This window comes from Microbacterium sp. KKR3/1 (genome assembly GCF_021272365.1).
Taxonomy (GTDB): Bacteria; Actinomycetota; Actinomycetes; order Actinomycetales; family Microbacteriaceae; genus Microbacterium; species Microbacterium aurugineum.
Window position 1 is genome coordinate 1,765,059 of the sequence record NZ_JAJSDW010000001.1, and the last position, 228,624, is coordinate 1,993,682.

General features: G+C 69.2%; 200 protein-coding genes and 1 pseudogene (2 of these 201 running past the window's edge). 61 read left to right on the forward strand and 140 right to left on the reverse strand.

Features of this window, described 5'->3' with window-relative positions:
- Positions 1 to 924, reverse strand: partial view of a glycosyltransferase gene (locus LVJ59_RS08510; protein WP_232762672.1) — the 5' portion only. Its footprint begins 297 nt before the window's first position; the window shows 924 of its 1,221 coding nt (coding positions 1-924); its start codon is at positions 922 to 924; its stop codon lies off the left edge, out of view.
- Positions 925 to 1,043: 119 nt separating this feature from the next.
- Here LVJ59_RS08510 and LVJ59_RS08515 point away from each other — a divergent pair, with 119 nt between their 5' ends.
- Positions 1,044 to 1,499, forward strand: coding sequence for an adenylyltransferase/cytidyltransferase family protein (locus LVJ59_RS08515; protein ID WP_232762673.1), 456 nt, complete (start codon positions 1,044 to 1,046; stop codon positions 1,497 to 1,499).
- Positions 1,500 to 1,513: 14 nt separating this feature from the next.
- Here the strand turns inward: LVJ59_RS08515 and LVJ59_RS08520 are convergent, their stop codons facing one another.
- A complete protein-coding gene (locus tag LVJ59_RS08520; protein WP_232762674.1) occupies positions 1,514 to 1,906 on the reverse strand; it encodes an SIP domain-containing protein in 393 nt (130 codons plus the stop codon).
- An 82-nt stretch (positions 1,907 to 1,988) separates the two neighbouring features.
- On the opposite strand from LVJ59_RS08520, the gene LVJ59_RS08525 reads away from it, so the two are divergent.
- The 3 genes from LVJ59_RS08525 to LVJ59_RS08535 are packed head-to-tail and all read left to right on the forward strand — an operon-like array spanning position 1,989 to position 5,503.
- Positions 1,989 to 2,252 (forward strand): glutaredoxin domain-containing protein, encoded by a 264-nt coding sequence (locus LVJ59_RS08525; protein ID WP_047521334.1) that lies wholly within the window; start codon positions 1,989 to 1,991, stop codon positions 2,250 to 2,252.
- A 31-nt stretch (positions 2,253 to 2,283) separates the two neighbouring features.
- A complete protein-coding gene (locus LVJ59_RS08530; protein ID WP_232762675.1) occupies positions 2,284 to 3,678 on the forward strand; it encodes an MFS transporter in 1,395 nt (464 codons plus the stop codon).
- A gap of 28 nt (positions 3,679 to 3,706) precedes the next feature.
- Positions 3,707 to 5,503 carry an aldehyde dehydrogenase family protein gene (locus tag LVJ59_RS08535; protein WP_232762676.1) on the forward strand — a complete coding sequence of 599 codons (1,797 nt, stop codon included), beginning with the start codon at positions 3,707 to 3,709 and terminating at the stop codon, positions 5,501 to 5,503.
- A gap of 103 nt (positions 5,504 to 5,606) precedes the next feature.
- Here LVJ59_RS08535 and pip read toward each other — a convergent pair whose 3' ends face one another.
- Both pip and LVJ59_RS08545 read right to left on the reverse strand, forming a co-directional pair.
- Positions 5,607 to 6,590 carry a prolyl aminopeptidase gene (pip, locus tag LVJ59_RS08540; protein ID WP_232762677.1) on the reverse strand — a complete coding sequence of 328 codons (984 nt, stop codon included), beginning with the start codon at positions 6,588 to 6,590 and terminating at the stop codon, positions 5,607 to 5,609.
- Between the two features lie 70 nt (positions 6,591 to 6,660).
- Positions 6,661 to 7,539, reverse strand: coding sequence for a neutral zinc metallopeptidase (locus LVJ59_RS08545; RefSeq protein WP_232762678.1), 879 nt, complete (start codon positions 7,537 to 7,539; stop codon positions 6,661 to 6,663).
- Between the two features lie 53 nt (positions 7,540 to 7,592).
- Between LVJ59_RS08545 and LVJ59_RS08550 the strand changes: the two genes are divergently transcribed.
- A complete protein-coding gene (locus LVJ59_RS08550) occupies positions 7,593 to 8,582 on the forward strand; it encodes a malate dehydrogenase (RefSeq protein WP_232762679.1) in 990 nt (329 codons plus the stop codon).
- Positions 8,583 to 8,636: 54 nt separating this feature from the next.
- On the forward strand, positions 8,637 to 9,104 hold the full coding sequence (locus LVJ59_RS08555; RefSeq protein WP_232762680.1) for a recombinase family protein: 468 nt from the start codon (positions 8,637 to 8,639) through the stop codon (positions 9,102 to 9,104).
- 20 nt (positions 9,105 to 9,124) lie between these two features.
- On the opposite strand, the gene LVJ59_RS08560 is transcribed toward LVJ59_RS08555, so the two are convergent.
- The 20 genes from LVJ59_RS08560 to LVJ59_RS08655 form a co-directional block, all read right to left on the reverse strand.
- A complete protein-coding gene (locus LVJ59_RS08560) occupies positions 9,125 to 9,772 on the reverse strand; it encodes a hypothetical protein (RefSeq protein WP_232762681.1) in 648 nt (215 codons plus the stop codon).
- Positions 9,773 to 9,949: 177 nt separating this feature from the next.
- Positions 9,950 to 10,237, reverse strand: coding sequence for a WXG100 family type VII secretion target (locus LVJ59_RS08565; protein WP_028501988.1), 288 nt, complete (start codon positions 10,235 to 10,237; stop codon positions 9,950 to 9,952).
- Positions 10,238 to 10,350: 113 nt separating this feature from the next.
- Complete coding sequence (locus tag LVJ59_RS08570) at positions 10,351 to 10,911, reverse strand: hypothetical protein (RefSeq protein WP_232762682.1); 561 nt, start codon at positions 10,909 to 10,911, stop codon at positions 10,351 to 10,353.
- Positions 10,908 to 11,486 (reverse strand): hypothetical protein, encoded by a 579-nt coding sequence (locus tag LVJ59_RS08575; RefSeq protein ID WP_232762683.1) that lies wholly within the window; start codon positions 11,484 to 11,486, stop codon positions 10,908 to 10,910. The genes LVJ59_RS08570 and LVJ59_RS08575 overlap by 4 nt, the downstream gene beginning before the upstream one ends.
- Positions 11,486 to 11,989, reverse strand: coding sequence for a hypothetical protein (locus LVJ59_RS08580; protein ID WP_232762684.1), 504 nt, complete (start codon positions 11,987 to 11,989; stop codon positions 11,486 to 11,488). The genes LVJ59_RS08575 and LVJ59_RS08580 overlap by 1 nt, the downstream gene beginning before the upstream one ends.
- Positions 11,990 to 12,008: 19 nt before the next feature.
- The gene (locus LVJ59_RS08585) at positions 12,009 to 13,256 is read right to left on the reverse strand and encodes a hypothetical protein (protein WP_232762685.1); all 1,248 of its coding nucleotides are present in this window, start codon (positions 13,254 to 13,256) and stop codon (positions 12,009 to 12,011) included.
- A complete protein-coding gene (locus LVJ59_RS08590; protein WP_046746675.1) occupies positions 13,253 to 13,588 on the reverse strand; it encodes a hypothetical protein in 336 nt (111 codons plus the stop codon). Before LVJ59_RS08590 ends, LVJ59_RS08585 begins: the two co-directional genes overlap by 4 nt.
- Positions 13,589 to 13,662: 74 nt before the next feature.
- Positions 13,663 to 13,950 carry a WXG100 family type VII secretion target gene (locus LVJ59_RS08595; RefSeq protein WP_028501988.1) on the reverse strand — a complete coding sequence of 96 codons (288 nt, stop codon included), beginning with the start codon at positions 13,948 to 13,950 and terminating at the stop codon, positions 13,663 to 13,665.
- A 120-nt stretch (positions 13,951 to 14,070) separates the two neighbouring features.
- Positions 14,071 to 18,570 (reverse strand): FtsK/SpoIIIE domain-containing protein, encoded by a 4,500-nt coding sequence (locus LVJ59_RS08600; protein WP_232762686.1) that lies wholly within the window; start codon positions 18,568 to 18,570, stop codon positions 14,071 to 14,073.
- A gap of 43 nt (positions 18,571 to 18,613) precedes the next feature.
- Positions 18,614 to 19,957 (reverse strand): RDD family protein, encoded by a 1,344-nt coding sequence (locus tag LVJ59_RS08605; RefSeq protein ID WP_232762687.1) that lies wholly within the window; start codon positions 19,955 to 19,957, stop codon positions 18,614 to 18,616.
- Positions 19,954 to 20,664: a hypothetical protein gene (locus LVJ59_RS08610; protein WP_374199055.1), complete on the reverse strand. Its 711-nt coding sequence runs from the start codon at positions 20,662 to 20,664 to the stop codon at positions 19,954 to 19,956. Before LVJ59_RS08610 ends, LVJ59_RS08605 begins: the two co-directional genes overlap by 4 nt.
- 14 nt (positions 20,665 to 20,678) lie before the next feature.
- The gene (locus LVJ59_RS08615; protein ID WP_232762688.1) at positions 20,679 to 22,307 is read right to left on the reverse strand and encodes a serine/threonine-protein kinase; all 1,629 of its coding nucleotides are present in this window, start codon (positions 22,305 to 22,307) and stop codon (positions 20,679 to 20,681) included.
- Positions 22,304 to 23,584 carry an FHA domain-containing protein gene (locus LVJ59_RS08620; RefSeq protein WP_232762689.1) on the reverse strand — a complete coding sequence of 427 codons (1,281 nt, stop codon included), beginning with the start codon at positions 23,582 to 23,584 and terminating at the stop codon, positions 22,304 to 22,306. Before LVJ59_RS08620 ends, LVJ59_RS08615 begins: the two co-directional genes overlap by 4 nt.
- Complete coding sequence (locus LVJ59_RS08625; protein ID WP_232762690.1) at positions 23,584 to 24,402, reverse strand: PP2C family serine/threonine-protein phosphatase; 819 nt, start codon at positions 24,400 to 24,402, stop codon at positions 23,584 to 23,586. The genes LVJ59_RS08620 and LVJ59_RS08625 overlap by 1 nt, the downstream gene beginning before the upstream one ends.
- A complete protein-coding gene (locus tag LVJ59_RS08630) occupies positions 24,399 to 25,670 on the reverse strand; it encodes an RDD family protein (protein ID WP_232762691.1) in 1,272 nt (423 codons plus the stop codon). The genes LVJ59_RS08625 and LVJ59_RS08630 overlap by 4 nt, the downstream gene beginning before the upstream one ends.
- Complete coding sequence (locus LVJ59_RS08635) at positions 25,667 to 28,063, reverse strand: transglutaminase-like domain-containing protein (protein ID WP_232762692.1); 2,397 nt, start codon at positions 28,061 to 28,063, stop codon at positions 25,667 to 25,669. Before LVJ59_RS08635 ends, LVJ59_RS08630 begins: the two co-directional genes overlap by 4 nt.
- The gene (locus LVJ59_RS08640) at positions 28,060 to 29,322 is read right to left on the reverse strand and encodes a DUF58 domain-containing protein (protein WP_232762693.1); all 1,263 of its coding nucleotides are present in this window, start codon (positions 29,320 to 29,322) and stop codon (positions 28,060 to 28,062) included. The genes LVJ59_RS08635 and LVJ59_RS08640 overlap by 4 nt, the downstream gene beginning before the upstream one ends.
- Entirely contained in the window at positions 29,322 to 30,293 is a 972-nt protein-coding gene (locus LVJ59_RS08645) for a MoxR family ATPase (RefSeq protein ID WP_232762694.1), read from the reverse strand. The genes LVJ59_RS08640 and LVJ59_RS08645 overlap by 1 nt, the downstream gene beginning before the upstream one ends.
- 36 nt (positions 30,294 to 30,329) lie before the next feature.
- A complete protein-coding gene (locus LVJ59_RS08650) occupies positions 30,330 to 36,383 on the reverse strand; it encodes an Ig-like domain-containing protein (protein WP_232762695.1) in 6,054 nt (2,017 codons plus the stop codon).
- Positions 36,384 to 36,585: 202 nt separating this feature from the next.
- Positions 36,586 to 39,378, reverse strand: a complete 2,793-nt coding sequence (locus tag LVJ59_RS08655; protein ID WP_232762696.1) for a metallophosphoesterase — start codon at positions 39,376 to 39,378, stop codon at positions 36,586 to 36,588.
- Between the two features lie 205 nt (positions 39,379 to 39,583).
- On the opposite strand from LVJ59_RS08655, the gene LVJ59_RS08660 reads away from it, so the two are divergent.
- Positions 39,584 to 40,330 (forward strand): GntR family transcriptional regulator, encoded by a 747-nt coding sequence (locus tag LVJ59_RS08660; RefSeq protein WP_227991958.1) that lies wholly within the window; start codon positions 39,584 to 39,586, stop codon positions 40,328 to 40,330.
- An 18-nt stretch (positions 40,331 to 40,348) separates the two neighbouring features.
- On the opposite strand, the gene LVJ59_RS08665 is transcribed toward LVJ59_RS08660, so the two are convergent.
- The 4 genes from LVJ59_RS08665 to LVJ59_RS08680 all read right to left on the reverse strand — a co-directional run bounded on the left by LVJ59_RS08665 (position 40,349) and on the right by LVJ59_RS08680 (position 46,660).
- Positions 40,349 to 40,918 (reverse strand): DNA-3-methyladenine glycosylase I, encoded by a 570-nt coding sequence (locus LVJ59_RS08665; protein WP_131494493.1) that lies wholly within the window; start codon positions 40,916 to 40,918, stop codon positions 40,349 to 40,351.
- A 423-nt stretch (positions 40,919 to 41,341) separates the two neighbouring features.
- Complete coding sequence (locus LVJ59_RS08670) at positions 41,342 to 43,405, reverse strand: acyl-CoA dehydrogenase (RefSeq protein WP_047522435.1); 2,064 nt, start codon at positions 43,403 to 43,405, stop codon at positions 41,342 to 41,344.
- Positions 43,406 to 43,601: 196 nt separating this feature from the next.
- Entirely contained in the window at positions 43,602 to 45,359 is a 1,758-nt protein-coding gene (locus tag LVJ59_RS08675; RefSeq protein WP_232763169.1) for a glycoside hydrolase family 3 protein, read from the reverse strand.
- Between the two features lie 2 nt (positions 45,360 to 45,361).
- On the reverse strand, positions 45,362 to 46,660 hold the full coding sequence (locus LVJ59_RS08680; RefSeq protein ID WP_134352884.1) for an MFS transporter: 1,299 nt from the start codon (positions 46,658 to 46,660) through the stop codon (positions 45,362 to 45,364).
- A gap of 135 nt (positions 46,661 to 46,795) precedes the next feature.
- Between LVJ59_RS08680 and LVJ59_RS08685 the strand changes: the two genes are divergently transcribed.
- Positions 46,796 to 48,073 carry a TetR/AcrR family transcriptional regulator gene (locus LVJ59_RS08685; protein WP_232762697.1) on the forward strand — a complete coding sequence of 426 codons (1,278 nt, stop codon included), beginning with the start codon at positions 46,796 to 46,798 and terminating at the stop codon, positions 48,071 to 48,073.
- A 17-nt stretch (positions 48,074 to 48,090) separates the two neighbouring features.
- Here LVJ59_RS08685 and recQ read toward each other — a convergent pair whose 3' ends face one another.
- Positions 48,091 to 50,136, reverse strand: coding sequence for a DNA helicase RecQ (gene recQ / locus LVJ59_RS08690; RefSeq protein WP_232762698.1), 2,046 nt, complete (start codon positions 50,134 to 50,136; stop codon positions 48,091 to 48,093).
- A gap of 87 nt (positions 50,137 to 50,223) precedes the next feature.
- On the opposite strand from recQ, the gene LVJ59_RS08695 reads away from it, so the two are divergent.
- Positions 50,224 to 50,568: a GNAT family N-acetyltransferase gene (locus LVJ59_RS08695; protein ID WP_134352881.1), complete on the forward strand. Its 345-nt coding sequence runs from the start codon at positions 50,224 to 50,226 to the stop codon at positions 50,566 to 50,568.
- Positions 50,565 to 51,482 (forward strand): pirin family protein, encoded by a 918-nt coding sequence (locus LVJ59_RS08700; protein WP_232762699.1) that lies wholly within the window; start codon positions 50,565 to 50,567, stop codon positions 51,480 to 51,482. The genes LVJ59_RS08695 and LVJ59_RS08700 overlap by 4 nt, the downstream gene beginning before the upstream one ends.
- 16 nt (positions 51,483 to 51,498) lie before the next feature.
- On the opposite strand, the gene LVJ59_RS08705 is transcribed toward LVJ59_RS08700, so the two are convergent.
- Together LVJ59_RS08705 and LVJ59_RS08710 are read right to left on the reverse strand one after the other, a co-directional pair.
- Positions 51,499 to 53,115, reverse strand: a complete 1,617-nt coding sequence (locus LVJ59_RS08705) for an acyl-CoA dehydrogenase family protein (protein WP_232762700.1) — start codon at positions 53,113 to 53,115, stop codon at positions 51,499 to 51,501.
- The gene (locus tag LVJ59_RS08710; RefSeq protein ID WP_232762701.1) at positions 53,112 to 53,729 is read right to left on the reverse strand and encodes a TetR/AcrR family transcriptional regulator; all 618 of its coding nucleotides are present in this window, start codon (positions 53,727 to 53,729) and stop codon (positions 53,112 to 53,114) included. Before LVJ59_RS08710 ends, LVJ59_RS08705 begins: the two co-directional genes overlap by 4 nt.
- 128 nt (positions 53,730 to 53,857) lie before the next feature.
- Here LVJ59_RS08710 and LVJ59_RS08715 point away from each other — a divergent pair, with 128 nt between their 5' ends.
- On the forward strand, positions 53,858 to 55,369 hold the full coding sequence (locus LVJ59_RS08715) for a class I adenylate-forming enzyme family protein (RefSeq protein ID WP_232762702.1): 1,512 nt from the start codon (positions 53,858 to 53,860) through the stop codon (positions 55,367 to 55,369).
- Between the two features lie 72 nt (positions 55,370 to 55,441).
- On the opposite strand, the gene LVJ59_RS08720 is transcribed toward LVJ59_RS08715, so the two are convergent.
- Positions 55,442 to 58,624 carry a S8 family peptidase gene (locus tag LVJ59_RS08720; protein ID WP_232762703.1) on the reverse strand — a complete coding sequence of 1,061 codons (3,183 nt, stop codon included), beginning with the start codon at positions 58,622 to 58,624 and terminating at the stop codon, positions 55,442 to 55,444.
- Between the two features lie 188 nt (positions 58,625 to 58,812).
- Here LVJ59_RS08720 and LVJ59_RS08725 point away from each other — a divergent pair, with 188 nt between their 5' ends.
- From LVJ59_RS08725 to LVJ59_RS08740, 4 genes are all read left to right on the forward strand, one after another.
- Positions 58,813 to 59,358: an ECF transporter S component gene (locus LVJ59_RS08725; RefSeq protein ID WP_047522418.1), complete on the forward strand. Its 546-nt coding sequence runs from the start codon at positions 58,813 to 58,815 to the stop codon at positions 59,356 to 59,358.
- A gap of 102 nt (positions 59,359 to 59,460) precedes the next feature.
- Entirely contained in the window at positions 59,461 to 61,155 is a 1,695-nt protein-coding gene (locus LVJ59_RS08730) for an ABC transporter ATP-binding protein (RefSeq protein WP_232762704.1), read from the forward strand.
- 74 nt (positions 61,156 to 61,229) lie between these two features.
- Positions 61,230 to 62,015 (forward strand): energy-coupling factor transporter transmembrane component T, encoded by a 786-nt coding sequence (locus tag LVJ59_RS08735; protein ID WP_232763170.1) that lies wholly within the window; start codon positions 61,230 to 61,232, stop codon positions 62,013 to 62,015.
- 9 nt (positions 62,016 to 62,024) lie between these two features.
- Positions 62,025 to 62,843 (forward strand): siderophore-interacting protein, encoded by an 819-nt coding sequence (locus LVJ59_RS08740; RefSeq protein WP_232762705.1) that lies wholly within the window; start codon positions 62,025 to 62,027, stop codon positions 62,841 to 62,843.
- 42 nt (positions 62,844 to 62,885) lie between these two features.
- Here LVJ59_RS08740 and LVJ59_RS08745 read toward each other — a convergent pair whose 3' ends face one another.
- From LVJ59_RS08745 to LVJ59_RS08795, 11 genes are all read right to left on the reverse strand, one after another.
- The gene (locus tag LVJ59_RS08745) at positions 62,886 to 64,034 is read right to left on the reverse strand and encodes a serine hydrolase (RefSeq protein WP_232762706.1); all 1,149 of its coding nucleotides are present in this window, start codon (positions 64,032 to 64,034) and stop codon (positions 62,886 to 62,888) included.
- Positions 64,035 to 64,184: 150 nt separating this feature from the next.
- Positions 64,185 to 65,123 carry a carbohydrate ABC transporter permease gene (locus LVJ59_RS08750; protein ID WP_232762707.1) on the reverse strand — a complete coding sequence of 313 codons (939 nt, stop codon included), beginning with the start codon at positions 65,121 to 65,123 and terminating at the stop codon, positions 64,185 to 64,187.
- A 2-nt stretch (positions 65,124 to 65,125) separates the two neighbouring features.
- Positions 65,126 to 66,031, reverse strand: a complete 906-nt coding sequence (locus tag LVJ59_RS08755; RefSeq protein WP_131494034.1) for a carbohydrate ABC transporter permease — start codon at positions 66,029 to 66,031, stop codon at positions 65,126 to 65,128.
- 29 nt (positions 66,032 to 66,060) lie between these two features.
- Positions 66,061 to 67,386 (reverse strand): ABC transporter substrate-binding protein, encoded by a 1,326-nt coding sequence (locus LVJ59_RS08760; protein WP_131494032.1) that lies wholly within the window; start codon positions 67,384 to 67,386, stop codon positions 66,061 to 66,063.
- 41 nt (positions 67,387 to 67,427) lie between these two features.
- A complete protein-coding gene (locus tag LVJ59_RS08765; RefSeq protein WP_131494031.1) occupies positions 67,428 to 67,802 on the reverse strand; it encodes a cupin domain-containing protein in 375 nt (124 codons plus the stop codon).
- Positions 67,799 to 68,689, reverse strand: a complete 891-nt coding sequence (gene lsrF / locus LVJ59_RS08770) for a 3-hydroxy-5-phosphonooxypentane-2,4-dione thiolase (RefSeq protein ID WP_232762708.1) — start codon at positions 68,687 to 68,689, stop codon at positions 67,799 to 67,801. Before lsrF ends, LVJ59_RS08765 begins: the two co-directional genes overlap by 4 nt.
- 21 nt (positions 68,690 to 68,710) lie before the next feature.
- A complete protein-coding gene (locus tag LVJ59_RS08775) occupies positions 68,711 to 70,306 on the reverse strand; it encodes an FGGY family carbohydrate kinase (RefSeq protein WP_232762709.1) in 1,596 nt (531 codons plus the stop codon).
- Positions 70,303 to 71,322 (reverse strand): NAD(P)-dependent oxidoreductase, encoded by a 1,020-nt coding sequence (locus LVJ59_RS08780; RefSeq protein WP_131494025.1) that lies wholly within the window; start codon positions 71,320 to 71,322, stop codon positions 70,303 to 70,305. Before LVJ59_RS08780 ends, LVJ59_RS08775 begins: the two co-directional genes overlap by 4 nt.
- A gap of 38 nt (positions 71,323 to 71,360) precedes the next feature.
- On the reverse strand, positions 71,361 to 72,176 hold the full coding sequence (locus LVJ59_RS08785) for a GntR family transcriptional regulator (RefSeq protein ID WP_047522400.1): 816 nt from the start codon (positions 72,174 to 72,176) through the stop codon (positions 71,361 to 71,363).
- A gap of 343 nt (positions 72,177 to 72,519) precedes the next feature.
- A complete protein-coding gene (locus LVJ59_RS08790; protein ID WP_232762710.1) occupies positions 72,520 to 73,683 on the reverse strand; it encodes an acyl-CoA dehydrogenase family protein in 1,164 nt (387 codons plus the stop codon).
- A gap of 152 nt (positions 73,684 to 73,835) precedes the next feature.
- Positions 73,836 to 74,765, reverse strand: coding sequence for a M15 family metallopeptidase (locus LVJ59_RS08795; protein ID WP_232762711.1), 930 nt, complete (start codon positions 74,763 to 74,765; stop codon positions 73,836 to 73,838).
- A 74-nt stretch (positions 74,766 to 74,839) separates the two neighbouring features.
- Here LVJ59_RS08795 and LVJ59_RS08800 point away from each other — a divergent pair, with 74 nt between their 5' ends.
- The 3 genes from LVJ59_RS08800 to LVJ59_RS08810 are packed head-to-tail and all read left to right on the forward strand — an operon-like array spanning position 74,840 to position 76,723.
- Entirely contained in the window at positions 74,840 to 75,886 is a 1,047-nt protein-coding gene (locus LVJ59_RS08800) for an Rv2578c family radical SAM protein (protein WP_232762712.1), read from the forward strand.
- Positions 75,887 to 75,914: 28 nt separating this feature from the next.
- Positions 75,915 to 76,124: a hypothetical protein gene (locus tag LVJ59_RS08805; RefSeq protein WP_131494018.1), complete on the forward strand. Its 210-nt coding sequence runs from the start codon at positions 75,915 to 75,917 to the stop codon at positions 76,122 to 76,124.
- Between the two features lie 59 nt (positions 76,125 to 76,183).
- The gene (locus LVJ59_RS08810; protein ID WP_232762713.1) at positions 76,184 to 76,723 is read left to right on the forward strand and encodes a YaeQ family protein; all 540 of its coding nucleotides are present in this window, start codon (positions 76,184 to 76,186) and stop codon (positions 76,721 to 76,723) included.
- A 138-nt stretch (positions 76,724 to 76,861) separates the two neighbouring features.
- Here the strand turns inward: LVJ59_RS08810 and LVJ59_RS08815 are convergent, their stop codons facing one another.
- Positions 76,862 to 79,054, reverse strand: a complete 2,193-nt coding sequence (locus LVJ59_RS08815) for a DEAD/DEAH box helicase (RefSeq protein WP_232762714.1) — start codon at positions 79,052 to 79,054, stop codon at positions 76,862 to 76,864.
- Between the two features lie 282 nt (positions 79,055 to 79,336).
- On the opposite strand from LVJ59_RS08815, the gene LVJ59_RS08820 reads away from it, so the two are divergent.
- Positions 79,337 to 80,233 (forward strand): aldose 1-epimerase family protein, encoded by an 897-nt coding sequence (locus LVJ59_RS08820; RefSeq protein ID WP_232762715.1) that lies wholly within the window; start codon positions 79,337 to 79,339, stop codon positions 80,231 to 80,233.
- A 162-nt stretch (positions 80,234 to 80,395) separates the two neighbouring features.
- On the opposite strand, the gene LVJ59_RS08825 is transcribed toward LVJ59_RS08820, so the two are convergent.
- The 9 genes from LVJ59_RS08825 to LVJ59_RS08865 form a co-directional block, all read right to left on the reverse strand.
- Positions 80,396 to 83,605, reverse strand: a complete 3,210-nt coding sequence (locus tag LVJ59_RS08825) for an efflux RND transporter permease subunit (RefSeq protein ID WP_232762716.1) — start codon at positions 83,603 to 83,605, stop codon at positions 80,396 to 80,398.
- A 16-nt stretch (positions 83,606 to 83,621) separates the two neighbouring features.
- Positions 83,622 to 84,209: a TetR/AcrR family transcriptional regulator gene (locus LVJ59_RS08830; RefSeq protein WP_232762717.1), complete on the reverse strand. Its 588-nt coding sequence runs from the start codon at positions 84,207 to 84,209 to the stop codon at positions 83,622 to 83,624.
- A 143-nt stretch (positions 84,210 to 84,352) separates the two neighbouring features.
- A complete protein-coding gene (locus tag LVJ59_RS08835) occupies positions 84,353 to 85,534 on the reverse strand; it encodes a Gfo/Idh/MocA family protein (protein ID WP_232762718.1) in 1,182 nt (393 codons plus the stop codon).
- 41 nt (positions 85,535 to 85,575) lie between these two features.
- Positions 85,576 to 86,634, reverse strand: coding sequence for a LacI family DNA-binding transcriptional regulator (locus LVJ59_RS08840; protein ID WP_232762719.1), 1,059 nt, complete (start codon positions 86,632 to 86,634; stop codon positions 85,576 to 85,578).
- A 3-nt stretch (positions 86,635 to 86,637) separates the two neighbouring features.
- On the reverse strand, positions 86,638 to 87,531 hold the full coding sequence (locus LVJ59_RS08845; protein ID WP_194239336.1) for a carbohydrate ABC transporter permease: 894 nt from the start codon (positions 87,529 to 87,531) through the stop codon (positions 86,638 to 86,640).
- Entirely contained in the window at positions 87,524 to 88,483 is a 960-nt protein-coding gene (locus tag LVJ59_RS08850; RefSeq protein ID WP_232762720.1) for a carbohydrate ABC transporter permease, read from the reverse strand. Before LVJ59_RS08850 ends, LVJ59_RS08845 begins: the two co-directional genes overlap by 8 nt.
- A gap of 4 nt (positions 88,484 to 88,487) precedes the next feature.
- Positions 88,488 to 89,756, reverse strand: coding sequence for a sugar ABC transporter substrate-binding protein (locus tag LVJ59_RS08855; protein WP_232762721.1), 1,269 nt, complete (start codon positions 89,754 to 89,756; stop codon positions 88,488 to 88,490).
- 381 nt (positions 89,757 to 90,137) lie between these two features.
- Positions 90,138 to 90,497, reverse strand: coding sequence for a CrcB family protein (locus tag LVJ59_RS08860; protein WP_232762722.1), 360 nt, complete (start codon positions 90,495 to 90,497; stop codon positions 90,138 to 90,140).
- Positions 90,494 to 90,868 carry a CrcB family protein gene (locus tag LVJ59_RS08865; protein WP_232762723.1) on the reverse strand — a complete coding sequence of 125 codons (375 nt, stop codon included), beginning with the start codon at positions 90,866 to 90,868 and terminating at the stop codon, positions 90,494 to 90,496. The genes LVJ59_RS08860 and LVJ59_RS08865 overlap by 4 nt, the downstream gene beginning before the upstream one ends.
- Before the next feature lie 86 nt (positions 90,869 to 90,954).
- Here LVJ59_RS08865 and LVJ59_RS08870 point away from each other — a divergent pair, with 86 nt between their 5' ends.
- On the forward strand, positions 90,955 to 92,481 hold the full coding sequence (locus LVJ59_RS08870; RefSeq protein WP_232762724.1) for an FAD-dependent oxidoreductase: 1,527 nt from the start codon (positions 90,955 to 90,957) through the stop codon (positions 92,479 to 92,481).
- Here the strand turns inward: LVJ59_RS08870 and LVJ59_RS08875 are convergent.
- The 6 genes from LVJ59_RS08875 to LVJ59_RS08900 all read right to left on the reverse strand — a co-directional run bounded on the left by LVJ59_RS08875 (position 92,450) and on the right by LVJ59_RS08900 (position 97,355).
- Positions 92,450 to 93,289 (reverse strand): nitroreductase family protein, encoded by an 840-nt coding sequence (locus tag LVJ59_RS08875; protein WP_047522975.1) that lies wholly within the window; start codon positions 93,287 to 93,289, stop codon positions 92,450 to 92,452. The two genes, LVJ59_RS08870 and LVJ59_RS08875, sit on opposite strands and share 32 nt — an antisense overlap.
- Before the next feature lie 5 nt (positions 93,290 to 93,294).
- Complete coding sequence (locus LVJ59_RS08880; protein ID WP_232762725.1) at positions 93,295 to 93,666, reverse strand: hypothetical protein; 372 nt, start codon at positions 93,664 to 93,666, stop codon at positions 93,295 to 93,297.
- Between the two features lie 169 nt (positions 93,667 to 93,835).
- Complete coding sequence (locus tag LVJ59_RS08885; protein ID WP_232762726.1) at positions 93,836 to 94,633, reverse strand: MerR family transcriptional regulator; 798 nt, start codon at positions 94,631 to 94,633, stop codon at positions 93,836 to 93,838.
- Positions 94,634 to 94,759: 126 nt separating this feature from the next.
- Positions 94,760 to 95,725: a nucleoside hydrolase gene (locus tag LVJ59_RS08890; protein ID WP_232762727.1), complete on the reverse strand. Its 966-nt coding sequence runs from the start codon at positions 95,723 to 95,725 to the stop codon at positions 94,760 to 94,762.
- 15 nt (positions 95,726 to 95,740) lie between these two features.
- Positions 95,741 to 96,031 (reverse strand): hypothetical protein, encoded by a 291-nt coding sequence (locus tag LVJ59_RS08895; RefSeq protein WP_131492104.1) that lies wholly within the window; start codon positions 96,029 to 96,031, stop codon positions 95,741 to 95,743.
- 7 nt (positions 96,032 to 96,038) lie between these two features.
- Positions 96,039 to 97,355, reverse strand: a complete 1,317-nt coding sequence (locus tag LVJ59_RS08900; RefSeq protein ID WP_232762728.1) for an MFS transporter — start codon at positions 97,353 to 97,355, stop codon at positions 96,039 to 96,041.
- Positions 97,356 to 97,526: 171 nt separating this feature from the next.
- Between LVJ59_RS08900 and LVJ59_RS08905 the strand changes: the two genes are divergently transcribed.
- Positions 97,527 to 97,940, forward strand: a complete 414-nt coding sequence (locus tag LVJ59_RS08905; protein WP_232762729.1) for a hypothetical protein — start codon at positions 97,527 to 97,529, stop codon at positions 97,938 to 97,940.
- Positions 97,941 to 97,954: 14 nt separating this feature from the next.
- On the opposite strand, the gene LVJ59_RS08910 is transcribed toward LVJ59_RS08905, so the two are convergent.
- The 10 genes from LVJ59_RS08910 to LVJ59_RS08955 form a co-directional block, all read right to left on the reverse strand.
- Entirely contained in the window at positions 97,955 to 98,941 is a 987-nt protein-coding gene (locus tag LVJ59_RS08910) for a nucleoside hydrolase (RefSeq protein ID WP_232762730.1), read from the reverse strand.
- Positions 98,942 to 98,963: 22 nt separating this feature from the next.
- Positions 98,964 to 99,641, reverse strand: a complete 678-nt coding sequence (locus tag LVJ59_RS08915) for a substrate-binding domain-containing protein (RefSeq protein WP_232762731.1) — start codon at positions 99,639 to 99,641, stop codon at positions 98,964 to 98,966.
- Positions 99,638 to 100,276, reverse strand: a complete 639-nt coding sequence (locus LVJ59_RS08920; protein WP_232762732.1) for a class II aldolase/adducin family protein — start codon at positions 100,274 to 100,276, stop codon at positions 99,638 to 99,640. Before LVJ59_RS08920 ends, LVJ59_RS08915 begins: the two co-directional genes overlap by 4 nt.
- Positions 100,273 to 101,499: a 3-oxo-tetronate kinase gene (gene otnK / locus LVJ59_RS08925; RefSeq protein WP_232762733.1), complete on the reverse strand. Its 1,227-nt coding sequence runs from the start codon at positions 101,497 to 101,499 to the stop codon at positions 100,273 to 100,275. The genes LVJ59_RS08920 and otnK overlap by 4 nt, the downstream gene beginning before the upstream one ends.
- On the reverse strand, positions 101,496 to 102,164 hold the full coding sequence (locus LVJ59_RS08930) for a hypothetical protein (protein WP_232762734.1): 669 nt from the start codon (positions 102,162 to 102,164) through the stop codon (positions 101,496 to 101,498). Before LVJ59_RS08930 ends, otnK begins: the two co-directional genes overlap by 4 nt.
- A complete protein-coding gene (locus tag LVJ59_RS08935) occupies positions 102,161 to 102,967 on the reverse strand; it encodes a hydroxypyruvate isomerase family protein (RefSeq protein ID WP_232762735.1) in 807 nt (268 codons plus the stop codon). The genes LVJ59_RS08930 and LVJ59_RS08935 overlap by 4 nt, the downstream gene beginning before the upstream one ends.
- Positions 102,964 to 103,953: a phosphoglycerate dehydrogenase gene (locus tag LVJ59_RS08940; RefSeq protein WP_232762736.1), complete on the reverse strand. Its 990-nt coding sequence runs from the start codon at positions 103,951 to 103,953 to the stop codon at positions 102,964 to 102,966. The genes LVJ59_RS08935 and LVJ59_RS08940 overlap by 4 nt, the downstream gene beginning before the upstream one ends.
- Complete coding sequence (locus LVJ59_RS08945) at positions 103,950 to 104,738, reverse strand: NAD(P)-dependent oxidoreductase (RefSeq protein ID WP_232762737.1); 789 nt, start codon at positions 104,736 to 104,738, stop codon at positions 103,950 to 103,952. Before LVJ59_RS08945 ends, LVJ59_RS08940 begins: the two co-directional genes overlap by 4 nt.
- Before the next feature lie 24 nt (positions 104,739 to 104,762).
- On the reverse strand, positions 104,763 to 105,560 hold the full coding sequence (locus LVJ59_RS08950) for an MBL fold metallo-hydrolase (protein WP_231555038.1): 798 nt from the start codon (positions 105,558 to 105,560) through the stop codon (positions 104,763 to 104,765).
- Positions 105,561 to 105,626: 66 nt separating this feature from the next.
- Positions 105,627 to 106,289, reverse strand: a complete 663-nt coding sequence (locus tag LVJ59_RS08955) for a GntR family transcriptional regulator (protein ID WP_047522964.1) — start codon at positions 106,287 to 106,289, stop codon at positions 105,627 to 105,629.
- 147 nt (positions 106,290 to 106,436) lie between these two features.
- Here LVJ59_RS08955 and LVJ59_RS08960 point away from each other — a divergent pair, with 147 nt between their 5' ends.
- Positions 106,437 to 107,276, forward strand: a complete 840-nt coding sequence (locus tag LVJ59_RS08960) for a DUF4097 family beta strand repeat-containing protein (RefSeq protein WP_047522963.1) — start codon at positions 106,437 to 106,439, stop codon at positions 107,274 to 107,276.
- A complete protein-coding gene (locus LVJ59_RS08965) occupies positions 107,273 to 107,899 on the forward strand; it encodes a PadR family transcriptional regulator (protein ID WP_232762738.1) in 627 nt (208 codons plus the stop codon). The genes LVJ59_RS08960 and LVJ59_RS08965 overlap by 4 nt, the downstream gene beginning before the upstream one ends.
- 131 nt (positions 107,900 to 108,030) lie before the next feature.
- On the opposite strand, the gene LVJ59_RS08970 is transcribed toward LVJ59_RS08965, so the two are convergent.
- Positions 108,031 to 108,573, reverse strand: a complete 543-nt coding sequence (locus tag LVJ59_RS08970; protein ID WP_232762739.1) for a universal stress protein — start codon at positions 108,571 to 108,573, stop codon at positions 108,031 to 108,033.
- 150 nt (positions 108,574 to 108,723) lie between these two features.
- On the opposite strand from LVJ59_RS08970, the gene LVJ59_RS08975 reads away from it, so the two are divergent.
- From LVJ59_RS08975 to LVJ59_RS08995, 5 genes are all read left to right on the forward strand, one after another.
- Positions 108,724 to 108,909 (forward strand): DUF3073 domain-containing protein, encoded by a 186-nt coding sequence (locus LVJ59_RS08975; protein ID WP_029259537.1) that lies wholly within the window; start codon positions 108,724 to 108,726, stop codon positions 108,907 to 108,909.
- A 129-nt stretch (positions 108,910 to 109,038) separates the two neighbouring features.
- On the forward strand, positions 109,039 to 109,860 hold the full coding sequence (locus LVJ59_RS08980) for an MOSC domain-containing protein (protein WP_232762740.1): 822 nt from the start codon (positions 109,039 to 109,041) through the stop codon (positions 109,858 to 109,860).
- A 194-nt stretch (positions 109,861 to 110,054) separates the two neighbouring features.
- Positions 110,055 to 111,368 carry an ABC transporter substrate-binding protein gene (locus LVJ59_RS08985; protein WP_232762741.1) on the forward strand — a complete coding sequence of 438 codons (1,314 nt, stop codon included), beginning with the start codon at positions 110,055 to 110,057 and terminating at the stop codon, positions 111,366 to 111,368.
- A 90-nt stretch (positions 111,369 to 111,458) separates the two neighbouring features.
- Positions 111,459 to 112,436 carry a carbohydrate ABC transporter permease gene (locus LVJ59_RS08990; RefSeq protein WP_131492091.1) on the forward strand — a complete coding sequence of 326 codons (978 nt, stop codon included), beginning with the start codon at positions 111,459 to 111,461 and terminating at the stop codon, positions 112,434 to 112,436.
- A complete protein-coding gene (locus LVJ59_RS08995) occupies positions 112,433 to 113,353 on the forward strand; it encodes a carbohydrate ABC transporter permease (RefSeq protein WP_232762742.1) in 921 nt (306 codons plus the stop codon). Before LVJ59_RS08990 ends, LVJ59_RS08995 begins: the two co-directional genes overlap by 4 nt.
- 6 nt (positions 113,354 to 113,359) lie before the next feature.
- Here the strand turns inward: LVJ59_RS08995 and LVJ59_RS18170 are convergent, their stop codons facing one another.
- The 3 genes from LVJ59_RS18170 to LVJ59_RS09010 form a co-directional block, all read right to left on the reverse strand.
- Positions 113,360 to 113,830 (reverse strand): type II toxin-antitoxin system VapC family toxin, encoded by a 471-nt coding sequence (locus tag LVJ59_RS18170; protein ID WP_374199058.1) that lies wholly within the window; start codon positions 113,828 to 113,830, stop codon positions 113,360 to 113,362.
- Complete coding sequence (locus tag LVJ59_RS09005; RefSeq protein WP_232762744.1) at positions 113,803 to 118,983, reverse strand: endo-alpha-N-acetylgalactosaminidase family protein; 5,181 nt, start codon at positions 118,981 to 118,983, stop codon at positions 113,803 to 113,805. Before LVJ59_RS09005 ends, LVJ59_RS18170 begins: the two co-directional genes overlap by 28 nt.
- A 239-nt stretch (positions 118,984 to 119,222) precedes the next feature.
- On the reverse strand, positions 119,223 to 121,040 hold the full coding sequence (locus LVJ59_RS09010) for a beta-galactosidase family protein (RefSeq protein ID WP_232762745.1): 1,818 nt from the start codon (positions 121,038 to 121,040) through the stop codon (positions 119,223 to 119,225).
- 94 nt (positions 121,041 to 121,134) lie between these two features.
- Between LVJ59_RS09010 and LVJ59_RS09015 the strand changes: the two genes are divergently transcribed.
- Positions 121,135 to 122,187 (forward strand): LacI family DNA-binding transcriptional regulator, encoded by a 1,053-nt coding sequence (locus tag LVJ59_RS09015; RefSeq protein WP_232762746.1) that lies wholly within the window; start codon positions 121,135 to 121,137, stop codon positions 122,185 to 122,187.
- Between the two features lie 203 nt (positions 122,188 to 122,390).
- Here LVJ59_RS09015 and LVJ59_RS09020 read toward each other — a convergent pair whose 3' ends face one another.
- From LVJ59_RS09020 to purM, 3 genes are read right to left on the reverse strand one after another with little or no spacing between them, the layout of a single operon-like run.
- On the reverse strand, positions 122,391 to 123,704 hold the full coding sequence (locus LVJ59_RS09020) for a CynX/NimT family MFS transporter (protein WP_232762747.1): 1,314 nt from the start codon (positions 123,702 to 123,704) through the stop codon (positions 122,391 to 122,393).
- Positions 123,701 to 125,173 (reverse strand): amidophosphoribosyltransferase, encoded by a 1,473-nt coding sequence (gene purF, locus LVJ59_RS09025; RefSeq protein ID WP_047522956.1) that lies wholly within the window; start codon positions 125,171 to 125,173, stop codon positions 123,701 to 123,703. The genes LVJ59_RS09020 and purF overlap by 4 nt, the downstream gene beginning before the upstream one ends.
- Positions 125,174 to 125,179: 6 nt before the next feature.
- Positions 125,180 to 126,295: a phosphoribosylformylglycinamidine cyclo-ligase gene (purM, locus tag LVJ59_RS09030; RefSeq protein WP_232762748.1), complete on the reverse strand. Its 1,116-nt coding sequence runs from the start codon at positions 126,293 to 126,295 to the stop codon at positions 125,180 to 125,182.
- A gap of 86 nt (positions 126,296 to 126,381) precedes the next feature.
- On the opposite strand from purM, the gene LVJ59_RS09035 reads away from it, so the two are divergent.
- Positions 126,382 to 126,987, forward strand: coding sequence for a zinc-binding alcohol dehydrogenase (locus tag LVJ59_RS09035; protein WP_131492084.1), 606 nt, complete (start codon positions 126,382 to 126,384; stop codon positions 126,985 to 126,987).
- A gap of 2 nt (positions 126,988 to 126,989) precedes the next feature.
- On the opposite strand, the gene LVJ59_RS09040 is transcribed toward LVJ59_RS09035, so the two are convergent.
- The gene (locus LVJ59_RS09040) at positions 126,990 to 127,301 is read right to left on the reverse strand and encodes a hypothetical protein (RefSeq protein ID WP_047522953.1); all 312 of its coding nucleotides are present in this window, start codon (positions 127,299 to 127,301) and stop codon (positions 126,990 to 126,992) included.
- Positions 127,302 to 127,518: 217 nt separating this feature from the next.
- Positions 127,519 to 131,409, reverse strand: a complete 3,891-nt coding sequence (locus LVJ59_RS18080) for an HtaA domain-containing protein (protein WP_232762749.1) — start codon at positions 131,407 to 131,409, stop codon at positions 127,519 to 127,521.
- 162 nt (positions 131,410 to 131,571) lie between these two features.
- Between LVJ59_RS18080 and LVJ59_RS09050 the strand changes: the two genes are divergently transcribed.
- The 3 genes from LVJ59_RS09050 to LVJ59_RS09060 are packed head-to-tail and all read left to right on the forward strand — an operon-like array spanning position 131,572 to position 134,518.
- The gene (locus tag LVJ59_RS09050) at positions 131,572 to 132,678 is read left to right on the forward strand and encodes a hemin ABC transporter substrate-binding protein (protein WP_232762750.1); all 1,107 of its coding nucleotides are present in this window, start codon (positions 131,572 to 131,574) and stop codon (positions 132,676 to 132,678) included.
- Complete coding sequence (locus tag LVJ59_RS09055) at positions 132,675 to 133,748, forward strand: iron ABC transporter permease (RefSeq protein ID WP_047522226.1); 1,074 nt, start codon at positions 132,675 to 132,677, stop codon at positions 133,746 to 133,748. Before LVJ59_RS09050 ends, LVJ59_RS09055 begins: the two co-directional genes overlap by 4 nt.
- Complete coding sequence (locus LVJ59_RS09060) at positions 133,745 to 134,518, forward strand: heme ABC transporter ATP-binding protein (protein WP_374199059.1); 774 nt, start codon at positions 133,745 to 133,747, stop codon at positions 134,516 to 134,518. The genes LVJ59_RS09055 and LVJ59_RS09060 overlap by 4 nt, the downstream gene beginning before the upstream one ends.
- A gap of 11 nt (positions 134,519 to 134,529) precedes the next feature.
- On the opposite strand, the gene LVJ59_RS09065 is transcribed toward LVJ59_RS09060, so the two are convergent.
- Positions 134,530 to 134,898 (reverse strand): sterol carrier family protein, encoded by a 369-nt coding sequence (locus tag LVJ59_RS09065; RefSeq protein ID WP_131492073.1) that lies wholly within the window; start codon positions 134,896 to 134,898, stop codon positions 134,530 to 134,532.
- A gap of 49 nt (positions 134,899 to 134,947) precedes the next feature.
- Here LVJ59_RS09065 and LVJ59_RS09070 point away from each other — a divergent pair, with 49 nt between their 5' ends.
- Both LVJ59_RS09070 and purD read left to right on the forward strand, forming a co-directional pair.
- Positions 134,948 to 135,622 (forward strand): CoA pyrophosphatase, encoded by a 675-nt coding sequence (locus LVJ59_RS09070; protein WP_232762752.1) that lies wholly within the window; start codon positions 134,948 to 134,950, stop codon positions 135,620 to 135,622.
- 209 nt (positions 135,623 to 135,831) lie between these two features.
- Positions 135,832 to 137,109 carry a phosphoribosylamine--glycine ligase gene (purD, locus tag LVJ59_RS09075; protein ID WP_232762753.1) on the forward strand — a complete coding sequence of 426 codons (1,278 nt, stop codon included), beginning with the start codon at positions 135,832 to 135,834 and terminating at the stop codon, positions 137,107 to 137,109.
- A 39-nt stretch (positions 137,110 to 137,148) separates the two neighbouring features.
- Here purD and LVJ59_RS09080 read toward each other — a convergent pair whose 3' ends face one another.
- The 3 genes from LVJ59_RS09080 to LVJ59_RS09090 all read right to left on the reverse strand — a co-directional run bounded on the left by LVJ59_RS09080 (position 137,149) and on the right by LVJ59_RS09090 (position 139,995).
- Positions 137,149 to 137,703, reverse strand: a complete 555-nt coding sequence (locus LVJ59_RS09080) for a GNAT family N-acetyltransferase (protein WP_232762754.1) — start codon at positions 137,701 to 137,703, stop codon at positions 137,149 to 137,151.
- Positions 137,704 to 137,824: 121 nt separating this feature from the next.
- Entirely contained in the window at positions 137,825 to 139,372 is a 1,548-nt protein-coding gene (locus LVJ59_RS09085) for an MFS transporter (protein ID WP_269816598.1), read from the reverse strand.
- Positions 139,369 to 139,995, reverse strand: coding sequence for a PadR family transcriptional regulator (locus LVJ59_RS09090; protein WP_232762755.1), 627 nt, complete (start codon positions 139,993 to 139,995; stop codon positions 139,369 to 139,371). Before LVJ59_RS09090 ends, LVJ59_RS09085 begins: the two co-directional genes overlap by 4 nt.
- Positions 139,996 to 140,236: 241 nt before the next feature.
- Between LVJ59_RS09090 and LVJ59_RS09095 the strand changes: the two genes are divergently transcribed.
- Complete coding sequence (locus tag LVJ59_RS09095) at positions 140,237 to 141,115, forward strand: phosphoribosylaminoimidazolesuccinocarboxamide synthase (RefSeq protein ID WP_232762756.1); 879 nt, start codon at positions 140,237 to 140,239, stop codon at positions 141,113 to 141,115.
- A gap of 229 nt (positions 141,116 to 141,344) precedes the next feature.
- Positions 141,345 to 142,673 carry a uracil-xanthine permease family protein gene (locus tag LVJ59_RS09100; protein ID WP_232762757.1) on the forward strand — a complete coding sequence of 443 codons (1,329 nt, stop codon included), beginning with the start codon at positions 141,345 to 141,347 and terminating at the stop codon, positions 142,671 to 142,673.
- Positions 142,674 to 142,809: 136 nt separating this feature from the next.
- Here LVJ59_RS09100 and LVJ59_RS09105 read toward each other — a convergent pair whose 3' ends face one another.
- From LVJ59_RS09105 to LVJ59_RS09125, 5 genes are read right to left on the reverse strand one after another with little or no spacing between them, the layout of a single operon-like run.
- The gene (locus LVJ59_RS09105) at positions 142,810 to 144,540 is read right to left on the reverse strand and encodes a biotin carboxylase N-terminal domain-containing protein (RefSeq protein WP_232762758.1); all 1,731 of its coding nucleotides are present in this window, start codon (positions 144,538 to 144,540) and stop codon (positions 142,810 to 142,812) included.
- Entirely contained in the window at positions 144,537 to 146,150 is a 1,614-nt protein-coding gene (locus LVJ59_RS09110) for an urea amidolyase family protein (RefSeq protein WP_232762759.1), read from the reverse strand. The genes LVJ59_RS09105 and LVJ59_RS09110 overlap by 4 nt, the downstream gene beginning before the upstream one ends.
- Complete coding sequence (locus LVJ59_RS09115) at positions 146,150 to 146,950, reverse strand: putative hydro-lyase (RefSeq protein ID WP_153243431.1); 801 nt, start codon at positions 146,948 to 146,950, stop codon at positions 146,150 to 146,152. Before LVJ59_RS09115 ends, LVJ59_RS09110 begins: the two co-directional genes overlap by 1 nt.
- A 1-nt stretch (position 146,951) precedes the next feature.
- Positions 146,952 to 147,716: a LamB/YcsF family protein gene (locus tag LVJ59_RS09120; protein ID WP_232762760.1), complete on the reverse strand. Its 765-nt coding sequence runs from the start codon at positions 147,714 to 147,716 to the stop codon at positions 146,952 to 146,954.
- A 4-nt stretch (positions 147,717 to 147,720) separates the two neighbouring features.
- On the reverse strand, positions 147,721 to 148,998 hold the full coding sequence (locus tag LVJ59_RS09125) for an NRAMP family divalent metal transporter (RefSeq protein WP_047522189.1): 1,278 nt from the start codon (positions 148,996 to 148,998) through the stop codon (positions 147,721 to 147,723).
- Positions 148,999 to 149,170: 172 nt separating this feature from the next.
- On the opposite strand from LVJ59_RS09125, the gene LVJ59_RS09130 reads away from it, so the two are divergent.
- Complete coding sequence (locus tag LVJ59_RS09130; protein ID WP_047522236.1) at positions 149,171 to 149,824, forward strand: GntR family transcriptional regulator; 654 nt, start codon at positions 149,171 to 149,173, stop codon at positions 149,822 to 149,824.
- Between the two features lie 18 nt (positions 149,825 to 149,842).
- Here the strand turns inward: LVJ59_RS09130 and LVJ59_RS09135 are convergent, their stop codons facing one another.
- The 6 genes from LVJ59_RS09135 to LVJ59_RS09160 form a co-directional block, all read right to left on the reverse strand.
- Positions 149,843 to 150,529 (reverse strand): TetR/AcrR family transcriptional regulator, encoded by a 687-nt coding sequence (locus LVJ59_RS09135; protein ID WP_232762761.1) that lies wholly within the window; start codon positions 150,527 to 150,529, stop codon positions 149,843 to 149,845.
- Positions 150,530 to 150,586: 57 nt separating this feature from the next.
- Positions 150,587 to 151,582, reverse strand: coding sequence for a LacI family DNA-binding transcriptional regulator (locus LVJ59_RS09140; protein WP_232762762.1), 996 nt, complete (start codon positions 151,580 to 151,582; stop codon positions 150,587 to 150,589).
- 121 nt (positions 151,583 to 151,703) lie between these two features.
- Positions 151,704 to 153,134, reverse strand: coding sequence for a GH1 family beta-glucosidase (locus LVJ59_RS09145; protein WP_232762763.1), 1,431 nt, complete (start codon positions 153,132 to 153,134; stop codon positions 151,704 to 151,706).
- A gap of 5 nt (positions 153,135 to 153,139) precedes the next feature.
- On the reverse strand, positions 153,140 to 154,030 hold the full coding sequence (locus tag LVJ59_RS09150; RefSeq protein ID WP_131492059.1) for a carbohydrate ABC transporter permease: 891 nt from the start codon (positions 154,028 to 154,030) through the stop codon (positions 153,140 to 153,142).
- Positions 154,027 to 155,067, reverse strand: coding sequence for a carbohydrate ABC transporter permease (locus LVJ59_RS09155; protein ID WP_232762764.1), 1,041 nt, complete (start codon positions 155,065 to 155,067; stop codon positions 154,027 to 154,029). Before LVJ59_RS09155 ends, LVJ59_RS09150 begins: the two co-directional genes overlap by 4 nt.
- A gap of 106 nt (positions 155,068 to 155,173) precedes the next feature.
- On the reverse strand, positions 155,174 to 156,484 hold the full coding sequence (locus LVJ59_RS09160; RefSeq protein ID WP_131492058.1) for an ABC transporter substrate-binding protein: 1,311 nt from the start codon (positions 156,482 to 156,484) through the stop codon (positions 155,174 to 155,176).
- Between the two features lie 235 nt (positions 156,485 to 156,719).
- On the opposite strand from LVJ59_RS09160, the gene LVJ59_RS09165 reads away from it, so the two are divergent.
- The 3 genes from LVJ59_RS09165 to purQ are packed head-to-tail and all read left to right on the forward strand — an operon-like array spanning position 156,720 to position 158,298.
- Entirely contained in the window at positions 156,720 to 157,256 is a 537-nt protein-coding gene (locus tag LVJ59_RS09165) for an adenine phosphoribosyltransferase (RefSeq protein ID WP_232762765.1), read from the forward strand.
- A 59-nt stretch (positions 157,257 to 157,315) separates the two neighbouring features.
- Entirely contained in the window at positions 157,316 to 157,564 is a 249-nt protein-coding gene (gene purS, locus LVJ59_RS09170; RefSeq protein ID WP_232762766.1) for a phosphoribosylformylglycinamidine synthase subunit PurS, read from the forward strand.
- 14 nt (positions 157,565 to 157,578) lie between these two features.
- Entirely contained in the window at positions 157,579 to 158,298 is a 720-nt protein-coding gene (gene purQ / locus LVJ59_RS09175) for a phosphoribosylformylglycinamidine synthase subunit PurQ (protein WP_232762767.1), read from the forward strand.
- 39 nt (positions 158,299 to 158,337) lie between these two features.
- Here purQ and LVJ59_RS09180 read toward each other — a convergent pair whose 3' ends face one another.
- Positions 158,338 to 159,603, reverse strand: a complete 1,266-nt coding sequence (locus LVJ59_RS09180; protein WP_232762768.1) for a glycoside hydrolase family 76 protein — start codon at positions 159,601 to 159,603, stop codon at positions 158,338 to 158,340.
- Positions 159,604 to 159,747: 144 nt separating this feature from the next.
- The gene (locus LVJ59_RS09185) at positions 159,748 to 160,176 is read right to left on the reverse strand and encodes a DUF1761 domain-containing protein (protein ID WP_232762769.1); all 429 of its coding nucleotides are present in this window, start codon (positions 160,174 to 160,176) and stop codon (positions 159,748 to 159,750) included.
- Positions 160,177 to 160,405: 229 nt separating this feature from the next.
- On the opposite strand from LVJ59_RS09185, the gene LVJ59_RS09190 reads away from it, so the two are divergent.
- Together LVJ59_RS09190 and LVJ59_RS09195 are read left to right on the forward strand one after the other, a co-directional pair.
- Positions 160,406 to 162,076, forward strand: coding sequence for a glycoside hydrolase family 13 protein (locus tag LVJ59_RS09190; RefSeq protein WP_153243426.1), 1,671 nt, complete (start codon positions 160,406 to 160,408; stop codon positions 162,074 to 162,076).
- Positions 162,077 to 162,157: 81 nt separating this feature from the next.
- Positions 162,158 to 163,165 carry a LacI family DNA-binding transcriptional regulator gene (locus LVJ59_RS09195; protein WP_047524873.1) on the forward strand — a complete coding sequence of 336 codons (1,008 nt, stop codon included), beginning with the start codon at positions 162,158 to 162,160 and terminating at the stop codon, positions 163,163 to 163,165.
- On the opposite strand, the gene LVJ59_RS09200 is transcribed toward LVJ59_RS09195, so the two are convergent.
- Together LVJ59_RS09200 and LVJ59_RS09205 are read right to left on the reverse strand one after the other, a co-directional pair.
- Positions 163,162 to 164,808 carry an FAD-dependent oxidoreductase gene (locus tag LVJ59_RS09200; protein WP_232762770.1) on the reverse strand — a complete coding sequence of 549 codons (1,647 nt, stop codon included), beginning with the start codon at positions 164,806 to 164,808 and terminating at the stop codon, positions 163,162 to 163,164. The genes LVJ59_RS09195 and LVJ59_RS09200 overlap by 4 nt on opposite strands.
- Positions 164,805 to 164,969, reverse strand: a complete 165-nt coding sequence (locus LVJ59_RS09205) for a hypothetical protein (RefSeq protein WP_194239333.1) — start codon at positions 164,967 to 164,969, stop codon at positions 164,805 to 164,807. The genes LVJ59_RS09200 and LVJ59_RS09205 overlap by 4 nt, the downstream gene beginning before the upstream one ends.
- 100 nt (positions 164,970 to 165,069) lie before the next feature.
- Between LVJ59_RS09205 and LVJ59_RS09210 the strand changes: the two genes are divergently transcribed.
- A complete protein-coding gene (locus LVJ59_RS09210) occupies positions 165,070 to 165,357 on the forward strand; it encodes a metal-sensitive transcriptional regulator (protein ID WP_232762771.1) in 288 nt (95 codons plus the stop codon).
- A gap of 17 nt (positions 165,358 to 165,374) precedes the next feature.
- Here LVJ59_RS09210 and LVJ59_RS09215 read toward each other — a convergent pair whose 3' ends face one another.
- The 4 genes from LVJ59_RS09215 to fdxA are packed head-to-tail and all read right to left on the reverse strand — an operon-like array spanning position 165,375 to position 168,201.
- Positions 165,375 to 166,001, reverse strand: coding sequence for a superoxide dismutase (locus LVJ59_RS09215; protein ID WP_232762772.1), 627 nt, complete (start codon positions 165,999 to 166,001; stop codon positions 165,375 to 165,377).
- 12 nt (positions 166,002 to 166,013) lie between these two features.
- Positions 166,014 to 166,523: a flavin reductase family protein gene (locus LVJ59_RS09220; RefSeq protein WP_232762773.1), complete on the reverse strand. Its 510-nt coding sequence runs from the start codon at positions 166,521 to 166,523 to the stop codon at positions 166,014 to 166,016.
- Complete coding sequence (locus LVJ59_RS09225; protein WP_232762774.1) at positions 166,520 to 167,878, reverse strand: FAD-dependent oxidoreductase; 1,359 nt, start codon at positions 167,876 to 167,878, stop codon at positions 166,520 to 166,522. Before LVJ59_RS09225 ends, LVJ59_RS09220 begins: the two co-directional genes overlap by 4 nt.
- Positions 167,875 to 168,201: a ferredoxin gene (gene fdxA, locus LVJ59_RS09230; protein WP_047524864.1), complete on the reverse strand. Its 327-nt coding sequence runs from the start codon at positions 168,199 to 168,201 to the stop codon at positions 167,875 to 167,877. Before fdxA ends, LVJ59_RS09225 begins: the two co-directional genes overlap by 4 nt.
- Before the next feature lie 76 nt (positions 168,202 to 168,277).
- On the opposite strand from fdxA, the gene soxR reads away from it, so the two are divergent.
- On the forward strand, positions 168,278 to 168,727 hold the full coding sequence (gene soxR, locus LVJ59_RS09235; protein WP_047524863.1) for a redox-sensitive transcriptional activator SoxR: 450 nt from the start codon (positions 168,278 to 168,280) through the stop codon (positions 168,725 to 168,727).
- Positions 168,728 to 168,902: 175 nt separating this feature from the next.
- Here the strand turns inward: soxR and LVJ59_RS09240 are convergent, their stop codons facing one another.
- The 6 genes from LVJ59_RS09240 to LVJ59_RS09265 form a co-directional block, all read right to left on the reverse strand.
- Entirely contained in the window at positions 168,903 to 171,149 is a 2,247-nt protein-coding gene (locus LVJ59_RS09240; RefSeq protein ID WP_232762775.1) for a glycoside hydrolase family 3 N-terminal domain-containing protein, read from the reverse strand.
- Complete coding sequence (locus LVJ59_RS09245) at positions 171,149 to 172,276, reverse strand: ABC transporter permease (RefSeq protein WP_232762776.1); 1,128 nt, start codon at positions 172,274 to 172,276, stop codon at positions 171,149 to 171,151. The genes LVJ59_RS09240 and LVJ59_RS09245 overlap by 1 nt, the downstream gene beginning before the upstream one ends.
- 1 nt (position 172,277) lies before the next feature.
- The gene (locus LVJ59_RS09250) at positions 172,278 to 173,363 is read right to left on the reverse strand and encodes an ABC transporter permease (RefSeq protein ID WP_232762777.1); all 1,086 of its coding nucleotides are present in this window, start codon (positions 173,361 to 173,363) and stop codon (positions 172,278 to 172,280) included.
- Complete coding sequence (locus LVJ59_RS09255) at positions 173,360 to 174,160, reverse strand: ABC transporter ATP-binding protein (RefSeq protein WP_232762778.1); 801 nt, start codon at positions 174,158 to 174,160, stop codon at positions 173,360 to 173,362. The genes LVJ59_RS09250 and LVJ59_RS09255 overlap by 4 nt, the downstream gene beginning before the upstream one ends.
- Positions 174,157 to 174,981, reverse strand: coding sequence for an ABC transporter ATP-binding protein (locus tag LVJ59_RS09260; protein WP_232762779.1), 825 nt, complete (start codon positions 174,979 to 174,981; stop codon positions 174,157 to 174,159). The genes LVJ59_RS09255 and LVJ59_RS09260 overlap by 4 nt, the downstream gene beginning before the upstream one ends.
- A 66-nt stretch (positions 174,982 to 175,047) precedes the next feature.
- A complete protein-coding gene (locus LVJ59_RS09265; RefSeq protein ID WP_232762780.1) occupies positions 175,048 to 176,715 on the reverse strand; it encodes an ABC transporter substrate-binding protein in 1,668 nt (555 codons plus the stop codon).
- A gap of 155 nt (positions 176,716 to 176,870) precedes the next feature.
- On the opposite strand from LVJ59_RS09265, the gene LVJ59_RS09270 reads away from it, so the two are divergent.
- Together LVJ59_RS09270 and LVJ59_RS09275 are read left to right on the forward strand one after the other, a co-directional pair.
- On the forward strand, positions 176,871 to 177,524 hold the full coding sequence (locus LVJ59_RS09270; RefSeq protein ID WP_134352802.1) for a TetR/AcrR family transcriptional regulator: 654 nt from the start codon (positions 176,871 to 176,873) through the stop codon (positions 177,522 to 177,524).
- Positions 177,525 to 177,555: 31 nt separating this feature from the next.
- Entirely contained in the window at positions 177,556 to 178,770 is a 1,215-nt protein-coding gene (locus LVJ59_RS09275; protein WP_232762781.1) for an amidohydrolase, read from the forward strand.
- Between the two features lie 114 nt (positions 178,771 to 178,884).
- Here LVJ59_RS09275 and moaA read toward each other — a convergent pair whose 3' ends face one another.
- The 5 genes from moaA to LVJ59_RS09300 form a co-directional block, all read right to left on the reverse strand.
- Positions 178,885 to 179,979 (reverse strand): GTP 3',8-cyclase MoaA, encoded by a 1,095-nt coding sequence (moaA, locus tag LVJ59_RS09280; RefSeq protein ID WP_232762782.1) that lies wholly within the window; start codon positions 179,977 to 179,979, stop codon positions 178,885 to 178,887.
- Between the two features lie 113 nt (positions 179,980 to 180,092).
- Positions 180,093 to 181,199, reverse strand: a complete 1,107-nt coding sequence (locus LVJ59_RS09285; protein WP_232762783.1) for an ABC transporter ATP-binding protein — start codon at positions 181,197 to 181,199, stop codon at positions 180,093 to 180,095.
- Positions 181,196 to 181,984, reverse strand: a complete 789-nt coding sequence (gene modB / locus LVJ59_RS09290) for a molybdate ABC transporter permease subunit (protein WP_232762784.1) — start codon at positions 181,982 to 181,984, stop codon at positions 181,196 to 181,198. Before modB ends, LVJ59_RS09285 begins: the two co-directional genes overlap by 4 nt.
- Positions 181,981 to 182,757 (reverse strand): molybdate ABC transporter substrate-binding protein, encoded by a 777-nt coding sequence (modA, locus tag LVJ59_RS09295; protein ID WP_232762785.1) that lies wholly within the window; start codon positions 182,755 to 182,757, stop codon positions 181,981 to 181,983. The genes modB and modA overlap by 4 nt, the downstream gene beginning before the upstream one ends.
- Before the next feature lies 1 nt (position 182,758).
- On the reverse strand, positions 182,759 to 183,151 hold the full coding sequence (locus LVJ59_RS09300) for a molybdopterin-binding protein (protein ID WP_232762786.1): 393 nt from the start codon (positions 183,149 to 183,151) through the stop codon (positions 182,759 to 182,761).
- 95 nt (positions 183,152 to 183,246) lie between these two features.
- Here LVJ59_RS09300 and LVJ59_RS09305 point away from each other — a divergent pair, with 95 nt between their 5' ends.
- The 4 genes from LVJ59_RS09305 to LVJ59_RS09320 are packed head-to-tail and all read left to right on the forward strand — an operon-like array spanning position 183,247 to position 185,985.
- The gene (locus tag LVJ59_RS09305) at positions 183,247 to 184,032 is read left to right on the forward strand and encodes a HesA/MoeB/ThiF family protein (RefSeq protein WP_232762787.1); all 786 of its coding nucleotides are present in this window, start codon (positions 183,247 to 183,249) and stop codon (positions 184,030 to 184,032) included.
- On the forward strand, positions 184,029 to 185,264 hold the full coding sequence (gene glp, locus LVJ59_RS09310) for a gephyrin-like molybdotransferase Glp (RefSeq protein ID WP_232762788.1): 1,236 nt from the start codon (positions 184,029 to 184,031) through the stop codon (positions 185,262 to 185,264). Before LVJ59_RS09305 ends, glp begins: the two co-directional genes overlap by 4 nt.
- Positions 185,261 to 185,755, forward strand: coding sequence for a cyclic pyranopterin monophosphate synthase MoaC (gene moaC / locus LVJ59_RS09315; protein WP_232762789.1), 495 nt, complete (start codon positions 185,261 to 185,263; stop codon positions 185,753 to 185,755). The genes glp and moaC overlap by 4 nt, the downstream gene beginning before the upstream one ends.
- Entirely contained in the window at positions 185,752 to 185,985 is a 234-nt protein-coding gene (locus LVJ59_RS09320; RefSeq protein WP_047522933.1) for a MoaD/ThiS family protein, read from the forward strand. Before moaC ends, LVJ59_RS09320 begins: the two co-directional genes overlap by 4 nt.
- 138 nt (positions 185,986 to 186,123) lie before the next feature.
- On the opposite strand, the gene LVJ59_RS09325 is transcribed toward LVJ59_RS09320, so the two are convergent.
- The 5 genes from LVJ59_RS09325 to LVJ59_RS09345 all read right to left on the reverse strand — a co-directional run bounded on the left by LVJ59_RS09325 (position 186,124) and on the right by LVJ59_RS09345 (position 190,741).
- The gene (locus LVJ59_RS09325; protein ID WP_232762790.1) at positions 186,124 to 186,558 is read right to left on the reverse strand and encodes a molybdenum cofactor biosynthesis protein MoaE; all 435 of its coding nucleotides are present in this window, start codon (positions 186,556 to 186,558) and stop codon (positions 186,124 to 186,126) included.
- Positions 186,555 to 187,043 (reverse strand): molybdenum cofactor biosynthesis protein B, encoded by a 489-nt coding sequence (locus LVJ59_RS09330; protein WP_232762791.1) that lies wholly within the window; start codon positions 187,041 to 187,043, stop codon positions 186,555 to 186,557. The genes LVJ59_RS09325 and LVJ59_RS09330 overlap by 4 nt, the downstream gene beginning before the upstream one ends.
- Positions 187,044 to 187,084: 41 nt before the next feature.
- Positions 187,085 to 188,701 carry a molybdopterin-dependent oxidoreductase gene (locus LVJ59_RS09335; protein WP_232762792.1) on the reverse strand — a complete coding sequence of 539 codons (1,617 nt, stop codon included), beginning with the start codon at positions 188,699 to 188,701 and terminating at the stop codon, positions 187,085 to 187,087.
- A gap of 245 nt (positions 188,702 to 188,946) precedes the next feature.
- Entirely contained in the window at positions 188,947 to 189,642 is a 696-nt protein-coding gene (locus LVJ59_RS09340; protein ID WP_047522937.1) for a GTP pyrophosphokinase family protein, read from the reverse strand.
- A 10-nt stretch (positions 189,643 to 189,652) separates the two neighbouring features.
- Complete coding sequence (locus LVJ59_RS09345; protein WP_232762793.1) at positions 189,653 to 190,741, reverse strand: VanZ family protein; 1,089 nt, start codon at positions 190,739 to 190,741, stop codon at positions 189,653 to 189,655.
- Positions 190,742 to 190,842: 101 nt separating this feature from the next.
- Here LVJ59_RS09345 and LVJ59_RS09350 point away from each other — a divergent pair, with 101 nt between their 5' ends.
- A complete protein-coding gene (locus LVJ59_RS09350; RefSeq protein WP_374199071.1) occupies positions 190,843 to 192,930 on the forward strand; it encodes an APC family permease in 2,088 nt (695 codons plus the stop codon).
- Positions 192,931 to 192,957: 27 nt separating this feature from the next.
- Here LVJ59_RS09350 and LVJ59_RS09355 read toward each other — a convergent pair whose 3' ends face one another.
- On the reverse strand, positions 192,958 to 194,364 hold the full coding sequence (locus LVJ59_RS09355) for a PLP-dependent aminotransferase family protein (RefSeq protein WP_232762795.1): 1,407 nt from the start codon (positions 194,362 to 194,364) through the stop codon (positions 192,958 to 192,960).
- Positions 194,365 to 194,410: 46 nt separating this feature from the next.
- On the opposite strand from LVJ59_RS09355, the gene LVJ59_RS09360 reads away from it, so the two are divergent.
- Positions 194,411 to 195,310 carry a DMT family transporter gene (locus LVJ59_RS09360; RefSeq protein ID WP_232762796.1) on the forward strand — a complete coding sequence of 300 codons (900 nt, stop codon included), beginning with the start codon at positions 194,411 to 194,413 and terminating at the stop codon, positions 195,308 to 195,310.
- Between the two features lie 174 nt (positions 195,311 to 195,484).
- On the forward strand, positions 195,485 to 196,087 hold the full coding sequence (locus LVJ59_RS09365; RefSeq protein ID WP_232762797.1) for a GNAT family N-acetyltransferase: 603 nt from the start codon (positions 195,485 to 195,487) through the stop codon (positions 196,085 to 196,087).
- Here LVJ59_RS09365 and LVJ59_RS09370 read toward each other — a convergent pair.
- Positions 196,084 to 197,261, reverse strand: a pseudogene (locus tag LVJ59_RS09370) (SLC13 family permease). The gene LVJ59_RS09365 and the pseudogene LVJ59_RS09370 overlap by 4 nt on opposite strands.
- A gap of 152 nt (positions 197,262 to 197,413) precedes the next feature.
- Between LVJ59_RS09370 and LVJ59_RS09375 the strand changes: the two are divergent.
- Positions 197,414 to 199,975 carry an ATP-binding protein gene (locus tag LVJ59_RS09375; RefSeq protein ID WP_308191503.1) on the forward strand — a complete coding sequence of 854 codons (2,562 nt, stop codon included), beginning with the start codon at positions 197,414 to 197,416 and terminating at the stop codon, positions 199,973 to 199,975.
- On the forward strand, positions 199,972 to 200,643 hold the full coding sequence (locus LVJ59_RS09380) for a response regulator (protein WP_131492021.1): 672 nt from the start codon (positions 199,972 to 199,974) through the stop codon (positions 200,641 to 200,643). Before LVJ59_RS09375 ends, LVJ59_RS09380 begins: the two co-directional genes overlap by 4 nt.
- A gap of 178 nt (positions 200,644 to 200,821) precedes the next feature.
- On the opposite strand, the gene LVJ59_RS09385 is transcribed toward LVJ59_RS09380, so the two are convergent.
- Both LVJ59_RS09385 and LVJ59_RS09390 read right to left on the reverse strand, forming a co-directional pair.
- Positions 200,822 to 201,631, reverse strand: a complete 810-nt coding sequence (locus LVJ59_RS09385) for a tryptophan-rich sensory protein (protein ID WP_232762798.1) — start codon at positions 201,629 to 201,631, stop codon at positions 200,822 to 200,824.
- Between the two features lie 88 nt (positions 201,632 to 201,719).
- A complete protein-coding gene (locus LVJ59_RS09390) occupies positions 201,720 to 202,286 on the reverse strand; it encodes a TetR/AcrR family transcriptional regulator (RefSeq protein WP_232762799.1) in 567 nt (188 codons plus the stop codon).
- 96 nt (positions 202,287 to 202,382) lie between these two features.
- On the opposite strand from LVJ59_RS09390, the gene LVJ59_RS09395 reads away from it, so the two are divergent.
- A complete protein-coding gene (locus LVJ59_RS09395) occupies positions 202,383 to 203,225 on the forward strand; it encodes an alpha/beta fold hydrolase (RefSeq protein ID WP_134352788.1) in 843 nt (280 codons plus the stop codon).
- 72 nt (positions 203,226 to 203,297) lie between these two features.
- On the opposite strand, the gene LVJ59_RS09400 is transcribed toward LVJ59_RS09395, so the two are convergent.
- From LVJ59_RS09400 to LVJ59_RS09485, 17 genes are all read right to left on the reverse strand, one after another.
- The gene (locus tag LVJ59_RS09400; protein ID WP_308191504.1) at positions 203,298 to 205,388 is read right to left on the reverse strand and encodes an iron ABC transporter permease; all 2,091 of its coding nucleotides are present in this window, start codon (positions 205,386 to 205,388) and stop codon (positions 203,298 to 203,300) included.
- Positions 205,385 to 206,416, reverse strand: a complete 1,032-nt coding sequence (locus LVJ59_RS09405; RefSeq protein ID WP_232762800.1) for an iron-siderophore ABC transporter substrate-binding protein — start codon at positions 206,414 to 206,416, stop codon at positions 205,385 to 205,387. Before LVJ59_RS09405 ends, LVJ59_RS09400 begins: the two co-directional genes overlap by 4 nt.
- Before the next feature lie 31 nt (positions 206,417 to 206,447).
- On the reverse strand, positions 206,448 to 207,281 hold the full coding sequence (locus LVJ59_RS09410; RefSeq protein WP_232762801.1) for an ABC transporter ATP-binding protein: 834 nt from the start codon (positions 207,279 to 207,281) through the stop codon (positions 206,448 to 206,450).
- Between the two features lies 1 nt (position 207,282).
- Positions 207,283 to 208,245, reverse strand: a complete 963-nt coding sequence (locus LVJ59_RS09415; protein WP_232762802.1) for a siderophore-interacting protein — start codon at positions 208,243 to 208,245, stop codon at positions 207,283 to 207,285.
- The gene (locus tag LVJ59_RS09420) at positions 208,235 to 209,035 is read right to left on the reverse strand and encodes an ABC transporter ATP-binding protein (protein WP_131492015.1); all 801 of its coding nucleotides are present in this window, start codon (positions 209,033 to 209,035) and stop codon (positions 208,235 to 208,237) included. Before LVJ59_RS09420 ends, LVJ59_RS09415 begins: the two co-directional genes overlap by 11 nt.
- Positions 209,032 to 210,114 (reverse strand): iron chelate uptake ABC transporter family permease subunit, encoded by a 1,083-nt coding sequence (locus LVJ59_RS09425; RefSeq protein WP_232762803.1) that lies wholly within the window; start codon positions 210,112 to 210,114, stop codon positions 209,032 to 209,034. Before LVJ59_RS09425 ends, LVJ59_RS09420 begins: the two co-directional genes overlap by 4 nt.
- Complete coding sequence (locus LVJ59_RS09430) at positions 210,111 to 211,154, reverse strand: iron ABC transporter permease (protein ID WP_047523280.1); 1,044 nt, start codon at positions 211,152 to 211,154, stop codon at positions 210,111 to 210,113. Before LVJ59_RS09430 ends, LVJ59_RS09425 begins: the two co-directional genes overlap by 4 nt.
- A 33-nt stretch (positions 211,155 to 211,187) precedes the next feature.
- The gene (locus LVJ59_RS09435; RefSeq protein WP_047523281.1) at positions 211,188 to 212,213 is read right to left on the reverse strand and encodes an iron-siderophore ABC transporter substrate-binding protein; all 1,026 of its coding nucleotides are present in this window, start codon (positions 212,211 to 212,213) and stop codon (positions 211,188 to 211,190) included.
- Between the two features lie 159 nt (positions 212,214 to 212,372).
- Positions 212,373 to 212,576 carry a cold-shock protein gene (locus tag LVJ59_RS09440; protein ID WP_017831237.1) on the reverse strand — a complete coding sequence of 68 codons (204 nt, stop codon included), beginning with the start codon at positions 212,574 to 212,576 and terminating at the stop codon, positions 212,373 to 212,375.
- A 74-nt stretch (positions 212,577 to 212,650) separates the two neighbouring features.
- Complete coding sequence (locus LVJ59_RS09445) at positions 212,651 to 215,530, reverse strand: helix-turn-helix transcriptional regulator (protein ID WP_232762804.1); 2,880 nt, start codon at positions 215,528 to 215,530, stop codon at positions 212,651 to 212,653.
- Positions 215,531 to 215,598: 68 nt separating this feature from the next.
- A complete protein-coding gene (locus LVJ59_RS09450; protein ID WP_232762805.1) occupies positions 215,599 to 215,829 on the reverse strand; it encodes a hypothetical protein in 231 nt (76 codons plus the stop codon).
- A gap of 108 nt (positions 215,830 to 215,937) precedes the next feature.
- A complete protein-coding gene (locus LVJ59_RS09455) occupies positions 215,938 to 216,996 on the reverse strand; it encodes a DUF998 domain-containing protein (RefSeq protein ID WP_232762806.1) in 1,059 nt (352 codons plus the stop codon).
- A gap of 71 nt (positions 216,997 to 217,067) precedes the next feature.
- Entirely contained in the window at positions 217,068 to 218,618 is a 1,551-nt protein-coding gene (locus LVJ59_RS09460) for a hydantoinase/oxoprolinase family protein (RefSeq protein WP_232762807.1), read from the reverse strand.
- Entirely contained in the window at positions 218,618 to 219,766 is a 1,149-nt protein-coding gene (locus LVJ59_RS09465) for a DUF917 domain-containing protein (protein WP_232762808.1), read from the reverse strand. Before LVJ59_RS09465 ends, LVJ59_RS09460 begins: the two co-directional genes overlap by 1 nt.
- On the reverse strand, positions 219,763 to 221,076 hold the full coding sequence (locus LVJ59_RS09470; protein ID WP_232762809.1) for a cytosine permease: 1,314 nt from the start codon (positions 221,074 to 221,076) through the stop codon (positions 219,763 to 219,765). Before LVJ59_RS09470 ends, LVJ59_RS09465 begins: the two co-directional genes overlap by 4 nt.
- 187 nt (positions 221,077 to 221,263) lie before the next feature.
- On the reverse strand, positions 221,264 to 221,845 hold the full coding sequence (locus LVJ59_RS17875) for a TetR/AcrR family transcriptional regulator (protein ID WP_166804686.1): 582 nt from the start codon (positions 221,843 to 221,845) through the stop codon (positions 221,264 to 221,266).
- 133 nt (positions 221,846 to 221,978) lie between these two features.
- Positions 221,979 to 222,434: an SRPBCC family protein gene (locus LVJ59_RS09485; protein ID WP_232762810.1), complete on the reverse strand. Its 456-nt coding sequence runs from the start codon at positions 222,432 to 222,434 to the stop codon at positions 221,979 to 221,981.
- Positions 222,435 to 222,600: 166 nt separating this feature from the next.
- Between LVJ59_RS09485 and LVJ59_RS09490 the strand changes: the two genes are divergently transcribed.
- The 4 genes from LVJ59_RS09490 (at position 222,601) to LVJ59_RS09505 (ending at position 227,946) form a co-directional block, all read left to right on the forward strand.
- On the forward strand, positions 222,601 to 223,638 hold the full coding sequence (locus LVJ59_RS09490; protein ID WP_232762811.1) for an aromatic acid exporter family protein: 1,038 nt from the start codon (positions 222,601 to 222,603) through the stop codon (positions 223,636 to 223,638).
- A gap of 89 nt (positions 223,639 to 223,727) precedes the next feature.
- On the forward strand, positions 223,728 to 224,396 hold the full coding sequence (locus tag LVJ59_RS09495; RefSeq protein ID WP_232762812.1) for a DNA alkylation repair protein: 669 nt from the start codon (positions 223,728 to 223,730) through the stop codon (positions 224,394 to 224,396).
- Between the two features lie 36 nt (positions 224,397 to 224,432).
- Positions 224,433 to 225,146, forward strand: coding sequence for a purine-nucleoside phosphorylase (gene deoD / locus LVJ59_RS09500; RefSeq protein ID WP_232762813.1), 714 nt, complete (start codon positions 224,433 to 224,435; stop codon positions 225,144 to 225,146).
- A gap of 265 nt (positions 225,147 to 225,411) precedes the next feature.
- Complete coding sequence (locus LVJ59_RS09505; protein ID WP_232762814.1) at positions 225,412 to 227,946, forward strand: DEAD/DEAH box helicase; 2,535 nt, start codon at positions 225,412 to 225,414, stop codon at positions 227,944 to 227,946.
- A 13-nt stretch (positions 227,947 to 227,959) separates the two neighbouring features.
- On the opposite strand, the gene LVJ59_RS09510 is transcribed toward LVJ59_RS09505, so the two are convergent.
- Both LVJ59_RS09510 and LVJ59_RS09515 read right to left on the reverse strand, forming a co-directional pair.
- Positions 227,960 to 228,349, reverse strand: coding sequence for a VOC family protein (locus LVJ59_RS09510; protein WP_232762815.1), 390 nt, complete (start codon positions 228,347 to 228,349; stop codon positions 227,960 to 227,962).
- Positions 228,350 to 228,389: 40 nt separating this feature from the next.
- A protein-coding gene (locus tag LVJ59_RS09515) for an acyltransferase family protein (RefSeq protein ID WP_232762816.1) crosses the window boundary here: on the reverse strand, positions 228,390 to 228,624 show its end. It continues 809 nt past the right edge of the window; the window shows 235 of its 1,044 coding nt (coding positions 810-1,044); its start codon lies off the right edge, out of view; the stop codon is at positions 228,390 to 228,392.

Consider the following 228,624-nt stretch of genomic DNA (forward strand, 5'->3'; position numbering starts at 1 on the left):
GGCGTCGGTGCGCATGTCGGCGAAGACGAAGCGCTCCTGCAGCAAGAAGTTCCCGATGATCGTGACCTCGGCGCCGATGATGGCCGCCCAGATGTAAGGGACGCCGGCGGCGGTCAGCGCCCACATGATCCCGAGGTTCGCGGCGGCGCCGATCGCGCCGATCAGCGCGAACAAGGACATCTTCCCGAATCGCAGACGTGCGAGGTGCGCGATGAAGGTCGCTCCCTGGCGCAGACTCGCCTTCGACGTCCCGTGCCTGCGCTCGGCGAACTCCATCGGCACTTCGGCGATGCGAAGGTCGTTGCGGGCCAGGATCTCGAGGAGGATCTTGAAGCCCTGAGGCTGGAGATTCGCGACGTCGAGGCGCTTCCGGTCCGCCAGGAAGAAGCCCGTCATCGGGTCGGTGCTGCGAGCGAGCCGGATCGGGAACATCGCCCTGGTCAGCCAGGTCGCAGCGCGCGAGACGCCGAACCGCACGGCCGTCCCGAGGCCACGGGTGTCCCCTCCGCCGACGTAGCGGGACGCGGCGACGAGATCGGCATCCCCCGCGTCGTAGCGGTCGAGCAGGGCGGGCAGGAGCTCCGGCGGATGCTGGAGATCGCCATCCATGACGATGCAGACGTCGAAGGACGCGGCTTCGATCCCGACGACCACGGCCCCGCCCAGACCGCCGTGGTTCTCGGCGCGATGGATGACGCGCACCGGGACCGGGGCATCGGCGGCGACGCGCGCCACTTCGGCAGCGGTGTCGTCGGTGCTGTCGTCGACGAAGAGGATCTCGGCGTCCCCCTCGGGGAGCGCAGCGGCGATGCGGGCGACGAGTTCCGCGACGTTGTCGCGTTCGTTGAACGTCGGCACGATGACCGTGACCGGTGTCCCCACGTCAGCCCCCTCTTCCGCACGCGCAATGCCTGCGGCCTCCATCGTTCCATGTGTTCCTGTGGGGAAAGAAACCCAAACCTGCTAGACTCTCGACTTGCGGCTGTGGGAGTCGCTGAGCGGGTGGGGATCCGCTTACTGGGGACTACTGATCTGGGGAGATCATGGGGACGCGTATCGGCTATGCCGTTGGTGCTTTCGACCTTTTTCACGTCGGGCATCTGAATCTACTTCGTCACGCCAAGCAGCACTGCGACATCCTGATCGCGGGTGTCGTCAGCGACGAGATGCTGCGCCAGGTGAAGGGCATCGATCCCGTCATCCCGACGTCCGAGCGCGCGGAGATCGTGAAGCACATCTCCTTCGTCGACGACGTCTATGTGGAGACCACACCATCGAAGATGGACTCCTGGCGCGACGTGCACTTCACGCACTTCTTCAAGGGCGACGACTGGCGCGGAACCGACAAGGGCCTGCGCCTCGAGCGCGAGTTCGCCGAGGTCGGCGTCGAGGTTGTGTACTTCCCGTACACGGCGCACACCTCGAGCTCATCGCTGCGCCGAGCGCTCGACGCGATCACGGCCGGCGCGAACGCCCCGGCCGTCGCCGCGACCCGCTGACCTTCGGGCGTCGCTCAATTCGCGACGCCGAGAAGGCTGCGCGCCATCCGCGCCACGTGTGGAGGGGTGTGCGGGCCCAGCCAGACGGTCCACGGGGACCACGGTTCGCCGCATGCCCATTCCACGCACCAGGCGTGGACGGCGTTCGCGAGTCTCTCACCGCGAGCGTGTGCACGGATGCCGTCGCCACGCACGAGCCACCGCACCGAGACGCCGTCGGGAACATCGATGTGGCGGAACTGGATGCGCGCCGCGACCTCGAGGAGGATGACCCCCTGGGCGTCCCAGGGCAGCCGCGCCGCGATGCCGGCGATGGCGCCGGCATCGGCCGCATCGCCGGCGATGAGCACGGCCCCCTCGATGCTGTCCCAATCAGGGTCATCCAGGTGCTCGCACGCGTTGCTCATGCCATCAGCATAGATAAGGGTAGCCTTACCTATCAAGAGGCTTCTCGGCGCCACCCCATCCACGCGGTCGTAGGCTGGAGGCATGACTTCTCCTGCCTCCGACACCATCACGATGTTCGGCGCCGACTGGTGCCGCGACTGCATCCGCACCAAGAAGCAGCTCGATGCGCTCGGCGTCGAGTACACCTATGTCGACCTCGTCGCGGAGCCCGCTGCCGCGGACATCGCGAAGGACATCTCGGGGCGCACGAACATCCCAGTCGTCGTGTACCCCGACGCCTCACACCACGTCGAGCCGTCGAACGCCGATGTCGAGTCGAAGCTGCGCGAGCTCGCACTGATCTGAACGGTCGCCGTGGCGCCGCTACACTGGCGCGATGAGCACTGAGGCTCGGCCCGAACGAGCATCCGTCCGCCTCTCCCCGCGCACGATCGTGCTGTACACGATCGGGTCGCTGGGGACCGGCGGTTACGCCACCCTGCCCGGGCTGGTGCTGACGTACTTCCTGACCGACAACGTCGGCGTGGCCGCGCTGGCCGCGGGACTCATCGTCACCGCGGCGAAGATCTGGGACGTCCTGATCGATCCCCTGATCGGCGCGGCCTCCGATCGACAGCTCGCACGCACGGGGTCCCGTCGCGGGTTCATGGTCACGGGCGCCCTCGCGCTCCCGCTGTTCTTCGCACTCACCTTCGCCGTCCCCCCTTCCTGGGGACCGGTGACGGGCGCCATCAGCGTCCTGCTGGCGTTCCTCGCGACCGCGACGGCCTTCAGCCTGTTCCAGGTGCCCTACGTCGCGCTCCCCGCAGAGCTGACCGGCAACTACGACGAGCGCACCCGCCTGCTGGGTTGGCGCGTCGTCGTACTCACCGCGGCGATCCTGCTCTTCGGCGCCGGCGGTCCGGCGCTGCGCAACGCCGGCTCCGATCCCGTCCTGGGATACCTCCTGATGGGGATCGCCTCCGGCCTGGCGATCGGCATCGGCATGCTGATCGCCGCCCGCACGGCGGACATCGCGGCGCGGCGCACCGCGCACACCCCCGGCGCACCGATCATGTCCTCCACGTGGCGCGACCAGTACATGTCCGGCTTCCGGGCACTCGGACGCAGCCAACCGTTCCGCGCCCTGCTGGGGACCTTTGTCCTGCAGGCGCTCGCGACGGGGACGATGCTCGCCGGCGCCCAGTACGTCGCGACCTGGGTCCTGCGATCCGAAGACGCGGTGACGCTCGTGTTCGTCGCCCTCGTCGGACCTGCGCTGCTTGCGACGCCGGCGTGGACCGCGCTCGCCCGGCGCACCGGGAAGGAACGCGCATTCGCCATCGCCAGCGGCCTGTTCACCGCCGCAGCGGCAACCCTCGTCGTCGCGGTGTGGACACCCGGCACGTGGATCTACGCGTCCGTCGCCGTCGCCGGCATCGCCTACGCGGGGCTCCAGTCCCTGCCGATGGCGATGCTGCCCGATGTCATCTCGCACGACGAGCGCACCAGCGGGCCGGGACAGGCGGGCACGTTCACCGGCATCTGGACCGCAGGCGAGACAGTGGGCTTCGCCCTCGGTGCGACCGCGGTGTCACTGACCCTCGCCACCACCGGCTACATCTCCACCGTCGCCGGCGCCACCGTCGAGCAACCGGCGGCCGCGATCACGGGCATCGTCCTGAGCTTCAGCATCCTCCCCGCTGCGCTGATGGCGGCGAGCCTGCTGACCCTCCGCCGCTATCGCCTGCGCAGGGAAGACATCGACGCCGCGGCGAGCCTCGACGCCTAAGCTGGGATCACGTCCGAAGGAGACATCGATGACTTCTGCGAGCACCTCCACCGCCGCCACGCCTGCTCCGAAGCGCGCGCCGAAGGCCGAGGCTCCCGGGATGAGCGCGGGCGAGCGTGAACGACTCGACACCGCCGTCGACGACCTGCACGCCGGTGCACGCACGTGGTCAGCCCTCACGATCGCTCAACGCGTGACCCTGCTGCGCGCGGTGCGCACGAGCGTCGCCGCCACCGCCGAGGACTGGGCGAACACGGCCTCCGCCTCCAAGGGCCTCGACGGGGCGCATCCACTGCGGGGCGAAGAGTGGCTCAGCGGCCCCTACAGCGTGATCGGCGCGCTCGACGCCTACATCGCGACCCTCTCCCGCCTGGCGGAAGGCACCAACCCGCTCGACGGCATCACGATCGACCGCGCCCCGGGTGGGCGTACCCGGGTGCACGCCTTCCCCCTGACCGGGATCGACAGGTTCCTGCTGTCCGGCTTCACGGGCGAGGTCTGGCTGGAGCCCGGGATCACCCCGAACTCCGTGCGCGCATCCGCCGGCCTCGCGCAGCGCACTCCGACCGCGTCGGGTGGGGTCGGACTCGTGCTCGGCGCCGGCAACATCACCTCGATCCCTGTACTCGACGTGTTCTACGAACTGCTCGCCCACAACCGCACGGCGCTGCTGAAGGTGAACCCCACTCAGGACGCCCTCGTGCCGGTGTACAAGCGTGCGCTCGCGCCCCTCATCGAGCCGGGATTCCTGCGCATCGTGCGAGGCGGCCCGGCGGTCGGCGCCTTCCTCACCGACCACCCCGGACTCGCGCACGTGCACATCACCGGGTCCGCCGCGACGTTCGACGCCATCGTGTGGGGGCCGTCGAAGGGCGAGGGTGCCGCGGCCACGAAGCGCCGTCGCCGCGAGAACCGCCCGCGCTTGAAGAAGCCGATCACGGCCGAGCTCGGCGGCGTCTCACCGATCATCGTGGTGCCCGGCGCGTGGACGGAGGCCGACCTCACCTACCACGCCGAGCACATCGCGACCATGCGCCTGCAGAACTGCGGACACAACTGCATCGCAGGCCAAGTGGTGATCATGTCATCGGAGTGGGATCAAGCCGATGCGTTCCGAGCCGCGCTGCGCCGTGCATACGCCAACGCCCCCGAACGTCCGACCTGGTACCCGGGCTCCGCCTCGCGGATGGAGCTCGCATCCGACGCCTACCCTGACGCCCTCGTGCTGGGCGACCGGCTGCTCGTCGAGATCGACGCCGACGACGACGCGACCGCGCTGGAGACCACCGAGTACTTCGCCCCGGTGCTGGGAGTCGTGACCGTGCCGGGCACCGGCCAGGACTTCCTGGATGCCGCTGTCGCCCATGCGAACGACAGGCTGGAGGGCACCCTCGGCGCGAACCTGCTGATCGACCCTGCAACGGAGAAGTCGCTCGGTGCCGGATTCGAACGGGCCATCGCCGCGCTCCACTACGGCTCCATCGCCATCAACAGCTGGACGGCATTCGCATTCATCACCCCGACACTCACCTGGGGCGCGTTTCCGGGCGGCACGATCGACGAGGTCGGCAGCGGCCTGGGGGTCGTGCACAACGCGCTCCTGCTCGACGGGGTCGAGCGCTCCGTGCTCCGCGGACCGTTCCGCCCCCTCCCGCGCTCACTACCGATCGCGAACGGCGGTGGACGGTTCACGATCCTGCCGAAGCCGCCGTGGTTCGTCTCCGCGCGCACCGGTGCGGCCGTCAGCGAAGGACTGACCCGCTACCGGGTCGACGGCAGTCTCCTGGGGCTCGTGAAGACCTTGACGAAGGCTCTCCGAGCCTGACGATCAGCGCGCAACGAGCCTGACGGTCAGCGCGAAGCGAAGGAGAACTCATGGAATGAAGGAGCCGGTCGCGCATCCACTCCTTCGTTCCATGAGATCTCCTTCACGTCGTGCGGCTCGCTCGGGCGAATCGGTCGGTCGCCGCACGCAGTGCCCTCTGCGTGCCGGGCTCGGTCGCCGCATGACCGGCATCGTCGACCACGATGAACTCCGCCTCGGGCCACGCCCGGTGCAGATCCCACGCCGTCATCATCGGGGTCGCGACGTCGTGTCGACCCTGCACGATGACCGCGGGGATGTGGCGGATGGCGTCGACGTCGGCGATCAGCTGCCCCTCGTCCCACCACCCGCGATGGACGAAGAAGTGGTTCTCGATGCGGGCGAACGCGGTGGCCTTCTGCGGATCGGACAGGGCGGCGATCTGCGCGGGATCCGGTGTGAGCGTCACGGTCGCCGCCTCCCAGGTCGACCAGGCGATCGCGGCGGGCACGTGCACCGCCGGGTCGGGGTCGAAGAGTCGGCGGTGGTATGCCTCGATCAGGTGCGAGCGCTCCAGGATCGGGATCTGCGCGAGGAAGCTCTCCCAGAGGTCCGGGAAGAGGGCCGCTGCCCCGCCCTCGTAGAACCACTCGAGCTCCTCGCGACGCAGCGTGAAGATCCCGCGGAGCACGAGTTCGGTCACCGCAGACGGATGTGCCTGCGCATAGGCGAGTGCGAGGGCGCTCCCCCACGACCCGCCGAACACCTGCCACTTGTCGATGCCGAGGTTCTTGCGCAGCAGCTCGATGTCGGCGATCAGGTGGGCGGTGGTGATGTGACGGAAGTCGGCATCGGGAGCACTCGCGTGCGGTGTGCTGCGCCCGCACCCCCGCTGATCGAACAGCACGATGCGATAGGCCTCCGGGTCGAAGAACCGCCGCTGCCAGGGCGAGGTTCCACTTCCGGGGCCGCCGTGCAGGAAGACCACCGGCTTGCCGTCGGGGTTGCCGCTGACCTCCCAGTACACGCGGTGACCGTCTCCGACGAGCATCTCCCCCGTGTCGTACGGTTCGATCGGTGGATACAGTGCGTCTGTCTTCGTCATCATCGGCCCCCCAGCCGGTCGTGCAGTACTGCCTCTTCCACCGTAACGGACCTGCCTCGCGGGTGCCCCTTTGCTAGAGGTCACCTTCGGCGAGGGTGAACACCTGGCCGCAGGCGCCCAGCCCGTTCTGGTACCCCTCGGCGAACCAGCGCTGACGCTGATCACTGGAGCCGTGCGTCCAGCTCTCCGGGTTCACGAAACCGGACTGCGCCTGGATGTTGTCGTCACCGACCGCTGCCGCCGCGTTCAGGGCGTCGACCCGTTGCGCCTCGGTGGTCGGCTTCAGGTACGGGACACCCTTGCTGTCGGTCTCCTCCGAGATCCGGCCGATCCAGGCCCCGGCGTAGCAATCCGCCTGCAGTTCCATCCGCACCCCGTTGCTGCCCGGGCCCGTCCCGTTGTTCGGGTAGCGGTCCATGTCGCCCGTGATGTTCTGGATGTGGTGGCCCCACTCGTGCCCGACGATGTAAAGCTGCGCAAGGTCACCGGCGGACGCCCCGAACTGCTGCTGCATGAGCTGGAAGAACGTGGGGTCCACGTAGACCCCCTCCTCAGGCGGGCAGTAGAACGGTCCGACGGCGTTGGACGCCGTACCGCACTGCGTGGGCGTGGAGCCGTCGACCACGACCATCTGCGGGGCGCGATACCCGTCGACGTTCTCCGCCCAGAAGTCATCGAGCGCGAGCTGCGCGCCGGCCATCCGGCAGTCGATGTCCGCGTTCGCATCCGCGCCGGTGTCGCAGTTCTCGATGACCGATCCCCCGACGGGCTCGCCACTCCCGCTCGGCGCCCCACCCCCGAGCAGCCCGGTCAGGTCGATGCCGAGGAGGGGGCCCGCGATGAGCGCGATGATGCCGAGCACGCCCACTCCCGCACCCCCGGCGATGGCTGCGGTGCGACCGCGTCGACGGGTCGTGTTGCCCGAAATGTCGGCGTCGGGATTGAAGGTCATGCGACGAGGGTACTCCGAGGGACGACCGGCGTGATCGGACGTATGCTCGGGGCATGACGACCACGATCACCCTCACCGGCGCCGGCGGCCAGATCGGCTACGCACTGCTGTTCCGCATCGCGGCGGGCGACCTGCTCGGACCGGACGAGAAGGTACGGCTCCGCCTGTTGGAGATCCCGCAGGGACTCGGTGCCGCGGAGGGCGCCGCACTGGAGCTGCAGGACGGCGCGTTCGGCTTGCTCGAACACGTCGAGGTGACCGATGACGCCGCGGTGGGCTTCGACGGGTGCGACCTCGCCCTGCTCGTGGGGGCCCGCCCCCGCGGGCCCGGGATGGAGCGCGCCGACCTGCTCGCCGCCAATGCCGGCATCTTCGGCCCGCAGGGCTCGGCCATCGCGGCGAACGCGGCGGCGGGAGTGCGCGTCACGGTGGTCGGGAACCCCGCCAACACCAACGCCCTGATCGCGGCCGCGTCGGCGGACGGCGTACCCGCCGAGCGCTTCACCGCCCTGACGCGACTCGACGAGAACCGCGCGCGGGCCCAGCTCGCGCAGACCCTCGGCACCCCGGTACACACCGTGCGCCGCGTACCGATCTGGGGCAACCACTCCGCGACGCAGTTCCCCGACATCTCGCACGCCACGGTCGCCGGCCGTCCGGTGGCGCCGGCTCTGGAACAGATCGTCGGTGACGTGCCGGCGTGGCTCGACGAAACGTTCATCCCGCGGGTGGCGAAGCGCGGAGCGGAGATCATCGCGGTGCGCGGTTCTTCGTCGGTGGCGTCGGCCGCGAACGCGACCATCGAGCACGTGCGCGACTGGGTCCGGGGCACCGACGACTGGACCTCGGCCGGCGTCGTCTCGCACGGCGAGTACGGCGTCCCGGAGGGTCTCGTCTCGTCCTTCCCCGTGCGCTCCGTCGACGGTGAATGGCGGATCGTCGAAGGGCTGGAGCTGAGTGAGTGGGCACGCGCGCGGATCGACGCGTCCGTCGCGGAACTGCTCCAGGAGCGAGAGACGGTGCAAGCCCTCGGTCTGTTGTGAATCCGGTCGCCGCGGCGCCGTCCGACAGGGCAGAATGGATGCCGGAGGTGCGCGATGAGCGAGACGATCGATCCCATGAAGGCGACTGCCGTCGATGAGGCGCTGACGAGCCCGCTGCACCTGCCTCATGATGCCGCGGCTTGCCCGAAGTGCTTCACCGAGTTGCAGCAGAACCGCAACTTCTGGACCGCACGCCCTGACGGCTCGCGCCTGGTCGGTCTCGTCGTCGCTCGGGAGGGCATGCCCTCGGTCGTCAAGCAGCGCGAAGACCTCACCCGCTTCGGCGTGCCGATCGAGGGGTTCCGTCACCCGGCACCCGACATCCTGGAGAGCTGGAACGACCGTCTCGCGCGTCTGATCGCGACTCTGACACACGGCGATGTGCTGGTCGTCGTGAACATCAAGGCTCTCGGCCGCGACGCCGAAGAGGGCGCCCGCACCGTCTCAGAACTGCGCCGCCACGGGATCATCGTGAAGGTCCTGGGCCACGACGCCCGGCACCTCGCGGACGCCGCACGCTGACACCACTGCGCGCGCAGACGCTACGGCGTCGCGGTGGGCTTCGGTGTCGGGCCGAAGGCCGGCTCTCCCGGAGTCACTCCGAAGAACAGCGGATCGCTCGGCGACTCCTCGCGCGGCAGATATCCCTCCGAAAGGTTCGCGTCACCGAACATCAGGTCGCCGAGCTCGTAGCGGTCACCGGGCCAGCACTTGGTCGTCGCCGTCACGAGCACGTTGCCGTTCGTGATGAACGTCACCGTCAACAACGAGAATTCGCCCTGCTCGCGCACGATCACATCGCTCGACTGCACCTCGCCCGACCCCAGGTCCATGCCATCGAACTCATAGCCCGCGTCCGTGAGGTACTTCTGCACAGCGGCGCTTTGCTCGGCGTGCTGCTCCGGATCCACTTCCGTCGATCGGGCGAGAGAGAACTTGTAAGAACCGTCCGGGCAGCCCGCCCCCGAAGGCTCCATGCCGAATGAGCCGCCCGGAGCCTCCCACGGACCGTCGAAGATCAGCCCCTGGACGCGGTTCGTGACGTCGCGGTAGTCGAGGTAGTGCTGCTTCGCCTGGGCGAAGAGCTCATCGCCGGTCGGGGTCGCCATGCCTTCTCCTTCGTTCGTGCACCCGGTGAGGACGAGCGCGAGCACCGCCATCACCGCGGTCATCTGCCAGCGCATCGCCATCCGCCCGCCCCTTGCTGCCCCTGCTCCCACGGCTCAGTTCCACGCCTGGCCATTGGCCGTGACAATACCAACCGGTGGCTGCCACTGGAGGAGCAAGGACTCTGGCCGCCGTCGGCGGGGTGACGACGAAGAGGGCCGACCACCTGGTCGACCCTCTCCGTGAAACCGTGCCGTTCGTCAGCTGCCCGCGAGCTGCTGATCCAGATCCTGGATCGCACGCATCATGCCCAGCAGCGACTCCGACATGTCGTTGATACCGTCGACCGCGGTCTTCAGACCCGTCGTCAACTCCGTGTACCCCTCACCGAACTTCCCCGACGCATGCTGCGTCTTGAAGTCCTCACCCAGAAGAGTGTCCACCTGACCCTTCAACGTGTCCAACTGACCCTGAATGTCATCACGAGCCTGCGACAGCGACGACGCCACCTGCTCCATCTCTGCATAAGACGCACCGAAATCGGCCATCGTCCACACCTCCGCAAATCGAAAGAACCGGGCCCCTCCGGCCCGAATGCCACCACCCTACGCGGCCCCCACGAACACCGTCGATGGGGACAACTCCCCCTCACCGAGCACGATCAGTGCACCACTTCGATCGAAGTGAAGAGCGTCGAGATATCGTGCCGCGCCTCGTGGAGCGCACCGCCGTCATCGACGAACACATCGAGCATGAGCAGCATCCGCGCCGTTCGTCCGAGAAGGCGCCTCAGCGCGATGGTCGTGTCGTCGACCGGGACGAGCAGCACACAGTCCAGGGCCGTGTCGAACGCGGTTCCCTCGACCTCGGTGATGTTCTGGACCATTCCTCCCGCGCCGAGGAAGACGAAGGAATCGAGGGGCTGCTCGTGGAGCGACTCGTCGAGTTCGACGGCCGTCAGATGCGCGACCACGACCGATCCGCCGATCGAGGGGAGCCACCAGAAACGCTCCCGCACGCCGGGAAGCGGCGGCTCGGCGCGCACGAGAGTGAGCGCGCTCTCGGCGATCGCCGTGCGGACGGCCGCAGGCGCGTCGGCAACTGCTCTGTCATCTGCGACCTCGGCGGCCCAGGAGACGTCATCGACGAAGTCTTTCCACGGGAACTCGAGCGGAAGTGTCAGCCAGGCGGCTTGGTCTGGCAGCACCCGGTAGCCGGTCACGCACGCCACCGGAACGTCTCGACGATCGTGTCGCTGAGCTCGATCAGACCCTGCACCAGATCAGGTGCCGTGTCCTCGAGCGTGGTGATGGAGGTCGAGACGATCATGCCGCGACGGTCACGCGGGTTCGGAAGCGCGATGCCGTAGTCGATCTGCCGCCCGATCACCTCCGCGAGCTCGTCTGTGCCGCGGCGCTCGCTCTCGGTTCGCAGAATCCGACCGATCGACGTGTCGAAAGCTTCGACGGCCCCCTTCGCCATGTCGCGGAACGCCGAGTCGAAGTCGGCTCCGGGACGAGCGACGTATTGGATCAGCGCGAATGACATCGGCAGAGGTGTCGAGTCGTCCCCCATCGCGTCCGGAAGGTAGACCGCACCGACACTCCGCGCCTGCATCTGCTTCCATTGCTGGCTGATCAGCATGCGCGCCTCGACATCGAGATCGGGGCGACCGAGCGCTCGAATCTGCGACGACATCCGCATGGTCAGGGCTTTTCGCCCCTCATCATCGATGAAGTACCGTGTCCACCCCGGCGGGAACAGGATGCTGAATCCGCCGGGCTCGTCTTCGGCCATCAGCTTTCCTGCCCGGGGGTCCAGATCGGGCGTCCTTCACTCTTACGAGCACGGTCATCCCGGACGGCGAAGATCAGCGCTGCGACCATCAGAAGCAATGTCGCGGCCACGTCGACTCCGGCCGCTGCCCACCGCAGCGTCGCCTCGGTCGCCTCATCCGAAGGCAGCATCCACGCGAACATCGCCGAGGACGCGGTGGCCGCACCCGTCGCCGCGAACGCTCCACCCACTCGACCGGAATCCTTCACACGCGCGGTGGCGAGAACAGCGACGGCCAGGATGAGACCGATGACGGACACAGCGAGAGACAACAGCCCTGGAAAAGAGAACACGGGGTAGTCGATAGCAACACCCCACATCGGCGCGCGACCTGCGGCGATCTGTCCTCCGGCGAGAAGCAGAGACCCGACCAGATAGGCGATCAGCGCCGCCGCCTGCATCATCCGCAGCAGGAGGTATATCGTCGTCATCCGCTTGTGCACGGAAGCCCGAGGGGAGGTCATGAGAGTCAAGCGTAGGCCTTTACCAGGGTGCCGTGATCGACCCGTAGACGTTCAGGCTCGTCGATCCGAGCCAGTTCACCGTGTTGAGCCGTGATACCAGGCTGGAGGGAAAGTGCGACGCAGTCGCCGCGATGAACTGCTGCACGGCCGGATTCGTCCCCCACTGCGAGTTGTGCATCGTCGTGAGGAATCGCTGCATCTGCTGCACCTCGGGGCCGCCGTTGACGATCGTCCGCAACGGGTTGACGAAGAGGCCCGGTCTGGGCAGGTTCGACATCGAACGGATAGGGGCTGCGAGCCACTGGAACGGCGTCGCCCAGGTGGACGGATGAAAGAGCCGCACGCGCGGCAGGCCCGCGCGGATCACCGAGGTGACGACACCCCGTCCGCCGCTGAGGACGGCACCGAGCGCAGGAACGCCCTTCGAGAGCACCCTCCCGATCCCGAACGGCAGCAGGCCGAGCGCGGCGAGCCCGACATCGCCCAGCGTCGCACGACCGTCGAGGTACTTGAGCGCCGTGAGACCGAGGCTGAGGAGGGTGAGTCCGAGGAGTACCCCCGCCAGCAGGCCAGTGAACGGGGCGCCGATGATCAGCGCGACGATCGTGAGAACGATCAGGACGACGGAGATGACGGTCAGGAGGTCGTCGACGAATCCCCAGAATCCGTCGCCGTTGTCGGCCGTGTCCATGGCCTTCTGCACGCCCTCCACGGCATCGTCATACGCATCGGACCACGCCCCGAAGACATGGTCGAAACTGCGCCACTGGGCGTCGCGATCCGCCTTCGCTCCGGTGAGCGAGGTGTTCGCCGCGTCGACAGCACCGGACGCTGCTTCCTTGTCGGCCTGTGTCGGCTCGTCCTCCCACGGCCACTGATGATCGATCGAGGCCTGGTTCCGGTCGGCGGTTTCCTTCTCATCGAGCGCGCTCTGATAGTCCCTCTCCGCGCGCTCGACCTCGTCGAGGTGAAGGTCGAGCCAGTTCTGCGCGGTCCTCAACGCATCCGCATAGGTGCGCAGCGCCGTGCCCGTCCCCTCGTAGCGCACCGCAGCATCCGACAGGTCACTCGACGACTCCCGCGCCATGTCGCCGAGTTTGTCCGTGCCTTTGCTCTTGTGCACGCTGGAGTCACCGATCTCGGTGAGCAGCACCGCGGTCTCGGACATCGTGGCGGCGAGCTTCACGAATCCGTCGCCGTCATCCCAGATCACGGTCGGGTTCCCCTCGAGCGGTCGCAGTTCGTGCTGCGTGAACGGAGACCTCATCGTGGAGTGGCCTTTCCTACCGAGACGTCTGCGGTGCTCGTCGGGTTCTCGAATCCGTTCGCGGTCTCGGAGTCCCATTGCTCCCAACCATCGATGATCCCGGTCAGCTGCTTGAGGATCTCGTCGAGGTTCTTCTGCAGCTTGCCGCGGTTCGACTTCCAGTCGTCCTCGAAGTCGGAGACCTTCTGCCGCAGCTCGGAACGTCCGTCCGGCTTTCCGACGGCGCTCTCCAGCGCATCGTTGGTCTGAGCCGCCGATTCGAAGGCATCGACCGAGGATGTCAGGCCGGTCTTCGTCAGTCGGAGCCGGTCCAGATCGAGCATGATGTCCATCGCGAACGTCCTCTCCAGCGGGGGTGGTGAGAAGGAGCCGACGGATCCCGTCGACCCCTTCCCGAGACCGTGTGTCAGCTACCGGCGAGCTGCTGATCCAGATCCTGGATCGCACGCATCATGCCCAGCAGCGACTCCGACATGTCATTGATACCGTCGACCGCGGTCTTCAGACCCGTCGTCAACTCCGTGTACCCCTCACCGAACTTCCCCGACGCATGCTGCGTCTTGAAGTCCTCACCCAGAAGAGTGTCCACCTGACCCTTCAACGTGTCCAACTGACCCTGAATGTCATCACGAGCCTGCGACAGCGACGACGCCACCTGCTCCATCTCTGCATAAGACGCACCGAAATCGGCCATCGTCCACACCTCCGCAAATCGAAAGAACCGGACCCCTCCGGCCCGAATAACACCACCCTATGGAAATATCCGCGCCCCCGTCGATGGGGACAACTCCCCATCGACGACCGCGGCCGTCGCCTACCCCTCGACGAGCGGCAGCTGCACCGTGACCTGGCGTCCGGCCTGCACGAAGATGCCTCGTCCCTCGGGGAAGTCGGTGCGCTTCACCTTCGGGAACGGCACCTTGAACACCGCGTCGCCGTCGAAGGAATCGGGCTTGAGGATGATGCCCTTGCGCCCGGCCTTGAAGTCGCCGATGAATCCGAAGCCGCTCGTGACCTGCGTGACGTCGGCGTCGCCGATGAGCAGGTGGTCGCTGCGGTTGATCGCCTGGAAGAGGGCCTTCATCTCGCGCTCGGCCGGGCTGTCGGCGAACTGCGGCACGTCCTCGACCACGATCAGCACCCTCGTCGGGAGGGAGTCGTCGGCGATCAGCTCGGTGATCTCCTTGGCGAGCTCCTTCGCATCGTCCGGCGTCACGGCGCTGCGTGTCCAGCTCGCGTAGTCCTTCAGCTGGGCGCGGCGTCCGCCGAAGTGGAACAGCACGGTGGACGGATCGAGCCTGCGCATCGACGTGATGAGCGACTTCAGGGCGTTGGTCTTGCCCGAAGACGGCGGTCCCGCGACGACGAACGTGCCCACCGGGTCGAAGTCGCGCGCCGCCAGGGTGTCCTCCGCGACCCCGAGTGCCGGGAACTCGCCGAGGCGATCGGGCAGATCGCGCACAGACAGACGGGTGGGCAGCGCGCCGATCTCCGGCACCTCCCTCGCTCCGGCGGCACGGAGCCTCTCGGCGAGACCCTCGAGCAGCTTGGTCTGCTCCGCCACATTCGGAGTCCCGCCCAGCGTCGCGATCTGCGTCTCGCGGCCGTCGATGATGGCGCGTCCCGGGGCCGACCGCTCGTCGAGCACGTCTTTCGGCGCGTTCAGCATCGCGTACCCGGACTCGTCCGAGAGACGCAGGACCACGCGCCGCGACACGTTGGCGCTCACCGCCGTCGGAACCGAGCCCGAGCGGTCGGCGCTCGCGACGACGTGCACGCCGAGCGGGCGGCCCTCGCCGAGGATGCGCATGAAGATCTGATAGAAGGGCATCCGCGCCGTCGTCGACTCCCACTCCCCTCGGAACTGCGGGAAGCCGTCGATGAGCAGGACGATGCGTGCCTCGTCCTGCCCGGTGAGCTCCCGGTACTCCGTGAGGCTGGAAGCGTTGGCGGCACTGAAACGCTTGCCACGGTCGTCGAGCACCGCGGCCAGCGAACGCAGCACACGCTGCACGCGCTCGGAGTCGTCGCCCGAGATGATCGAGCCGACGTGCGGCAGCATCTCCAGGCTCTTGAGCGAACCGGACCCGAAGTCGAGCCCGTACACCTCGACGTTCGAACGAGCGGGATCGAAACCCGCCGCGATCGCGATCGTGCGCAGCACCGTCGACTTGCCCGAACCGCTCGTCCCGTAGACGAGCAGCGAACCGTCCTTGTCGGGGTGGAAGTAGGCCGGCTCCTGAAGCTGCCGTTCCGGGACATCCATCTTGCCGAGCAGCACCTGCCCGTCGCCGAGCACCGGGAGGTCGCGCAGGTCGACCGCGCCCTCGAGGTCGTCGAGCCACGGCCGTCGGGGCGCGGGGATACGGGCCTCGCGCGCCGCATTCACGAGCGTCGCCACGATGCGCTTCTGGTCGTTGGGTCCGAGATCCTCGTCGTGCGAATCGGACTCCGGCGCCTGCTCGGCTTCCCAGGTCTGGATGGACCCGAAACGGAGCTCGGCGACCTTGACCTCGGCGACCTGGGCCTCGTCCGTGGTCCATCCGCCGGCGTACGCGGACTGGAACGGCACGAGTCGCCCCGGACCGGTCTTCGCGATGCCTCGTCCCGGCAGCGAGGGCGGGAAGGTCGCCGCCACCGGGTCGTCGACGACGTCCTTGGAGTCGGACTCGTCAGCCATCCGCAGCGCGACGCGCAGGTTCGTGTTGGCGCGGAGGTTGTCCTTGATGACACCGGCGGGCCGCTGCGTCGCCATGATCAGGTGGATGCCGAGGGACCGTCCGCGCTGGGCGATGTCGACCACCCCGTCGACGAACTCCGGCACCTCCCCGGCGAGCGCCGCGAACTCGTCGATCACCAGCACCAGCGCGGGCGGGGTCTCGGGGTCGCGTCGCTTCTCGAGCTCGAGGAGGTCTTTGGCCTTCTTGCGGTTGAAGAGGTGCTCGCGATGGTGCAGCTCGGCCCGCAGGCTCGTGAGCGCGCGGCGCACGAGGTGCGGGCTCAGATCGGTGACGAGGCCGACGGTGTGGGGCAGGTCGACGCAGTCCGCGAAAGCCGAGCCACCCTTGTAATCGACGAACAGGAACGTGACCCGGTCGGGGCTGTGAGCGGCCGCCATGCCGAGCACCCAGGCCTGCAGGAACTCGCTCTTGCCGGCACCGGTCGTCCCGCCGACCAGGGCGTGCGGCCCCTGGGTGCGCAGGTCGAGGGTCATCGCGTCGGTCTGCGACTGACCGATGATGGCGCGCAGGTTGCCTGCCTTCTTGAGCCGCGACTGCGGAGCACCGGAACGGTCGATGATGGTGTTGTTCTGCCGCCAGCGATCGATCACCGCGCTGGCATCCTCAGCGACCTCGGTGCCCACGAGCGAGAGGAAGCTGACCGAGTTCGGGATGTCGGAGGAGTCCTCGATCACCGTGCTGGAATCGACGACCGGCGCCAGGCGCTTGGCGAACATCGTCATGTAGGCGTGCGAGACACCCTCGACCTGCACCCCGCGGTAGTCCACGCCGCTGCGGACGGTGCCGACCACGGCATCGGAGAGCCCGGCGCTCACGTCGACGAACGTGCGGCACGCCGCGGGCAGTGCCTCGACGACCGGAGCGACGAACAGGGCGTAGACGCCGACGTCGGCGCCGCGTTCCAGGATCTGGGTCAGTCTGGCCCGGTCGACGGGGGCGTCATTCGTGATGATCACCAGGATGGCCGTCTGGCCGGGGAAGGTCGCCTCCTCGGCCGCGCGCTTGACGTCGGTGCCGTATCGCATCGGGTCCCAGTCGGCTCCGTACGGGGGCCGTGCAGACTTCGACTCCCGCGAGCGGCGCAGGACGATCTCCTCGAGACCGCTGAGCAGGGCCGTCCCGGTCGAGGCGGAATCCGCGAGCGGCATCTCCTTGAACGGGTTCCGCTCGCTGGAGGTGTGGGGGAGCCACTTGAGCCAGTCGAGCTCGTTCGCCCACCCCGGTTCGGTCAGCGCCACGGTGACGAGCTCGTTCGGGGAGTGCGTGCCGAACAGTTGGACGGCGATCCCCCGCAGCGCATCGCTGGCCAGCGATGTGGGACCGGCGACACCGACCGAGCCCACACTTTGGAGAGATTCCAGGATGGGGACGTTGTCGATCATCCGGTACCGCTCCTCCAGGCGATCGACGCGTTCGACGTATTCGACGAGCGCCTCCGGGGTCTCGGTGCGCTTGATGCGCGTGCGCGCTTCGGTCTCGCAGACCCCGAGACGCATCGCGAGGAAGTTCCAGTGCTCCGGTCGCCGCGTCCACAGCAGGGGACCGAGACGCATGGCCTCATCGAACACCACGGCGACGGCGGGGACCTCGTTCTGCCGTACCTCGCGCTCCTTCGGACGCGAGTGGTACAGCGTCTCCTCCAGCCGCTCGAACTGCTCCTCGAACGACTCGGCCTCCTTGCGAAGCCGCTGACCGATGTTGGTCTTCTGCGAGATGAAGTTGCCGAACATCATCATCGGCGACGCAGCCGCGATGAGCAGCGACGCCGGACGCTGCGTGATGCTGAACATCGTCACGGCCAGGAGGATCGGCGCGACGAGCATGGGCCAGGGGAACAGCCGCGACGGCTGGTCGCGGGGATAGCGCGGCTCATCGAGATCCTCCCCGGTGTACCGCTCCTCGACACGGGGGCTGCGGTTGAACATGAGCGCTCCCCCGCGCTCGAGCACCGGGTCACCCGTGGCTGAGCCGTCGAAGTCACTCACCATGTGCACGACGAACTCGCAGTCCCCGAGCACGAAGCTCTGCCCGGGGATCACACGGAGACGCTGCACGAGCCCGCCGTCGACGAGGATTCCGTTCGCCGAGTTCAAGTCGACCAGCTCGACGAACGTCGCGGCGACCTCGATCCTGGCGTGCCGCTTCGAGACGAGCGGATCAGCGATAGTGACGTCGTTCGCGGCGTCGCGTCCGATCAGGAAGTGACCGATCGGCAGCGGGAACTCCTGCCCGACCGCCGGGCCGGAGACCACCCGGAGGACGGCGGCGGGGCGCGCACCCACGGTGCCTGCGGCGGCACGGTTCGGGCCGACGTTGACCACCTCGGCGAGGAAGCCGGAGCCGAGCGGGGCGTCGCCGACGAGCAGGTCGGGATTGAGCATCGTGAGCTGCTCGCTCGTCGGAGGGGCGACGGAGAGCGTGAGCACGTCGGTCGGCGTCGCGACGATGCTGCGCGCCGGGTCGGTGGTGGCGATCTGGCGCGCGACATCGGCGATGGTCGCCGTCGAGTCCGCCATCACGACGACGTCGGTCAGGGGTGCTGCGGGTCGACGCAGGGTCAGCTTGACTCTCATCGCTCGTCCTCACCGCGCCGGGGGCGCATCTCACTTCTCCGGGTCATACCCACTCCACCTGCAGGAACCGATCGCCGAAGCGCACCGTGTCCCCGGTCCGCAGCTCGGCCGGGTGTCCGGCGGCCAGCGCGGTCTCGACACCGTCTCGGACGATCGCGCTGCCGTTGGTCGACGCGCGATCGACGATGAACACGCCCCGTCGAGCCGGCATCACCGCGATGTGCGTCTTGGACACCGAACGCGTGTCGTCGACGACCGGGACCAGGAGCGCTTCGCCCTCGCCGGCTGCCGCACTCGGCGACCTCCCGAACAGCGTGGTGCCGCGCACCTCGACGCGCTCACCGGTGTCGAGCACGAGAATCGCCCGCACTCCGACGGGAACGTTCGGAGCATCGGCGGGAACCGCCGACACATCGGCGGGAACGGCGGCGGGATCAGGGACCGGCGGCTCGGGGGCAGGAACCGGCTGTGCTGCGGGTGCGGGCGCGGGTGGCATCACGGGCGCGGGCAACGCCGCGGGAGCCGGCGGTGCGAACGAAGCCGGGGGCGCGGTGCCGGTGGCCAGGGAGGGCGGTGTCGACGACACGAGGGAGCCCGGGGCCGAGGTCTCCGGCCGCTCAGGGGCAGGGCCCGCGGCGGACCGGTGCGCGCCGATGACGCCGCCGGAGAGGCGCGCGCTCGGGACGTACTCGGCCGGAGCATCCCGGTGCACCGGGGTGGCGAGCGACGGGAGGGGTGCCTTCTCCTCGTGCTCGGGCGTCTTCACGCGCTTGCGCGCGATACGCATCCGCTTCTGGTCATAGGGGTTCAGTCCGCCGCGCACGTCCACGAACCAGGTCGCGGCGGCGAGGTCGAGCCATCCGCGTCCTCGCCGCTCGATGTCGAAGAGCGGGGAGAGCATGATCACCAGTACCGGCCCGATGAGCGGAACGAGAAGCGAGGCGTACGCGACGAGGTAGCGCACGACAGCGCCGCGCCAGAAGCCGGGACGCTCGAGAGTCCGGACGTTCACGGAACGGATGCCGCAGATCGCCTTGCCGAGCGTCACCCCCTTGCGGCCATGCAGGACGAGCTGGACGACGAGGTAAGCGATCATGAGACCTTGGGACACCGCAGCGGCCACGATGAGCCACACCAGATCCCCCCGCGCGAAGAACTCCTCCGCGTCGAACCGTCCTGACGCCGCCTGCGCGAGCACCGGCGTCAGCGCGATGAGGGCCGGGAGGGCGATGACGACCGCCACCGTCCACTCGATCAGGGCAGCGAGCACACGCGCACCCCGTCCGGCGGGGCGCAGGCCGAGAGCCTCCGCGTACGCGGGGTCCGGGCGTCCGTGCGCGTCGAGTCCTTCGACCTCGGGCGCGCGGTCGTCGATCTCCCAGATCACTCCTGCTCTCCCTCGACGTCGTCGATGGAATGCTCGGTGTCGAGCAACGGCAGGTCGCTCTTGCCGACCAGGCGCGAGGCGATCACATGCTCGACCAGGCGTGCGCGCCTGTTGGTCGCGAAGCTGCGTTGCCCGCCGCGCATGCCGGGCACGCCGATCCGGTCGAACTTGTCGCAGACGTTGTCGAGCTTGCGGTTGAACCGGGTGACCGTCCAGCCCAGCCGCTCCGCCGCCTTCGCCGAGGTCGGGATCTCACTCATCCCGGTGCCGTCCCTGCGCAACTGGGGTTCGGCGAGCGCCAGGATGAGCAGCTTCTGGCTGAGGGTCAGCGGAACGTCGCCGATCGTGGACGCCCCGTCGTCGTCGTGCTCGCGCCTGGTCGCGCGAAACGTCGGCTCCGCTGCATGCAAGGTGAGCTCGTAGGTGGTCGGCCCCGCACTGAAGACGATCGTCGTCTTCTCGAAGACGAGTGGGAGCCGAGCACCCGGCGCCAGCCACGCCTGCACGCCACCCGCCGAGTCCGTCACCGTCGCGGTGAGCCGGGTACCGACGTTCGACAGCCACCACAGCCCGTCGGAGTCGGTGATCTCCAGGAAGTGCCGATGCAGGAACAGATTGTCGTCGAGCTCGAGGTCGCCCTCGCGTCCCACGATGAATCGATCGCCACGGCTCACGCGGAAGTACTCCCCCGCGAACTCGACGGTCACCCCTCCTGCACTCGTCACTCCACACACCCCCGCACGGTTTCCGAGGCACGACCGTCGTCGCGCCGCAGCATCACGTCGATGCAGACGGTGCCCGCTGCTGCGGGGACCGTCGCGGTCGCATCCGGTGTCTGGTGCGGATCGACCTCTCCCGACACCGCGACCGGTGTCCAGATGAACGAGTCGCCCTCGAGCGGACTCGGATTGGTCCAGGTGAACACGATCCGATCGCCCTCGCGCGCCCCGGAGATCTCGGTGACCTTCGGCACGACATCCGTGCCGACGTCCTTCGGCTCGACGGGCTGCTCGGTCTCCTGCGCTTCGGGGGTGACCCCCGCCACCAGGAGGTTCATCCCGACGATCCCGCCGACCACGAGTACGACCGCGGCGGCAGCGAGCACGATCCAGAGGCCCTTGCGACTGCGCGGCGCCGGCGGCTCTCCCGGAGCCGCGACAGGAGCAGCCAACACGGCCGGAGGCGGCGTCGCCTCTTCCGGGGCGACCACCATCGGCGCTCGCGCGATGGTGCGGTCGTCGGCGGAGGGGGCGAGTGGAGCCGCGGCCTTCGGAGTCGGCGGGCGCAACTGGGTCTGCTCGACGAGCGGTTCCGCGGGCGTCGGGGCGTCGAATCGAGGAATGCCCGACAGCGGAACCGGCGGTTCCTTCCGCTGCGTTTGGGCCGAGGGGCGAGTGAACGATGCCAGTTCGGGGTCGATGCTGACGATCTCCCGCACCCGGGTCAGACCGTCGCCGTCGTCCTCCAGGTCTTCCGCCGGCGGATGGTCATCGACGATGTCGATCGGGGTCACCGAGTGGGAGAGCTCGATCTGCACCTTCTGCAGTGCCCGCGCGAATGCCACCGCGCTCGGGAAGCGATCGGCGGGGTTCTTCGCCATCGACCGTTCCAGGAGCCTCTGCAGACTCTCCGGCGAATCCGGCCTCTTCAGTGAGGGGAGAGCGGCGCGCTCGATGCGCTCGATCAGATCGGCGCTCGAGTTGCGTTCGCCGGTCCGCTCGAAGGGCGAACGACCCGCCAGCAGCGTGTACAGCGTGGCACCGAGCGCCCAGACGTCGGTGCGCGGACCACTCTGCGGAGGCTCCGCGAACGACTCCGGCGGAGACCAGGGGATGGACATGCCGGAGGCCTCACCCGTCGCTCCGGTCGTCGATGCGATGCCGAAGTCGGTGAGGGCGGGCCGGTTGTACTCCGTGACGAGGATGTTGGCCGGCTTGATGTCGCGATGCAGCACACCCGCCCGGTGCGCGGTCTCGACGGCTCCGGCGACCTGGATCCCGACGCGCAGCGCCTCGGCGACCGAGAACGGCTCCTTGCGGGAGCGGATCTGGAGGTTCGGCCGCGGGCAGTACTCCATCACCAGGTAGGGGCGACCGTCGCCGGCGACACCCGCCTGGTAGATCGTGACGATGGCCGGATGCGTCGAGAGCATCGCCATCACGTTGGCCTCGTCGGCGAACTCCTGCGCCGCGCCGCTCGAGATGCGGTCGGCGACCAGCACCTTCACCGCGACACGGCGACGCGGCATCTCCTGCTCGTACAGGAAGACATCGGCGAAACCGCCGGTGCCCAGCGGCTCCACATAGGTGAAGCCCGGCAGATCGGGCGGCGGGGAGGGGCGACGCGTCACGGCAGCTCCTCGAACGCGACGGTCACTCCGTCACCGAGATCCACGACATCGCCGGACAGCACGAGCGTCTGCTCCCCGGGATGCAGCCGCACCGGGTCGGCGCCGGGACGGAGCAGGGTGGAGCCGTTCGTCGTGTGCAGGTCGATGACCACGACGGTGTCGCCTTCCGGCCGCACTTCGAGGTGGCTGCGCGAGATGTCCTGCTGCGGGCTCTCGACGGCGATCAGGTGCGGGAGGTTCGCACCGCTCGCACGGGTCGATCGCGGGCGTCGGCCGATGATGACCGTGCGGTCGAGCGCCGCCACCTGCCCCGTGGAGAGACGCACGCGCCCCGTCGAAGCGGTGGACGGCACCGGGGTCACGTCGAGCACGTCCGTCGCGACATCATCGGCGACCGGGGGCTGCTGGCGGAGCGCACGCAGCTCGGCCGCGGAGACGGTCGCCCCGTCATGATCGCCTTCGACCGGGACGGGGGCGGGCGCCGCGGCTGCGGCACCGACGGAGTGCACCGTCGCGCCCCAGAGCTGATCGAAGTCGTCGTCGACGGGCGGTGCGAGCGTCACCTCGGTCGGTGGGAGGAACGCATCCTCGATGACCGGCGCAGGAGTCGGCTCGGGTTCGGGCGCAGGAGTCGGCTCGGGCTCCGGCGCAGGAGTCGGCTCGGGCTCCGGCGCAGGAGTCGGCTCGGGCTCAGGAGTCGGCTCGGGCTCCGGCGCCGGTTCGGGCTCCGGCACCGGCTCGGGCTCCACGGCCACCGGCTCCGGGGCCTGCACGGCGGCAGCGGGTTCGGCGAGCACGGGGGCCGGGCCGAGCGTACTGGTCAGCGGATCGGCGTCGCTCGGCTCGAGTTCGGCGCTCACCGCGGCAGCTCGCACGATCCCGCTCTGCACGGGGAGGCCCTCGGCCTCGGTCGTCGTCGCAACCGTGATGTCGATCGTCGTCGCGCCACCGAGGAACCGCTCGTTCCAGGTGGTGACGTCCGCCCCGGACAGCTCGAGGGATTCCGTCGCGGTCGTCACGTGTGCCGAGACGTCACCTCGGAGGGCGATGCGCACGTCTCCTCCCTCGGCGACGGCGGCGACGAACGACGGCAACGACGTGAAGGACCGGCCCGCCTGCGTCGTCAGGAGATCGACGACCGTTGCGAGCGTCTTCGCCTCCGGCAACCGTTCCCACAGCCGGGCGACGACATCGCCGGGGACATCGGGCGGGAGCGCGACGAGCGCGCCGGGGATGACGATCAGGTACCACTGTCCCGGTCGGTAGATGGTCTGCATCAGCGAACCCCTCCTGCTGTGGCTTCTCGTGGACGCGTGTCGGCGTCGATGTCGTCGTCGTCGGTGGCCGTCAGCGTTCCCGGCCGCGACGCGACCGAGACCGCGTCCACGACGATGACGGTGATGTTGTCTCGGCCCCCGGCGCTCACCGCATCGGCCGTCAAGGCGTCGGCGGCCTTCTGCGGATCGGATTCCGAGGCCAGCACCTCGCGGATACGCGTGTCCGGCACTTCGGAGGTGAGACCGTCCGAGCAGACGAGGATGCGATCGCCGAGTTCGGCGGGGAACATCCAGTAATCGGCGTCGCCCGTGCTGCTTGCACCGATGGCGCGGGTGATGATGTTCCGGCGGCGATCCGAGACGGCATCTTCGACGGAGAGCTCACCGGACTCGATCAGCTCCTGCACCACGGAGTGATCGACACTGATCTGCTCCAGCTCGCCGTCGGCGAGACGATAGGTCCGGGAGTCTCCGATGTTGACCGCGAGCCAGTACCCCATGCCGTCGACCGAGGCGATGACGACACCGCTGAGGGTCGTCCCAGCGCGTCCGTTGCCCGAGGTCGACAGATCCTCGACGCTCGTCCGCGAGACGGAGAGGGCGTGCCGGACGTCGTCGAGCTCGAGCGCCGGTCGACCGATGTACCGGGCGAACTCGGCGATGACGGCGGCACTCGCGCGCTCACCGGCCTCGTGCCCGCCCATCCCGTCGGCGACCAGGAACACCGGGGCCGAAGCCAGATGCGCGTCTTCGTTCAGCGCGCGCCGGAGCCCCGGATGCGTCGCCGACCCGGTGGAGACGACGAGTCCCGGCCTCATGCGTATCCGCCGATCGTCACGATGCGGTCGCCGATCTCGATCGCGTCGCCCAGACGCACCGGCACCCGCTGCCCGGCCGGGCACGCGATGCGCTGGCCGTCGCGGACGATGGTCATCCCGTTGGTCGAGTGGCGATCCCGCACCCATCCGCCGGAGGTCTCGGCGGCGGCCTCGAAATGCGTCTTGGAGAGCGACAGCGTCTCGTCGCGCACGGGTACGAGCGTCGCGCCCTCCTCCGGGGCGGGGTTGCGGCCGAAGATGGTGCGCCGCGAGACGGAGACCCGTGTGCCGTCATCCCACGTGAAGACCAGACGATGGCCGGGGACGCTGATCCGGGTCTCTTCGAGATCGTCGTCCTGTTCGACGACCTCCGGCGCTGCCGGCGCGGGTGCCACCGGGAGCGGCGGGACCGGCGGAGCAGCGACCGGCGCCGGAGGTGCGGGCGGCGTCACGGGAGCCACGGGGTGCTGCTGGACGGTCGCATCGAGTTCGGGCTCGAGCTGTGCGGGAGGCTCCGACCGCGGCGGCGCATCCTGGGTGATGCCCGGGACGAAGGCGATGAGGGATCCGCTCTCGGCCACCGGCGCAGGGGGCGCAGCCGGCCGCGGCGGGAGGGATGAGGATGCCGGAGCAGCCGGGGCCGGAGCAGCCGGGGCCGGAGCAGCGGGAGCGGCCTGAGCCGGAGCAGCCGGGGTCGGAGCAGCGGAAGGAGACTGCGGGAGTCCAGGGATCGCGGGACCGGTCGTCGGTGTAGCAAGGCCCGGCGCAGAGGCGGACGAGGAGGAGGTAGCCTCGGACGCCGATCCGACGGGACCCGTCTTCCGCGCATCCAGGATCAGAGAGCCTGCGACCTTGTCGTGCCACCCCTGGAAGCGCCCCGACCCGTCGAAGAGCGGAGTGAAGTACCCCACCACGACGGCCGCGGCGAGGCCGAAGATCACGTTGCGCAGCAGTGCGCGCCCGAAGCCGAGCGGGCCGCCGTCCGCAGCGGCGACGAGCCGCACGCCTTGGGCGCGCATGCCGATCGAGCCGGCCCCTGCCTGCATGACGGTGTAGACCACAAACCAGCCGAGCAGCACCAGGCTCACCACCGGACCGCCGACGAGGAGGACTCCCACCATCCCCTCGACACTGCCGGTGAGCGACGCGGCGACCAGGAGTCCCCCGCCGAGCACGATCGCGAGGCCCCCGGCGATCAGGGCATCGATGACATAGGCGACCGCGCGACGGGAGAGGGGCGCGATCTGATCGAGCGCAGGCTGCGTCATGGGGTCTCACTCTCGGAGGACGGGGGCGTCGTGCTGTTCTTGATGGTGCCAGGTTCGCGGCGTACGCGCGCGGTCGCGGCGTCCTTGAGGCTCTGCAGGCCGTTCGAGATCGCGGTGCCGCCGACGAGCGAGCGAACACTCAAGCGCGCCTTCACGCGCTTCCAGAAACCGGCGTCCTTGCCGAGACCGCCGACGATGCCGTCGACCTCGTGCCAGAAGGACTCGACGTCTTGTGGGCTCGGCTCTGTGGGACCGAACACCTCGGCGTCGGCCCGCTCGGCGAGCGCGGTGACCTGTGGAACCGTCAGCGCGGTGGCCACGACCTCGGCTTCCTCGGTCCGGGTGCCTCCCGGCGTGAGCCGCGCACCGTAGTCAATCGCGCGATCGGTCAGCTCGTCCCACCCGCCACTGATGCGGTCGGCGGTGCGCGCGGCGGCGCGGCGCGACCGACGCTTCGCCGCCTTCCAGGCGCCGATCACGATGAACGGCGACGCGAGGAGCGCGATCACCGCGAGCGAGATGCCACCGATCACGAGGATCGCACCGATGATGCCGGCGAGGTTCAGGCTCTCGTCCTCGGACTCCCGGTCGTCGGGAAGGGTGGGCGGCAGATCGACGGGTTCCTGCGGCGGGGGTGGCGGCTGCAGCACCTGCGGCTTCGGGTCGACGCGGGGCTTGGTGTTCTGGTCGTTCGGCACCTGGTCTTCGGGCGGAGTCGGGTTGAAGGTCACCCAACCGATGCCCTCGAAGTTCACCTCGACCCAGGCGTGGACGTTGTCGCCGGTCGCGGTGAACACCGCTTCCCCCGCCTGCTCCTCGTCGGGGTAGTACCCCATGACGACGCGCGCCGGGATGTCGAGTTGGCCCGCGAGCAGCGCCATCGCCACGGCATACTGCTCGTCGTCACCGATCATCTGGTCGGCACCGACCAGCGTCGAGATGCGCTCGGCGGTGTGGCCCGCACGGGACAGCACCTCCCCCTCGAGCCCGTGGCTGAAGAAGCCGCCCTCGGAGAGGAAGTTCTCCAACGCCCGCACCTGCTCGATCGGCGTCTCCGCACCCGACACGGTCTCCGCCGCGAGCGAAGTGAGCTCTTCCGGCACGTTGCTCGACGTCGGCAACGCCACGTTGCCGAACGGCACCTCGGCGAGCTGTTCGTCATCGGGGACGGCGGGCACGACGGCATCGACGACGTACTCGTCACCCTGGGTGAGCTTCGGCGTCGCCACCGCGGTACCGGTCACGGTGTTGACGTACGTGCCACGACGCAGGTCTTCGGCGCGCGCCCCCTCGAACCGGATCTCGGACAGCTCTCCGGCGGTCGGCATCCAGACACCGCGGTAGCCGTCGATCGCGAACTTCAGCGTGACCGGGACGCCCTCGGCATCCGGTGCCATGTTGGAACGCAACGGTGCGAACGCGCTCGACGACGTCGGGCCGCCGTCCGTGACGTTGTAGACCATGCCGTCGAACTGATCCATGACCGCGGTGCGGATGCGTGCGCCCTTGGGGAGGCCCTGCACCGTGAAGAGGGTCTCGGAGGCCTCGTCGCGCACGTTCTTGCGGAACGCCTGCAACGGGCTCGGGTAGTCTCGGATATCGAACGGCGGGATGATCACGTCGCGGAACACGTGCCGCGGCTGTGCCGGGTTCGCGACGGCGCTCGCGGCGACGCCGGTGCCTGCGGCGACCGCCAGCACGGCGACGCCCGCCAGCAGCCGTCGGGTGCGCATCTGGGTCGCACGCGAAGGGTCGACCTCGCTGACGGAGACGGCCATGTTCTGTGGTGCCCACAGTTGCCGCAGAGCGAGCCACGACATGCTCACCACGGCGAAGACGAGCCCCTGCACCAGGGGGAATGCGGGCTCCGGTGTGCCGAGGGCGATGACGAGCATCAGCAGTACCCCGGCCGGGAGCAGTGCCCAGGCGACCTGTGGCAGCCGGAGCGCGAGAGACGCGGTGAGCGTGGTGACGACGAGCGCCAGCAGGAACGGGACCACGAGGTGTCCGTCGACCGCGGCCACGGGGGCGACGGTGGTGAGCATCTGCTTCCAGGCGGTGACGGTCCCCACCGCGAGCTTCTGCAGCGTCTCGATCGTCGGGATGAAGCCGAGGATGGAGGTCTGCGGGAGCGCAAGGGCCCCGCCGAAGACGAAGTAGGCGGCGACCGTGAGCCCCGTCGTGATCAGGATGCCCCATCGTCGCCACGTCGCGACGGCCGCGATCGCCAGCCCGATCAGAATGCCGCCGACGGCGGCCGGGAGGAAGGACGGACCGGCGAACGTCGGCCAGAAGCCGATCAGCGCGGTCGTCACGAGGAGTGCGGTCGCTCCCAGATCGAGGATCCATCGGCGCACGGCGAGACCCCCGGGGCCGGCAGCAGGCACGGTCATGCGAGAACCTTCTGCAGAGCGAGCGGAATCTGTTCGAGCGCGCCGACGGTGACCACGTCCGCGTCACCGATCCGCCGAAGCGTCGGAGCGGACACGCTGGTGTCGGCGACGACGGCCAGCGCCTTCGCGCCGAAGGGCAGCCGCGAGCACGCGAGGCGCAGATCGTCGGAGCGCACCCGCGAGCCGCACACGAGCACCACCACACTGGCGAGAGGCATCGTGACCGACACGATCCCGGCGAGGTCGGCGATGCCGCCCTCGCGCGGCTTGCTGCTCTCGACGGCGGAGAGGGAGTCCAACAGCTGCTTACCGGTGCCGGCCGGGAGCTCACGTCCCTGCACGCGCACGTCGACGCGCTGCGAGTCGCGGAGCGCGCGGAGGCCGATCGAGCCCGCGGCCGAGATACCGAGCTCGAAGTCCTCGGCGGTGGCGTAGTCGGACAGCGAGCGCGACAGACCGATCACGAAGTGGGAACGCCGCGTCTCCTCGTACTGGCGGACCATCATCGTGCCGGTGCGGGCGGTCGAACGCCAGTGCACATGACGCAGGTCATCGCCAGGCTGATACTCCAGAAGCGCGTGGAAGGAGACGTCGTCGCGCGAGAGGTCCGTCGCCGGAAGCCCCTCCAGGTCGCGCAGGTAGCCGAGCGACTGTCCATCGAACAGCACGGTGCGCGGATGCACGAACAGGTCCACCGGGTCGTCGCGGCGGTGCGCCCGTTCGAAGAGACCGAGCGGGTCTCCGCGTACGACGCTCACGGGGCCGACCTTGACGACGCCGCGCTTCTGGGTCGGGATGGCGAAGAGCTCCTCCGCCTCCTCTCCGGGGGCCAGGCGCTGGATCCCGAACTCCCCACGACCGGCACCCACCGGGAGCACCACGCGCGAGGGCAGGATCGCCCTGCTGCCACGGTTGGCGAGGGTGAGTGCGCCGACCGCGCGCTCCCCCACCACCACACGGGTGCGGGCGAGGTCGAGCGACACGTCGTAGGCGGTGCGGCCGATGAGGAACAGCGCGCACAGAGTGACGGCGATCGCGATCACGACGGCGGCGACCGTGAACTCCGCCCAGCCGGCGATCTGTCCGAGCACCCAGAACACGATGGCGAGGGACATCAGCACCCAGGCGAGCGGACGGATCGCCGCGGTGATCTTCCGGAGGCGTGTCAGGGCACGGGCACCGAGGACGGCCGCGATGTCACGCCATCCGGCGTCGCGTTCCGTCGGCGGTGTCGACGCCTGAAGGGCCTCCGCGGTCATCAGGCCGCCGCTCGTGCCTGGGGAGCCGCGACGCCGTCGAGCACGCGGGCGATCACGGTGTCACTGCTCGTGCCGGCGAACTCCGCCTCGGCGTCGAGCAGCAGACGGTGCTGCCACACGGGCCGCGCGAGCGCCTTGATGTCGTCGGGGAGAACGAAGTGACGACCCTGGGCGGCGGCCCACACCTTGGCGATGCGGACCATCGCGATCGCGCCGCGCACCGAGACACCGAGCCGGATCGCGTCGTCCTCACGGGTCGCTTCGGCGAGCTCGGCCACGTAGCGGAGCACAGCGGGCTCCACATGCACGGTGGAGGCGAGGTCGGCCATGTCGGCGACCGCACTGGTCGTGATGATCGCGGAGAGTCCGGCGGAGGGGTTGCGGTCCGAGGCTCCGGCGAGGATGCTCTCGGTGACCGCGAGGTCGGGGTAGCCGATCGAGGTCTTGATCAGGAAGCGGTCCAGCTGCGCCTCGGGAAGCTTGTAGGTTCCCGCCTGCTCGATGGGGTTCTGCGTGGCGATCACGAGGAACGGGCGACCGGTCTCATGCGTGACGCCGTCGACCGTGACGCGGGACTCCTCCATGACCTCCAGGAGCGCCGACTGGGTCTTCGGCGAGGCGCGGTTGATCTCATCCGCCAGCACGATCGATGCGAAGATCGGTCCCTTGTGGAACTCGAACCGGTGGGACTGCTGGTCGTAGATGGTCACACCCGTGACGTCGGAGGGCAGCAGGTCCGGCGTGAACTGGATGCGCGCGCTGGTGCCCTGCACGGTCGCAGCGAGGGCTTTCGCGAGGCTCGTCTTGCCGGTGCCGGGTGCGTCCTCGAGGAGCACATGCCCCTCGGCGAGCATCGACGCGAGCACGAGGCCGACGATCTCCTGCTTGCCCTGCACCGCCTTGTCGATGTTCGCGACGAGGCGGTGGAAGGTGCCCTGGAACCAGGCGGCCTGCTCAGGGGTCATTGTCATGGGAGTACTGCTTCCTCTCGGATGGAAGGGGCGCCGCTACCAGGCACGGCGTTCGTAGTCGGTGTTGCCGATCGTGACCCACACCTCGTAGCCACGGCCACCCGCGCCGTGGAAGCAGCCGATCTCGATGGAGCCGTTGGCGGGGATGTTCCAGCTCGAGCCGCCCGCGAACTTCGGCCCTGCGAGTGGCGCATTGCTGTTGCACCAGACCTGGTACCTCCCGGCAGGGAAGTTCGAGGTGTTGATGACGAACTTCGCGCACGTGCCGTCGGTGCACTGCCCTGGCCAGTTCCCGGCCGTGCCTCTCGTCACCCAGGCACGGGGCTGCGGCGGGGGCGAGGAGGTCGCGGATGCGGTCCCGCTGGGATCGGACCACGCGCCCGTCGAGTCCTGCGCGCGGGCGCGGATCGAGTGCGTCTGGCTGTGCCCGTTCCCGACGTCGGTCGAGCCGGTCTTGCTGACGTTCTGCCAGCCGCCGCCATCGATGCTGATCTGCACGTTCTCGATGGGTCGTCCGTTGTCGGAACCGTTGGCGTTCCAGTTCAGACGCACCTGGGTCGTCAGCCCGTTGGCACTCACCGACGGGGCGTGCGGCTTACCGTACGGCTTGCCGCTCGCCGACTTCGATGCGGCTCCCGCATACGTGGAGCCGCTGACGCTCGCGACGGCGCGCACCTCGACACTGTAGGAGGTTCCGTTGGTCAGTCCACCGATCTTCTGGTTGCCGGGGAGGCCCGACCATCCGCCGCCGTTCAGACGGTACTGGTAGCTGATCTCGTTGCTCGCCGCCCCACCGCTGGAACCGGCGTTGAAGGCGAGGGTGAGACTGCGATCCCCGTCAGTGACCTTCAGGCCCGTCGGCGCTCCCGGCGGGATGACCCCGCGGCGCGGGGCCGACGGCGCACTCATCTCGCCCCACTCGGCCTTGTTGTAGGCCTGGATGCGGTACGTGTACGGGGTCTGGGAGGGCTGGACCTGGATGGCCTGGCTCCGCGCCTCCGGACCGGGCGTCAGCGTGCTCACGACCTGGCCGCCTTGAAGGACCTCGAGACGGTACCCGCGGATGGCGTCACCGTTGTTGTCAGGCGCGACCCAGTTCACCTGCATCTGCGCCTGGTCGCCGACCGGGGAGAGTTCAGTCGTCGTGGGCGCGGCGGGAGCCTTCGGCGGGCCGGCCGGGATCTCGGACGCAGACCAGCCGCTCCAGCTGGAGGGGTCGGGCGCCCTGTTGTGCGCCTGGACCCGCACCTGGTAGTCCGAGCCGTTCTCGAGCCCCTCCCACGTGGTGGAGTTACCCGTGACCTCCTTCTGCGTGACGCCGGACGGCGGCGCGGGCGAGATCTCGAGCGTGTACCGCTCGACCGGTGAGCCCGGGGTGCTCGGCGTCTTCCAGGCCACCTTGAGGGACTTGTCCCCGAACACGAGGGTGGGCGGGTTCGGTGTGTCGGGACGCGCATCGGGCCGCGCCGGGGCGGAGGCCGCGGAGGGCTGCGACTCGCCCACACGGTTGGTCGCGGTCACCTGGAACGTGTATTCCACATTGTTGGTGAGGCCGTCGAGCGTGCACGTCGTGGACTGGCACTCCTTGGTGTACGGGTTCCCGCCCACGGACCTCACGGTGTACTTCGTGATCTCGGCGCCGTTGTTCGACGGCGCGGAGAACGACACCACGACCGTGCGGTCCTGCACGCTCGCGATGACCGGAACCCCGGGCGCGTCCGGAACGTCCTGCACCGTGACGACGATCTGTCCGTTGACCTCCCGATCGGGGTCCTCCGTCGCGTCCTGGATGCGATAGCGGACGACGAGCGTGCCCACGAACGACTTCGACGGGGTGATGGTCACCTGGTCGTCGGTGAAGCCGACCTCGCCGCCGCCGGACTCGGTCACCGCGGACACGATCTTCAGCGGGGTCTCGGGGAACGGGTTGAAGTCGTTGGCGAGAGCGGGGACCGTGATGGTCTCGCCTGCATCCGCTTCGGCGATGGTGTCGGTGTTGGCCGCGGGCATGGGACGGGTCGATGCCGTGACGAGGACGGTGACGGTGCCCTCCACCGGCTCGGTCGTGCCGTCCGACACGCGGAGCTTCAGCGTGACCGTCGTCCCCTTCTTGGCGTTCGACGACGCTTCCACGCGGAGTTCGTCGCCGTCGACCCGCGCGGAGACACCCTTGCCCTCGCCGCCGACGAGTGCGTAGTCGTGCTTCCCCTTGTCTTCGGGGTCGGGGTCGTCGGTCAGCGCGGCGAGGTCCAGCGCGACCGCCGATTCACCGGGCGCGACGTTGACCTGTCCCTGGACGAACGTGGGCTGCTGGTTCTCCGGGGGCAGCACGTTGATCGGGATGCTGAGCGTGGCCTTGCGCCCCTCCGGGTCGTCGGGCCCATCGCCGTCCGTGACCTCGAACGTGAGCGCGTCGGGCCCGAAGTAGCCGTCGGCCGACGTGTAGACCAGCGTCTTCGCATCTTGAAGGAGATCTGCGCCGTCGGCGTGGCTCGCGCTGATCTTCGCCTTCTCGGTGATGACGACGTCGCCGCCGCCCGCCACCGTCACGTACTTCGACAGCGGCAGGATCTCGGTCTCGCCGCTGACCACTTCGAGCGGCTTCGTCGACGTGAGCGTCGGGCGAAGGTCTGCCCGCGAGGGGACGAAGATGAACGCCGACGCCTGCAGGTCGTCGCGGTCGGTGAGGGTGTACCGGATCAACTGCAGCTCGTCCGTGACGGTGACGCGCACCTTTCCGTTCTCGAGCCGTGTGCCGCCTTCGCCGACGTCGACCGTGAGCCGGTCGGTCGTGCCGTCCGGGTCTTCGTCGTTGGCCAGGATGTCAAGGTCCGCGGTCAGTCCGCCGTCCTTCAGATCCGCGGGCTGCAGTCGGTCGTCGCGCGCGACGGGAGCTTGCAGGGGAACGTCTTCATCGACCGTGATCTGCAGGGTCGCCATCGCCGTCGCCCCGCGGGAATCCGACACGGTGTACTGCAGCGAGGTCTCGGTGGGCGCGTCGGGTGCCTGAACGAGCACGCGGTCACCGGAGACCCGCGCATCCAACCCCTCCGGAAGCTCGAGCCCGTCCTTGACGAGGGAGACCTTGTCGCCCTCGGGATCGGAGTCGTTCGCGAGTACGGGGACGGCGATCTCACGCCCCGGTCGCACGACCACGGCATCCTTCACCGCATACGGCGGCTGGTTGATCTCCTCCGCGGGGGCGATGCCGACGCGGATCGTGGCGACGCCCTCCTTGCCGAGTCGATCGCGCACGCGGTACTTGAACACGTCGACGCCGGACGCCCCGTCGAACGCCTCGTACGTGAAGTAGTTCGGCCCGTTGAGCACCCGTCCCTTGCTCGGGCTCGAATCGAGGCCGACCAGCTCCACGGAGTCGCCGTCGGTGTCGATGCCGTCCAGCGGCACCGCGATGTTCACCTCGGTGCCGGCGAGCGTGCGCGCCACGAGGTCTTGAGGACGCGGAGCGGCGTTCTTCTCCTCGTCGATCGGCAGGATCTGGATGGTGACGTAGCCGGCGGCCTTCTGCTGGCGCGAGTCGACGACCTCATAGGTGAGGTACACCGTCTTGGCCTCCGGGCCCGCTTTGAAGCGCACCGCGTCCTGCGAGACGAACGCCTCGCCGTCTTCCGGGTCGACGAAGGGCTCGATGAGCTCCGGCTCGAGGTGCATGACGTCGTCGCTGGGATGCGTGTCGTTGTCGAGCACCGGGATCGTGACCACATCGCCGGCGCGCACGGTCGCTGTATCCGGGTTGGCGATCGGCTGGAGGAGTTCGTCCGGCGCGGGGATGGGAATCACCACGACCTCACCCTCGGCCGACTTCGAGCCGTTCGAGATCCGGTACTTGATCCGCACCTGCTCCTCGAGCGCTCCCTGATCGGTGATGCGCAGCGTCTCGTGGTTGAGCACCGAGACCGAGATCCCGCTGTTCGGCTCCAGCGACACCGACTGCACCACGAGGATCCCCCCGCCGGGATCGGTGTCGTTGTTGAGCACGCCGAGCAGCACATCGCCGCCGGTGGGCAGGAGCGCGACGTCACGAACGGCGACCGGCGGGAGGTCGGTCTCCGATTCGGGCATCACGTCGACGCGGACGAGACCCTCGCCGTTCTTGGGCCCGGTGGTGACCTGGTACTGCACGTAGTAGACCCCGGCCTTCTCCGCCATGAAGGAGAAGGTCTTGTTCGGGGTGTTCGGGATGATCGTCGCGCCCGGGGTGTCGAGGACCCGGCTGAGGCGCAGCGGCTCGCGGGAGGTGCTCGTGTCGTTCGCCGTCGGCGCGATGGTGACCTGTTCGCCCACCTTGGTGATGACGTGGTCGGCGTTGGTCTTCGGGTTGGTCGAGCCCTGCGGCCGGACATCGAGCGCGATCGTCGACGTGCCCAGCTTTCCGAAGGCGTCCGCCACGGTCACCTGCACGTCTTTGCGTCCTTGCAGGCTGGCGGTGGCCTTGTAGGTGATCTGACCGTCCTTGCTGAAGTCGACCTCGTCGCCGGGAGCCGCGATCACCTCCTTCAGATAGATGTCGTCGCCGTCGGGGTCGATCCAGTCGGGGAGGATGTTGTACGAGATCGTGCCGCCGGTCTCCACGGCGAGCGCGGTCTTGCGCTTGGGCGTCGGAGCGCCGTTCTCGTTCCAGTCGTGCACGGCGAGCGACACGACGGCCGTGTCTTTGCCTCCGCGCCCGTCGTCGACCTCATAGGTGAAACTCGCGGTACCGGAGGCCTTCTCTTCGACGGCGATCTGGAGCGAGCCGCCGTTGTTGATCGGCTGGACGGTGCCGATCGCGGGCTGCGCCTCGGCGAGGGCCGCGACGAGCACATCCCCGTCGGGGTCGTTGTCGTTGTCGAGCACGGGGAGCAGCGTCGTGGCACCCGGCCGCACGCCGTAGGAGTCGTCCTCCGCGATCGGCGGGGTGTTCTGCTCGCTGCGCTCCGGAAGGGTGGTCTCGACGGTCTCCTCGGTCGAGTCCTCCTCGTTCTCCGTCTCGCCCTCGGGCGGAGTCAGGTCGTTCCAGTTGTCGACGCGCTGCAGGCTCTCGTTGGCCATCCAGGCGGCACCGCCGACGGCATCGTTGAGGATGATCACGTCCCGGTTCACGCGGAAGGTCAGGTTCGCGGAATCCTCTGCTCCCTCGATCGGGGAGTTCACGTCGTTGGAATCGCCGGGGCATTCCCGGATGAAGGTCGCCGAACCCGCCCAGGCACCGTAGGTGCAGCCGCGGAGCCAGACCGGTGCGGCGGCGGTACCCGCGCTACCGGCCGAGGTCTCTTCGGGGTCGCTGCCGTCGAGCGGCACACGCACCAGAGCGGACGGGGTGGCGATCGCGACCGCGTCGTTCGCGGCGGACGCCTGTTGCAGCACGGCGTCCTTGGCGCCCGGGACCTCTGTGCGGAAGCCGCCCGGGGTCGTGACGACGCCCGCCGCCTCGTCGAACACCACGGGTGTGCGACCCACGGCGGTGATCGTCGGCTTCGCGGCCGCATCGACCTCGCCGACCGAAGCCGTGGAGGTGTCCCGCGGCGCACCTTCGTTGTCGACGGGAACGGTCACGACCTCGCCGCGCTCGGCGGAGAGTGCGAACACCGTGCCGTCGTCGGCGACGGTGACGTCGGCGTTCTCGCCCAGCTCGGCGACGGGTTCCGCCGCCTCGATCTCGAACGACGCGATGCCCTTCACCGGGACGACCCAGAGATCTCCGGACTTCTCATCCAGGATCGCGGCCGTGTTCGCCCCCATCGCGACCTTGGCGGTGGAGGGGATGATCGCCGAGTCTCCGAGCGAGACCCGTGCCGGGTCGATCGCCGTCACGGTCGATGCACTCTCGTCGACGACGAGCACGTTCGCCGCGGCCTGGAGGATGTCGTAGTTCTCGCTCGTGGTGCGCAGACCGCCGTCGAGGACCGTGGACTCGTTGTTGAAGTGCCCGACGAGCAGGCTCGAGGTCTTGGTGATCCAGACGCCGCCGTCGTTCAGGTCGACCTTGGTGGTCGGGAAGCCTTCATACGTGAAGGCCATCGTGGTGAGGGCGATGACCCCGACCGTGACACCCGCCGCGGACGCCAGCGTCTTCGGTCGCGCGCGCATCCATGACAACGCCTTCATTCCCGGTTTCCCCCCCCAGGGTGACACTCTGTGATCACTCGTGCGCGGGCCCGTCTGGCCGACGACGCACCCGTTCATCCTAACCGCGTGCCCGAGAACCGCTCGATGGGGAGTAGTACCCATCGCCGGAGCGGCGTCGAGTCGACCTCGGCGCCGCCCCGGCGATAGGGGGAACGGAACGCTCTCAGCTGCCCGCGCGGCGCCTCCGGGCGAGGAGGAATCCGCCGAGCGCCACGAGCAGCAGGCCGCCGCCGAGGAGGAACCAGCCGGGCTCACCGCCGGTGGCCGCGAGTCCCCCGTCGGTCGACGGTGCATCCGCCCCACCGCCGGAGCCCGGCGCGACGCCACCCTGCCCCTCACCCGCGCCTGTGACGGTAATCGGGGCGGTGACCTCGGTCCCGTCCGGCAGGATCGCCGCCAGCGTGTGGGCACCCGCTGGCGTCGTCGAGGGGATCGTGACGGTCGTGCGGAACGCCCCGTCGGCGTCGGCGGTCGCCACGCCCACCCTCACCGGTGTGGAGCGCAGCTCGATCTCGACCTCGGTGCCGGCAGGGAATCCGGTGGCCGCGATCGTGACCCGACCGCCCGCTGCGACGCTCTGCGTGCTCAGTTCCAGGGCGGGATCGACGGGATCGACGGGATCGACCGGCGCCGCCGTCGGCCGTGGGACGTCGATGTGCTTGATCTCCGTCGCACCGGTGGAGGAGAAGGAGTACACCGTGACCCGCACGCGGTCGTCGTACAGCGCGGCGCGCAGTCCGACCGGATCGGCACCGCCGACGGCCTTCTCCTCCCAATCGCCGCTCGGCCCGTACATCGTGGTCACCGCTCCGGTGTTCACGACCGTCGGGGCATGGGCGAGGCTCGGATCCGTCCGTAGCTCGGCGCTCCAGTCGTTCAGCGTCGGCGACCAGTGGGTGTGGCCGTTGAACATGATGACGTTCGGGTTCTGCGCGAGGAGCGCGGCGAAGCGAGCCTCTTCCTGGCCGTAGTCGTTCTTGTAGAACCGCGCGTACGACCCCGATACCGAGTAAGGCAGCAGGTGGTGCGAGAACAGCAGCACCGGCTTGTCCTGGGCACGCCAGTGCGCGAGCCGGTCGCGCAGCCAGGTGAACTGCTCCTGGCTGAAGTCGATGAACGGGCCCGAACCGGTCTTCGCCGCGTAGTCGTAGAACTCGCTCCCGATCCAGATCAGGGGAAGCTGCCCGTCGACGAGGACCTCTCCCCACAGACCGCCCTCCCCGCCGACGTCACGCATACCGGTCGAGTCGAGGAAGCGCTTCTGATACACCGCCGATCCTTCGCTGCCGTAGTACTCGTGGTTGCCGATCGTCGAGACGACCGTGCCGTAGTCGCCCCCGCCCCCCGCGGCGAGCGCCGACAGATAGGAGGTGTAGTTGGCGGTCGACCCCGTGCTGACGAGATCGCCGTTCGACACCAGCACATCGGCCGCCTGCGGCATCGCACGGAACCCGGGAAGCACGTTCTGGCTCAGCCGGGTCGTCGCTCCTTGCACGTCGCTGAAGATGTCGACGACCGCGTCCGCCTCGACCCCCTCGGCGAGCGGGGCGAGCGGGCGCAGCACCTGCACGTCGTCGAGCATCCACGACCCCGCGGCGCTCGCGGCCTCGAACCCGAATCGAATGCTCATCGACGACGCGCCCGCGGGCACCGCGACCGGCAGACGGAGTCGCGCGGACTCCTCATCCGCGTCGGAGAGCTCGCGCAGCACCGCCTCGGTCCCGTCGTCGAAGAGGGCCGTCACCGATCCCTGCTGTGGTCCGCCGCGCTTGCGGTAGTGGCTGTCGAGGCGCACCTCGAGCGTGTCCCCCGCCGTGACGGCGATCGGTGCCGATGTCAGGGTGCCCGAGAACGCCCCCTCCGTCGCTTCCGCCACCGCGATCCGTCCCGAGGCCCGGGTGAACGCGTGTCGGCGGTCGGTTCCGTACTGCCCGACCACGCTGTCGAGAGTCGACAGCGACCACGCACCCGTCGTGGTCCAGGTGTCCTTCTCGAAGCCGTCGAACCAGAGCAGCGGTTCGGTGGTCGCCGAGTCCGGATCGCCTGCCGCGAGCACCGTGATCTCGAGCGACGTCGAGACGATGCCGGCGCCTCCGAGCGACAGCGCCACGTAGCCGGGGGCGAGGTCTTCGGGCAGGGTGACGGAGAACGAGGTCTCCCCGGCGGCGTCGGCCACGGGGATACCCGGGATCGGAGTGGCGGAGTCCCCCCACGTCGCGGTCAGCTGCTGGCCGGGGCGGAGGCCGCCGATCGTGACCGGCACTGTCGCACCCGCCGTCGCGACGGGCTTGGACGCGGAGAGGATTCGCGGTGTCGAATCGGCCGGTGGCGCCTCGCTGATCTGCACGTCGTCGATCATCCAGAACCAGTTGTTACTGCTCTCGGCATACGACCAGCCCACCGTGACGGCGTCGACTCCCGCCGGCACCGGGATCGAGACATCCACCTGCTCGTCGAGCCGGTTCCGCGCGAACGACTCGACCACGACGGGCGCTTCGTCGTCGAACCGAGCCACCAGCTGAGCGGTCTGCGGTGCCTGTCCCTGCTTGTAGTGGCTGTCGAAGACCACCCGCACCGCCCCGTCGCCGCTCTGGAGGTCGACCTCGGGAGCCCACAGGACCGAGCTGAAACGCCCCTGCGTCGGCCGGTTCGCGTCGGAGTGCACGACCGCGGTCATCCCCTCCGCGCGGGAGAAGGAACCGCGGTCTCCGCTGTTCCCCCACGCCGACACGACCTCGGCCGGCGTGTGGAACGACCAGCCCTGCCACTCGGTGCGCATGCCGTCGACATTGGTGTTGTCGACCGACCATCCCGCCGGCGGCTGCGTCGCAGTGGCATCGGTGAAGCCTTCGTCGAGCGGCGGGGCCGCGGCGAGCGCGGGTGTCGCCGCGATCCCGCCGAGCAGGGTGAGGGCGCACGTCACCGCAAGGGCACCGATTCCGCGTCTGGTTCTCATGTCTCTTCCTTGGAGTTGGTCGACCGCACATCTCGGCCGAGGCAGGGTGGAGAATCTCCGGGTCTCTTCTGAGCATGCGGAGCGAAAGTAGTCATGACAACTTTTTGCCGCAGTATTCTCAAAGTGTTCACCGACATGAGGCAGAGTGGGCCTGACTGGCAGCGTCGAGGAGCGAGAAGTCATGACAACGGGAGCGAGGACGCGAATGCGCAGACCGCTGCACGAGCAGCTGTACGAACAGATGCGCGATCGCATCAGGAGCGGTGAGTGGCCCGAGGGCGAACGGGTGCCGAGCGAGCACTCCCTGATCGCCGAGTTCGGCACCTCGCGGGGGCCGATCAGGCAGGCGCTGGCGACCCTGCGCGCAGAGGGCGCCGTCGACGGCGGACGGGGCGCACCGCCGCGCGTACGGCGACTCGTGCCGACGCAGTCCTTCCAATCGTTCGTCTCGTTCACCGACTGGGCGCGGTCGATCGGACGCCGCCCCGGACAGCGGGTCATCGAGGCCGCCCGGCGTCCGGCATCGGAAACCGTCGCCGATGATCTCGGCGTGGAACCGGGGGCGGCGATCGTGGAGATCGTGCGGTTGCGGCTGCTGGACGACGAGCCGGCGATGCTCGAGAGGTCGGCATTCCCGTTCGCCGTCGGAAAGCTGCTGTTGGCGGCCGACCTCGATACGGGGAGCATCTACCAGACGATGCAGGAGCACGGATGCGCCCCCGTCCGCGCACGCCATGTCTTCGACGCCGTCCCCGCGGACGACCTCGATGCCGTGGCGCTCGCGGTCTCGGTGTCGACGCCGCTGCTGCGGGTGCGGCGAACGGCGTGGGCCGAGGACGGCTCCCTCGTCGAGGTCGCCGATGACCGCTACCTGCCGACGATGGCCAGTTTCGCGGTCGAGAACACCTCCGACGCGCGCTCCGCACTCACGCGGGAGACCGGCGAACGCTGAACCTCGCGGTTCCGATGATCAGGCGCGCCAGCATCCCGCGATGTGGTCGTCGACCATCCCCGCCGACTGCATCAGCGCATACATCGTCGTCGGACCGACGAAACGGAAGCCTCGTCGTCGCAGCTCCTTGCTCAGCGCCGTCGACTCCGGCGTGACAGCGGGGACATCGCTGAACGACGCCGGTCGGGTACCGGATGCCGGCGGCGCGAACGACCACATCAGCTCGTCGAGCTCGCCTGTTCCCATCGAGCGGACCAGCTGGGCGTTGCCGATGGTCGCCTCGATCTTCGCGCGATTCCGGATGATTCCGGCGTCTCCCATCAGGCGCTCGACGTCGTCTTCGCCGAACTCCGCGACGATCTCGGGCTCGAACCCCGCGAAGACCTCACGGAACCGCGGCCGCTTGCGCAGGATCGTGATCCACGACAGTCCGGCCTGGAAGCCCTCGAGCGCCATCTTCTCGAACAGCGCGCGGTCGCCGTGCAGCGGCGTGCCCCACTCCTCGTCGTGGTAGCGGCGGTACTCGGCGTCGTCACCCACCCAGGCGCAGCGGTCACGGGCGTCGGGTCCGGTGAGGAGAGAGCTCATCCGCTCAGGCTATCCGCCAGGACCGACACCGCCACGGGCGCCTGCCGCCTGCCGCCTGCCGCCCGGACCCCGCGTCCCCGTCTCCGTCTCCGTCTCCGTCTCCGTCGACACCCCCACCCACCGTCGGCACCCCCGCCCACTCGCGTGTCTCAGAGGGGGTCCCACACGGAGAGGGGGTCTCGACACGGAGAGGGGGTCTCGACACGGAGAGGGGGTCTCGACGGCAAGAGGCCTGACGAGGCGAGCGGACCGTCGACCGCACACATACCTATCCACCGCCGACGCCCCCGCCCACCGTCGGCACCCCCTCTCACTCGCGTGTCTCAGAGGGGGTCCCGACACGGAGCGGGGGCCTCGACACGGAGCGGGGGTCTCGACACGGAGAGGGGGTCCCGACGGCGAGGGGGGCGGGGGCGAGCGGGGTCAGCGCTTCTTCTTCAGGGCCTTCTCCTGGATGGGAGCCTGCCCGGTCGCCGCGAGGTCGGCGTAGTACGCACGCGCCTCGTCCTGACGCTGCTTCTCGATGCCGCTCGCGATCGGTGCACGCACATGCTCGGGCTCATAGCCGAACGCGTTGACCAGGTCGAGGGCGTACGGGCGCAGCCGCGCGCACAGACGGTCGATGTAGCTCGACACGGCCGCTGCGCGCTGGGTCGACAAGCGTCCGTTGATCAGGTGCCAGGCGAGGTGCTTCTCGATGAGCTGCAGCCCGAAGAGGTCACGTAGCCACGTGAGGACCTTCTTCGTGTCGGGGTCGTCCATCTGATGCACGGCGTCGGTGAACGCCTCCCACTGCAACAGCTCTCCGTGCGCACGAGCGGCTTCGATGAGTTCCGCCTGGTTCTCGTTGAACAGACGCGCGCCGAGCACCTTGTCCTTCGCCCCCGGACGCAGCCGAGCCGCGATGTCGGCGACCATCTGCTGCACGCGCCCGGCGAGCAGGTCGTGCTGCTGCTCCTCGCGCAGCCCCCGCTCGACCGAGCGACTCACCTGACCGAAGTCGGAGACGGCCTGTCCGAGCTGACGGAGCCCCGCGCCGTGGAACACCTTGCCCGCGGTCATTCCGACGGCGAACTTCGCCAGCGCCGCCGCGTCCTTGCCCTGGAACTGCTTGGCGTAATCGGTGAGCAGGCGCTTGCCGACCAGCTGCAGGAGGACGTTGTTGTCGCCCTCGAACGTGACGTAGATGTCGAGGTCCTGGCGAAGGCCGACCAGACGGTTCTCGAACATGAAGCCGGCCCCACCGGTGGCTTCGCGCGCCTCCTGCAAGGTGTCGAGCGCATGCCAGGTCGAGAGCGGCTTGAGGGCGGCCGCGAGCGTCTCGAGGTCCTCCCGGTCGGCCGGGGTGTCGGTGCGGCCGGAGAACACGCCGTCGAACTTCTGCAGGAACTCGTCGTGCGCGAAGATCTGCGCGTAAGTGGTCGCCAGGCGCGGGAGCAGACGGCGCTGGTGCTTGCCGTAGTCCATCAGCACGACTTCCTGGCCGTCTGCTCCGTCGAACTGACGACGCTGCGTGGCGTAGGTGATCGCGATGTGCAGGCCGAGCGCCGATGCCCAGGAGGCCGCGCCGTCGAGGGACACGCGCCCCTGGACGAGCGTGCCGAGCATCGTGAAGAAGCGGCGGCCGGGACTGTCGATCGCGCTGGAGTACGTCCCGTCGGCGGCGACGTCGCCATAGCGGTTCAAGAGGTTGGTGCGCGGGATGCGCACGTGGTCGAACGACAGTCGTCCGTTGTCGATGCCGTTGAGTCCCCCCTTGAGTCCGTCGTCCTCGCGACCGATACCGGGGAGATCGTTGCCGTCCTCCCCGCGCAGCGGCACGTAGAAGCAGTGCACACCGTGGTTGACACCGTTCGTGATGAGCTGAGCGAACACGGTCGCCGCGACGCCATGCAGTGCGGCGTTGCCCAGGTACTCCTTCGTCGCGCCCCGGAAGGGGGTGTTGATGACGAACTCCTCGGTCTCCGGGTCGTACGTCGCGGTCGTGCCGACGGCGGCGACGTCGGAGCCGTGTCCGATCTCCGTCATCGCGAAGGCACCGGGGATCGACAGGTCCATCACGCCGGGGAGCCACTTCTCGTGGTGCTCCTTCGTGCCCAGCTGGAGGATCGCGGAGCCGAAGAGTCCCCACTGCACACCGGACTTGATCTGCAGACTCGGGTCGGCGACCACGAGCTCCTCGAAGCCGGCGATGTTGGCGCCGTTGTTCTCCTCACCGCCGAGCGACTTGGGGAACGCACGGTGCACCGCCTTGTTCTCGACCAGCAGGTGCAGCTGGCTGAGCACGCGCTCGCGGTGCTCGTCTTTGCCGAGCTCATCCTTGCGCCAGAACGCTGAATCCTTGATCATCTCGCGCGCCTGGCGGCGGACGTCACCCCACGTGCCCATCAGGGCATCGTTCACTCGGGCGACGTCGATCTGCGGCGGGGCCGCGATCTCGTGTGATTCATCGGGTGTCGTCGAAGGACGGACGGCAGCGTCGACCATGGGGTTCCTCCAGGAAAGTAGGGAGAACACCATGGTAGGTCTGCGACAAACGTCGAGGAACTCCTCTGTAAGCATCCTCCAACGCGTCGCCGGGATGCCCCCGCCGCCGGTTGTCGCCTCGCGACAGGAACGGCCGAGCCGCCCTCCTACCCACGACTCCGAGAGGGTCGCCGGCGGGAGGACGGCTCGAGAGCGACTACAGCGAGAGACCGTGGCCGAAGCGGAAGAGGGGATCCGCGGTGTCGAACGGGACATCGGGGCGGGAGGCTTCGACAGCGGCCATCGAGCGCGGCAGATCGAACGGCAGTCTGCCGTGCGCCTCGACCGCACCGCTCAGCACGTCGAGCAATGCGGCGCCGGACGCGCCCCAGTTGACGGTCACCGCAGCAGCCACCTCGGCGATGGGGGTGAGGATCGGCGGACGGTCGGCCAGCACGTCGACGACGGTCGGGACCGCGTGTGCAACCTCACGGACGTGGGCGACGAGCTCGGCGGGGAACTCCAGGGATCCCGCGTGGAAGAAGTTCTCGAACATCGTCGCGCGCTCTTCGAACGGTGCCTGCAGGCGGATGATCGCGAGGTCGGCCTCGGCAGGAGTGTCGACGACCTCGCCGAAGGTGGCCGCCACGTCCGCATCGATGCCCTCGAGGTAGAGCTTCGTTCCGCTCGCGAACGGCAGCGCACCGTCGTTGGACAGGACGGTGATCGAGGCGCGTTGCGCGTCCTCCCCCGCGGCGCGGAAGTCCGCGCGTCCGACGATCTCGTCGGCGGCGTCCTCATCCACGAAGGGGTTCTCGAAGAGACCGAGCTCGAACTTCTCCCGCAGGATCCGCCGCGCCGAGACGTCGAGTCGCTCTTCCGTGATCTCGCCGTCGGCGACGAGCTCGAGCAGCAGCTCCGGGTTCGCCTCGCCGCCGAACTGGTCGGCACCGGCATCCAGCACCTTCTTCATGCGCTCGCGAGGCGTGAGGTGTTCGACTCCCCAGGCGCGGGCGGAGAAGGGCTGTCCGAAGATCTCGGAGTCGCTGATCAGCCCCCAGTCGGTGCAGACCACCCCGTCGAACCCGTAGCGCTCCCGCAGCAACCCGGTGATGACCGACTTGTTGAAGCCGAAGCCGACCTCTTCATATTCAGTGCCGACGGGCATGCCGTAGTACGGCATCATCTGGCGCGTGCCGGCGGCGAGCGCATCCTCGAAGGGCTTCAGGTGCAGCTCGAACTCTCCGCCGGGGTACACCTGCTCGCGCCCGTAGGAGAAGTGCGGGTCCTCGCCGTCCTTCTGCGGACCGCCGCCCGGGAAGTGCTTCGTCATGGTCGACACGGATCCGGGTCCGAACGAGGCGCCCTGGAAGCCGCGGATGTACGCGGCCCCGAGCCTGCCGGAGAGTTCCGCATCCTCTCCGAAGGTCGCGGTCTGCCGGGCCCAGCGCGGTTCGGTCGCGAGGTCGACCTGAGGGTGCAGCGCCACGCGGAGGCCGACCGCGGTGTACTCCTGTCGGGCGATGTCGGCGAATCGCTCCACGAGCGCCTCGTCCCGCGTCGCGGCGAGCCCGAGCGTCTCGGGCCACTGCGAGAAGGGCCCTGCGAGGATCGACGCCCCGGGGTTCTCACTGAACGAGTGGCGGGGGTCGGTCGACAGGGTGACCGGGATGCCGAGACCCGTGGATGCCGCGAGACGCTGCAGGGAGTTGTGCCAGGCCGCGATCTCGCGGCCGGTCGGTGCGGCCCCCAGCAGGTTGAAGTGGGTCATCCGCTTGCCCTCGAGGAACTCACGGGCCGAGGGCGTCGCGAACGTGGGGTCGGACTCCTCGAGATCGCCGATCGCGATCATCGTGTGGAAGAGGAGGCCGGCCTTCTCCTCGATCGACATGGCATCCAGCAGCAGCTGTACGCGCTCGTCGACCGGGAGAGCGGCATCGAGCCAGGGACGGACGGTGGTGGCGGTATCGGTCATGGTCACTTAACTCCCTTGATGCGGTAGACGAGGAGGGCACCGGCCAGCGCGACGAGCGCACCGAACAGATACCAGGCCGTGTAGCCGCCGAGTGGCGTGGCGGCGCCGAGCGCGATGATGGCCGGGGCGATGGCCGGCGCGATCGACTGCGGCAGCGCGTTGGCGATGTTGAGCACCCCGAGGTCCTTGGCGGTGTCGGCGGGGTTGGGCAGCACCTCGGTGGCGAGGGCGAGGTCGACCGAGAGGAACGAGCCCGCACCGAGCCCGATGATCGCCTGCGCGACGACGACCGTGGTGACGTCCGGAGCAACGGCCAGGATGACGAGACCGACCACCATGATCACACCGGCGACCGCGACGAACGGACGCCGCTTGCCGATCTTGTCGGAGAGGAAGCCACCGAGCGGCGAGGAGATCGCCATCGCCGCCATCGAGGCGAGGTTGGCCAAGAGGATCGTTCCGACCGCGCCCTGCTCGTCGAGGCCGAACTTGGTGATCAGGTACAGCGGAAGGTAGGTGGCGATGCCCGCGTAGCCGAACATCACGAAGAACTTCGTCAGCCACGTCCAGCCGAAGTCCGGGTGCTTGCGCGGATTGAAGACGAAGGAACCGAAGAAGGTGCCGACCGTGAAGCGCTCCGCCGGCTTCTCTGTGAGTCGACGGTCCTGGAGGACGAGGACGAACACGATCACCAGGATCAGCGCGATCACGGCGGGCACGACGAAGCGCTCGAAGTCACCGGGGAGGAAGTTGACGATGAAGCTCCCGGCGAGGATGCCGATGGGGGTGGTGATACCGATGATGCCGGACACCTTGCCGCGGCTCGAGACGGGCACCTGATCGGGCAAGGTGGCGTTGGCTGCGGCGAGCACCGCGTTCATCGACGCCTGCACGAGGCACCAGGCGAGCAGGACCATCCACACGGAGGTGGCGACGCCGATGATCAGGAATCCGCCGAGGCCGACGATCGCGCCACCGAGGATCCACGGGCGACGCATGCCCCAACGCGACGTGGTCCGGTCGGAGAGCCGACCCACCAGCGGGTTCGCCACGAGCGCGAATGCTGCGCCGATGCTCATCACCAGCCCCAGGCTCGCCTCCGTGCTGACCGGATCGATGTGCTGGATCTTGAACGCCATCGACACCATGACCGGCGTGAGAAGCGCGAGGTACACGCCGAAGTTCACGGCGGCGAGACCAGGCGCGTAGCCGCGCGGCGTCTTCGACGGCGTCGTTCCGGGCGCTTTGAACCCGGTGGTGCCGACCGCAGCCGCGTTCGCGGCGGATGACAACTCTGTCATGACAGTCCTTTCGAATCTCCGCACGTCTTCGGGCGATGCGGCTCTCCGAAGAAGATACACGAATCCAGACCGATTGGTAAGTGAATACCGACCGAGTGGTAATGAGCGAGGATAGAGAGCGGAAAGGAGGATGCGATGACCACGACCGCACCGACGGGCTCGCGGCACGCCCGTGCCGCCGCCACACGGGAGCGCATCCTCGCTGCCGCCCACGATCTGTTCATCTCCCGCGGCTATCGGTCGACCTCCCTGCGAGACATCGCCGCCGCCGCCTCGGTCAGCCACCCCGGGCTGCTCGGGCACTTCGGCTCGAAGGACGACCTCCTCGCCGAGGTCGTCGGCGCACTCGAGGCCGACAACGAGACGGTCTTCGCGGAGATCGCCGCCGCATCCGAACCCGGCGACCTCGTCTTCACCCGACTCGCCGAGCGGAACGCCCACACCGAGGGATACCTCGAGCTCTTCGCCGCGCTCACCGGCGAGGCATCATCGCCCGGGCACCCGGCGCACGAGCGGATGCGGGAGCGCTATGCGCGGTTGCGCGAACTCAGCGTCGACGTCCTGGAGGACGCCAAGCACCTCGGCGTGGTCGCCGCCGACCGCGATGTCGACGGTGAGATCGTGCGGCACACCGCCGGCTGGGACGGCTTGCAGCTGCTCTCGCAGTACCTGCCCGACCGCGTCGACGTGGTCGAGGAGCTCGAGGAGCGGGAGAACCTGTGGGCCTTGCCGGTCGGCTGGCGCGACCCCGACGACGCGCCCGGGTCCGGCACCGGAACTTCCCGCACCCTCCCCGAACTCCGCACCGGCACGCTGGCGAACGCCGACCCGGGATACGCGGTCGGCCGCCGCCGCCGGGCGCAGATCGTCGCCGACGCGATGCGCCTGTTCTCGCGCGACGGCTACGGCGACACCAGCCTGCAGGACATCGCCACCGCCGTCGGCGTCTCCAAATCGACGCTGCTGCACCACTACCCCTCGAAAGAGCTGCTCCTCAGCGCCGTCCTCGCCGAACGCGACAAGGCGATCAGCGCGACCACGGAACTCTCCGAAGTCGTTTCGGCCGGCGCGCTGCTGCGAGGCATCCCGGACGGCGCGAGGGTCAACGCACGCAACGAACCCGGCCTGATCGAGGTGTACGCGGTCCTGTCCTGCGAAGCCGTCCCCGCGACCCATCCGGCACACGACTACTTCGCCTCGCGGTTCACGAACGCCCTGGACCACTTCACCGAGCTCTTCCGCATGGCTCAGGAAGACGGCGACCTCCCAGCACACCGCGACCCCGCACGCGAGGCCACCTGGCTCATCGCGATGTGGGACGGCCTGCAGTATCAGTGGCTCTACGACCGGAGCGCGGTCGACATCGCGGAGCAGCTGCGGGCTCACCTCACCGACGTGCTGCCCGCGCGCTGACGGACAGGACGCGGCGTTCAGGCCGCGGCGATGACCGCGAGCACGCTCTCGCCGTAGGCCTCGCGCTTCTTCGCGCCGATGCCGGTGATGCCGTCGAGGTCTGCGAGCGACGTCGGACGATGCTCGGCGAGAGCACGCAGGGTGGCATCGCCGAAGACGATGTACGCAGGAACACCCTGCTCCCGTGCGGTCTCGGCGCGCCAGGCGCGCAGCGACTCGAAGAGCCCGCGATCCCCGGCGTCCAGCGCATCCGCGGCACTCGCCTTGCGGGCACGGCCGGACGAGACGGGACGGCCGATGGTGTCCTTGCGCAGAGGCACGGCGGTCTCTCCGCGCAGCACCCCGGCCGCCTGCTCGCCGGGGGCCAGCGTGCCGTAGTCGCCTTGGGCCACGAGGATGCCGCGGGCCAGGAGTTGCCGGACCACGCTGCGCCAGTCCTGATCGGACAGATCATGACCGATGCCGTAGGTCGCGAGCTTGTCGTGACCCTGCTGCCGGATGCGCTCGGTCGAGGCGCCGCGGAGGATGTCGATCAGGTGTCCGGCGCCGAACGCCTGGTTGCGCTCGCGTTGTAGTCGCACGATGGTCGACAGCAGCTTCTGCGCCGGAACGAGGCCGTCGAACGTCTCGGTGTCGTCGAGGCATGTGTCGCAGTTGCCACAGGGCTGCGACTGCTGACCGAAGTAGCCGAGCAGGTTCTGCCGACGGCACTCCACGGTCTCGCAGAGCGCGAGCATCGCGTCGAGGTGCTGCCCCATCCGCATCTTGAACGTGCGGTCGCCGGGGCTCTGATCGATGAGGCGGCGCTGCTGCACCACGTCGCCGAGTCCGTACGCCATCCACGCCACCGCCGGCTCGCCGTCACGACCGGCGCGACCGGTCTCCTGGTAGTAACCCTCGACGGACTTCGGCAGGTCGATGTGCGCGACGAAACGCACATCGGGCTTGTCGATCCCCATGCCGAACGCGATGGTCGCGACCATGACCACGCCGTCTTCCCGGAGGAAGCGGGCCTGATGGGCTGCACGCACCTCCGCGGGAAGGCCCGCGTGATACGGGAGCGCGTCGATCCCCTGAGCGGCGAGGGAGGTCGCCGTCTGCTCGACCGACTTGCGGCTGAGGGCGTAGACGATACCCGCCGCACCTTCTGGTTGCGACCGGATGAAGGCGACCAGTTGCTTGCGCGGGTCGACCTTGGGCACGATCCGGTACTGGATGTTGGGGCGATCGAAGCTCGCGACGAAGTGTGCGGCGGCCTCTCGTCCGTCCTGACCGTCGAGTCGCAGACGCTCGGTGATCTCCTTGTGCGTGGCCGCGGTCGCCGTGGCGGTGAGAGCCATGCGAGGCACCCCGGGGAACCGCTCGCCGAGGCCGCCCAGTGCGAGGTAGTCGGGACGGAAGTCATGACCCCACTGGGACACGCAGTGCGCCTCGTCGATCGCGATCACGCTCAGCGTCCCTCGTTGCAGCAGCGCCGTGGTCTGAGAGTGGGAGAGCCGTTCGGGAGCGACGTAGATGAGGTCGAGCTCACCGGCGATGTAGGCCCGCTCGACCTCTCGACGCTCGTCGATCGCCTGCGTCGAGTTGAGGTACGCGGCATTGACGCCGTTGGCCCGCAGCGCATCGACCTGGTCGTGCATGAGAGCGATGAGCGGGCTGACCACGAGCCCCGTGCCCTCGCGCACGAGTGCCGGCACCTGGTACGTGATGCTCTTGCCCCCACCGGTCGGCATGAGGACCACGGCGTCGCCGCCCGCGATGACCTGCTCGACGATCTCGGCCTGGTCGCCACGGAACTCGTCGTAGCCGAAGACCGTGTGCAGCGCGTCGAGCGCGGTCGCGAACCGGCTCGGGGTCGCCCGCCGTGCAACCGACGCGGGGGTCGAGGCCGGCGATGCGACCGGCGTGACGGGCCCGGACCCCCAGTCGAGAGGCGGCTCGTATCCTGCTCCCTGTGGCTCCCAATCCATCGGCTCCGGCGGGGCGGACGGCTCCCAGCCATCGTCGTAGGGCTCGTCGGCGTACGGCAGGTCCGCGTACGGGTCACGGGGAGTCTGCGGCATTCCTCCAGCGTAACCACCCCCGCCGACGCGGGAGCCCCCCTCTCCACAGGGGCGTAGGTTGGAGGCAACCCGTTCGAAGGAGCTCCGATGACCGACATCACCGTGACCCGCAACGAGGGCGAATCGCGCTACGAACTCCACTCGGGCGACGTGCTCGCGGGCTTCGCGGCCTTCGACCTCCGTGCCGGATCCATCCGCTTCCTCCACACCGAGATCGACCCGGCGTTCCAGGGACAGGGATTGGCCGGGAAGCTGGCCTCCGACGCGCTGACGGATGCGGCCGGGCGCGGCGAGGCGATCGTGCCGCTGTGCCCGTACATCGCGAAATACCTCGAGACGCATGAGATCCCCGGTGCCGAGATCCGCTGGCCGAAGGCTCCCGCCGGTCACGCCGGATCCGCGGGCGAGGACCCGACCGGGCGGGCGGAATGATCGGGCAGCACCGCCTGATCCTGGAGCCGCGGGAGGTTCCGCTCGGCGGTGTGCGCGGGATGAACGTGCTGCGAGCCCTGCCGCACCGGAACCTGCCCACGATCGGTGCCTGGTGCTTCCTCGACCGGTTCGGTCCCGCCGACACGAAGATGCGGGTCGAGCCGCATCCGCACATCGGACTGCAGACCGTGACCTGGCCGCTCGTCGGGGAGATCCGCCACCGCGACTCACTGGGCAGCGATGCGGACCTGCGGCGCGGGCAGCTGAACCTGATGACGGCCGGGAACGGCATCTCGCATTCGGAGTACTCGATCGGCGAGGATCCCGTGCCGCTCGACGCACTGCAGCTCTGGGTGGTGCTGCCCGAATCCGCCCGCCACGGTTCCCCCGGCTTCGAACGACACACCGAACTGCCCGCGCTCACACTCCCTGCCGACGAGGGGGCAGCAGCCGAAGCCACCGTCGTGCTCGGTGACTTCGCCGGCGTGCGCTCGCCCGCCACCGTCCACACGCCGATCGTGGGCGCGGAGATCGTCCTCTCCCCCGGCTCCCGCGTGCGTCTCCCCCTGCGGGCCGACTGGGAGCACGCGCTGATGCTCGTCGAGGGCGATGCGGTCGTGGCCGAGCATGCTCTCGACCGCAACGGCCTGCTCTACCTCGGCGACTCCCGCGAGAGCGTCGAGGTGTCGAGCGGCGAGGGGGCACTGCTTTTCCTCCTCGGCGGCGAGCCCTTCGAGGCCGACATCGTGATGTGGTGGAACTTCGCCGGCCGCTCGCACGACGAGATCGTCGACGCGCGCGAGGCCTGGGAAGCGGCATCCGACCGCTTCGGTGTCGTCGTCGGACACGACGTGCGCATCCCCGCTCCGCCGCTGCCACCCGTGCGGCTCATGCCGCGCAGCCGCAAGATCTGACGCGACACGGAGATCGTCACGCCCGGGCGGCGATGGCGGCGGCCTCGACCCCTTCGGGGAGTTCGCCGAACAGTCGCCCCGTCCCCTCGCCGAGGCGCGCCGCGAGGAACCCCTCCGCGACGACGGAAGCGGCGGTACGGATCAGGAGCGACGCCTCCAACGACAGCGCCAGGTCGGCGACCAGCCTCCGTGCCCGCGCCTCGGCCGCAGGATCCTCCGTGATGCGGCGAACGCGATCCCGCGTGCGGGCGATGTGCGCGTCGAGCCGGGGATCCTGCCCGGCGGCGAGCGCCACTTCGGCGTCGAACGCCTCGAAGGATTGCGGCTCGCGGGCCAGCGCACGCAAGACATCGAGGGCGATGACGTTGCCCGACCCCTCCCACACCGCCATGACCGGCTGCTCGCGGTAGCGCTGGGCGAGCGGGAAGTCTTCGGTGATCCCGTTGCCGCCGAGGCATTCGAGCGCTTCGGCCGCATGCGCAGGTCCGCGCTTGCAGACCCAGTACTTCATGACCGCGGTGCCGAGACGACGAAAAGCGGTCTCCTGCTCGTCGGCATCGGCGTCGTAGGCGCGCGCGAGTCTGAGCGCCGCAGCGGTGGCCCCCTCGGTCTCGAGCTGCAGGTCGGCGATCACGGCGGTCATCGCCGGCTGGTCGATCAGCGTACGACCGAACGCGGAGCGATGACGCACGTGCCAGGCTGCTTCGGCGGTCGCCTGACGCATGCCTGCCAGCGAGCCCAGGATGCAGTCCAGCCGGGTGTGGGTGACCATCTCGATGATCGTGCGCACACCGCGCCCCTCCTCCCCGACGAGGTGGGCGACGGCGCCTTCGTACTCCACCTCGCTCGACGCGTTGGAGACGTTGCCGAGCTTGTCCTTCAGGCGCATGATCCGGATCTCGTTGCGCGTTCCGTCTTCGCGCAGGCGCGGGAGCAGGAAGCAGGAGAGGCCGCCCGGCGCCTGAGCGAGGACGAGGAAGGCATCCGACATCGGCGCGGAGCAGAACCATTTGTGCCCCGTCAACGCGTAGCGTCCTCCCCCGAGCGGCGCGGCGACGGTCGTGTTCGAGCGCACGTCCGAACCACCCTGCTTCTCCGTCATGGCCATGCCGAACAGCGCGCCCGGCTTTCCCGCAGACAGGGTGGAGTCGTATCGGGTCGACAGGAGTCGCGGCATCCATTGCGCGGCCAGTTCCGGCTGCGCGGCGACGACCGGCACGACGGAATGCGTCATCGACACCGGGCAGGCGTGCCCGGGCTCGACCTGGGCGAACAGCATGAACGATGCGGCACGAGCGACGTTCGCACCGGGCCGCGGGGCGGCGAAAGCCGAGGTGTGCGCCCCCGCCGCGACGGCCGCGCCGAGCACGCGGTGGTACGACGGGTCGTAGTCGACCTCGTCGATGCGGTGCCCCCAGCGGTCGTGGGTGCGCAGGACCGGCTTGTTCCTGTTGGCCCGTCGCGCATCCTCCTGGAACTGCTCGCCGCCCACACGGACGCCGATCTCGTGCAGTCCCGGGTGCGCCCATGCGGCGTCATAGCGCTCGACCCCCTCGACGAGCGCCGTGTTCGTGCCGTACTCGTCCACGCCGACGCGCTCCGGCGCCTGATTCGTGACCTGATGCGTGCTCATCGCTCCCCCACAGCGCGCAGGCAGAGGGCCGTGATCGTCACCACGACGGACTCGGGGTCAGGTGCGTCCTCAACGCCGGAGACCGGGGAAAGCGGTCCGGTGAGCGCCTCACCGATCGCGCCGACGAGTCCCGCCGCCGTGATCGCCGGATCCTGCGGAGCGAAGACCTCAGAAGCGATCCCCTGTCGGACGATCTCCTCGAGCAGGGCGGCATAGCCACGGCGGTAGGCGAGGCGCTCCTCATCGACGGCGCGGCCGACGGGCTCGGCGAGGAGCGCCCAGGCCAGTCGCCGTCCGCGGAGTGCGCGCGCCGCGAAGGTCTCGATCAGAGCGACCAGACGCGCACGAGCATCATCGGGCGCGGCGTGCACCGCATCGTCCACCGCCGTCAGCTCGGCCCCGGCGCACTGTCGGAAGACCTCGGCGAGCAGATCATCGACACTGTCCACGTAGGTGTAGAGCAGGCCCGCGCTCATTCCCGCACGAGCGGTGATGGCCTTCACGGTCGCCGCGCCGAAGCCCTCCTCACGCACGATGCCGCTCGCGGCCTCACGCAGTTCGCGACGACGATCTCCGGCCACGACGTTCACTCGTCGGCGTCTCTGCTCCGCCATCTCGTCTCCCCACCGGATGCGACTGTTCGAGTCGACTGAATCGTGATTCAATAGCCGCATTGAATCACGATTCAGTCGGCGCTGCAAGGCGCCGCCGGACACACCACGACGACGTGAGGAACCACTCCATGAATCTGACCTGGATGCTCGAACGCTCCGCCCGAACCTTTCCGCACACGCAGGCGATCGTGTCCGATCTCGGCACGCTGGACTACTCGCAGCTGCTGTCGGCCTCTCGACGCGCCGCCGCGGTCTTCCAGGCCGCAGGGGTCTGCGCAGGCGACCGCGTCGGGGTCATGACCTACAACACCCCCGCCTTCGCGATCGCGGCGTTCGGCCTCTGGCGCGCCGGGGCCACGCTCGTCCCGATCAACCACAAGTTCACGGCGCACGAGGTGGGATACGTCGCCGCGCACGCAGGACTCCGGTTGATCGTCACGGACGAGGATCTCGCGCCCCGGGCAAGGGAGGGCGCCCCGTCCGCCCGCATCCTCACGACGACCGACGACGCCTCCGGAGAGTTCGATCAGCTCGTGGCGACGAGTGAGGAGTGGGACGGAGTCGAGGTCGAGCCCGACGCGATCGCCCAGGTGCTCTACACCTCCGGCACCACCAGCAGCCCCAAGGGGTGTCTGCACTCCCACGCAGGACTCGCGAACGTCCCGGCCTACACCACGGCGGCCGTAGGACTCCGACGGGACGACCGGTTCCTCATCGCCATGCCCATCTGGCACGCTTCACCGCTCAACAACTGGTTCCTGTCGATGATCTACCTCGGCGGGACCGTGGTCCTCCTCAAGGAATATCACCCCGTCGGCTTTCTCGAAACCATCCAGAAGCACGGGGTGACCGCGTTCTTCGGCGCACCCATCGCCTACCTGGCCCCACTCAAGGTGTTGCCGACGGTCGGCGCGAGCCTGGCGGACTTCGATCTCTCGTCGGTCCGCTTGTGGGCCTACGGGGGTGCGCCGCTGGGAGCCGAGACCGTGAGCCTGCTCGAATCCGCCTACGGATCCGACTGCTTCTACCAGGTCTACGGGATGAGCGAGATGGGCCCCGTGGGCGCCGCCCTCTACCCTTCGGAGCAGCGGGTGCGGGCCGGCTCCATCGGCGCAGGCGGCATGCCGGGCGTCGACATCAGGGTCGTGGGTGCGGACGCGTCCGACGTCGCGGGAGGTGAGGTCGGCGAGCTGTGGATGCGCTCCGCCACCCGCATGATCGGCTATCTCGACGCTCCGGAAGCCACGGAGGCCGCGTTCGTCGGCGACTGGTACCGCACCGGCGACCTCGCACGCCTCGATGAGGACGGCTACCTCTACATCGTCGACCGGCTCAAGGATGTGGTGATCTCCGGAGGAGAGAACGTCTACTCTCCCGAGGTCGAGGATGCGCTGCGCGCCCACCCGTCGATCACCGACTCCGCCGTGATCGGACGCCCGCATCCGGAATGGGGAGAGACGGTCGTCGCCGTCCTGGAGGCGGCGGACGACGTGCTCCTCGACGACGTCCGGGAGTTCCTCGCCGACCGCCTCGCCCGCTACAAGATCCCCCGCGAGCTGATCGTCCGCGAGGCGCTGCCGCGCACCCCCTCCGGCAAGATCATGAAACACGTGCTCCGAGCCGAACTCGTCGACGCCTGATCTTCCGGACGGAGGCTCGGACGCACACAGCGCCCCGCGGAAGGGAGACCGCGGGGCGCTGTGCTGTGGGGGCTACTCCGGCTTGGCCGTCGGCGGAGCCTCCGTCTCGGGCGCCTCCGTCGGCGGCGCGTCCGTCTCGGGGGCCTCCGTCGGCGGAGCCTCCGTCTCCGGAGCGTCCGTCTCGGGCGCTTCGGTCGGCGGGACCTCGGCGTCGGGCGCTTCACCCGCCGGGACGGTGACCGTCACCACGGTGCGGACCTCGGAGTCGCCGTAGCGGACCAGCCCCAGGTACCGGGTACCGGCCGTGAGGCCCGTCCAGCTGAGCTCATAGCTCGTCTTCTCGCCACGGACGGCGGCGATCGGGTTCGGGGTCGCGGCGAACGCGCCCTCTCCGCCGGGCTGCACGTTGGCGTAGGTCATGTCCCACGTCATCGGACCCGTCGTCGAGTACATGTTCGCGACCACGAGGTAGGTCCCGGCGGTCGGTGCGGGGAGCGTGACCTGCTCGTCCGCCGAACCGGTCGCCGACTGCCACCGCTCGTAGTACCGCAGGTCGTCCGGGCTCACCACGCGGTACACGGTGAGGTCCAGGTCGCTGCCGTCGTCGTCCGAGGAATCGAGGTCGAACCGCGAGAGGGTGGTCCCCTCCGGTACATCGACGATCCACGCCACGTCCTTGTTCGCGTCACCGGAGTTCTCGTCGCCCGAGTGCCCCTCGACCGGGTTGTCCGGGTCGCTGAGCAGGTCGAAGGCGGTGAGTCCCGAGAGGTCGAGCGCCAGGTCGCCGTCGAGACCGGGGGTGAGCTCGACCGCCGTGCTGCCGTCCGCTCCGGTACCCGTGACCTCGGCCGGAGCATCCGCCGTCACCGGGAACACCGCGATCGGGGAGCGCACCGTGTTCTTCTTGCTCGTCCAGGTCAGCGTGCCGGTGGCCCACTGCTCCACCGGAGCATCGGTGTTGTCGAACGTGACCGTGAAGGTCTTCGTCTGCCCCGGCTTGTCGAAGGTCAACTGCGAGGGCGTGACCTTCACGTGCACTCCGGGGACCGAGGCCTTCGCGGTGAACGTCCCCTTCTGGGTCGATGTGACCGACCGGGTGACGGTCTGTGCGCTGGCCAGCGAGCCGATCGAGATCGATGCCTGGTTCAGGTCGCTGCCGTCGATGGGATCGATGCCGGGGAAGTCCGACAGGCCCTTCCCGTCGAGGAATGCCGCCCAGTCCTTCACTCCGTTGAGGTAGAGCAGACCCGGGTTCAGGTACCGCGTCGCGTCGACCTGTCCCGCGCCCTGTTCGAACGGGTTTGTGTTCTTCGATCCGTCGGGCAGGACGGTGTCATAGGCAGTCGTCATCATCGCGGAACGGATCTCCGCCGGCGTCGCCTTCGGGTGCTCACCGAGGTAGAGCGCTCCGAGGCCGGCGACGTGCGGTGAGGCCATCGACGTGCCGGAGAGGATGCCGAAGGTCGGCTTCTCTCCGGGGGCGTTGTTCGTCGCCGCGAGGATCGCGACACCGGGGGCCGCCACGTCCGGCTTCAGCACATCGCTGCCGTCGGCGAGCATCGGTCCGCGGCTCGAGAAGCCCGCGATCTGCGGCGTGGGGGTGGTCACGCCCGTCGTGTTCTCGCCGACCAGCGTGATCGGCCGATCGACGCCACCCTGCACATACGCGAGCACGGCTTCGCGGTACTCGGCGTTGAGGTGGACGGTCGGCACGGCGTGGAAGTCGTTGTCGAGCGAGTCCGCTCCACCGGGCACGTTCACGAGAACCATGCCGATGCCGCCGGCATCCTTCACGACCTGCGACTTCTCGGCACGCGCGTTGCTGCCGCGGTCGCACACGACGATGTGTCCGGCGACCTTGGCCGGGTCGAGGGTGCCGGGCAGGCAGAGCTGCGCGTCGACCGCTCCCGCCGCCCCGGCGTCGACCGCTGCGATGGACGGGCCGGTGACACTCTCGCCGAACGGCACGCTCACCGACGCTCCGGCCTGCTCGAACCCGTCGAACTGCACGGTGCCCTCCCAGGTGGGGATGGTGGAGGCGGCGACCGTCGTGTACCAGGGCGAGGCGTGGTCGGCGGTGACCGGGTCCGGACCGTCGTTGCCGGCGCTGGTCGCGACGAAGACACCCGCGGCCGCGGCGTTGAAGAACGCGAGGTCCTCTGGAGCCATCACGGTGCTGGCGGCACCGCCGCCGATCGAGTAGTTGATCACGTCGACACCGTCGGCGACGGCCTGGTCGATCGCGGCGACGAGGTCGCTGAGGGCGCAGATGTCATCCGTGGTGACTGCGGGGTCGGGACCGACGTAGCAGGCCTTGTAGGCGGCGACCTTCGCGCCCGGCGCGACGCCGGACACCGTGCCGAAGTCGACATCCTCGATGGAGGCCTTGACCTTGAAGTTGCCCGCCGCGGTGCTCGCGGTGTGGGACCCGTGACCGTCGCCGTCACGCGGCGAGAGGTAGTCGTACTGGAAGTCGAAGCCGGCGGCCTCGGCTCCGGCGTAGAAGTACTGGCCGCCGATCAGCTTCGAGGAGTAGTCGCGCTTGTCCCAGTCCTGGGCTTCGACCATCGCGGACTGGAACTGGCCGCCGTCGGACTTGTCGAAGTAGACGTACTTGCCGTCGGTGTAGGGCTGCTTGCCCTTGTGCCGGTCGTGCTGCTTCTTCTGCTTCTTGAGCTTCTTGCCGTCGAACGAGGGGTGCTCCGGGGCGATGCCGGTGTCGATCACACCCACCACGACGCCTTCTCCGGCCTTGTCGACTCCTCCGGTCTGCTGCCACACGCCGCCACGGCCCTTGCGGTCGTCGCCGAGCCCGAGGAAGTCGGTCGACGTCTGCGCATCCGGGTGACGGATCTCATCGGGGTACACGCCCAGCACGTCCTTCGACGCACGGAGCGCATCGACCTGTTCGCCGCTGAGGTCGGCGCTGAACCCGTTGAGCACGACCTGGTAGGTCGTGTCCGGGGTGACGCCGATGTCGCTGACGAGGTCGGTCTGCTCGGATTCGAGGTGCTTGACGTACCGCTGCGAGTCCTGCGACTGCGTCTCGAGCTGCTCACCCTCGGCGGGTTTCGTCGCCTTCAGGCCCTTGACGTCGCCCTCGTAGGTGGCGAGGGGGTCTGCTTTCATGACCACGATGTAGTGCCCTGGGGTGCCGGCGACCGGAACGGGGTGCGTCACCTCCTCGGTCGCCGCGAAACCGGTGGTTGCCGTTGATGCGATGAACAGCGTCGCCAGGGTGGTGGCTGCTGCCATCCGGAGGGGTGTTCGACCCATGTGGTGCTCCCGATGATCACGATGCAGCCGCGTTGCTGCACCGCGGCCAACATAGCCCCGCTCCTCACCTCCGGAGACAGAACTGGTCGATGGTCGAATCCGGCTTCGCCGATACGCCAGGATTTTGCACGGCAGGGCTCCCGATAGGTCGACAGTAAGCTGGAGACGTGGCCCGCACCTCCGTCCTGACGACTCGCGTCCTGCTCGTCTGCGCAGCGATCGGCGTCGCGACGGGCATCCTCGCGGGCATCGCCGGATGGGTGACGCCGGTCCTGCTGGCCAGCCCGCTGCTGTTTCTCTACGGCCTCGTGCTCGGCTCGCACGTGCTCCCGGGGATCATCGCCCAGGAGGTGCTGCGCCTCCCCCTCGTCGCCCTGATCACGCATGTGTTCGCAGCGCTGATCGCGAGCGCCTTCAACCCGGCCTGGGCCCTGCGGTTCATCGGCACGGCCCTGCTGTTCGGCCTGATCCAGGAAGGGGTGGCCGCGCTCACGCGCTACCGCTCCTGGGGTCCGTGGCGCTTCTTCCTCTCGGCCGCGATCATCGGGATCTTCGTGGCGGTCGTCGTGTTCTTCGCCGCCCATCTCTCGGTCATGCCGCTGTGGGCGCAGATCCTGTACCTCGCGATCTCGGTGCTCGGCCCGGTCGCCTGGACCGCGATCGGGCTCGCCATCGGTTCGGCGCTGCGCCGCGCCGGAGTCGCCCGACGCTGACCCGGGCTCGATCCGGCGCACTGCGTCACCCCCGCTCAATGGCGGATCAGGTAAGGCTCAGCTAAGTTAGAAGTCCACGATCCGACGACCCGGGACCCCGCCGTGCGCCCATCTGCGCCTCTGCTCCGCGTGCGTGACCTCTCCCTCACCCACGCCGATGCCGCGCACCCCTCCCCCCGTGACGTCACGTTCGACATCCACCCCGGCGAAGTGGTCCTGCTGCTCGGACCGTCCGGATCCGGCAAGTCGACACTGACCCTCGCGCTCAACGGTCTGATCCCTCATGCGCTGCCCGCGAGCATGGTCGGCACGGTCGAGGCCGGTGGCATCGACTCGGCGAGCGCAGAGACCGCGACACTCAGCACGCAGGTGGCGATGGTGTTCCAGGATCCGGACACGCAGATCGTCACGGGCACGGTCTACGACGAGGTCGCGTTCGGCCCCGAGAACCTGCTCCTCGACGTCGACGTCGTCCACGACAGGGTCGAAGCGGCTCTGCGGCGCGTCGGGCTTTGGGATCGCCGCGACGAGAACCCCGACCATCTCTCGGGTGGAGGGAGGCAGCGACTCGCGATCGCCTGCGCCCTCGCGATGGGTTCCCCACTGATCGTGCTCGACGAGCCGACCGCCAACCTCGATCCGCAGGGCATCGACGACGTGTACGCGGCACTGGCGGACGTCGTCGCCGCCGGTGACCGGGCGATCCTCCTCGTCGAGCACAACCTGGACGCGGCGATGGACTTCGTCACCCGCACCCTCGTGCTCGATCGCGAAGGGACGGTCGTCTTCGACGGCCCTGCGGCGGAGACCATCCGCGAGCATGCCGACGAACTCGTGTCGATGGGCGTGTGGCTTCCGGGCGCGACTCTCGCCGCACTCCGGCTGCGGGACGAGGGTCGGAGACTCGATCCTCTCCCCCTCACACCGCACGAACTCGCGGACGCACTCACACGGGAGGTACCGCACTCCCCCGCGACGGCGGCGGCCATCCCCGCACCGCGTGAAGAGGACCGCGATGCACGCGCACACACCGGCCAGGCGATCATCCGCGCCCGCGGACTCTCCGTCAAGAGGCGGCGCACCGAGATCCTGCACGGGATCGATCTCGCTCTGGAGGCGGGGAGTCTCACGGCGATCGTCGGGGCGAACGGAGCGGGCAAGACCACGCTGATCCAGGCGCTCGCCGGCGTCGTGCCGCCGCCCCGAGGCCAGGTCACGGTCGACGGCATCGACCCGGGCGTCGCCTCACCACGCGACCTCGCCGCACGCGTCGGATTCGTGTTCCAGAACCCGGAGCACCAGTTCATCGCGCACACGGTGTTCGACGAGCTGGCTCACGGCCTGCGACTGCACCAGGTTCCGGACGCCGAGATCACCGTGCGCGTCGACGACATGCTCACGCGCTTCGGGCTCGTGCACAAGGCGGAGGTGCATCCGTTCCTGCTCTCCGGCGGCGAGAAGCGGCGCCTGTCGGTGGGCACCGCACTGATCACCCGGCCCCGGGTCCTCGCTCTGGACGAGCCCACCTTCGGCCAGGACCGTGCCAGGGCGTCCGAGCTCCTCGAACTGCTGCAGGAGCTGCGCACCGAGGGCACCACCATCGTGATCGTCACGCACGATCTGCAGCTCGTGGCAGAGCACGCCTCCCACGTCGTGGTGCTCGCGGGCGGGCGAGTGCGAGCGAGCGGCCCGACATCGACACTGTTCCGGGACGAGCGGCTGCTCGCCGATGCGGGGCTCCGCCTGCCCGCTCTGCAGCGTGTCCTTTCGTCTGCCGGGCTCGGGGTGCACCCGTGAGCGCCGAAGCCACGGACCGCGTGGCCCCCGGCACCGCGGCTGCCACCGGTCCGGGTTTCGACCCCTACGCCCGGATGACGGCGTCCGCCCCGCGGCAATTCCTCTACGCCCTGAACCCGCTCGCCAAGGTGGCCGGGTTCGCGCCCGCGATGCTGCTGCTCGTGTTCGTCCGCGACCTCGCCACCCCGACCGCGTTCCTCCTGCTCGCATATGCCCTGATCCTGCTCGGCGCGCGGCTGACCGGACGCCTCCTCGCCCTCCTGCTGCTCGCCCTCCCCGCCGGGATGCTGCTGATCGGCGTCGGCTTCTCGGTCTGGGTCGACACCGCGCTCGTCGCCGACACCGCCCCCGTCGTGCGGATCGGCGACTGGACGCTCTACAGCGGTGCCCTGCTGCTCGGCTTCGCCACGACCCTGCGTCTGGGCGCCATCATCTCTCTCGCCCTCGTCGGCGGTCTCACCACCAGCGGCCCCGACCTCGTCCGTGCCGGCGTGCAGCAGCTGAGGGTCCCGTACCGGATCGGGTATACGGCGCTCGCAGCCTTCCGCTTCGTGCCACGGTTCGGACACGAGCTCGCCGTCATCCGTGCGGCCCATCGGGTGCGCGGCTACCACGGCGGACGGGGGCCGTTCGCACGGATCGCCCGCGGCTGGGGCTACATCGTGCCGCTGCTCGCGGGCGCGATCCGCCATGCCGAACGCGTGGCCCTGGCGATGGACTCGCGGGCCTTCGGTGCGCACCCCACCCGCACGGAGCGACACCTGGTGCCGTTCCGCACACGGGACACCGTCTTCACCGCGGCGATGCTGTTGGTCTCCGCCGCGCTCTTCGTGGTGTTCTTCCCCTGGCAGCTTCCCTGAAAGGCGCCCATGCCATACAGCAAGATGGTCAAGCCCGAGAGCGCCGAGCTCCTCCACCTCACGGTGCTGCGCACGCAACGGCTCTCGGCGCACTGGTCCCGGGTGACGCTCGGCGGTGGTGAGATCGAGAAGTTCCGCCCGATGGGGTTCGATCAGTGGTTCCGGCTGTTCCTGCCGATCGGCGGCGACGCGGGACTCGACCGCGTGCCCGCGAAGGCGAACAAGATGTTCGGCTACCTGAAGTTCCTGCGCATCCCCGACGACGAGCGCCCCGTGATGCGGAACTACAGCGTGCGCGCCTACCGCGCGGCCACGACGGACGCCGGTGCGGAGATCGATGTGGACTTCGTGCTGCACGGATCGGCGGCAGAGGGCACGGCCGGCCCGGCATCGCACTGGGCCGCGACCTGCCAGCCCGGCGAACACGTGCTCATCATCGATGAGGGGCTCACCTTCAACCCGCAGCGCGGCACGGAGCGCGTCCTCCTCGTCGGCGATGAGACCGCCCTCCCTGCGATCGCCTCGATCAGCGCATCGCTGGCGGAGGACGCCGTCGGCACCGTGATCGTCGAAGTGCCGTCCGACGAGGACGCCCTGCCGTTCCCGCATCCTCCGGGGATCGAGATCGTCTGGCTCGTGCGTCCACACGACACGGCTCCCGGGGTTCTGGCTCTCGAGACGCTCGGCCGTACGGCGCTACCCACCGCTCCGTTCCACGCGTATGCGGCGGGAGAGCAGGCGCTGGCCTCCGGGGTCCGCAAGCACCTCGTCGGCGAACGCGGGGTCGACAAGAACGCGGTCAGCTTCTGCGGCTACTGGAAGCGCTGAGTCCTCGCATGCGCGGCCCGCGTGCGGGATCAAAAACGCGCCTCAAGTGCTTCCCGCAGGGGCGTTTTCGATCCCGCACGCGGAGTCAGCGACCCGCTGTACGTCTCGGAACAAGCCCATGACCTCCGGGCCCATCTCGACCTGGCTCAGCACGATGCCGAACGAACCGTCGGGGTCGATCCAGAAGTCCGTCCCCTGCCCGCCTGACCATCCGTAGCGACCGGCGTTCGCCCCGGAGGTCTGCGTCGCGACGCCGAACCCCCACCCCGTGCCGTCCCAGAACCCCGGGAAGAAGCTGTCGTCGGTCTTCGCGCTCGCAGGCACCTGGTCCGTGCGCATCTCCGCCAGCATTTCGGGGTCGAGAATGACCTTTCCGTCATGCCGTCCGCCGGTCGACAGCATCTGCGCGAAGGCCGCATAGTCGGCAGCGGTCGACACGAGTTCGGAGTGGCTGAGGTCGAAGGGCGCCGGCGCGACCGGGAAACCCTCACCCGCAGGCTCGACCTCGACCAGTCCGCCCTCCGTGTGCCGGTTCGCAGCGGGCAGCCGGTGCGCCTGCTCGAGCGGAACCGTGTACCCGGTGTCGACCATGTCCAAAGGCTCGAAGAGGTCACGCCGAAGGTGCTCCTCCAACGACCCGTCGACCACGCGGGAGAGGAGCACCCCGAGGATGCCGAAGGAGTGGTGGTAGCGCCACCCGGAGCCGGGTTCGAACGCGAGCGGAAGTGCGGCCAGCGCGTCGATCCACTCCGGAGCGCCCATCGCCACCGGCTCCTGCCCCGCGGCCGTCCTGTTCCCGATCATCGCCATCGCCAGCGGAGACGGCACGACCTGCACGCCGTACCCGGAGGTGTTGGTGAGCAGATGGCGCAGCGTGATCGGTGTCGTCGCCGGACGGACATCGTCGATCGGCGCGTCCGGCGTGCGCAGCACCCGGCGGTCGGCGAGCTCCGGCAGCCAGCGCTCCACGGGATCGTCGAGTCGGAGGCGCCCGCCCTGCACGAGACGCAGTGCCGCAACGGCGAGGATCGGCTTCGTCATGGACTGGATGCGCACGATCGCATCCGCCGGGAGATCACCGGCCGTGACGATCTCGGTAGACCCGTCGGGGGTGCCGAGCACGCCGATGATCCCCGGTGCCGTGCCGCGCGCGACGTGCTCATCCAGGATCTCCAGGAGCGAGGTCGTCATGCCCTCGATTCAACCCGGCGACGGCGGCCTTGTCCACGGCCCGCCCGTGTGTGGGTGTGTGTGGGATCAAAAACGCACCCCCAGAGCATTCCGGAGGTGCGTTTTTGATCCCGCACACGCGGCGACGCGGCGACGCGGCGATGGGGCGAGTTACTTCACGCTGCCCTGAGTGAGACCGCCCACGAGCCACTTCTGCAGGAACAGCGCCAACAAGTAGATCGGGATCAGGCCGGACAGGCTCGCCGCGGCCATCTGCCCGAACATCACCTCACGGCCGCCCTGCATCAGGGCGATGCCGACCGGAAGCGTCTGGGAGTCGATGCTCTGGGTCAGCAGCAGCGGAATCAGGAAGTCGTTGTACGCGAGGATGAAGACGATGATCGAGACGGCGACGATCCCCGGTGCGGTGAGCGGCAGGATGACGGACCAGAGTGCGCGGAGCGGGCCACAGCCGTCGATCTGAGCCGCCTCGTCGACCTCGAAGGGGATGGCGCGGAAGAAACCGTCGAGCAACCAGACGGCCACCGGCGTGAGCAACAGTCCCTCGACGATGCCGAGGCCCAGCACGGAGTCCATCAGTCCCGTAGAGCGCACCAGCACGAAGAGCGGGATGATCGCCACGACCGGCGGAGCGACGTAGGCCGAGACGATGAGCCCGAGAGCCTGCTTCCCTCCGACGCGGAGTCGAGCCATCGCGTAGTTCGCGGGGATCGAGACCAGGAGCGCCACCAGGACCGCCACGATCGCGGCGCCGAACGAGTTCCGGAGGTACGTCAGGATCGGCCAGTTCTCGAACGCGGCGACCCAGTTCTCGACCGCGAGGCGAGAGGGGAGGATTCGCGTCGACAGGATGTCGTCCGGGCTCTTGAAGGACATTCCGACCATGTAGAGCACGGGCAGCAGGGCCAGAGCGATCGAGACGACGATCACGACCCACTTGACGGCGGTGACCACGACGGACGGACGCCCCGGACGCGACGTGCTCGAGGTGCGGACCTTCGGGCGACGACGACGACGCGCGTCGGGGACGACGAGGGTTTGCGTCGCGCTCTCCTCGGTGCGGGCGGGGACGCGGAGCGTGAGGGACATGATCAGCTCTCCTTGTGCAGGCGCTGCCGCACGGCGTTGAGCGGCAGGATGACGATGGTGACGAGCACGAGGAAGGCGATGGTCTGCGCCGCGGCCGCTCCCACGTCGAACGTCTGCAGGCCGGTGCGGTAGATCTCGAAGCTGCTGACGGTGGTGTCGAAGCCCGGCCCGCCGCTGGTCATGATGAAGACGAGGTCGAACACCTTGAAGGAGACCACGAGCTTCAGCAGCAGCACCGTGATCAGGCTCGGAAGCACCAGGGGGAAGGTGATGCGCCAGAACGTCTGCCACACACCGGCGCCGTCGACCTGCGATGCCTCGTAGACCTCCGTCGGGAGCGTCTGCAGCGCCGCGAAGACCAGGAGGACGCAGAACGGCGTCCACTGCCACGCATCCACGAAGATGACGGAGATCATCGCGGCAGGGCTCGACCCGAGAAACAGGAACGGATCCGACCCGGGTGCGAACGACTGCCCGATGTTGTTCAGCAGGCCACCGGTGGGCGCGAGCATGAGCTTCCAGATGACGCCCGCCATGACGGGCGGTGTCATCAGCGGGAGCAGCAGGAGCACCCGGATGATTCGACCGCCCTTGACGGCCGCGTCGAGCGAGAGTGCCACCGCGAGACCCGCGACGAGCGCGATGACCGCGGACGGGATGGCGAACAGGAGCGACCTGCCGAGGGACGGGATGGTGACCCCGTCCCCCAGCATCGCGGCGAAGTTGTCGAACCCGACCCATTCCGAGAACGGCCGCCCCAGCGACGACTCCGAGAAGGAGGCAGCGATGATGTACGCGAGCGGGTAGATCGCGATGATCACGATCGCGATGACGGCGGGCGCGAGCAGGGCGCGCCCCGTCCACGACCCGCGTCGGGCGACGCGACGGCTTGCGACGGGCTGCGACATGAGCGGTCCTTTCCGGGTTCGACGAGGGGTCAGTCGGCCAAGGACTGCCAGGAGTCCCAGGTCTGCTGCATCGCCTGTTCGGCGGTCAGGCCGCCCTGCAGCATGAGCGCCAGGTTGTCGCTCAACGACTGGATCATCTCCGGCGCCTGCGGCGAGGTCGGCCACGACTGCGCGTTGGGAAGCACCTGCGCCGCGACGGCCGACACTTCAGGGGCGAACTCGATGTACTTCGCGCTCTCCAGAGTGGAGGTGCGGGTCGGGTCGACGCCGGAGCCCGTCGTGGTGATGAGCTTCTCGTTGGTCTCCTTCGACGACGCGAAAGCCACGAACTGCTTGGCCAGGTCCTCGTCGGCGGCATTGGGGCTGATGCCCATCGCCCACCCCGCGTTCAGGGCTCCGGAGACCTTGCCCTCCGGCCCGACGGGAAGGGGCGCGACGCCCCAGCCGTCGACGATCTTCGACTGCTCGGGGTCCTGCGCGAAGACGCCCAGATCGGTCCAGAACTCGATCATGCCGACGGATCCGGAGAGGAACTGCGGGAGGGCCTGCTCGAAGCCGATCTCCAGCGGACTGGGCAACGCCGACGGCGCCGCATCGAGCATCGACTGTGCGGCCGCGACCGCGTACTCCGTGTCGAGCTGCGGCATCTGCGGGTCGATCGGATCGGGCGACATCGTGGCGAGACGGTTGAAGAACGTCGAGCCGATGTTGAAGGCGCTCTTGGAGCCGAGCAGCGCATTGCCGTACACGCCGTTCGCCTTCTCGGCATCCGTGATCTTCTTCGAGACCTCGACGTACTCGTCCCACGTGGTCGGGACCTCGACGCCGTTCCGTTCGAAGATCGCCTTGTTGTAGAACAGCACGTGCGTGTCACCGTCGATCGGCAGCCCGTAGGTCGCGCCCTCGTACTGCGTGTACGGCCCGAAGATCGCCTCGATGAAGTCGGAGGAATCGATGTCCTCGTCGGAATCGACCCAATCGGTGATGTCGGCGAGCGCACCGGCATCGGCGAGCGCGCCGACCGACGTGTACCAGTACTGGATGACGTCGTAGTTGTTCGTCCCGGACTGGGCGTCCAGGATCGCCTTGGTCTGGATCTGGTCGTAGGGCACGACCTCGACCTCGATCTCGACGCCGGTCTCGGCCTCGAAGTCGGCCTCGAGGATCTTGCCCGCGCCTTCCTGCGGGGCCGCGATCAGGACCTTGAGGGTCTTGTCGCCGCCGTCGCCGGAGGAGCCGCCGGAGTCGCCGGCGCATCCGGCGAGCACGAGACCCAGCGTGGATGCCAGAGCGATGACGGGCAGAGCGCGCCGAGTGAGGCGAGCGGATGATGAGGAGCGTCTTTGCACACTCATGGTGCTGTCCTTTCGATGTTCTTCGGGTGGGGGAGGAAAAGTCAGACGGTCGGTGGTGCGGCAGGGGTCCAGGGTCGATCGACCTTGTCGCCGTCGACCCACGGCGTCTTCACGAACACGGCGCGGAAGACCTCGTCGAACGGGTTCCGCACGAGGTGCTCCTCGTGCGGTGCGGCCCGCAGCACGTCTCCGGCTTCGACGACGCGACGGGTGCGGCGGTCGAGCCAGATCTCCGCACGTCCTTCGAGAACCACGAACGACTCGGTGTGGTGTTCGTGAAGATGATTGGCGAACACGTCTCCCGGACGGAGCACGACCACGCCGAAGGCGGCGTCCTCGTCCTGTGCCAGGTAGCCGGGCCCCCAGTCGCCGAAACGCAGGTCGGCCTCCGCGGCCCGCAGCACCTCGGCACTCATGCGGGCACCCGTGTCTCGGTCGCCTCGCGGAACAGCTCGTGGGCATCCACGGGATCGACGTCGTCATGGACGACGGCACGGACGGCGAGCATCATGGCCGCGGGGTCGGCGCTCTGGAAGATGTTGCGCCCCATGTCGACACCGGCGGCCCCCGCACGCACCGCGTTCGAGGCCATCGTGAGGGCTTCGAGCTCGGGCAGCTTCTTCCCGCCCGCCATGATCACCGGGACCGGGCAACCGGCGACGACGTCCTCGAACCCCTCCTCGCAGTAGTAGGTCTTGACGAGCTGCGCTCCCAGCTCGGCGATGATGCGGGTGGCGAGGCCCAGGTAGCGGGCGTCGCGCACCAGCTCCTTGCCGACCGCGGTCACACCGAGCACGGGCACACCGGCCACGTATCCGTCGTCGACGAGCGTGGTCAGGTTGCGGATGCTCCGGCTCTCGTGCTCGCCTCCGACGAAGACCTGCACGGCCACGGCGTCGGCGTTGATGCGCACGGCATCCGCCATCGCCATCGCCGTGTACTCATCGGAGAGGTCCTTGAGGATCGACGGCCCGCCCGAGGCTCGCAGCACGAGCCCGGCCCGGGTCGCGGGCGGCACGGAGGTGCGCAGGGCGCCGCGGGTGCACATGACGGCATCGGCGTGTTCGGCGAGCGGTGCGATGTTGAGGTCGATGCGCTCGAGGCCGGATGTCGGCCCCTGGAAGTACCCGTGATCGAACGCCAGCATGACCGTGCGTCCGGTCTGGGGGTCGAGGATGCGCGAGAGGCGGTTCTGCATGCCCCAGTCGAGGTTCGCCGCGCCGCGGATGTTCTGGGTGAACCGGGCGGCCGGCGTCTCGACGTGGAACTTCTTCGCTGCGGCGTTGCCTTCGAGGTCTGCCATGGTGTCTCCTTCTGGTGGTCGTCAGCCGGCGTGGCCGGCGTGCGAGAGTCGGGTGGGAGGAAGGTCGTGAGGGGCGCGGGCGGCCCCGGGAGGGGTGAAGAGCGGATGCAGGTCGGGCCCCGAGATCGAGAGCACATCCCGGTAGACGCGATGCCAGCGCTCGGTCACGGCGCGATACCGCTCGTGCTCCTGCGGGTCGACGTGCTCGACACGATCGGGGTCACCCATCGGGGGCAGGTCCGCACCCACTCCGCGCGCCGCCAGACGTGCCGCCCCGTAGGAGGTGGCCTCCGGCGCCGGGGTCACCCGGGTGTCGAGTCCGGTGACCCCCGCGATCACACGCGGCCAGAGCGCACCGGCGCTCGAACCACCGGTGAAGGTCACGGTTCCCTCGGCGAGGGCTCGACCGCCGGTGAGCGAGGCGAGGATGCCGAGGTGGGCGTTCGCGACGATGGCTGCCGATTCCTCGATCGCCCGGATGAACGCGCCCCGTGACGAGTGCGCGGCGTCGTTGATGTCGAAGCCCACGAAGGCGGGCGCCGCATGATGCCAGGCATCCGCCTGCATGACGTTCGCCATGGTCGCGACCACACCGTTCGAGCCCGCGGGCACCTCGGCGGCCCAGCCCTCCATCACCGCGAACGCCGACGTACCGGCCGCACGACCGAGATCTGCGGCATCGGGGCACATCGCATCGCGGAACCACCGCATGGCGAGCCCGGAGAGGAAGCCGATGCCCTCGACCATCCAGCTGCCGCGCTCGACATGGCAGAGCGTGCGCAGTCGACGCTCCGGATCGATGAGCGGTTCGGAGACGACGGCGGTCGTCTGCCAGAAGGTTCCAGCGACGATGGTCGGCACCCCCTCCCTGGCGGCGATGCCGTGCAGGGCGAGCTGGGTGTCAGCGCCTCCCGCGACGACCGGGGTCCCGACGGCGAGTCCGGTCGCGGCAGCGGCGGCGGGCGTGACCGCACCGACGACGTCTCCGCACTCGACGACGGGAGGGAGGATGTGACGGTTCACGCCGACCAGGCCTGCCAACTCGTCGGACCAGTTCCGCGCGCGGAGATCGAACAGCGCCGAGCTCGAGCCGCTGGTCGGCTCCGTCACGAACTCTCCCGTCAGGCGCGTCGTGACCCAGTCGCTCAGCATGCCGAGATGCTGGGCCTGCGCGAACAGGTCGGGCTGGTGCCGGGCGATCCAGCGCAACCGGGCGGGCGCGGTGATCGACACCCAGTCGCCTGCGGTGCGATACACCTCGTCGGCGACGCCTTCGGCGACCAGTTCATCGGCCTCGATCCGTGCCCGACCGTCGGTGTTCGGGCAGGCCCAGAGCTCGCGTCCCTCGGCGTCGTAGAGCACGAACCCCTCCCGCATGCTCGACGCAGCGACGGCGGCGACGCGTCGATCGCCGAGCCGCGCGACCACCTCGGTGACGGCGTCCGCGATGGCGTTCCATCCGCCTTCCGTGTCGAAGACGGTGCCGCCGGGGTGGCCGGGCACGGCCGTGTGCGTCCATTCACGAGCGGCGCGCGCGACGAGGCGCCCTTCGATGTCGAAGGCGAGCGCCCGCGCCGAACCCGTGCCCGCATCGATCGCGAGGAAGACATCGGTCATCGTTCCCATCGGAGGCTCCCGTCCGTCAGGAAGCTCTCGACCTCGGCGGCGAGCATGTCGGCGCCGCGGGCGAGGGTCTCGTTCGTGGCCCCGGCGAGGTGCGGGGTGAGGATGAGAGAGGGCTCGGCGACGAGCTCGCGCCAGGGCCCGTCCGGCTCGTTGACGTCGAGCGCGGCACCGGAGAGTCGGCCGCTGCGCAAGGCGTCGAGGAGAGCCCCCTCATCGACGAGGGACTCCCGGGCCGTGTTGATGAGGAACGATCCTTCGGGCATCCGGGCGAGCTGCGCGGCACCGATCATGTGGCGGTTCTCGGCCGTGGCCCGGGCGTGCACACTGACGACGTCGCTGGAAGCGAGCAGCGCGTCGAGATCGGAGACGATCGTGGCATCCGTCACCGAATCCGGATCGACGAAGGGATCGTAGGCGGTGATGGTCGCCCCGAGGGCCCGGGCGCGGGCGGCGACGAGCCGCGCGACGTTCCCGTAGCCGATCAGTCCCAGCCGGAGGCCCTTGACCTCGCGGCCGAACCACCGCGCACCCTCGAAGGTCGACTCGGCGAGCGGGCGTCCATCGGCCACCCGCTCGTCGACGTCACGCAATGACGCCGGCACGTTGCGCACCAGGGAGATCAGGAAGCCGATGGTGAGGTCGGCCACGGCATCCGCGTTCTTCCCCGGCGTCGTGGTGACCCGCACCCCTCGCTCACGCGCGGCATCGACATCGACGTTGACGGGTCCTCCGCGAGCGCAGCCGATCAGACGCAGGTCAGGGAGTGCAGCGAGCACCTCAGCGGTGACCGGTGCCGCATGGAAGGCGATGATGTCGTAGCCGCGTCCGAGGCGTGCGACCTCCGCCGGGTCGCCCTCGTACTCCCGGATCGAAGACGTGTCCCACGTCGGCGTCGTGATCGCCATCGTCGCCTCGTCGACGTCGATGCCCCGCTGCGCGAACGCGCGGGTGAAGATCTCGGCGGTCATGTAGCTGTCGCCGATGACGAGGATGCGGTGTTCACTCATGTGCAGGGCTCCCGGGGGAATTCGATGGGTGTGCGGGGTCAGCGCAGGACGGTCGGATAGCGGCCGGATGCGGTCTCGGTGGAGATGCCTGCGGCGTCGAACCCGGTGTCGACGCTGACGCGCAGGCGGTCGGTCCGCACCGAAGCGCGTGAGAAGTCGATGGGCTGTCCGGCCTGGTCGTAGGCGACGGCTTCGACCACGACGATCGGATGCCCGGGCTCGACCTCGAGCAGACTCGCCAACGCTCGGTCCGCGGCGACGGCTTCGATCGTGCGGTGCATGCGAGCGATGCGGACCCCTGCCACGTTCCGGATCGCGGCGTAGAGGCTCGCGCGCGGGTCGCGGAGATCGGGCAGCACTCCGGCGAAGCGCGACGGCAGGTAGTTGATCACGTGCACGGCGGTCCGGGCGCCCACGGCGCGCACGCGTTCGAGCACGAATCCCATACCGTCGGGCGAGTCACGGCCGACGACCGCCGCTGCCCAGGACGGGAGGGGTTCGATGCCGGCGCGGAGGATCTCGGAGCTCAGCGCGCTGCGTCCGTCCTCGCTGTACTCGCCGAGGAGGCTCGGCGCCGAGGGCAGGGTCCACGCCGACGGACCTTGCGCCCGCTCGACGAATGCACCCTTGCCCTGCTGACGGGAGATGATGCCTGCGCTCTCGAGCCGGGACAGGGCATCGCGAACGGACGTGCGAGATGCGGAGAAGTGGTCGCGCAACGCGCTCTCGCTCGGCAGCCGGTCACCCGGCGCCCAGGTCCCCTGCGCGATCTCGCCCTCGATGGCGCGCATGATCTGGAACCAGATCGGGGCGGTCGACGTACGGTCGAGCAGCGGCATGGTGAGCGTGGACATTCCGGCCTCTTCGATGAGCGGGTACGGGGACTTCGTCGTTCCCCGAGTCGGACATCTCGTATCCGACATGTATCGATCATGGTGCAGGACATGTATCCCATGAAGAGACAAGTCAAGAGAATGATCCACGCGCTTCATCGCTGCGAAGATATGCGCTCTGATCAGGGATTCACGCCGACTCCTGCCGCGCTCCCACGCCGGATGCGGCGCACGCTACCGCCCATCCTCGGCCGACCGTCGATACAAGTCACCCCTCTTCGCACGGTCCGACCGCGCGTGTGGGATCAAAAACGCACCCCCGGAGCATTCCGGAGGTGCGTTTTTGATCCCGCGCGAGGAAGTGTCAGCGCTTGCCGGCGATCTGACGGCCGACGAGATCGCGCATGATCTCGTTCGTGCCACCGTAGATGCGGTGCACCCGAGCATCGGTGAAGGCGCGGGCGATCGGGTACTCCATGATGTAGCCGTACCCGCCGTGCAGCTGCACGCCCGTGTCGAGCACCTCCCACTCGCGCTCGGTCGCCCAGAACTTGACCTTGGCGGCGTCCTCGGCGGTGAGCCTGCCGTCCTTGTAGGCGAGCAGCGCGCGGTCGATGTACGCCCACATCGCATCGGTGGTCGCCGACATGTCGGCAAGGCGGAAGCGGGTGTTCTGGAAGTCGGCGATGCGCTCGCCGAACGCCTCGCGGTCCTTCGTGTAGGCGACGGTCCAGTCGAGGGCGGCCTGCGCGGCGGCGGCGGCGGCGACACCGATCGAGAGACGCTCGAGCGGGAGGTTGAGCATCAGCTGGATGAAGCCCTGACCCTCCTTGCCGCTGATGAGGTTCTCTTCGGGGATGAAGACGTCGGTGAAGCTGAGCTCGGCCGTGTCCCAGCCGTGGAAGCCCATCTTGCTGAGCTTCTTCCCCTGGTCGAAGCCCTCCATGCCCTTCTCCACGAGCAGCAGACTGAACGCGTCGGGACGGTTGCCCTCGCCGGTCTTCACGAAGGTCACGACGACGTCGGCCGTGGTGCCCGAGGAGATGAACGTCTTCGCGCCGTTGAGGATGTAGCCACCGTCGACCTTCTTGGCGTTGGTCTTGATGCCGCGCAGATCCGAACCCGCGCCGGGATCGGTCATGGCGAGCGCACCGAGCACTTCACCCGTGGCCATGCGCGGCAGCCACTTCTCCTTCTGCTCCTGGGTCCCCATGTGCACGAGGTAGGGCACGGCCAGGTCGTCCTGGATGCCGAAGGCCCCTGCCAGGGAACCCGCACCGGCGGCGATGACCTCTTCCATGACGATCGTGCGGAAACGGTAGTCCTGCAGCATCCCGGCGCCGCCGAATTCCTCGGGGACCGACAATCCGATCAGACCCGCCTCGCCGGCAGCCAGCATCGTGGCCCGGTCGATCTCCCCCGCGGCATCCCACCGCTCGATCGCTTCGCCCGTCACGTGGCGCTTGACGAAGTCCTTGACCAGGTCTCGGAATGCCTCGTGATCCTCGTCGTAGATGTCGCGTTCCATGCCGTCCTCCTGAACGTCTCATGCATCGTTGCTCCGGAGATTCTACGTCCCCGCAGGCGGGTGAGACAGCACGTTGTGAGAATGCATCCCATATATCGTGACACTGGGTATCGCTGTTGTCGGATGCCGCAACGACCGCGGATCGCGTCGATTCAGTGCCCGTAATCGGGGGCCGCCGGGAGCCCGAAGAACTCCTCCAGCGTGTGATATCCGCCGTCGTGATACGCCGCCGCGAGGTCGACGCCGACGTAGCGGAGATGCCAGGGCTCCGGCGCGTAGCCGGTCACCGGCGTGCCGACCTGTTCGTATCGGACGATGAACCCATACTCCCAGGCGTGCGCGGCGACCCAGTCGCTCTGCGCCGTCCCGCCGAACCCGTCCAGGCCCCCGCAGCCGGAACCGCAGGCCACCACGTCGATGGCCAGACCCGTCTGATGCTCGCTGTGCCCCGGGCGGGCCGACCCCGCATCCGCGCCCTGCTGACCCTGCGCACGCACGTGCGAGTCGTACGTCGACACCTGCAGTCCGTACGAGCGGTAGCCGTTGTTCGCGCCGATGCGGCCGACCCCAGCCTCGACCGCCGCATCCGCCATCGCGCCGACGGCAGCGGCCACCTCGGTGCGCACCCGACCGGACGGCGTCGTCATCTGCAGCGGCACGGAGGCGAGATCCGAGGGCTCGTACTCGGGTGGGTCCAGCGGAAGCGACTTGTTCACCACGACCCAGAGACGTGCCGGGTCGGTGAGCGAGACGCAGGGAGCATTGCCCGCGACGACCGCATCGCGAAAAGCCCGTCCACCCCCGAAGCCCGCGATCGTGGCCACATCGTCACCGTCGGCGACCGCCTGTTGCACGGTCGGGTCCGCACACGGGTCCGCGGCCGTCGTCGCCCCCACCTGCACGGTCGGCACCTGCAGCACCGCGACCGGCTCCGGCATGGGGACGGCGTCCGATGACGCCGACGGCAGGGACCCGATGGACAGCAGCACGCCGATCGCGGTCACCGCCACCCCGATCGGCAGTGCAGGACCCCGGATCGGGGACCGCGGCGCCGCATGCTGAGCGTGCGGCAGAACAGGCATTGCCCCATTATCTCATTCGAAGATAAGTCGCAGAGTTCCTTGCATTGCATTCGTTAATCTGTTCGAATAGAGGAATGCGGTGGCAGGGACAGAGACTCGGAGAGGTGGATGCCTCAGCGCTGCCGGGGATGGAAGATCGCAGCAACGTGCTGCGCACGGTGACGACTCCCGAGTTCGCGGGCATGACGTTTCACGAGGTTCTGTCGAAGTCGGCCCTGAACCACGTGCCCGGTGCCTCCCGGATGCCCTTCGCCTGGACGATCAACCCCTACCGCGGATGCAGTCATGCCTGCGTCTACTGCTTCGCCCGCGGCACGCACGAGTATCTCGACCTGGACGGCGGCTCCGACTTCGACTCGCAGATCGTCGTCAAGGTCAACGTGGTGGAGGTGCTCGAGAAGGAGTTGCGAAAGGGGAGCTGGGAGCACGAGACCGTGGCCCTGGGCACCAACACCGATCCGTATCAGCGCGCCGAAGGGCGATACAAGCTCATGCCGGGCATCATCGAGACGCTCGCCGCCTCAGGTACGCCGATGTCGATCCTCACCAAAGGCACGTTGATCCGCCGCGACATCCCCCTGCTCGTGAAGGCCGCTGAGCGGGTGCCCGTCGACGTGCAGATGTCCATCGCGATGTACGACGATGAGTTGCAGAAGGCGATCGAACCCGGCACCCCGACCACGCAGGCCCGTCTCGACACGGTGCGTGCGCTGACGGATGCCGGTTTCCGCGTCACCGTCTTCCTGATGCCGATCATGCCGCATATGACCGACTCACTCGAGGCGATCGACAACGCGCTCCTGCGCATCAAGGAGGCCGGGGCTCGCAGGGTCGTCTACGGCGCCCTGCACCTGCGACCGGGCGTGAAGTCGTGGTTCTTCCAGTGGCTCGACACTCACCGGCCCGACCTGGTCTCCTCGTATCGCGGCCTCTATCCGGGGGCCTCCGTCGAGGCTCCGAAGCCGTACCGGCAGTGGCTCGCCAAGCGCGCGCGTCCACTCATCCGGATGCACGGGCTCGATGGCCGTCATGAAGACGACTATCCCCGGCGCGACCGCCCGACGTTCACACCGTCACCGGCCAGGACAGCCGCACCCGCGCCGCAGCCGATGCTGTTCTGAGGGAGGCACCCCGCGCTACGGTGGACGCATGTTCCGTGGATTCGTGGCCCTGTTGTTCCTCGGCGGTCTGGCAGCCGCGGTCGTCGGAACTCTCCTCCCGCTCGGCGGAGGCACCACTCTGTCGCTGCTGGGAGCCGCGGCGTTCGGGGCATCGTTGGTACTCATCGGCATGGTGCTGCTCCGCGACCGCGACGAGCAGCGGGCCGGGCTTCCCGAGAAGGTCGACGCCTCGCGCTGATCGCCTTCGCCGGGGGTCGCGGTCGGGTGCCCGCTCCCACCCGCGTAGGCTCGGTGATCATGGCGATCGGTTCCACAGTCCACACATTCGAGGTGCAGCTCGCTGACACCGATCGCGGCGTCTACGAGGACTACTCCCTGCGCGTGGCGCGGCATCCGTCCGAGACCGATGCCTACATGCTCACCCGCGTGCTCGCCTACGGGCTCGAGTTCGCGGAGGGCATCGCGTTCGGCGGCAGCATCTCATCGACCGAGGAGCCCGCCGTTCTCGTCCGCGACCTCACCGGCCTCATCACCACGTGGGTCGAGATCGGTGCGCCCGACGCCGAACGACTTCACTACGGCAGCAGACTCGCCGAGCGCACCGTCGTGTACACCCACCGTGACCCCGCCAAAGTGATGGCGCCGTGGGCGGACAAGCGCATCCACCGCCGAGAGGACCTCCGCGTCCACAGCTTCGACCCCGGCTTCATCGACACCGCGGCCGCCCTGATCGAGCGCCGGAACACGATGACCCTGACCGTGACCGAGGGCGTCCTCTACCTCGACCTCAACGGCACGAACCTCACCTCGACCGTGCACGTGCACGAGCTGGCCTGACTTCGCCGTCGCTCTCGCCGCTCGGCCGTTCACAACTCAGGAAGAATGACGCCGAAGGGCCCCGGAAACCGTGTTCCCGGGGCCTTTCGGCAGATTCTTGCGGAGTTGTGAACGGCCGCAGCTCGCAACCGCCCCGGCTCAGGCAGTCAGGTCGGCCGCTGTCGGCACGCGGCCGGCGATCTCCTCGATGATGTCGTCGTCGAGGCGCGCGTTCTCGAACGGCGCGTCGATCTCGGCACGGTCGAGCAGCTCGGTCATGCGACGCTGGCGCTGACGCGTGATCAGCGTCACGACGCGGCCCGAACGACCCGCTCGCCCGGTACGGCCCGAACGGTGCAGGTACGTCTTGTACTCGTCCGGGGCATCGGCCTGCACGACCAGGTCGATGTCGTCGACGTGGATGCCGCGGGCGGCGACGTCCGTCGCGACGAGCACGTTCACGCGGCCCGAGGTCAGACGCTCCAGGTTGCGCGTGCGCTTCGCCTGGTTCAGGTCACCGTGCAGCGAGACCGCGGGGATGCCGGCGTCGTCGAACTGCTCGGCCAGCATGTCGGCGTAGGCACGGGTGCGAGCGAAGACGAGGGTCTTGCCCTCGCGGTCGACGAGCGACGTGAGGATGTCGGCCTTGTCACGGTGCTCGATCACGAGCACCCGGTGCTCGATCGTGCTGGAGTCCTGGTCCTCCCCGGCGACCTCGTACACGGCGGGGTCCACGAGGAACTCGTCGACGAGCGCCGCGACCTCACGGTCGAGCGTGGCCGAGAACAGGAGCTTCTGGCTGCCGTCCGCGGTGTGACGCAGGATGCGCTGCACGGGCTCGACGAATCCGAGCTCGCACATGTGGTCGGCCTCGTCGAGCACCGCGATGCGGCAGTCCGAGAGGTCGAGCTTGCCCTGGTTGATGAGGTCTTCGATACGACCGGGCGTGCCGATGACGATGTCGACGCCCTTCTTGAGCGCGCCCACCTGGCGGCCCTGCGGCACACCACCGTAGATCTGCGTGGTGAACAGGCCGACGCTGCGGGCGATGGGCTGGATCGTGCGGTCGATCTGCAGCGCGAGCTCACGCGTCGGCGCGAGGATGATCGCGCGCGGCGACCGTCCGAACTCACGGCGCTTGCCGGCCTGCGACTGCAGCACGCGCTCGACGAGCGGAGCGCCGAAGGCGATGGTCTTGCCCGAACCGGTGCGCCCGCGAGCGAGCACGTCGCGACCGCCGAGCACGGCCGGGATGCTGGCCGCCTGGATCGGGAACGGCGTGGCCGCCCCCATGCCGGCGAGGGTCTCGACGATGTTCGAGCCGAGACCGAGGTCGCCGAAGGTCACACCGTCGACCTCGACCGCCGCGACGGACTTCGCCTCGAGGCGCTCATGCACCACGTCGTCACCCGGCGCGAACTTGGCTCCGATGGAGGCCGGGCGGCCGGTGGCGTTCCAGTCGTTGCGGCTCGGACGCTCGTTGCGCGCCGGACGCCCCCGCGTGTCCGAGGTCAGCGGGCGCGGACGCTCGGTGCGGTAGGCCCCACCGGTCGACGGACGCGACCGCTCATCGCGGCCGCCCTCGTACGAACGCTGCGTGCGGTCGCGGTCGAAGGCGCGGCGTGCGCGGTCGGCGTCGTAGGAACGCTCGGCACCGCGGTCGTCACGGCGCGGACGCTCGTCACGGTCGTACCGGGGACGCTCGGCCCCACGGTCGCTGTTGTACCGGGGACGCTCGGCACCGCGGCGGTCGTCGCGGCCAGGGCGCCCACCGTCGCGGTGGTCGTTGTCACGGAAGCCCTGACGCTGAGTGCCTGCGCGGTCGTCACGGCGCGGACGGTCACCGCCGCGGTCATCGCGGTAGGTTCCGGGACCGGTGGGGCGCTGTCCGCCACGGTCGTCACGCCGCGGACGGTCGTCGAACCGTCCGCCGGAGCTGGGCCGGTCGTTGTACCGCGGACGGTCGGAGCGCTCGTCGAAGCGGGGGCGCTCGTTGCGGTGGTGCGGGGCCTCGCGACGCCCGGACTCGGCGCGGTTGCGGATGCCACGGGCTTCATCGCGGCCCGCGCGCTCGGATGCGCTCCAGCGCTGCTTGGGCGCACCCGCCTCAGCCTCGGCCGGACGGTAGCCGCGGTGGCCGGCGCTGCGGCTGCCGGGACGCCGGTCGTAGCCACCGGCGGCGGGCGCGGAGCGACGCTCCCCGGCATCCGATCGTCCGCCGCGCTCGGTGCGCGCCCCGTCACGGGCGGGCCCACCGTTGTGGCGATCGTGGAAGGAGGTCTTCTTCGCGCCGTAGCGCGGCTCGAAGTTCGCGGACGGGCGTCCGCCCTTGGGCTTCTTGTTCTTCGGCATTGCGGTGTCTTCCTGTGTTCTCGCACGAGAACAGCGCCGCGCGCACGCGCGAGCACCCTGCGCCTGATCGGGCTCGATCAGCGGGGTTCCGGACTGTCAGCGGCCGGGGCCATTCATGTGATGGTTGATTAGCGTCGAGCGACGCTCACCATCGGCCCCTGGACTCACACTTCATACACAGAAAACGTCCGCGCCAACGCGCGGGTGTCCGAAGCCGACCATCCGATACTACCGGACGCACCTGAGAGAGTGCTGCCGCAGGCGTGGCCGTACGATGTCGAGGTGAGTACCGCTTCCCCCACCGGCACCCAGATCACCCTCCGACGCGGCGAGGTGGATGCGCAGATCGCCCAGGTCGGCGCGTCCCTGCGCTCGCTGCGCATCGGCGGTGTCGATCTCGTGCCGCCGTATCCCCTCGGCCTGCCGACTCCCGCGTGTTCCGGTGTGGTGCTCGTGCCGTGGCCGAACCGGGTGCGCGACGGACGATGGGATGACGACGGCACCGCGCGAGCGCTCGCGATCACCGAGCCGAAGTTGAACAATGCGAGCCACGGACTGCTGCGCTTCACCTCCTACGAGGTGTCGCAGACCGACACCGAAGCTGTGCTGCGAGCGACCATCGTGCCGCAGACCGGCTATCCGTATCTGGTCGAGACCGCGGTGACCTACACCCTCGCCTCCGACGGCATCCAGGTCGCGCACGCCCTCACCAACCGCTCGGACACCCCGGCGCCGGTCGCGCTGGGCACGCATCCGTTCGTCACGATCGGTGATGTCGACCCGCACGACCTCACGCTGAGGATCCCCGCGAAGACCGCGTTCGAGACCGATGAGCGGATGCTGCCGACCGGGACGCGTCCGGCGGATACCGCGCTGCGGGATGGCGTCCGCCTGGGAGACGTGAGCCTCGACACCGGCTTCACCGATCTCACGCGCGACCCGGACGGGCGGGTACGCCACTCGCTCACCGCACCGGACGGCCGTCGCGTGACCCTGTGGCAGGGTGAGGGCTTCGACTACGTGCAGGTGTACACCACACCCGCTTATCCCGGACAGAGCCTCGCGGTCGCGATCGAGCCGATGACCGCGCCCGCCGATGCGCTCAACAGCGGCCTCGGCATCCGCCGCCTCGCCCCGGAAGAGACCTGGACCCTGCACTGGGGCATCACGTTCAGCTGACCCGTTCCAACCCGTCGCAGCGTCGGGCCGTTGACAACTCCTCAAGGATCGACTCGAAAGGCCCCGGATCACGCATCTGCCTGCGGATCCGGGGCCTTTCTGCGGAGTTGTGAACGCGCGTGAGTTGTAACCGTCCGCCGGAACCCCCGCCGGACGGACCCGCTACTCCCGGTCGCGCAGTTCGCGCCGGGTGAGCTGCCGTGCGTGCGGCAGACCAGACGCGTCGATCAGCACCGAACCGGCCGGAGCTGCCGCAGCGCCCGACGCATCGGGATCGACCGGAGCATCCGGCTCGGGCGCCCCGCCGTCATCCGACCCGCCCGCCTTGCGCGCCGCCCGCCGCTCCTTGGCACCCTCGACGAGGTTGTAGAGCGTCGGCAGCACGATCAGTGTCAGCACGGTCGAGGACAGGAGTCCGCCGATCACGACGATCGCCAGCGGCTGGGAGATGAACCCGCCGTGCCCGGTGATGCCGAGCGCCATCGGGGTGAGGGCGAGGATCGTCGCGAGCGCAGTCATGAGGATCGGACGCAGACGCTTCTCCCCACCGGCCTTGACCGCCTCGACGGTCGACAGTCCCTTCTCCCGGTACTGGTTCACCAGGTCGACGAGCACGATCGCATTCGTCACCACGATGCCGATCAGCATCAGCACACCGATCAGCGAGGCGACACCGAGCGGCACTCCCGTGACGATCTGCAGCAGGATCGCTCCGGTCGCCGCGAACGGCACCGAGACGAGCAGCAGCAGCGGCTGGCGCAGCGACTTGAAGGTCGCGACCATCACCACGTAGACGATCAGGATCGCCGCGAGCATCGCGAGGCCCAGCTGCGAGAACGAGTCCGCCTGCTGCGACGCCACGCCACCGACCTCGGCGGATGCGCCGTCGGGCAGGTCGACCGCGGCGAGCGCCTCGTTCACCGACTGTGTGGCGGTGGCGAGGTTGTCGGATGCCGGCGGCACTGTGATCGTCGAGGTGCGACGCCCCTGCTCGGTCGTGATCGACGTCGGGCCGTTGCGCTGCTCGACGGTCGCGATGTCCTGCAGCTGCACCACGCCGAGCGGCGTCGGGATCGCCAGCTCCTTGAGCGCCTCGACCGTGGTCGGCGGCTCGGGGGTGACGATGTAGACGGTCAACGCGGTGTCGTCGATCTCGACGGAACCGGCCTGCTGCGGGCGCATGGTGTTCGACACGATCGAGCCGACCGCGACCTCGGAGAGCCCGCGCTGGGCGGCCGCTTCGCGATCGACCACGACCGCGATGTACGGCAGCGATGCGGCGAGGTTGTCGGTGACCTGACCGACTCCGTCCCGGCCGTCGAGCTCGTCGACGAGTGCCGTGGTCGCGGTCTGCAGGTCATCGGAGTTCGGTGCGCTGACCGTGATCTCGATGTCGCTCGAGCCGAATCCCGCGGAGGCCGACACAGCCACATCGCCGACCTCGTCACCGAGTCCGTCGATCGCGTCCTGCACATCGGCGCGGAGCTTCTCCTGGTCCGCGTCGGAGTCGGTCAGCACCGAGTACGTGACACCCGCTCCGCCCGAGAAGGCATCGCTGAGCGCCGAGCCGCTGGTGCCGATCGAGGCCTGCACGTGCTCGATGCCGTCGATGTCGAGCAGGGCGTCCTCGACCGCGACGGCCGCATCCGACTTCGCCTGCAGGCTCGCCGACGGACCGAGGTCCTGCGTGATGGTCATGGTGTTCTGCCCGGAGTCTCCGAGGAAGTTGACCTTCATCAGCGGTGCCGCGGCGAGCGTGGCGCCGAGCACCACGACAGCCAGGATGACGGTGACACCCGAGTGCTTCAGCGTCCAGGCGAGGATCGGCCGGTACACGCGCTGGAGCTGCGTCGGCGGAGCATCGGGGTGCTCGGGGTCGATCGGCGTTCCATGCTCGTCGAGCAGCGGCTTGCCGGGCTTCAGGAACCAGTAGGCGAGCACGGGCACGATGGTGAGCGCAACCAGGAGCGAGGCCACCATCGCGATCGTCACCGTCATCGCGAACGGTCGGAACAGCTCGCCGACCATGTCGCCGACGAAGACGATCGGCAGGAACACCGCGACGGTCGTGATCGTCGAGGCGGTGATCGCCATCGCGACCTCGCGCACGGCGAGACGGATCGCATCGCCCTTGTCGGCATCGCCCACGTAGTGACGTTTGATGTTCTCGATCACCACGATGGAGTCGTCGACCACTCGACCGATCGCGATCGTGAGCGCTCCGAGCGTCAGCACGTTCAGCGAGTAGCCGAACGCCTGCAATCCGATGAACGTGATGAGCACGCTGGTCGGGATCGAGATCGCCGTCACGAGGGTCGAGCGGATCGAGAGCAGGAAGACCAGGATCACGATCACGGCGAAGACGAGGCCGAGCAGACCCTCGGTGGCGAGCGTCTCGATCGACTGGACGATGAACGGCGCCTGGTCGAAGATCACGGTGAACTCGGCATCGGGGAATGCCTTGCCGATCTCGTCGAGGGCCGCGATCACGCCGTTGGACACCTCGACGGTGTTGGCGGCGGGCAGCTTCGTGATCGAGATCGACAGCGCATCCTTGCCGTCGACCCGCGAGATCGAGGTGACCGGGTCGGACTCCTGCACCACGCTGGCCACCTCGCCGATGGTGAGATCGGTACCCACCAGCGGCAGCGCCGCGATCTCGTCGACCGAGGTGATCTTGGCTCCGGTCTGCACCGTGAGCGTCTGCCCGTCGGCGGTGATGTCTCCGCCCGGGAACAGGGTGCCGTTCTGCTGCAGCGCCGAGCTGATGGCCTGTGTGCTCTGACCGGCGGCGGCGAGCTTCGCCGAGTCGGGGGTGATGCTGATGCGCTGTCCGACGCCACCGACGATCTCCGCGGCGTTGACCCCGTCGACGTCCTCGAGGTCGGGGATCGCGACGGATTCGAGTTCGGCCTGGGCGTTGTCGGCATCCTCGAACCCGGTCACGGCGACCTGGATCACGGGGAAGTCATCGATCGACACCGACAGCACCTGCGGGCTGACGTCTTCGGGCAGTTGCGACGAGATCCGGTTGATCGCCTGCTGGATCTTCTGCTCGGCCGTGGCGAGGTTCGTGCCGTAGGCGAACATCGCCTGGACGATCGAGGCGTTCGTGGTGCTGGTCGCGGTGGTCGACTCGAGCCCGGGGACACCCTGGATCGCCGACTCGACGGGCGTCGACACGTCATTCTCGACCACCTCGGGCGAGGCCCCGGGGTAGGTCGTCATGACGACGAGCGCCGGCAGCTCGAGCGAAGGGATGAGCTCCTGCTTGAGGTTCGTGAGCGCGAGCCCGCCGAACACCGCCGCGACGATGGTGATGAGGGCGATGAGCGCACGGTTCTTGAGGCTCAGGATGGCGAGTTTCGACAAGGCGTTTTCCTCGGTGTCAGGGTGTGGCTGTCGTTGCGGTCGGAGTGGAGACGGAATCTCCGAGGATCCGCGCCAGTGCGGTCTCGATGAAGGACTGTGCCAGGCGGTCGTCGCGGATCTGCATGTTCCACATGACGCCGTCGATGAAGATCATCGCGGCACGGGCCCGGTCTTCACCATAGGTCGGTTCGAGGAGTTCCACGAGCCGGTCGGAGAGGTGACGAGCGAGTTCGCGCAGCCGCGGATCGTGCACGGCAGCGGTCACCACCGCGCGGTCGGCCTGGACGGCGTGCGCGTCCTCCATGCTGTCGGCGATCAGGGTGGCGATCGTGTGCGGAGAGACGCCGCGCTCGGCGAGGGTCTGACGGACACCGTCGAGGCGCGCGTCAACCTCTTCGGCAAGCGCGCGGAAGGCCGCGGCACGGAGGTCGTCGAGGGTGTCGAAGTACTGGGTCGTCGCACCGAGGGGCACACCGGCGCGGGCGGCCACCATGCGGTGCGTGACGGCCTCGGCGCCCACCTCGACGATCAGTTCCGCCGCGGCGGTCACGATCTCCCGACGGCGCGCTTCCGGGTCTCGTCGACGACGCGCACCATGCTTCATCCCGCCCCCTTGGACATCCGTACATGTACTTTTGTACATTTTCCGGATGTGAGGGCGCTGGGAGCGGGCCGTGCGGGATCAAAAACGGACCGGGCGTCGCGTGTTCCGGCCCCTTTCTGATCCCGCAACGAGGGACGCTGCGCTCATACCAGCGCGGCCTCGACCTGCCCGCGCTCGAAGTAGGCGACGAGCTCGGGGTCGAGCGGCGGGATCTCGATCGCGGAGCCGTCACCCCGCAGCGACGCGGTGGCGAGGATACCGGCCGCCACCGCCTCGCGCGCCGCGATCGGTGACGTTGCCGTCAGTCCACCGTGCCGCACGAACCGCAGGAACTCGGCGACGAGCAGCGCATCGGCACCGTCGTGCCCCGCGTCCGGGACCTCGGGAACGATGAAGGTCTCGTCGGCGTCGGCCGCGCCCGCATGCCTCCGATTCCACAGCTTGACCTCGCTGCCGGCCACGTCGCCGAAGTTCTCGATGCGCCCCTCGGTGCCGATCACGGTGTAGTTGCGCCAGTAGTCGGGCGTGAAGTGGCACTGCTGGTACGACGCGAAGATCCCGCCCTCCAGCTGCATGTTCACCATCGAGATGTCCTCGACGTCGACCACGGGGTGCAGGCCGGTGAGCGCGGTCGGCGGCCAGTTGTCCATGCTGAACCAGTCCGGCATCCGCTCTCCCGTCCGGTCTCGCCGGTCGGCGATGTCGCCGTACACGCTCAGCGCCCCCATCGCGGCGACCCTCTCGCTGTACGCGCCGGCGAGCCAGTGGATGATGTCGATGTCGTGCGCGCCCTTCTGCAGGAGCAGTCCCGTGGTGCGGCGGCGGTCGGCGTGCCAGTCCTTGAAGTAGAAGTCGCCGCCGTGGCCGACGAAGTGCCGCACCCACACGGCCTTGACCTGTCCGATGCGCCCGCTCTGGATCAGCCCGCGCATGAGCGTGATCACGGGCATGTGCCGCATGTTGTGGCCGATGTAGAGCCCGGTGCCGGTGCGGCGCGCGGTCTCGAGCATCCGGTCGGCGTCGGCGAGGTCGATCGCGAGGGGCTTCTCGCAGAACACCGGCACTCCGGCTTCGAGTGCCCGGATGCTGAGGGCGGCGTGCGTGTCGTCCGGGGTGAGCACCATGACGGCGTCGACGCCCGAGGCCAGCAGCTCATCGAGCGAATCGGTGATGAGCGCATCCGGGACGAGGGCGCGGGCGTCCTCGCGAGCGCGCAGAGCGAGGTCGCACACGGCGCTGATGCGTGATCCGTGCCCGGGGCGATGCACCTCTTCCTGGAGGGTCGAGCGCGCGCCGAAGCCGATGATGCCGATCTGGAGATCCACGATGGTCCTTCTGTGTGATGAGTCTGTGCGAGATGCCGAGGTCAACGGGCCCGCGGTGCGGGGGCGTCGAGGTCGGTGGATCCGCCGGGGAAGAGCGTCCATGCGAAGTCGTGCAGGCGCCCGGGGGTGGGTTCGGTCTCGAGAGCACGGTCGACGATGATGCGCGCCTGCCTCTCGTAGAAGTCGGTCGGGCCGACGGTCGTGAGGGTGGGCGCGATCAGGCGGGCGTCCGGGGTGTTGCCGACGCCCACCACCGCGACGTCGTGCGGCACCCGCAGACCGAGCATGTGCGCGGCGTTGATCGTGGCGATCGCGGCGAAGTCGGTCGTGGCGTACACCGCCCGCGGCCGGTTCTCGCCCGAGAGTAACTCGACCGCCGCCGTGAACGCGCTCGCCTGGGTGTCGGCGTACGTCACGGTCCAGTTCGGCTCCGGCTCGATGCCGGCGGCCGCCAGCTTCTCGACGTAGGGCGTGTAGCGCGTGATCTGCTCACCGGCGAGGCGCACCGCTCCCTCGGCGGCGATGCATCCGATCGCGGTGTGCCGCTCCAGCAGATGATCCATCGCGATCTCGCATCCCGGGATCGCGTCGGAGCGGATCACGTCGAATCCCTCGGGTTCGAGGTGCTCGGAGAACACCACCAGACGCTGCCCGCGCCGGACGAGGTCGGCGAGGTTCTGCCGCGCCGACTCGTCGAGTCCCACGCCGTCCAGATAAGCCACGTCGCTCTCGACGCGGTCGAGCGCGGCATGCCAGTCGCCGTCGGCGAGGATCAGCGTGGTGAGTCCGTGCTTGTTCGCCTCGGCGTTCACCGCGTCGGCCACCGCCAGGGACCACGGGTCGCTGAGCATGTGCAACGAGAGCTGCACCATGCCGCTGCGTCCCGTGCGGATCGCCCGCGCCGCGCTGTTCGGTCGGTAGTTGAGCTCGTCGGCCGCGGCCAGCACCCGTGCGGCCGTGGCCTCGGCGACACCGGCCCCTGACGCCGCCCCCGCCCGCCCGGAGAACACATACGACACGGTCGCGGTCGACACTCCGGCCCGTTCGGCCACCATGCGCAGGGTCGGTCGCCGAGGTGCCTGGTGCTCGCTCTTCGCCATGTCTCAGCCCTTCGATCCGCTGAACGCGATGCCCTGGATGAACTGCCGCTGCAGGATCATGAAGGTCACCAGCATCGGGAGCGTCGCCAGCAGCGCACCCGCCATCAGCACCGGGTAGTCCGTGCCGTGGATGCCGACCAGCTGCGAGAGCCCGACCGACAGCGGCATCTTCGCGGGGTCGGTCGTCACGATCAACGGCCAGAGCAGATCGTTCCAGGACCACAGCACGGTGAACACCACAAGTGCGATGATGCCAGGCTTCGCGAGCGGAACCATGATCCGCCAGAAGGTCTGCCACGGATTCGCGCCGTCGATGCGCGCGGCCTCCTCGAGCTCGGCGGGCATCGACATGAAGAACTGCCGCATCAGGAAGGTGCCGAACGCGCTGAAGATGCCGGGCACGATGAGCGCCTGCAGGGTGTTGAGCCACCCCAGCGACTGGATGATCTCGTACTGCGGCAGCAGGTAGAGCTGCGACGGCACCATCAGCACCGAGAGGAACACCACGAACAGGGCGTTGCGGCCGGGGAACGGGATACGTGCGAACGCGTAGCCCGCCATCGTGCACAGCACCACCTGTCCGACCGTGCGCCCGACCGTGAGGAGCACGGAGTTCAGGAACATCTGCCCGAACGGCATCGAGTCGAAGACCTCGGCGAAGTTCGTGAACACCCATTCACGCGGCAGGAACGACGGCGGCACCTGCACCGAGTCCGACAGCGTCTTGAACGAGGTCAGCAGCTGCCAGACGAACGGGAAGACCATCAGCACGGCGCCGAGGAGGAGCACGAGGTGCACGATCCAGAGGCCGCGATTCCTCGGCTTCCCGGCGCGCGTGCCCGAGCGTCCGGCGGGAGCGCCGACCACGGCGCGCGTGTCGAGCGAGACGTCACTCATAGTGCACCCACTTCTTCTGCAGACGGAACTGCACGATCGTGAGGATCAGGATGATCACGAGCAGGAGGAAGGCGACGGCGGCCGCATAGCCGCGGTCGTTGTCGAGGAAGCCCGCTTCGTAGAAGAGATAGACGACGGTGCGGGTGTTCGGCATCGCCGGGTTGCTGCGGCCGAGCATCATGTAGATCAGGTCGAACACCTGCAGCGCCCCGATCACGCTGATCACGCTGACGAAGAAGATCGACGGCGACAGCAGTGGGATCGTGATCGAGAAGAACTTGCGCACAGGACCCGCGCCGTCGAGGTCGGCAGCCTCCATGATCGTGTCGGGGATGCCCTGGAGACCGGCGAGGAAGATCACGATGTTGGTGCCCAGCCCCGCCCAGATCCCGACGACGGCGATCGCGATCAACGCGGTGTTCGGGTCGGTGAGCCAGCTGCGCCCCTCGATGCCGACGGCACCCAGAGCGGCGTTGAGCACCCCGTAGTCGCCGTTGTAGATCATGCGCCAGACCAGCGCGATGGCGGCCGGCATCGTGACGACGGGGATGAAGTACAGCGTGCGGTAGGCGCTGCGGCCCTTGAGCCCGGCGGTGTTCAGCAGGGCGGCGATCCCGACCGCGAGAGGGATGCCGATGAGCGCGATGACCGTGTAGACCGCGGTGTTGCGGAGGGCCCCGATGAGCTCGGGATCCTGGAACAGACGCGTGTAGTTCTCGATGCCCACCCACTCGGACCCGCCGAACGGCCCCGACTTCGTGAACGAGATGATGAGGGTCCGGACGGTCGGCCACAGGTAGAACACGGCGATGCCCAGTGCGGTCGGCCCGAGGAAGACCAGCGCCCACCAGGGCGAAGCTCCGGGACTCCGACGGCGGCGACGGATGCCGGAGCCCTGCGGCTCCGGCATCCGCTCCGCCGTCTCGACCGCGCGCGGCGCGAGGACGGTCATACGATCAGTCCTGCTCGGCGTCCAGTGCCGCCTGCATCTGGGCGGCGAGATCCTGGAGGCCGTCCTTCGGGGTCACGGCACCCGACCACACCTGGGAGAGCACCTCGCTCTCGATGCTCGTCCAGGCGGAGGTGTTCTTGGACACCGGGTACGGGACGGCGTTCTCGAGCGCGTCGATGTAGACCTGCAGGTCGTACTGGGGAAGCGCGTCGACCCACGCCTGCTGCGTGCTGTCGAACGCCGGGATCACGGTGCCGGTCTCGGCCTGGATCTTCGCGGCCTGCTCACCGGAGGCGAACTCGGCGAACATCTTGGCCTCGGCGAGGTGGGCGCTCTTCGCGTTGGCGACGTTTCCGACACCGTGGATCACGCTCTGGTTGCCTTCGGCGCCGGCGGGCAGTGGTGCCACGTCGACGTCACCGCCGATGTCGGCGTTGTCCGCGTAGGCGATGGCCGCCCACGACCCGTTCTGGAACATGGCGACCTTGCCGGAGAGGAAGAAGTCCTCGGGGTTCGTGTCGGTCATCTGCTGTGCCGTGGGCGAAGAGCCGGCGGCGATCAGGTCGGTCCACAGCTCGATGCCGGCGAGCGCTTCGGGCGATCCGTATCCGCTCTTCGTGCCGTCGGCGGAGATGACCTCTCCCCCGGCCTGGGCGATCGAGTTGTAGAAGTTCTCCTGGCCGTACTGGCTCGCCGCGACGCCGAACTGCCCCTTCGCGGGATCGGTGAGCTTCGCGGCGGCCGCGGTGAAGTCATCCCACGTCCACCCCGCCGAGGGGTACTCCACCCCGGCAGCGTCGAACAGCGCCTTGTTGTACCAGAGGGCGACCGTGTCGAAGTCCTTCGGGGCGCCGTAGAGCTTGCCGTCGTAGGTGTACAGGTCGATCAGGCCCTCGGGGTAGTCCGCGGCGTCGATCCCGCCGTCGTCGAGAGGGGCGAGCTGGCCGTTCGAGGCGTAGAGCTGGAAGTTCGGGCCGTTCATCCAGAAGACGTCGGCTGCCGAGCCACCCGTCGCGGCGGTCTGCAGCTTGGTGAAGTACTCCTTGTAGGGGGTGACCTGGATGTCGATCGTGACGTTCGGGTGCTCCTTCGTGAACGCCGCGGCGATGTCCTCCATCGCGGGCTTCTGGTTCTCGTCCCAGATGGCGTAGCTGAGGGTGACGTCGCCGTCGGAGCTCTCCCCCGCGGTCGCGGAGGAGCAGGCGCTGAGGGCGAGGACGGCGGCCGCAGACGCGGCGAGGGCGCCCAGAGCGCGGCGGGTCGTACGGGGCATCGGTGTCTCCTTCGACAGTGCACGAGTGCAGGAACGGGTGTTAATCGTTTAGCGTTAATCGATTAGCAAGGAGAGTACCCCGCCCCTTCCCACCCCCGCAACCCCTGCTTCACCCCCGTCCGTCGCGTCCCGTCGCGTCCCGTCCGTCCCGTCCGCCTCCCCGCCGAGACCCCCGTTCACCGTCGACGCCCCCTCTGATTGGTGCGATCCAGAGGGGGCCTCGGCGAGCAGAGGGGGTGTCGACCTCCGCGACGGGACCGCACGACGGGGACGGGACCGCGAGATGGGACCGCGAGGGACGGGACCGCGAGACGGGGACGGGACCGCGAGATGGGACCGCGAGATGGGACCGCGGGGGCGGGGGCCGGGGCGGTCCGGGGGTCAGAGGGCGGTGCCGAGGGCCAGGCCGAGGGCGGCGGCGAGGACGCCGAGCAGGAGCATCCCGACCGCGTTGAACACCGCGGACCCGCGCTCGCCGTCTCGCCACAGTGCGACGGTGTCGAGCATCGCGGTGCTGAATGTCGTGTATCCGCCCAGTAGTCCGGCGCCGAGCACGAACGCCGCGTCAGGGAGAGCCGCGGTGACCACCCCGAGAGCGAAGGAGCCGGATACGTTCACGAGGAGGAGGCCCCACGGGAAGCGGCGGCCGGCGAGCCGCGCGACACCGAGGTCGACGAGATAGCGCAGCACCGCACCGACTCCGCCGGCGAGCGCAGCACCGAGGAAGAGCAGCGGGTTCACGCGGGTGCTCCGTGGCGGGGTCTGCCGAAGCGCAGGCCGAGCGCCGCTCCGGCCAGTCCGAGCACCAGGCTGCCGATGGCGTACGCGACCGCGAGCACCGGCGCGTCCGCCCACAGCTCCACCGTGCCGGTCATGAACGCGCTGTACGTCGTGAATCCGCCGAGCACTCCGGTGCCGAGAGCGAGACGGAGATCCGTGGAGGAGGGGAGGCGCGCGGCCAGCACTCCGATCAGCACGGCTCCGAGGACGTTGGCGAGCAGCACGGCCACCGGAAAGCCACCCGCGTCGGGCAACACCAGTCCGAGTCCCAGCCTCGCCGCCGTGCCGACCATGCCGCCCACGGCGACGAGCAGGATGCGGCGGAAGGTCATGCTCGCCACCTTAGTCGCGCGTGCCAGCGCGCCGAGTCGATGTCAAGGGCGTGGCTCCCTCGCTCCTCGCGACGTTGACTGTCGGAATGAGACCACTGTGGAAGCTCGAGAAGAACCTGCCCGTGGGCTCCCCCTTCGAGGCGGGCGCGCATCACGACGTGGTCGTCGTCGGGGCGGGCATCACCGGCCTCTCGACCGCCGTGATGCTCACCCGCGCCGGACTCGACGTCGCGGTGATCGATGCGGGCGGGATCGCCGAGCTCGCGACCGGTGCGAACACGGGCAAGCTCTCGATCCTGCACGGCGCGCACCTGGAGGCGCTCCGACGGCACCATCCGGCCTCTCTCGTGCGGGCCTACGTCGACGCCAATCGCGCGGGGATGGAGTGGCTGACCGCGTTCGCCGACATGGCAGGCGTGACCTACACCCGCCGCACCGATCATTCCTACGCGCAGGGTCCGGCCGGTGCCGGGATCGTCCGGGACCAGCACACCGCCGCACGGGAAGCCGGGCTGCCGACGAGGCTGCTGATGGCGACGACCCGACCGAAGACGACGTTCCCGGTGGCCGCGGCGGTCGCGCTCGACGATCAGGTGACGATCGATCCGGTCGCGGTGGCCCAGGCCCTCGTCACCGAGCTGCTCGCGTCGGGCGGCACGGTGCACACCGGAGTCCGGGCGACGGGGACACGCGCCTTCGCCGGCCGGGTCGACACCGTGGACGGACCGCTCTTCGGCGACCACATCGTGCTCGCGACCGGCACACCGATCACGGATCGCGGCCTGTACTTCGCCAAGACGCGAGGGCTGCGGTCGTACTGCGTCTCCTTCCGCGTGCCGGGCGGCCTCCCGGACGGCACCTTCCTCTCGGTCGACGGTCCCACCCGCTCGATCCGTCCGGTGAGCGCAGAGGACGGTCCGGGCGGAGAAGCCCAACTCGTCGTCGGCGGCAACGGTCATCCGGTCGGTCGCGGAGATGGCGAGTCCGCAGCGGTGGACGACCTCATCGCCTGGACCCGATTGCACTTCCCCGGCGCCGAGGAGACACATCGATGGTCGGCGCAGGACTACGAGTCGCACGACCTCATCCCGTTCGTGGGGGCGATGCCACGCGGTCTCGGTCGCGTCCGCTTCGCGACCGGCTACGGCAAGTGGGGCCTCTCGAACGGTCCGGCCGCTGCGCTGCGCCTCACGGCCGAGGTCCTCGGCACCCCTCGCCGCGAGCGCGCGGCCTGGATGACCACGATCGGCACACGGCTCACGGTCCCCGCCGATCTGGGGCGCGGTGCGAAGGAGGGCGGGAAGGTGGCTGCGGCCCTCGCGGCCGGGTGGACGGAGGCGGAACGCCACCCCACCCCCGTCCCGCGGCCCGCCGAGGGCCAGGGCACGGTGGCGAACCGCGCGGGTCGGCCGGTCGCGGTATCGACGGTCGACGGCGTCACCCGCGCAGTGAGCGCGGTGTGCCCTCATCTGGGCGGAGTGCTCACGTGGAACGACGCCGAGTGCTCGTGGGACTGCCCCCTGCACGCCTCACGCTTCCGCGCCGACGGCACCCGGATCGAGGGACCGGCGCTGCGCGATCTCACGCCTCTGTCGGGCGAGGACCGGGAATGATCTCGCCCCGGGGCGGCGCGCCATCCCATCCCTCCTGCGGTGTCTCGCCGTTCTCGCGGAACACGTACTGCGAGACGAGCTTGCGCTGACTGCTCGACCAGTCGATCGCGGGACGACGCTGCTCCGGCGGCAGGTAGCCGAGTCGGTAGACGGCCATGAGCTCCAGGTCGTCGGGCACACGAAGCAGCTGCACGATCTCGTCCCAGCGGCCCGGCACCTCCATCGGGAAGGAGATGAACTGGATCCCCATCCCGAGCTCGACCGTGGTGAGCCAGACGTTCTCCATCGCGGCTCCCATGCTGAACACGGAGTAGAACGACGAGAGCTGCCCAGGCCGATACTCGCTCCGGTCGAGCATGACCCCGAGCAGGAGCGGTGATCCAGCCACCAGCTTGCGGTTCTCGGCACCGAGGGTCTTCGGAACCCCGAAGGTGTTCATGAGGGTCTGCCCGCGCTTCGTGAAGACCTGACTCGTGAAGGGGCGCAGTGCGGCGGGCAGCTTGTCGAAGAGCATGCCGCTGCGCTTCTCCTCCATCTCGGCCTCGCTGAAGCGGAAGTACGGCTTGTAGCGCTCGAAGAACGTGCCGTTCGACATCGCCTCGGTCATGCTCTCGCCCGAGATGCGTGCGATCTGCTCGATGGTGTCGCGGCTCTCGATCACGACGAACCGCCAGGGCTGACTGTTCAGCTGCGACGGCGCGCGCCCCGCGGCTTCCAGGAGGATGCGCTGATGCTCCTCGGAGACGGGGTCGGGCAGGAAAGCCCCGTTCGTGGTCTTGCGGCGGCGGATGGCGTCGAGCAGTTCCATGCGTGTCACTTCCGGTCGGCGGCGGATCGCGAGAGCACCAGCCCCGCGACGATGAAGGGGGCGGCGGTGAGCGCGACCAGCGGATGCCGCCGGGTGTGCGTGCCGAGGTAGGGGATCGCGGCGAGGGGGACGGCGGCCGGGAGCACCGCGAGTGCGGCACGACGGCCATGGCGGGACCGGCCTGCGGATCCCGAGACGACCGCGGCACCGACGGACGTGCACGTGGCGATGTAGAGCAGGTGGTGCAGCCACCGGAAGTTCCGGGTGTCGACGATCCGCGCCGCGACCGACGCGCCGAGCATGCAGTTCGCGGCATAGACCCCGGCCGCGGCGACGAACAGCGACGCGGGGTTCCTGCGCCGGGATCCGTGAGCCATGCCCCGACCCTACGCCCGGGACCGCCCCGCGAGCGCCCCCTTGCATCCCACGCGCCCCTTCGGTACGCCCCCGCGCCGTCCCGGTCGCCCCACAGCGGGTTCCGGTCGCGATATGGCAGCCGAAACGGTGATTTGGGGTGACATATCGCGACCGGAAGGAGGGTCTGGGCTAGAGGTTGCCCTCGGCGTAGATGCGCAGCGTGTCGCGGACGAATTCCGCACCGTGCGTTCCGCCAGATGAGGTCGCGTAGTTCGCGCCGAAGCGCGGATCCGCGACGTACATCTCGCCGAGCCCGATCACGTACGCCTTGACGTCGCCTCCGGGGACGGCGGCGGGGGTGCCGGGGATGCCCGTGAGCCACTCGACGTGGCGCCGCGCGATCTCCTGAGCCTCGGAGGATGCCGGATCCATACCGCTCTCCGCGGCGGCGATCCAGTCGCGCCCGAGGTCGGACACGCGCTGCTGCCAGTCGGCGCGTTCGGCATCCGTCATCCCGCGCCACCAGCGGTCGCTGTCGGCGTAGGCCTTCTTGCCCCAACGCTCCTCGACCTCGTCCTTGTACTGCGTGTGGTCGAAGCCGTCGAACATGTTCTCTGCCATGAGTCGTTCACCTCCTCTCAATGCCGTGATGGTGGATTCGACCGACGCGATCTGTCGCGCCAGCCGGGTCTGTTCCTCGCGCAGCAGCGCGAGATGGGTTTCCAGTGCGGCGGCTTCGGTCTGCGAGGGCATCCGGTCGGTGGAGGCGCCGAGGACCTCCGCGATCTGTGGCAACCCGAGTCCGAGCTCCCGCAACAGGAGGATGCGCTGGAGTCGCACGAGCGCCTGCGCGTCGTAGTGCCGGTAGCCGTTGTGCGCGATGCGCGTGGGCGGCAGCAGCCCGATGTCGTCGTAGTGCCGCAGGGTGCGACTCGTCGTGCCCGCCAGCCGCGCGATCTCCTGGATCGACCAGTCGTCCGTGTCCATGCCTACGCCTCCTTCCGTTCGATGACTCGACTCTAGGAGTTGACGTAGCGTCAAGGTCAACACCGGCCACACACACGAACGGCCCCACCCTCGATTCCGAGGGTGAGGCCGTTCAGGGTGAAGAGGTCAGTCGGTGGCGGTTCCGAACGCGGTGAGCGAGGCCGTGAGCGCGTCGGCGACCGCCTGCGCATCTATGTCGAACAGCACGTCGACGTTCGGCACGCCCTGCCAGCGGTCGATCATCTGCACGACGGTCTGTCCGCGGGTGTGCGTCCCGTTCAGCTCGACGTCCACGCGGAGGTTGCGCACCGTGAACCAGTCAGGGTTGAGGGCATAGGCGACGCAGGGCACGTCGTTGAGGTGCATGCCCTCGGTCTTCCACTCGGGCATCTCGTCGGGGTCGTCCTGACGATCCGGGTATCCGATCATCTCGCAGAGCGCCAGGCCCATCGGCGAGCGCGACTCCCAGAGGGTGCGGACGTGGTCCGGCGTGAGGGCGAAGCTCCGGGACACGTCCAGGCCGACCTGCGTGAGGGGTGCCCCGGACTGGATGACGATCTCCGCGGCTTCGGGATCGTTGAAGATGTTCGCGCTCGCGACGGGAGTGACGTTGCCCCAGGTGAGCGCCGCGCCGCCCATGTAGATGATCCGGCGCACCGAGCGCGCGAACTCCGGCTCCAGCTTGATGGCCAGAGCCACGTTCGTCAGGGGCGCGAGGGCCATGATCGTCACCTCCCCCGGAGCCGACATGACCGTGTCGATCATCCGGCGCACGGCATCCGGCGCGACCTCGGCCTGGGGGTCCGGGTCCGGGTACTCCCAGAAGCCCACCCCGCCGGGACGGTGGATGTGCTCCGCGAAGTGGGGTTCGCCGACCAGCGGCCGGCTCGAACCTTTCCAGATCGGCAGGTCGGAACGACCGGCGACAGCGGCGATCTTGCGGGCGTTGGCCGTCGCCGTGTCGACATCGACGTTGCCGAACACCGTGGTCAGCGCCTCGATCTGGAAGGCGTCGGAGGAGAGTGCCCAGAACAGCGCCCCCGCGTCGTCGATCCCGGGGTCGGTGTCAATGATCAGTCGTTCCATATCCATGCTTTCTTTCATGTCCTAGCGGCTGGTCTGCCGATCGGACGCTTCACTGAGCCCGTCCACGGTCGCCGCCCTCAGCCGTGCGGCGCGGGCGGAACGCGTGTAGACGAAGAGGTACCAGCAGTTGATCGCGATCAGCGTGATGTTGAGGGCGACCATGGGCGCGCTGCCGAGCATCAGGTTGTATCCCATCAGCAGCGAGGAGGCTCCGAGGTTCAACCAGCGCAGGCGCGAGATCGTCGGCTGCAAGAGCGAGACGATCAAGAGAGCGCTGCCGGCCCAGCCGACGATCTCGCGCCACAGATCCATCAGGTGGTCACTTGCCCACGAAGAGGCCGTTGCGGCGCTTCGCGAGGACGTAGAGCACCACGCTGATCGCGCAGAGGGCCGCGATGTAGATCGGGAAGATCCACATCATGCCCTGGCTCTGCAGCCAGAGGAGCAGGTACGAGGCGGTGCCACCGAAGATGGCCACTCCCAGGCCGTAGCCGAGACCGAGCCCGGTGCCGCGGATGTGCTGCGGCAGCAGGGAGTTGGACACGACGACGAAGATGGTCATGTTCAGGAGCAGCACGATCGCCCCACCGAACATCACGCCGGCGAGCGTGCCGACCCCGGGCTGCGAGTACAGCAGCGCAAGGAAAATCGTCGGGATTGCCGCGAGACGCGCCACCACGAACCACTTGGACATCGGGAACCGATCGAGGATGCGGCTCAGCGCGAAGGCTCCGACCGTCAGGAAGACGCCCATTCCCGTGGTGATGGCGAACACGGCGGTGGGGTCTTCTCCGAACGTGCCGTTGGCGAGGTTCGGGAGTCCGGCGATCCACGTGTAGTTGTACGCCTGGATCGCACCGACGATGAAGACGGTCGCGAGGACGCTCAGCCAGTACTTGCGGACGTCGCGCCACACCGAGTTGTCCTTGGTGGGGACCGCACCCACCGTGCGGATCGCCGCGGTGTCGAGGGTCTCGGGCAGCGTCCGACGCAGCCACAGCACGATCAGACCGAACAGACCACCCACGATGAACGGGATGCGCCAGCCGTACGCGGCGAGGGCTTCGGGGCCCAGCAGCAGGCTGATCAGGAAGATCGACGTGGGTGCGAGCAGGTTGCCCAGGTTGTTGAAGAACGCGAAGAAGCCGGCGACGTAACCGGGGCGGTTCGGAACCAGCTCGAGCGCGTACGCCGTGCCGAGCGGCGCCTCCACACCGGCGGAGAGTCCCTGCAGGAGGCGCGCGAGGACGACGACGATCGGCGCGAGGGCTCCGATGGTCTGGTAGTCGGGGAGCACGCCGATGATGAAGCTGCCCAGCGCGACCGCGCCGACGGCGAAGATCATGATCTTCCTGCGCCCGAAGCGGTCGGCCACGAAGCCGAAGACGACCCCGCCGAGCGGACGTGCGACGAACCCGACCGCGAAGACGGCGAGTGCGTTCAAGGTCGAGGCGAGTGGACTGTCGGAGGGGAAGAACGCCGCGCCGAGGTAGACCGACAGCAGTCCGAAGATCGCCCAGTCGTACCATTCGAGCGCGTGCCCCCAGCTCAAGGCACGGAGGTTCTTGCGCTCGGTGCGGCTCGCCTTGCCCCTCAGCTGCTGCGGTGCGGTGGCCACTACTTCTTCAGTGCTCATGGAGCTCCTTTGCTCTGCCCCCGAGAGGGAGTTGATCGACCCTTGAATGCGGATATCCCCTGGTCATGACACAGTTCTCACCCAACGGCGAGGAGTGTGCATCTTCGGGAAGCAGATCCGAGTACGACTATAGTATAGCAGTAGCCTCCTCCGTGACGGAAAGAGTTCATCGTGAATTCCACACTCGACGACGACGACCGACGGCTCCTCGCCGCCGCATCCGACCTGATCATCCGTGCGCACGATGCGAACCTCCACCGCGTCGCCGCCGCCGCGCGCGGAGCGTCCGGAGCCATCTACCTCGGCCTCAGCCTGCGTACCCCCCGAGAGAGCGTCTGCGCGGAGAGCACCGCCCTCGCCAACGCCCGGATCGGAGGCGAGCAGGAGATCGAAGCCATCGTCTCGGTCGGCCTGCGCGACGACGGCACGACCGTGATCCTCAACCCCTGCGGCGTCTGCCGGGAAGTCGTGCCCGCGATCGCACCGGGCATCCGCACGCTCGCAGACGGCGGCGGCCACCCGGTGTGGGTGACCGCCGCCGATCTGCTGCCGATGCCGTGGGTTCGCGCGCGCACCTACGACTGAGCCGTTCGCGGAGGTCAGCGCCAGGGCAGCGGACGCCGCAGCACCTCGCCGATCCGCTCCAGCACGCCGTCGAAGTCCATGTCGAAGACGACGCGGTGGATCGGTCGCGTCTCGTCCTTCACCGGATGCACGCCGGCGAGGTAGCGGTCTCCGGTCTCGGGGTCGCGGAATGTCTCGAGCGGCCGCATGACCGCACCGGTCACGAGTTCCGGATACAGCAGGCTCGCCACCGCCATGCTGTCGTTGATGCCCATGACCCGGCGCCCCTCCGGCTGCGGGTAGGAACGCGAGTAGAAGCCGGCATAGTCACGACTGATCGCGGTGATCAGCTGCGCGGGCGCGAAGCCGGTCGACGAGGCGATGTCGAGGAAGAAGTCCTCAGGGACGAGGGCCTGACGGGTGACGTACGGCCCGCACCAGGTGACGTCGCCCTCATGGGCTGCGACGATACGCGCGGCGTCGATGTCGAACGACACGTTGGGGTCACGCGAGACCCGGAACCGACGATCCTCCCACGGCGCCGTGTCGTGGTACAGCGCCGGGCCGAGCGTCCCGACGATGGTGGTCGAGCGAAGTCGCTGCAGCAGGTCGGGTCGGGCCTCGACGGCGGCGGCGAGGTTCGTCTGCGGGCCGAGCGCGAGGTAGTCGATCTCGCCGTCATATCGGTCGACGAGGTCGAGTACGACCGAGACACCGACCGGCTCGGGGTCGACCGACTCGGCGGGCCGGAGTCCCGTGTTGCCGAAGCCGTCCTCGCCGTGGATGCCCGGGTTCATCCGCAGTTCCTGCACGAGCGGTTCGTCCGCCCCGCGGTAGACCGGAACGTCGGTGCGTCCGCAGGTGTCCAGCACGTACCGTGCGTTGTCGGCGGCCCGCTCTCCGGTGGTGTTGCCGAAGACGCTGACCACCGCCAGGATCTCGACCTCCGGATCGGCGGCCAGAAGCATCAGCGCCAGGGCGTCATCCACCCCGGTGTCGGTGTCGACGATGACTCTTCTCATGGGTGCTCTCCTCGTTCGGGTTTCAGGGACGCGACAGCCCGAACGCGGCGAATGCGTCCTGTGCCGGCTTCTCGGTCAAGAGGGTGACGAATCGGGACGCGTCGTCGCCGGCGCCGGGACGGGCACCGACGGCAAACCGCCCGTAGGACTGCAGTTCGTGGGGAATCGGTTCGACGACATGCGCACCGGGGACCGAGCGCAGCTCGCTCACCTGCTGGATCGCGACGTCGGCACGTCCGTCGAGCAGCGCCTCAGCCGTGAGTCCGCTCTCGCATCGCACCGCGCGCTCATCGATGCGCTCGAGGAGGCCGCGCTCGCGAAGCATCTTCATGAAATGCACACCGCTCGCCCCGCTGAGCGTGTAGGCGACGGCACGGGCGGCGAGCAGATAGTCGAGGAACGTCGCCGCCGAGTCGTCGGCCGGTCCTGCCGCGTCGTCCGGGCGGGCGAAACCGACGGAGGAAACCGCGATCTCGGCGACGACCTCGGGGTCCACCAGACCCCGCGCCGCGAGATCGGTGACGGAGGACGAGACGCCGAGCACCAGGTCCGGCCGTGCCCCCGCGGAGATGCGCTCCAGGAGCACGGTGGTGGGCTCGAACGTCGCCTCGATGTGCGTGCCGGTCTCACGCTCGAACGCGGGGATGACGTGCTCGACGAGGGGGTTCTTGACGACGAGCCCGCTGTACAGGGTGATCACGAGGAGGTCCTTCCGGAGGGCGTGGCGAGCGCGTGCAGCTGCGCCGCGGTGAGGGGCGACGTGGCGAGGCCGCGCGTGAGGAGGAACAGCTGCGCGGTGTGCTCGAGCTCCTCCACCGCGTCGAGGGCGGTGTCCAGATCGGCTCCGGCGACGACGGGGCCGTGGTTGCGCAGGAGCAGGGCATGGGTCACCCGCGCGGCCTCCTCGACGGCGCCGGTCGCTGCCGGGTCTCCCGGGGCGAAGTAGGGCAGCATCCGCAGTTTCCCCACGCGCATGCCGTAGTACGCGGTCAGGGGCGGGATCGGATTCTCGGGATCGACGTCGGACAGGCACGACACCGCGGCGGCATGGACCGAGTGCGTGTGCACCACGGCATTCGCCTCCGTCCGCACACGCAGCAGCGCGACATGGAGGAAGGCTTCCTTCGTCGGCTTCGGACCGTCGAGGTGCGATCCGTCGAGGGCGACCACCGACAGCCGGTCCGCGTCGACGTCGGCGAGGCTGACCCCGGTCGGGGTGAGCAGCACGCGTTCCCCGTCGCGCACGGCGAGGTTCCCGGTGCGGCCATGCGTGAGGCCACGGCGGTGGATCGAGTGGGCGACGCGTTCGATCGCGCGGCGGGCATCGGCGCTCATGCTGTGCGCCCCTGTGCCGCGACCTCGACGAAGAGGTCCTCCTCGCCGAAGTTCCCGGACTTGAGGACCAGATGCACGTCGCGCTCCTCGTCGTGGATCCAGGGGGCGCCCGGTGCGACTTCTTCCCCCACCACCGCGACGGTCGTGCCGAGGGCCCGGACGACCTCGCCGGAGGTCTCCCCTCCGGCGACGAGCAGACGCTTCACACCTCGATCCGACAGCTGCGAGGCGATGAGGCCCGCCGCCTGTTCGTAGAGCTCGCCGGCACCCGGCACATCCTGGCGGCGCTCCGCTGCCGGGGTGGAGGAGTAGAGGAGGGCATCCGCGTCAGAGGGCAGGTGCTCCCACCAGTCCACGGCGCGCGCGGCCAGCTCCTCGGCGGTGTCGCCGGGCTCGGCCACGACGCGATGAGCGAGGCCGCCCGAACCGACGAAACGGTCGATCTGCTCGAGCGTGCGTCGGGAGCAGCTGCCCGCGATGATCGCGGTGCGACCCGATGGGGGCGTGGGCGCCGTCGTGCCGCCCGCCGTCTCCCGCAGAGCCATCGCTCCGACGAGCCCGGCGGATCCGGCCACGAGGACCTCCCCGTCGACGGCGTCGGCGAGGACGGCGAGGTCGGCATCGGTCACGGCGTCGGCGACGAGGTGACGGATCCCCTCCGCACGCGACCGACGCATGACCTCGCGCACGGAGTCGGCATCCCGCTGCACCACGTCGAGGGGCAGGAGCCCGACGGGCGCCGTGCACTGCGCCGCGAGCAGCCGCGGCACCGAGGAGTCGCGCATCGGGGTCACCGGATGGTCGCGCATGTGCGTCTCGGCCAACAGCACGTCGCCGACGAAGAGGTGACCGCGGTAGACGGTGCGCCCGTGCAGGGGTGCGGCCGGCGTCGTCACCACGAGATCCGCGCGAAGGGCGTCGGCGATCGCCTCGGTGATCGGACCGATGTTGCCCTCGTCCGTGGAGTCGAACGTCGAGCAGTACTTGACGTAGATGCGATCCGCTCCCTGACGCCGTAGCACCGTGAGCGCGGCGAGACTCTGGGCGACGGCCTCCTCGACGGGAAGGGACCGGGTCTTCAGTCCGATGACGATGCCGTCGGCGGGACCAGCGTGCTCGTCGAGCTCGGTGCCGAGAACGAGGAGCGTGCGCAGCCCCGCCCGGCGCAGGGCCGCCGCGACATCCGTCGCCCCGGTCATGTCGTCGGCGATGACGCCGATCATCCTCGATCCTCCCGGAGTGCCGCGGTCAACCGTCGCGCGGCTGCAGCCGGCCCATCCAGGACCGCGACACCGAAGCGATCCGCGAGGGACGACGCGGCCCCCGCGAGCGAGTACTGGGCGAGAACCACCAGGTCGTAGGCCTCGTCGACGCCGGCGATCCCTGCAGCCAGTGTCTCGACGAGCTCCGGCGCGGACAGGGGCGCGGCCGCGTCCGGGATCACCAGCGGGTGCACGCGCGCAGCCGACCCGGCAGCCGCGAACGCCTGCTCCAGGCGTGCTCCGCTGTCGCTCGCGGCGGAGGCCAACGAGGCGACGAGCAGAACCCGTTCGGGGGCGGCGGCGACGGCTTCGGCGAAGAGGGGGCCGTCGGCCGAGAGCACGGTGACACCGTCGGCGTCGCTCTCCCGCCGGTCGGCACGCTCTCCGAACTGGGAGCACGTGAGCAGCACGCCATCCGCTCCCCCGGCCAGAGCGAGCTCGATGAGGCTGTCCATGCGCGCAGCCAGCGGTGCGGTGATGCCGCCCTCGGTCTGCGCATCGGCCAGGAGACGATCATCGAGCAGGTTCCACACCGTCGCCGTGGGAAGGGCGGCGGTGAGGGCGGCGGCCGCCGGGGCGATCGCCAGGGGTGTCGCGCTGATGAGCGCGATTCTCGGGTCGGTCACCGGAGGGTCCTCTCGATCCAGGTGAGCCCGTCGCGGGTGCCCGCGACGGGGGCGTACTCGCAGCCGATCCACCCGGGGTATCCGCTCTGCGCGATCCGGGCGAGCACGCGCTCGTAGGCGATCTCGCCGGTTCCGGGTTCGCCGCGACCGGGGTTGTCGGCGATCTGCACATGCGCGACCATCGGCCGGAGCTGCTCGAAACGCTCGATGACGTTCCCGCGGTCGACCTGCGCGTGGTAGACGTCGAAGAGCACGCCGACGATGTCGGGATCCACCACCTGCGCCACCGCCGCCGCGGTCTCCATCGAGGCGAGGCCGTAGCCGGGCTGATCACGCTTGTTGATCGCTTCCAGTGCCAGCCGGACCCCCGTGCCACGTGCCTGCTCGGCCGCCCAGGAGATGTTCGACACATAGGTCGCGAAGGCCGTGTCGGCGTCGACTCCGGACGGCCTGATGCCGGCCATGGCGTGGACCACCCTCGCACCGAGAACCGTCGCGTACTCCAACGCCCGCAGCACCCCCTCGCGGAACTCCTGCTCGGCACCGGGTACGAAGGCCGCCCCCGACGCTGTGGGCGTCCCCGCGGGTCCGGCGGGCGTGTTGATGAGGATCTGCGCCAGGCCCGCGTCGTCGAGCAGCCGACGCACTTCTGCGGGCGCGAGCTCGTAGGGCGAGGCGAACTCCACCGCGGTGAAGCCCGCCTCCGCGGCCGCGTCGAACCGCTCGACGAAGGGGACCTCGGTGAACATCCACTTGAGGTTGGCGGCGAGGCGCACCGGCCCCGAGGAGGTTTCGACGATCATGCGGTCACCGCGTCGTAGTCGGGGTTCACCACGAACTCGGGAGCCTGACCGCGGAGAGTCGCGATCACGTTGCGTGCGGCCATGCGACCGGACTCGCCACGGGCCTCGCGGGTCGCGCCCGCGACGTGCGTCGTGGCGAGGATGCCGGGGGTGTGCAGGAGTGGGCTCGATGCCCCCAGCGGCTCGTCCGCGAAGACGTCGAGAGCGGCGGCGCCGATACGCCCGTCGCGGACGGCGGCGACCAGGGCGTCCTCCTCGATGATGCCTCCGCGCGCGGTGTTGATGAGGACCGCGTCGGACTTCATCAGGGCCAGGCGAGAGGCGTCGAGGAGGTTCCGGGTCGTCTCGTCGAGGAACAGGTGCAGCGTGACGAAGTCGGCTTCTCGGAGCAGATCCTCGAGTTCGAGCCGACGGATGCCGTTGGCCGCGGCGAAGCCCTCGTCGAAGTACGGATCGTACGCGACGACCTTCATCCCGAAGCCCGCGGCGATCGTCGCGACCGCCTTTCCGATCGAGCCCAGCCCGAGGATTCCGAGAGTCGCTCCCCGCAGCTCCCGTCCGGTGAGCTGCTGCCAGGTGCCCGCGGCGAGGTTGCTGATGTTCTCGGGGATGCGCCGGGCACAGGCGAGGGCCAGGGCGAAGACGTGCTCCGCGACCGCCTGACGGTTGGCGCCGGGGGTGACGCACACGGGAACTCGGCGTGCCGTCGCCGCACCCACGTCGACGCTGTCGTAGCCGACGCCCGTGCGCACGATCATGCGCAGCGCGGGGGCCTGCGCGAACTCCTCCTCGCCCAGCGGGCGGGTGCCGGCGATGATCGCGCGGACTCCCGAGAGCGCCCGGGCCCGTTCCTCGGCGGAGAGGCGTTCGAGCTCCGGCTCATGCCGAGTCGTGAGTCCGGCGCCGCGCAGCATCCGGTCGACCTCGTCACCGGGTTCGAGGAACGCGGTGGTGATCAGCACATCCTGGGAATCGGGCGATGTCACCAGATCCCTCCTTCGTAGTCGGGGGCGGCGAAAGCACCGCCGTGCAGAGTGGGTGCGGGGGCGGAGAAGTCCACGCCGTCGGTGTGGTCGGCGGCATCGTCGCGGGGCACGTAGCCGATCGCGGCCCATCCCGCGTCACCGTTCCACCAGCGGCCGGTGTTGGCCGAGCAGCCGTAGACGACCGCGCAGCCCACCGGGGCGCTCTCGATCGCGCAGTGGAAGAGCTCGACCCCGTCGCGCCAGCTGAGCCAGAGCGCGAGCTGACGCCTGTCCTCGGGCTCCGGACGGAAGGTGCCGATGCGGACGAGGACCGACTCGACCCCCCACTTGTCGTGGTAGAGGCTGGCGAGGGCCTCACCGAATGCCTTCGAGACCCCGTAGAAGGTGTCCGGACGCAGCGATGCGCTCTCGTCCAGCACCGCCTCCGCGGGATGGAAGCCGACGACGTGGTTGGAGCTGGCGTAGACGACACGTCGCACACCGGCCCGTCGCGCCGCTTCGTAGACGTGGTAGGTGCCGTCGATGTTCACGCGGCGGATCTCCTCGAACGGCGCTTCGTCCGCGATCCCGCCGAGGTGCACGATCACGTCCACGCCCTCCGCCGCCGCCGTGAGCGCGTCGAGGTCGCCGAGGTCACCGATCACGACCTCCTCACCGGGGAAGAGCGACTCATCGCTGTCGGTCCGCGCGAACAGCACGACGCGGTCGTAGCGGGAGGCGAGCCCCTCGCGGATCACTCGTCCCATGCGCCCGGTCCCGCCGGTGTACAGCACTGTCGTCATCATCGTCCTCTCGTGCGCGCTCGGCGGTCAGCCGATGCTGCGGTCCTCTTCACCCGTGGAGGCGTCGGCGAAGAACCCGATCGCGGCTCCCGAGGGGCGTCGGCGGTGTGCCTCGCCGGCCTCCCATCGCAGTTCGACGTCGTGTCCGGGTACGAGGCTGGCTCCGGTGTCGGTCAGCAGTGAGCGCATCGCGACGATCGTGGCCGCGCTGGCGTCCGCGTCGAGCGTCGAGTCGACCCGCCCCGAGGCGAGTTCGTACAGATTCTTGACCGCATCCCCGGCGAAGACGCGCTTCTCGTCCGCACGCTCGAGATAGAAGGCGAGGTGGTGCGGGGTATGCCCTGCGCTGTCGACGGCATGGATGCCGGGGAGCACTTCCTGGCCCGCTGCCATGCGTCCGACCCGATCCGTGCGGCGAAGTAGCTCCTGCACGTGGAGGTCGGGAAGGAAGGGCGTCCCGGACGGCTGCTCGGCCGCCCAGCGCAGCTCGCGCTCCCCCACCCAGGTCGTGGCGTTGGCGAACATGGGGAAGTTCGAGACATGATCCCAGTGCATGTGCGTCAGCAGCACGTCGGTCACGTCGTCCGTGGTCAGACCGTATCGCTCGAGGCCGGCATGGATGAGGGGGATGTACGCGGGCTGTCCGGCATCGACCAGCACGCGTCGCACGCCGTCATCGAGCAGCCACAGGCTGCTCCATCCGAATGCGCCGTGCGAACTCGACTTACCGGGGAAGCCCTCGACGAGCGGACGTGCGACGTATCCGGACGGTCCGGCTGATCCGGTCGTCGATGTCGACATGGTGCCCTCACTCTGCGCGCTCATAAAAAATAGTATAGCGCAATCCCTCCAGGCGCGACAGGTCGCCTCCTTCGCGGAACCGCTCGTAGTTCAGGCGTTCAGAAGCCGCTCGGTGGCACCGATGATGTGGTGGCGCATCGCGTCGGCCGCGCCCTCGGCATCACCGGCCACGATCGCCTGGTAGACCGCATCGTGCTCCGGCGCCGCACTCACCGCTCCCGTGCGCCCGAACTTCGAGAACAGGCGGAACCGCTGGATCTGCCCGCCGAGTGCCGCGTAGGACAGCTCCAGGAAGGCGTTGCCGGACTGCGCGGCGATCATCATGTGGAAGCGCGCATCGCTGCGCCAATAGAGGTCGAAGCCTTCGGTCTCGGTGTCGGCGACCTCGGCCGAGCGCCGGAAGTCCTCCACCGCCTCGCGCAGACCCTCCAGGAATTCGGGGGTCGTCCGCTGCGCGGCTTCGTAGGCGAGACGGGGCTCCAGGAGCACACGGGCCTCGCCGAGCTGCTCCACCTCTTCCCGCGTCATGACCGGGGCCACGCGGTAGCCCCGCAGGGCCTCGCGCTGGACGAGTCCGGTGTGCTCCAGCCGCGCCAGGGCCTCACGCAGGGGCGTCTGACTGACATCCAGCTCGCGTGACAGGGCACCGATGTTCAGACTCTGCCCCGCCGCCCGCTCCCCCGACATGAACTGGTGCAGCAGCACCTCGTACATTCGGTCGGCGATGGGCTGCTTCGTCGATCGCCCGGCCACGTCTTCTCCCCTCGAAGTCCTTCCGTCGAAGACTACCGCTCGGCCCATCGACCCTCCGACGGACGCGCGGGGGTTGACAATGTCGAGATATATCGTGTTACTGTGGCAACACACGATATATCTCGAACACTCACACAGGAGAAGCACATGACCGAGAAGTGGCTCATCGCCCCGGGCGAGGAACGCGTCATCGACATCGAGTCCGTCACCCGCCTCAAGGTGGGCCTGGTCGGCGGACAGGTGGATGTCATCGCCCACGACGAACCCGGCATCCGCATCGAGGTGCACGGTGTCACCACCAAAGACCTCCGTATCGAGTCCCACGACGGCGAGGTCGAGATCGACCACCCGCAGTTGGGCTGGGACAACTTCCTCGAGGTGTTCCGCAACTTCGGCTCCGGTGGCCCCCGCGCCGAGGTGAGCGTGGCGGTCCCCCGCTCGATCGCCTTGACCCTCGGCGTGGTCAGTGCCGGTGCCCTGGTCTCGGGCATCCGCAACGACGCACGCCTGAACACCGTGTCCGGCGACATCATCGTCGACACCCTGATCGGCGACCTCACGGTCAACTCCGTCTCCGGCGATGTGCAGGTGCGCGGACTCACCGGTTCGATCAGCGCCAACAGCGTCTCCGGCGATGTCGCCGTCACCGGGGCCGTGCGCAAGGCGACGGTCGACATCGTCTCGGGCTCGACGCTCGTGGATGCGGCCGGCGACGTGAACACCATCAACGTCAACTCGGTCTCCGGCGGCACCACGGTGCGCCTCGACGAGTCACTCGCCGCGAACTACGTCATCCGGTCCCTGAGCGGTCGACTGCTCATCGACGGGATCGAGCGCAGCACCTCAGGCCCCAGCAACTACACCGGCACCACCGGGGAGCTCGCCGGGCGCTTCGTCGACCTGCGCGCGAACTCCGTCTCCGGTGGCGTCACCGTCCTCCGCCGCACCCCGGCCTCCATCACCGACGACGAGGAGTGGGAAGCATGACCCCGGCCGTCTTCTCGCACGGCGACCTCCGTCTGTACCTGCTGTCGCTCCTCGCCGAGGCGCCGCAGCACGGCTACGGCATCATCCAGTCGCTCACCGACCGCACCGGCGGCACCTACACGCCCAGCGCCGGGACCATCTACCCGCGCCTGGCGAAGCTCGAGGAGGAGGGCCTGGTCACGAAGACCGTCGACGGCCGCACCACGATCTACTCGATCACCGAGGCCGGCCGCGCGGAACTCGCCTCACGGGAGGGCGACCTCGCCGGGATCGAGGCCGGGATCACGGACTCTGTGCGCCTGATCGCCAGTGAAGTGCGTCAGAGCGTCCAGGACGCGATGAAGAGCCTCCGCGCCGACCTCGCCGCTGCCGAGAAGGGTGAACGCTCGGCCGCGAAGAGCCGGCCACGCACGGAGAGCGACGACTCCCGACTCCTCAGTCGAGAGGAGATGCACCGAGCGGATGCCGTGGTCAACGCCTTCCGTGCCCGGGTGCGGACCGATCTGCGCACCCACCTCGCCAAGGGCGGCACCCTGTCGTCATCCGTCGTCACCGAGCTCGAGACGGCGCTCGACGAGGCCGCCCGCAACGTGACGGCAGCCCTCAGCATCCGCGGATCCTGACCCGCATCCCCCCCGCATCGCACCCCGCATCGCACCCCCGCCGATGCTCGACACCCCCTCTGATCGTCGACGCCCCCTCGCATTCCCGGGAATGCGAGGGGGCGTCGACGGTCAGGAGGGGTGTCGCCGCGTCACTCCGGCCAGATCTCCTTCTGGTCATCGGGCACCATCTCACCGAGGGGCACGACCAGGATCGAGCGATGCTGCCGGTGGGCGAGGCGCGCTGCGACCGAGCCGGTGAAGAACTCCCTGATCGATTCGCCGATGCCGCGCTTGCGCGTGCCGACGACGATCAACTGCGCATCCAGCTTGTTGGCGAGTTGCTTGATCGCCAGGGCCGGATCCCCGACGAGCTGGCGGGCGGTCCAGGTGATGTCCGTGCCGGCGAGCAACCTCGCAGCCTCGGCCTCGACCGCCTCGAACTCCGCGGCACCCGCATCGAAGTTGATGTCGATCGGCGCCGAGTGCACGTACCCGTCCGGGTCCTCGTAGGTCACGAAACGTGTGACGTCGACGTGGGCGACGACGAGCGGCGCACTCAGCAGACGCGCGTATCTCACGGCCTCATCGATCACGTGTCGGTCCTGGCCCGGTTGCATGCCGACGATGACTGCTTTCTGCAATGCCGCGTTCTGTGCGGCCTCGTCGGACGGAGTGGAGGTGTCGTCGGTCATGAAGATCGTTCCCTTCACCGGTCTGGCTTAGGCCAGAGCGTCTTACCCGCGTGCTATTCTGAATGCTACTCTTACCGGCTTCAGGCCGGTGTCGTGAAAAATGCCGCGGGCCTCGAATCCCGCCGCTTAACTCGTGAGGGGGTCTCGCGCATGGGCCGTGGCCGTCAGAAGGCGAAACACACCAAGATCGCCCGCGAACTCAAGGCGTACAGTCCGTCGGTGAACTACTCCGCTCTCGAGCGCGAGCTGGGTCACCCGACCGACGAAGACGCATATGTCGACAAGTGGGCGGATGACTATGCCGACGAAGACGAGGACGAACTAGAGAAGGCCTGACCGCCTGATCTGTTTCGAACACCCGCAGGCCATGCGGGTGTTTCGTCATGCCCGCCGCCTGCGAGGTGATCCTCGGCGACGGAGCGCTGTCCGTCATGCGCGGGTGTCGGCACCTGAGAAGATCTCCTCATGGCCCGCGTCGTCGCCCTCTACCGTCACCCGATCAAAGGGCTCACCTCGGAGCGGCGCGACGCCCTGACCGTGCAAGCCGACGGCCGGATCGCCGGAGACCGCGTTCTGGCGTTCCGTTTCGCGGATGCCACCGAACCGGAGGACCGAGACGGCCTGGACTATTGGCCCAAATCCAAGGGACTCGCGCTTCAGGACTTCCCCGCTCTCGCCGCCCTGCGCACCGGATACGACGACGAGACACGGCGCATGCGGATCGAACACTCCGGCACGGTGCTCGTCGAGGCGGGACTCGACGACGACGGTCGGCGCGAGCTGACCGCAGCCGTGACCGAGTTCGTTCTGGCGAGCCCCGAAGGCCGTCGCCTCCGGCGGCCCGGTCGACTCCCGCTCGTGCTCGTCGGCGATGGGGAGACCTCGCGCTTTCAGGATCGTCCGCGCGGCTACGTCTCGGTGCATGGCCGGGGCAGCGTGCACGCACTGGGTGAAGCCCTCGGGATGAGCGTCGACGACCGACGCTTCCGTTCCAACGTGGTGATCGACGACAGTGCACCCTGGAGCGAGCTCGACTGGACGGGGGAGGTCCGCGTCGGCGGCGTCGTCTTCCAGGCGGCCGGGCCCATCGTGCGGTGCCTCGCGACCCATGCGAACCCGGACACCGGCGTGCGGGATGCCACGGTGCTCACGACCCTCACGGGCTCCTTCGCACAGCCGGAGCCGACCCTCGGACGCCTGCTCCTCCCCGGCTGGACACCGTCGGATCACGGCCAGCCTCACGCGGGCGGCGTGATCCGCGTCGGCGACGAGGTCCGCGTGGGGTGAGCAGGATCCGCGACCGCATGCCGTCGTGATGTCAGCGCTCCCTTTGGCGAGGCCATCTTGCGCCGAGTTCTTGTCATCCCAGGCTTGTGAGCGCAAACATTTTCTGATTTGATGTGCTTGTGATCGACGACGCCCCGGCGTCAGCCCCGGCCCAGGGCGGTCCGCATGAACCTGACCTCGAAGAGGAGAACAGCATGGCAATCACCCCTCGCTTCACCCGCACCGCCGCGATCGTCGCGGTAGGTGCGGTGTCGGCCTTCGGCCTCGCAGCGTGCTCATCCGGCGATTCCGGTGACAGCAGCGCCGGCGGCGACCCCGTCACCATCGAGTACCTGCACCGCCTTCCCGACGGCGAAGGGATGACCCCCACCTCGGAGATCGTCGAGCGTTGGAACGCCGATCACCCCGACATCCAGGTGAAGGCGACGAAGTTCGACGGCAAGTCGAGCGACATGATCCTCAAGCTCGAGACCGACGTGAAGGCCGGCAACGGTCCCTGCCTCGCGCAGACCGGGTACTCCGAGGTGCCGCAGCTGTTCGTCAAGGGACTGCTGCAGGACGTCGCGGACGAGGCCAAGAAGTACGAAGACGACTTCTCGGCCGGGGCCTTCAGCGGCATGAAGGTCGGCGACGCGATCGTGGGCCTCCCGCAGGACACCGGCCCCCTCGTGTACTTCTACAACGAGGCCGAGTTCACGGCGCTGGGCCTCGACGCCCCGAAGACGCTGGACGACCTCACCGCCGACTCCGCCACGGCGACGGCCGCCGGCAAGTACGTCACCGCCTTCACGCCCGACGAGGCGCAGAACTGGCTCTCCGCCCAGTCGGCCGCGGCCGGGGACACCTGGTTCACCACCGCCGGCGACGAGTGGAAGGTCGACGCCGAGGGCGACGGCTCCGAGCGTGTGGCCGCGTTCTGGCAGGGGCTGCTCGACAGCAAGCAGACGCTCGCGACCGAGCGCTGGGGCGAAGGCTTCACCGCCGCGCTCAACGACGGCAGCCTCATCGGCCATGTCGGAGCCGCATGGGAGGCCGGGTTCCTCCTCGACTCGCTCGACGGCACCCCGGCCGAAGGACAGTGGCGTGTGGCTCAGCTCCCCGACTTCGGCGCCGGCGCGATGAGCGGCCCCGACGGCGGCTCCGGCGTCTCCGTGATGAAGGGATGCGAGCACCCCGCCGAGGCCATGGAGTTCAACGCCTGGTTCAACACGCAGGTCGACGACCTCGCCTCCCAGGGTCTCGTCGTCGCCGCCAAGGGCGACGTGGAGACCCCCGAGAAGATGCTCCGTCAGTTCGGCGGTCAGGATGTGCTCGCCGAGCTCGGCACGGCGACCGAGAACCTGAACCCCGACTTCCCGTACGCCCCGGGCTTCTCGACGCTGTCGAAGATGAACGAGACCGCCGCGGCCGCGGTCGCTGGCACGGCGACGGTCGCCGACATCTTCACCACTGCGCAGGGCACCGCCGTGGCCTCGCTGAAGGATCTCGGGCTCCCGGTCGCGGAGTGAGTCGGCGAGAAGGCATCATCGGATGATCGACGGCGGAGTGCACGCGCAATCGTGCACTCCGCCGTCGTCTTGAGGTCGAGAGGCGACACCATGGTCACAGTGACCGAAACACGAGGCGCGACTTCGGCACCGGCGCCGCGCATCCCCGCGGACCCCACCCGCCGACGGCGGTTCGGGACCCGACGCGAGGGTCTCACGGGATGGCTGTTCATGACGCCGTTCGCCGTGCTCTTCGTGCTGGTCTTCCTGGTGCCGATCATCGTGTCGATCCGGTCGTCGTTCTTCGCACAGGTGCCGGCGGGCGGCGGCCTCTACGGCGGCGGCGAACTCGTCGACACGTTCGTCGGCCTCGAGAACTTCGTCACCGCGGCGACCAACGGCGCCTTCTGGACGGGGATGGGACGTGTGGTCCTCTACGCCGCCCTGCAGATCCCCGTGATGATCCTGCTGGCACTCGGTCTCGCCCTGCTGCTGGACTCCTTCATCGTGCGCCGCCCCACGCTCTTCCGGCTCTCGTTCTTCCTCCCCTACGCGGTTCCCGGCATCATCGCCGCCATGATGTGGCTCTACCTCTACACACCCGAGGTCTCGCCCTTCCTGCCCTTCCTCCCGGAGGGCACCGACTTCATGGCCCCGGGCACGATCCTGTTCTCGATGGCGAACATGACGACCTGGACCTATACGGGCTACAACATGCTGATCTTTCTGTCGGCGCTGCAGGCCGTTCCGCGCGACCTCTACGAAGCGGCTCGTCTCGACGGGGCCTCCGGCTTCCAGATCTCGATGCGCATCAAGGTGCCGCTCGTGCGCGGGGCCGCGCTCCTCGCCGTGCTGCTGTCGATCATCGGGACCATCCAGCTGTTCAACGAGCCGGTCGTGCTGCAGGCCGCGAACTCGTGGATGGGCAAGGACTTCACACCGATGATGCTCACCTACAACACGATGATGGGCGAGATCTCGCCGTCCGGCAGCGGTCCGGCCTCCGCCTACTCCCTGCTCATGGCTCTGATCGCGGGTGTGCTCGCGATCGTGTACGCGCTGCTCCAGCGCCGGAAGGGCGACGCATGACCACCACGCGCCTCCTCACCACCGCGACGTCATCGCGACGACGCCCCCGCCGGCCGCGCGACGCGGATGCACCACCTCCGTCGATCGCTCCCACCCCCGTCGCACGCGCATTCGGCATCACCGCCCTCGTCGTCGCGACGCTGTACTTCCTCGTCCCGGTGTACTGGCTCATCGTCGCGTCGACGAAGAACAACACCGACCTCACCTCGACCTTCGGCTTCTGGTTCGCCGACGGCAACCTCGCCGCCAACTACGGCAGCCTGATGGACTGGACCCAGGGCCTGTTCTGGCGCTGGGTCGGCAACTCGATGCTGTACTCCGTGAGCGCCGGCGTCATCGGCACACTGTTCGCCGTGATGGCCGGATACGCGATCGCGAAGTTCGCGTTCCCCGGCAAGCGCCTCGCCGTCGGGGTCATCATGGCCGGGCTCCTGCTGCCGGTCGCGCTGCTGACCGTGCCGCTGTACATCGAGTTCCAGGCCCTCGGCCTGACCAACACCGTCTGGGCGATCATCATCCCCTCGGCGGTGTCGCCGTTCGGTGTCTTCCTCGGGATGGTCTACGCGCAGTCGTCGGTGCCGACCGAACTGCTGGAGGCGGCCCGCATCGACGGCGCCGGAGAGGCCCGCATCTTCTTCACGATCGTGATGCGCCTGCTGGGGCCCGCGATGGTGACGATCTTCCTGTTCATCTTCGTGGCCACGTGGAACAACTTCCTGCTGCCACTGATGATGATCTCCAGCCAGGATCTGAAGCCCGTGACGCTCGGCCTGTACGGCATGGTGAGCTACTTCGCCCCCGACAAGGGAGCCGTCATGCTCGGCGCCCTGCTCGGTGTCATCCCGCTCGTGCTGCTGTTCTTCGCCCTGCAGAAGTACTGGCGTTCCGGGCTCGCCGCCGGCGCCGTGAAGGGCTGATCTTGGTCAGTCGGACGTGACAGGCACCTCGACGGTGCAGTGACCGGAGGCTGCGCGCGCCAGCCTCCGGTCATGCGTGAGCAGCGTGCACCCGAACACGCTCGCGAGCGCGACAGAGGCCGCGTCATAGGCCGTCACGTTCCGGCGCAGCGCCAGCACGTGCGGGATGAGCGGCAGCGTGGGGTGCAGCTCGACGCGGAGCCGCGCGAGGTCGACGGCCGCAGCCTCGAGCGCGGCCAGGAGTTCCGGCACAGTGGGGCGGGACACGATGAGCGCCAGCTCAGACCATCCTGATCCCCAGGGTGCGCTCGCCGCGCGGCGCCAGAGGGCGGCGGCCGGGGAATCGGTAAACCCGATATCGTCCGCCGTCGTGAAGGACGCTTCTTCGTGCACACAGACGACCGGCCCGGAGGGAAATCCTCCAGGCCGGTCGTGTGTCCGCGGGTCGGTCAGCTGTGCCGGCGTCTCCGCAGCCACAGAGCCAGCCCCAGGCCGATCGCCGCGAGGGCCGCGAACGCCGCGCCCGCCCAGATCGCCCCCTCCGCACCGGTGGAGGCGAGGTCACCGCCGCTCCCGGCCGCCGCGGTCACCGCGAGGTCACCCCGCGCCAGCTCGACGCCCTGCGCATCCGTCGCGACGAGCGCATGCGCGCCGGCCGGCGTCGCCGCGGGGATCGTGACGGTGGCGACGGCATCACCGTCGGCCGAGATCGTCACCTCACCTATGCGGACCGGCTCGGAATGCAGCCACAGCTGCACCAGCGCGTCGGGATCGAATCCGCTCAACTGCACGGTCAGGCTCGCGCCGGCGACGACCGATCCGATGGCTGCGGTGATGGTCGCCTTCTTCCCCGGCTTCGCCTTCTTGACCTTCAACGGAGCGCTGGCGAGTTCCGCGCCGGCCGCGTCCTGCACGATCACCCGGTGCGTGCCCACCGAGGCGTTCGTCGGGATCAGCAGTCGCGTCGTCAGCGCCCCCTCCGCATCGACCGTGGCACCGGTCAGCCGGGCGTCGTCGAGCCAGACCGACACGGTGGACTCCGGAGCGAAGCCCGTGAGCGCGATGCCCACCGTTTCTCCCGCCCGCACCGAGTCGGCGTCGAGACCGAGCTTCGGGTCGATCACCGGGTTGCAGCCGCTCAGATCGTCGTCCGGCCGCGTCGCGGGAGCATGACCGCTCTGCGGGGTCGGCGAACCGTACACGGCCATCTCGGCGACGGCCGCGAACTGCGTGCCCGAGATGGACGACGTGGCGGTCACGCGGATGTAGCGCGCCGTGGTCTCCGCGAAGTCCACGTCCTGCCATTCGGCGATGTTCTGCCACTCGCTCGAGACGACGGGGGTGTAGGTCTGCCCGTCGGTCGACACCGCGACCTCATAGCCCTTGATCGGACCGTTCTGGTTGGCGCCGCGGCGCAGGTACGAGATGCCGTCCACCTGCTCGGCGGCGCCCAGGTCGAAGGTCAGCACGTGCGGGTACGACGTCGCCGCCGAACTCCACCGACTGTGCCAGAACGTGCCCGCGTTCCCGTCGAGCATGTTCACGGCCGCACCGTTCTCCCCGGACGTCTCCTCGGAGCTCGCCGTCACGGAGATCTGCGCGTTGGGGATGCGAGCCCGTGAGGACACCGACACCTCCTGCGTGGTCGCGACCGTGCGCACATCGCAGTCCGCGAGGTACGTCGCCGCGATCCCGATGCCGACGGTCGTGCCCGCAGCCTCCGCCGGTGCCGTGACCAGCCACGTGGTCTCTACGCTCTCCCCGGGCTCGACCTTCTCGAACAGGTTCGACGAGTCGTCGGCAACCTCGACCGCGTACCCCTCCGGCACCTCAAGCTGCACGCCGATGTTCTCGACGGCAAGGGACTCGCTGTTGGTGAAGGTGGTCGTGAACGCGGTCTGCGCTCCGGGGCTCAGGACGCCCGCCTCCGCAGACACCGTGGCACACGGGGTGCCGCCGGTCGTCGGGCCGAGGTCTGTGACCGTGAAGTCGTCCAGCACGAAATCCACGTCCGGTCCCCCGACGCGCTCGAGTCCGACCCAGGTGTAGTCGCCGCATCCGACGATCACATCCTGCGAGAACTCCGCCGTCTCCAGCGCCTGCGTGATCCCGGTGCGGCTGAGCGTGGTCGAGGTGACCGTGCCGCCCGCCACCGCATCCGTACCGGTGAGCCAGCGGTAGGCGCCGCTCGCGCCGACCTGGTAGTCGAATCCGATCCGGTACGAGTGCCCCGCCTGCAGCGGAACGAGTGTGGGATCGGTGCGATAGACGACCCCGCTGTTCTCGGAGTGCGACATGAGCGAGTGGTCGCCGGTGAGCGTCGTATCCACCGCGAGCCCCGCGAGTGCACCCGCGTCGAACGGCTTGGCGGTGTTGCGCCAGTCGCTGCTCGTGTACGGATCGTGTCGGCGCGAGATGCTCGTGCGCGGGTCGTCGATGCCGTTGGCGTTCCCCTTCACGAACGGACCCCACCCGGCCTCGTTGCCCTCGAAGTCGTTCGAGTACACCGTGCCGGCCGCGAACGGTGCGGTCGTGTCGCGCGAGACGCGGGCGTTGTCGATCCGGACCTTCGCGTCACCCGCGACGGCACCGACGGACACGGTGACCTCACCGGACGCCGGGGCCAGGAACGACGTCGACCCACGCTGGTAGTACTGACCCGCCTTGGAGTCGGCGCGCATGTAGTTGTACGTCGGAGAGAGGTTCCAGGTGCGGGTCACCGCACCGGAACCGGTGTCGACCGAGACGCTCACATCGCGGGTCGCAGTCGGATCGATCTGCACCTGCGCCGAGAACGCGTACCGCTGCCCGGGGGTGAGCCCGGTCACGGTCTGCGAGATCGACGAGGCGGCCGCACCGAGCACGGCGACGTTGTCACCCCGGGACTCGTTCTTCGCGCTGCCGAGGTCGGTGCGCTCGATCGACACATCGCCCTGGGGATTCCAGACGTCGAGCGAACCGGAGTTGAAGCCCGGGTCGTCGAGACCGGCGTCGTGGTACTCGACCGCCGCGCGCTGGGCGCCGCCCTGCGGCACCACGACGTAGGCCGTGCCCTCGTCTCCGCTGAGCGTGAGCTCGCCGCCTGCTGCATTCACGGTGCCGACCTTGACGCGTCCCTGGTCTCCCAGCTCGAACACGTCGAAGGCGGTGTTGCCTCGGAACGCCTCGGTGAGCCCGAACGTCTCCTCGCCTCCCGACGCCGAATAGAAGTACATCTTGTCGGCGTCGACCGGAGAACCGGCCTCCTCGTTGGAGGACAGCGACTGCCAGGGGAGCAGGTAGGAGTCACCCCGCAGCACCGTGGCGCCGTCCATCGTGATGACCCGGGTACTGCCGTCGATGCGGACGGCGACGTCGTCGGTCAGCGTCGCCTCGGCACCTGCCTCGTACGTGAGCAGGTCGAAGTGCTGGAGGAACTTGGTCGGCAGGCTCTGGGTCCAGATGTTGTCGACGAAGCCGTCCCAGTTGCGGTTTCCGACCCAGCCCTCGGCGTCGACGAGCCGCTGCTGTCCGAGCAGCGCATCGTCGTTCCAGACGTCGGCCTGGCCGTTCTGGATGAAGCGCACCATCGTGGAGTTGATGCCCTTGTTCGTCACCCCGCCGTAGCTGAGGTCGTTCGGCCAGTGCGACCAGACCGTGCTGTCGACGAACTTGTCACCCCACTCGGTGGCGACCTCGAGGTCCATGCTGTTGAGCTCGTCTGCGAGCTCTTCGGCGACCCACCCGTTCGAGTAGTACACGTCGATGTAGACGCCGCTGAGGCCGGGGACCTCGTCCCGCAGCTGCCGGAAGCGGTCGAGCACCCGTCCGGTACCGAGGTCGGTCTGCTGGTTGATGTAGTACGACTGGTCGAGCCAATTCCAGCCCGGCTTGTACGGGGCGGCACCGTCGAGGATCGCGGAGTCGAAGGCATTCGCCTGCGGATAGATCTCGGTGGCGTTGACGTGCACGCTCATGTCGGCGTTGAGCTTCGCGCCCTCGTCGACGAGGGTGTTCAGGTCGGAGAGGCCGCCCGCCCGCTCGTTGTAGTTTCCGCCGTAGTCGGTGTTCGCCGAGTCGTGGCCTTCACTGCCGTAGCCCTTGTTGAGCACCCACTGGCCGAGACCGTCGGTCTGGTTCGCGATGCGCTTGGTGTTGTCGAGGACCAGGTCGAAGTAGTTCGTCGCACTGGAGGCGAAATTGAAGGGGATGCGACTGACCACGCGCTCGGCGACCCGATCGGCGCCGAGACGAGGGGTGTCGACCTCGCGGTAGCGGATCGCGCCGTCCTGCCAGTCGACCTTCGCGTCGCCGTTGCGGTCCGCCGCGAGGAGGACCGTGACCTTCGGAAGGGCGTAGGTGGTCACCCGGCTGTCCACCGCCGTGGTCGGGTGGATCAGCCAGGCGCTGGAACCGATCTCGGCCGTGCGTCCCGCCGCCTCGGTGATGCGTGTGGTCAGGCGCGTGTTCCACGACGCCGTGCCGCCGGAGGCCTGGGTCGTCGCGTTGGTGATCACGCTGCCGATGAGCGCGCCGTTGCCGAGGAAGGCGAAGGCCGCCCCCTTCTGGCCGGTCGCCGTCGAAGCGCTCACCGCGATGTGCTCGTCGACGTTCTTGGTGCTGTCCGGGCTGATCACCGTGCGATCGAGCACCGACCCGGCATCCGCGGCGGTCGCCGAGAGGAAGGCGTTGTCCGGAAGCCCCAGAGTGGTCACGGCTGCCGTCCCCTCGACCGCGGTGACCTCGAACCCGACGGTTCCGTCCTCCGCGACGCGGATGCTGCTGCGCACGGTGACGTCGATGCCCGTCAGCGTCGACACGTAGTCGACCCCGGTGGCGGACGGCGTCGACGTGGTCTCCGACGCGTAGCTCGTGCCGTTCACCGACCAGGTCTTGGCCGAGGTGCGCTGGCCGGCGATGCTCTCACTTCCCACGCGATACTGCGTGATGCGGGGGAACTCGGTCGAGACGACCGCCGTGGTGCCGCCGGCGGCGATCTCGACGGTCCCATCCGTGTACGGCTCCTCCGGCTCGGTGACGATCGGGGGCAGCTCCTCGTCGGAGAGCACCTCGATCTCGCCGGCCCCGCCGCCGGTGGTTCCCTGCGCGTCGATCACGAGCAGGGCCACGTAGCGGCCGTCCTTGGCAGCGTCCAGCGTGATGCGCTGCTTCTCGTCATTCGCGGTCGGAGCGTGCAGCACCGCCGTGCCCGAGGCCGCACCCCATCCGCCGTCGGCCGGCGAGTTGCGGGCGACATCGGGATCGTCCGTCACGTAGACCTCGACCGTCTTCGCAGCCACGGCCTGGCCCCGCTTGACCGAGTAGTCGAGGGCCTTCACCGAGAGGGAGCGCTGCAGGTCGACGACGATCCAGTGCGGGAACGGCGCGTTCGCGGTGTAGCGCGAGGTCCACTGCGTCGCGAAATCGCCGTCGAAGGCGCCGAGAGCGGTGCCGTCGAGCGAGGGCGGCGCCGGGTACGGGTCCGATTCGCTCGACACCGCGTGCAGGCGGTAGTCGGCTTTCGGGACCGGGATCAGCTCGGCGGCCTGCGCGGACGGCGCCTGGGTGAGCACGCCGCCGAAGGCGAGTGCCGTCGCCAGCAGCGAGCTGAGGGCGACGGTAGCGCGGGGCGGTCGGGAAGGTTTCGACACGTCTTGCCTCTCGGTCGAGCGGCGGCCGGGAGCACAGACGCCCCGGTGCGCCGCAGATGATCATCGACGACCCTCATCGATGTTTGCGCTATCACACTAGACGCGTCGATGCCTTAATATCAAGCATCGAGCGAGGAGAAGCGCAAACATTGGTGAGAAGTGCCGTGCATAGATGAGAAGAACAGACGAGAAGAGCCGCCCCACACCCTCGGTGCAGGACGGCTCCCGCGGCTCCCGGATCAGGAACCGATGAACTCCTCGGTCTCCCCGAACGACGGTTCTTCACGGATCTCGACGGCCACCCCGAGGACATCGGTGTCGAGCACGACGATCTCGTTGCGGCCGGCCTTCCACAGCGGCGCCGGCGCGTAGAGCGTCTCCTGCGGACCGACCTTCCAGTACCTGCCGAGGAGGAAGCCGTTCAGCCAGACCATCCCCTTCGCACCACCGGGGAAGGCGAGCCAGGCATCGAGCGGCTCGGCGACGTCGAGGGAGGCGACGGCGACACCATCCGTTGCGTCGGTCGCGTCGGTGGGGAGAGCCGGCGCCTCCTGGGGAACCAGGCGATGCGTCCAGCCGTTCACGAGCCGACGGCCGATCATCACGCCGCGCATGATGCCCTTGCCCTCGCCCGTGTACGGCCCGTAGTTGATCCGTCCGAGGCTCTCGACGAGGATCGTGAGTCGTCCCATCCCCCCGTCGGCGGGCAGAGCGAGAGAGGTCTCACCGTCGCGCTCCAGCACGCCGAGACGCCGCTCGTCGAGGAACACCACGGCACGGTCGTGCAGTCCGTCGACCGTGAGCGTCGCGTCGGCGGGGAAGGACACGTCCGCTTCATACGCGACGAGGCCGTCTTCGGCACCGAGCTCCTCGAACGTACGCGGTCGCGGCGAGACGTCACCGGCCACGGGGAGCGAAGCGATCAGCCCGAGCAGGGATGCGCGCGGCTCGAGCGGCGTGGTCGCCGCGCCCTGCCGCCGCGGCGCACCGGGAACCGGGGGGAGCTCACCCGCATGGAACGGCGCGAACAGCGCACGGAGCGCGTGGAACTTCTCGGTGAGCGTTCCGTCTTCGCCGATCGGTGCGTCCGAGTCGTAGCTGGTGACGGTCGGCTGCAGGACCTGGTCGTGGTTGGCCCCGTTCCAGAGTCCGAAGTTGGTGCCACCGTGCGCCATGTACAGGCTCACCGATCCGCCAGCGGTCAGCAACTCCTCGATCGTGCCCGCGGCGCTCGCGGCGGACCGCACGTGGTGCCGCTCCCCCCAGTGGTCGAACCAGCCACCCCACAGCTCGCTGCACATGAGCGCATCACCCTCGCGGCGCAGCTCCACAGCCCTGGCCACCCCGGTGCCGAACGTGAAGGTCGCCAGGGCACCGGCGACACTGCCGTGCTCGATCATGTCGCCCGTGATGCCGTCGGCGGTGGTGAGCATCTCGACCATCCCGCGGCGGCGGAGCCCGTCCCGCAGGTGTGCGAGGTAGTCGGCGTCACTGCCGAACGACCCGTACTCGTTCTCGATCTGGATCGCGACGATCGGTCCGCCGTGCGAGGCCTGGAGCGGAACGAGCCGGGGGATCAAGCGGTCGTACCAGGCGTCCACCGCGGCGAGGAAGCCGTCATCGCTGGTGCGCAGCGCCGCGACGCGCCCGGACAACCAGGACGGGATGCCGCCGTTGGACCACTCGGCGCAGATGTAAGGGCTGGGGCGGAGGAAGACATCCAGACCCACTTCTCCGGCCAGGCGGATGAAGCGCTCGATGTCACGCCATCCGTCGAAGCGGACGTCGCCCTCGACGCGCTCGTGGAAGTTCCACGCGACATAGGTGTCGACCGTGTTCGCGCCCATCGCCGCGAGTCGGCGGAGACGGTCCTCCCACAGGTCGGGATGCACCCGGAAGTAGTGGATCGAGCCCGCGAGGATGCGGTGCGTGACACCGTCGCGGAGGATCTCCCCGTCGCGCCAGGACAGGGTGGGCGCGCCGATCGGCGTCGCGGTGGCCGAGGCGTCGACGGCAACGGAAGAGCCGTCGAGAGCCGAGGCGAGAAGGTCAGGCATAGCGCTCCAAGCACGAGTGTTTGCGTTCACATTATCGCATCGCCCGACTCGCCGCCTCCTGGATTTACGCCGATTGATCGCTACCATTGAGCACATGTCCCCTCGCCGCCCGAGAGACGACCGCGCCCCGAGCCAGGTCGATGTCGCCCAGCTCGCCGGAGTCTCCACGCAGACCGTCTCCCGCGTCATGTCCGGGCAGGACAACGTGCGCCCCGACACCGCCCGCCGTGTCCTGGCGGCAGTCGAGGAGCTCGGCTACCGCGTGCACGCCGCCGCCGCCTCGCTCGCCTCCGGTCGCACTCGCGTATTGGGCGTGATCGTGGTCTCGACGGACCGGTACTCGTCGGCGGCGCTCGGTGTCGGCATCCAGCAGGCGGCCGCGGCCAATGGATACACCGTGTCGACGGCGGCCGTCGCGGACCATGCCTCGGCTGAAGCGTTCCTGGAGGCCTTCGACCGACTGGAGCGTCAGGGCGCGGAAGGCATCATCCTCGGTGTCCCGGTCGAACTCGAGAGTCCGGCGATGCGGACGCGCACCGAGCGCACGCCCGCGACCCGCAGCGAACGCACCTCCCTGGACGAGGACGCCCCCCTCGCGGTCGACCAGCGCGCCATCGCCCGCCTCGCCGTCGAGCATCTCCTCGACCTCGGGCACGAGACCGTGTGGCACGTCTCGGGCGACGACTACTGGACCGAGACACAGCAGCGCAGCGAGGCCTGGGAGCAGACGCTCCGCGATCGGGGCATCGTGCCGCCGCCGTTGATCCCCGCCGACTGGACACCCGAATCCGGCTACCGCGCCGGGCGCACGATCGCGGCCATCCCGGAGGCTACCGCGGTCTTCGTCAGCAGTGACGAGATGGCGTTCGGTCTGATCCGCGCCCTGCACGAGGCCGGTCGCAGTGTGCCGGAGGACGTCTCGGTGGTCAGCGTGGACGACATCGCTCTCGCCGCGTACGCCTCCCCCGCGCTCACGACCGTCCGCCAGCCCTTCGAGGCGATGGGCCGTGCGGCCGCTCTCCGGGTCATCGCACAGATCGAGGGACATGAGGCGGTCGGCGAGATGCCCTCCACCGAGCCGCAGCTCATCGTGCGCTCGTCGACGGCCCCGCCCCGCTCGGCGCGCTCGGCGCACGAGGCGCACTAGGCGCACGTTCCAGGGCCGCAGCCTGTTCCAGGCCCGCACAACCTGATGGAGATCTCACGGAAAGAAGGAGCGTACTGAGCAAAGCCTCCTTCGTTCCGTGAGATCTCCTTCGAAACGTGTGCCAGCATCCACCGCCACCACCGGCGCCACCGGCGCAGCCACCGCAGCCACCGCACCTCCGCGCCGCAGCCCGCTCCGCACGCTCACCAGCGGCCGTGCCGGCGCTCCCACTCGTCCTCGACGGTGCGGCGACGCCCTGCGACGACGCCCGCGGGGATCACGACGACGAGCACACCTGCGATGACGAGGAGCGGGATCTGCCAGCCATCGGTCGTCTCGTGGAGCAGCCCGATCAGCAGCGGGAACACCGCGGCGATCGCGTAGCCGATGCTCTGCACGAACCCGCTCAACGCGACGGCGCTCTCCGGCGTACGGGCACGGATGCTGAGCAGGACCAGGCTCAGCGGGAACATGATGGCCGTGAGACCGAAGATGCTCACCCACAGCGGCAGGGCCACGGTGGGGACGAGCAGGAGGCCGGCGAGCCCGACCAGTCCTCCGGCGACGGCCACGAAGAAGAGGGGACGTGTCGCCTGGAACCGGACCACCAGGATCGGCACCAGCAGTGAACAGGGCAGACCGATCAGCGCGAACAGCGACAACAGGAAGCCCGCCGTCGCCGGGCTGACCCCGCCGATGTCGACGAGCATGGTCGGCATCCACGCGAACGAGACGTACGCCATGGTGGAAGATGCCCCGAACACGAGCGCGAGTGCCCAGGCGAGCGGCAGTCGCCACAGGCGGGCGAAGTGCCTGCGGTTCGCCGGAGTGGTCGAGATCGGACCGGTCGCGACGGCCACCGCATCCTGCACGTCGTTGGCACCGTCCGTGGGATCGGGGACGAGGAGCTCCGTCTTCATCGGCGCGTCCGCGCGAGCCCGATTCCCCAGCAGCAGCGCGACCCAGGGCACCAGCGCGATTCCGGCGACGATGCCCCACATGCCGAGCGACACCCGCCACCCGAGCGAATCGGCGACCGGAACCGCGACGAGCGGCGGCAGGAAGGTCGACACCGCCATCGTGGTCGAGTAGATCGTCATCATGATCCCGAGGCGGTCGGGGAAGTACTTCTTCACCAGCGGGGGAAGCAGCACGTTGCCCGAACCGACCCCCGCGAACACGACCGCGGTCGCCGCGAGCAAGGTGGTGGAGTCGATGGCGAGACCGCGCAGCAGCAGCCCCAGAGCCATCAGGGTGATCGCGGCGACCGCCATCCGCTCCAGGCCGAAGCGCCGCTCGAACAACGGCGTGAGCAGCCCGAAGATGGCGAAGCAGACCGGAGGGGCGGCACCGATCAGCCCGATGATCACCGGCGAGACGGGAAAGTCCTCGGCGACATGGTCGATCACCGGAGACAGGGAGGCGACCGCCGAGCGCAGCGAGAACGCCACCAGGACGATCCCCACGAGTGCGAGAGCCCGACCCTGCCACAGCGGTCGAGCGCCCGGCATCGTCATGAGGTCTGCGACCCCTCCACCCAGGCCAGGTATTCGTCGGAGACCGTGCCGGTCACGTACCGGCCGTCGAAGCAGCTCAGGTCGAGATCCGTGAGGGCCGACCCTTCGATGATCGCCGCCTTGAGGTCGTCGACCTCCTGGTACACGAGGTGATCGCAACCGAGTTCCTCGGCGATCTCGGGGATCGTCCGCCCGTGGGCGATGAGCTCGTGGCGTGAGGGCATGTTGATGCCGTACACGTGCGGGTGCCGCACGGGAGGCGCCGCGGAGGCGAAGGTGACCGAGGCGGCACCGGCATCCCGCGCCATCTGGATGATCTCCTTGGATGTGGTCCCGCGCACGATCGAGTCGTCGATCAGCAGCACGTTCTTGCCCTGGAACTCGGTGGACATGGCGTTGAGCTTCTGACGCACGCTCTTCTTGCGCACCGCCTGCCCAGGCATGATGAAGGTCCGGCCGACGTAGCGGTTCTTGTAGAAGCCCTCGCGGTACTCGATGCCGAGCTTGCGGGCGACCTCCATCGCGGCGGGACGAGAGGAGTCGGGGATCGGCATGACCACGTCGATCTTGTCCATCGGCACGTGCTTGGCGATGGTGTCGGCCAGACGGTCGCCCATCCGCAGGCGCGACTCGTACACCGAGATGCCGTTCATGACCGAGTCGGGGCGCGCGAGGTAGACGTACTCGAAGGCGCACGGCGCGAGCGTCGCGGCCGGGGCGCACTGCTTCGAGAACAGCTCCCCGTCATTGGTGATGAAGACCGCCTCACCGGGCTCGACCTCACGGACGACGTCGTAGTCGCCGTTCTCGAGCACGAGTGACTCGCTCGCGACGACCCACTCATCCTTGCCCTCGGCGCCGGGGACCGTCGAGGGGCGACGACCGAGGATCAGCGGGCGGATGCCGAACGGGTCGCGGAAGGCGAGCAGACCGTAGCCGGCGATCACGGCGATCACGGCGTACGCGCCCTCGATCCGCTCGTGCGTGCGGGCGACGGCCTCGAAGACGCGCTCGGGGTCGAGGTCGACGGCCGAGGTCGTGTTCTGCAGTTCGCCGGCGAGCACATTGAGCAGCAGCTCGGTGTCGCTGGACGAGTTCAGGTGGCGGCGGTCGCGCTTGGCCATGTCGGCCGTGAGCTCGCGGGTGTTGGTGAGGTTGCCGTTGTGGATGAGGATGATGCCGTACGGCGCGTTCACGTAGAACGGCTGCATCTCCTCTTCATTCGAAGCCGTGCCCTTGGTCGCGTAGCGCACATGGCCGAGGCCCACGTTGCCGAGCAGCGCGCGCATGTCACGGGTGCGGAACGCCTCACGGACCATGCCCTGCGCCTTGGCGTTGTGCATCACGCCGTTCGCTTCGGCGGTGGCGATGCCCGTCGCATCCTGGCCGCGGTGCTGCAGCAGCAGGAGTGCGTCGTAGATGTCCTGATTGACCGGGGCAGAGCCCACCATTCCGACGATGCCGCACATGGGCTCTTACTTCGCTCCGTCCGCGTAGGCGCCGACCAGGCGCACCGCTCCACCGTCGACGCCCTTGGCGCCCTGTTCGAATTCACCGGCCGGACGCGGACCGAAGCCCACGGTCCCGACCTGCCACGAGGGCATGCCCTCGGCGTTCAGCGCCGCGATCGCGGCATCCTTCTTCTCCGCGGCGACCACGGCGAGGAAGCCGATGCCGAGGTTCCAGGTGCCCTCTGCCGACTCCAGCGTGGATCCCGCGATATCGCTGAGCACGCGGAAGACGGGGCTGGGCGACCAGCTGCTGCGGTCGACCTCCACCCAGCTGCCCTGCGGGAGCACACGGGCGAGGTTCGCCGCGATGCCGCCGCCGGTGACGTGGCTGAGAGAGTGGACTCCGCCGCCCAGCTGCTCGATCAGACGCAGAAGGGGAAGCGTGTAGAGGCGGGTCGGCTCGAGGAGCGCCTCGCCCCAGGTGGTGCCGAAGTCGGCGGCGTTGTCGCCGTACCCGATCCCCGCGCGGGTCACGATGTGGCGCACGAGGGAGTAGCCGTTGGAGTGCAGTCCGCTGGAGGCGACCGCGATCACCGCATCGCCGTCCTGCACGAGCTCGGCCCCGAGGATCCCATCGGCCTCGACCACACCGGTCGCCGCACCCGCCACGTCGTAGTCCCGGGGCCCGAGAAGCCCGGGGTGCTCCGCGGTCTCGCCGCCGACGAGTGCCGTGCCGGTGGCCGAGCACGCCTCGGCGATGCCCCGGACGATGTCGGCGATGCGCTCCGGGACGACCTTGCCGCACGCGATGTAGTCGGTCATGAAGAGCGGCCTCGCGCCCACCACGACGATGTCATCGACGACCATCCCGACCAGGTCCTGGCCGATCGTGTCGTGCTTGTCGATCGCCTGCGCGATCGCGACTTTCGTGCCGACGCCGTCGGTACTGGTCGCGAGCAGGGGGCGACGGAAATCGCGCAGCGCGCTGGCATCGAACAGTCCGGCGAATCCGCCGACACCGCCGAGAACTTCGGGGCCGTGCGTCGCGCGCACGGACGACTTCATCAGCTCGACGGCGAGATCACCTGCAGCGGTGTCGACGCCGGCTTCGGAATAGGGATTGGTGGGGGAGGCAGCCACGCCTCCAGCCTACCGCCCGCGAGGGGTTCGACTCTCCGCCCGGATCACTCTCGGATCCGGGCCCTCGACCCGCCTACGATGGGGCCATGGCCGACAAGCCGCAGTGGCTCATCCGCGAAGACGCGAGCGTTCCGGTGCTCGTCGCGCTCGCGTTGCGGCAGAGCCTCGGGATCCGCGAGCCGGAGGGCCTCCCGACGCTCCGTGAGCTCGCCGTCCGCGCACCGGATGCGGTCGACGCCTCCCCCGCGGTCGAGGCGCAATGGCGCGAGTACTGGGACATGACGGTCGAGCCGCGCGCGCACCCCTCCGACGTGCCGCTCGAGCTCATCGACGGGTTCGACACCCTGGTCGCGCTGCCGGCCTCGGGCGCCGAAGAGCTGACCGCCGCGATCGCTCCGCAGGCGGAGTCCGCACTCCGCTACGCGCGCGCCGCGCACGACCGATATGTGAGCTCGATGAAGAGCCATACCGGTGGCGATGCCTACCGCGCCTATGCGAGCGCGATCGCGGAGTTCGAGCGCGAGGTCGGGCGTCGGGCGCACTCGTTCGAGCTCAATGTGCAGGTGCTGCCGTTCTCGCAGCGCGGCATCTGGTGGATCGGAGCGCTCACCGTCGCGGTGACCGACGGCCTGCGGCGCGACGTCGTGGCGTTCGACGCCGCCATCCGTCCGGTGATCGCCGAGCTGGCGTAGCCTCAGTCGTCGACGACGGTCTCGTGGTCGACCCGCACGACGCGATCGTGTCGGCGGGCCACGCGCTCCAGGATGAGGGCGACGACTCCGCCCAGCGCGATGCCGATCGGCACCGTCCACAGCAGGAGGAAGCCGAAGACCTGTCCGGGCGGATAGACGACGTCGAGCGCCTGCGAAGGCTCGAAGCTGCCCGCCCAGGTGAGGATGCCGGCGGCGATGATGCCGACCACCACGCCGATGCCCATGAACACGCCGTACCGCGGCACGCGGCGCACGGTCGCTTCGACGGTCTGGTGGGAATCGGTGGGGGCCATGACTCCATTGTCCCACCGTCTACGGATGCCGGGAACCGGGGCTTCCGGCCCTCGGTCTCGGGTGCGCATCGGTCGGACGATTGCACGGATGCAGGAGCCGGCCGAGCGATTCCCTCCTGCATCCGTGCGATCCTCCGACATCCGTAAGCGACAGGAGACGGAGGGCGGCCCTCCCCGCGTGCGCCGTGGGGAGGGCCGCCCTGTCCTCGGGAGGGGATCAGACCTCGGTCGTCGTCTCGGCGGTCTCGTCCTTACGGTTGCGGCGGGCGATCAGCACACCGCCGGTCGCCGCGAGCACCACGACGACCAGGCCGCCGACGATCCACGGCCACACCGGTGCGCCTTCGGAGGTCGCGGGCTCGGTCACCGTCGTGACGGACGCCGCGGCCTCGGAGTCGACCTCCTCCTCCGGCGTGACACCGCAGTCGGCGTTCACCGGGATGACCGCGGTCACCGGATCCAGCGCCTCGCCCGCGGCGTAGGTGCCGAACGCGGCCGCTCCGGCCTCGGTGAGCGTCGTCGGGATCGCATCGAGGGTCAGCACACCGTCGACGATCGTCGCGTCACCGCGGGCGAACTCCGCGAGGCGGACGCCCTGCTGGTCGATGCTCTCGCCGCCCTGCGTGGTGCCGGTCACGTCGAAGACGAGGTAACCCTTGTCCCCGGCGAGCTCGATGCCGGCATTCGCGAGGGTCGTGTTCAGTGCGCCGTCGTGTCCCGTGAACGTGATGCTCCCCCCGAAGGAGATGAGACCGGTCAGGGCCTCGTCGTCGAACGATCCGGTGCCGTTCTGCCACACGAAGTCCGGGTACTGGTACGCCACGTCGGTCAGCGTCCAGCCACCCTTCGCGATGCCCTCGATGTACGTGCGGAACGATTCCTTGTAGCCCCACTTGAGCGTGGCGCCCTCCACCGTGCAGGATCCGAGCACGGTCGTGGCGCGGGTCAGCGTGAACGTCAGACCGCGGTCGACCGATCCCTGGAGGGTCAGGGTGTGCGCACCGTCCTCCAGGCCCGCGGGCACCGACCCCGACCAGGTCGCGACACCCGCGGAGTCGGCGGTCACGGTGTCGAGCAGCACGGGGCTCGAGTAGACGACGACCTTGATGCCCTCTTCGTTCGGCTGGAAGCCGGAGGCCGAGATGGTCGCCGGCTGCCCGGATTCGAGGGCAGCGAGGTTCTTCGCGTCGACGTCGATGCCGTCCGATGCCGGTGGGGCAGCGGGCAGGGTCGTCTTGGCCTTCACGGCAGCCGCAGCCACGGTGCCCGTCGTCCCGGATGGAGCAGCGGCCACCGAGCCGATCGTGAACGTGACCGGGTTGAGCGTGGTCGAGTACCCCGCCAGGACCCTGTCCCGTCCGGCGGCCGTCAGTGCGGCGGGGGCCGCGGTGTACGTCACGGCGCCGTCGACCGTGGTGCGTGCGGCACGGGAGAGGTCGAGGGTCGCGAACGGCACCTGCGCACCGCCGCTCGTCACGGAGAGAGTCGCCGCCGCCGCCGAAGTGATGCGGATCTGCGGGTTCGAGACGGTGACGTCGAGCACACCGTGGTGACCGGTGAACCGAACCGATCCGCGGTAGACGACGCCCCCCAGACCGGTCGCACGGTCGTAGTCGCCGCCGACCGACTGTCCGAACTGGAACTGACCGCCCGATCGGGTCGCCCCGTCGGAGACCGTGATCGATCCCTGCGCGATGTCACCCGTGACGTAGTTCACGAACGACGACGAGATGGCCCAGCGGAGCGACCCACCGGGGACGCTCGCCGGCGGGGTCGTCGGCTTCGTGGGCTTCGGGGGGACGACCGTCGCGAACAGGGCATCCCAGTGCGCGGGGGTGATCTCCACCGTCGAACGCGCGTAGATCGTGTCGGCCGTGGGCATGGAGTGCTGCTTCCACACGATCACCTCGTACGACTTCGTGCGATCGAGGTTCTTCGCTGCCGTCGTGAGGTCGACCGCGAACGCCCCGTACGTGATCTCCCTCACGTACGTCATCGCGAGGAATCCTCTGGAGGCGGTGACATCCGCCTCCGTGGCGGTCTCGATCAGAGCGGCGTACGCGCCGGGGATGTCGCCGAGGTTCGTGGCCGCGGCCGTGACGGTCAGCCCGTCCTTCGCGGTCGCCGAGGTCACCGAGGTCTCGAGAGCCGCGGCGTCGCCGTAGTTCAGTGCCACGCTGCGTTCCTGCGCGGCATTGGTGACCCCACCCGCGCCGTAGGTGAAGACGCCGTAGGAGCCCGGGGTGGCGGCGGCATCCTTCAGCGTCAGCGTCGCCTCGAAAGTGCCGTCGTCGGCGATGTCGACCCACTGCGCACGGATCGCACCCTGGTACTGCGACGGGACCTGGTTCAGTACACCCTCGGCGAGCGCCCACACCTGCGCCGCGACCGAGCGGTTCGCGGAGGAAGCGCCCTCCGACGGCTTCCAGTCCGCGGCGAAGTTGCCGAACACGACGTAGGTGCCCTGCGGAAGATCCTTCGGGATCGGCACCCCACGGCCGCCGACGTTGGCCGCCGGGTCGTAGCCCGAGCCCTTCACGACGATCTTGTCGCCGGCCGCGAGGGCGGCACTCCCGACCGGGGTGGTGCCGTCGGCAAGGAAGACCTCGAGCGACGGGGTGAACGTAGGGGCGGTGAGCGCATCCCACTCGGCGTCGCTGATCGTGGCCGCGTCGCGGGCGTACAGGGTGTCGGCGTTCGGCATCGTGTGCTGCTTCCACACGATCACCTCGTAGGACTTCGTGCGGTCGAGCGTGGAGGCAGCGGCTGCGAGGTCGACGGTGAACACGCCGCCGGAGATGCCGCGCACGTACTGCATCGCGAGGAATCCGCCGCCGGTGGTGACCTCCGCCTCGGTTCCCGCCTCGATCAGCGCGACGTAGGCACCCGTGATGGCGCCCAGCTTCGACGCCTTCGCCTCGATCGTGAGCCCCTCCTTCGCGCTCGCGTTCTTCACCGTGGCGGTGAGAGTGGCGGCCTCGGTGTAGTTCAGTGCGACGCTGCGCTCCTGATCGACGTTGACCACGCCTCCGGCCGCGTAGGTGTAGACGCCGTACGAGCCCGGAGTCGCGGACGCGTCTTTCAGCGTCAGGGTCGCCTGGAACGTGCCGTCGTCGGCGATGTCGACCCACTGCGCGCGGATCACACCCTGATACGGAGACGGCACCTGGTTCAGCACGTCCTCGGAGAGCGCCCAGACCTGCGTCCCCACGGAGCGTGTCGAGGACGCGGCACCGGTGGACGGCTGCCATGTCGAGGCGAAGTTGCCGAACACGACGTAGGTGCCCTGCGGAAGATCCTTCGGGATCGGCACCCCACGGCCGCCGACGTTGGCCGCCGGGTCGTAGCCCGAGCCCTTCACGACGATCTTGTCGCCGGCCGCGAGGGCGGCACTCCCCGCCGGAGTGGCGCCGTCGGCAAGGAACACCTCGATCGTCGCGTCGGTCGGCGGGGTCGTGCCCGGGTCCGTACCGGGGTCGGTCCCCGGGTCCGTACCAGGGTCGGTCCCCGGATCCGTTCCCGGGTCAGTCCCCGGATCCGTCCCGGGATCAGTCCCCGGATCCGTACCAGGGTCAGTCCCCGGATCGGTACCGGGATCCGTCCCGGGATCCGTCCCCGGATCCGTGCCCGGGTCGGTGGGCACGGGGCCGAACACGGCATCCCACTGCCCCGCGGAGATCGCGACCTCACCGCGTCCGTAAATCGTCGTCGCGTCCGGGTTCGAGTGCTTCTGCCACACGAGCACCTCGTAGGACTTCGTCCGATCGAGCGAGCCTGCCGGTGCCTCGAGCGTGAACGTGCTCGCCCCTCCGGCGACGACGGGCATCACGAACGCGGCGTATCCGCCCCCGCCGCTGAGCCCACCTTCCGTGCCGGTGACGATCAGGGCCGCGTAGGCGCCCGCGACATCGGGCAGCCCGTCGGCCTGCACCTGCACGCGCACCCCCGACGTGTCGGCGGAAGAGACCGATGCCGTGACCGCGGCGCCGGCGGCGTGCGCGGGCGGGACGATCACCGCACCGGCCGCGACGAGAAGGAAGGAGACGAAAGCGGCGAGCAGCACGCGTAGGCGAGTGCTCCCCGAGGATGCGGTGGCTATGGCGTTCACGATTCTCCACGGCTCCGGGCACGCAGAAGATCACGTGTGCCGACGGTGCCGCAATGCGGTCTGGCGACGGATGGGTTTTGGTTAGGCTTAGCTAAGTAAGCACTGATCCTGAGCGTAGAGGTGCCGATCGAGGCGCGTCAAGTTTTAGGATAGCCTTGCCTAATGCGCCGCGTCATCGCCGTCTTCTTCGTCGCCGCCCTCGCCGTCGGGCTCACCGCGTGCGCCGAGCCGGGAGCCACCGCCGCACCCCCTCTCGCCGTGGAGGACACGTGCCCGCAGGCATCCACGCCCCTCGCGTCCCTCGGCCTGATCGACGACGTGCGCGGACATGAAGGCCCCTCCACCGCGTGCCTCTCCAGCCACGCGATCGAGGCCGTCGATGATGACACCGCGCCGGACCTACCGGTGACGGTGACCGACAGCGAAGGCCGGGACGTCGAGATCACCGACGTCGACCGCATCCTGCCGATCGACATCTCGGGCACGATCGCGTCGACCGTGTTCGCTCTCGGTCTCGGCGATCAGGTCGTCGGGCGCGACGCGTCGACCGACTTCGTGGGCACGGAAGACCTTCCGGTCGTCACGAAGACAGGCCACACGCTCAATGCCGAGGCGATCCTCGAACTGTCCCCGACCGTCATCCTCACCGACACGACGATCGGCCCGAAGGAGGTGCGCCAGCAGTTGCGCGACGCGGGCATCGCGGTCGTGGTGATCTCCAGCGACCGGCGGCTCGACACCACCGACGAGCTGGTCACCGAGATCGCGGCAGCCCTCGGGGTCCCGAGCCGGGGCGAGGCGCTCATCGCGCTGCTCGATGCCGCGGTCGATGAGACGCTGGCCGAGATCTCCGAGGTGGTGCCCGCCGACGAAGCGGATCGCGCCCGCATACTCTTCCTCTACGTCCGCGGCAGCGCGAACGTGTACTACATCTTCGGCGAGGACTCCGGAGCCGACTCGCTGATCGACGCGGTGGGCGGAGTCGATGTCGCCGCCGAGATCGGATGGGAGGGCATGAAGCCCCTGACGGCCGAAGCCCTCGTCGCCGCGCAGCCCGACGTGCTGGTGATGATGACCGACGGGCTCGAATCCGTCGGTGGCATCGACGGGCTGATCGAGCGGATCCCCGCCGTGGCTCAGACACCCGCCGGAGCACACCGTCGCGTGATCGACATGGCCGACAGCGAGATCCTCAGCTTCGGTCCGCGCACCGCCGACGTGATCGGCGCCCTGGCCCGCGCCCTGTACGCCCCCGAGCCCGCGAAGTGACCGGCGAGGTCGTCACCCCGACTCCGACCAGGCATCGGGGCCTGCGCTTCACCCTGGTGACGGTCGGCCTGGTCGTCGCGCTCGCGATCACGTGCATCGTGTCGATCACGAGCGGGCAGTACGACCTGTCCCCCACCTCTCTGGTCGGGGTTCTGCTGCGCGGCATCGGGATCGACTCCGCGTGGGCTCCGGCGGCATCCACCGACTACGGCGTGATCTTCACCCTGCGGATGCCGCGCATCGTGCTCGGCCTGCTGGTCGGTGCCGCCCTCGCCGTCTCGGGTGTGCTCATGCAGGCGATCTTCGGCAACCCGCTCGCGGACGCCGGGGTGGTCGGGGTCTCCTCGGGCGCGGCGCTCGGTGCAGCCGCGAGCATCACCTTCGGGCTGGCGACGTTCGGGATGTGGACGACGCCCGCCTTCGCGTTCCTCGGGGGCCTGGTCGCGGTGTTCTCGGTGTACTTCATCAGCCGGTCCGGCGGACGCACCGAGGTCGTGACCCTCCTGCTCACCGGTATCGCGATCAATGCGATCGCCGGCGCGGGCATGGCGTTCTTCACGTTCCTCGGCACGACGTCGACCCGCGAGCAGATCGTGTTCTGGCAGCTCGGCTCGCTGAACGGCGCGCTGTGGTCGAACATCCAGCTCGTGGCACCGCTCGTCCTGATCGGCGTGGTCGTCGCCCTGATCGTGGCGCCCGGCCTGGACCTCTTCGCCCTCGGCGAGCGCACCGCACGACACCTCGGCGTGAACGTCGAGCTGCTGCGGGTGGTGGTCATCGTGACCGTCGCGCTGCTGGTGTGCGCGGCGGTCGCGTTCGCCGGGATCATCGGCTTCGCCGGGCTCGTGGTGCCGCACCTGATGCGCATGATGATCGGCCCCGCCCACCTCCCGCTCGTGGTCGCCTCGGCACTCGGCGGCGCGCTGCTCATCGCGGTCGCCGACCTGGTCGCCCGCACCGCGGTGCCGCTCGCGGATCTCCCCATCGGCATGATCACCTCGCTCGTGGGCGGGCCGTTCTTCCTGTGGCTGCTCGTGCGCACGCGCCGTCGCTCGGGAGGATGGGCGTGACCGTCCGGCTCCGCGGGGCGGGGCTCACGGTGCGCGTCGGCGAAGGGCGGACGATCCTCGATCATGCGTCCATCGACGTCCACAGCGGGGAGATCCACGCCCTCGTCGGACCGAACGGTGCGGGCAAGTCCACGCTGTTCGGAGTCCTCGCCGGAGACGTCACCGCGCACGCGGGCACGGTGGAGCTCGATGGCCGTCCCCTCGACCGGGTCGCACCGCGCATGCTCGCCCGGCAGCGTGCCGTGCTCCTGCAGGAGAACACCGTCACGTTCCCCTTCAGCGCAGAGCAGGTCGTGCGGATGGGCCGGACCCCCTGGGCGCGCACGCCCGCGGCCGAGGAAGACGACGATCTGGTGTCCTCCGCGATGGCGCAGACCGAGGTGACGACACTCCGTGCGCGCGCGGTGCCGTCGCTGTCGGGAGGTGAGCGCGCCCGGGTCGCCCTCGCCCGCGTGATCGCCCAGAGCACCGGCATCCTGTTGCTCGACGAGCCGACCGCGGCGCTCGACCTGAAGCACCACGAAGACGTCATGCGGCTGATCCGGACGCGTGCGGACGCCGGGATCGCGGTGGCCATCGTGCTGCACGATCTCAATGCCGCGCTCGCGCACGCCGACCGCGTGACGCTCCTCGCCGACGGGCGGGTCGCCGCGACCGGCACGGCGTCCGAGGTGCTGAGCGCCGAGCGGATCGAGCAGGTCTACGGCCAGGCCGTCGATGTGTTCCCCCACCCCGCGACCGGGGTTCCGCTGGTCGTCGCGCGGCGCTGATCCGGGCGCGGCTAGGGCCGCAACGGGAGGACGTCGCTCAGATCGGCGCGGGTCCCGGAGGCGTGGATGCGCCCGGCGGCCGCGGCCTCCGCCCATCGCTCGGTCCCGGTCGACACGGCGATCCAGGTCGCGGCATCCATCTCGACGACGTTGGGCGGCGTGCCCCGGGTGTGACGGGGTCCTTGGATGACCTGCACCGCACCGAACGGAGGCACCCGCACCTCGACGCTGTTGCCCGGCGCCTTCTCGTCCAGCAGCTGCAGCAGGTAGCGCACGGCGGTGGCGAGGTCGGAGCGCTGCGGCTTCGCCCCCGAGGCATCGGCGGCACGGACGGCATCGAGCGCGACGCGTCCGTCCGTGATGTCGATCTTCCTGGCCATCTCTCCAGACTACGTCCGACGTCGCGCGACGAGTCCTAAGCTCGAACGCATGAGCATGCATCCCCAGGGCGCCCGCGCCGAGCTGCTCGCGGCTGTCGCCGACCATTCCTGGGGCGTGCGCATCCCGCAGCTCGCCGATCCGCAGAGCGCTCATGACGCGGCCGTGCTCATCCTGTTCGGCGTGCTCGACCGCATCCCCGCCCCCACGGCCGGACCCGCCGTCGCCCGCGACCTCGACATGCTTCTGCAGCGCCGCGCACCCACCCTCTCCTCCCACCCCGGTCAGGTCTCCTTCCCGGGCGGCCGTGTCGAGCCGGATGACGCCGATGCCGTGGCCACAGCCCTGCGCGAAGCCGAGGAGGAGACCGGGCTCGATCCGGACGGAGTGGAGATCCTGGCCACGCTCCCCGTGATTCCGCTCGCCGCCAGCAACCACCTGGTGACCCCGGTGCTGGCCTGGTGGCAGTCGCCGTCGCGGGTCGTGGCCGTCGACCACGCCGAGACCGTCGAGGTGTTCCGCGTCCCTGTCGCCCAGCTCCTCGACCCGGCCACCCGGTTCACCTCGACCCTCACACGGATGGGCCACACCTTCCGCAGCCCCGCCTTCGACGTCGACGGCACGATCGTGTGGGGCTTCACCGCGATGGTGCTCGATGCCCTGTTCGACGCCGCCGGCTGGACCGTGCCCTGGGATGCCTCCGTGGAACGGACCGTCGACCTCTGAGCCCGGTCGACCCCGGAGCCCGGTCGTTCTCGGAGTCTGGAGTCCCTTCGACCTCGGTCACAACTCCTCAAGAATGTTGGGCGCACGACCGACACACCGCGGGTATGCACCGATTCGGCGGGCTTCTGCGGAGTTGTGAACACCGAACACCCGAACACCGACCACCGACCACCTGAAACCCGGACCGTGAGCCTCGGTAGTCTGGACGGGTGAAGATTCTCGTCCTCGGTTCCGGTGCCCGTGAGCACGCGATCATCCTCGCCCTGCGGGCAGAGCAGACGGAGCACGAGATCTTCGTCGCTCCGGGCAATGCGGGCATCGCGCAGGATGCGACCCCCGTCACGGTCGATCCCCTCGACGGCGCCGCGGTGACGGCCTTCGCGCATGAGCACGCCATCGACCTGGTCGTCGTCGGCCCCGAGGCCCCGCTGGTCGCCGGTGTCGCGGATGCGCTGCGGGTGCGTGGCATCCCGGTGTTCGGCCCGGGCAAGGCCGCCGCTCAGCTGGAGGGCTCGAAGTCCTTCGCCAAGCGGGTCATGGACGCGGCGGGCGTGCCGACCGGTCGTGCAGTCCGTGCATCCACCACGACCGAGGTCGAGTCCGCATTCGACGAGCTCGGCGCACCGTACGTGGTCAAGGCCGATGGCCTCGCCGCGGGCAAGGGTGTCATCGTGACGTCCGAGCGTGCCGACGCCCTCGTGCACGCCGAGCAGTACCTTCCTGCCGGGCCCGTCCTCATCGAGGAGTTCCTCTCCGGCCCCGAGGTCTCGCTGTTCTTCCTCAGCGACGGCGACACGGTGCGCGCGCTCAGCCCCGCTCAGGACTTCAAGCGCGCACTCGACGGTGACGCCGGACCCAACACCGGTGGCATGGGCGCGTATTCGCCGCTGCCGTGGCTCGCCGAGCAGTTCGGCAGCGAGCGGGCTTTCGTCGAAGAGGTCACCCGTGACGTGGCTCTCCCCGTGGTGCGGCAGCTCGACGCCGAGGGCACCCCGTTCATCGGGCTGCTCTATGCGGGGCTGATCCTCACCCAGGCCGGTGTGCGCGTGATCGAGTTCAACGCCCGCTTCGGCGACCCCGAGACGCAGATCGTGCTGCCCCGACTGGTGACCCCGTTGTCGGACCTGCTGTTCGCCGCTGCCTCCGGCACGCTCGAAGATCAGCCCGAGCCCGAATTCAGCGACGACGTGGCGATCACCGTCGTGCTCGCCAGCGAAGGCTACCCCGAGGCGCCGCAGACCGGTCGCCCGATCGAGGGCCTCGCGGACGCTGCGTCGGTCGAGGGTGTGCGACTCGTGCATGCGGCGACCGCGAGCCCCGATGCACCGGGAGGATCGCTCATCGCGACGGGCGGCCGCGTGCTGAACGTCGTGGCCGTCGCCTCCGACTTCCGCACGGCGCGCGACCGCGCGTACGAGGCGATCTCCCGCATCTCCCTCGAGGGCTCGCACCACCGCACGGACATCGCCGCCCGCGTCGCGGAGTAGTCCTGCTCCGCCTCCGGACCGCAGACGCTCGCGGTGAGGCTAGCTCGAGGTGAGGCTGGTGCCCGAGATGTCGATCCAGTACCGCCGTACGCGGGGCTCCCCGGGCTCGGGGGCGTCGATCACGTCTTCGAGCTCGCCACCTGCACCCTCGATCGTCCGGATCGACCCCACGTTGTCGTCATCGCAGGTGAGCATGACCCGCTCGTAGCCCTCGGCCTTCGCCAGGCGCAGCATCAGGCGGAGCGCCTCGCGCACGATCCCCTCCCGGCGTCGGGAGGGGATCACCGAGTATCCGATGTGGCCGCCGAAGCGACGAAGCCACTCGTTGAGCTCGCGGCGGAACGCGATGAACCCGACGACCTCGTCACCCTCGGTGATCCAGAAGTGGTCGCACGGAACCCGACCCTCCGGCAGCGCGGCTCCGGGGGTTGCGAACAGCGCCGCCATCTCGACGAAGGCCTCGCACGCGGCACGGTCGGGCACCAGCCCCTTCTCGATACCGGCACCGTCGACGTGTCCGCCCTGGAACTCGGCCACCGCGGCGGCCCAGGACTCGAACAGGTCGGTGGTCGGTCGGGAGAGCGCGATCGTCATCGCCTCAGCACACCAGACGGTGGTCGCCGGTGCAACTCGCTCCGGGCTTTCGAATCCCGCAAACGGCCCGATCCGAGCCACGGATGCGACGATTCGCGCGATTCGAAAGCCGCGGCCGGACTCAGGGAGCCGTGGTCTTGTCGTAGCGGCCGAGGAACAGCGAGGCGATGAGGGCGATCCCCATGACGCACGCCGGCAGCAGGATCGACTGCGCCATACCGGCGGCGAACCCGTCGGCAACCTGCGGCGGAAGCGTCCCGCCCGTCGAGATGCCGGAGGGCGCATCGGCGAGACCCGGGAGGTTCGCCTCCAGGCGCGACTGCATGAACGCCGCGATGGATGCCGAGCCGATGACCGATCCGATCGTCCTGGTCGTGTTGTAGATGCCCGCACCCGCACCGGCCTGGCGCGGAGGGAGCTTGCGCGTCGCCGTGGTGGCGAGCGGGCCCCACATGCCCGCATTGCCGATGCCCATCAGGGCGGACGGCAGCAGGAACATCCAGATCGGGGTGTCCATGTTGATCAGGGCCGAGTACCAGACCAGCGCGCCGGCCACGCAGAGCAACCCCGGGATGAGGATGATGCGCGGATCGACCCGGTCGAGCAGCTTGCCCGCGGCCGGAGCGAGCACACCCGAGAGCACGGCCATCGGGATCAGGAGCAGCGCCGCTTCGGTGGGCGTGAGCCCGCGCGCCGTCTGCAGGAAGAACATCATCGGCAGCGACATGCTCGTCACCGTGAAGCCGACCGCGGCGATCGCCACGTTCGCCCCCGAGAAGTTGCGGTCGCGGAACAGCTCGAGCGGGACCAGCGGCTCACTCCGGGTCTTGGCCTGCTGCAGGATGAAGAGGCCGAGGACCACCAGCCCGGCGATGATCAGGCTCCACACCGAGATGGGGCCCCAGATGACGCCCCAGTCGTACTTCTCGCCCTCCTGGAGCCCGAACACGAGGAGGAAGAGGGCCACGGCGCTCAGCACCACGCCCACGATGTCGAAGCGGTGCGGGTGCGTCGCGAGCTTCGGGACCAGGCGCCAGGCGAGCACGAACGCGACGATGCCGACCGGGATGTTCACGAAGAAGATCCACTCCCAACCGAAGCCGTCGACCAGCAGGCCTCCGACGAGCGGGCCGACCAGGGTGGCGACACCGGCGGTCGCGCCCCACAATCCCATCGCGGCACCGCGGCGCTCCGGCGGGAACGTCCGGGTGATCACGGCCATCGTCTGCGGGGTCATGAACGCCGCCCCGAGACCCTGCACCGCGCGGGCGACGATGAGCCCCTCGAGTGTGGTGGAGAGTCCGCACCAGAGCGAGGCGAGCGTGAAGATCGCGAGACCGATCAGGTAGATGTTCTTCGGGCCGAAGCGGTCGCCGAGGCGTCCGGTGATCAGCAGCGGCACGGCGTAGGCGAGCAGGTAGGCGCTCGTGACCCACACCACGTTGTCGAGGTTGTTCGTGTTCGGGTCGAGCGCCGCCTTGATGGCCGGGTTCGCGACCGACACGATCGTGGTGTCGACCAGGATCATGAAGAAGCCGATGACGAGCGCCCAGAGCGCGGGCCAGGGACTCGTGGGCTTGTGCCCGAGGGAGTAGGTGCCGGTCGACGGGCCGGAGGACGAGGGCTCGGACACCGGTGGGCGGTCTCCGGCACGAGGAGTATCAGTCATTGCTGTGCAGCCTTTCGCTGAGCGCGGTAGCGGTCTGAGTTCTGGAATGCCGTGGGACCCCACGGCAGGGCGTCGGCCTCGAGGCGTTCGAGGAGGGAGTCGAGCCAGCGGAGCTCCGCCGCCAGCAGCGCTTCCTGACGCTCGATCTCGACGAGGACCTGTTCGGGAACCGCGTGATTCCTGGCCTGCGCCAGGCCGTCGCGATGTCGGATGTGGTCGTCGACCAGGGCGACCCGGTGCGCGCCCAGAAGCTCGATGACGTCCGGACGCTCGAGGTTGTGCGCCTCGGCGAGCGCGATCCGGAACTCGGCGGGGTGGTCGATGCGGGGCAGCTCGCGCTGCACCCACGTGACGACCGCTTCGCGTCCGGCATCCGTCAGGGAGTAGGTCGTGCGCTCCGGACGGTTGCCCTCGCGGTCGATGCCGAGTTCATCGATCAACCCTGCACGATGCAGCCGGGAGACCGTGTGGTACAGCGTCCCGTTCGTGATCGTGAGGAGCCGGTCGTCGTGGCGGGCCCGCATGAGACGCACCATCTCGTAGGGGTGCATGTCGCCCTCGCGCAGCAGCGCGAGCACCATCACCCCCATCGGGGTGAGGCGATCGACGGCATCCTTCTTCATGCGCCCCCTCAAATAGTCCATGTGGACTATACGCCCATTTCAACCGCCCGCACACACCCCGTCCTGTCGCCGACACCCGGCCCTGTCGCCGAGACCCCGTCCTGGCGCCGACACCCGGCCCTGTCGCCGAGACCCCGTCCTGGCGCCGACACCCCGTCGCAGTTACGGCGGTACGGCGGGGTCTCGGCGCCGAACGGGGGTCTCGGTGGGACCCGCCCGAGGGAACCGGGATAATGAGCGGGTGAGCACTCCTTCAGAAGGCACGGCACAGAGCATCCCCGGCTGGCGGCACATCTACTCGGGCAAGGTCCGCGACCTGTACGCCTCGGAAGACCCGGCGGACACCCGCATCCTCGTCGTCGCCTCCGACCGCGTGAGCGCCTTCGACTTCGTGCTCTCTCCCGGCATCACCGACAAGGGTGCCCTGCTGACACGTCTGAGCCGCTGGTGGTTCGCCCAGCTCTCCGACTTCCCCAACCACATCGCCGCGGGTGAGCTGCCCGAGGCCGTCGCCGATCGCGCCATGCTCGCACAGTCGCTCGAGATGCTGCCGATCGAGTGCGTCGTGCGCGGATACATCACGGGGTCGGGCTGGGCCGAGTACCAGGAGAGCGGCACCGTGTGCGGCATCCCGCTGCCCGCGGGCCTGCAGAACGGCGACCGGCTGCCGGAGCCCCTGTTCACCCCCGCCTACAAGGCGCCGATGGGCGAGCACGACGAGAACATCACGTTCGACCGAGCCGTCGAGCTGGTCGGCGCCGACCGTGCGGCCGAACTGCGCGACACCTCCCTCGCGATCTACACGGCTGCGGCCGCCATCGCCGAGGAGAAGGGCCTGATCCTCGCCGACACCAAGTTCGAGTTCGGGACGGATGCCGACGGCACTCTGCGCCTGGCCGACGAGGTGCTCACGAGCGATTCGTCGCGGTACTGGGACGCCGAGGCCTGGCGCACCGGCAGCATCCCGAGCGCACGGATGGCGAGCTTCGACAAGCAGATCGTGCGCGACTGGCTGGCGGCGAACTGGGACCAGCAGGGCGAGCCGCCGCTGCTTCCGGACGATGTGGTCGCACGCACCGCCGACCGCTACCGCGAGCTGATCGAGCGTCTCGGAGCCTGACCCGTCCCGCTGTGCGCGGTTCGCACGCCCGCGTGTGCGGCTCGGATGCATGACGATCCGACGGATGCATGACGATCGGCCGCGAGCCGCTCCTGCTTCCGTCGTGCACACCTGCATCTGAACCTGCACGCTGACCGGCGGAGAGGGGCGTCCGCACTCAGGGAACCCTCAGGGATCGATAGTGTTGCTCCAGCACTCCTGCCATCCCCCGAACCTCTGAGGAGCCCGCATGGCCCTGTGGAAGCTGCACGGAAACGGCCGCACGGTCGAACCCGACGCCGTCGTCCGTCCCGATGAGCGCCTGACCTGGCCGGCGACGATCGCGATCGGACTCCAGCATGTCGTCGCGATGTTCGGCGCCACGTTCCTGGTGCCGATCATCACCGGCTTCCCGGTCGCCACCACCCTGCTGTTCAGCGGTGTCGGCACGATCCTGTTCCTGCTGATCACCCGCAACAAGCTGCCCAGCTACCTCGGCTCTTCCTTCGCCTTCATCGCACCGGTCACGGCCGCGACCGCCTCCGCGAACATGGGCACCGCCCTGGCCGGCATCGTGGCGGTCGGCGTACTCCTGGCGATCATCGGCGTCGTTGTGCACACGGTCGGCGTGAAGTGGGTCGATCGCTTCTTGCCGCCGGTCCTGGCGGGGACCATCGTCGCCCTCATCGGATTCAACCTCGCCGGCGCAGCGCACAACAACTACGCCGCAGCGCCCGTGACCGCGACCTTCACCCTCGCGATCACGATCCTCTTCGCCGTCGTCTTCCGCGGTTTCCTCGGACGCATCTCGATCTTCCTCGGCGTGATCGCGGGCTACATCTTCGCGGGTTTCCGCGGGGAACTGGACTTCACAGCCGTCGAGAAGGCGGACTGGATCGGGCTGCCCACCTTCACCTTCCCGAACTTCACCGAGCCCGGCACGCTGACGGCGTTGGCGATGTTCCTCCCCGTCGTCCTGGTGCTGATCGCGGAGAACGTCGGCCACGTGCGCGGCGTCGCGACCATGACCGGTGATGCGAGCGTGAACCAGCAGACCGGCAAGGCCCTGATCGCCGATGGTGTCTCGACCACCCTGGCCGGCTTCTTCGGCGGATCGGGAACCACGACCTACGGGGAGAACATCGGTGTGATGGCTTCCACCCGCGTCTACTCCACCGCTGCGTACTGGGTGGCCGGAGCCGCCGCGATCCTGCTCAGCCTCTCGCCCAAGTTCGGTGAGGTCATCAACTCCGTGCCCGCCGGAGTGCTCGGTGGCGTGACCACCGCACTGTACGGCCTCATCGGGGTGATCGGCATCAAGATCTGGGTCGACAACCGCGTCGACTTCTCCCGGCCCGTCAACCAGTACACGGCCGCCGTCGCGCTGATCATGGCCGTCGGCGGATTCATGATCAAGGACGAGGCCTCCGGGTTCGAACTCGGCGGAATCGTCATCGCCACGGTCGCGGCGATCCTGATCTACCACCTGGGGAACCTGATCGCCCGCCTGCGCAAGACCGGTGCCGACGACCCCCGTCCGCTCGCAGCCGTCGGCCCGCTCGGCGGCGACCCCGAGTAACCGGCTTCTCCCGCCGGCTCTCCCGCCGGTTCGTCCGCCGTCGCGGTTCACAACTCCGCAGAAGTAGCCCGAATCCCGCTTCATGCGGCCGGTTCGGCCCGGAACGGCTACGTTTCTGCGGAGTTGTGAACGCGACTCAGTCGATGACCGCGAGCACGCCGTCGGCCGAGACCGTCGCGGAGAGCGCAACACGCTGTGAAAGCGTGCCGGCGCGATGGGCTTCGACCGTCGTCTCCATCTTCATGGCGTCGATGACGGCGACCGGATCGCCCTGTGCGACCTCCGCGCCCTCCTCGACGAGCCAGCGCACGAGCGTGCCCGGCACGGGGGAGCACAGTTCGGTCGGATCGGCTGCGGGCGTGGGCACGGCAGCGCCCGTCGACGGCCCGAGTCCTGCGAGCAGAGCCGCCGGGAGCCCGAGCATCACCCGCCGTCCGTCGATCTCGACCGGGAAGCGCTGCAGCACGGCGTCTAGCAGCGCTGACGGGCGGGGCTGCATCTCCAGCTTCGGCAGCAGCGCGCTCTCGATCCACTGCGTGTGCACCGCGAAGGTCTCGGTGGCGAACGCCGCATCGTCGAGGGCGAGCAGGTCGAACGGGATGACCGTCGCCGGCCCCTCCACCACGAGCTCACGCAGTGCCCGGCGCGCCCGCACGATGGCCGCGTCGCGCGACTCCGCGTGCACGATGAGCTTGGCGATCATCGAGTCGAAGGCCGGCTGGACGACGTCGCCCTCATCGATGCCGCTGTCCCACCGCACGCCGGGACCACCGGGGATCCGCAACCGCTCGACGCGGCCGGGGCTGGGCAGGAATCCGCGACCGGGGTCCTCGGCATTGATCCGGAACTCGAACGCGTGGCCGACGGGGTCGGGCGTCTCGGTGAAGGACGGACCTTCCCCGAACGCGATCCGGAACTGCTCGCGCACCAGATCGACCCCGGCGACCGCTTCGGTGACCGGATGCTCCACCTGGAGCCGGGTGTTCACCTCGAGGAAGGAGATGGTGCCGTCGGCGGCGAGCAGGAACTCCACCGTGCCGGCCCCGCGGTAGGAGACCTCGGCGCAGATCGAGCGTGCGGCGTCGTGGAACCGGGTCCGCTGTGCGACGGACAGTCCGGGCGCGGGGGCCTCCTCGATGAGCTTCTGGTTGCGACGCTGCATCGAGCAGTCACGATCGCCGACGATGACGACACCGCCGCGTCCGTCGCCGAGCACCTGGACCTCGATATGACGCGGGCTCTCCAGGAACCGCTCCACGAAGCACTCACCTCGACCGAACGCCGCGATGGCCTCGCGGGTGGCCGCATCGAACGCCTCCGCCACCGCGGACAGCTCGCGCACGACCTTGAGTCCACGCCCGCCGCCGCCGAAGGCCGCCTTGATCGCGATCGGGAGACCGTGTTCCTCTGCGAAAGCCACCGCCTCCTCCGCGCCGGCCAACGGCTCATCGGTTCCGGCCGCCAGAGGGGCACCGACCTGCTGAGCGATGCGACGCGCGGTCATCTTGTCTCCGAGCGCGTCGATGCTCGCGGGCGTCGGACCGATCCAGACCAGCCCGGCCTCTTCCACCGCTCGCGCGAACGCGGCGCTCTCCGACAGGAATCCGTATCCGGGATGCACGGCGGTCGCCCCCGACTGCCGTGCGGCGGCGAGCAGCGCGTCGATGGAGAGGTAGGTGTCGGCGGCCGTAATGCCGACGAGACCCACGGCCTCGTCGGCGAGGCGCACGTGCAGGGCGTCGACGTCTTGGTCGGCGTACACCGCGATCGATGCGTAGCCGGCTTCGGCACAGGCACGGATGACGCGCACGGCGATCTCTCCGCGATTGGCGATCAGGATCCTCTGCGTGGTCGGCGCGGCGGTCATGAGGTCTCCTTGACGATGAAGCGAAGGCGCACGCCCGGTGGCAGCTGACCTGCGAGGTCGAGGCTGCGGTCCGTGAGTGCACCGATGATCGGGTATCCCCCGGTGAGGGGGTGGTCGGGGAGGAACAGCACCGGCTGTCCGTCGGGCGGCACCTGGATCGCACCGGTGACGGCGCCCTCGCTCGGCAGCTCTCCGCCGCGTGCGCGTTCCAGGGGCACCTCGCCGTGGAGCCGGATGCCGACACGGTCGGAGCGCGGCGTCACCGTCCACTCCTGAGCGGTGAGGGTCGCGAGCGCTCCGGCCGTGAACCAGTCGTCGCGGGGACCGAGTGTGATCTCGAGCTCGACGAGGTCGCCCACGGCCGGCAGCTCACGGGGCAGGGCGTCGGGTTCGACCGGGTGCGAGGCGACGCCGCCCACCGGGACGACCGCGCCCGCGGTCAGTGCCTCGGGTCCGAGTCCGGCCAGGGTGTCGGCGGCGCGGCTGCCCAGTGCAGCAACCGCCTCCAGTCCACCGCGGACGGCGATGACATAGCGCAGTCCGCGCGCGGGATGGCCGAGGGTCAGCTCGTCGCCGTCGACCGTGGCGAAGGGCACACCGTGGGCCACGGAACGGACAGCGCCCTCGACGTCGGTCAGGCTGAGCGCACCGACCGCTCCGGTGACCGCGGCGACGCCCGCTCCCCGGAATCGCAGCACCGCACCACCGACGCTCTCCAGCACCGCGGCCTCGGTCGCGTTGCCCACCGCACGGTTCGCATCGTGCAGGGCCCGGCGGTCGGCCGCCCCGGATGCCGAGACCCCGAGTGCCGCGAAACCCGGGCGCCCGGCATCCTGCACCAGCAGCTGCAGCGACGGGCGGACCACTTCGACCGCAGCCTCTGTGCGGAAACCCAGAGCATCCGCATCCGTCTCGGCGTGTTGCTCCACGACATGCCCAGGGCGCACCGCGTCGGCTCCGTTTCGGCCCGATTCGTCCGAGCGACCCAGGTCCAGCCGAGCCACTTCGCGCACGTGCTCGAACCGCACGGAGGTGCCGGGGGCCAGGAGTGCGGGAGGGTCACGGTCGATGTCCCACATCACGGCGTCCGTGCGGCCGATCAGCTGCCATCCTCCGGGGCTCTCGCGCGGATACACCCCGGTGAACGCGCCCGCGAGTGCGACGGATCCGGCGGGCACGCGCGTGCGCGGTGAAGATCGGCGCGGCACGTCGAACAAGGGATCGCTGCTGACGACGTAGCCGAATCCGGGGGCGAAGCCCGAGAACGCGACCCGCCAATCGGCAGCGAGGTGCCGGTTCACCAGTTCCTCCGTCGAGACCCTGAGCAGGGTCGCCGCGTCGTCGAGGTCTTCGCCGTCGTACCGCACCGGCACGACGACCTCGCCCGCGTCCGGGAGCTGCGCGGTGTCGATCTCCACGGCCGCGAGCGCGGTCGCCAGCTCGACGGCGGAGACCCGCAGCGGATCGAAGCGCACGAGCACGGTCCGGGCACCGGGAATGCGCTCGACCACCCCGGGCACTCCCTCCCACGCGAGGTTCAGGCGCATCGCCTCGTCGAGGTCGGCCGCCTCGACGAGCAGAGCATGATCGGATGCCGTGAGGATGCGCATCAGACGAGGTACTCCGCATCCGGAACGTCGGTGAGGAACATGTACCCCGGCGCGTGCGTGATCGCGAACGGCGGCTTCGAGGCCATGATCGCGGCCTGCGGGGTGACCCCGCATGCCCAGAACACCGGCACCTCCCCGGCGCGGATCTCCGGGGCGTCACCGAAGTCGGGGCGTGCCAGATCGTCGATCCCGAGCGACGCCGGATCCCCGATGTGCACCGGAGCGCCGTGCACCGCCGGAGTACGCCCGGAGATCTGCACGGCATCCGCCACCCGATCCGCAGCGATCGGCCGCATCGACACGACCATCTCTCCGCTCAGCCGTCCCGCCGGCGTGCACGGCACCGCTGTCCGGTACATCGGCACGTTGCGGCCGAGCTCCTGGTGGCGGATCGGAATCCCCGCTTGCACGAGACCGGATTCGAACGTGAAGCTGCATCCGATCAGGAACGACACGAGGTCCGGATGCTCCGCCCAGGCCTCGGTCGCGTCGGAGACCTCCTCCGCCAGCTCTCCGTCGCGCCAGACGCGATAGCGGCCGATATCCGTGCGGATGTCGCTGCCGGGCGCGAGCCGGGACTCCACCTGCCCCTGTTCGATGACCTCGAGCACCGGGCACGGCTTCGGGTTCCGCTGCGCGAAGAGCAACGTCTCGAAGGCCCAGTCGGCCGGCACCGCGATGAGGTTCGCCTGGGTCAGCCCCACCGCGACGCCGCTGGTCGGCTCGGCGTGCCCCGCCCGGATGGCGGCGCGAGCCGCACGCGCATCGGCGAGCTGATCGGCGGTGGCGAGGACGGTCATGTCAGGCGCCCGTGAACGGGGCGATCGTGATGCCGGCGTCCTGCAGCATCCGCTTCGTCTCGGCGGCCATCGCCACCGAGCCGGGGCTGTCGCCGTGCACGCAGATCGACTGCGCGGCCACGGGCACATCGGTGCCGTCGATCGCCCGGATCACACCGTCGGCGGCCAGGCGCACCATTCGCTCGGCGACCGCAGCCGGGTCGTGCAGCACGGCCCCCTCCTCGGTGCGCGACACCAGCTGCCCGTCCGGCTGATAGGCGCGGTCGGCGAATGCCTCCGCCGCAACGGCGAGCCCTGCCCGCTCGGCGACGTCGAGCACGACGCCTCCGGACAGGCCGAGCAGCACCAGGCTCGGGTCGATCGCACGGATCGCGGCCACGACGTCCTTCGACTGACGCTCGTCCCGCGCGATCGTGTTGTACAGCGCACCGTGCGGCTTGACGTAGGCGACCCGTCCGCCGACCGCGGAGGCGACCCCCATCAGTGCGCCGAGCTGATACTCGACGTGCGCCTGGAGCGTGGCCGAGTCGATGTCGACCTTCGTGCGTCCGAAGTTCTCGTAGTCGCGGTAGCCGGGGTGCGCGCCGATCACGACCCCGCCCTGGACCGCGGCCGTGAGCGTCTGCCGGATGCCCTCCGGATTGCCGGCGTGGAAGCCGCACGACACGTTCGCACTCGTGACGAGGCGGAGCATGCTCGCGTCGTCGCTGACGATCCGGTCGGCGACGTTCTCGCCGAGGTCCGAGTTCAGGTCGATCGAGGTCATGCGATCACGCTCCGATTCCGAGGAAGGCGAAGATGGGGCCGACCGAGACGATCCCCATGTACCAGGTCAGCAGCGTCACGAGAGTACCGGCGATCAGCAGCCACATCGGGTACTTCTTCGAGCCGAGCAGATCGCGACGGAACCAGCCGATGTACATGAACACCGTGAGGCCGATCGGCAGGATCAGACCGTTGAAACCGCCCACGAAGACGAGGATCGCCGCGGGTGCCGTGCCGATCGACAGGTACACGGCCAGCGACACCACGATGAACGCGACGGTCGCGAGTTGCAAGGGCCAGCCGCCCCTGAGCTTCTTCGTGAAGGTGGAGAGGAAAGTGGCCGACGTGTACGCCGCACCGATGACAGAGCTGATCGCGGCGGCCCAGAAGATCGCGCCGAAGATGCGCAGTCCGGCGTCGCCGAGCACCGCGCCGAATGCCTGCCCCGCGGGGTTCGCGGCCTGACTCGACAGGTCGAGAGTGACACCGGAGGCCACGACGCCGAGGATCGCGAGGAACAGGACGTAGCGCATGATGCCCGTGACGAGGATGCCGTTGGCGGCGGCGCGCATCACCGGACCGGCGCGCTCGGGTCCGGTGTGCCCGGAGTCGAGGTAGCGGTGTGCACCGGAGTAGGTGATGTAGCCGCCGACCGTTCCACCGACGATCGTGGTGATGGTGGCGAAGTTCAGCTCGTCCGGGAGGAAGGTCTGGGAGAGCGCTTCGCCGAGCGGCGGCTGCGCGATGAAAGCCACGATCAGGGTCATCACGATCATGCCGAGGCCGAGCACGATCAGGACGACATCCATCACCCGCCCCGCCTTCTTGATCAGGAAGATGATGATCGCCAGCGCTGCGGTGAGTGCGCCTCCGAGCTTCGGATCGATGCCGAGGAGCGCGTTCATGCCGAGCCCGCCACCGGCGATGTTGCCGATGTTGAACGCGAGTCCGCCGATCACGACGAGGACGGCGATCACGTGTCCGGAGAAGGGGATGGCGCTGTTGGCGAGTTCGCCGGCGCGCTTGCCCGACGAGGTGATCATGCGCCACACGTTCAGTTGCACGGCGATGTCGACCAGGATCGAGACGAGGATGGCGAAGGCGAACGCCGCCCCCATCGTCGCGGTGAACGTCGCCGTCTGGGTGATGAAGCCGGGGCCGATGGCACTGGTGGCCATGAGGAAGATCGCACCGAGGACGGCACTGCGGCCGGCGCGCTTCTTGACGGCGGCCAGGCGGACTTCGTCTTCCGGGGAGAGGGAGGCGGTGGACTGCTCGGACATGGAGGGGGATTCCCATCGTCGTTGGTGGGTGTCGGGTGACCCCCAGTGTAGAACGGATAGACACTGATTGTTCAACAATATTGTTTCGGCTGTGCTACGAAGACGTTGCCCGCGTGTGTTTTCTGGGGAGGATCCTCGAACGATCGATTCCTTCGCCACCTACGATGAAGGCATGAACCAGCAGGGCATGCTTCCCGATGTGCTCCGTCAGCGCATCATCGACGGCGACTTCGCTCCGGGATCGCGTCTGTCCGAGTCGGCCCTCGCCGAGCAGTTCGACGTCTCACGCAACACCCTCCGCGAAGCCTTCCGCGCACTCGCTGAACAGGGGCTGCTGGAGCACATCCCGCACCGTGGCGTCTCCGTCGCCTCCCCGTCGATCGCCGACGTCATCGACATCTATCGGGCCCGTCGCGTGATCGAATGCTCCGCGCTGCTGCAGTCGGAACCCGAGCACCCGGCCGTCCAGCGGATGAAGGACGCGGTCGAGTCCGCGGAAGCGGCCCGAGCCGAGGCGGCGGACGACCCTCGGGCCTGGCGCCGGGTCGGAAGCGCCAACATGGCCTTCCACGTCGCACTGGTCGATCTCGCCGACAGCCCCCGGCTGGCCCGCACGTACCGCGATCTGGCGGCCGAGCTCCGCCTGGTCTTCCTCAAGATCGACGATCCACGTTCGCTGCACGAACCCTTCGTCCGCAAGAACCGCGCCGTGCTCGACGCATTCCTCGCGCGCGGCCCGCAGGCCGGAGCCACCGAGCTCGAGCGCTACCTCGTGCAGTCGGAACGCGTGGTGCTCGGCGCCTTCGCCCGCATGCGCCTGGAGTGAGCGACCCCGCACCGCGCCTCAGGCGGTGCCCCCGGGCGGGTGCGGACCCGACTCGAGCGCTCCGGTCGCTCGCGGACGCCGTTCGCCGTCCCGCAGCCGCACGGGCGGGACAAGGGGCGCGGCGGGTGCGGGCAGTCCATATCGGCGGTAGACCCAGCGTCGCGCGTCTTCGAGTGGATACGTGTCACCGAACACCGCGAACTTCACGAAGACGCCTTCGAGGGTGCTGCGGAACATGATCTCCTCGAGCTCCGGATCCTCGGCGCCCCGCGCGCGGAACAGCTCACGCATGGCATCCTCCGCTGCCGTCACGCGTACCTCGTGTCGGACCTCCGACTCGGCGAACAGCCGGTGCGTCGACGGCTGCTGCTGCATCGCGAGCACCGCCCGCTCCAGCGGTGTCGCGTAGCCCGTCGCCCCGAGCGCCCCGTCGATCACGGCAGCGAGCATCTCGTCCGGCGTGCCTTCGACCCGGGCGAAGCCGAGCACGGTCTCGAACCAGCGATCGATGACCGCCGCGATGAGCTGGTCCTTGCCGCCGAAGTGATAGTTGACGAGCCCCTGGGCCACACTCGCACGCGTCGTGATCTCCGCGATGCTGGCCCCGGCGACTCCGCGCTCGGAGAAGGCCGCGATCGCCGCCTGCAGGATGCTCTCCCTGGTACGTTCGCGCGCCTGCCGATACTGCTCGTCGGAACGTGCCATGCGGCTTCCTCTCCCGTGTTCCGCGGTGTCCCTGCCTCTGAGCACGTGCCGCCCGACTCAGGCCGAGGCGCGCACCACGAGTTCGGTGGACAGGATCGTCGTCGTGGGCGGGTCCTCGCCCGCGAGACGCGACAGCAGGACCCGGGCCATGGCCTCGCCCTGCGCGTACATCGGCTGACGCATCGTGGTCAGCTGCGGATCCGTGCTGACCGCGACCGACGAATCGTCGAAGCCCACCAGGGCGATGTCCTCCGGAACCCGCAGGCCCGACGCACGCAGCGCCGTCAAGGCACCACGGGCCATCAGGTCGCTCGCGACGAAGATGGCGTCGGGGCGCCCGCCCGCGAGAAGCCGTCGAGCGGCGTCCGCCCCGCTCGCCTCGCTGTAGTCCCCCTCCTCCTCCGCATACGGGGAGAGACCGGCCCCCTTCAGCGCCTCGCGGAAACCCTGCACGCGGTCGACCGACGCGACCATCGTCAGCGGCCCGGAGATCGTCGCGATGCGCGTACGGCCGATGTCGATCAGGCGCTGAGTGGCGTTGCGCGCTCCGGTGACGTTGTCGACGTCGACCACGTAGTCGTCCTCATGGCGTCGCACCGGCCGACCGCCGAAGACGACGGGGACGGCATCCGCGATCCGATCGACGAAGGCGTCGCTCGTGTGATGCGAGACGATCAGCGCGCCGTCGACTCCGCCGTTGCGCACGAAGCTGGTCATCTTGTCACCGGGATCGTCGCTCGCGATCAGCAGGTTGAGCAGGTAGTCCGAGCTGCCGAGCGCCCCCGTGATGCCGGCGACGATCGCTGCGAAGAACGGGTCGCCGAAGAAGCGGGTCGTGTCCTCGGGGATGATCAAGGCGATCGCGTGCGTCTGCCTCGACGCCAGCGAGCGTGCCGCGCGGTTGGGCACGTAGTTCAGCTCGTCGATCGCGGCCCGCACGGCGGCCAGGGCCTCCGGGCTCACGGACGTCGATCCGTTCACCACCCGCGACACGGTGGACCGGGATACTCCGGCGGTGGATGCCACCTCTTCGATGGTCGCTCGGGGCGACATCAGCGTACGCACTCTTCCATCGCCCTATTGTCGCTGACCATCTCCCTTCGAATCACGCAAATGGTCGCATCTCGACCACGGATCGAGCCATTCACGCGATTCGAAAGGGGAGGAAGCCGCCCTACAGCGCGCGAGCGGCGATGATCCGGGCGTACTCGCGACCGGAGTCCTTGAGCGTGCGCTCCTGGGTGTCGTAGTCGACACGGACGATGCCGAAGCGCTTGTCGTAGCCCCACGCCCACTCGAAGTTGTCGAAGAGCGACCAGTAGAAGTAGCCGCGCACGTCGACACCTGCATCCGCCGCATCGAGCACCGCGGCGAGGTGCAGACGCAGGAATTCGGTGCGGTCGGCATCGTGCACACGCTTCTCGTCGCCCTCGACCACCACGACGTCGTCATAGGCCGCGCCGTTCTCGGTCATGTAGAGCACGGTGCCCGCAGGCTCGGCGTATTCGGTCCAGATCCGCTGCAGCACGCGGGTGAGGCCCTCGGGCTGCACCTCCCAGTTCTGCGCGGTGCGCGGCAGGCCCCGCTCGACCGCGTGGATGCCCTCGCTGGACGGATACGGGCTGCGCCGGACGCGATCGGTGTCCGGCTCCGCGGAGACCGGCCCCTGGGCCGGTGCCGTGCCGGACACGAAGTCGCCGTGGTAGTAGTTCACGCCCTGGGTGTCGATGCGCTGCGCGATGGTCTCGAGGTCACCGTCGTGGACGGCCGCCTCGAACCGCGCGACCGCCTCGGCATCGACCGCACGGATGTCCTCGACGATGTCGGCCGGATAGCTGCCGCGGTAGATCGGATCGAGGAACCAGCGGTTGAATTGCCCGTCCACCCGGCGGGCAGCATCGACGTCGGCCGGGTTCTGCGGATCAGCAGGATCGGCGACCGTGTGGTTCAGCGTGATGCCGAGGTTGAGCGACGCATCGCGACCGCGCAGCTCCTGCACGGTACTGCCGTGCGCGAGCAGCAGATGGTGCGCGGCGAGCAGCCCCTCCGCGACGCTGGTGTGACCCGGCGCGTGCTCGCCCGCCGTGTAGGAGAGGAACGACGAGCACCACGGCTCGTTCAGCGTCGTCCACACGTTCACCCGGTCGCCCAGCGCATCGTGCATCGTTCCCGCGTAGTCGAGGAACCGATCGACGGTGTCACGCTTCGTCCATCCCCCGCCCTCCTGCAGCGCCTGCGGCATGTCCCAGTGGTACAGCGTCAACCAGGGCAGGATGTCGGCGCCGAGGAGTTCGTCGACCAGTCGTTCGTAGAAGTCGACTCCGGCGGGGTTCACCGCACCGCCGTCCGGCCGCACCCGCGACCACGACGTCGAGAACCGGTACGTCTGCAGGCCGAGTTCCTTCATGAGCGCGACGTCTTGCGGGTAGCGGTGGTAGTGGTCGCAGGCCACATCGCCGTTCTCCGCGCCGATCACGGCACCGGGCACACGGGCGAACGCATCCCAGATCGACGCGGTGCGCCCGTCCTCGAACGCGGCCCCCTCGATCTGGTACGCCGCGGTCGCGGCACCGAAGAGGAAGTTCTCGGGGAAGGAGCGGGTCATACGGGTCATCCTTTCACCGCGCCCGCCATGATGCCACTGACCAGCTGGCGACCCGCGACCACGAAGAGCACGAGCAGCGGAAGGGTCGCGAGCACCGCGCCGGCGAGCACGATCGAGTAGTCGATGTAGTACCCCGACTGCAGCTGGCTGAGGGCCGTCTGCAGCGTCGGGTTCTGGGGGGAGAGCACGATCAACGGCCACAGGTAGTCGGTCCACGCGGTCATGAAGGTGAAGAGTCCGAGGATCGCCATGGCCGGTCGCGCCGCCGGGAGGCCCACCGTCAGGAACGTCCGGAACTGGTTCGCCCCGTCCATCCGCGCGGCCTCGATCAACTCGTCCGGGATCACGTCGACCAGATACTGGCGCATGAAGAAGACGCCGAACGCGGTGACCAGGGTCGGCACGATCACCGCGCCGATCGTCCCGGTCCAGCCGAGTTCGCGCATCAGCATGAACAGCGGGATGATGCCGAGCTGTGTCGGGATCGCCATGGTCGCGATCACGAAGATCATCAGCCCGTCGCGACCCTTGAAGCGCAGTTTCGCGAAGGCGTACCCGGCGAGCGTCGAGAACGTGACGACCGAGAGCGTGATGATGCCCGAGATCAGGAACGAGTTGCCGAGCGCGAGCCAGAACGGGATCGCATCGAACACCTGAGCCGCGTTGGTGAGGAAGTTCCCGCCGGGGATCAACGGCAGCGTCTCACCTCGGGTGGCGTTCGTGCCGCTGGCGACCACGACCGACCACCACAGCGGATACACGCTGCCGATGATGAACGCGGCCAGGAGTCCGTAGGTGAGGAAACCGGGTCGGCTGCCGATGCCGGCGTTGCCCCCGGTCCGGACCTGACGACGCCGGATCTTCTCCGGCACGCTGAGAGCCTGAGTGGCGGTCATCGGGTCCCCTCCTCGGTGCTCGTGCGCGCACGGCGACGGGCCGCGCGATTCTTCGGGGCGTCACCGGTGGAGATGCGCCGGGAGATCAGGAAGTTGATGACGCCGATGGCCACGATCAACAGGAAGAGCAGGATGGCGACCGCCGAGGCCTCGCCGAGGTTGCGGCGGAAGAAGGCGAGTTCCCACAGGAACAGGACCGTGGTCTGGAACTGCCGATCGCTGCCGCCGATGCCGCCGGCCGTCGACACGTCGAACAGGCGGGGCTCGGCGAAGATCTGCAGGCCGCCGATCGTCGCGGTGATGATCACGAAGATCAGCGTCGGACGGATCGTGGGGATCGTGATCGAGAAGAACCGCCGTGCGGCACCGGCGCCGTCGAGGGCGGCGGACTCGTACAGGTCGCGCGGCACGGCCTGCATCGCCGCGAGCAGGATGAGGGCGTTGTAGCCCGTCCAGCGGAAGTTCACCATGACTGCGATCGCGATGTGCGACAGGGCCGTGTTGTGCTTCCACTCCTGATCAGCGATCCCGACGAGGTTGAGCAGGTTGTTGGCCAGACCGTCGGCCTCGTTGAAGATGCTCGAGAAGATGATGGCGACCGCGACCGGCGTGACCACGAACGGGATGAGCACACTCATCCGCCAGAACGTCGGGGCACGGAGTCCGCGGTCCAGGAGGTACGCGATCACGAGGGCGACGGCGAGCTGCGGGATGGCCGAGAGCAGGAAGATGCTCAGGGTGTTGCCGATCGAGTTCCAGAACATCGCGTCGCCGAGGATCTCGGAGAAGTTGCCGAATCCGACGAAGTCCCCCTCCCCCTTGAGCAGATCCCAGTCGTGCACGGCGACCCACACGGTGTAGAGCAGGGGGAACAGGCCGACCAGCCCGAACAGCAGGAAGAACGGCGAGATGTAGAAGTAGGGCGACGCGTTCTGGTCGAACCGCGAGACGCGATGACGCCAGGAGCGTTTCGGCACGGCATCCTTCGCCGGAGGTGCCGTCTCGCGGTGCTCCGCGGGCGGGGCGGTGAGAGTCATGGGGTGTCCTTGTCCCGGAGGTCCGAGGGTTCCGGTCGCAGTCTCGCTCGGAATGCACGGGCGATACCGAGCGAGACTGCGACCGGAAGGGGGATGTCCGCTGAGGTCAGCCGACGAGGTCGTTCAGCAGACCGATCGCCTGATCCCAGGCACCCTGCGTGTCGGTCTCGCCGCGGTCGAGGCTGCTGAGAGCCGGACCGAAGACGTTCTCCTGGATGACGGAGTCATCCGCGCCCTTGAACTGCGCGACCACGCCCTTGGCACGCTCGGCGAGGATCGCCCCGGTCGGAGCGTCGTTGAAGAAGGCGTTCGGTGTCGCGTCCGCGGCGAGCGTCTCCTGCGCCTTGATCGTGGACGGGAAGTTGCCCGCGGCTGCGGACTGCTTCACCTGCTGGTCGGGCTGCGTCAGCCAGTCGGCGAGCTCGGCCGCCGCCTCCTTGTGCTCCGAGGACTCCGGGATCGAGAGGAACGCCCCACCCCAGTTGGCCGCGCCGCCGGGGAACACGTCGGCGAAGTCCCATCCGGTCGACGCGTCTCCGCCGCCGGCCTCGACCTGACCCTGCACGACGCCGAGCATCCAGCCCGGGCACACGAAGGTCGCGAAGGTGCCGTCGACGAACGACTTTCCGCCGTTCCAGTCCCAGGCCGTCTGCGCGGCGGACTGACCGCCCTCGGTGGCTGCGCCGAGTTCCTCGAAACGCTTCTTGAGCTCGTCGTTGCCCTCGACGTTCAGCTCGCCGTCGGCCGTGTAGTAGCCCTCGTCGAGCTGGTTGACCATGGCGTTCCACACGAAGCCGGAGTGGTCATACCAGGCCTTGCCGGTCTTGGCGGTGTAGTCCGCGCCGACCGCGAAGTAGTTCTCCCAGTCGCCGTTCAGGAGCTCGGCGACCGACTCGCGGTCGCTCGGGAGGCCTGCAGCCTCGAACGCAGCGCCGTTGTAGCAGATGCCGCTGGGGCCGATGTCCGTGCCGTAGCCGATCACACGGCCGTCGGCGTCAGTCGCCTGACCGTACTTCCAGTCGACCCAGTCGTCCTTGCGGTCCTCGATGCCGTAGTCGCGCAGGTCGACGAAGGTGTCGGACACGTCCATGATCGCGCCGAGCCAGCCCTCCTCGATCGCGACGATGTCGCTGAGGCCGGAACCGGCGGCGATCTTCGTGAAGGCATCGGTGCGGGCGTTGCCACCCGTGTCGATGTTGGTCGCCTCGATCTTGACGTTCGGGTGCGCCTCCTCATACTCCTTGTAGAGGTCTTCGTAACCGAAAGTGCCGAACGTGGTGACGGTCAGGGTGACCTCCTCGTCGGCGCTTCCCTCCGAGGTGTCGCCCGAGCTGCCGGAGCAGCCGGCCAGGGCCAGGGCGGAGACGGATGCCACAGCTGCGATCGCGAGGATCCGGTGGCGGGCACGTGTGTTCACAGTTCACTCCTTTGTGGTGGTCGTGCGGTGTTGGTGCGTAGGAACACCGTGGGAGCGCTCCCACGGGTTGAGCAGCCACTCTATGGGAGCGCTCCCACGGTGTCAACCCGACCCGTGCGAACCCGGTCCTGTTCACAACTCCTCAACGGCGCGGGCATCAAGGGCGGGAAGCGACCCCCCGGCCCCCGGAGCGCCCCGATTCTGAGGAGTTATGAACGCGGCGTACCCTTGTCCGGTGCCCGATGCCACGCTCTCCCCTGCCCTCGTCCGCGCCGAAGCCCTGATCCGCAACGTTCCGGACTACCCGCAGCCGGGGATCATCTTCCGCGACATCACGCCGCTCCTCGCCGACGCCGAGGCCCTCCGTGTGACGACCGAGGCGATCATCGAGCCCTTCGCCGGGCAGTTCGACGTGATCGCGGGCATCGAGGCTCGTGGATTCATCCTGGCCAGCGCCGCGGCGATCGCGGCCGGTGTGGGACTCATCCCGATCCGTAAGGCCGGAAAGCTGCCGCGCCCCGCTGCCTCCGTGGACTACGCCCTCGAGTACGGCACCGCCACGATCGAGATGCACGACGATCTGCCCGCCGGATCCCGCGTACTGCTGATCGACGACGTGCTCGCCACCGGCGGTACCCTCGCCGCGGGACGGGAACTCGTCGAGCGGCTCGGCAGCCACGTCATCGGCATCTCGGTGCTGTTCGAGATCGATGGCCTCGGCGGCCGCGAGGCCATCGGCGACCTGCACACGGTCTTCCACTCCGCGGAGTAGTCCGCGCCCGGGGCAGTAGACTGGGTGCGCCCGTCCGCCCGCGACTCCCGGAGCCGTTCATGCCCACCATCGTCGTCGACGTCATGCCCAAGCCCGAACTGCTCGACCCGCAGGGGAAGGCCGTCTCCGGCGCCTTCGCCCGCCTCGGTGTGGAGGGCTTCTCCGACGTCCGCATCGGCAAGCGCTTCGAGCTCACCGTCGAGGGCGAGGTCACCGAAGAGGTCCTCGCCGAAGCCCGGCGCATCGCCGACGAGGTGCTCTCCAACTCCGTGATCGAGGATGTCGTCGGCATCGAGGTCGCCCAGTGACGCAAGGAACGGCCGTGACCGGCAAACGGACCGTCCGCATCGGCGTCATCACCTTCCCCGGGTCACTCGATGACCGCGACGCCCAGCGCGCGGTGCGCATCGCCGGCGCCGAACCCGTCGCCCTGTGGCACGGTTCGCACGACCTCGAGGGCGTCGACGCCCTCGTCCTCCCCGGCGGCTTCAGCTACGGCGACTACCTGCGCGCGGGCGCCATCGCCGCGCTCTCGCCGATCATGTCCGAGGTGAAGGATGCCGCTGCCCAGGGCATGCCCGTGCTCGGCATCTGCAACGGGTTCCAGATGCTCGTCGAAGCGCACCTGCTTCCCGGCGGTCTGATCCGCAACAACCACCAGCACTTCGTGCGCCGTGACCAGAAGCTCACGGTCGAGAACTCCGACACCGCCTGGACGAACGCGTTCCGCGCCGGCCAGGAGATCGTGATCCCGCTCAAGAACGCCGACGGCGGCTACATCGCCGACGAGCAGACGCTCGACCGCATCGAGGGCGAGGGGCTTGTCGCCTTCCGCTATGCCGGGGTCAACCCGAACGGTTCCCTGCGCGACATCGCCGGCCTCACGAACGAGGCGGGCAACGTGGTCGGCCTCATGCCGCACCCCGAGCACGCGACCGAGGCGGGCTTCGGCCCCGACACCTCCGCCGCCATGCGCAGCGGTGTCGACGGACTCGACTTCTTCACGAGCGCCATCGCCGCGGTCGCCCGCGTCGCCGCGTAGGCCCGGGGTTCCGCAGCCCCTGCGCTTCCGCAGCCCCGCTCAGTCGCCCGGAAGCGTGAAGGGGTTACTCCCTGCTGCCGCGAGCAGGTACCAGGCCGTCGCGCCCGTGTGCAGACTCGCGTAGTAGAGGTCGCCGAATCCGGAGTCGAGGCCGTCGTTCGAGGTCGCGACGATGCCCTTGCCGTCTCCGTTCGGGGCGTCGCGCTGCGCCAGCCGGATGCTGCTCAGCAGGGCCTCCGCACGATCCGCGTCGCCCGCTCCGTCGCGCAGACGCAGAGCCAGCGCGAGGTGTCCGCTCCCCTCGAACCACGCCTTCGACACGTCGACCTCACTGATGGACGGACCCGTGTAGGGGCCATCGGTGGCCATCAGGTTCGCGAGCGTCCAGTCCAGCGCGGCGCCGTACCGCGGGTCTCCGGTGGCGAGTGCGCTCCAGGTCTGGCCGTCCAGGGGGATGGGCCGCGTGTTGATGGTCGAGCCGTCGAGGCCGGTGCCGGTGTTCACGTGGCCGTCCGCGCTCTGCATCGCCGCGACGAAGTCGGCCGCGACGGCTGCCCGATCCGCCCACACCGCGTCCCCGGTGAGCTGCGCGAGCTGAGTGAAGAACCCGGCGATGTCACTGTTGTGCTCGGTCGACTTCCAGGTCAGCGACGTACCGTCCTCGAGCTGACCGCCGGTGTAGCCGTACGGAGCCCGGACCATGTCCGCGGTGTTGTCCTGGATCCACTGCCCCACGCGCAGCGCCCCGTCGAGATACTTCGGATCCCCGGTCGCGTGCGCGAGCCGCGCGAGCGCCAACCCGACCCACGCCTGGTTCCCGGTGAAGCTGCCGGGACCGGTGATCTCCACCCGTCCTTGGCGGATGCCGTGCGGCTCGTACGACGCACGGGTGCGTCCGTCGCCGATCGGGTCGTTCTCCTGCACGAACAGGAGCGTGTCGCCGATCGCCCGCGCGCGACGGAGATCGTCTGGAAGCCCCCGCGCGGTGTAGGCGATCACGACCAGCGCGTCGTCGTACACGAACGACGGCGTGAAGTCCCAGGTGGGCGTGGTGAAGAAGCCGCCCTGGTAGCTGCGCGGGAGGCAATGCCCCGCACCGTCGCAGAACTCGTCGACCCTGGCATCGAGGAACTCATAGGCCAGTGCCACCGACTGTGCGGCATCCGGTGCTCCTCCGCCGGGCGCCGAACCGTCTGCGGTCCTTCCGGCGCCCAGAGCGGCAGGGGCCGCGCCGGCGAGAACGGCTGCGGCGACGAGCGCGGCGACGACGATCCACGGCGCCGAGCGACGCGAAGAACCGGACATGGAGACCCCTCGGTCAGAACCGCGCGCGGGGGATGACGCGCGAGCGACCTGAAGGTCACGGCATGAGCCTGACAGTTCCGTCGACACTCGAGAAGCGGCGAAAGTCTATATATTGCCATTTCGCCGTTGCCATATCGGCGAGTGCTAGCCGAGCGCGGGTGGCCAGACGCCGATGATCACGGCCATCACCACGACGGTCACCAGCTCGTGCGCGATGTTCAGCGTGGTCAGCTTCGTCGAGCGCCCCTCGAACGCATCGTGCGTGATGAAGCGGGCGGCCGTGAAGCCCGCCCACAGCGTGACCGCGGTGACGATCGCGCCCCAGAAGAACGATCCGCCGTAGAAATGCCAGGCGATGGCGGCGGCTCCGGCGAGCACCCACGCCGTGATGAAGCTCACGATCACCGTGGTGATGATCGCCAGCGCGGGGTTGCCCGAGGGATTGTCGAGGTCCACGTTCGCGAGCTTCGACCAGCGCGTGCCGAACACGCCTCTGGCGTACCAGATCGAGCCGACGAGCATGCTCGACGCGGTGGCCAGCAGGACCGCCCAATAGTTGATCTCCGGAACCATGACAGCCTCCACTCCTCGGATGCCGCCACCCTACTCCCGACATCGCGCCCCCGGTCCCCGACACCTGCATGATCCCGCCACGGATGGATGACCCGGGCGGGAGAGGAGCTCATGCATCCGGAACGGCCTCATGCAAAACGCCCGCACGCTCTCCGCGCAGCGCGCGCCTCCGAACCGATTCGACTCCCGCCCTGGCACGAATGTAAGCGTTTGCAGTAGCCTGTTCCGCATGGCACAGCTTGAGCAGATCGCAGCCCCCGGTTCCGAGTGGTGGCGCAGCGCCGTCATCTACCAGATCTACCCCCGCTCCTTCGCGGATGCCTCGGGCGACGGCATCGGCGACCTGCCGGGCATCACCAGCCGCCTCGATGCGCTGCAGGAACTGGGCGTCGACGCGATCTGGCTGAGCCCGTTCATGACCAGCCCGCAGCGCGATGCCGGCTACGACGTCGCCGACTACCGCGACGTCGACCCGCTCTTCGGCACCCTCGCCGACTTCGACCTGATGCTCGAAGAAGCGCACGCCCGTGGCATCCGCGTGATCGTGGATCTGGTCCCCAACCACTCCTCCGACCAGCACGTCTGGTTCCAGGAAGCGCTCAAGGCGGCGCCCGGCAGCCCGGAGCGTGCGCGCTACATCTTCCGCGACGGCAAGGGCGAGAACGGCGAACTCCCGCCGAACAACTGGGAGTCCGTGTTCGGCGGTGGCATGTGGGAGCGCGTCGTCGAGGCCGACGGCACCCCCGGCCAGTGGTACCTGCACATCTTCGACGCCACGCAGCCCGACTTCGACTGGACGAACGAAGAGGTGCGCGAGGAGTTCCGCTCCATCCTGCGCTTCTGGCTCGACCGCGGTGTCGACGGTTTCCGTGTCGACGTGGCCCACGGCATGATCAAGGCCGACGGTCTGCCCGACTACACGCCCCCGAGCGATGCCGACTCGATGGGCGGCGGCGAGTCGAACGTGCCGTACTGGGGCCAGGACGGCGTGCACGACATCTACCGCGACTGGCACACCGTGCTCGCCGAGTACGACGGCGATCGCGCCCTGTGCGGCGAGGCCTGGATGCCGACGCTCACGCAGACCGCGCTCTGGGTGCGTCCGGATGAGATGCACCAGACGTTCAACTTCCCTTACCTGATGACGCCGTGGGATGCGAAGGCTCTGCGCGACGTCATCCGCGAGTCGCTCGACGAGTTCGGCGGGGTCGGCGCTCCCAGCACGTGGGTGCTCTCGAACCACGATGTCGTGCGGCACGCCTCCCGCCTGGCGCTCACGGCCGAGAACCCGCAGGGCGAGGGCATCGGACCGAACACCCCGAACAAGCCCGACACGGCGATCGGTCTCGCGCGCGCCCGCGCTGCGACCACCCTGATGCTCGCGCTCCCCGGATCGTCGTACCTGTACCAGGGCGAAGAGCTCGGACTGCCCGAAGCCATGGAGATCCCGGACGAGTTCCGTCAGGACCCGACCTGGTTCCGGACCCACGGCGAGCGCTACGGCCGCGACGGATGCCGCGTGCCGCTGCCGTGGGAAGCGGAGGCGCCGGCCTTCGGCTTCAACGACACCGGCCTGTCGTGGCTCCCGCAGCCGGACGAGTGGGCGACCTACGCGCGCGATGTGGAGGAGACCGATCCCGCGTCGACGCTCGCGCTCTACAAGCGACTGCTGGCCGGGCGTCGTGAGCACGGCTTCGGCACCGGATCGCTGGTCTGGGAGGAGGCCGGGGCCGACGCCGTGGCTTTCCGCCGTGGCGATGTGCACGTGGTCGCGAACCTCGGCACCGCACCGATCGAGCTGCCGGCGAACGCGGTCGTGATCCTGCAGAGCCAGCCGTTCGACGGAGCGGCCATCCCGGTCGACACGGCCGTCTGGTACACCACGGCCGTCCAGGCCTGAGAGCCCCTTCCGGTCGCGATATGACAGCCCCCTGGGCCTCAGAGGGTGTCATATCGCGACCGGAGCACATTCGAGGAACACATGGCCAGCATCGATGAGGTCGCCCGGCTCGCCGGAGTGTCGACCGCGACCGTCTCGCGCGCGCTGAGCGGACGCGGTCACGTGTCGGAGTCCGCCCGCGAGCGCGTGCAGGCGGCGGCGCAGTCACTCGGCTACGTCGTCTCTTCACGGGCGTCGAGCCTCGCTTCCGGCCGCACCCGGAACGTCGGCGTCGTGGTGCCGTTCCTCGACCGGTGGTTCTTCAGCACCGTGCTCTCCGGCGTCTCAGCCGCCCTGATGCGCGCCGGCTACGACATCACGCTCTACAACATCACCGCCGATAAGGACGTGCGTCGGCACGTGTTCGACACCTTCCTCCGACGGCAGCGCGTGGATGCCGTCATCGCCGTGTCGATCGAGCTCGACGAGGAGGAGACGCAGCTCCTCCTGGACCTGGGGCTCCCCGTGATCGCGATCGGCGGTCCGAACCCGAAGCTCGACACCCTCACGGTCGACGACGTCGCGGTGGCGCAGCTGGCGACCGAGCACCTGATCGGTCTGGGGCACACCGACATCGCGCACATCGGGGCCAACCCCGAGTTCGACATCGACTTCCACATCCCGACCAACCGTCGACTGGGATTCGAGAAGGCCCTGGCGAAGGCCGGGATCCCCCTGAACCACGCATTCCTCGAGCCGGCGGACTTCACGGTCGAGGGTGGCTACCGCGCCGCGAAGCAACTGCTCGGACGCCCCGGCCCGCGTCCGACCGCCGTGTTCGCCGCCTCGGACGAGATGGCGATCGGCGCACTGCTCGCAGCGCGGGACCTGGGCTTCAGCGTGCCGGAGGAGCTGTCCATCGTCGGCATCGACGGACACGAGCTCGGCGAGTTCTTCCGCCTGACGACGGTCGACCAGTTCCCGCTGGGGCAGGGGGAACGCGCCGCGGATGCCGTGCTGGCGAAGCTCACCACCCCGGACGAGGTCCGCATCCCGTCCGCGCTGCCCTACGAGCTGAACGTACGCGGGACCACCGCCCGCCTGCTCTAGCCGCGGAGCAGGGCGGCGTCGCGCCAGGTGCGGTAGCCGCCGTCGAGGTTGCGGGCGTCCGCACCGTGCTGCCGGAGGATCCGCGTGGCGATGTGTCCGCGCAGTCCGACCTGGCAGTGCACCACGATCTCTCCGTCGGGCAGCTCATCGAGTCGATCCCGCAGTTCATCGAGCGGCACGTTGACGGCGCCGGGGATCGCACCGGCCGCGAACTCCGTCGGCGTGCGGACGTCGATCAGTGCCGCCCCGGCGCGCTGCGTGGCGTCGAGCTCATGCCACTGGATCGTCGGCGTCGTACCGGTCCGGGTGTTCTCCGCGACGTAGCCGAGGATGTTCACCGCATCCTTCGCCGAGCCGAACTGAGGCGCGTAGGCGAGTTCGAGCTGCGCGAGTTCTGCGGCCGGCATCCCTGCATGCATGGCGGTCGCGATCACGTCGATCCGCTTGTCGACGCCGTCCCGGCCGACGACCTGCACACCGAGGATGGCGTCGGACCGCGGGTCGGCGAGCAGCTTCATCGACAGGGTCTCCGCACCGGGGTAGTACCCGGCGTGGGATCCGGGATGCACGTGCACGGCGTAGAACTCGCGCCCCGCCGCTCGGAGCTGCCGTTCGCTCCAGCCCGTCTTCCCTGCGGCGACCCCGAACACGCGGACGATCCCGGTGCCGAGCGCGGGTCGCACCGTCTCTGACCTTCCCGCGAGGAGGTCGGCCACCATGCGCCCGTGACGGTTCGCGAGCCCGGCCATCGTGACGAGAGCCGTGCCCCCGCCCACGAGCTCGGCCTTCTCGACGCCGTCTCCCACGGCGAACACGTCGGGCGCGCTCGTGCGGCACTGCACGTCGACGTCGATGCCTCCTGTCTCGCCGATCCGGATGCCCGCGCGCTCCGCCAACGTCGTCTCCGGCACCACCCCGGACGCGTCGATCATGAGTTCCGCGGCGATGGACGTGCCGTCACTGAGCGTGACGTATCCGGAATCGGCGCGAACGACCTCGACCCCGAGGCGCACATCGACGCCGTGTGCACGGACCTCCGCGGCGATCGGGGCGGCCATCTCCGCATCGAGAGGGGAGAGCAGTTGTGACCCACGCTGCACGAGGGTCACGGATGCGCCCCTCGCCACGAGGTTCTCGACCGCTTCCAGGCCCGTGTAGCCACCGCCGACGACGACCACCGGAAGCCCCGATCGCACGAGTGCGGCATCGATCGCATCGGCGTCGTCGACCGTCCGCAGGGAGCGGACGGGGATGTCGGAGACCGGTTCGTCCCGGCGCGGGCGTGCCCCCGTGGCGAGGATCAGGCTGTCGTAGCTCTGCGTGAAGCGTCGTCCCGAGTCGAGCTCTTCGACCTCGACGAGCTTCTGCGCGGTGTCGATGCGCACGACGTCGTGACGCACCCGGACGTCGAGTCCGAAGCGGCTGCGCAGCGAGGTGGGCGTCTGCAGGAGCAGCGACTCCCGCTCCGCGATCACGCCGCCGACGTAGTAGGGCAGCCCGCAGTTCGCATACGAGACCTCGGGTCCGCGTTCGAACACCACGATCTGCGCGTGCTCGTCGAGTCGGCGCAGACGTGCGGCGGCGGACATCCCTCCGGCGACTCCACCCACGACCACGACGGTGCGCGCTTCGGTCGCGGTCATCGCTGGAACATCCGCGAGAAGAAGCCGCCCTGCGTCTGCTCCTTCGGGTGCCCGGAGCACCACTGCGCTGCGGGAACCGTTCGCCGCACATCGGCGACGTGCTCGCCGCACCCCGCCCAGGTCGTCTTCCCGCAGGTCTTGCATCGGACTGCTCGGCACATGGTTCTCGACTCCTCACCGATACCCCCGTGGGTATCTTTAGGTCCAAGCATACCCCAGGGGGTATAGTGGCAAGTCCAGCCGACACTCAGGGAGCGACCGATGTCATCCGCAGATGCCGAGACCCAGCGCAAGATCGCCAACCGCCTCAAGCGCGCCCAAGGACAGCTCGGCGCCGTGATCGCCGCCGTCGAACGCGGGAGCGACTGCCGCGCGGTCGTCACCCAGCTCGCCGCCGTCACCTCGGCGCTCGACAAGGCCGGATTCCAGATCATCGCCTCCGCCATGCAGGACTGCCTGACCGACCCGGCATCGGAGACGGATTCGCCCACCGACACCGATGGGGTGTCGATGGCCGAACTGGAGAAGCTCTTCCTCTCCCTCGCGTGAACCGCGGCTGACGACGGTCAGCGCGGGACGACGAGGCCCGCGGTCGCGCTGCGGGCGGCTTCGAAGCGGCGCTGCACGTCGGGCCAGTTCACGAGGTTCCAGAACGCCTTCACGTAGTCCGCGCGCACGTTGAGGTAGTCGAGGTAGTAGGCGTGCTCCCACACGTCGAGCTGCAGCAGCGGGGTCACACCGAGCGGCGCGTTGCCCTGCTGGTCGAACAGCTGGAAGATGACAGGACGCGCACCCACGCTGTCCCACGCGAGCACCGCCCACCCCGAGCCCTGCACCCCGAGTGCCGTCGCCGTGAAGTGCGCGCGGAACGCGTCGATCGACCCGAACGCATCCACGAGCACCGCCTCCAGCTCGCCTTCCGGAGCGCCGCCCTCGGGCGACATGTTCTGCCAGAACACCGAGTGGTTGATGTGGCCGCCGAGGTTGAACGCGAGGTCCTTCTCGAGCTTGTTCACGTTCGCGAGGTCACCCGCGTCGCGGGCGGCGGCGAGCTGCTCGAGGGCGGTGTTCGCACCCGTGACATACGCCTGGTGGTGCTTGGAGTGGTGCAGCTCCATGATCTTGCCCGAGATGTGGGGCTCGAGCGCTGCGTAGTCGTAGGGCAGCTCGGGGAGCGTGTAGAGAGCGGACATGGCGTCTTCCTTTCAGTGGTGGGGGTCGTGCGGGAGGGCGTGGAAGCGACGGTCGAGGTATACGAGCGGACGCCCCTGCGGTCCGGCGATGACGTCGAGCACCTCGGCGATCACCACCGTCGACGAACCGACGGCCACGGTCTGCAACGCACGGCAGCGCAGGGCGGCGCGCGCGGAGGCGAGGTACGGTTCCCCAGTTTCGAGCTCCGACCAGCCCTGTTCGGCGGTGAAACGCTCGGAGCCACTGACGGCGAAGCTCTGCGCGAGGGCGGAGTGCTCGTCATCGATGAGATGCACGACGAACGTGTCCGCGCCGAGGATCGCCCCCGCCGACCCGGTCGCCCTGGTGACGGAGAACACGATCGCCGCAGGGTCGACCGCCACCGAGGCGACGCTCGACGCCGTGAGCCCGACCGGGCCGGCGGGCGTGGACGCCGTGATGATCGCGACGCCCGCCGGGTGCGTGCGGAAGGCGTCCTTGAGCCGGTCGCCGACCGGTGTGGGGACGGGTGTCGCGGTCATCGTCCGGCCTCCGTCATCTGTTCCTGCTTCGCGTGCCTCAGCATCTCCTCGCGCTCGACGAGTTTGGTCCGCTCGCGACCGCGATCGGCTCCGGCGCTGCGCTCCGCCGCGTCGATGCGCAGCCATCCGTCGAGGTCGACGGCGTGCCCGAGGTGGGCGATCGGGTCATCCCCGCGCACGACCTCCTCCGCCGTCTCGAGATCGTCGACGAGGTGTCGCACGGTCTGCGCGGCATCCGATTTCGTCGAGCCGATCAGCCCGACCGGTCCGCGCTTGATCCAGCCCGTCGCGTACAGTCGCGGGATCGGCTCGCCCGCGGCATCCAGAACGCGCCCCTCGGCGTGCGGCACAACCCCGAGCTCGTCGTCGAAGGGCACCCCGGCCACGGGCGTCGAGCGGTAGCCCACAGCGCGGTAGACCGCCCCGACGTCATACCGCCGCAGTTCGCCGGTGCCCACCATGCGGCCCAGCTCATCCGACGCGGTCCGCTCCATCTCGATACCGGTGACTCGTCCGGTGCCCAGCAGACGGACGGGTCGCTGCCGCAGGTGCAGATAGATGCGGCGAGCGGCGGTGCGGCCGGCCGGATCGAGCGCGGCCCACTCGGTCAGGGTGCGCACGATGATGCGGCGCTGCGAGAACTGCGCGATCATCCGCTCGGCATGCGCGTCGAGCGCGAGTTCGTCCGGGTCGACGATCACATCCACGTCATCCTGCTCGGCGAGCTCGCGCAGCTCCAGCGGCGAGAAGCGCACGTCTGCCGGCCCCCGACGCGCGAACAGGTGCACGTCCCGCAGGGGACTGGCGTCCAGCTGGTCGAGCACGGCATCCGGGGTGTCGGTGTGCGTCAGCGCCGAGGCGTGCTTGGCGAGGATCCGCGTCACGTCGAGCGCGACGTTGCCCGCACCGAGCACCGCCACCGACTCGGCCGCGAGCGGCCAGGTGCGCGGGGCATCGGGGTGCCCGTCGTACCACGCGACGAAGTCCGCGGCACCGAAAGAGCCGGGAAGGTCGATACCGGGGATGTCGAGGCGGACGTCGAGGTCGGCCCCCGTCGCCACGATCACCCCGTCGTATGCCGCACGCAGCTCATCGATCCCGATGTCACCCCCGACGTCGACGTTGCAGCGCAGGCGGATGCGCGGGTGGACGAGCACCTCGTGCAGCGCATCCGTGATCTTGCGGATCCGCGGGTGATCGGGGGCGACCCCGTAGCGGACGAGACCGTACGGTGCCGGGAGCTTCTCGAAGAGGTCGATCGACGCGGTCGGCACACGATCGAGCAGGATGTCGGCGGCGTAGATGCCCGCGGGGCCCGCTCCGACGATGGCGATGCGGGGTTCGGCTACCGTCATGCGTGTTCCCCTTGGGGAGCCAGCGCGGCGATGACCGGGTGGTCGAACGCGAGCATGCCCGTCTTCGCGGCGCCACCGGGGGAGCCGATCTCGTCGAAGAACTCGACGTTGGCCTTGTAGTAGTCCTGCCACTCCTCGGGGAGATCGTCTTCGTAGAAGATCGCCTCGACCGGGCACACCGGCTCGCAGGCACCGCAGTCGACGCACTCGTCCGGGTGGATGTAGAGCGAGCGCTCACCCTCGTAGATGCAGTCGACGGGGCACTCGTCGATGCAGGCCTTGTCCTTCACATCGACGCACGGCAGGGCGATGACGTAGGTCATCGGGGGGTCTTCTCTCGGGTCACGCTATCCACCGTAAAACCTCAAGTACACTTGAGGTCAAATCGAGGAGGCCCGGATGAGCCCGCACGCACCCGACGAACCGCTGACGATCGGCGAGATGACCCGACGCACCGGAGTCGCCGCGTCCGCCCTGCACTTCTACGAGACGCTCGGGCTCATCGCGTCCACCCGCACCCCCGGCAACCAGCGCCGCTACGCCCGGCACATGCTGCGCCGCGTCTCCCTGATCACGGTCGCCAAGCGCCTCGGCATCCCGCTGTCCGACGTGCAGGCGGCCTTCGCCGACGTGCCGCTGACCGAGACCCCGAGCCACGCCGACTGGCAGCGGGCATCCCGACGTTGGAAGCGCGAACTCGAGAAGCGCCGCGAGGGCATCGAGCGCCTCGAACGCGAACTCACCGGATGCATAGGCTGCGGCTGCCTGTCGATGAAGGCCTGCGGCCTGCTCAACCCCGACGACGCGCTCGGCACCCAGGGCTCAGGCCCCCGCCGCCTCGACGCCTAGCCCCCACGCCCCCTCCCCCTCCCCCCTCCCCCTTTCCCCCAGGTCGAGACCCCCGCTGGTCGTCGACACCCCCGTGCACACACGTCTGCGGGAGGGGGTGCGGACAACCAGCGGGGGTCTCGGCAGGAAGGAACCAGGAACCAGGAACCAGGAACCAGGAACCAGGAACCAGGAACTACACGACCTCGAAGCCCGCGGCGAGGAGCACGTCGTCGCGCGAGCTGGGGCCGACCAACAGCTCGAACGCGCCGGCCTCGACCAGACGTGTGCCCGCGGCATCCACGATCGTGCAGTCGGCGACCGGCAACTCCACACGGACGCGCGCGGACTCCCCGGGCGCGAGCTCGACCTGACGGTAGGCCTTGAGCTCCTTGTCGGTCCAACTCACGCTGGTCACCGCATCGCGCACATACACCTGCACGGTCTCGCGCACCGGCCGCGTGCCCGTGTTCGTCACCGTGACCCGGCCGACGATCGTGTCCGTCTCCTCCAGCGAGGTCGCCTCGAGCTCCAGGTCGGAGTACTCGACGGTCGTGTACGACAGTCCCTCACCGAACGCCCACGTCGGTGACTGCGTGAGGTCGGCGTACCGGTCGCCGTGCTGTCCGCGGATCTGGTTGTAGTACGTCGGCTGCTGGCCCACGTGCCGGGCGAACGAGATGGGCAGGCGGCCCGACGGCTCGACCGCGCCGGAGATGATCTCGGCGAGCGCACGCCCGCCCTGCATGCCGGGGTTCGCCGCCCAGATCACGGCGGCAGCCTTCGACGCGGATGCCGGGAGCACGAGCGGCTTGGAGGCCAGCAGCACCACGACGACGGGCTTCCGCGTCGCGATGAGCGCATCGATCAAGGCGTTCTGCCCGCCGATGAGCTCCAGCGTCGCGGTGGAACGACCCTCGCCGACGAGCTCGATCCGGTCCCCGACCACGGCCACGACGACGTCCGCATCGGCCGCCGCGGCGACGGCCTCGGCGATCAGCTCGGCATCCGGGGCGCACGGCTGCACGACCGGTGGACGCGGCTGCTTGTCGGGGAAGAACGGCCCCTGCGGGTCTTCCTGCAGGGTGAGGATGTCCGCGCCCCGGGCGTGCCTGACCGTCCAGCCGTCGACCGCGCGCAGTCCGTCGAGCACGGTCGTGATCATCTCGCGGGGCTGACCGTCGAGCCACCCGGCTTGCCCCGATCCCCCGGCCCAGTCGCCGAGCTGCGTCTGCGCGTCGTCCGCCAGAGGACCGACCACGGCCACCCGCACCGGGGCGGCGGCGTCGAGCGGCAGGAGGCCGTCGTTCTCGAGCAGCACGATCGACCGGCGTGCCGTCTCCAGGTTCAGCTCCGCGTGCGCGGCGCTGCCGACCACCTCGTCGAGCCCCGCACCGGGCAGGCGCGGGTTCTCGAAGAGGCCGAGCTCGAACTTGAGGGCGAGGATGCGCGCGGCGGCCGCATCGAACGCGTCCTCCGGGAGCATGCCCGCAGCGACGGCGTCCAGGGCACCTTCGTAGAACCCCGGCGTGGTCATGATCATGTCGTTTCCGGCCCGCACGGCCGCGGCGGCCGCATGCGTGATGTCGGGCTGGATCCGCTGCTCCCACACCATCCGTCCGACGTTGTCCCAGTCCGTGATGAGGGTGCCGGTGTACCCCCACTCCCCGCGCAGGACGTCGCTGAGCAGCCAGTCGTTGGTGGTGATGGGCACCCCGTCGGTGGTCTGGTAGCCGAGCATGAAGGTGCGGCAGCCCTCGCGGGCGACGCGCTCGAACGGAGGCAGGAACCAGGAGCGGAGCTTGCGCCGCGAGATGTCGGCCTCGCTGGCATCGCGTCCGCCCTGGGTCTCGGAGTACCCGGCGAAGTGCTTGGCCGTCGCGAGGATCGCCGTGGGGTCGTCGAGCCCCTCCCCCTGGTATCCGCGCACCATCGCGGAGGCGAGTTCTCCGATCAGGAACGGATCCTCACCGAAGGTCTCGCTGATGCGGCCCCACCGCAGGTCGCGGGCGATGCACAGCACCGGCGAGAACGTCCAGTGGATGCCGGTGATCGCGACCTCCTCGGCCGTCGCACGGGCCACGCGTTCGAGCAGATCGGGGTCCCACGTCGCGGCCATGCCGAGCTGAGTGGGATAGATCGTCGCCCCGGGCCAGAACGAGTGCCCGTGGATGCAGTCCTCGCCCACCAGCAGCGGGATGCGGAGGCGGGTCTGCGCCGTGAGCTGGTTCGCGCGCAGGATCCGCTCGGGCGAGGTGTGCAGAATCGAGCCCGCGTGGCGGCGTGCGACGTGATCGTCGAGGTCGTCGCGGGCGTCGAGCTGCAGCATCTGCCCGACCTTCTCCTCGAGCGTCATGCGACCGAGGAGGTCGGCCACACGTTCGGGGATCGAGAGCGCGGGGTCCTGGTACGGGAGCTGGGTGGTCAGAGTCTGAGAGGTCATCACGGGGTGTTCCGGGTCGAGGTCGTCGAGGGGTCGGCGCTGTCGGGTGAAGTCGCCGACGCTACGGGATCGGAGTTCTTCTGCGGCAGGGGCCCGCTGCGGACGGCCGTGACGGCGTCGTTCACGTTCAGCCCCTTCTTCTTCATGGCTCTGGCCCGCTCACCCGCCGAACGCAGGCGCGGGTTGACGTACTCGTCGATGCCGAAGTTGATGAGCGAGAGGGCGACCCCGATGATGGCGATGCAGAGTCCGGCCGGCACGTACCACCACCACAGGCGCGGGAAGGCGCCATTCTGCTGGGCCCAGAACAGGATGGTGCCCCAGTTCAGGTTGCTCACCGGGATCACCCCGATGAAGGCCAGCGTGGTGAGACCGAGGATCGCGGCGGTCACGGTACCGACGAAGCTCGAGGCGATCAGGGCCATGAGGTTGGGCAGCATCTCGACCGTGATGATCCGGCGCAGAGGCTCGCCGTTGGCACGGGCGGCCTGGATGAAGTCACGGTTGCGCAGCGACATCGTCTGGGCACGGAGCACGCGCGCACCCCATGCCCAGCCCGTGATGCCGAGCACGGCGGCGATCACGATCAGCGGCGGGTTGTCGAACTGCGAGGCGATGATGATGATGAGCGGGATACCGGGGATCACCAAGAACACGTTGGTCAGCGCCGACAGCGATTCGCTCTTCCAGCCGCGCACGTAACCGGCGATCACTCCGATCGTGATCGCGATGATCGTGGCGATGAAGGCTGCGAGGAACCCGACGACGATGACGCCGCGCGTGCCGTAGATGATCTGACTCAGCACGTCCTCGCCCATGTGCGTCGTCCCCAGCCAGTGCTCCCACGAAGGAGGCTGCCGGAGCGCCGTGCGATCCTTCTGAGTCGGTCCGTACGGGGCGATCCACGGAGCGAGGATCGCGACGAGTACGAACACACCGAGGATGATCAGCCCGGCGATCGACTTCGGATTGCGGAACATCGCGAACGCCTGACCCAGCTGCGACCAGAAGGTCTTGCGTGGCGGCGCGGCGGCCGGCGGCGTGCGCAGCGTGGCGGTCTCGGGCATGCCGGAGACGACGGCCGACCCGTCGGGCGCGGTGCTCTCGGTGGTGGTGGGAACGGTCATGTCAGGACTCCATCTGGCGGGTGCGCGGATCGAGGTAGGCGTAGACGACATCCGCGAGGATGTTGGCCACGAGCACCGACAGGGTGATCACGAGGAACACGCCCTGCATGAGGGCGAAGTCCTTGGCGTTGGTCGCATCGAGCAGGAGCTTGCCCACGCCCGGATAGCTGAAGACCATCTCCATCACGATCGTGCCGCCGACGATGAAGCCGATCGACAGCGCGAAGCTCTGGATCTGCGGCAGCACCGCGTTGCGGGCGGCATAGCCCCACAGCACGCGCTTGTTGGGCATGCCCTTGGCCTGGGCCACCGTGATGTAGTCATCGTCGAGCACGGTCAGCATCATGTTGCGCATGCCGAGCACCCATCCGCCGAGCGAGGCGACCACGATCGTCAGGGCGGGCAGTGTGCCGTGCATGATCACCTGACCGATGAAGTCGAGACTCCATTCCGGGGACTGCCCCTTGTCGTAGGCGTGCGAGGAGGGGAACCACTTCAGGGTCGACGAGAAGATCGCGATCGCGATGAGCCCGAGCCAGAAGTAGGGGATCGTGTTGAAGAAGGTCGTCACGGGGATGATCGCGTCGAGCCTGCTGCCGCGCTTCCATCCGACGACGGCACCGGCGATCGTGCCGATCGTGAAGGAGATGATCGTCGCGATGCCGACCAGGCCGAGCGTCCACGGCAGTGCCGACGCGAGCACCTCGGCGACCGGCCGCAGCCCGTGCAGCGTCGAGATGCCGAGGTCGCCGCGCAGCAGCATCCCCCAGTACTCGAGGTACTGCTGCCAGATCGACTTGTCGGTGTCGATGCCGAGCAGGATGCGTAGCGCTTCCTCGGCCTCCGGGCTCACACTGCGGTTGCGCGCGAGGTAGGAGCTGACCGCGTCGCCCTTCATGAGGCGCGGGAGGAAGAAGTTGATCGTGATGGCCGCCCAGAGCGTGAACAGGTAGAAACCGGCACGCCCGGCGAAGAAGCGCCACGGGATCTTCCGGCGTCCGCGTTCCGCGACGGTCGCCGTGGTGCCGACCTCGAGAGCGTCGCGGGACGCGAGCTCGTCGTCGAGCCGGGGCAGAGCGGCGCTCACAGCGCACCTCCCATCGAGGTCGCGAAGTGCTTGTCCGGGTCGGGCGACGCGGCGCGCAGCTCCCGCGTGTACGGATCCTGCGGGTTGAGGATCACCGCGTCGGCGGCGCCGTACTCCACGACCCGGCCCTGGTTGAGGACCATGATCTCGTCGCTGAAGTGACGGGCGGTGGCGAGGTCATGGGTGATGTAGAGCACGCCGAGCCCCTCCTCACGTTGCAGGTCGGCGAGCAGGTTCAGCACACCGAGGCGGATCGAGACGTCGAGCATCGACACGGGCTCGTCGGCGACGAGGAGCGAAGGGCGGGACGCGAGGGCACGGGCGATGGCCACCCGCTGTCGCTGTCCGCCGGAGAGCTCGTGCGGACGCCGGTCGATCACGGTGTCCGGGTCGAGCCGGACCCTGCTGAGCAGACGGCGCACCTCGGCCTCGGTCTCCCCCTTGGGCACCACGTCATCGAGGCGGATCGGCCGCTCCAGGTGGTAACGGATCGAGTGGTAAGGGTTGAGGGAGGCGAACGGGTCCTGGAACACCATGCGCAACTGCTGCCGGTACTTCCGCAGCCCCTTGCCGCGGCGCGGGATCGGCATGCCGTCGAGCAGCACCTGTCCACTGGTCCGGGTCTCGAGCTGGGTGAGGATCTTCGCGATCGTGGACTTGCCGCTGCCGGACTGACCGACCAGGCCGATCGTCTGCCCGGAGGTCAGCGTGAAGCTCACATCGTCGAGCGCTTTGAGCTGGCCGGCACCGCGGACGTTGTACGTCTTCGTGATGTTCCGGAATTCGAGGGTGGTCATCGCACCAGCACCCCTCTCTCCCCGGTCAGCCGGGGGAACGACGACAGCAGTGTCTTCGTGTAGTCGTGCTCGGGCCGCGTCCAGATGCGCTCGGCGGTGGCGAGTTCGATGATCTCGCCCTCCCGCATGATCGCGATCCGGTCGCTGATCTCCAGGAGGAGGGGGAGGTCGTGGGTGATGAAGATCACCGAGAAGCCGAACTCGTGCCGCAGCTGCGAGATCTGCGTGAGGATCTCGCGCTGCACCAGCACATCGAGGGCGGTGGTCGGCTCGTCCATGACCATCAGCTGCGGGCGCAGCGCGAGGGCCATCGCGATCATGACGCGCTGGCGCATGCCGCCGGAGAGCTCATGGGGGAAGGAGCGGATGCGCTGTCGCCCGACCTTGACGATCTCGAGCAGTTCCTCGGCCTCGGCATGCCGCTGCCGGCGGTTCATGTCGGGGCGATGGATCTCGAAGACGTCTTCCAGCTGCGAGCCGATCGTCGCGACCGGGTTCAGGGCGTTCATCGCGCCCTGGAACACCATCGAGACCTTGTCCCAACGGAACCGCTGCATCGCGTCCACGTCGAGCGCGTCGATGTCGATGTCGACGCCGGTCGCATCGTGGAAGGTCACACTGCCGCCGGTGATCACGGCCGGCGCACGCAACAGGCGCTGGACTCCGTAGGCGAGTGTGGTCTTGCCGCACCCGCTCTCACCGGCGAGACCGAGGATCTCGCCGCGCTGCAGTTCGAGGTTCACGTTCTTCACCGCCTCGACGGGCGGATCGACGTCGTACACGACCGAGAAGTCGCGCACGCTGAGGAGAGGGTCTGACATGGTGATGTCTTTCGTCGGCGGAGAAGGGGAGCCCGGGGTCGTTCACCCGGGCTCCCCACCCGGTGCTTACTCGGCGGGCTTCAGCTTCGTGAGGATCTGCACGATGTTCTGCTGCGTCGGGTCGGCCGACGCGTACGGGTCCTCCTCCGACGGCCAGCCCACGTAGTTGCGGGTGTTGAACTCGCCCAGCAGCGGGTGCGCCCCCAGCGGGATGGCCGGCACCTGCTCAGCGAAGATCGTCTGCAACGTGTCGAGTGCCGCGGTGCGCTCCTCATCCGACGACGCGTTCGCGTAGGAGTTCAGGGCTGCCGTCGCCTCCGGGTCGTCGAAGCGACCGAAGTTGAAGCCGGCCTTGCCGTCCGAGATCCAGCGCGGGTCCATGGTCGAGGTGTAGAGGCCGTAGGCGGTCCCGCTGTCCTCGAGCCAGTGGATGATCGCGGAGAACGTGCCGTTGTCGCGAGGATCGGCCCAGCCGCCCCAGTCGGGCATGTCGATCTTGACCTCGGCGCCGATGGCCTCGGTGACGTCTTCGGCGATGAGCTCCTGCGCGGTGTTCCAGTCGCTCCAGCCCGAGGGGACCGACAGCGTGAACGACACGGGGGCGCCGTCGGGGTCGATCAGCGCGTCGCCCTTCCAGGTGTAGCCGGCGGTCTCGAGCAGGTCGCGGGCCTTCTCTGCATCGACCGAGTAGTCCACGTCCTTGAATTCGGGCTGGATCTCGTCTTCGAGGATCGACGAGAGCCCGGTCACCGACCACACGGCCTCGCTGGCACCCTCGCGGGCGATGTCGACGTAGGCGTCGCGGTCGATCACCCAGGCGAGCGCCTGGCGGAAGGCCGGGTCGTCGAACGGCTTCTGCTGCAGGTTCATGAACAGCGTCGCCGAACCGGTGGTGGGAGCCGCCCAGAACTTGTTGTGCTCGGGGTCGACCGACAGGAACTGCTCCTCGATCTGCGGGATGAAGGCCTGCGCCCAGTCGGCGTCCCCGTTCGCGAGGGCCGTGGTCAGCGCCGTGTTGTCGCCGTAGGAGACGTAGTGCAGCTCGGGAACGGCCAGATCGCCGCCCCAGTAGTCATCGCGGGCGTCGAGGGTGACCGATTCGGTCGACCAGTTCGAGAGGACGTAGGGTCCGGTACCCACCAGGTCGTCGCCCTTGACGGGGTCGGTGGCCGGGTCGTCGAGGTTCTCCCAGATGTGCTTCGGCACGATCGGCACGTGCAGGGCGCGGGCCTGGTTGACGTACTTCGACGCGGCGAAGGTCAGCACGACCTTGTCGCCGTCGACGGCAGCGCTGTCGAGCTGGAGGCCCGCGGTGTCGAGGGCGGGGGTGGAGGCGAGCTCGTAGGAGTAGACGATGTCGTCGGCGGTGAAGGGCTCGCCGTCGCTCCAGGTGACGTCGGCGCGGGGAACGACCGTGAGCACCGTGTAGTCGTCGTTCCACTCGATGCTCTCGGCGAGCCATGGCGTGACGCCGCGGTCGCCGGTCTGATTCACGAGCGCGAGGGTCTCGAAGATCACCTTGCCGTAGCCGTACTTCGAGGCGGACGAGTCGCCGACGTAGGGGTTGTTCGATTCGGTGGTGATCGCGCCGTCGGGCTTCGCGATCGTGAGCGAGGCGGAACCGGCACCGCTGCCGGACTCGTCGCCCCCTCCTCCTGCGGAGCATCCGGCGAGGGCCGAGATACCGAGGGCGGTGATCGCGGTCGCCGCGATCAGAGATTTCCTGAGCTTCATTGCTTCTCCTTGGGCACGGTCTTTGTGCTGCGGCACCGGCGGAGGATGCTGCGCCGGTCTGGTGTGATTCGCTTACTGTCGAGAAAGTAAGTTTCAGTGAGGTTACCGAGTAGTAAGTTGGATCGCAAGCACGGCTCGGCGATGGAGGAACGGCGATGGCAGACAGCGACCAGACGGTGCGCGTGCGCCCGGCGACGCTCGCGAAACGCGAGCAGATCCTCAAGGCGGCCATCGAGATCTTCGGGAACAAGGGATCGACGAACGGCACGCTGGCCGATGTCGCCGAACAGGTCGGCATCACGCACGCCGGCGTGCTCCACCACTTCGGGTCGAAGCAGAAGCTGCTGCTCGAGGTGCTCGCCTACCGCGATCAGGACGACGTGGCGGGGCTCGCGCAGAAGCACATCCCCGGCGGACCGGAGCTGTTCCTGCACCTCGTGCGCACCGCGTTCACGAATGCGAAGCGCCCCGGCATCGTGCAGGCGTACACGGTGCTCTCCGCGGAATCCGTGACCGACGACCATCCGTCGCGCCCGTTCTTCGAAGAGCGCTACACCACGCTTCGCCGCGAGGTGACGGACGCCTTCCACGAGCTGTGCGCCCAGGAGGGCGTGAGCGATCCGCGCAGCATCGCCGACGCGGCCGCCGCGATCCTGGCCGTGATGGACGGCCTGCAGTTGCAGTGGCTCCTGCATCCGGAGGTCGTGGAGCTCGGCGAGACGAGCGAGTTCGCGATCCGCGCCATCGTCAACGCCGTGCTGCATCCTGGACCGGAGTTGGAGACCTACGCGCACGACACGGACGGCTGACGGCCCCGACACGCCCGACTAGGCTCGGGCCATGACGATCGACCTCGAAGCGCTCTACATCGACCTGCACCAGCACCCCGAGCTCTCGTTCCAGGAGACACGCACCGCGGGCATCGCCGCCCGGCATCTGCGCGATCTCGGCCTCGAGGTGGAGGAGGGCGTCGGGGTCACCGGGGTCGTGGGCCTTCTCCGCAACGGCGACGGCCCCGTCGTGTGGGTGCGCGCCGACATGGACGCGCTCCCGGTCGAGGAGCAGACCGGCCTCTCGTATGCGAGCACCGCGAAGGGCGTCGACCCGGCGGGCACCACCGTCCCCGTCATGCACGCCTGTGGCCACGACATGCACGTCACCGCCATGATCGGCGCCGTGGAGAGGCTCGTCGCGGAGCGCTCCGACTGGTCGGGAACCCTCGTCGTGCTGATCCAGCCCGCCGAGGAGTACGGGGCCGGGGCGCGCGCCATGCTGGACGACGGCATCCTGGACCGCTACCCCCGTCCCGACATCGTGCTCGGCCAGCACGTGACCCCGCTCCCCGCCGGCATCGTCGGGGTGCGCAGCGGGACGCAGATGGCCGCCTCCGACGGGCTCACGGTGACCCTGCACGGCCGCGGCGGACACGGCTCGCGCCCGCACGCCACGATCGACCCGGTGGTGATGGCCGCGGCGACCGTGATGCGCCTGCAGACCATCGCCTCGCGCGAGATCGACCCGCAGGGCGTCGCGGTCGTGACCGTCGGCTCGATCCACGCCGGGCTCAAGAACAACATCATCCCGGCCGAGGCGAAGCTCGAGCTCAGCCTGCGCTACCCGAACGAGGAAGCACGCGAGAAGGTGCTCGCGAGCGTGGAGCGCATCGTGCGGGCCGAGGCCACCGCATCCGGGGCCGAGCGCGAGCCGGAGATCCGCACCGACCACACCCTGCCCGCCACGATCAACGATGAGGATGCCACGGCCCGCGTCACGACCGCGATCCAGCGGGCCCTCGGCGAGACGTCCGTCATCGACCCCGGCATGTTCACCGGCAGCGAGGACGTGTCCTGGTTCGCGCGCGACGCCGGCGTGCCTCTCGTGTTCTGGTTCTGGGGCGGCGTCGACCCCGCACGGTTCGCCGAGGCGGTCGCCGCGGGTCGACTCGAGCAGGACATCCCGACGAACCACTCGCCGTTCTTCGCGCCCGAGATCCACCCGACGATCGAGGTCGGCGTGACCGCCCTGTCGGCCGCGGCCCGGGAGTTCTTGGACTGAGCGCGTTCACAACTCCTCAGAATCGTTCGGCCTCGGCTCGTATGGCCCGTTCACCCCGCGGAACGAGCGTTCTCTGAGGAGTTGCGCACACCGCTGCTCCGCAGCGCAGTCGACTCAGCCGCCGATCGCGTTCATGCCGCGCGCCGGTTGCAGGAATGAGGGGTCGTTGATCGCGTGCCCCGGGAGCTTGCCGTGCACACAGGAGCGCAGCATCTCGGCGATCCCGTCGGAGCGAGCACCCGGCGCAGAGGTCGACGCCCCGCGCAGCACCTCGATGAGGTCGTACTCGACGTTCGAGAACAGGCAGTTGCGCAGCTGACCGTCGGCGGTCAAGCGCAGACGGTCGCACGCACCGCAGAACGGGGCGGTGACCGAGGCGATCACCCCGACCTCGTGCGGTCCGCCGTCGATCCGCCACTTCTCTGCAGGTGCTCCCCCACGCCCCTCGACCGGATCGAGATGCCAGCGCTCCCCCAGCGACGCGAGGATCTCCTCGCGCGTGACCATCGACGCCCGGTCCCAGGTGTGTCCGGCGTCGAGCGGCATCTGTTCGATGAAGCGCAGCTGCGCACCCACACCCATCGCGAACTCCACGAGGTCGACCAGCTCGTCGTCGTTGACGCCGCGCATCGCGACCGCGTTGAGCTTGAGCGGACGGAGCTCCGAGGCCGCAGCCGCGGCGATGCCCTCGAACACGTCGTCGAGGCGGTCACGGCGGGTCAGGTCGGCGAAGCGCTGACGGTTCACCGTGTCGATGCTGATGTTGAGGCGCGTGAGTCCGGCCTCGATCAGCGCCGGGAGTTTCTGGGCGAGGCTGATGCCGTTGGTCGTCATGGCGACCTCGACGGGTCCGTGCTCGCCTTGGATGCGGGAGACGCGTCGCACGACCTCGACGATGTCGGCCCTCAGGAGCGGTTCGCCACCGGTGAGTCGGAACGTGCGGATGCCGAGCGCGGCGGCCACCTCGGCGACCTCGACGATCTCATCCGTGGAGAGGATGCTCGTGCGGGCGAGCCACTCGTTCCCCTGCTCCGGCATGCAGTACGTGCAGCGCAGCGAGCAGCGGTCGGTGAGCGAGATGCGCAGATCCCGGTGCACCCGGCCGTGGGTGTCGACGAGACCTGCTTCGACGGCGGCGTGGCCAGGGCTCTGCGCCGCCGGACCGGCGTGCGGCGGGCGCACACCGATCACCACCGGCACGGCCGTCATCGCGCTCCGCCACTCCCCGTCATCGTTCGAGACTAACCCGCCGCTTCCCCCCTCGGGGCCGAAATGCCCTGGTTCCCGTCGCGATATGGCAGCCCATATGCGCGTGAGGGCTGTCATATCGCGACGGGAGCGACGGAGGCGACGGACGCGGGGACGAACCGGACGTCGGCAGGATCGACGCGCAGGTGCACCTCGTCGCCCACCGCGAGGTCGACGGCGTCCGCCATCGAGGTGTCGACCTGACAGTGCTCGGTGTGCAGGCGGACTCCCGTGAGGATGGGCTCGAGTCGGAGGATCCGGCTGGCCCACGCGTGCGGGTCGTCGGCTCGCTCGATGCGCACCGCGGCGGGACGGAACACCGCGGCGAGCGGTGAGCCGTCGACCGCGGCGAGCGCGAGCGACTCGGCATCCGTGCTTCCAAGACGCAGACCTCCCCCGCGCCAGCCCCCGTCCGCGGCGACGCCCACCAGCCGGTTGACACCTGCGATCGCAGCGATGAAGCCCGAAGCGGGTGCCGACAGCACCTCGCGGACAGGTCCGTGCTGCGTGACCCGCCCCGCCTCGATCACCAGGAGCCGATCGGCGAGGGCGACAGCATCCGCAGCATCGTGCGTGACCGCGATCGTGGTGATCCCCGCCAGCTGATCACGCAGCATCTGTCGGATGTCGCCGGCCGTCGCCGGATCGAGCGCGACCAGCGGTTCGTCGAGCAGCACGGCGCGTGGCGACGCGGCGAGCGCTCGGGCGACCGCGACGCGCTGCCCCTCGCCACCGGAGAGCTCGCGCGGCATGCGGTCCCCCGCCCCCGGGAGGCCGACACGTGCGAGCCATTCATCGGCCGAGTCGCGTGCCGCGCGGACGTCCTGCCCGGCGGCACGAGGACCGAAGGCGACGTTCTCGCGCACGGACAAGTGGGGGAACAGCCGCGCCTCCTGCCCGAGCAGCACGATGCCGCGGTTCATGGGGGCTGTCCGCACACGAGGTGTGGCCACGCGGTCGACCACGCGTCCCGCGACCTCGATCTCCCCGGCGGTCAGCGGCTCGAGCCCCGCGAGCGCCTGCAGCAGGGTCGACTTGCCCGCGCCGCTCGGCCCCATGATGGCGACGGTCTCCCCGGCCGCGACCTGCACCGGGACGTCGACGGCGAAGTGCTCACGGTCGACCACGACGTGCGCACGGAGCCCCTCACCGCCGACAGCCCGGCCCGTCGAGGAGGTCATCGCATCGCCCCCGGCCGCCAGCCGCGCACGAGCAGCAGCACGACGATCGCCGTGGCGAGCAGCAGCAGGGCGAGGGCGACCGCCGTGCCCTGCGATACTCCCGCCCCGTTGAACGCGGTGTAGATCGCGAGCGGCATGGTCTGGGTGACGCCGGGCCGGTTCCCTGCGAACAGAGCCGTCGCACCGAACTCGCCGATGGCCCGCGCGAAGCACAGGACGACACCCGCGACGATGCCCGGGGCGGCCAACGGCAGGGTGATCCGTCGCAGGATCGTCCATCGTCCCGCGCCGAGCGCCGCCGCCGTGCGCTCGTAGTCCACACCCGAGGTGCGCACCGCACCCTCCACGGCCAGCACGAGGAACGGCAGCGCGACGAACGTCTGCGCCAGGATGACGGCCGGCGTGCTGAAGGAGAGGCCGAGCCCACCGAGCCAGCCCGCACGTCCGAACAGGTACAGCAGCGCGACACCGCCCACCATCGGCGGCAGCACCAGCGGAACCGTGACGACCGCGCGGAGTACGGCAGCCAGTCGCGGCCCGGAGCGGGCGATCCACAGCGCGAGCGGTACGCCGATCAGGATGCACAGCACCGTGGCCACCAGGCCGGTACCGAGCGAGAGCGTGAGCGCGGAGAGCGCAGCTTCCGAGGTCACGTCCGCGAGGAACGTCGACCACTGCACGCGCGCGACGAGCGCGGTGAGCGGCAGGATCAGGAACGCCAGGCCGACCAGGGCGGGTACGGCGAGTGCACGGGGCGCGTACCCTCGATCACTTCCCCCGCTCATGGTGCTCCGAAGCCGAAGTCGGCCAGGATGCTGCGCCCCGCATCCGACCGCACGAACGCCACGAACGCCTCGGCCGCCGTGGCGTTCGGAGCATCGGAGAGCACGGCGATCGGGTAGTGGTTGACGACCTCGTCAGCGCCGTCCGGCACGATCACCTCGACGTCGTCGCGGCCGATCACGTCGGTGGCGTACACGAGTCCGGCGTCGGCTTCAGACGCGGCGACCTTCGTGAGCACGGCCGTCACGTTCTGCTCGAGGCTCGCCGGGTCGACCGTGACCCCCGCCGTGGAGAGCAGCGTCGCGGAAGCCGCACCGCACGGCACCTCCGGCGCACACAGCACGGTGGTGACGTCGGCGAGATCCGCAAGCGCCTCGACGTCGCCCGGGTTTCCGGACGGAACCACGATCACCAGAGTGTTGGATGCGAACAGCGCGGGCTCAGCCACGACGTCCGCCGCCTTCTCCATGTTCGCCTCGTCGGCCGAAGCGAACACGTCGGCGGGAGCACCTTCGAGGATCTGCGTGACGAGCGTCGAGGAACCGTCGTACACCGGACGGAACCGTACGTCCGGGTTCTCGGTCATGAAGGCCTCACCGATCGCATCGGAGGCTCCGGCGAGGGATGCCGCGGCGTAGACCGTGAGCTCTCCGCGCACGCCATCCGTGGCCCCCGACGGTGAGGGCGTGTCCTCAGCTGTGCCCGCACAGCCCGTGAGCACGAGGCAGGCAGCGGCGAGGAGAGCGAGCGTGGAGCGGCGCAACAGGCGGTTCATGTCAGCCGTTCGGGATCTCGACGACGACCTGGGTCGCCTTGACGGAAGCGGTGGCGAGGGAGCCGACCTCGAGCCGCAGATCCCGCGCCGCCTCGGACGACATCAGCGACACCACACGATGCGGTCCGGACTGGATGTCGACCTGGGCCATGAGGCCTTCGACCTGCACGCGCGTGACGATGCCGACGAAGCGGTTGCGCGCACTGGAGAGCAAATCTCCGGCGTTCCTCGCCTCCTCCGCGAGCTCGACCGCGCGCGCCGCGAGGGCATCACCGGGAATCTCGGCCGGTGTCGCATCCGTCACCGGAAGCAGGCCCTGATCGATCCAGCGACGGACGGTGTCGTCGCTCACGCCGAGCAACTGCGCGGCACGGGCGATCCGGTAGGTCTGCATGCGAAGAATCTACCGCAGATGCGGAGTTTCCCGGAGGCTCCATCCGCTTTCGCGGTCATCGGCCTCTTCCGGGAGGAGGGGCATACGCTGAATCCATGCAGCCCCTCGTCGCCCCGGCCGCCGCGCTCGCCCCGGAAGAGCTCATCCGCACGGCCCGGCACGCGGTGCTCGCCGGCATCGGTGAAGAAGGTCAGCGCCGCCTCAACGCCGCTCGCGTGACGGTCGTCGGCGCCGGCGGGCTCGGCTCCCCTGCCCTCCTCGCCCTGGCCGCCGCAGGGATCGGCAGCCTCACGGTGATCGACGACGACGTCGTGGAGCTGACCAACCTGCAGCGCCAGCTCGCGCACCGCGTGGAGGACATCGGCACGCCCAAGACCGCCTCCGCCGCCCGAGCCATCACGGCTCTCGCCCCGCAGACCGTCGTGACCGCGGTGCCGGAACGCCTCGACACGGCCAACGCCGCCCGCCTGCTCGCGGGAGCCGACGTGGTGGTCGACACGAGCGATTCCTTCGCGACCCGTCGTGATGTGGCCGCGGCGACCGAGGCGCTCGGACTTCCCCTGGTCTGGGGCGCGGTGCAGGAGTGGCATGCGCAGGCGACCGTGTTCTGGTCGGACCCACCGGTGGGCGAGCCGGTCGTGCTCGCCGACCTCTTCCCGCCCGGCACCGAGGGGGAACCACCCAGCTGCGCCCAGGTCGGCGTGCTCGGAGCGCTGTGCGTGCAGGTCGGCGGGATGCTGGCGGGTGAGGTGATCAAGCTCGTGACCGGGGCCGGCGAACCGCTGCTCGGACGACTCGCCATGATCGATGCGCTCACCTCCCGCCAACACGAGATCGCGATCCGCCCGGCGTCCACGACCTCGACGGCGGTGCACGCATGACCGGCCGTCGCACGGTCGAGGAGCAGCTCGACCGCGTGCTCGGCGCCATCCGCCTGGTCGGCAACGAGGCTCTCCCGGTGACGGATGCCGCAGGACGCACGCTCGCCGCGCCCGCGGTCGCCGCCCACGACATCCCCCTCTTCGACAACTCCGCGATGGACGGGTTCGCGGTGCGCGGTGCCGATGTCGCGGAGGCCTCCGAGGAGAATCCGGTCACCCTGCGCGTGGTCGCCGACCTTCCCGCCGGAGTGGCCCTCGATCCTCCGCTCGGGTCCGGCGAAGCCGCCCGCATCATGACCGGATCCCCCACCCCCACCGATGCCGACGTGATCGTGCCCTTCGAGGACACGGCCGGCGGGCTCGCCGACTCCCTCGACGGGGTGACGGTGCTGCGCGCCCCGGCGAAGCCCGGTGTGTTCGTGCGCCGACGCGGGGCCGACCTGCACGCCGGCGACGAGGTCGTGCCCGCCGGGGAACGTCTGGGGCCCTTCCAACTCGCGGCCGCGGTCGCTGCCGGTGTCGCCGAGGTGTGGGTGACGCGGGCTCCGCGCGTGGCCGTGGTGTCGACCGGGAGCGAGCTGCTCGCGCCGGGCGAGACTCCCACCCGCGGCCGCATCCCCGACTCGAACGGCCCCCTGCTCGCGCAACTGGTCGCCGAGGCCGACGCCGAGGTGGTGCTGGTCGCACGCGTTCCGGATACGGCCGACGCCGTCAGGACCGTGACCGCCGAAGCCACAGCTCTCGGCGCCGACGTGATCGTCTTCACCGGCGGGGTGAGCGCGGGAGCCTACGAGCCGGTGCGCGGCGCGTTCGACGGCGGCGGACAGGTCGAGTTCAGCGCGGTGGCCATGCAGCCGGGCAAGCCGCAGGCCTTCGGGGTGCTCGATGACGGATGCGTGGTGTTCGGACTCCCGGGGAACCCCGTCAGCGTGGCGGTGTCGTTCGAGGTGTTCGTGCGCCCCGCCCTGCTCACGATGCAGGGCCGCACCCTCATCCACCGCCCGCGTTCGCCCTTCACCGCCGATGCGTCCTGGACACCCCCGCCCGGCCGCCGCCAGTACCTTCCGGCCGTCGTCGACCTCGCCACGCGCACCGTGCGTCCGGCGACCGCCGGCGGGTCAGGATCGCATCTTGCGGGCGGACTCGCGCGTGCCCACGCGTTCGCGATCGTCCCGGCGGAGGTCGAGTCCGTGGCCGTGGGCGATGTGATCGATGTCATGCTGGTCGGATGAGCTTCCCCCACCTTGACGCCGGCGGCCGTGCACACATGGTCGATGTGACCGCGAAGCAGCCGACCGTGCGCACCGCGACCGCCCGCGGTTTCGTGCGCTGCAGCGCCGACGTGATCTCCGCACTCCGCGACGGCACCGTGCCGAAGGGCGACGTGCTCGCGGTGGCGCGCATCGCCGGCATCCAGGCGGCCAAGTCCACGCCCTCCCTGCTGCCGCTCGCGCACGTGATCGGGGTGCACCGGGCGAGCATCGAGCTGGACGTCGTCGACGACGGCGTGCGCATCGAGGCGACCGTGGGCACCGCCGACCGCACCGGGGTCGAGATGGAAGCGCTCACTGCCGTCTCGGTCACCGCACTGGCGATCGTCGACATGATCAAGGGCGTCGACCGCGCGGTCACGATCGAGGACGTGCGCATCGTGGCGAAGTCCGGCGGCCGCTCCGGCGACTGGGTGCGTCCCGGCGAGCCCGCCCCCGGGGCCGACCGATGACACGCGTGCGCTACTTCGCCGCGGCCGCCGAGGCCGCAGGCACCGACGCGGAGGAGCGCGCCGAGCACTCTCTCCTGGAGCTGCGCACCGCCGTCGTCGCCGAGCACCCGGCACTGGCCGACATCCTGCCGCGCTGCGCGGTGCTCGTCGACGGCGTCCGCACCGACGGCGACCTCTCCCTCGACGACGCCGAGCTCATCGACGTGCTCCCGCCCTTCGCGGGCGGCTGACCACGCGCCACCTGCATGACCGCCGGCCACCCGCATGGCCGTCTGCCGGTGTTTCCTCCTGCATACGGCAGAACCTCATGCAAGTGACGCGTCGAGAACGGCAGGTGACGCGTCGAGAACGGCGATGGCGCGCAGGACTCAGCCGCCGATGCCCTTCCACGACGTGGTGCCGTCGACCTCGAGCTGACGCTTCCACACGGGGAGGTCGCTCTTGATCGCCTCGATGACCGCACGGCACACCTCGAACGCCTCGGCACGGTGCTCGGAGGCCACCGCGATCACCACCGCGGCATCACCCACATCGAGGCGTCCGACGCGATGACTCACAGCCACCACAGTGGGAGCATCGGCACCGGCACCGGCCTCCTCCGCGATCCGCCGCAACGTGGCTTCCGCATCGGGGTGCGCGCTGTACTCCAGTCCGACCACGGGCGTCTGCGCATCCGGGTCGTTGTCGCGCACCCGGCCGACGAACGTCGTCACCGCTCCCAGGCGCGGATCTTCGACCGCGGCGAGGTGGACATCGAGATCGAGGAGTTCTTCCGACACGGCTGCGATGCGTACGTCGTTCATGAGTGGTCTCCGCCTTCGACTTGATCCAGGATGTGCGCGGCGACGCCGAGCACCACGGGCACACCGGAGGCGACGGCTCGGGGCGAACCGGGGAGGTTCACGACGAGCATGCCGTCGGGGTCCACGATGCCCGCGAGCCCGCGCGAAAGCACCGAGAGCGGGGTGTCGGCGAGTCCGCTGCGGCGCAGCTCCTCCGCGATCCCGGGGATCTCACGGGTGATCACCCGGCGCGTCCCCTCCGGCGTCAGGTCACGGGGCCCGACGCCCGTCCCACCGGTGGTCACGACCAACCGGATGCCGCGCGCGACCGCCCGGCGCAGGGCATCCGCCACAGAACCCGCTCCGTCGGCGATGACCTCGGCATCGGGGCAGTGCCACCCGGCGTCACGAAGCAACCCCACGGCGATCGGGCCGCCCCGATCCTCGCGCTCTCCGGAGGCCGATCGATCCGAGACGGTGATGACGAGTGCGGGGTACGGGCCCATGGCTCCCACCCTAGGCCCGCGCCGATGACGGTGCACCGGTATCAGGTGACGCGGACGAGCGAACGCTGCCAGCCCGACGATCCGTTCGGCGCGATGGGTGCGCGCTCCTGGATCTGCAGGTCGCCGTTCTTGTTCACGGCGCGCACGGCGACGTAGTGCGTCCCCGGGGTGGCATCCCATTCCATGAACCACTGCACCCAGGTGTCATCGTTGATCGGCGTCGACAGCGTGGCCGCAACCCAGTCGCCGTCGTCGATGCTCACCTCCACGCGCTCGATGCCGACCGACTGCGCCCAGGCGACGCCTGCGATCGGGATCTTCCCCGCATCCACCGCCTCGCCGATCTTGGGGGTGTCGACGCGGGAGGAGAACTTGATCGGCGCCTCGGCGCTGTAACCGCGCGGTGTCCAGTACGCCTCGTCCTCGGCGAACGTCGTGACCTTGAGTTCGGTGAGCCACTTGGTCGCCGACACGTAGCCGTAGAGTCCCGGCACGACCATCCGCACGGGGAAACCGTGTTCGAGCGGCAGCGGCTCGCCGTTCATCCCGACCGCCAGGATCGCGTCGAGGTCATCATCGGTGAGTGCCGACAGCGGCGTGCTCGCCGTGTAACCGTCGACGCTGCGCGAGAGCACCATGTCGGCACCGGACTTGACGCCCGCCTTCTTGAGCACGTCGCGCAACGGCACGCCCAGCCACTTCGCGTTGCCGACGAGTTCGCCGCCGACCTCGTTCGACACGCACGTGAGCGTGATCGCATACTCGTCGAGACCCATGTCGAGGATGTCCTGGAAGCTCATCTCCACACGCTGGTCGACCATGCCGTCGATCACCAGGCGCCAGGTGTCCGGGTCGATCGAGGGAACCGTGAGGGCCGTGTCGACCCGGTAGAAGTCCTTGTTCGGGGTGAACAGCTTGCTGAGTCCGGGGATGTCCAGCTCCGCGCCCTGCGGCACCGTGACCGTGGTCTTCGGAGAGGGGAGCTTGAGCGCACTGCGGACGGCTTCGACCGAGGACACGGCCATGCTCACCGTGCGGGCGGTGATTCCCACGACGAGCGCGGACGCACCGGCGACGGCAGCGAGGAGGAAGAACCGACGACGGTCGATCCCGGGCCGGGCGGACTCTCCTTCGGCGAGATCGGTCGGGGGATCATCCGTGGTCGCCATAGCCCGGTCGTCCTCGCTGGCGCCTGCGAATGAGTCTCTCCACCCGCGCAGCCGGCGGCACAGGAGCACGAGGATGATCGATCCCGCGACGGTGCCGAGGACCGGGGGCAGGAACGCGAGGGGCGCGACGCCCGCGCGGGTGACGATCGCCGCGGTCGAGAGCACGCCCGCGATCACCAGCGCGATCACGCCGAGCGGCGGACGCACGAACTGCAAGATCCCGGCGATCGCCGAGGCGATGAGGACGGCCAGACCGAGCCCCGCCAGCAGGGCGATCTTGTCGTACTCGCCGAAGGTGGCGATCGCGAACTCCTTGAAGGGCTGGGGCACGATGTCGATCACGAAGCCGCCGACCGCGAGGATCGGGCTGGCGGTGCGCGCGAACAGAAGCGCGAACACCTCCGCCGTGGCGAGGAAGACGCCACCCCCGATCACGCCCGCGAGGGCGGCCCAGACGAAGAACCTCTTGCCGCTGCGGCGTTGCACCATGATCGTCTCCTGTTCCACCGGTCGCCGGCGTCATCCCCCGTTGTTCGGAGCGGAGGCGCGATCGGATCTGACGATCTGCGGAAGACGTCGCGCGGACCCGTTCATAGCTCCGCAAAAACGGCAGGAGAGGAACGCGTCAGGCGCGGTATGACGGGCGAGCCGTTCACCTGACACTCCGATCTTCCGGAGTTGTGAACGTCCGCGGGCGGAGAGCCAGACCGGGCGGAGGTCAGACCGGGCGGAGGTCAGACGGGAACGACGGGCGGGGGCGGCGGAGCGAGCCGGCGCTGCGGCACCCCGTGCGCCTCCCGGTGCAGACGCTCCATCCGGCTGTCGAGCTCGGCGGCGGCATCGGCGGCATCGGACAGGCTGTCGACGAGGTGCGAGGGCACCTGGTTCGAGAACTTGTAGTAGATCTTGTGCTCGAGGCTCGCCCAGAAGTCCATCGCTATCGTGCGGAACTGCACCTCGACGGGCACCGACAACGCACCGGTCGACAGGAACACCGGCACCTCGATGATCGCGTGCAGGCTCTTGTAGCCGTTGGCCTTCGGCTGCGCGATGTAGTCCTTGACCGTGCGCACGGTGATGTCGTCCTGCGCGGTGAGCAGGTCGAACAGGCGGTACACGTCGGCGACGAAGCTGCAGGTGACCCGCACACCCGCGATGTCGGTGATCTCCGCGCGGATCCGGTCGAAGTCCGGCTCGTCGATCCCCTTGCGGGCGAGCTTCTCGACGATGCTGTCGGGCGACTTGAGACGGCTCTTCACGTGCTCGATCGGGTTGTACGCATGGTCGTGCGTGAACTCGTCACGGAGGATGGAGATCTTCGTCTCGACCTCACGCATCCCGAACTCGTACTCGCGCAGGAAACGCTGCAGCTCGTCACGCAGCTCGCGAGCCTGGTTGATCGTGTCCTCGGTGACGTGAACGGTCGTCATGCTTCCGACGTTACGCGTTCGTGATCGGAAACGGCTGTGGATCCTCGATGTCCGAGCGGGCATCGACGAGGCGCTGGCCGGAAAGCACACCGGGGAGCCCGCGCCCGAGGCGTGTGGTGAACAGCAGCACGATCGCGACGAGGATCAGGATCGAGGAGGCGAGGTCGAACAGGGTGCCGCCCAGGGCGAGCGCACTGAGGCCGGCGATACCTCCAGCCCAGCGCAGGGGGCGGGCGATCGGCGCGGGCAGCCGCGAGCCCGTGTAGCGCAGCTGCACGGCGAAGTCGCCGACCGAGCGTCCGGTCGACAGGATCAGCACCAGGAACAGGCCGGCGGGGACGACGGCTCCGGCGGCGGAGGAGATCGACCCGTCGATCACGGCCGCCCTGTCACGCACGACGTACTCCAGCCACACCTGCACCGTCACGCCGATGGCGGTGCTCAGGAAGCCGTACGCGAGGGCATCGCACAGCATCGCGAGGGCCCGTCGACCACGGGTGACCGGACGCGGAAGGTCGGCGTCCGGACTCGCTTTCGCGCCCCGCAGCTTCCGCGGCACGACGAGCGCCAGCATGCAGCCCACGACCGCACCGAGGGTGTTCGTCATGAGGTCACCGACGTCGAAGAAGCGGTATGCGCAGGGGTAGATGCCCCATACACCGGTGAGTTGGGTGGTCTCGACCAGCAAGGACAGGCCGAATCCGACGGCGAGCGCCGTGAGCACGCCACGACCGGCGATCACCCGCACGAAGAAGCCGAGCGGCATGAACAGCAGCACGTTGAAGACCAGCTGCAGAAGGGCGGGCTGCCGCAGCGGACTGCCCGGTGCCGCGAGCGCCTTCTGCACATCGCGCACGACCGACACCGGATCCGTGATCGCCCCCACGCAGCGGATCGTCTCGGGGTCGGGCAGCGGGAGAAGCGTGTACGTCCAGATCGCCCAGAAGTAGATCAGAGCCGAGAGCCAGAGCAGCGCGCGCCCGACACCGAGCCGCCCGCGACGACGGTAGCTGACCGCGACGAAGGGCACGAACAGGACGACGCCGAACGCCAGCCCGATCGCGATCGCGATGACTCCGAGCCGCACCTGATCTTCCACCGCGAGCCAGTGTAACCGCGGCCGTAAGGATTCCGTGAGGACAGCACGTCCGGCCGTAGGGATTCCGTGAGGATCGCAGGAGGATGACATCGGCAGGCGTAGTGTCGCCCGACGTGTCAGACGAAAACAGGGAGGGCGCGGACACTCCGCCGCTCGCCAAGCGCATCCTCATCGGCGAACCGCTGACGAGCCAGCAGGTCGACGAACAACTGCTCCCGAAGCGGATGGCACTGCCGATCTTCGCGTCCGACGCGTTGAGCTCGGTGGCCTACGCGCCGCAGGAACTCGTGATGATCCTGCTGATCGGTGGACTCACGTTCCTCTCCTTCACGCCGCTGGTCGCGATCGCGGTCGTGGTGCTGCTGGTCGTCGTCGTCCTGAGCTACCGACAGCTGATCAAGGCCTACCCGTCGGGCGGCGGCGACTACGAGGTCGCGTCGAAGAACCTCGGCGAGATCCCCGGTGTGATCGTCGCCGCGGCCCTCCTGGTCGACTACGTGCTGACCGTGGCCGTGTCGGTCGCCTCCGGTGTCGACAACATCATCTCCGCCGCGCCCGGCCTCGACCCGCTCCGCGTCGAGCTCGCGGTCGGCTTCGTGATCCTCATCATCATCGTGAACCTGCGCGGCGTGCGTGAGGCGTCGCTCGTGTTCGCCATCCCCACGTACGTGTTCATCGGCTCGGTCGGCATCATGATCGCGACCGGGCTGATCCGGACGTTCCTGGGCGATGCGCCGGTGGCCTCGAGCCACGACTTCTCGGTGCAGGCCGAGAACCTCGGTCAGGCCGCGGTGATCCTGCTGATCCTCCGTGCGTTCTCCAGCGGATGCTCCGCGCTCACCGGCGTCGAGGCGGTGTCGAACGGTGTCCCCGCATTCCGGGCTCCCAAGGTGCGCAACGCCCAGTCGACCCTCGTGCTGATGGGGTCGATCGCCATCTGCCTGTTCGCCGGCCTGACCGCTCTCGCCCTGATCGCCGGGGTGCACTATGCCGAGAACCCCTGCGACCTGATCGGCTTCGACTGCTCGACCCCCCAGCCGAGCCTGATGGCGCAGATCGCCGCGGCGACGTTCGGCGGCGGCAGCATCGCGTTCTTCATCGTGCAGGCAGCGACCGCGTGCGTGCTGCTGCTCGCCGCGAACACCGCGTTCAACGGCTTCCCCCTGCTGGGCGCGGTGCTGGCCCGTGACGGATACGCCCCCAAGTCGCTCAACACGCGCGGTGACCGCCTGGTGTTCTCGAACGGCATGATCCTGCTCGGCATCGCCGCGATCGCCGTTCTCGTGGTGTTCCAGGCGCGGCTGACGACCCTCATCCAGCTCTACATCATCGGGGTGTTCGTCTCGTTCTCGCTCGGACAGATCGGCATGGTCAGGCACTGGCGACGCGTGCTCCGGGGGCCGGTGGAGAACGGGTCCGGTTCCGGGATCGACGGGGCCTCGGCATCGGATCGCCGCTCGGCCAAGGTCGGACTCATCATCAACTCGACCGGCGCCGCGATGACCGTGCTCGTGCTGGTCATCGTGACGATCACCAAGTTCACGCACGGAGCGTATCTCGTCTTCTTCGCGATCCCAGTCCTGGCCTTCCTGATGCTGGGCGTGAAGCGGTACTACCGCGACGTCGAGCACGAGATCGCGATCGACGACACGACCAAGTTCGGGGCGACCGGCGACCTCGCGATCGTCCTCGTCAACCGGCTGCAGAAGCCCGTCGTGAAGGCCATCGACTACGCGATCGCGGCCAAGCACGGCAAGACCCTGGCGGTGCACGTGGCCGTGGCGTCCGACGACGCGGCCCAGCTGCAGCAGGAGTGGGCCGACCATCTCGTGCCGATCCCGCTCGTGATCGTCGAGTCGCCGTACCGGTCGTTCGCGCAGCCGGTGACCCAGTTCATCAAGCAGTACCGGGAGAAGCATGGCTCCTCGGTGGTGACCGTGTACCTGCCGCAGTACATCGTCGGACACTGGTGGGAGTCGTTCCTGCACAACCGTCGGGCCCGCCGCCTCGCCAACCAGCTGATGCTCGTGCACGGGGTGTCGATCACGCTCGTGCCCTGGCTGCTCGACTCGTCGGAGCTCATCTACGGCCGCCGCTCCCGCCCGCTTCCGGGTCAGGAGCGCGCGGGGCGCCCCGTGGTCGTCAACGGTCGGCGCGCACACCGGCCCGCCGGCCCGCCGCAGGAGTAGTCGCGGGGCGGCGACGGGGCCTTCGAGTCAGATCCCGTCGAGCACGGCACCCAGGACGCCGGCGGCCTCGGCGAAGCGCGCCGGGTCGGCGTTCGCGTAATTGAGGCGCACGTAGGACCCGGAGGGCTCGGCCGGGAACCACTCGGATCCCGGCGCGATGATGACTCCGCGCACCTCGCACTCGCGGACGACCTGCCCGACATCCGTCCCGTCGGGCAGTCGCACCCACAGGTTGAGCCCACCGGCCGGAACGCCCTCGACCTGCGCGGAGGGCGCGTGCGCGGCGAGACTCGAGAGGAGCAGATCGCGCCGCGCTCGCAGGTGCTCGCGGAATCCGCGCAGGTGCGTGCGCCAGGCGGGCTGGCTCACCACATCGAGAGCCGCGGTCTGGAGCACACCACTCACGTACATCGACTCGGCAGCGCGGTCCGCGAGGATCCGATCACGCGCAGGCCCTCGGACGATCGCGGCCGCGACACGCAGGGCCGGTGAGGCGCTCTTCGTGAGCGAGCGCAGATAGACCACGTGACCGTCATCATCCGACGCGGTGATCGGCCTCGGAGCGGCGTCGATCCCCAGGTCGTGCGCCCAGTCGTCCTCGATCAGGAACGCCCGGTGACGGCGGACCGTGTCGAGCACGGCCTCTCCCGTCGCGACAGGCCACTGCGCTCCGGTCGGGTTCGCGAACGTCGGCTGCGCGTAGAACGCCCGCGCGCCGGTCTGCGCGAACGCCCGCTCGACGTCGTCCGGATCCGGCCCATGCGGACCAGACGGGATCGGCACCAGGACCACACCAGCCTGCGCGGCGGCGAGCATCGCGCCCCAGTACGTCGGCGACTCGATCAGCAGCGGCTGCCCGGCCCCCACGACGGCACGGAAGATCGAGCTCAACCCGCTCTGGCTGCCCGAGATGATCAGGGCGTCCCGCGCCGAGGCGGGTGTGATCCCCACCGGTGCGGCGGACGCGAGTTCACCGGCGAACCACGCCTGCAGCTCGGGGAGGCCCGCTGCGGGTGAACGGGTCAGCGCCGCGTCCGATCGGGCGGCACGGACGAGCGCCTGTCGCACGAGCCGCTGCGGCAGCAGGTCGACCGCGGGGTATCCCGAGTGCAGTCCGATCGCATCGGGCGCGACCGTGCGTTGCGTCGACGAGAGGCCCGCGAGTCCGGCCGGCGCAGCGCCGAGGGCGGCAGTCTGCCAGCCGTAGTCGACCGTGCGAACGATGGGCGCGGCGCGGACGAACGTCCCCGCGCCCGGGCGAGACTCGACCAGACCGAGCCGCGCGAGTTGCTGCATCGCCTTCTGCACGGTCACCGGGCCGGCCCCGTACTCGGCCATGAGCGCACGGTTCGACGGCACCCGCGCACCCGGAGATGCGGAGGAGATCCACGCGCGCACCCCGGCGACGATGCGGTCACTGCTATCCTGACTCATGAAAGTAGACAGTAGCGTTATCGCCCCGCGAAGGACAGTGCTATCAATGCCTGCCGGTGTCCGGTGGGGGCTTCTCGGCGTCCTCGCCTTCTCCTTCACCCTTCCGCTCACGCGCATCGCGATCGACGGGCTCTCACCGCTGTTCGTCGGCGCCGGGCGTGCGGTCGTCGCCGCCCTCCTCGCCGGAATCGCCCTGGCCGTGACGCGCCAGCGACGTCCCACGACGACGCAGTGGGGCCGCCTCGCGATCGTCGCCGGTGGGGTCGTTGCCGGGTTCCCCGTCCTGACCTCGTTCGCGATGACCACGACCCCCGCCAGCCACGGTGCGGTCGTGATCGGCGTGCTCCCCGCGGCGACCGCCGTCGCTGTCGTGCTCCGCACCCGCGAACGGCCCACCCGATCCTTCTGGATCTTCGCGAGCCTCGGTGCCGTCGCCGCGGTCGTGTTCGCCGCATTGCAGAACGACGGGCTCGACTCCCTCAGCGCTGCCGACCTCCTGTTGTTCGGGGCTGTCATCGCCGCCGCGATCGGCTACGCGGAGGGCGGTCTGCTCGCCCGCGAACTCGGCTCCTGGCAGACCGTGTCGTGGGCGCTGATCGTCGCCGCTCCGCTGATGGCGGCTTTGACGGTGGTGTCGGCCGTTCAGCAGCCGCCGGCCGCGACGCCCGTGCAGTGGCTCGCCTTCGCCTACCTCGCCGCGGTGAGCATGTTCCTCGGCTTCTTCGCCTGGTACCGCGGCCTCGCGATCGGTCCGATGGCACAGGTGAGCCAGATCCAGCTCGTCCAACCCGTGATGGGCATCGCCTGGGCGGCGCTCCTGCTGCACGAGCAGATCGGTTGGGCCACCGCTATCGGCGGGCTCGCGGTGATCGCCTGCGCCGCCCTCGCCGTGCGTACCCGACTGATCACCCACCGACCGAGCGCGCCCCGAAGAAAGGACTCCTGATGCGTCACACACCCCGGTACCTGATGACCGATCCCGACGAGGTCAAGCGCTTGATCCGCGGCAACCCGTGGGCGACGTTCGTCTCCCCCGCCGGCGGCCTCGTGGCCTCGCACCATCCCGTGCTGCGAGGAACACCAGCAGCACGGTGTCGCCGGTCGACCCTAGGGTGGAGCGATGACCGAGACGCGAACCCCCGAGCCGTGGCCTGCACGGACAGACCGACTTCAGGTGCGCCCCTGCACGCCCGCCGACGTCGATGTGATGTGGGAGTGGCGGCGGCTCCCCGAGGTGAACCGGTGGCTCGGGGCCGCGCCCGACACGCGGGATGCGTTCCGTGAACGGTATCTCGCTCCGGAGCGCCTGGCATCGCTGTACCTCGTGGAGCTGCTGCCCGCGCACGAAGGCGCCGCCCCGACGCCGATCGGCGACATCATGGTGCAACTCGGCGATGGCTGGGCCCAGGCCGAAGTCGAGGCCGAGGCGAAGGGCGTCGAGGCTGAACTCGGCTGGGTGCTCGACCCCGCGTACACCGGCCACGGCTATGCGACCGAGGCGATCCGCGCGGTGATCGATGTGTGCTTCGGCGCACTGGGGCTGCGCCGCGTGCACGCCGGGTGCTTCGCCGACAACGAGCCCTCCTGGCGCGTGATGGAACGCCTGGGGATGCGCCGCGAGGAGTTCAGCCGGAAGACGGCGCTGCACCGCTCGGGCGAATGGTTCGACGGCATGAACTACGGACTGCTCGCCGAGGAGTGGCCGCCGGAGCGGGGCGTCTAGCCCGAGACGAGGAACAGGACGAGAACGGCCACCAGCACGGTCGGCACGGCGGCGACCACGCCCCACAGCATGTACCCGCGCCAGCGGATCGTGACTCCGAGCGCCGTGATGCGGTGATGCCACAGCAGCGTCGCGAGCGAGGCCCACGGCGTGATCAGCGGGCCGAGGTTGACGCCGATCAGAAGGGCCATCAGCGCGACCGGATCCGCGGCGACGGGCTCGAGCACGAGATATGCGGGGAGGTTGTTGATCGCGTTGGCGCTCACGGCCCCGAGCGCGGCCAACCGGAACAGATCGCCGGGGGAGTCGCCGTTCGCGGTCTGCGCCGTCAGGAAGTCGAGGAGGCCCTGCGCGTGCGCGGCCTCGACCAGCACGAACAGCGATGCGGCGAGCGCGATCGCCTGCCACGGCACGAGCGCGAGCCGCAGCGCCCGGCGCCGCCGCACCGCGAACACCACGATGAGCGCGAGCGCCGCGGCTGTGGCGGGGATCCACACGTCGTGCGTGACGACCAGCAGTGGCATCAGCACGACGAGGATCCCGGCAGCGCTCCAGAACAGCATCGGGTCGGCGGGGCGCCGGGGCGGCGGCGTCTCGTACGCCGCGAACACGGTGCGCCGGTGCACCACGGTCAGGATCACGACGGGCATCAGGATGCCGACCAGAGTCGGTGCCCAGCTCAGGGCGATGAACGCCGCGGGACCGTCGCCGATCGCGGGTGCGGCGAGCAGGTTGGTCAGGTTCGACACCGGTAGGGCGAGGGAAGCCGTGTTCGCCAGCCACACGGTGGCCAGGGCGAAGGGGAGCGGGGAGACGCCGACGCTCTGCGCGAGCACGATGACGACCGGCGTGACGATCACGGCGGTCGTGTCGAGGGACAGGAACACCGTGCTCACCACCGCGAGCACCACGACGAGCGCCCAGAGGATGAGCACACGCCCGCCCCCCAGCGGGCGAGCCGTTGCGAGACGACATCGAAGACCGCCGCGTCGCGGGCGAGCTCGGCGACGACGGTGATCGCGACGACGAACCCCAGCACCGGCGCGATCCGCTGCCCGAGAGCATCGGCGTCCGACTGCGGGAGGTATTCGGTCAGCACGAGGACGAGGGCGAGGACGACGAGCCCTCCGACGACCCACGTCCCTGCGCCGATACGCCACTCTCTGGTGCTCACCTGGTGAGCATAGGGGCACTTCAGCGCGAAGGGGAGCACCCGGTGCGGTGCCTCGTGGAGTCTAGGATTCAAGGACGGGATCGGGGATTCCTCGGCGAGGAGCACATCGACGTCGCCGACATGAATCCCGCGTCGGATGACCGGGAGGGCGAGTGAGCGCAGAGCGGACGCAGCGTCCGGCTCCGGAACAGTCGCGACGCGGACGCCTCCGCGTGCTCCTGGGCGCTGCCCCGGGCGTCGGCAAGACGTTCGAGATGCTCGCCGAAGGCCGCCGCCTCCGCGAGGAGGGTCACGACGTCGTCATCGCGATCGTCGAAACCCACGATCGCGCTGCTACCCAGGCGCAGACCGTCGGGCTGCCGGAAATACCGCGCCGGGTCGATGAGCACCGAGGCGTCGCCCTGACCGAACTCGACCTCGAGGCCGTGCTCGCGCGCGCCCCGGAGATCGCCCTGGTCGATGAACTCGCCCACACGAACATCCCGGGCTCGCGGCACCCGAAGCGCTGGCAGGACGTCGACGATCTGCTGGACGCCGGCATCGACGTGGTCACCACCGTCAACGTGCAGCACATCGAGTCGCTCAACGCCGTGGTCGAGAAGATCACCGGGATCGCGCAGCGGGAGACGATCCCGGATGCCGTCGTCCGGGCCGCGGATGAGATCGAGGTCGTCGACCTCGCGCCGCAATCGCTGCGCGATCGGCTCTCCGCCGGGCTGGTCTATCCGGCCGAGCGGATCGACGCCGCCCTGTCGAACTACTTCCGGTTGGGGAACCTGACCGCGCTGCGTGAGCTAGCGTTGCTGTGGCTCGCCGACGAGGTCGACAGCGCGCTGCGCACCTACCGCGCCGAACAGGGGATCGAGGGCAACTGGCAGGCCAGGGAGCGTGTCGTGGTCGCTCTCACCGGCGGCACGGAGGGCGAGACCCTGCTCCGGCGCGGGGCACGGATCGCGGCACGCTCGGCCGGCGGCGAACTGCTCGCCGTACATGTCTCGGCACAGGACGGTCTGCGCAGCGAGACGCCCGGAGCGCTCACCTCCCAGCGCCTTCTCGTGGAGTCGCTCGGCGGCAGCTATCACCAGGTGGTCGGCGACGACATCCCGTCCACCCTGGTCGAGTTCGCGCAGGCGGCCGACGCCACACAGCTGGTGATCGGGGTCAGCCGACGCAGTCGACTCACCGCCGCGCTCACCGGCCCCGGCATCGGATCGGAGGTCATCCGCCGATCCGGCGACATCGACGTGCACATCGTGACGCACGCGGCTGCCGGTGGTCGCCAGGCTCTGCCGCGTATCACCGGCGGGGCGCTCGGCTGGCGCCGACAGCTCCTGGGATTCGCGATCGCGCTCGTCTTCGGACCGATCCTGTCATGGATCATGTTCACGGTCCGCAGCCCCGAATCGATCACCGCCGAGGTGCTCGCCTATCAGCTCCTCGTCGTCGTGGTCGCCCTGATCGGCGGCATCCGTCCCGCCGTGTTCGCCGCGGTGCTCTCCGGGATCACGCTCGACTTCCTCTTCGTCGCGCCACTGTTCACGATCACGATCGCGCACCCGCTGCACGCGCTCGCCCTGTCCCTCTACGTCGTCATCGCGATCCTGGTCAGCATCATCGTCGACCAGGCCGCACGACGAGCCCGCACGGCTCAGCGCGCCGCCGCCGAGGCCGAGCTGCTCGCCGCAGTCGCCGGCAACGTGCTCCGGGGCGACAACGCGGTGCTGGCGCTGGTCAGCCGCACCCGCGAGGCGTTCGGACTCAGCGGAGTGCGGGTGCTCTCCCCCGATGGCGAGGTGCTGGCGAGCGACGGCGAACCGGTGGCCGACGGCCGCGCCACGACCCTGCCGATCGGCGTCAGAGCAGGCGGTGGCCCCCGGGCGCTGCTGGAGTTGAACGGCGAACCTCTGGCCGGACCGGAACGACGCCTGCTCGATGCGATCATCGCGCAACTCTCCGCCGCGATCGAGCACACCGACCTGCGCGCCACCGCCAGCGAAGCCGAAGCCCTGGCCGAGACCGACCAGGTGCGCAGCGCTCTGCTGTCGGCCGTGAGCCATGACCTGCGGCGACCGCTGGCCTCGGCGGTCGCGGCGATCGGCGGCCTGCGCGGTGCGCACGGGCTGTCGGCGACCGACCGCGAAGAACTGCTCGCCACCGCCGACGAGAGCCTTGCGACGCTGTCGGCGCTGGTCACCGACCTGCTCGATGTGAGTCGCGTGCAGGCCGGCGTGCTCGCGGTCTCCTCGTCCCGGATGGATGCCGCCGGCACCGTGCTCGCCGCCGTCGACGAGCTCGGGTTGGGGCCGGCAGACGTCGAGCTCGCCCTCGACCCGGACCTGCCGCCGGTGTTCGCCGATCCCGTGCTGCTGCAGCGCGTACTGGTGAACGTGCTCGCGAACGCGCACCGTCATGCCCCGGACGGCAGCCGCGTGATCATCTCGACCAGCACGATCGGCGACCGCGCCGAGATCCGCGTGATCGACCGCGGGGCAGGTATCGCTCCCGAGCGGCGCGACCGCATCTTCCAGCCGTTCCAGCGCTTCGGTGACACCGACAACACGACGGGACTCGGACTCGGACTCGCCCTGTCCCGCGGGTTCACCGAAGGCATGGGCGGTACCCTGACACCGGAGGACACCCCTGGTGGAGGCCTCACCATGGTCATCTCCCTGCCGCTCGGCGCAGGGCTTCCCGACACGGAGGGGACGGAGTGAAGCTCCTCATCGCCGACGACGACCCGCAGATGGTGCGGGCGCTGCGGATCACACTGGCCGCCCACGGATACGAGGTCGTCGTGGCCGCCGACGGTGCCGCCGCGATCGCCGCCGCCGCGCAGTCCCACCCCGACCTGATCATGCTCGACCTCGGCATGCCCCGACTCGACGGCATCGAGGTGATCCAGGCGCTGCGCGGGTGGACGAACGTGCCGATCATCGTGGTGTCCGGACGCACCGGTTCAGCCGACAAGGTCGACGCGCTGGACGCCGGCGCCGACGACTTCGTCACGAAGCCGTTCCAGGTTGATGAACTCCTCGCCCGGTTGCGCGCGCTGTCCCGCCGATCGGCCCCCGCGAACGGCGAATCCGTCGTGGCCTTCGGTGAGGTCGTCGTCGACCTGGCCACGAAGACCGTCACCCGCGCCGGAACACGCGTGCACCTGACCCCGACCGAGTGGCGCATGCTGGAGCACCTGTCGCGGCATCCAGGAGCCCTGGTCACCCGGCAGGACCTGTTGAAGGAGATCTGGGGCAGCGAGCAGGTCTCCGACTCCGGTTATCTGCGGCTGTACATGTCGCAACTGCGGAAGAAGCTCGAACGGGAGCCGGGTGCTCCGGTGCACCTGCTCACCGAGGCGGGGATGGGCTACCGACTCGTGCTCTGAGCCGTCGCCCGCGCCGGGGTGCGCCGGCTCGCCGTTCGTAACTCAGGAAGAACATGCGACCCGGTGACGGTGTGTCGCCGTTTCCGGGTGATGCGGCGCGGCCTTCCTGAGTTGCGCGCGTCGTTCACAACTCAGCAAGAACTGCCGGAACCGACCCGGAAATCGGCCCACGCTGCGCTCAGCGCGACGACTCTGAGGAGTTGTGCGCAGCGCGCGTCCGGCGCAGCACCGCGACGACACCGGTGACGACGAGCAGCACGGCCACGATGATCGCGGCGATGGCGGTCGGGGTGCTCTCCGGCTCCCCGGTCAGTCGTCCGACCGCGAGCCAGGCCAGTCCCCACGCCGTCGCGAGGGCGGGAGCGATCCGGCCGGTGGCCCACGCCGCCGCGGCACCGATCACCAAGACGACCACGAGCACGGCGATGGCCCAGGCGTCCGCGGCGTCGGCCCAGCTCTCCGGAGCGATTTGGGTGAGCCAGGCAGCGGTGTTCGCGACGGTGGCGATCGTGACCCAGCCGAAGTGCAGCCCGTTCGCGCCGTCGGTGAGGATGCGATCCGCGACGGTGCGCGCCGGGAAGCGGCCGAGCACCACGATCACGCGGGCGAGCACGACGAGCAGCAGCGCGATCACGACGACCGTGAGCCACAGCGTCAGGTACCTCGCGGTCACCAGCCACAGCCCGTTCAGCACCATCGACACCGCGATCCATCCACCGACCGCCCGCTGACGGGGATCCTGCCGCTGCGCCGGGAGCGCCTGCCACACCGTGTAGACGATGAGTCCGAGGTAGATGAGCGACCAGATCGAGAACGCCGGTCCTGCCGGAGCGAGGTAGGAGCCCTGAGCCGAGAGGGCTCCGTCCTGCAGGTCGTCGACGGATGCCCCGCCGAACGCCCCCGCTCCGATGGTGGCGGCGATCAGCATGAACGTCGCCGACGCGATGACCAGGGTCTGCCGGCCGATGCCCTTCGTACGTGAGTCCATGGTCACGACGCTACGGCGCGGTGAGCCGACACGCATCGGGGTTGACACCGAGGCGACGTTTCGCTAACCAGGTTAGGGAAACACCCACTCAGGCCCGGGCGAATGCCGCATCGATCAGGACCTCCGCGGCACCGCGTGCCTGCACCGCCACCGACGGATCCTTCGAGATCGCCGCCGTGCTCTGTGCCCCCTCGGCGAGGATCGACAGCTGTGCAGCGAGCGCCGCAGGCGCACCCGTGTCGGCGACCAGGCCCGCCATGTACTCCTGGAACGATGCCTTGTGCGTGCGCACGATCTCCGCAACCTCGGGGTTCGTGCCCCCGAGCTCGCCGAACGCGTTGATGAACGCGCAGCCGCGGAAGTCGTCGGCGCAGAACCAGTTCTCGAGGTATTCATAGACCGCGAGGAGACGCGCGCGCGGGTCGTCGCCGGCATCCGTCACGGCCCCCGAGAGCCCGGACTCCCACTGGGCGTGCTTGCGGGCGAGGACAGCGGCGACGATGTCGGTCTTCGCGGGGAACAGCGCGTAGAGGCGGCGCAGCGACACTCCGGCCGCGGCACGCAGTTCATCCATGCCCACCGCCGCGTATCCCTTGCGGTAGTAAAGCTCCTCCGCCGCGGTGAGGATGCGTTCACGGGCCTCGTCTTCGGTCATGTCCAGAAGTCTACTTGACACGAGAACGAACGTTCTCTAGATTGAACACATCGAGCGAGAACGACCGTTCTCCTCTCAACCGAAAGGACCCGGATCATGGGCTACATCACCGTCGGAAACGAGAACAGCACCCCGATCGAGCTCTACTACGAAGACCAGGGATCGGGTCAGCCCGTCGTCCTGATCCACGGGTATCCGCTCGACGGACACAGCTGGGAGCGTCAGACCCGCGAGCTGCTCGCCCAGGGCTACCGGGTCATCACCTACGATCGGCGCGGCTTCGGCGGATCCTCCAAGGTCAACGTCGGCTACGACTACGACACGTTCGCCGCCGACCTCAACACCGTGCTCGAAACCCTCGATCTGCGTGACGTCGTGCTCGTCGGCTTCTCGATGGGCACCGGAGAGCTCGCCCGCTACGTCGCCACGTACGGCCACGACCGCGTCGCGAAGCTCGCCTTCCTCGCCTCGCTCGAGCCCTTCCTCGTGCAGCGCGACGACAACCCCGAGGGCGTGCCGCAGGAGGTCTTCGACGGCATCGAGGCCGCCGCCAAGGGCGACCGCTTCGCGTGGTTCACCGACTTCTACGAGAACTTCTACAACCTCGACGAGAACCTGGGCTCGCGCATCAGCGAGCAGGCCGTCACCGGCAGCTGGAACGTCGCGATCGGCAGCGCCCCCGTCGCCGCCTACGCGGTCGTCTCGTCCTGGATCGAGGACTTCCGTGGGGACGTCGAGGCCGTGCGCGCCGCCGCCAAGCCCACCCTGATCCTGCACGGCACGAAGGACAACATCCTCCCGATCGACGCGACCGCGCGCCGTTTCCACCAGGCGGTGCCGGATGCCGACTACGTCGAGGTCGAGGGAGCCCCGCACGGTCTGCTCTGGACCCACGCCGACGAGGTCAACGCGGCACTGAAGGACTTCCTCCAGAAGTAACCCCCGTTCGAATCGCGCAAATGGCCTCATCCCGTCAAGGAATGGGGCCATTTGCGCGATTCGAAGCCGGGCCTACGCGTCGCGCGAGCGCCAGAGCAGCCAGACGAAGTACGGGGCTCCGATCAGCGCCACCACGAGTCCAGCGGGAAGTTGCGCGGGGGCGATCACGGTGCGCCCGATCGTGTCCGCGACCCCCACCAACAGACCTCCCAACAGCACGGCGACGGGAATCACCCTGGCGTGCGTGGCCCCGACGAGCGCTCGTGCCGCGTGCGGGGCGACGAGTCCCACGAAGCCGATCACGCCGATCGCCGTCACGCTGAGCGCTGCGAGCACCGCCGCCACGACCAGCAGCGTCAGACGCACGGGCTCGAGGCGGATGCCGACGAGCCTCGGGGTGTCCTCATCGAGGGATAGCACGTCGAGCTCGCGACGGCTCATCACCACGAACGGCAGCGCGATCGCCAGCACGATCGCGAGGGGCAGCACCTGATCCCACACCCGGCCGTACGTCGTGCCCGAAAGCCAGGTGTAGATCTTCGGGGTGTCCCAGGGGTTCGACCGCAGCAGGAAGAAAGTCGTGAGCGAGACCGAGAAGTACGAGACACCGATGCCGATCAGCAGGAACCGGTCGGCGTTCAACCCGCCGCGCCACGACAGCAGATAGACGAGGGCGAAGGCCAGCAGCGCCCCGGTGACGGCGCCCGCGATCATGCCCGCAGTGGACGAGACGGCGCTCGTGATCACGAGCACGGCACCGAGTCCGGCGCCGCCCGTGACACCGAGGATGCTCGGGTCGGCCAGCGGGTTCCGACTCACTGCCTGGATGATGGTGCCGGACAGCGCGAGCGCCCCACCGGCGACGACCGCCGCCACGATGCGCGGCGCGCGTTCGTCCAACGCGAAGGCGATCGCCGGCGGCGCCTCGCCCTGCAGCCACAGCGCGATGTCGCCGGTCAGCAGCCACGTGTGCCCGGCGAGCAGGCCGAGGAGCAGCACCCCGACCACCCCGAGCACCACGACGGCCAGGGCGATGCGGAACCGCAGTCGACTACGCACTCCGAACCGCACCCGCGGAGGCTGCCGTGTGGGACCGGCGTCGCGCAGACGCCGTGCCATGAGCACCAGCACGATCGCTCCGAGGAGTGTCGTCGCGACTCCGGTCGGGATGAGGATCGCCGCCTCGGCCCCGATGATCGCTCGCAGCAGAGCATCCGAGAGGATCACGACGATCGAGCCGAGCAACCCGGCCGCGGGGATCAAGAGCAGATGGCGGTTCAGGCTCGGCACGACGCGCGACAGCAGGCGGGCGAGCACGGGCGCGCACAGTCCGACGAAACCCATCGGCCCCGCGAGCGTCACCGACACCGCGGTGAGCGTGACGGCGAGCAGGATGCCTATGGCCCGCGTCGAGCGGATCGGCACGCCCAGCGACGACGCCGTGTCGTCGCCGAGCGCCAGGATGTCGAGCCGCCGTGCCAGCAACAGCGCCGCCCCGGTCACCACGACCACGACCGGGGCCGCCTGGAGGAACGCGGTCAGGCCGAGCTGGGACAGGCTGCCGCTTCCCCACGCGAGCAGACCCTTCGTCTCCTCGTCGAACAGGATGAGCAGGGTCGAGGTGCAGGCCTGGAACGCGAGGGCGAGGGCCGTCCCCGCGAGGATCAGCCGCGTGGTGGACGAGCCCGCACCGCCGGCGAGTCCGAGCACGATCCCCGCGGCGAAGAGGCCGCCGGCGAACGCGACGGCGCCCGACGCCCAGACCGGCACCGCGATGCCGAAAGCCGCGAGCGCCGTGACCGCGAGGTACGAGCCGGCTGTCACGCCCAGGGTGTCCGGCGAGGCCAGGGCGTTGCGAGCGAGCGACTGGAGGAGGATGCCCGCCACGCCCAGCGCCACGCCCACGGCGATGCCCGCAGCGAGACGCGGAACCCGCGACCCCCACAGCACGTCCGGGTCGGCGAAGACGGCACCGCTCGTGCCCTGGGTGAGATGCCAGCAGGCCACCGCGAAGAGCACCACGGCGAGGGCCACGAGAGCCCCGATGCCCGTGAGCAGAGCCTGCGGTCGGCGTCCCTCCGCCTCGTCGGGCGCGACGACGGGCACCGGATGCGCCGGCTTCGTCGTCGCCGCCGCGTCGTCGAGGCGAAGGGCTCCCGTCACTTCGAGAGCACCTCGACGTAGCCGTCGATGATCTGCTGGGTCGAGCGCGGTCCGCCGAACGTCCAGATCCCGGCGGGGAACGCGGTGAGGCGGTCATCGGCGACGGCGGGCAGCGAGGTCCAGGCCGGGTTGTCCTGCAGAGCGTCGATGAAGCTCTCCGACTCGGGGTCCTCCGTGCCCGTGTAGAACAGGCTGGCGTCGCCGACCGTGGTCATGCCTTCGACATCGGTCTGTCCGAGGCCGTAGGTGGGGTCGACCTCGCCGGTCCACGCGTTCTCGAGACCGAGCTTCTCGCCGATCTCCCCCACCAGCGAGCCCTGGCCGAACGGGCGCAGAGCGACGTTGCCGCCGTCGACCCAGCCGTCGAAGAACACGAACTCCTTCGTGGGCAGATCCAGATCGGCGAGTTCGGCCGAGGCCGCGTCGAGGTGCTCCTGGAACTCGTCGGCGACCACCGCAGCGCGCTCTTCGCGTCCGGTCACCTGGGCGATGAGGTCGAGCGTTCCGAGCATCTTCGCGATGGGGTCGGCGGCATCCGCACCGACGGTCGCGAGCACCGGAACGTCGTAAGCCTCGAGCTGGGAGACGATGGGGTCGTCCGCGGCGCTGACCTCGACGATCACGAGGTCGGGCTCGGTGCCGAACAGCGTCTCCAGGTTCGGCTCCTGCCGGGTGCCGACGTCGGTCACGCCCTCCGGGAGCTCTTCCGCGGTGACCCACGTGCTGTAGCCCTCGGCGTCGGCGACCGCGACCGGCGTGATGCACAGCGACAGCGCATCCTCGATCTGCTGCCACTCCAGCACCGCGATCCGCTCGGCGGGCTTGTCGAGCTCGACCGTGCGACCGAGGTCGTCCGTGACGGAGACGGCAGCGGTCGAGGTCGCGGTGGTGTCGTCGCCGCAGCCCGCGCTCGTCGAGGCCGAGGCGTCGGAGTCGGAGGCGGCGGGGGCCTGGGTCGTTCCGCAGCCGGCGAGGGCCATCACGAGCGCACCACCGAGGGCGATCAGGGCGAGGGGCTTCTTCTTCATTCGGTTCTTCCTCCGGGAGGGGTGAGGGGGTTCAGGATGCCGCGGGGGTGCGGTGCCGGCGGTGGTGCCGACCTCGCGGGAGCACCCGCACGAGGCCGGTCTCCTCATCGATCTCGGTGTCGATGCGCAGGCCGTAGACGGCGGAGAGGTTCTCGCCGGTCAGCACCTCGGCGGGGGTGCCGGCCGCGTGCACTCGCCCCGCGTGCAGAAGAACGACGTCGTCGGCGACGGATGCCGCGTGGTCGAGGTCGTGCAGCACGACACCGAGGGCGGTGCCGTGGTCGTCGGCGAGCTCGCGCACCAGGTCGAGCGTCTCCACCTGATAGCGCAGGTCGAGGTGGTTCGTCGGCTCGTCGAGCAGCAGCACGCCGGTCTCCTGCGCCAGCGCGGTCGCCAGCCACACGCGCTGCAGTTCGCCGCCCGAGAGCTGGTCGACGGGACGGGCAGCCATGGCGGTGAGTCCGGTCAGCTCGAGCGCCCGCGCGACGGCGGTGCGGTCGGCGTCGCTGACACCGGAGAAGCGACCCCGGTGCGGGTGACGGCCGTACGCCACGACGTCGGAGACCTCGATGCCGGAGGGATGGGGCCGCGATTGCGAGAGCATCGCGACGGTCTTCGCGAACTCCTTCGCCGAGAGGGCGGCGGCGTCGCGCATCTCGTCACCGCCGATGCGCACACTCCCCGCCTCGATGCGGTGCAGGCGGGCGAGCGCGCGCAGGACGGTCGACTTGCCGCTGCCGTTGGGGCCGATGAGAGCTGTCACCCTTCCGGGGGCGAGGCGCAGCGAGACATCGTGCACCACCCGGGCACGGCCGTATCCGAGCACGAGGGATTCGCCCTGCAGGGCGTGGGTCTGTGTCGTCACGTCAGCCCCGCATCGCGACACCGCGGCGCCAGTAGCCCATGAAGGCCACCTGCCCGCGGTCGATGCCGAGGTCCTTCACGAGGTGTCGGCGCAGGGTGGTGACCACGCCGCTCTCCCCCGCGATCCAGAAGTAGCGCTCAGCCGGGGCATCGGCGGCGGCGATCTCCTCACCGAGGCCGGAGTACGCCGGCGTCTCCCACAGCAGGTCCTCGCCGTCGATGTCCTTCACGCGGATCTCGTCCGAGGCGTCGGCGTCGCCGAGGTAGCCGAGGACCGCAGGGATCAGGTGCAGGCCGTGCGGCTCACCGGCGTCGCGCGGCAGCCAGTGCACCTCGACACCGGTCGGCGCATCGATGCGCAGCACGTCGGCCGGAGTCGGCACCTCGATGAAGGCGACACCGCGCAGCCCGCGAGGCGCGTCCTCCAGGATGCGGGCGATCGCCGGGGCCGCCGTCTCATCCCCCGCGAGCACGACCGAAGGAGCGCGTCCGGGGTGGAACTCGGCGCCGCCGTGCGTATCGACGCCGAGGCCGCGACGCGGTCCGACGAGGTACAGCTCCTGCCCGACCGCGGCCTGGTCCGCCCACAGCGACGCGGGGCCGGTCAGACCCGGCTCGAGGTGCAGCACGAAGTCGACGTCGACCTCGGTCCCGGTCTCGTCGTCGACCCGGAGGTCCCGCACGGAGTAGGTGCGCATCGAGCCGCGCTCCTCTTCCGGCACCGCCAGGAACGCCTGCCACCAGTTGTCCGATGCGCGGTCGAGCTCGGGCAGCACCCCGGATACCGGCGGGAAGACCAGCTTGATGCGGCTGTCGAACACCTCGCCCGGAGTCCCGAACTCGAACAGGTCGTCCCCGCCGAAGGTCACCCGCACGAACGAGGGCGAGACCCGGACCACGGCGCGCACCTCGGCGCGGGTGAGGATGTAGGTCGGACGCTCGGTCGTGGTCGTCTCAGCGGACATGATGCCTCCCGATGGGTGTGACCATCGGCGTACCGGAGACCGGGTCGATGGTGATCTGATTGGCGAGGCCGAAGACCTCTTCGACGAGGTCGGCGGTGACGACCTCCTGCGGGGCTCCCGCTGCATGCACCCTGCCGTCCTTCATGGCGACCAGTTCGTCGGCGTAGCGGGCGGCGAGGTTGAGGTCGTGCAGCACCATGACGATGGTCGTGCCGCGTGACACGCTCAGGTCGGTCAGCAGGTCCAGCACCTCGACCTGGTGCGCGACGTCCAGGAACGTGGTCGGCTCGTCGAGCAGCAGGATGTCCGTCTCCTGCGCGAGAGCCATCGCGATCCAGACGCGCTGCCGCTGTCCGCCCGAGAGCTCGTCCACGCTGCGGTCGGCGAGATCGGAGATGCCGGTCGCATCGAGCGCGTCCGCCACGACCTCGTAATCGTGCGCGCTCCACCGCGCGAGCATCTTCTGGTGCGGGTGTCGCCCTCGGCCGACCAGGTCGGCGACCGCGATCCCCTCGGGCGCGATGGGGGATTGCGGCAGCAGACCGAGGATCCGCGCGACCTCCTTCGTCGGACGGGAGTGCACCGAGGCGCCGTCGAGCACGATCTGCCCCTCGGTCGGCGAGAGCAGGCGGGCCAGCGAGCGCAGCAGCGTCGACTTGCCGCAGCCGTTCGCGCCCACGATCGCGGTGATGCGTCCGGGAGCGATCTGCAGGTCGAGCCCGTCGATGACGGTGCGGTCGCCGTACGCGAGCGTCACCCCCTCGGCCGACAGGCTGTGCGAGACGGTCATAGCGAACCCCCGGAGCGGTTGGTGCGGATGAGCAGATAGATCAGGTACGGCGCGCCGACCACGCCGGTGATGACGCCGACGGGATAGCGGGTGCCGAAGGCGAACTGGCCGATCAGGTCGCCGGCGAGCACGAGCACGGCGCCGACGAAGGCCGACGGCAGGAGCAGGTTCGCCCCGGGCCCGGTGATGCGGGCGGCGATGGGTCCCGCCATGAACGCGACGAAGGCGATGGGGCCGGTGGCCGCGGTCGCGAACGCGAGCAGCGCGACCGCGCCGAGGATGAGCAGCAGGCGTGTGGCATCGACGCGGACACCGAGTCCGGCGGCGGAGTCGTCACCGAGCCGGAGAGTCCCCAGTGCGCGACCCTGCGACAGCATCAGCGGCACGATGATCACCGCGGCGATCGCCATCGGCAGCACCCGCTCCCAGGACGCGTTGTTCAGGCTTCCCGTCAGCCACTGCATCGCGGTCTGGATGTCCCAGTTCGCCGCACGGGAGAGCAGGTACGAGATGACGCTCTGCAGCATCGCCGCGACACCGATGCCGATCAGGATCAAGCGGGTGCCGGCGAAGCCGCCCTTGATCGAGAGCAGATAGATCGCCAGTGCCGTGAGCACCGCGCCGGCCAGCGCGAGCGCGGAGACGACCGGGCCGTTGACCGACAGCACGATGATGCCGAACACGGCCGCGGCGCCGGCACCGTTCGAGATGCCGATGATGTCGGGCGAGGCGAGCGGATTGCGCAGCATCGTCTGGAAGCAGACGCCCGCCATGCCGAACGCGATCCCGGTGAGGACGGCGAGCACCGCCCGCGGCAGTCGCAGGTCGCCGACGGTGAAGGAGGCGCCGGGCACGCTCTCACCGAGGATCACGCGGATCACCTCGTCCGGTGTGTAGAACGTGTTGCCCACCATCAGAGCGATCGCGAAGAGGGCGAAGACCAGGACTCCGAGGACGATCGTGGCCGTCGCGCGGCGACGATGGCGTGAGCGACGCCCTACGACGATCCGGGCGATCCGGGCGGATGCGGACTCCTCGTCGCGGGCGAGGGTGTGTTCCGTGTGCTCGGTCGTGGTCACAGCTCACGCACCTTCTGCCGACGGACGATCCAGATGAAGAACGGGGCGCCGATGATGGCGGTGATGATGCCCACCTGGATCTCCTCGGAGGAGGGAGCGATCACGCGACCGACGATGTCGCTCGCCGTCAGGAGTGCGGCACCGGCGATGGCCGAGAACGGGAGCAGCCACCGGTGGTCGGTGCCGACCAGGAGCCGGCACATGTGCGGGATCACGAGGCCGACGAACCCGATGGGTCCGGCGATCGCGGTCGCGGCACCCGCGAGGATCACCGCACCCAGCGCTGAGATCATGCGGGTGCGGAGCACATGTTCGCCGAGTCCCTTCGCCATGTCGTCGCCGAGGGCGAGCGAGTTCATGCCGCGCGCGCTCAGGAAGCAGATCAGGGCGCCGAGCGCGAGGACGGGAGCGGTGATCGCGATCCGCGGCCACTCCGCCCCACCGACACCGCCGATCTGCCACGACTGGAACGTCTGCAGCAGGTCGACGCGCGGCAGCATGATCGCGCTGATCAGCGAGGCGAAGGCGGCCGAGGTGGCGGCCCCGGCGAGCGCGAGCTTGAGCGGCGTCGCGCCTCCGCGCCCGAGGGATCCGACGGTGTACACGAAGACGGCGGCGGCACCGGCGCCCACGATCGCAAAGGTCATCTGGCCGTAGGGGTCTGCGAGACCGAAGAACGCGATGCCGCACACCACGGCGAGCGAGGCGCCGTTCGAGACACCGAGGATGCCGGGGTCGGCGATGGGGTTCCGCGTGACCGCCTGCATGGTGGCTCCGGAGAGCGCGAGTGCCGCGCCGACGAGGAGCGCGAGGACCGTACGGGGGATGCGCTTGACGATCGCGGCCTCGGCGATCGTGTCGGTGTGACCGGTGAGGGCGGCGACGATGTCGTCGAACGAGACCGCGCGCACGCCGAAGGCGATCGACATGACGCTGAGCACCAGGAGCACGACCACCCCGAGGAGGAGCCACAGGGTTCGCGCCAGCGCCGGGCGCCGCAGGTCTGCGGCACCCGGCGCGAGGACGGTCGCTGAGGTCACTGAATGCTCATTCCGCGGGAGCGGATCGAACGACTACGACGCCAGCGGGCCGGCCAGGATCGCGAAGTAGTCGCCGAGTCCCCACGGGATCGACAGCGGCGACGGGTTGGCGGAGGCCGCGATCGGCGTGGCGTTGGGCAGGATCGCGATGCGCCCCTCGGCGATGGCCGGGATCTTCGACAGCAGCGGATCGGCCTGCAGAGCAGCGACGGTCGAGTCGTCCCCGTACGTCACGAACAGATCCACATCGTCGAACTTCTGCGCCTCCTCGGCGCTCACCTCGAGGTTGAACAGCTCGGTGTCCTTGTTCTCCTCGACGATCGACGGGAAGGGGAGACCGAGGCTGTGCAGGAATCCGGGTCGCGTGTCGGCCGCGGTGTAGAAGCCGATCGTGCTCAGGTCGCTCGGGTCGAAGTACGCGAAGAGGACCTTCTTGTCCTTCAGGACGCTGTGCTCGTCGAGGGCGGCTTCGGACTCGGCATGCAGCTCTTCGATCAGGGCCTTGCCTTCGTCCTCGAGCCCGAGAGCTTTCGAGTTCATCTCGACCATCTCATCCACCGAGGTGCCCCAGGCGACGTCCGGGTAGGCGACGACCGGCGCGATCTTGGAGAGGGTGTCGTACTCCTCCTGCGTCATGCCGGAGTACGAGGCGAGGATCACGTCGGGCTCGGTGTCGGCCACGGCTTCGTAGTCGATGCCGTCGGTCTCGTCGAACAGGACCGGTGTCTCGGCCCCCATCTCTTCGAGCTTCTCCTCGACCCACGGCAGCACGCCGTTGTCGTCGTCGTCCCCCCAGGTGACCTTGCTCATCCCGACCGGCACGATGCCGAGGGCCAGCGGCACCTCGTGGTTCGCCCAGGCGACGGTCGCGACCCGCTCCGGCTTCTCGGTGATCGTGGTCTCGCCGTAGACGTGCTCGATCGTGACGGGGAAGGCGTCGTCGGAGGCAGGGTTGCCCCCGGCGGAGGACGTCGACTCCGGTGCGGACGAGGCGCAGGCGGAGAGGCCGACGGCGAGCGCGGCGGCTGCGCCGAGGGCGAGGAGACGGGAGGTGCGCACAGGCGTTCCCTTCGATTCGGGGTGGGAGTGGCGCAGACCGCGCCCGGCATTGGTAAGCCTCGCCTAATCTAACACGGAGGTTAGGGTGACCTCACTTCGGTACGAAAAAACCGGCCGGATCCGTGAGGATCCGACCGGCTTCAGGAAGTCAGCGCGCGCTCAGAGAGCGCGGATGTTCGCCGCCTGCATGCCCTTGGGGCCACGCTCAGCGTCGAATTCGACCTTCTGGTTCTCGCGGAGCTCCTTGAAACCGGAGCCGGCGATAGCCGAGTAGTGGGCGAAGAGGTCGTCCGAGCCGTCATCGGGAGCGATGAAGCCGAAGCCCTTTTCCGCGTTGAACCATTTCACAGTGCCAGTGGCCATGTGTTTCTACTTTCTGTTGACTTAGCCGTTTACACGGCCTACGCCGAGTCGGAACATCCGACACGCGCGCTTTGTCACGCTACCACGGCAGACTGAGCAGCAGCACGGAACGACGGATTCTTCTGTACGAGAGCCGCTTCGGTGCGCGTGTTCACCCCGAGCTTGCGCAGAACTGCGGAGACGTGGACGCTCACCGTCTTCACGCTGATGAACAGACGGTCGCCGATCTGTCGGTTGCTCAGGCCCTCGGCGATGAGCTCGAGCACCTGCCTCTCACGAGCGGTGAGCAGGTCGTCGCTCAGCGGCGCATCGGGGGCGCGAAGACCGGCGTCGGTGCTGAACCGCGAGACCGCCGCCTGGAGCTGCGCATTGCCCAGGGACTCCGCCAACGCGGCGGCCTCACCGAGCACCGACGCTGCAGATGCGCGATCCCCCTCGTGCACCCGCAGGCGAGCGCTCTCGAGGCGGAGGACCGCGCGGAAGATGACCGGGACGTCTTCTCCCTCGGCGCTGCGCAGGGCGGCGTCGAGCGCATCGCCGCGCGGGTCGAGGAGGGCATCGAGGATCGTCGACCACGCATCGTTCTGCAGCGGCACGGGTTGCGCGAGCCAGGCGGCGCGGATGGCGTCGGACTCCTCCGTGACATCGGCCCCCTCGGCGCGCAGCTCGGCGATGATCGCCCCGCCCTCCAGCAGCAGCCGACGCTGGTGCAGCAACGCGGGCCGGCCGTCACGCAGCATCTCGAGGATCACGTCGAGGGCTCCGCGGAGGTTGCCCTCGCTCTCGGCGACCGCGACCGTCATCATGACCCGGTCGTACCAGATCTGACGTTCCGAGCCACCGGTTTCCTCGAAGGCGGGCAGCCACGCCTGCAACAGCTCTGCGGCCTCGGCCGATCTTCCGCGCCAGGCCAGCACCCGCACGCGCGTCATGCTCATGTACATGCGGAACACGCGCAGGGTCCCCTGCACGAAGTCACGCGCCAGCATCTCCTCGACCCGTTCGATCTCTCCGAGTTCGAGCAGGGGAACGACCATGTTCTGCGCCATGATCGACCCCGAGGTGCGCTCGACCCGGAGCTCACGCGCACGCTGCAGGCCCTCTTCTGCGACCTCGACCGCCTCACGGTAGCGGCCCAGCAACGTGAGCAGGTCGGAGTAGTTCACGCGGTAACGCATCTCGGCGGTCGTCCCCGTCGCGAGCACACGTGCACGCTCGTACTCGCGCACCCCCTCCTCGATGTATCCCAGATGGGCAAGGGACCCACCGCGCACGTTCGCGGCGATCGACAGCTGATCCGTGGATTCGGCGCCGGTAGCACTGCGCTCGGCCTCGTCCGCGAGTCGGATCGCCTCCTCACGGTCGCCCGCGATCATGCGTCTGCTCGCGAGCTGGTTGAGGAGTTCGGCGCGGAAGACGTCGTCATGCACGCGCTCGTCGGCGAGGGCCAGAGCCTGCTGCAGGAGAGGTATCGCTCCCAGGCGCCCGAGGTTGACCAGGTACAGCGCCTTGTTGCGCAGCAGCCGCGCGTGCAGCCGCGGGTCGACCGTCTTCGGGTCGACCTCGGCGAGGGCGACGTTCGCGACGGCGAGGGCCCGGTCTCCGTCACCGGCGTTGCGCAGGATGGAACCGAGCACCAGGAGCAGGTCCAGGCGCTCGATGCGCGCTGCGTCGGCCGCGTCGGGCACGAGCGGCCACAGCTCCAGCGCCAGCTCACCGAAGCGGGCCGCGCTCGCGAACGCATACTGTGCCTTCGCCTGCCGCATGGCATCGGCGGCGGCGATGAGAGCCTTCCGGTCGTCTTGTGCGAGTTGCCAGTGATAGGCGAGCGCGGCGGCATCGCTGGTGTCCGACTCCGCGCACTGCGCCTCGAGCGCCTCGGCGTAGGCACGGTGCAGCCGCGCCCGTTCACCGGGGAGCAGGTCGTCGTGCACGGCCTCGCGCAGCAGCGCGTGGCGGAAGCGATAGTCGTCGTCGCCCACGACCAGGATTCCGCTGCGGGTCGCCTCGCGGATCGCGTCATCGAGTCGCTGCTCCGGCAAACCGACGAGACTCGTGATGAGCGGGTGCGACAACGGACGCTCGGCCCCGGAGACGACCTGCACGACGTGTCGCGCATCGTCGCTCAGCCTGTCGAAGCGAGCGAGCAGCAGGTCACGGAGCCCATCGGGGAGCGGGCCGTTCGTGCATCCGGCGATCTCCTCGATGAAGAAGGGGACGCCCTCCGCCCTCTCCTGCATGCGGTCGAGCGCGCTCTCGGTGAGCGCGCGGCCGGTGATCTGCTCCGCCAGCTCGCGGACGGCGGCGGCGTCGAGCCGGGCAAGGCTCACGCGGTCGAGCAGCCGTGCGCGCGTCGCCTCTCCGATGAACCGACTCACCGCATCGCCGCGCCGCACGTCGTCGCTGCGGCAGCTGAGGAGCAACAGGATGCGGCCGCGACCCAACGCCCGCAGCAGGAAGGAGAGGATGGCGAGCGTCGACTCATCCGCCCAGTGCAGGTCTTCGACCACGAGCACCTGAGGAGCGCGCTCGGCCGCCGCCTCGATGAGGGAGGCGATCGCATCTCTCAGCCGCTCGGGACTGGTGCGGTCACGATCGGTCGGCGTGTCGACGAGTTCGGGGAGCAGCATGCCGAGGGCCTCCGCCCCCACTCCCACCGAGTCGCGCACCCGGTCGACGCCCATGCGCGTGACGATCGAGCGCAGGATGCCGGTCAACGGTCCGTACGGCGTGCGCGAGGCACCGAGGTCGAGACACCAGCCCACGTGCACGTCGGCCGTCTGCTCGATCTCGGCGGCGAACTCGCGCAGCAGACGCGACTTGCCGATCCCGGCTTCTCCCTCGACGAGCAGGGCCGCAGGCACGCCGTCGCGCACACCGGCGAACGACCGGCGCACCTCGGTCAGCTCGGCCTCGCGGCCGACCATCGCAGCGCTCGACGGGGAAAGGGGCATGGATTCATCGTCCCACCCCGGACCGACATTCGGCACGGCCTGCAACGCGCGCTTCGCGAGGACGCCGCTCACTGCGCGGGAGCTGCCGCAGCGTCGCACCGAGCGGACGTGGGTGGCGTCGCCGACCGCCGCCGGGCGCTGCCGAACGCGCGGCGCAGGATGCGTCGGACGGCTCCCTCCGGACGCGGCCGGATCTGGTCGGCGTGCTCGATGAGGAAGAGGCGTCGGGCGGCGGCACGCTCCATCTGCTCCTGGTCGTGCCGGGTCAGCTGTTCGCTGAGATACGGGTGCTCGTACATGGGGTCTCCTCGATGGTTCTGCGTATCCCTAGAGTCCGCTCTGAGGGGGCACCTGGACATCGGGCAGATGCCCTATCTTTCGGATTCCGGTGTCTAGGGATGCCGGCACTACGCGTGTCGGGGGCGCATCAGGGAGGTGCGCGCCGAGGGGCGGGAGGTACCCGGCGCGAGGATCGCGAGGACGCGCACGAGGGTCGCCATCCACAGCAGTCCGAGCCCGACGACGATGGCTTCGACAGCGGTGGTCGAGTACAGCCCGAACGGGATCCACAGCACGATCGCGACCGCGAGGAGGAGGCCCACCCCGATCGACGTGATCAGCAGAGCGCGTGGTCGCCCGGGGATCGATGCCACGGTGGTCGCCGCCGCCACGGCGAACAGCACGAGAGTCGCGAAGGCGGCGATGTCGTGCGGGAGCGGCACCCGGTGCAGCGGCAGCAGCCCGACCGCAGCGAGCGCGACGCCCGTCGCCGCCCATGCCCCGACCACGACGGCGAGCCGGGGGAGGGCGGCATCGCCGAGGAGGCGGTGCAGGTCGCGGCCGATGTACGACCCCACGGTCGCGACGAGGAGGCCGGCGACCAGGAGGGTTCCGTTGAAAGCCCACGACCCGGAGCCCAGCTGCGAGAAATTCTCCTCCCACCATCGCGGATCGGCCGCCGTGACCATGGCGAAGAGCGTGCCGATCACGAGGAACCCGAACAGGAGCGCGGACAGGTCGGCGGCGCGCAGTCCGATACCGGCCCCGAACGCGAAGCGCCCGCCGACGGCCGAGGCCACGCCGGTCAGGAGCCCACCCCCGATCGCGGCGAGCTGCAACCCCTGAAGGCCCGCCGCCAGAACCTCGGCGGTCAGCAGCACGCCCATCATCGTGACGGCTCCGAACGCGACAGTCAGGGCGATCGACGAGAGGTCGGACACCACCGCCTGCCAGCGCGGCATGGGCGCCGTCTCCCCCCGGCGGTGCATCAGCGTGCTCGTGAGGAAGGCCGCCGCGGCGATCACCCCCGCGATCACCGCGGCCGGCATCGCGAGGGCTTCCGTACCCGCGAGCGGGCGCGCAGCGGGACCCAGGATCAGGATGCCCGCCATCGTGCCGACGACGAAGCAGATCACGGTCGCCCAGACCGCCGTGGTCTCGCCGCGCAGCCTCGCGTCCTGATCCATGCGCCCATGCAAGCACGCACCTATGACGGAAGGAACCCCCGCTCTTCCGAGGTCGTTCCGTCGACAGCGTCTCAGGCCGCCAGGCGACCGACCGCTCTGGCGCGGATGAGCACGGCCGTGCCGTCGGAGTACGCCACCGGCAGCTCCTCCACCGCGACGACCTCGATCGTCGCCGGGTCCGCGCCCGCGAGCCGCGCACGCTCGGTCGCCTCCGCGGCGGCGTCCGCACGGGAGGCCCGTCGGTCGGACGGGTCTACCCGGTAGATCTTCTCGACCTGCCCGGCCACCTCGCCGAGGGCCGCGCCCACCGCGTTCGCCGCGCCGAAGTGGTCGGGGCGGATCAGTTCGGTGACGCCGTCGAGCTCGGTCGGCGCGATGATGCCGCCACCCCCGACCAGGATGACCGGGACCGGTGCGGCGTTCGGCTTCATCCGGTCGATCGAGTCCTCGAGGATCTCGCGCATCGCGCTCCAGGCCGCGGCGCCGACCGCCTCAGGAACAGCGGGCGCCTCGAGTCCGTCGATCCCGGCCCCTCCGACCGCGAGCGCGATGTCGGTGGCCGTGAGGGTGTCCCCTCCGAAGGCCAGGCCCTCCTGAGGAAGCCGATAGCCGACGCTGTCGGGGCCGACCGTCGTGCCCGCCACGGTCTCGCGGATGATCGTGCCGCCGCCGAGTCCGACCGACAGCACGTCGGGCATGCGGAAGTTGGTGCGGATGCCGCCGATCTCGACCGCGTGGGCCGATTGGCGGGGGAACCCGTCGACCAGCACGCCGATGTCGGTCGTGGTGCCACCGATGTCGACCACCAGGGCATCCGTCGCCCCGGAGAGGTGCGCGGCGCCGCGGATGGAGTTCGTGGGTCCGCACCCGATCGTCAGCACCGGGAACTCGAGCGCGTACTCGAGCTGCATGAGGGTGCCGTCGTTCTGACCGAAGTAGGGCGTGGCAGGGATGCCGCGCTCGCGCAGGGCCGCCACGAAGCCTGCGGCCATCTGCCGGAGCGTCTGCATCAGCGCCGCGTTCAGCACGGTCGCGTTCTCGCGCTCGAGCAGTCCGAGCGAGCCGATGCGCGCCGACCGCGACACGGGAACACCCAGCTCCTCCGTCACGATGGTGGCGACCCGCTCCTCCTGGCTTTCGTCGATCGGGGCGAACACTCCCACGACGGCGACCGCGTCGACCTCGCCGCGCATCCGTGCACAGGCCTCGCGCACGGCATCTTCATCGATCGGGGAGAGCACTCGGCCGTCGACCTCGAAACCGCCGGCCAGCAAGTGCGCGTGCTCACCGATCGACGCCCGCAGATCGTCCGGCCACCCCTCCAGCGGAGGAACCGCGGTGGTGGCCGGTGCACCGAGTCGGAGGATGCCCACACGGCCGAGCCCGCGGCGCTCCACGATCGCGTTGGTGCAGTGGGTGGTGCCGAGCATGGCGTGCCCGATCAGCGCGGCATCGACGCCGGAGGCCGCGAGCACCGCGTCGATGGCCGCGGCCACGCCGTCGCCGGTGTCGGCCGTGGTCGGCCGCTTGACCGACGCGACGACGTCGAGCCGCTCGTCGAGGATGACGGCGTCGGTGTTCGTGCCGCCGACGTCGATGCCGAGGCGATACCTGCCGGCCATCACGCGGCGTCCTCGTCCGCCGTGCGCGCACCGGAGCACTGCGCGATGTCTTCGACCGGGACCCACTCCACGTCGTACCCGAAGTGGGCGGGTCCGGCGGTCTCCAGACCGATGGGCGTACGCCACTTGTCGTGGCAGGGGATCGCGACCACCGCGACCCGCGCGCCGTACCGGAGGGACTCCGTCGTGATCGGCATGCCCGTCGCCAGGTCGAGCACGGCGATCAGATCGGGGGTCACGGCCGCGAGCACGCCGTCGCGGCGTCCGAGCAGCATCTCGTTCTGGAAATCGAGCCGGAACGCACTCCCCCGGTCGGCGCCGACACCGACCAGCTCGGCCGCGCCGCGCGTGAATCCACCGTCCACGGCACGCTGCAGGTCTGCCACCTTGCCGTCGAACAGGCGCACGGCGTCGAGGTCGGCGCACAGCGCGTCGATGCGCTCGTCGTCTCGAAGCTCGCGTCCGGCAGCATCCCTCCCCCGCAGGATGCGCCCGATGCGCTGAGCGAGTCCGAGAGTGCCGGGGATCGCGCACTCGCGCACGACGTCGCCGCCGTACGCGTAGTCGATCATGGTCGCCCCTCCGCCCATCTCGACGGTGACCGCCCGAGCGATGCGCTCCGACCATCCGCCATCGATCGGGCGGCTCACCACTTCATTGCCGTGATGGTCGACCAGCACGGTCGTGCCGGGTCCGTAGCCGGCCAGGTGGAAGGTGACCATCTGCGCCTCGGGGAACGCCCGACCCATCGCATCGCCGTCGACCACCGGGAGGCCAGCGAGGGCTGCGGCCGCGATCGGGATCATCGAGTTGCCGCCACCGACTTCGATCGGCATCACCGCTGTCGCCTTGCGACCCACGGCGCGCTCGATCGCGTGCAGGGCCGCGAGCAGCTCGGACTCGGCCTGGATGCGCTCCACGCTCACGGAGGGAGCGCCGATCCCTCCGATCGGGATGACGAAGTCGTCATCGCTCAGGTCTTCGACGGCGATCAGCGGGACCGGCCCGTGGAGGCGGATGAGGCGCTTGGCGATCAGCGAGCCGACGTGCGGGTCGCCGCCCCCTCCGGTGCCGAGCACGGCGGCACCGAGGGCGATCTCGTCGATGTCGGCCTCCGTGATCACGGGCGTCGCGACGACAGCGCTCATGCGCTCACCTCGTCCGCGACGGGGGCCGACGCCGACGTCACGCGGCGGCGCAGCGGCAGCAGCACGAGATACGCGACGAAACCCACGAGGAGACCGTCGAGAGCCGAGATAGACGTGAGGGTGAACCAGCCGAAGCCCGGGCCGTCCGCCGGATTCGTCGTCGCGACGGCGACGAAGATCCCGACCACCCAGGCTGCGATCGACCAGCCGTCGACCAGCGGCACGGTGGCGCCGTGCGCCCAGCGCGCCGTCTTGCGGCCCGTGAAGAACGACGCCAGGTACACACCGCCGTAGGGGGCGATGATCGTGCCGATGACGAGGATGAACTGCACGAAGTAGTCGGCAGCGCCGATCACGCCGACGACGATGCCGATGGCGCCGAGCACGATCGTGACGGTGCGACGACTCAGCCGCTCGCTGATCGACGCAAACGAGAGTCCGGCCGAGTAGAGGTTGGTGGTGTTCGTGGTCCACTGCGCCAGGATCAGCACGATCACGGCGACACCGCCGAGGCCGAGCGCGAAGAAGATCGCCATCAGCTCGGTGCCGTCCATGATGCGGGCGAGCAGGATCGCGACGACCAGGATGATCGAGTTGCCGAAGAAGAACCCCACGAAGCCGGCGATCATGGCCTGCTTCGGGGTCTTCGCCCACCGCGCCATGTCGGGGGCGAGCACGACGCCGAGGATGAAGATGCCCATGACGAGCGACACCGCCCCGCCGAAGGTGAAGGTCGCCTCGACCGGAGCCCGGAGACCCGCCGCCCCGTTCACCGTGAATGCGACGATGACGCCGACGACCAGCAGCAGAAGCAGCAGCGGCACCGCAAGGGTGCTGAGTCGGTTGATGGAGCGGTACCCCCAGAACGCGGTGATCGCCATCAGCACGCCGCCGATCGCGGTGAACACCTGCACCGGCACGTCGACGCCGGTGAACTCGGCGAACGCGATCTGCGCGTTCGCACCGAAGAATCCGGCCTGCACGGCATACCAGCCGACCAGACTCACGGCGATCGCCAGGGCGAGGATCGCGCCGCCGATGCGGCCGAACACGGCTCGGGAGATCATCGCGGTGGAGAGCCCGGTGGCGGCGCCGACGTAGGCGCAGGCCATCGCGAGCAGTCCGAGCAGGAGGGATCCGAGCATCGTGGCACCGATCGCCGGCCAGAAGGCCATACCGGAAGCGAGAGAGACGCCGAGAAACGCCCCGGAGAGGTCGATGCCGATCGCGATCCACACGATGGCGATCGACAGCCAGCTCTTGCGCTGGTCCTGCGGCACGACACCGTGCTCATAGTCGGTGGTGGTCATCATCTTTTCCTTGAGAAGTGGCCCTGCGAGTCCGTCGGCGGGGATTCGGGTTCCCGGAATGCGGACGACTCGCAGGGCGGGTCGGGGGCGGCCTGTCTGTGCGGCCGGGTCGTGCGATGCCGGGTCGGAGTTCGTGGCTCCGCGCCGGCGAGGGGTGATGGTGTCCGCCGCATCGATGCGGCGGGGTTCATCGGGACAGGATCGTGGAGAGGTGTCGCCAGGCTTGATCGAAGCGCTCGCGGTAGATCTCAGGCGAGTAGTGGGTGAGCTGGAGGAAGAGGCCGTCCATGACCACGAACACCAGCGCCGTGAAGCCCTCGGCGTCGCCGGCGGCGAAGGTTCCTGCCGCGACACCGTCGTCATAGGTCTGGCGCACGGCAGCCGCGAGGGTCGACTCCGAGTCGAGGAAGATCTGTCGCAGCTGCTCGCCAGCGGGTCCGTACTCGGTGACCGCCGCCCTGAGGCTGAACTCCGCGAGGTCGGGTCGGTCGCGGTAGTACGCCTCGATACCGCCGAGGATGTGGTGCAGGCGTGCGAGCGGCTCCAACGCCGAGCTGCGCTGGAGGAGCTCGTCGAAGAACGCGGTGTGATCGACCGAGACCCCGGCGTAGACCTCGGCGTACAGCGCTTCCTTGCTGGGGAAGTGTGCGTAGAGGGAGGGCGTCTTGATCCCGACGGCCTCGGCGATCTCGCGCAGGCTCGTCTCGGCGTACCCCTGGCGCGCGAAGATCGTGCGGGCCTCCGTGAGGATCGTTGCTCTGGTCATCATTTACCTAACGACTATTAGTTAGGCAGAGCGTAACCCCGCATCTCCTTGCGACGCAAGAGCCACCTCGTCAGACGCCGGCATGGAGAAGGCCCGACGGTGGAACCGTCGGGCCTTCTCTGCATCTGATCTCCGGTCAGGCTTCCACGTCACCGCGCCACGAGCCGGTCTCGACCTCGCGGCCCTCGATGAACTCCTTGAAGTTCTCGAGGTCCTTCTTCACGGCATGACCCCCCACGCCGACCAGCGAGCCCACCTTCTCGAGCAGACCCTCGGGGGCCCAATCCAACTGCACCGTCACACGGGTCGAGTTGTCGGTGAGCTTGTGGAAAGTCACCGCGCCCGCGTGCTCGGTCTCGCCACCCGTGCTGCTCCAGGCGACACGCTCGTCGGGATGCTGCTCGGTGATCTCGGCGTCGAACTCGCGTACGGCACCGCCCACCTTCACCTTCCAGTGCGTGTGCGTGTCGTCGATCTGCGTGATCGACTCCACCTCTTGGAGGAACTTCGGGAAGCTCTCGAACTGCGTCCACTGGTTGTATGCCGTGCGGACAGGAACGTCGACGTCGATGGTCTCGATGATCTGCACCATGTGATGCTCCTCACTGTTCTTCGTTCGCGTCATCCCATTCAGCCGCACGCGGCGAGGTTCGGCGACGGGGTTGACATCTGCTGCAGGCTTCCCGATATCCAGCCGCAACACGATCCTCCGCAGCGGCGCTCCCCGGCGCACAGGGCGGCACGACTACCGTGGAGGCATGCGCATCCCCGCCGCGATCCGCGCCTCCCAGCGTTCTCCGCTGCTGCAGGTCGTGAAGTCGGCCGCAGCGACGATCGCCGCGTGGCTCATCGCCGGATGGGTCTTCCCCGCGCAGCTGCCCGTCTTCGCCGCGATCGCCGCCCTCCTGGTCGTGCAGCCCAGCGTGAACCAGTCGCTGTCAAAGGCGCTCGAACGCAGCATCGGGGTGATCGCGGGAGTCGTGATCGCCGTCGCCCTGGGCCTGCTGTTCGGTTCGCCGACCTGGATCGTGCTGCTCGCGATCGTCGTGGCGATGCTGGTCGCGTGGGTGTTCCGCGCCTCACCGGGAACGGGCAACCAGGTCGCGATCTCGACGATGCTGGTGCTGGCGCTGGGCTCATCGAGTCCTGAATACGCGTTCGCGCGCATCGTGGAGACGCTGATCGGCGTGGCCATCGGCATCGTGGTGAACGCCCTCATCGTCCCTCCCGTGCTGGTCGCCCCGGCACTGCGGGATGTCAGCCTCCTCGGGCGCGAACTCGCCGCGAGCCTCGACCGACTCGCCGTCGCGCTCCCGGAACCGCAGACGCCCGCACAACTGCAGGAACTGATGCTCGAAGTACGCCTGCTGCGGCCGATGAAGGATGCCGCGGACGCCTCCATCGCCGCCGGAGAGGAATCGCTCACGCTGAACCCTCGGCGCTCCACGCATCGCGCGGAGCTGCGGGAGATGCGGGAGCTCCTCGAGCGGCTGTCCCCCATCGTGACCCAGACGATCGGCATGACCCGGGCCTACTTCGACCACTACGACGACACGATCGGCGAGGAGCCGGCCGTGGTCGCGATCGCCGAGCAGCTGCGGCGGGCCGGGCACGACGTCCGCCTCGCGGTGCAGGTCGCCGAGGCATCGCCGGAACCCGAGACGTTGACCTCCACGATCCCCGCGCTCACCGCCCCGCTCGTGCTGCGCCCGCCGTCCTCCCAGCACTGGATCCTGATCGGCTCTCTCATGGAGGATCTGCGCCGGATCAGGGGAGAGCTCCTCGACGAGGACTGACCCGTCGGCCTTTCTCGTCGCGCAAAGTGCTGCATCCGACGCCGACTTCGGACCATTCACGCGATTCGAAAGCCGCCTACCCTGGAGGCATGCCCGACGCCACCGTTGCCGAAGCCCTCGACGAACTCGCCGCGCTCGAGGATCCGAAGATGCGCGCCGCCAACGAGAAGCGCGGCGACGACCACGGGATCAACCTCAGCCGGATGCGCGCGTTGGCCAAGAAGATCAAGACGGACCAGCCGCTCGCGCAGGAGCTGTGGGCGACCGGCGAGACCCCGGCACGGCTGCTGGCCCTGCTGATCTGCCGCCCGCGCGACTTCACCGCCGATGAGCTCGACGCCATGCTGCGCGAGACCCGCCCGCCGAAGGTCAACGACTGGTTCGTGAACTACGTCGCCAAGAAGACACCGCTGGCCGAGGAACTGCGGCTGCGCTGGTTCGACGACGCCGACCCGACCGTGGCCGCCGCCGCCTGGTCGCTCACGACCGTGCGGGTGATGAAGGACGCGGACGGACTCGACCTGCCGCACCTGCTGGACCTGATCGAGCGCGACCTGAAGGCTGCACCGCCACGGCTGCAGTGGGCCATGAACGAGACCCTCGCCAACATCGGCATCTTCCATCCGGAGCACCGCGCGAGGGCTCGGGACATCGGTGAGCGTCTGCAGGTCCTCGCCGACTACCCGACCGCCCCGGGCTGCACCTCGCCCTTCGCCCCACTCTGGATCGACGAACTCGTCCGACGCCGCGAGGGCTGAGGCGCCCCACGTGTGGGCGCTGGATACGCTGAGGTCATGAGCACCCACATCGCGGCAGAGCCCGGTCAGATCGCCCCCATCGTCCTGTTCCCCGGCGATCCGCTGCGGGCGAAGTGGATCGCCGAGACGTTCCTCGAGGATGCAGAACTGTACTCCGAGACGCGCGGAATGCTGGGCTTCACCGGCACCTGGGAAGGGCACCGCGTCTCGGTCCAGGGTTCGGGGATGGGTCAGCCCTCGATGGCGATCTATGCGAACGAACTGTTCGACTCCTACGACGTGCAGACGATCGTGCGGGTCGGCTCGTGCGGAGCGCTGACCGAGGATGTGCGGATCCGCGACATCATCATCGCCAACGGTGCCAGCACGGACTCCGGCATCAACCGGGTGCGCTTCCACGGACTCGACTACGCGCCCGTGGCCGACTTCTCCCTGCTGCGCGCCGCGGTCGAGGCGAGTGAGGCCGAGACCCTCGAGTCGACCGTGCACGTGGGGCAGCTCTTCTCGAGCGACCAGTTCTACAGCACCCGCCCCGAGCTCACGGAACCCTTCGTGCGGCACGGCATCCTCGGCGTCGAGATGGAGGCCGCCGGTCTCTACACGCTCGCGGCGTACTACGGTCGGCGCGCCCTCGCGATCTGCACCGTGAGCGACCACATCGTCACCGGCGAGCAGACGACCGCGCAGGAGCGCGAGCAGACCTTCGGAGACATGATCCGCATCGCGCTGCGCGCAGCGACCGCAGTCTGACCCCCACGCAACGACGGAGACCCCACGCCACGAAGGAGAACTCGCGATTCGAAGGAGCGATTCCCCGGACGAGTCCTTCGAATCGCGAGATCTCCTTCACAACAGGCGGCAGGACGGGCGGCAGGACGGGCGGCAGGGCGGCAGGACGAGCGGCAGGGCGGCAGGACGGGCGGCAGGACGAGCGGCAGGACGGGCGACAGGGCGGCAGGGCGGCAGGGCGGCGGGACGAACGGACGGGACGAACGGATGGGATGATCGAGGGACCATGACTTCCTCGCCGCGGCTCGACCCCGCCATCGTTCCGGACGCCGCGGACCCGGACGCCGTCTACCTCGCATTCGTCGAATGGGCGGAGTCGACCGGCATCCGGCTGTATCCCGCGCAGGACGAGGCGGTCATCGAGATCGTCTCCGGCAACAACCTGATCCTGTCCACCCCCACCGGCACCGGGAAGTCGCTCGTCGCGATCGGCGCGCACTTCAGCGCACTGGTCGCCGGACGGCGCAGCTACTACACGGCACCGATCAAGGCACTCGTGAGCGAGAAGTTCTTCGCGCTGGTCGACGTGTTCGGGGCCGAGAACGTCGGGATGGTCACGGGCGACTCCGCGGTGAACGCCGACGCGCCCATCATCTGCTGCACGGCCGAGATCCTCGCGAACCTCTCGCTGCGCCAGGGCGCCGAAGCCGACATCGGCCAGGTCGTGATGGACGAGTTCCACTTCTACGCCGACCCCGACCGCGGGTGGGCGTGGCAGGTACCACTGCTCGAGCTGCCGCAGGCGCAGTTCGTCCTGATGTCGGCGACCCTCGGCGATGTCACCGAACTCGCGGCGGACCTCACCCGCCGCACGGGCCGCGAGACGGCGACGGTCACCGGCGTCGAGCGCCCTGTGCCCCTGCACTTCTTCTACGAGACGACCCCGATCCACGAGACGATCGACGATCTGCTGAGCACCGGGCAGGCACCGATCTACATCGTGCACTTCTCGCAGGCGGCCGCTATGGAGCGGGCCCAGGCGCTGTCGAGCACCAAGGTTGCCACCCGCGAGCAGCGCGACGAGATCGCGGCGCTGATCGCCCAGTTCCGTTTCACGACCGCGTTCGGCAAGACCCTCTCCCGCTTCCTGCGCGCAGGGATCGGGGTGCATCACGCGGGGATGCTGCCGAAGTACCGCCGCCTGGTCGAACAGCTCGCCCAGCGCGGACTGCTGCGCGTGATCTGCGGCACCGACACGCTCGGCGTCGGCATCAACGTCCCGATCCGGACCGTGCTGCTCACTGCGCTCACGAAGTTCGACGGTTCCCGGATGCGGCAGCTCAACGCCCGCGAGTTCCACCAGATCGCCGGCCGCGCGGGCCGTGCGGGCTACGACACCGCGGGCACAGTCGTCGCGCAGGCCCCCGAGCACGAGAGCGAGAACGTCGCGGCCGTGAAGAAGGCCGGCGACGACCCGAAGAAGAAGCGCAAGATCGTCCGCAAGAAGGCCCCGGACGGTTTCGTGTCGTGGGGTGAGCCGTCGTTCCGCAAGCTCATCGACGCGGTGCCGGAGACACTGACCTCGCACATGCAGATCACGAGCGCGATTATGTTCAACGTGATCGCCCGTGGCGGCGACGTCTTCGCCAATATGCGCGCGCTGGTATATGACAACCACGAGCCGCGGAAGCGCCAGCGCGAGTTGGCGCTCCGGGCCATCGGCATCTACCGCACCCTCCGCGAATCGGGCATCGTCGAGAAGACCCCTGACGGCGACATCCGGCTCACGGTCGACCTGCAGCCGAACTTCGCGCTCAACCAGCCGCTGTCACCCTTCGCCCTCGCCGCGTTCGAGCTGCTGGACCCCGACCCGACCGCGGGCACGGGCACCGGCTCCTACGCTCTCGACATGATCTCGATCGTGGAGTCGACGCTCGACGATCCGCGCGCCGTGCTGAGCCAGCAGGAGTTCCTGGCCCGCGGCGAGGCGGTCGCCGCGATGAAGTCCGAGGGCATCGAGTACGACGAGCGGATGGAGCTGCTCGAGCAGATCACCTACCCGAAGCCGCTCGATGAGCTGCTGTCAGTCGCGTTCGAGACGTTCAGCGCGGCGCAGCCGTGGATCCGCGACTTCGAACTGCACCCCAAGTCCGTGGTGCGCGACATGTACGAGCGAGCCATGTCGTTCGGGGAATATGTCGCGTACTACAAGATCGCGCGGTCCGAGGGCGTGGTGCTGCGCTACCTCTCCGATGCCTACCGTGCGGCCTCGCAGACCATCCCCGAGGAGTTCAAGGATGAGGATCTGCGCGACCTCATCGAGTGGCTGGGCGAGTTGGTCCGCCAGGTCGACTCGAGCCTGCTCGATGAGTGGGAGGAACTGGTCGCGGGCGTCGACAACGGGCGCTTCGATCCGCATGCGCCCGACGAACCGATCGTCCCACCCGCCCCGAAGCGCCTCACGAGCAACATCCGCGCTTTCCGCATCCTGGTCCGGAACGAGCTGTTCCGCCGTGTGCAGCTCGCCGCGCGGGACGACGTCGACGGGCTCGCCGAGCTCGACCCCGGTTTCGGAGCCGACGCCTGGTCCGACGCCCTCGACGGGTACTTCTCCGACCACGACGAGATCCTGACCGGCGCGGACGCCCGTAGTTCGAAGCTGCTGATCCTCACCGAAGGGCCGACCACCTGGACCGCGCGGCAGATCCTCGACGATCCCGCCGGCGACCACGACTGGGGCATCACCGCGACGATCGACCTCGCCGAGTCCGACGACGCCGGTCAGGCCGTGGTCACGGTGACCGGAGTCGACCGGCTGTAGCGGCGTCCGGTCGTCAGGCCTGCAGGACGGCGAGCACGTTGCCCGCAGGGTCGCGGAACCACGCGATGTCCGGGCCCTGACCGTTGCCGCGCACGATGCCACGCGAATCGGACGGGAACTCCTCGTCGCTGTAGATCTTGGTCTGCACCCCGCGCGCGATGAGCTCGTCCACCGCGGCGTCGACATCGGCCACCGGGAAGTTCAGGATCGTGAAGCTCGCCGGCGTGTGGTTCGGCTTCGCGTAGACGAGGATCGACCCGCCGCTCGGCAGCCGCAGGTCGAGGAACCCCATCGCGTTGACCTCGACGTCGAGGCCGAGGGTCGTGCCGTAGAACTCTTTCGCCGCATCGATGTCGTCGACGCTGAATCCGCTGAACGCGTTGTCCGCTGTGAAGGCCGCCATGACTCCAGGATCCGCCGTCCGCCGCCGATTGTCGAGGCCTTCATCGCCGCAGGTGCGGCACCAGGCGGTCGATCGCCTGCAGGGGGTCGAACAGCGCGCCGAGTCCGCCGCGCACGAGCAGCGCATGTACTCCCAGACAGATCGCGATCACCGACGCCGTCAGCACGAGAGGGCCGATGGCTTCGAGCACCGGCGTCGTCCTCCAGCCCGCAGCGTCCAGCCCCGCATCGATCAGGGCGAGGGGCATCATGTGCAGCACGTAGATGGGCAGGGTC

Excerpts from the sequence above, each read along its gene's own strand:
- LVJ59_RS08515 (WP_232762673.1), top strand. The coding sequence starts at position 1,044 with ATGGGGACGCGTATCGGCTATGCCGTTGGTGCTTTCGACCTTTTTCAC.
- LVJ59_RS08520 (WP_232762674.1), bottom strand. The coding sequence starts at position 1,906 with ATGAGCAACGCGTGCGAGCACCTGGATGACCCTGATTGGGACAGCATC.
- LVJ59_RS08525 (WP_047521334.1), top strand. The coding sequence starts at position 1,989 with ATGACTTCTCCTGCCTCCGACACCATCACGATGTTCGGCGCCGACTGG.
- LVJ59_RS08530 (WP_232762675.1), top strand. The coding sequence starts at position 2,284 with ATGAGCACTGAGGCTCGGCCCGAACGAGCATCCGTCCGCCTCTCCCCG.
- LVJ59_RS08535 (WP_232762676.1), top strand. The coding sequence starts at position 3,707 with ATGACTTCTGCGAGCACCTCCACCGCCGCCACGCCTGCTCCGAAGCGC.
- pip (WP_232762677.1), bottom strand. The coding sequence starts at position 6,590 with ATGATGACGAAGACAGACGCACTGTATCCACCGATCGAACCGTACGAC.
- LVJ59_RS08545 (WP_232762678.1), bottom strand. The coding sequence starts at position 7,539 with ATGACCTTCAATCCCGACGCCGACATTTCGGGCAACACGACCCGTCGA.
- LVJ59_RS08550 (WP_232762679.1), top strand. The coding sequence starts at position 7,593 with ATGACGACCACGATCACCCTCACCGGCGCCGGCGGCCAGATCGGCTAC.
- LVJ59_RS08555 (WP_232762680.1), top strand. The coding sequence starts at position 8,637 with ATGAGCGAGACGATCGATCCCATGAAGGCGACTGCCGTCGATGAGGCG.
- LVJ59_RS08560 (WP_232762681.1), bottom strand. The coding sequence starts at position 9,772 with ATGGCGATGCGCTGGCAGATGACCGCGGTGATGGCGGTGCTCGCGCTC.
- LVJ59_RS08565 (WP_028501988.1), bottom strand. The coding sequence starts at position 10,237 with ATGGCCGATTTCGGTGCGTCTTATGCAGAGATGGAGCAGGTGGCGTCG.
- LVJ59_RS08575 (WP_232762683.1), bottom strand. The coding sequence starts at position 11,486 with ATGGCCGAAGACGAGCCCGGCGGATTCAGCATCCTGTTCCCGCCGGGG.
- LVJ59_RS08580 (WP_232762684.1), bottom strand. The coding sequence starts at position 11,989 with ATGACCTCCCCTCGGGCTTCCGTGCACAAGCGGATGACGACGATATAC.
- LVJ59_RS08585 (WP_232762685.1), bottom strand. The coding sequence starts at position 13,256 with ATGAGGTCTCCGTTCACGCAGCACGAACTGCGACCGCTCGAGGGGAAC.
- LVJ59_RS08590 (WP_046746675.1), bottom strand. The coding sequence starts at position 13,588 with ATGGACATCATGCTCGATCTGGACCGGCTCCGACTGACGAAGACCGGC.
- LVJ59_RS08595 (WP_028501988.1), bottom strand. The coding sequence starts at position 13,950 with ATGGCCGATTTCGGTGCGTCTTATGCAGAGATGGAGCAGGTGGCGTCG.
- LVJ59_RS08600 (WP_232762686.1), bottom strand. The coding sequence starts at position 18,570 with ATGAGAGTCAAGCTGACCCTGCGTCGACCCGCAGCACCCCTGACCGAC.
- LVJ59_RS08620 (WP_232762689.1), bottom strand. The coding sequence starts at position 23,584 with ATGCAGACCATCTACCGACCGGGACAGTGGTACCTGATCGTCATCCCC.
- LVJ59_RS08625 (WP_232762690.1), bottom strand. The coding sequence starts at position 24,402 with ATGAGGCCGGGACTCGTCGTCTCCACCGGGTCGGCGACGCATCCGGGG.
- LVJ59_RS08630 (WP_232762691.1), bottom strand. The coding sequence starts at position 25,670 with ATGACGCAGCCTGCGCTCGATCAGATCGCGCCCCTCTCCCGTCGCGCG.
- LVJ59_RS08635 (WP_232762692.1), bottom strand. The coding sequence starts at position 28,063 with ATGACCGTGCCTGCTGCCGGCCCCGGGGGTCTCGCCGTGCGCCGATGG.
- LVJ59_RS08640 (WP_232762693.1), bottom strand. The coding sequence starts at position 29,322 with ATGACCGCGGAGGCCCTTCAGGCGTCGACACCGCCGACGGAACGCGAC.
- LVJ59_RS08645 (WP_232762694.1), bottom strand. The coding sequence starts at position 30,293 with ATGACAATGACCCCTGAGCAGGCCGCCTGGTTCCAGGGCACCTTCCAC.
- LVJ59_RS08650 (WP_232762695.1), bottom strand. The coding sequence starts at position 36,383 with ATGCGCGCGCGACCGAAGACGCTGGCGTCCGCGGCGGGTGTCACGGTC.
- LVJ59_RS08655 (WP_232762696.1), bottom strand. The coding sequence starts at position 39,378 with ATGAGAACCAGACGCGGAATCGGTGCCCTTGCGGTGACGTGCGCCCTC.
- LVJ59_RS08660 (WP_227991958.1), top strand. The coding sequence starts at position 39,584 with ATGCGCAGACCGCTGCACGAGCAGCTGTACGAACAGATGCGCGATCGC.
- LVJ59_RS08665 (WP_131494493.1), bottom strand. The coding sequence starts at position 40,918 with ATGAGCTCTCTCCTCACCGGACCCGACGCCCGTGACCGCTGCGCCTGG.
- LVJ59_RS08670 (WP_047522435.1), bottom strand. The coding sequence starts at position 43,405 with ATGGTCGACGCTGCCGTCCGTCCTTCGACGACACCCGATGAATCACAC.
- LVJ59_RS08675 (WP_232763169.1), bottom strand. The coding sequence starts at position 45,359 with ATGACCGATACCGCCACCACCGTCCGTCCCTGGCTCGATGCCGCTCTC.
- LVJ59_RS08680 (WP_134352884.1), bottom strand. The coding sequence starts at position 46,660 with ATGACAGAGTTGTCATCCGCCGCGAACGCGGCTGCGGTCGGCACCACC.
- LVJ59_RS08685 (WP_232762697.1), top strand. The coding sequence starts at position 46,796 with ATGACCACGACCGCACCGACGGGCTCGCGGCACGCCCGTGCCGCCGCC.
- recQ (WP_232762698.1), bottom strand. The coding sequence starts at position 50,136 with ATGCCGCAGACTCCCCGTGACCCGTACGCGGACCTGCCGTACGCCGAC.
- LVJ59_RS08695 (WP_134352881.1), top strand. The coding sequence starts at position 50,224 with ATGACCGACATCACCGTGACCCGCAACGAGGGCGAATCGCGCTACGAA.
- LVJ59_RS08700 (WP_232762699.1), top strand. The coding sequence starts at position 50,565 with ATGATCGGGCAGCACCGCCTGATCCTGGAGCCGCGGGAGGTTCCGCTC.
- LVJ59_RS08705 (WP_232762700.1), bottom strand. The coding sequence starts at position 53,115 with ATGAGCACGCATCAGGTCACGAATCAGGCGCCGGAGCGCGTCGGCGTG.
- LVJ59_RS08710 (WP_232762701.1), bottom strand. The coding sequence starts at position 53,729 with ATGGCGGAGCAGAGACGCCGACGAGTGAACGTCGTGGCCGGAGATCGT.
- LVJ59_RS08715 (WP_232762702.1), top strand. The coding sequence starts at position 53,858 with ATGAATCTGACCTGGATGCTCGAACGCTCCGCCCGAACCTTTCCGCAC.
- LVJ59_RS08720 (WP_232762703.1), bottom strand. The coding sequence starts at position 58,624 with ATGGCAGCAGCCACCACCCTGGCGACGCTGTTCATCGCATCAACGGCA.
- LVJ59_RS08735 (WP_232763170.1), top strand. The coding sequence starts at position 61,230 with ATGACGGCGTCCGCCCCGCGGCAATTCCTCTACGCCCTGAACCCGCTC.
- LVJ59_RS08740 (WP_232762705.1), top strand. The coding sequence starts at position 62,025 with ATGCCATACAGCAAGATGGTCAAGCCCGAGAGCGCCGAGCTCCTCCAC.
- LVJ59_RS08745 (WP_232762706.1), bottom strand. The coding sequence starts at position 64,034 with ATGACGACCTCGCTCCTGGAGATCCTGGATGAGCACGTCGCGCGCGGC.
- LVJ59_RS08750 (WP_232762707.1), bottom strand. The coding sequence starts at position 65,123 with ATGTCCCTCACGCTCCGCGTCCCCGCCCGCACCGAGGAGAGCGCGACG.
- LVJ59_RS08755 (WP_131494034.1), bottom strand. The coding sequence starts at position 66,031 with ATGTCGCAGCCCGTCGCAAGCCGTCGCGTCGCCCGACGCGGGTCGTGG.
- LVJ59_RS08760 (WP_131494032.1), bottom strand. The coding sequence starts at position 67,386 with ATGAGTGTGCAAAGACGCTCCTCATCATCCGCTCGCCTCACTCGGCGC.
- LVJ59_RS08765 (WP_131494031.1), bottom strand. The coding sequence starts at position 67,802 with ATGAGTGCCGAGGTGCTGCGGGCCGCGGAGGCCGACCTGCGTTTCGGC.
- lsrF (WP_232762708.1), bottom strand. The coding sequence starts at position 68,689 with ATGGCAGACCTCGAAGGCAACGCCGCAGCGAAGAAGTTCCACGTCGAG.
- LVJ59_RS08775 (WP_232762709.1), bottom strand. The coding sequence starts at position 70,306 with ATGACCGATGTCTTCCTCGCGATCGATGCGGGCACGGGTTCGGCGCGG.
- LVJ59_RS08780 (WP_131494025.1), bottom strand. The coding sequence starts at position 71,322 with ATGAGTGAACACCGCATCCTCGTCATCGGCGACAGCTACATGACCGCC.
- LVJ59_RS08785 (WP_047522400.1), bottom strand. The coding sequence starts at position 72,176 with ATGTCCACGCTCACCATGCCGCTGCTCGACCGTACGTCGACCGCCCCG.
- LVJ59_RS08790 (WP_232762710.1), bottom strand. The coding sequence starts at position 73,683 with ATGGAACGCGACATCTACGACGAGGATCACGAGGCATTCCGAGACCTG.
- LVJ59_RS08795 (WP_232762711.1), bottom strand. The coding sequence starts at position 74,765 with ATGCCTGTTCTGCCGCACGCTCAGCATGCGGCGCCGCGGTCCCCGATC.
- LVJ59_RS08800 (WP_232762712.1), top strand. The coding sequence starts at position 74,840 with ATGCGGTGGCAGGGACAGAGACTCGGAGAGGTGGATGCCTCAGCGCTG.
- LVJ59_RS08805 (WP_131494018.1), top strand. The coding sequence starts at position 75,915 with ATGTTCCGTGGATTCGTGGCCCTGTTGTTCCTCGGCGGTCTGGCAGCC.
- LVJ59_RS08810 (WP_232762713.1), top strand. The coding sequence starts at position 76,184 with ATGGCGATCGGTTCCACAGTCCACACATTCGAGGTGCAGCTCGCTGAC.
- LVJ59_RS08815 (WP_232762714.1), bottom strand. The coding sequence starts at position 79,054 with ATGCCGAAGAACAAGAAGCCCAAGGGCGGACGCCCGTCCGCGAACTTC.
- LVJ59_RS08830 (WP_232762717.1), bottom strand. The coding sequence starts at position 84,209 with ATGAAGCATGGTGCGCGTCGTCGACGAGACCCGGAAGCGCGCCGTCGG.
- LVJ59_RS08840 (WP_232762719.1), bottom strand. The coding sequence starts at position 86,634 with ATGGCGAAGAGCGAGCACCAGGCACCTCGGCGACCGACCCTGCGCATG.
- LVJ59_RS08845 (WP_194239336.1), bottom strand. The coding sequence starts at position 87,531 with ATGAGTGACGTCTCGCTCGACACGCGCGCCGTGGTCGGCGCTCCCGCC.
- LVJ59_RS08850 (WP_232762720.1), bottom strand. The coding sequence starts at position 88,483 with ATGACCGTCCTCGCGCCGCGCGCGGTCGAGACGGCGGAGCGGATGCCG.
- LVJ59_RS08855 (WP_232762721.1), bottom strand. The coding sequence starts at position 89,756 with ATGCCCCGTACGACCCGCCGCGCTCTGGGCGCCCTCGCCGCGTCTGCG.
- LVJ59_RS08865 (WP_232762723.1), bottom strand. The coding sequence starts at position 90,868 with ATGACCTTCCGCCGCATCCTGCTCGTCGCCGTGGGCGGCATGGTCGGC.
- LVJ59_RS08870 (WP_232762724.1), top strand. The coding sequence starts at position 90,955 with ATGAGACCACTGTGGAAGCTCGAGAAGAACCTGCCCGTGGGCTCCCCC.
- LVJ59_RS08875 (WP_047522975.1), bottom strand. The coding sequence starts at position 93,289 with ATGGAACTGCTCGACGCCATCCGCCGCCGCAAGACCACGAACGGGGCT.
- LVJ59_RS08880 (WP_232762725.1), bottom strand. The coding sequence starts at position 93,666 with ATGGCTCACGGATCCCGGCGCAGGAACCCCGCGTCGCTGTTCGTCGCC.
- LVJ59_RS08885 (WP_232762726.1), bottom strand. The coding sequence starts at position 94,633 with ATGGACACGGACGACTGGTCGATCCAGGAGATCGCGCGGCTGGCGGGC.
- LVJ59_RS08890 (WP_232762727.1), bottom strand. The coding sequence starts at position 95,725 with ATGGATATGGAACGACTGATCATTGACACCGACCCCGGGATCGACGAC.
- LVJ59_RS08895 (WP_131492104.1), bottom strand. The coding sequence starts at position 96,031 with ATGGATCTGTGGCGCGAGATCGTCGGCTGGGCCGGCAGCGCTCTCTTG.
- LVJ59_RS08900 (WP_232762728.1), bottom strand. The coding sequence starts at position 97,355 with ATGAGCACTGAAGAAGTAGTGGCCACCGCACCGCAGCAGCTGAGGGGC.
- LVJ59_RS08910 (WP_232762730.1), bottom strand. The coding sequence starts at position 98,941 with ATGAGAAGAGTCATCGTCGACACCGACACCGGGGTGGATGACGCCCTG.
- LVJ59_RS08920 (WP_232762732.1), bottom strand. The coding sequence starts at position 100,276 with ATGAGCGCCGATGCCCGCCGCGCGATCGAACGCGTCGCCCACTCGATC.
- otnK (WP_232762733.1), bottom strand. The coding sequence starts at position 101,499 with ATGATCGGCGTCATCGCCGACGACATGACCGGGGCGACGGATGTCGCG.
- LVJ59_RS08935 (WP_232762735.1), bottom strand. The coding sequence starts at position 102,967 with ATGATCGTCGAAACCTCCTCGGGGCCGGTGCGCCTCGCCGCCAACCTC.
- LVJ59_RS08945 (WP_232762737.1), bottom strand. The coding sequence starts at position 104,738 with ATGATGACGACAGTGCTGTACACCGGCGGGACCGGGCGCATGGGACGA.
- LVJ59_RS08950 (WP_231555038.1), bottom strand. The coding sequence starts at position 105,560 with ATGAGCGCGCAGAGTGAGGGCACCATGTCGACATCGACGACCGGATCA.
- LVJ59_RS08960 (WP_047522963.1), top strand. The coding sequence starts at position 106,437 with ATGACCGAGAAGTGGCTCATCGCCCCGGGCGAGGAACGCGTCATCGAC.
- LVJ59_RS08965 (WP_232762738.1), top strand. The coding sequence starts at position 107,273 with ATGACCCCGGCCGTCTTCTCGCACGGCGACCTCCGTCTGTACCTGCTG.
- LVJ59_RS08970 (WP_232762739.1), bottom strand. The coding sequence starts at position 108,573 with ATGACCGACGACACCTCCACTCCGTCCGACGAGGCCGCACAGAACGCG.
- LVJ59_RS08975 (WP_029259537.1), top strand. The coding sequence starts at position 108,724 with ATGGGCCGTGGCCGTCAGAAGGCGAAACACACCAAGATCGCCCGCGAA.
- LVJ59_RS08980 (WP_232762740.1), top strand. The coding sequence starts at position 109,039 with ATGGCCCGCGTCGTCGCCCTCTACCGTCACCCGATCAAAGGGCTCACC.
- LVJ59_RS08985 (WP_232762741.1), top strand. The coding sequence starts at position 110,055 with ATGGCAATCACCCCTCGCTTCACCCGCACCGCCGCGATCGTCGCGGTA.
- LVJ59_RS08990 (WP_131492091.1), top strand. The coding sequence starts at position 111,459 with ATGGTCACAGTGACCGAAACACGAGGCGCGACTTCGGCACCGGCGCCG.
- LVJ59_RS08995 (WP_232762742.1), top strand. The coding sequence starts at position 112,433 with ATGACCACCACGCGCCTCCTCACCACCGCGACGTCATCGCGACGACGC.
- LVJ59_RS09010 (WP_232762745.1), bottom strand. The coding sequence starts at position 121,040 with ATGCCTGACCTTCTCGCCTCGGCTCTCGACGGCTCTTCCGTTGCCGTC.
- LVJ59_RS09015 (WP_232762746.1), top strand. The coding sequence starts at position 121,135 with ATGTCCCCTCGCCGCCCGAGAGACGACCGCGCCCCGAGCCAGGTCGAT.
- LVJ59_RS09020 (WP_232762747.1), bottom strand. The coding sequence starts at position 123,704 with ATGACGATGCCGGGCGCTCGACCGCTGTGGCAGGGTCGGGCTCTCGCA.
- purF (WP_047522956.1), bottom strand. The coding sequence starts at position 125,173 with ATGTGCGGCATCGTCGGAATGGTGGGCTCTGCCCCGGTCAATCAGGAC.
- LVJ59_RS09035 (WP_131492084.1), top strand. The coding sequence starts at position 126,382 with ATGGCCGACAAGCCGCAGTGGCTCATCCGCGAAGACGCGAGCGTTCCG.
- LVJ59_RS09040 (WP_047522953.1), bottom strand. The coding sequence starts at position 127,301 with ATGGCCCCCACCGATTCCCACCAGACCGTCGAAGCGACCGTGCGCCGC.
- LVJ59_RS09050 (WP_232762750.1), top strand. The coding sequence starts at position 131,572 with ATGCGCCGCGTCATCGCCGTCTTCTTCGTCGCCGCCCTCGCCGTCGGG.
- LVJ59_RS09065 (WP_131492073.1), bottom strand. The coding sequence starts at position 134,898 with ATGGCCAGGAAGATCGACATCACGGACGGACGCGTCGCGCTCGATGCC.
- LVJ59_RS09070 (WP_232762752.1), top strand. The coding sequence starts at position 134,948 with ATGAGCATGCATCCCCAGGGCGCCCGCGCCGAGCTGCTCGCGGCTGTC.
- LVJ59_RS09080 (WP_232762754.1), bottom strand. The coding sequence starts at position 137,703 with ATGACGATCGCGCTCTCCCGACCGACCACCGACCTGTTCGAGTCCTGG.
- LVJ59_RS09085 (WP_269816598.1), bottom strand. The coding sequence starts at position 139,372 with ATGACTGATACTCCTCGTGCCGGAGACCGCCCACCGGTGTCCGAGCCC.
- LVJ59_RS09090 (WP_232762755.1), bottom strand. The coding sequence starts at position 139,995 with ATGAAGAAGGATGCCGTCGATCGCCTCACCCCGATGGGGGTGATGGTG.
- LVJ59_RS09100 (WP_232762757.1), top strand. The coding sequence starts at position 141,345 with ATGGCCCTGTGGAAGCTGCACGGAAACGGCCGCACGGTCGAACCCGAC.
- LVJ59_RS09105 (WP_232762758.1), bottom strand. The coding sequence starts at position 144,540 with ATGACCGCCGCGCCGACCACGCAGAGGATCCTGATCGCCAATCGCGGA.
- LVJ59_RS09110 (WP_232762759.1), bottom strand. The coding sequence starts at position 146,150 with ATGCGCATCCTCACGGCATCCGATCATGCTCTGCTCGTCGAGGCGGCC.
- LVJ59_RS09115 (WP_153243431.1), bottom strand. The coding sequence starts at position 146,950 with ATGACCGTCCTCGCCACCGCCGATCAGCTCGCCGATGCGCGTGCGGCT.
- LVJ59_RS09120 (WP_232762760.1), bottom strand. The coding sequence starts at position 147,716 with ATGACCTCGATCGACCTGAACTCGGACCTCGGCGAGAACGTCGCCGAC.
- LVJ59_RS09125 (WP_047522189.1), bottom strand. The coding sequence starts at position 148,998 with ATGTCCGAGCAGTCCACCGCCTCCCTCTCCCCGGAAGACGAAGTCCGC.
- LVJ59_RS09130 (WP_047522236.1), top strand. The coding sequence starts at position 149,171 with ATGAACCAGCAGGGCATGCTTCCCGATGTGCTCCGTCAGCGCATCATC.
- LVJ59_RS09135 (WP_232762761.1), bottom strand. The coding sequence starts at position 150,529 with ATGGCACGTTCCGACGAGCAGTATCGGCAGGCGCGCGAACGTACCAGG.
- LVJ59_RS09140 (WP_232762762.1), bottom strand. The coding sequence starts at position 151,582 with ATGTCGCCCCGAGCGACCATCGAAGAGGTGGCATCCACCGCCGGAGTA.
- LVJ59_RS09145 (WP_232762763.1), bottom strand. The coding sequence starts at position 153,134 with ATGACCCGCTCCTTCCCCGAGAACTTCCTCTTCGGTGCCGCGACCGCG.
- LVJ59_RS09150 (WP_131492059.1), bottom strand. The coding sequence starts at position 154,030 with ATGACCGCCACTCAGGCTCTCAGCGTGCCGGAGAAGATCCGGCGTCGT.
- LVJ59_RS09155 (WP_232762764.1), bottom strand. The coding sequence starts at position 155,067 with ATGACTCTCACCGCCCCGCCCGCGGAGCACCGCGAGACGGCACCTCCG.
- purS (WP_232762766.1), top strand. The coding sequence starts at position 157,316 with ATGCCCACCATCGTCGTCGACGTCATGCCCAAGCCCGAACTGCTCGAC.
- LVJ59_RS09180 (WP_232762768.1), bottom strand. The coding sequence starts at position 159,603 with ATGTCCGGTTCTTCGCGTCGCTCGGCGCCGTGGATCGTCGTCGCCGCG.
- LVJ59_RS09185 (WP_232762769.1), bottom strand. The coding sequence starts at position 160,176 with ATGGTTCCGGAGATCAACTATTGGGCGGTCCTGCTGGCCACCGCGTCG.
- LVJ59_RS09190 (WP_153243426.1), top strand. The coding sequence starts at position 160,406 with ATGGCACAGCTTGAGCAGATCGCAGCCCCCGGTTCCGAGTGGTGGCGC.
- LVJ59_RS09195 (WP_047524873.1), top strand. The coding sequence starts at position 162,158 with ATGGCCAGCATCGATGAGGTCGCCCGGCTCGCCGGAGTGTCGACCGCG.
- LVJ59_RS09200 (WP_232762770.1), bottom strand. The coding sequence starts at position 164,808 with ATGACCGCGACCGAAGCGCGCACCGTCGTGGTCGTGGGTGGAGTCGCC.
- LVJ59_RS09205 (WP_194239333.1), bottom strand. The coding sequence starts at position 164,969 with ATGTGCCGAGCAGTCCGATGCAAGACCTGCGGGAAGACGACCTGGGCG.
- LVJ59_RS09210 (WP_232762771.1), top strand. The coding sequence starts at position 165,070 with ATGTCATCCGCAGATGCCGAGACCCAGCGCAAGATCGCCAACCGCCTC.
- LVJ59_RS09215 (WP_232762772.1), bottom strand. The coding sequence starts at position 166,001 with ATGTCCGCTCTCTACACGCTCCCCGAGCTGCCCTACGACTACGCAGCG.
- LVJ59_RS09220 (WP_232762773.1), bottom strand. The coding sequence starts at position 166,523 with ATGACCGCGACACCCGTCCCCACACCGGTCGGCGACCGGCTCAAGGAC.
- LVJ59_RS09225 (WP_232762774.1), bottom strand. The coding sequence starts at position 167,878 with ATGACGGTAGCCGAACCCCGCATCGCCATCGTCGGAGCGGGCCCCGCG.
- fdxA (WP_047524864.1), bottom strand. The coding sequence starts at position 168,201 with ATGACCTACGTCATCGCCCTGCCGTGCGTCGATGTGAAGGACAAGGCC.
- soxR (WP_047524863.1), top strand. The coding sequence starts at position 168,278 with ATGAGCCCGCACGCACCCGACGAACCGCTGACGATCGGCGAGATGACC.
- LVJ59_RS09240 (WP_232762775.1), bottom strand. The coding sequence starts at position 171,149 with ATGACCTCTCAGACTCTGACCACCCAGCTCCCGTACCAGGACCCCGCG.
- LVJ59_RS09245 (WP_232762776.1), bottom strand. The coding sequence starts at position 172,276 with ATGACCGTTCCCACCACCACCGAGAGCACCGCGCCCGACGGGTCGGCC.
- LVJ59_RS09255 (WP_232762778.1), bottom strand. The coding sequence starts at position 174,160 with ATGACCACCCTCGAATTCCGGAACATCACGAAGACGTACAACGTCCGC.
- LVJ59_RS09260 (WP_232762779.1), bottom strand. The coding sequence starts at position 174,981 with ATGTCAGACCCTCTCCTCAGCGTGCGCGACTTCTCGGTCGTGTACGAC.
- LVJ59_RS09265 (WP_232762780.1), bottom strand. The coding sequence starts at position 176,715 with ATGAAGCTCAGGAAATCTCTGATCGCGGCGACCGCGATCACCGCCCTC.
- LVJ59_RS09270 (WP_134352802.1), top strand. The coding sequence starts at position 176,871 with ATGGCAGACAGCGACCAGACGGTGCGCGTGCGCCCGGCGACGCTCGCG.
- LVJ59_RS09275 (WP_232762781.1), top strand. The coding sequence starts at position 177,556 with ATGACGATCGACCTCGAAGCGCTCTACATCGACCTGCACCAGCACCCC.
- moaA (WP_232762782.1), bottom strand. The coding sequence starts at position 179,979 with ATGACGGCCGTGCCGGTGGTGATCGGTGTGCGCCCGCCGCACGCCGGT.
- LVJ59_RS09285 (WP_232762783.1), bottom strand. The coding sequence starts at position 181,199 with ATGACCTCCTCGACGGGCCGGGCTGTCGGCGGTGAGGGGCTCCGTGCG.
- modB (WP_232762784.1), bottom strand. The coding sequence starts at position 181,984 with ATGAGCGGGGGAAGTGATCGAGGGTACGCGCCCCGTGCACTCGCCGTA.
- modA (WP_232762785.1), bottom strand. The coding sequence starts at position 182,757 with ATGAACCGCCTGTTGCGCCGCTCCACGCTCGCTCTCCTCGCCGCTGCC.
- LVJ59_RS09300 (WP_232762786.1), bottom strand. The coding sequence starts at position 183,151 with ATGCAGACCTACCGGATCGCCCGTGCCGCGCAGTTGCTCGGCGTGAGC.
- LVJ59_RS09305 (WP_232762787.1), top strand. The coding sequence starts at position 183,247 with ATGCAGCCCCTCGTCGCCCCGGCCGCCGCGCTCGCCCCGGAAGAGCTC.
- glp (WP_232762788.1), top strand. The coding sequence starts at position 184,029 with ATGACCGGCCGTCGCACGGTCGAGGAGCAGCTCGACCGCGTGCTCGGC.
- moaC (WP_232762789.1), top strand. The coding sequence starts at position 185,261 with ATGAGCTTCCCCCACCTTGACGCCGGCGGCCGTGCACACATGGTCGAT.
- LVJ59_RS09320 (WP_047522933.1), top strand. The coding sequence starts at position 185,752 with ATGACACGCGTGCGCTACTTCGCCGCGGCCGCCGAGGCCGCAGGCACC.
- LVJ59_RS09325 (WP_232762790.1), bottom strand. The coding sequence starts at position 186,558 with ATGAACGACGTACGCATCGCAGCCGTGTCGGAAGAACTCCTCGATCTC.
- LVJ59_RS09330 (WP_232762791.1), bottom strand. The coding sequence starts at position 187,043 with ATGGGCCCGTACCCCGCACTCGTCATCACCGTCTCGGATCGATCGGCC.
- LVJ59_RS09335 (WP_232762792.1), bottom strand. The coding sequence starts at position 188,701 with ATGGTGCAACGCCGCAGCGGCAAGAGGTTCTTCGTCTGGGCCGCCCTC.
- LVJ59_RS09340 (WP_047522937.1), bottom strand. The coding sequence starts at position 189,642 with ATGACGACCGTTCACGTCACCGAGGACACGATCAACCAGGCTCGCGAG.
- LVJ59_RS09355 (WP_232762795.1), bottom strand. The coding sequence starts at position 194,364 with ATGAGTCAGGATAGCAGTGACCGCATCGTCGCCGGGGTGCGCGCGTGG.
- LVJ59_RS09360 (WP_232762796.1), top strand. The coding sequence starts at position 194,411 with ATGCCTGCCGGTGTCCGGTGGGGGCTTCTCGGCGTCCTCGCCTTCTCC.
- LVJ59_RS09365 (WP_232762797.1), top strand. The coding sequence starts at position 195,485 with ATGACCGAGACGCGAACCCCCGAGCCGTGGCCTGCACGGACAGACCGA.
- LVJ59_RS09385 (WP_232762798.1), bottom strand. The coding sequence starts at position 201,631 with ATGGACTCACGTACGAAGGGCATCGGCCGGCAGACCCTGGTCATCGCG.
- LVJ59_RS09390 (WP_232762799.1), bottom strand. The coding sequence starts at position 202,286 with ATGACCGAAGACGAGGCCCGTGAACGCATCCTCACCGCGGCGGAGGAG.
- LVJ59_RS09395 (WP_134352788.1), top strand. The coding sequence starts at position 202,383 with ATGGGCTACATCACCGTCGGAAACGAGAACAGCACCCCGATCGAGCTC.
- LVJ59_RS09405 (WP_232762800.1), bottom strand. The coding sequence starts at position 206,416 with ATGAAGAAGAAGCCCCTCGCCCTGATCGCCCTCGGTGGTGCGCTCGTG.
- LVJ59_RS09415 (WP_232762802.1), bottom strand. The coding sequence starts at position 208,245 with ATGTCCGCTGAGACGACCACGACCGAGCGTCCGACCTACATCCTCACC.
- LVJ59_RS09420 (WP_131492015.1), bottom strand. The coding sequence starts at position 209,035 with ATGACCGTCTCGCACAGCCTGTCGGCCGAGGGGGTGACGCTCGCGTAC.
- LVJ59_RS09440 (WP_017831237.1), bottom strand. The coding sequence starts at position 212,576 with ATGGCCACTGGCACTGTGAAATGGTTCAACGCGGAAAAGGGCTTCGGC.
- LVJ59_RS09445 (WP_232762804.1), bottom strand. The coding sequence starts at position 215,530 with ATGCCCCTTTCCCCGTCGAGCGCTGCGATGGTCGGCCGCGAGGCCGAG.
- LVJ59_RS09450 (WP_232762805.1), bottom strand. The coding sequence starts at position 215,829 with ATGTACGAGCACCCGTATCTCAGCGAACAGCTGACCCGGCACGACCAG.
- LVJ59_RS09455 (WP_232762806.1), bottom strand. The coding sequence starts at position 216,996 with ATGGATCAGGACGCGAGGCTGCGCGGCGAGACCACGGCGGTCTGGGCG.
- LVJ59_RS09460 (WP_232762807.1), bottom strand. The coding sequence starts at position 218,618 with ATGGCCGGCAGGTATCGCCTCGGCATCGACGTCGGCGGCACGAACACC.
- LVJ59_RS09465 (WP_232762808.1), bottom strand. The coding sequence starts at position 219,766 with ATGAGCGCTGTCGTCGCGACGCCCGTGATCACGGAGGCCGACATCGAC.
- LVJ59_RS09470 (WP_232762809.1), bottom strand. The coding sequence starts at position 221,076 with ATGACCACCACCGACTATGAGCACGGTGTCGTGCCGCAGGACCAGCGC.
- LVJ59_RS17875 (WP_166804686.1), bottom strand. The coding sequence starts at position 221,845 with ATGATGACCAGAGCAACGATCCTCACGGAGGCCCGCACGATCTTCGCG.
- LVJ59_RS09485 (WP_232762810.1), bottom strand. The coding sequence starts at position 222,434 with ATGGTGCAGATCATCGAGACCATCGACGTCGACGTTCCTGTCCGCACG.
- LVJ59_RS09490 (WP_232762811.1), top strand. The coding sequence starts at position 222,601 with ATGCGCATCCCCGCCGCGATCCGCGCCTCCCAGCGTTCTCCGCTGCTG.
- LVJ59_RS09495 (WP_232762812.1), top strand. The coding sequence starts at position 223,728 with ATGCCCGACGCCACCGTTGCCGAAGCCCTCGACGAACTCGCCGCGCTC.
- deoD (WP_232762813.1), top strand. The coding sequence starts at position 224,433 with ATGAGCACCCACATCGCGGCAGAGCCCGGTCAGATCGCCCCCATCGTC.
- LVJ59_RS09505 (WP_232762814.1), top strand. The coding sequence starts at position 225,412 with ATGACTTCCTCGCCGCGGCTCGACCCCGCCATCGTTCCGGACGCCGCG.
- LVJ59_RS09510 (WP_232762815.1), bottom strand. The coding sequence starts at position 228,349 with ATGGCGGCCTTCACAGCGGACAACGCGTTCAGCGGATTCAGCGTCGAC.